This window comes from Ectopseudomonas composti (genome assembly GCF_900115475.1).
GTDB lineage: Bacteria > Pseudomonadota > Gammaproteobacteria > Pseudomonadales > Pseudomonadaceae > Aquipseudomonas > Aquipseudomonas composti.
The window spans coordinates 1-197756 of the sequence record NZ_FOWP01000011.1 but is presented as its reverse complement, the minus strand read 5'-3'; the positions used below and the strand labels follow the sequence as shown (position 1 = coordinate 197756).

Annotated in this window: 177 protein-coding genes, 2 tRNA genes and 1 riboswitch; of the genes, 85 read left to right on the top strand and 94 right to left on the bottom strand. The window is 61.8% G+C overall.

Features of this window, described 5'->3' with window-relative positions:
- Positions 1 to 290, top strand: a 290-nt coding sequence (locus tag BM059_RS25530; RefSeq protein WP_208606113.1) for a hypothetical protein, incomplete at its 5' end; no start/stop codon positions are given.
- Positions 291 to 377: 87 nt separating this feature from the next.
- Here BM059_RS25530 and msrQ read toward each other — a convergent pair.
- The 4 genes from msrQ to ilvC all read right to left on the bottom strand — a co-directional run bounded on the left by msrQ (position 378) and on the right by ilvC (position 4060).
- Positions 378 to 1004, bottom strand: coding sequence for a protein-methionine-sulfoxide reductase heme-binding subunit MsrQ (gene msrQ / locus BM059_RS19200; RefSeq protein WP_074940950.1), 627 nt, complete (start codon positions 1002 to 1004; stop codon positions 378 to 380).
- On the bottom strand, positions 1004 to 2014 hold the full coding sequence (msrP, locus tag BM059_RS19195) for a protein-methionine-sulfoxide reductase catalytic subunit MsrP (protein WP_074940949.1): 1011 nt from the start codon (positions 2012 to 2014) through the stop codon (positions 1004 to 1006). Before msrP ends, msrQ begins: the two co-directional genes overlap by 1 nt.
- Positions 2015 to 2080: 66 nt before the next feature.
- Complete coding sequence (pssA, locus tag BM059_RS19190) at positions 2081 to 2896, bottom strand: CDP-diacylglycerol--serine O-phosphatidyltransferase (RefSeq protein WP_037001581.1); 816 nt, start codon at positions 2894 to 2896, stop codon at positions 2081 to 2083.
- Between the two features lie 147 nt (positions 2897 to 3043).
- Positions 3044 to 4060 (bottom strand): ketol-acid reductoisomerase, encoded by a 1017-nt coding sequence (gene ilvC / locus BM059_RS19185; protein WP_037001483.1) that lies wholly within the window; start codon positions 4058 to 4060, stop codon positions 3044 to 3046.
- Positions 4061 to 4186: 126 nt separating this feature from the next.
- Here ilvC and ilvY point away from each other — a divergent pair, with 126 nt between their 5' ends.
- Positions 4187 to 5068 (top strand): HTH-type transcriptional activator IlvY, encoded by an 882-nt coding sequence (gene ilvY, locus BM059_RS19180; protein WP_037001486.1) that lies wholly within the window; start codon positions 4187 to 4189, stop codon positions 5066 to 5068.
- A 55-nt stretch (positions 5069 to 5123) separates the two neighbouring features.
- Here the strand turns inward: ilvY and ilvN are convergent, their stop codons facing one another.
- Positions 5124 to 5615, bottom strand: a complete 492-nt coding sequence (gene ilvN, locus BM059_RS19175; RefSeq protein ID WP_037001488.1) for an acetolactate synthase small subunit — start codon at positions 5613 to 5615, stop codon at positions 5124 to 5126.
- A gap of 1 nt (position 5616) precedes the next feature.
- Entirely contained in the window at positions 5617 to 7341 is a 1725-nt protein-coding gene (locus tag BM059_RS19170) for an acetolactate synthase 3 large subunit (protein WP_074940957.1), read from the bottom strand.
- 402 nt (positions 7342 to 7743) lie between these two features.
- Between BM059_RS19170 and BM059_RS19165 the strand changes: the two genes are divergently transcribed.
- A complete protein-coding gene (locus BM059_RS19165; RefSeq protein ID WP_074940948.1) occupies positions 7744 to 8178 on the top strand; it encodes a DUF4124 domain-containing protein in 435 nt (144 codons plus the stop codon).
- Between the two features lie 18 nt (positions 8179 to 8196).
- Here BM059_RS19165 and BM059_RS19160 read toward each other — a convergent pair whose 3' ends face one another.
- The 3 genes from BM059_RS19160 to mrcB all read right to left on the bottom strand — a co-directional run bounded on the left by BM059_RS19160 (position 8197) and on the right by mrcB (position 11592).
- Positions 8197 to 8526 carry a YqcC family protein gene (locus tag BM059_RS19160; protein WP_037001492.1) on the bottom strand — a complete coding sequence of 110 codons (330 nt, stop codon included), beginning with the start codon at positions 8524 to 8526 and terminating at the stop codon, positions 8197 to 8199.
- Positions 8526 to 9206, bottom strand: a complete 681-nt coding sequence (locus BM059_RS19155) for a tetratricopeptide repeat protein (protein ID WP_074940956.1) — start codon at positions 9204 to 9206, stop codon at positions 8526 to 8528. The genes BM059_RS19160 and BM059_RS19155 overlap by 1 nt, the downstream gene beginning before the upstream one ends.
- Positions 9207 to 9273: 67 nt before the next feature.
- Positions 9274 to 11592, bottom strand: coding sequence for a penicillin-binding protein 1B (gene mrcB / locus BM059_RS19150; RefSeq protein WP_139220770.1), 2319 nt, complete (start codon positions 11590 to 11592; stop codon positions 9274 to 9276).
- 115 nt (positions 11593 to 11707) lie between these two features.
- Here mrcB and BM059_RS19145 point away from each other — a divergent pair, with 115 nt between their 5' ends.
- The 4 genes from BM059_RS19145 (at position 11708) to BM059_RS19130 (ending at position 14988) form a co-directional block, all read left to right on the top strand.
- Entirely contained in the window at positions 11708 to 13270 is a 1563-nt protein-coding gene (locus BM059_RS19145; RefSeq protein WP_074940946.1) for a bifunctional aminoglycoside phosphotransferase/ATP-binding protein, read from the top strand.
- Between the two features lie 97 nt (positions 13271 to 13367).
- On the top strand, positions 13368 to 13712 hold the full coding sequence (locus BM059_RS19140) for a pentapeptide repeat-containing protein (RefSeq protein WP_037001497.1): 345 nt from the start codon (positions 13368 to 13370) through the stop codon (positions 13710 to 13712).
- A 100-nt stretch (positions 13713 to 13812) separates the two neighbouring features.
- Positions 13813 to 14085 (top strand): TfoX/Sxy family protein, encoded by a 273-nt coding sequence (locus BM059_RS19135; protein WP_037001499.1) that lies wholly within the window; start codon positions 13813 to 13815, stop codon positions 14083 to 14085.
- Between the two features lie 105 nt (positions 14086 to 14190).
- A complete protein-coding gene (locus BM059_RS19130; RefSeq protein WP_074940945.1) occupies positions 14191 to 14988 on the top strand; it encodes a cyclic nucleotide-binding domain-containing protein in 798 nt (265 codons plus the stop codon).
- A gap of 336 nt (positions 14989 to 15324) precedes the next feature.
- On the opposite strand, the gene BM059_RS19125 is transcribed toward BM059_RS19130, so the two are convergent.
- The 6 genes from BM059_RS19125 to BM059_RS19100 all read right to left on the bottom strand — a co-directional run bounded on the left by BM059_RS19125 (position 15325) and on the right by BM059_RS19100 (position 20516).
- The gene (locus BM059_RS19125) at positions 15325 to 15732 is read right to left on the bottom strand and encodes a nuclear transport factor 2 family protein (protein ID WP_074940944.1); all 408 of its coding nucleotides are present in this window, start codon (positions 15730 to 15732) and stop codon (positions 15325 to 15327) included.
- Between the two features lie 61 nt (positions 15733 to 15793).
- Positions 15794 to 16678, bottom strand: coding sequence for a ChaN family lipoprotein (locus tag BM059_RS19120; protein WP_074940943.1), 885 nt, complete (start codon positions 16676 to 16678; stop codon positions 15794 to 15796).
- A 15-nt stretch (positions 16679 to 16693) separates the two neighbouring features.
- Entirely contained in the window at positions 16694 to 17461 is a 768-nt protein-coding gene (locus tag BM059_RS19115) for a heme ABC transporter ATP-binding protein (protein WP_074940942.1), read from the bottom strand.
- The gene (locus tag BM059_RS19110) at positions 17461 to 18501 is read right to left on the bottom strand and encodes a FecCD family ABC transporter permease (RefSeq protein ID WP_037001517.1); all 1041 of its coding nucleotides are present in this window, start codon (positions 18499 to 18501) and stop codon (positions 17461 to 17463) included. Before BM059_RS19110 ends, BM059_RS19115 begins: the two co-directional genes overlap by 1 nt.
- The gene (locus BM059_RS19105; protein ID WP_074940941.1) at positions 18498 to 19397 is read right to left on the bottom strand and encodes a heme/hemin ABC transporter substrate-binding protein; all 900 of its coding nucleotides are present in this window, start codon (positions 19395 to 19397) and stop codon (positions 18498 to 18500) included. The genes BM059_RS19110 and BM059_RS19105 overlap by 4 nt, the downstream gene beginning before the upstream one ends.
- A 54-nt stretch (positions 19398 to 19451) precedes the next feature.
- A complete protein-coding gene (locus BM059_RS19100) occupies positions 19452 to 20516 on the bottom strand; it encodes a hemin-degrading factor (RefSeq protein WP_037001519.1) in 1065 nt (354 codons plus the stop codon).
- Positions 20517 to 20709: 193 nt separating this feature from the next.
- Between BM059_RS19100 and BM059_RS19095 the strand changes: the two genes are divergently transcribed.
- Entirely contained in the window at positions 20710 to 22920 is a 2211-nt protein-coding gene (locus tag BM059_RS19095) for a TonB-dependent hemoglobin/transferrin/lactoferrin family receptor (protein WP_074940940.1), read from the top strand.
- A 143-nt stretch (positions 22921 to 23063) separates the two neighbouring features.
- The gene (locus BM059_RS19090; protein ID WP_074940939.1) at positions 23064 to 23393 is read left to right on the top strand and encodes a Rieske (2Fe-2S) protein; all 330 of its coding nucleotides are present in this window, start codon (positions 23064 to 23066) and stop codon (positions 23391 to 23393) included.
- Positions 23394 to 23505: 112 nt separating this feature from the next.
- On the opposite strand, the gene sfsA is transcribed toward BM059_RS19090, so the two are convergent.
- Positions 23506 to 24213, bottom strand: a complete 708-nt coding sequence (gene sfsA / locus BM059_RS19085; RefSeq protein WP_037001524.1) for a DNA/RNA nuclease SfsA — start codon at positions 24211 to 24213, stop codon at positions 23506 to 23508.
- Positions 24203 to 25384 (bottom strand): pyridoxal phosphate-dependent aminotransferase, encoded by a 1182-nt coding sequence (locus BM059_RS19080; protein WP_074940938.1) that lies wholly within the window; start codon positions 25382 to 25384, stop codon positions 24203 to 24205. Before BM059_RS19080 ends, sfsA begins: the two co-directional genes overlap by 11 nt.
- A gap of 258 nt (positions 25385 to 25642) precedes the next feature.
- Between BM059_RS19080 and dksA the strand changes: the two genes are divergently transcribed.
- The 16 genes from dksA to BM059_RS19005 all read left to right on the top strand — a co-directional run bounded on the left by dksA (position 25643) and on the right by BM059_RS19005 (position 45891).
- Positions 25643 to 26089, top strand: coding sequence for an RNA polymerase-binding protein DksA (dksA, locus tag BM059_RS19075; RefSeq protein ID WP_013716970.1), 447 nt, complete (start codon positions 25643 to 25645; stop codon positions 26087 to 26089).
- 50 nt (positions 26090 to 26139) lie between these two features.
- Positions 26140 to 27024 carry a tRNA glutamyl-Q(34) synthetase GluQRS gene (gene gluQRS, locus BM059_RS19070; protein ID WP_074940937.1) on the top strand — a complete coding sequence of 295 codons (885 nt, stop codon included), beginning with the start codon at positions 26140 to 26142 and terminating at the stop codon, positions 27022 to 27024.
- Positions 27025 to 27182: 158 nt separating this feature from the next.
- Positions 27183 to 27359 carry a hypothetical protein gene (locus tag BM059_RS25280; RefSeq protein ID WP_003244646.1) on the top strand — a complete coding sequence of 59 codons (177 nt, stop codon included), beginning with the start codon at positions 27183 to 27185 and terminating at the stop codon, positions 27357 to 27359.
- A complete protein-coding gene (locus BM059_RS19065) occupies positions 27343 to 30297 on the top strand; it encodes a sensor histidine kinase (RefSeq protein ID WP_074940936.1) in 2955 nt (984 codons plus the stop codon). The genes BM059_RS25280 and BM059_RS19065 overlap by 17 nt, the downstream gene beginning before the upstream one ends.
- A gap of 54 nt (positions 30298 to 30351) precedes the next feature.
- The gene (locus BM059_RS19060; RefSeq protein WP_037001586.1) at positions 30352 to 31785 is read left to right on the top strand and encodes a sigma-54-dependent transcriptional regulator; all 1434 of its coding nucleotides are present in this window, start codon (positions 30352 to 30354) and stop codon (positions 31783 to 31785) included.
- Positions 31786 to 32555: 770 nt separating this feature from the next.
- Positions 32556 to 33950, top strand: a complete 1395-nt coding sequence (locus tag BM059_RS19055; protein WP_074940935.1) for a polynucleotide adenylyltransferase PcnB — start codon at positions 32556 to 32558, stop codon at positions 33948 to 33950.
- Positions 33947 to 34435, top strand: a complete 489-nt coding sequence (gene folK, locus BM059_RS19050; RefSeq protein ID WP_074940934.1) for a 2-amino-4-hydroxy-6-hydroxymethyldihydropteridine diphosphokinase — start codon at positions 33947 to 33949, stop codon at positions 34433 to 34435. Before BM059_RS19055 ends, folK begins: the two co-directional genes overlap by 4 nt.
- 286 nt (positions 34436 to 34721) lie before the next feature.
- Positions 34722 to 35522: a 3-methyl-2-oxobutanoate hydroxymethyltransferase gene (gene panB, locus BM059_RS19045; RefSeq protein ID WP_037001530.1), complete on the top strand. Its 801-nt coding sequence runs from the start codon at positions 34722 to 34724 to the stop codon at positions 35520 to 35522.
- Positions 35519 to 36376, top strand: coding sequence for a pantoate--beta-alanine ligase (gene panC, locus BM059_RS19040; protein WP_074940933.1), 858 nt, complete (start codon positions 35519 to 35521; stop codon positions 36374 to 36376). The genes panB and panC overlap by 4 nt, the downstream gene beginning before the upstream one ends.
- An 80-nt stretch (positions 36377 to 36456) precedes the next feature.
- Positions 36457 to 38121 (top strand): glucose-6-phosphate isomerase, encoded by a 1665-nt coding sequence (gene pgi / locus BM059_RS19035; protein WP_074940932.1) that lies wholly within the window; start codon positions 36457 to 36459, stop codon positions 38119 to 38121.
- Positions 38122 to 38283: 162 nt separating this feature from the next.
- Complete coding sequence (acs, locus tag BM059_RS19030; protein ID WP_074940931.1) at positions 38284 to 40221, top strand: acetate--CoA ligase; 1938 nt, start codon at positions 38284 to 38286, stop codon at positions 40219 to 40221.
- A gap of 77 nt (positions 40222 to 40298) precedes the next feature.
- On the top strand, positions 40299 to 41171 hold the full coding sequence (locus BM059_RS19025) for an oxygenase MpaB family protein (protein ID WP_074940955.1): 873 nt from the start codon (positions 40299 to 40301) through the stop codon (positions 41169 to 41171).
- A gap of 97 nt (positions 41172 to 41268) precedes the next feature.
- Positions 41269 to 42285 (top strand): class I SAM-dependent rRNA methyltransferase, encoded by a 1017-nt coding sequence (locus BM059_RS19020; RefSeq protein WP_074940930.1) that lies wholly within the window; start codon positions 41269 to 41271, stop codon positions 42283 to 42285.
- Between the two features lie 102 nt (positions 42286 to 42387).
- A complete protein-coding gene (locus tag BM059_RS19015) occupies positions 42388 to 45270 on the top strand; it encodes a DUF748 domain-containing protein (RefSeq protein ID WP_074940929.1) in 2883 nt (960 codons plus the stop codon).
- Positions 45267 to 45575, top strand: a complete 309-nt coding sequence (locus tag BM059_RS19010; RefSeq protein WP_037001536.1) for a DUF2845 domain-containing protein — start codon at positions 45267 to 45269, stop codon at positions 45573 to 45575. Before BM059_RS19015 ends, BM059_RS19010 begins: the two co-directional genes overlap by 4 nt.
- Before the next feature lie 13 nt (positions 45576 to 45588).
- Complete coding sequence (locus tag BM059_RS19005) at positions 45589 to 45891, top strand: DUF2845 domain-containing protein (protein WP_074940928.1); 303 nt, start codon at positions 45589 to 45591, stop codon at positions 45889 to 45891.
- A 217-nt stretch (positions 45892 to 46108) separates the two neighbouring features.
- On the opposite strand, the gene BM059_RS19000 is transcribed toward BM059_RS19005, so the two are convergent.
- From BM059_RS19000 to rlmE, 17 genes are all read right to left on the bottom strand, one after another.
- The gene (locus tag BM059_RS19000; RefSeq protein ID WP_013716987.1) at positions 46109 to 46306 is read right to left on the bottom strand and encodes a CsbD family protein; all 198 of its coding nucleotides are present in this window, start codon (positions 46304 to 46306) and stop codon (positions 46109 to 46111) included.
- 57 nt (positions 46307 to 46363) lie between these two features.
- A complete protein-coding gene (locus BM059_RS18995; protein WP_037001538.1) occupies positions 46364 to 46717 on the bottom strand; it encodes a BON domain-containing protein in 354 nt (117 codons plus the stop codon).
- Positions 46718 to 47497: 780 nt separating this feature from the next.
- Positions 47498 to 49603: a polyribonucleotide nucleotidyltransferase gene (gene pnp, locus BM059_RS18990; protein ID WP_037001540.1), complete on the bottom strand. Its 2106-nt coding sequence runs from the start codon at positions 49601 to 49603 to the stop codon at positions 47498 to 47500.
- 171 nt (positions 49604 to 49774) lie between these two features.
- The gene (rpsO, locus tag BM059_RS18985; protein ID WP_004424394.1) at positions 49775 to 50044 is read right to left on the bottom strand and encodes a 30S ribosomal protein S15; all 270 of its coding nucleotides are present in this window, start codon (positions 50042 to 50044) and stop codon (positions 49775 to 49777) included.
- Between the two features lie 171 nt (positions 50045 to 50215).
- Positions 50216 to 51136, bottom strand: coding sequence for a tRNA pseudouridine(55) synthase TruB (gene truB / locus BM059_RS18980; protein WP_074940927.1), 921 nt, complete (start codon positions 51134 to 51136; stop codon positions 50216 to 50218).
- Between the two features lie 3 nt (positions 51137 to 51139).
- Positions 51140 to 51535, bottom strand: a complete 396-nt coding sequence (gene rbfA / locus BM059_RS18975; protein ID WP_037001542.1) for a 30S ribosome-binding factor RbfA — start codon at positions 51533 to 51535, stop codon at positions 51140 to 51142.
- Between the two features lie 109 nt (positions 51536 to 51644).
- Positions 51645 to 54131 (bottom strand): translation initiation factor IF-2, encoded by a 2487-nt coding sequence (gene infB, locus BM059_RS18970; RefSeq protein ID WP_037001543.1) that lies wholly within the window; start codon positions 54129 to 54131, stop codon positions 51645 to 51647.
- Between the two features lie 27 nt (positions 54132 to 54158).
- Positions 54159 to 55640, bottom strand: coding sequence for a transcription termination factor NusA (nusA, locus tag BM059_RS18965; protein WP_037001544.1), 1482 nt, complete (start codon positions 55638 to 55640; stop codon positions 54159 to 54161).
- Positions 55641 to 55800: 160 nt separating this feature from the next.
- Positions 55801 to 56259 carry a ribosome maturation factor RimP gene (rimP, locus tag BM059_RS18960; protein ID WP_037001546.1) on the bottom strand — a complete coding sequence of 153 codons (459 nt, stop codon included), beginning with the start codon at positions 56257 to 56259 and terminating at the stop codon, positions 55801 to 55803.
- Between the two features lie 129 nt (positions 56260 to 56388).
- A tRNA-Met gene (locus BM059_RS18955) sits at positions 56389 to 56465 on the bottom strand.
- Positions 56466 to 56562: 97 nt separating this feature from the next.
- A tRNA-Leu gene (locus BM059_RS18950) sits at positions 56563 to 56648 on the bottom strand.
- Positions 56649 to 56655: 7 nt separating this feature from the next.
- A complete protein-coding gene (gene secG / locus BM059_RS18945; protein WP_074940926.1) occupies positions 56656 to 57033 on the bottom strand; it encodes a preprotein translocase subunit SecG in 378 nt (125 codons plus the stop codon).
- 3 nt (positions 57034 to 57036) lie between these two features.
- Positions 57037 to 57792 carry a triose-phosphate isomerase gene (gene tpiA / locus BM059_RS18940; protein ID WP_074940925.1) on the bottom strand — a complete coding sequence of 252 codons (756 nt, stop codon included), beginning with the start codon at positions 57790 to 57792 and terminating at the stop codon, positions 57037 to 57039.
- A 65-nt stretch (positions 57793 to 57857) separates the two neighbouring features.
- A complete protein-coding gene (glmM, locus tag BM059_RS18935) occupies positions 57858 to 59195 on the bottom strand; it encodes a phosphoglucosamine mutase (protein WP_074940924.1) in 1338 nt (445 codons plus the stop codon).
- 13 nt (positions 59196 to 59208) lie between these two features.
- Complete coding sequence (gene folP, locus BM059_RS18930; protein WP_074940923.1) at positions 59209 to 60060, bottom strand: dihydropteroate synthase; 852 nt, start codon at positions 60058 to 60060, stop codon at positions 59209 to 59211.
- A gap of 8 nt (positions 60061 to 60068) precedes the next feature.
- Entirely contained in the window at positions 60069 to 61982 is a 1914-nt protein-coding gene (ftsH, locus tag BM059_RS18925; RefSeq protein WP_074940922.1) for an ATP-dependent zinc metalloprotease FtsH, read from the bottom strand.
- 173 nt (positions 61983 to 62155) lie between these two features.
- A complete protein-coding gene (rlmE, locus tag BM059_RS18920; RefSeq protein WP_074940921.1) occupies positions 62156 to 62779 on the bottom strand; it encodes a 23S rRNA (uridine(2552)-2'-O)-methyltransferase RlmE in 624 nt (207 codons plus the stop codon).
- A gap of 90 nt (positions 62780 to 62869) precedes the next feature.
- On the opposite strand from rlmE, the gene yhbY reads away from it, so the two are divergent.
- Positions 62870 to 63181, top strand: coding sequence for a ribosome assembly RNA-binding protein YhbY (yhbY, locus tag BM059_RS18915; RefSeq protein WP_037001554.1), 312 nt, complete (start codon positions 62870 to 62872; stop codon positions 63179 to 63181).
- Between the two features lie 30 nt (positions 63182 to 63211).
- On the opposite strand, the gene BM059_RS18910 is transcribed toward yhbY, so the two are convergent.
- From BM059_RS18910 to grpE, 8 genes are all read right to left on the bottom strand, one after another.
- A complete protein-coding gene (locus BM059_RS18910) occupies positions 63212 to 63652 on the bottom strand; it encodes a hypothetical protein (protein WP_037001555.1) in 441 nt (146 codons plus the stop codon).
- Positions 63630 to 64106: a transcription elongation factor GreA gene (gene greA, locus BM059_RS18905; RefSeq protein ID WP_037001556.1), complete on the bottom strand. Its 477-nt coding sequence runs from the start codon at positions 64104 to 64106 to the stop codon at positions 63630 to 63632. The genes BM059_RS18910 and greA overlap by 23 nt, the downstream gene beginning before the upstream one ends.
- Positions 64103 to 67324, bottom strand: a complete 3222-nt coding sequence (gene carB, locus BM059_RS18900; RefSeq protein WP_037001558.1) for a carbamoyl-phosphate synthase large subunit — start codon at positions 67322 to 67324, stop codon at positions 64103 to 64105. The genes greA and carB overlap by 4 nt, the downstream gene beginning before the upstream one ends.
- A 36-nt stretch (positions 67325 to 67360) precedes the next feature.
- Entirely contained in the window at positions 67361 to 68509 is a 1149-nt protein-coding gene (gene carA, locus BM059_RS18895) for a glutamine-hydrolyzing carbamoyl-phosphate synthase small subunit (RefSeq protein WP_074940920.1), read from the bottom strand.
- Between the two features lie 190 nt (positions 68510 to 68699).
- Positions 68700 to 69503 (bottom strand): 4-hydroxy-tetrahydrodipicolinate reductase, encoded by an 804-nt coding sequence (gene dapB / locus BM059_RS18890; RefSeq protein ID WP_074940919.1) that lies wholly within the window; start codon positions 69501 to 69503, stop codon positions 68700 to 68702.
- An 84-nt stretch (positions 69504 to 69587) separates the two neighbouring features.
- The gene (dnaJ, locus tag BM059_RS18885; protein ID WP_074940918.1) at positions 69588 to 70715 is read right to left on the bottom strand and encodes a molecular chaperone DnaJ; all 1128 of its coding nucleotides are present in this window, start codon (positions 70713 to 70715) and stop codon (positions 69588 to 69590) included.
- Positions 70716 to 70850: 135 nt separating this feature from the next.
- Positions 70851 to 72767 carry a molecular chaperone DnaK gene (gene dnaK, locus BM059_RS18880; RefSeq protein ID WP_037001563.1) on the bottom strand — a complete coding sequence of 639 codons (1917 nt, stop codon included), beginning with the start codon at positions 72765 to 72767 and terminating at the stop codon, positions 70851 to 70853.
- Positions 72768 to 72866: 99 nt separating this feature from the next.
- Positions 72867 to 73436: a nucleotide exchange factor GrpE gene (grpE, locus tag BM059_RS18875; protein WP_074940917.1), complete on the bottom strand. Its 570-nt coding sequence runs from the start codon at positions 73434 to 73436 to the stop codon at positions 72867 to 72869.
- 157 nt (positions 73437 to 73593) lie between these two features.
- Between grpE and recN the strand changes: the two genes are divergently transcribed.
- Positions 73594 to 75282 carry a DNA repair protein RecN gene (recN, locus tag BM059_RS18870; RefSeq protein WP_074940916.1) on the top strand — a complete coding sequence of 563 codons (1689 nt, stop codon included), beginning with the start codon at positions 73594 to 73596 and terminating at the stop codon, positions 75280 to 75282.
- A gap of 73 nt (positions 75283 to 75355) precedes the next feature.
- Here the strand turns inward: recN and fur are convergent, their stop codons facing one another.
- Positions 75356 to 75760, bottom strand: a complete 405-nt coding sequence (fur, locus tag BM059_RS18865) for a ferric iron uptake transcriptional regulator (RefSeq protein ID WP_037001567.1) — start codon at positions 75758 to 75760, stop codon at positions 75356 to 75358.
- 95 nt (positions 75761 to 75855) lie between these two features.
- Here fur and BM059_RS18860 point away from each other — a divergent pair, with 95 nt between their 5' ends.
- A complete protein-coding gene (locus BM059_RS18860; protein WP_037001569.1) occupies positions 75856 to 76374 on the top strand; it encodes an outer membrane protein assembly factor BamE in 519 nt (172 codons plus the stop codon).
- 69 nt (positions 76375 to 76443) lie between these two features.
- Here BM059_RS18860 and BM059_RS18855 read toward each other — a convergent pair whose 3' ends face one another.
- The 3 genes from BM059_RS18855 to BM059_RS18845 are packed head-to-tail and all read right to left on the bottom strand — an operon-like array spanning position 76444 to position 78595.
- On the bottom strand, positions 76444 to 76764 hold the full coding sequence (locus BM059_RS18855; protein ID WP_074940915.1) for an RnfH family protein: 321 nt from the start codon (positions 76762 to 76764) through the stop codon (positions 76444 to 76446).
- A complete protein-coding gene (locus BM059_RS18850) occupies positions 76757 to 77191 on the bottom strand; it encodes a type II toxin-antitoxin system RatA family toxin (protein WP_037001572.1) in 435 nt (144 codons plus the stop codon). Before BM059_RS18850 ends, BM059_RS18855 begins: the two co-directional genes overlap by 8 nt.
- Positions 77192 to 78595: a sodium-dependent transporter gene (locus tag BM059_RS18845; protein WP_074940914.1), complete on the bottom strand. Its 1404-nt coding sequence runs from the start codon at positions 78593 to 78595 to the stop codon at positions 77192 to 77194.
- A gap of 127 nt (positions 78596 to 78722) precedes the next feature.
- Between BM059_RS18845 and smpB the strand changes: the two genes are divergently transcribed.
- Positions 78723 to 79205, top strand: coding sequence for an SsrA-binding protein SmpB (gene smpB / locus BM059_RS18840; protein WP_037001574.1), 483 nt, complete (start codon positions 78723 to 78725; stop codon positions 79203 to 79205).
- A 52-nt stretch (positions 79206 to 79257) separates the two neighbouring features.
- Here smpB and BM059_RS18835 read toward each other — a convergent pair whose 3' ends face one another.
- Positions 79258 to 80025 carry an FCD domain-containing protein gene (locus tag BM059_RS18835; RefSeq protein WP_074940913.1) on the bottom strand — a complete coding sequence of 256 codons (768 nt, stop codon included), beginning with the start codon at positions 80023 to 80025 and terminating at the stop codon, positions 79258 to 79260.
- A 295-nt stretch (positions 80026 to 80320) separates the two neighbouring features.
- On the opposite strand from BM059_RS18835, the gene BM059_RS18830 reads away from it, so the two are divergent.
- The 3 genes from BM059_RS18830 (at position 80321) to dld (ending at position 84956) form a co-directional block, all read left to right on the top strand.
- Positions 80321 to 82015 (top strand): L-lactate permease, encoded by a 1695-nt coding sequence (locus tag BM059_RS18830; protein WP_074940912.1) that lies wholly within the window; start codon positions 80321 to 80323, stop codon positions 82013 to 82015.
- 84 nt (positions 82016 to 82099) lie between these two features.
- On the top strand, positions 82100 to 83239 hold the full coding sequence (gene lldD, locus BM059_RS18825) for an FMN-dependent L-lactate dehydrogenase LldD (RefSeq protein ID WP_037001579.1): 1140 nt from the start codon (positions 82100 to 82102) through the stop codon (positions 83237 to 83239).
- Between the two features lie 4 nt (positions 83240 to 83243).
- On the top strand, positions 83244 to 84956 hold the full coding sequence (gene dld / locus BM059_RS18820) for a D-lactate dehydrogenase (RefSeq protein WP_074940911.1): 1713 nt from the start codon (positions 83244 to 83246) through the stop codon (positions 84954 to 84956).
- A 195-nt stretch (positions 84957 to 85151) separates the two neighbouring features.
- Here the strand turns inward: dld and clpB are convergent, their stop codons facing one another.
- From clpB to BM059_RS18800, 4 genes are all read right to left on the bottom strand, one after another.
- On the bottom strand, positions 85152 to 87716 hold the full coding sequence (clpB, locus tag BM059_RS18815; RefSeq protein ID WP_074940910.1) for an ATP-dependent chaperone ClpB: 2565 nt from the start codon (positions 87714 to 87716) through the stop codon (positions 85152 to 85154).
- A 117-nt stretch (positions 87717 to 87833) separates the two neighbouring features.
- Positions 87834 to 88571, bottom strand: a complete 738-nt coding sequence (locus BM059_RS18810; protein ID WP_074940909.1) for a nitroreductase family protein — start codon at positions 88569 to 88571, stop codon at positions 87834 to 87836.
- Between the two features lie 132 nt (positions 88572 to 88703).
- Complete coding sequence (locus tag BM059_RS18805; protein ID WP_036998977.1) at positions 88704 to 89189, bottom strand: glutathione peroxidase; 486 nt, start codon at positions 89187 to 89189, stop codon at positions 88704 to 88706.
- 178 nt (positions 89190 to 89367) lie between these two features.
- A complete protein-coding gene (locus BM059_RS18800) occupies positions 89368 to 89853 on the bottom strand; it encodes an FKBP-type peptidyl-prolyl cis-trans isomerase (protein ID WP_074940908.1) in 486 nt (161 codons plus the stop codon).
- Between the two features lie 128 nt (positions 89854 to 89981).
- Between BM059_RS18800 and BM059_RS25670 the strand changes: the two genes are divergently transcribed.
- The 4 genes from BM059_RS25670 to BM059_RS18780 all read left to right on the top strand — a co-directional run bounded on the left by BM059_RS25670 (position 89982) and on the right by BM059_RS18780 (position 94595).
- On the top strand, positions 89982 to 90149 hold the full coding sequence (locus BM059_RS25670) for a DUF3565 domain-containing protein (protein WP_244154430.1): 168 nt from the start codon (positions 89982 to 89984) through the stop codon (positions 90147 to 90149).
- A complete protein-coding gene (locus BM059_RS18790) occupies positions 90150 to 91334 on the top strand; it encodes an acetate kinase (RefSeq protein ID WP_074940906.1) in 1185 nt (394 codons plus the stop codon).
- Between the two features lie 9 nt (positions 91335 to 91343).
- Positions 91344 to 93437, top strand: coding sequence for a phosphate acetyltransferase (gene pta, locus BM059_RS18785; RefSeq protein WP_074940905.1), 2094 nt, complete (start codon positions 91344 to 91346; stop codon positions 93435 to 93437).
- Positions 93438 to 93698: 261 nt separating this feature from the next.
- Entirely contained in the window at positions 93699 to 94595 is an 897-nt protein-coding gene (locus tag BM059_RS18780; protein ID WP_074940904.1) for an acyltransferase, read from the top strand.
- 39 nt (positions 94596 to 94634) lie between these two features.
- On the opposite strand, the gene BM059_RS18775 is transcribed toward BM059_RS18780, so the two are convergent.
- The 6 genes from BM059_RS18775 to BM059_RS18750 all read right to left on the bottom strand — a co-directional run bounded on the left by BM059_RS18775 (position 94635) and on the right by BM059_RS18750 (position 103989).
- Positions 94635 to 96779: a putative bifunctional diguanylate cyclase/phosphodiesterase gene (locus BM059_RS18775; RefSeq protein WP_074940954.1), complete on the bottom strand. Its 2145-nt coding sequence runs from the start codon at positions 96777 to 96779 to the stop codon at positions 94635 to 94637.
- A gap of 44 nt (positions 96780 to 96823) precedes the next feature.
- Positions 96824 to 100540 (bottom strand): response regulator, encoded by a 3717-nt coding sequence (locus tag BM059_RS18770; RefSeq protein WP_074940903.1) that lies wholly within the window; start codon positions 100538 to 100540, stop codon positions 96824 to 96826.
- A 245-nt stretch (positions 100541 to 100785) separates the two neighbouring features.
- A complete protein-coding gene (locus tag BM059_RS18765) occupies positions 100786 to 101442 on the bottom strand; it encodes a YiaD family glycine zipper/OmpA-like lipoprotein (protein ID WP_036998984.1) in 657 nt (218 codons plus the stop codon).
- A gap of 144 nt (positions 101443 to 101586) precedes the next feature.
- Positions 101587 to 102255 (bottom strand): YiaD family glycine zipper/OmpA-like lipoprotein, encoded by a 669-nt coding sequence (locus BM059_RS18760; RefSeq protein WP_036998986.1) that lies wholly within the window; start codon positions 102253 to 102255, stop codon positions 101587 to 101589.
- 64 nt (positions 102256 to 102319) lie between these two features.
- Positions 102320 to 102967: an MBL fold metallo-hydrolase gene (locus tag BM059_RS18755; RefSeq protein ID WP_036998988.1), complete on the bottom strand. Its 648-nt coding sequence runs from the start codon at positions 102965 to 102967 to the stop codon at positions 102320 to 102322.
- Positions 102967 to 103989, bottom strand: a complete 1023-nt coding sequence (locus BM059_RS18750) for an AraC family transcriptional regulator (protein WP_074940902.1) — start codon at positions 103987 to 103989, stop codon at positions 102967 to 102969. The genes BM059_RS18755 and BM059_RS18750 overlap by 1 nt, the downstream gene beginning before the upstream one ends.
- A gap of 213 nt (positions 103990 to 104202) precedes the next feature.
- On the opposite strand from BM059_RS18750, the gene BM059_RS18745 reads away from it, so the two are divergent.
- Positions 104203 to 105048: a metal-dependent hydrolase gene (locus BM059_RS18745; protein WP_074940901.1), complete on the top strand. Its 846-nt coding sequence runs from the start codon at positions 104203 to 104205 to the stop codon at positions 105046 to 105048.
- A gap of 81 nt (positions 105049 to 105129) precedes the next feature.
- On the opposite strand, the gene BM059_RS18740 is transcribed toward BM059_RS18745, so the two are convergent.
- Together BM059_RS18740 and BM059_RS18735 are read right to left on the bottom strand one after the other, a co-directional pair.
- A complete protein-coding gene (locus tag BM059_RS18740) occupies positions 105130 to 106071 on the bottom strand; it encodes an alpha/beta fold hydrolase (RefSeq protein ID WP_074940900.1) in 942 nt (313 codons plus the stop codon).
- Positions 106072 to 106203: 132 nt separating this feature from the next.
- Positions 106204 to 106872 (bottom strand): TetR/AcrR family transcriptional regulator, encoded by a 669-nt coding sequence (locus BM059_RS18735; RefSeq protein ID WP_036998994.1) that lies wholly within the window; start codon positions 106870 to 106872, stop codon positions 106204 to 106206.
- A gap of 81 nt (positions 106873 to 106953) precedes the next feature.
- On the opposite strand from BM059_RS18735, the gene BM059_RS18730 reads away from it, so the two are divergent.
- Entirely contained in the window at positions 106954 to 107814 is an 861-nt protein-coding gene (locus BM059_RS18730; RefSeq protein ID WP_074940899.1) for a hypothetical protein, read from the top strand.
- Here the strand turns inward: BM059_RS18730 and BM059_RS18725 are convergent.
- The 4 genes from BM059_RS18725 to BM059_RS18710 form a co-directional block, all read right to left on the bottom strand.
- Positions 107803 to 110544: a winged helix-turn-helix domain-containing protein gene (locus BM059_RS18725; RefSeq protein WP_074940898.1), complete on the bottom strand. Its 2742-nt coding sequence runs from the start codon at positions 110542 to 110544 to the stop codon at positions 107803 to 107805. The two genes, BM059_RS18730 and BM059_RS18725, sit on opposite strands and share 12 nt — an antisense overlap.
- Positions 110545 to 110693: 149 nt before the next feature.
- Positions 110694 to 112061, bottom strand: a complete 1368-nt coding sequence (locus BM059_RS18720) for a DUF1329 domain-containing protein (protein WP_074940953.1) — start codon at positions 112059 to 112061, stop codon at positions 110694 to 110696.
- A gap of 32 nt (positions 112062 to 112093) precedes the next feature.
- Positions 112094 to 114094, bottom strand: coding sequence for a DUF1302 domain-containing protein (locus tag BM059_RS18715; RefSeq protein ID WP_036999001.1), 2001 nt, complete (start codon positions 114092 to 114094; stop codon positions 112094 to 112096).
- 217 nt (positions 114095 to 114311) lie between these two features.
- A complete protein-coding gene (locus BM059_RS18710; protein WP_074940897.1) occupies positions 114312 to 115994 on the bottom strand; it encodes a fatty acid--CoA ligase in 1683 nt (560 codons plus the stop codon).
- A gap of 190 nt (positions 115995 to 116184) precedes the next feature.
- Here BM059_RS18710 and BM059_RS18705 point away from each other — a divergent pair, with 190 nt between their 5' ends.
- The gene (locus BM059_RS18705; protein ID WP_074940896.1) at positions 116185 to 117360 is read left to right on the top strand and encodes a thiolase family protein; all 1176 of its coding nucleotides are present in this window, start codon (positions 116185 to 116187) and stop codon (positions 117358 to 117360) included.
- 44 nt (positions 117361 to 117404) lie between these two features.
- Here the strand turns inward: BM059_RS18705 and BM059_RS18700 are convergent, their stop codons facing one another.
- Entirely contained in the window at positions 117405 to 118034 is a 630-nt protein-coding gene (locus tag BM059_RS18700; RefSeq protein ID WP_074940895.1) for a LysE family translocator, read from the bottom strand.
- A gap of 79 nt (positions 118035 to 118113) precedes the next feature.
- On the opposite strand from BM059_RS18700, the gene BM059_RS18695 reads away from it, so the two are divergent.
- From BM059_RS18695 to BM059_RS18680, 4 genes are all read left to right on the top strand, one after another.
- Positions 118114 to 119079 (top strand): 2-hydroxyacid dehydrogenase, encoded by a 966-nt coding sequence (locus BM059_RS18695; protein ID WP_074940894.1) that lies wholly within the window; start codon positions 118114 to 118116, stop codon positions 119077 to 119079.
- 31 nt (positions 119080 to 119110) lie between these two features.
- Positions 119111 to 120106, top strand: coding sequence for a class I SAM-dependent methyltransferase (locus tag BM059_RS18690; protein WP_074940893.1), 996 nt, complete (start codon positions 119111 to 119113; stop codon positions 120104 to 120106).
- A gap of 37 nt (positions 120107 to 120143) precedes the next feature.
- Positions 120144 to 120276: riboswitch (yybP-ykoY riboswitch) on the top strand.
- Between the two features lie 77 nt (positions 120277 to 120353).
- Entirely contained in the window at positions 120354 to 120938 is a 585-nt protein-coding gene (locus BM059_RS18685) for a TMEM165/GDT1 family protein (protein WP_036999012.1), read from the top strand.
- A 111-nt stretch (positions 120939 to 121049) separates the two neighbouring features.
- Positions 121050 to 121493: an ester cyclase gene (locus BM059_RS18680; RefSeq protein ID WP_074940892.1), complete on the top strand. Its 444-nt coding sequence runs from the start codon at positions 121050 to 121052 to the stop codon at positions 121491 to 121493.
- Between the two features lie 53 nt (positions 121494 to 121546).
- Here BM059_RS18680 and BM059_RS18675 read toward each other — a convergent pair whose 3' ends face one another.
- A complete protein-coding gene (locus BM059_RS18675) occupies positions 121547 to 122368 on the bottom strand; it encodes a M48 family metallopeptidase (protein WP_074940891.1) in 822 nt (273 codons plus the stop codon).
- A gap of 195 nt (positions 122369 to 122563) precedes the next feature.
- On the opposite strand from BM059_RS18675, the gene BM059_RS18670 reads away from it, so the two are divergent.
- Entirely contained in the window at positions 122564 to 124714 is a 2151-nt protein-coding gene (locus tag BM059_RS18670) for a methyl-accepting chemotaxis protein (protein ID WP_074940890.1), read from the top strand.
- Positions 124715 to 124861: 147 nt separating this feature from the next.
- Here the strand turns inward: BM059_RS18670 and BM059_RS18665 are convergent, their stop codons facing one another.
- The 3 genes from BM059_RS18665 to BM059_RS18655 are packed head-to-tail and all read right to left on the bottom strand — an operon-like array spanning position 124862 to position 125948.
- Positions 124862 to 125479, bottom strand: a complete 618-nt coding sequence (locus BM059_RS18665) for an SOS response-associated peptidase (protein ID WP_036999017.1) — start codon at positions 125477 to 125479, stop codon at positions 124862 to 124864.
- A 26-nt stretch (positions 125480 to 125505) separates the two neighbouring features.
- Positions 125506 to 125766, bottom strand: coding sequence for a putative signal transducing protein (locus tag BM059_RS18660; protein WP_036999018.1), 261 nt, complete (start codon positions 125764 to 125766; stop codon positions 125506 to 125508).
- Positions 125766 to 125948 carry a CPXCG motif-containing cysteine-rich protein gene (locus BM059_RS18655; RefSeq protein ID WP_036999020.1) on the bottom strand — a complete coding sequence of 61 codons (183 nt, stop codon included), beginning with the start codon at positions 125946 to 125948 and terminating at the stop codon, positions 125766 to 125768. The genes BM059_RS18660 and BM059_RS18655 overlap by 1 nt, the downstream gene beginning before the upstream one ends.
- Before the next feature lie 255 nt (positions 125949 to 126203).
- Between BM059_RS18655 and BM059_RS25270 the strand changes: the two genes are divergently transcribed.
- Both BM059_RS25270 and BM059_RS18650 read left to right on the top strand, forming a co-directional pair.
- Positions 126204 to 127424 carry a hypothetical protein gene (locus tag BM059_RS25270; protein ID WP_139220767.1) on the top strand — a complete coding sequence of 407 codons (1221 nt, stop codon included), beginning with the start codon at positions 126204 to 126206 and terminating at the stop codon, positions 127422 to 127424.
- 20 nt (positions 127425 to 127444) lie between these two features.
- Positions 127445 to 128035, top strand: coding sequence for a hypothetical protein (locus tag BM059_RS18650; protein ID WP_074940889.1), 591 nt, complete (start codon positions 127445 to 127447; stop codon positions 128033 to 128035).
- 6 nt (positions 128036 to 128041) lie between these two features.
- On the opposite strand, the gene BM059_RS18645 is transcribed toward BM059_RS18650, so the two are convergent.
- On the bottom strand, positions 128042 to 128653 hold the full coding sequence (locus BM059_RS18645; protein WP_074940888.1) for a hypothetical protein: 612 nt from the start codon (positions 128651 to 128653) through the stop codon (positions 128042 to 128044).
- Positions 128654 to 129015: 362 nt separating this feature from the next.
- Between BM059_RS18645 and BM059_RS18640 the strand changes: the two genes are divergently transcribed.
- A complete protein-coding gene (locus tag BM059_RS18640; RefSeq protein ID WP_074940887.1) occupies positions 129016 to 130179 on the top strand; it encodes a 1-acyl-sn-glycerol-3-phosphate acyltransferase in 1164 nt (387 codons plus the stop codon).
- A 64-nt stretch (positions 130180 to 130243) separates the two neighbouring features.
- Here BM059_RS18640 and BM059_RS18635 read toward each other — a convergent pair whose 3' ends face one another.
- Positions 130244 to 130516 (bottom strand): hypothetical protein, encoded by a 273-nt coding sequence (locus tag BM059_RS18635; RefSeq protein ID WP_074940886.1) that lies wholly within the window; start codon positions 130514 to 130516, stop codon positions 130244 to 130246.
- Between the two features lie 273 nt (positions 130517 to 130789).
- On the opposite strand from BM059_RS18635, the gene BM059_RS18630 reads away from it, so the two are divergent.
- Positions 130790 to 130996 (top strand): hypothetical protein, encoded by a 207-nt coding sequence (locus tag BM059_RS18630; protein WP_004424534.1) that lies wholly within the window; start codon positions 130790 to 130792, stop codon positions 130994 to 130996.
- 61 nt (positions 130997 to 131057) lie between these two features.
- On the opposite strand, the gene BM059_RS18625 is transcribed toward BM059_RS18630, so the two are convergent.
- Positions 131058 to 131642, bottom strand: coding sequence for a YajG family lipoprotein (locus BM059_RS18625; protein ID WP_036999029.1), 585 nt, complete (start codon positions 131640 to 131642; stop codon positions 131058 to 131060).
- A gap of 860 nt (positions 131643 to 132502) precedes the next feature.
- Between BM059_RS18625 and mqo the strand changes: the two genes are divergently transcribed.
- Positions 132503 to 134002, top strand: a complete 1500-nt coding sequence (mqo, locus tag BM059_RS18615; protein WP_036999034.1) for a malate dehydrogenase (quinone) — start codon at positions 132503 to 132505, stop codon at positions 134000 to 134002.
- A 54-nt stretch (positions 134003 to 134056) separates the two neighbouring features.
- On the opposite strand, the gene BM059_RS18610 is transcribed toward mqo, so the two are convergent.
- From BM059_RS18610 to rplU, 5 genes are all read right to left on the bottom strand, one after another.
- Positions 134057 to 134518, bottom strand: coding sequence for a CreA family protein (locus BM059_RS18610; protein ID WP_074940884.1), 462 nt, complete (start codon positions 134516 to 134518; stop codon positions 134057 to 134059).
- An 18-nt stretch (positions 134519 to 134536) separates the two neighbouring features.
- Positions 134537 to 135655 (bottom strand): glutamate 5-kinase, encoded by a 1119-nt coding sequence (gene proB / locus BM059_RS18605; RefSeq protein WP_036999037.1) that lies wholly within the window; start codon positions 135653 to 135655, stop codon positions 134537 to 134539.
- Between the two features lie 171 nt (positions 135656 to 135826).
- Complete coding sequence (gene cgtA / locus BM059_RS18600) at positions 135827 to 137047, bottom strand: Obg family GTPase CgtA (protein WP_036999039.1); 1221 nt, start codon at positions 137045 to 137047, stop codon at positions 135827 to 135829.
- A gap of 242 nt (positions 137048 to 137289) precedes the next feature.
- Entirely contained in the window at positions 137290 to 137547 is a 258-nt protein-coding gene (rpmA, locus tag BM059_RS18595; protein WP_004424545.1) for a 50S ribosomal protein L27, read from the bottom strand.
- A gap of 37 nt (positions 137548 to 137584) precedes the next feature.
- On the bottom strand, positions 137585 to 137896 hold the full coding sequence (rplU, locus tag BM059_RS18590; RefSeq protein ID WP_004424548.1) for a 50S ribosomal protein L21: 312 nt from the start codon (positions 137894 to 137896) through the stop codon (positions 137585 to 137587).
- A gap of 246 nt (positions 137897 to 138142) precedes the next feature.
- Here rplU and BM059_RS18585 point away from each other — a divergent pair, with 246 nt between their 5' ends.
- Positions 138143 to 139111, top strand: coding sequence for a polyprenyl synthetase family protein (locus BM059_RS18585; RefSeq protein ID WP_074940883.1), 969 nt, complete (start codon positions 138143 to 138145; stop codon positions 139109 to 139111).
- A gap of 131 nt (positions 139112 to 139242) precedes the next feature.
- Here the strand turns inward: BM059_RS18585 and BM059_RS18580 are convergent, their stop codons facing one another.
- Complete coding sequence (locus BM059_RS18580; protein WP_036999044.1) at positions 139243 to 140001, bottom strand: SDR family oxidoreductase; 759 nt, start codon at positions 139999 to 140001, stop codon at positions 139243 to 139245.
- Positions 140002 to 140109: 108 nt separating this feature from the next.
- On the opposite strand from BM059_RS18580, the gene BM059_RS18575 reads away from it, so the two are divergent.
- The 10 genes from BM059_RS18575 (at position 140110) to BM059_RS18535 (ending at position 150393) form a co-directional block, all read left to right on the top strand.
- Complete coding sequence (locus BM059_RS18575) at positions 140110 to 140844, top strand: HugZ family pyridoxamine 5'-phosphate oxidase (RefSeq protein WP_074940882.1); 735 nt, start codon at positions 140110 to 140112, stop codon at positions 140842 to 140844.
- Between the two features lie 65 nt (positions 140845 to 140909).
- Positions 140910 to 141359 (top strand): FxsA family protein, encoded by a 450-nt coding sequence (locus BM059_RS18570; protein WP_036999047.1) that lies wholly within the window; start codon positions 140910 to 140912, stop codon positions 141357 to 141359.
- Positions 141360 to 141678: 319 nt separating this feature from the next.
- Positions 141679 to 141972 carry a co-chaperone GroES gene (locus BM059_RS18565; RefSeq protein WP_036999049.1) on the top strand — a complete coding sequence of 98 codons (294 nt, stop codon included), beginning with the start codon at positions 141679 to 141681 and terminating at the stop codon, positions 141970 to 141972.
- Between the two features lie 48 nt (positions 141973 to 142020).
- Positions 142021 to 143667: a chaperonin GroEL gene (gene groL, locus BM059_RS18560; RefSeq protein WP_036999051.1), complete on the top strand. Its 1647-nt coding sequence runs from the start codon at positions 142021 to 142023 to the stop codon at positions 143665 to 143667.
- 282 nt (positions 143668 to 143949) lie between these two features.
- A complete protein-coding gene (locus BM059_RS18555) occupies positions 143950 to 144654 on the top strand; it encodes a lipopolysaccharide kinase InaA family protein (protein ID WP_074940880.1) in 705 nt (234 codons plus the stop codon).
- A 357-nt stretch (positions 144655 to 145011) separates the two neighbouring features.
- Complete coding sequence (locus BM059_RS18550) at positions 145012 to 145248, top strand: hypothetical protein (RefSeq protein WP_074940952.1); 237 nt, start codon at positions 145012 to 145014, stop codon at positions 145246 to 145248.
- Positions 145249 to 145538: 290 nt separating this feature from the next.
- Positions 145539 to 146270, top strand: coding sequence for a carbonic anhydrase (locus BM059_RS18545; protein WP_036999056.1), 732 nt, complete (start codon positions 145539 to 145541; stop codon positions 146268 to 146270).
- Between the two features lie 84 nt (positions 146271 to 146354).
- Positions 146355 to 147866: a SulP family inorganic anion transporter gene (locus tag BM059_RS18540; RefSeq protein WP_074940878.1), complete on the top strand. Its 1512-nt coding sequence runs from the start codon at positions 146355 to 146357 to the stop codon at positions 147864 to 147866.
- Positions 147867 to 148110: 244 nt separating this feature from the next.
- Complete coding sequence (locus BM059_RS25435) at positions 148111 to 148275, top strand: hypothetical protein (RefSeq protein ID WP_167364586.1); 165 nt, start codon at positions 148111 to 148113, stop codon at positions 148273 to 148275.
- A 117-nt stretch (positions 148276 to 148392) separates the two neighbouring features.
- Positions 148393 to 150393, top strand: a complete 2001-nt coding sequence (locus BM059_RS18535; RefSeq protein WP_074940876.1) for an ATP-binding protein — start codon at positions 148393 to 148395, stop codon at positions 150391 to 150393.
- Positions 150394 to 151302: 909 nt separating this feature from the next.
- Here the strand turns inward: BM059_RS18535 and BM059_RS18525 are convergent.
- Complete coding sequence (locus BM059_RS18525) at positions 151303 to 152130, bottom strand: arylamine N-acetyltransferase family protein (protein WP_074940873.1); 828 nt, start codon at positions 152128 to 152130, stop codon at positions 151303 to 151305.
- A gap of 174 nt (positions 152131 to 152304) precedes the next feature.
- Between BM059_RS18525 and BM059_RS18520 the strand changes: the two genes are divergently transcribed.
- Positions 152305 to 152511: a hypothetical protein gene (locus BM059_RS18520; RefSeq protein ID WP_179526778.1), complete on the top strand. Its 207-nt coding sequence runs from the start codon at positions 152305 to 152307 to the stop codon at positions 152509 to 152511.
- A 214-nt stretch (positions 152512 to 152725) separates the two neighbouring features.
- On the top strand, positions 152726 to 153121 hold the full coding sequence (locus tag BM059_RS18515) for a hypothetical protein (RefSeq protein ID WP_074940869.1): 396 nt from the start codon (positions 152726 to 152728) through the stop codon (positions 153119 to 153121).
- Between the two features lie 241 nt (positions 153122 to 153362).
- On the opposite strand, the gene BM059_RS18510 is transcribed toward BM059_RS18515, so the two are convergent.
- Both BM059_RS18510 and BM059_RS18505 read right to left on the bottom strand, forming a co-directional pair.
- Positions 153363 to 154859, bottom strand: a complete 1497-nt coding sequence (locus tag BM059_RS18510; RefSeq protein ID WP_074940867.1) for a CoA-acylating methylmalonate-semialdehyde dehydrogenase — start codon at positions 154857 to 154859, stop codon at positions 153363 to 153365.
- 78 nt (positions 154860 to 154937) lie between these two features.
- Entirely contained in the window at positions 154938 to 156284 is a 1347-nt protein-coding gene (locus tag BM059_RS18505) for an omega-aminotransferase AptA (protein WP_074940866.1), read from the bottom strand.
- Between the two features lie 178 nt (positions 156285 to 156462).
- Here BM059_RS18505 and BM059_RS18500 point away from each other — a divergent pair, with 178 nt between their 5' ends.
- The 10 genes from BM059_RS18500 (at position 156463) to BM059_RS18455 (ending at position 167068) form a co-directional block, all read left to right on the top strand.
- Complete coding sequence (locus BM059_RS18500) at positions 156463 to 157380, top strand: LysR family transcriptional regulator (protein ID WP_074940864.1); 918 nt, start codon at positions 156463 to 156465, stop codon at positions 157378 to 157380.
- Positions 157381 to 157640: 260 nt separating this feature from the next.
- The gene (locus BM059_RS18495; RefSeq protein ID WP_074940862.1) at positions 157641 to 159638 is read left to right on the top strand and encodes a methyl-accepting chemotaxis protein; all 1998 of its coding nucleotides are present in this window, start codon (positions 157641 to 157643) and stop codon (positions 159636 to 159638) included.
- Between the two features lie 151 nt (positions 159639 to 159789).
- The gene (locus BM059_RS18490; protein WP_036999074.1) at positions 159790 to 160452 is read left to right on the top strand and encodes a TetR/AcrR family transcriptional regulator; all 663 of its coding nucleotides are present in this window, start codon (positions 159790 to 159792) and stop codon (positions 160450 to 160452) included.
- Complete coding sequence (locus BM059_RS18485; protein WP_074940860.1) at positions 160452 to 161036, top strand: IMPACT family protein; 585 nt, start codon at positions 160452 to 160454, stop codon at positions 161034 to 161036. Before BM059_RS18490 ends, BM059_RS18485 begins: the two co-directional genes overlap by 1 nt.
- Positions 161033 to 161602 (top strand): DUF922 domain-containing protein, encoded by a 570-nt coding sequence (locus BM059_RS18480; RefSeq protein WP_074940858.1) that lies wholly within the window; start codon positions 161033 to 161035, stop codon positions 161600 to 161602. Before BM059_RS18485 ends, BM059_RS18480 begins: the two co-directional genes overlap by 4 nt.
- Before the next feature lie 168 nt (positions 161603 to 161770).
- Positions 161771 to 162457 (top strand): SDR family oxidoreductase, encoded by a 687-nt coding sequence (locus BM059_RS18475; RefSeq protein ID WP_036999081.1) that lies wholly within the window; start codon positions 161771 to 161773, stop codon positions 162455 to 162457.
- A 200-nt stretch (positions 162458 to 162657) separates the two neighbouring features.
- On the top strand, positions 162658 to 163218 hold the full coding sequence (locus tag BM059_RS18470; RefSeq protein ID WP_074940856.1) for an MFS transporter permease: 561 nt from the start codon (positions 162658 to 162660) through the stop codon (positions 163216 to 163218).
- Positions 163219 to 163468: 250 nt separating this feature from the next.
- A complete protein-coding gene (locus BM059_RS18465; RefSeq protein WP_074940854.1) occupies positions 163469 to 165016 on the top strand; it encodes an ABC transporter ATP-binding protein in 1548 nt (515 codons plus the stop codon).
- A gap of 11 nt (positions 165017 to 165027) precedes the next feature.
- On the top strand, positions 165028 to 166125 hold the full coding sequence (locus BM059_RS18460) for an ABC transporter permease (protein WP_074940852.1): 1098 nt from the start codon (positions 165028 to 165030) through the stop codon (positions 166123 to 166125).
- Between the two features lie 16 nt (positions 166126 to 166141).
- A complete protein-coding gene (locus BM059_RS18455) occupies positions 166142 to 167068 on the top strand; it encodes an ABC transporter permease (RefSeq protein ID WP_074940850.1) in 927 nt (308 codons plus the stop codon).
- Here BM059_RS18455 and BM059_RS18450 read toward each other — a convergent pair.
- Positions 167010 to 167474, bottom strand: a complete 465-nt coding sequence (locus BM059_RS18450) for a hypothetical protein (RefSeq protein WP_074940848.1) — start codon at positions 167472 to 167474, stop codon at positions 167010 to 167012. The genes BM059_RS18455 and BM059_RS18450 overlap by 59 nt on opposite strands.
- A gap of 82 nt (positions 167475 to 167556) precedes the next feature.
- Here BM059_RS18450 and BM059_RS18445 point away from each other — a divergent pair, with 82 nt between their 5' ends.
- The 5 genes from BM059_RS18445 to BM059_RS18425 all read left to right on the top strand — a co-directional run bounded on the left by BM059_RS18445 (position 167557) and on the right by BM059_RS18425 (position 173038).
- Positions 167557 to 167907, top strand: coding sequence for a MerR family DNA-binding transcriptional regulator (locus tag BM059_RS18445; protein WP_036999090.1), 351 nt, complete (start codon positions 167557 to 167559; stop codon positions 167905 to 167907).
- A gap of 126 nt (positions 167908 to 168033) precedes the next feature.
- Complete coding sequence (locus tag BM059_RS18440) at positions 168034 to 169389, top strand: 8-oxoguanine deaminase (protein WP_074940846.1); 1356 nt, start codon at positions 168034 to 168036, stop codon at positions 169387 to 169389.
- Between the two features lie 276 nt (positions 169390 to 169665).
- The gene (locus BM059_RS18435; protein WP_036999093.1) at positions 169666 to 170748 is read left to right on the top strand and encodes a BMP family ABC transporter substrate-binding protein; all 1083 of its coding nucleotides are present in this window, start codon (positions 169666 to 169668) and stop codon (positions 170746 to 170748) included.
- Between the two features lie 177 nt (positions 170749 to 170925).
- A complete protein-coding gene (locus BM059_RS18430) occupies positions 170926 to 171891 on the top strand; it encodes a 2-oxoglutarate and iron-dependent oxygenase domain-containing protein (protein ID WP_074940844.1) in 966 nt (321 codons plus the stop codon).
- Between the two features lie 199 nt (positions 171892 to 172090).
- Positions 172091 to 173038 (top strand): adenosine deaminase, encoded by a 948-nt coding sequence (locus tag BM059_RS18425; RefSeq protein WP_074940842.1) that lies wholly within the window; start codon positions 172091 to 172093, stop codon positions 173036 to 173038.
- 75 nt (positions 173039 to 173113) lie between these two features.
- On the opposite strand, the gene BM059_RS18420 is transcribed toward BM059_RS18425, so the two are convergent.
- Both BM059_RS18420 and BM059_RS18415 read right to left on the bottom strand, forming a co-directional pair.
- A complete protein-coding gene (locus tag BM059_RS18420) occupies positions 173114 to 173650 on the bottom strand; it encodes a cytochrome b/b6 domain-containing protein (protein ID WP_074940840.1) in 537 nt (178 codons plus the stop codon).
- Positions 173650 to 173916: a PepSY domain-containing protein gene (locus BM059_RS18415; protein ID WP_074940838.1), complete on the bottom strand. Its 267-nt coding sequence runs from the start codon at positions 173914 to 173916 to the stop codon at positions 173650 to 173652. The genes BM059_RS18420 and BM059_RS18415 overlap by 1 nt, the downstream gene beginning before the upstream one ends.
- 195 nt (positions 173917 to 174111) lie before the next feature.
- On the opposite strand from BM059_RS18415, the gene leuC reads away from it, so the two are divergent.
- A complete protein-coding gene (gene leuC / locus BM059_RS18410; protein ID WP_074940836.1) occupies positions 174112 to 175521 on the top strand; it encodes a 3-isopropylmalate dehydratase large subunit in 1410 nt (469 codons plus the stop codon).
- Positions 175522 to 175535: 14 nt separating this feature from the next.
- Positions 175536 to 176144, top strand: coding sequence for a 3-isopropylmalate dehydratase small subunit (gene leuD, locus BM059_RS18405; protein WP_074940834.1), 609 nt, complete (start codon positions 175536 to 175538; stop codon positions 176142 to 176144).
- Positions 176145 to 176998: 854 nt separating this feature from the next.
- Here the strand turns inward: leuD and BM059_RS18400 are convergent.
- The 10 genes from BM059_RS18400 to BM059_RS18355 all read right to left on the bottom strand — a co-directional run bounded on the left by BM059_RS18400 (position 176999) and on the right by BM059_RS18355 (position 188643).
- Positions 176999 to 177877, bottom strand: coding sequence for an alpha/beta fold hydrolase (locus BM059_RS18400; RefSeq protein WP_074940831.1), 879 nt, complete (start codon positions 177875 to 177877; stop codon positions 176999 to 177001).
- An 87-nt stretch (positions 177878 to 177964) separates the two neighbouring features.
- Positions 177965 to 178894, bottom strand: a complete 930-nt coding sequence (locus BM059_RS18395; protein WP_051563871.1) for a LysR substrate-binding domain-containing protein — start codon at positions 178892 to 178894, stop codon at positions 177965 to 177967.
- An 88-nt stretch (positions 178895 to 178982) separates the two neighbouring features.
- On the bottom strand, positions 178983 to 181073 hold the full coding sequence (locus BM059_RS18390; RefSeq protein ID WP_074940829.1) for a TonB-dependent copper receptor: 2091 nt from the start codon (positions 181071 to 181073) through the stop codon (positions 178983 to 178985).
- Positions 181074 to 181135: 62 nt separating this feature from the next.
- Entirely contained in the window at positions 181136 to 181510 is a 375-nt protein-coding gene (locus BM059_RS18385; RefSeq protein WP_074940827.1) for a DUF2946 domain-containing protein, read from the bottom strand.
- Positions 181510 to 182004, bottom strand: a complete 495-nt coding sequence (locus BM059_RS18380; RefSeq protein ID WP_074940825.1) for a copper chaperone PCu(A)C — start codon at positions 182002 to 182004, stop codon at positions 181510 to 181512. Before BM059_RS18380 ends, BM059_RS18385 begins: the two co-directional genes overlap by 1 nt.
- A 73-nt stretch (positions 182005 to 182077) precedes the next feature.
- Positions 182078 to 183451, bottom strand: a complete 1374-nt coding sequence (locus BM059_RS18375; protein WP_074940823.1) for a PepSY-associated TM helix domain-containing protein — start codon at positions 183449 to 183451, stop codon at positions 182078 to 182080.
- 36 nt (positions 183452 to 183487) lie between these two features.
- The gene (locus BM059_RS18370; RefSeq protein WP_074940951.1) at positions 183488 to 184987 is read right to left on the bottom strand and encodes a PepSY domain-containing protein; all 1500 of its coding nucleotides are present in this window, start codon (positions 184985 to 184987) and stop codon (positions 183488 to 183490) included.
- A 5-nt stretch (positions 184988 to 184992) separates the two neighbouring features.
- Positions 184993 to 187149, bottom strand: coding sequence for a TonB-dependent receptor (locus tag BM059_RS18365; protein WP_074940821.1), 2157 nt, complete (start codon positions 187147 to 187149; stop codon positions 184993 to 184995).
- Positions 187150 to 187221: 72 nt separating this feature from the next.
- On the bottom strand, positions 187222 to 187617 hold the full coding sequence (locus BM059_RS18360; protein ID WP_036998167.1) for a DUF2946 domain-containing protein: 396 nt from the start codon (positions 187615 to 187617) through the stop codon (positions 187222 to 187224).
- A gap of 108 nt (positions 187618 to 187725) precedes the next feature.
- Complete coding sequence (locus BM059_RS18355; RefSeq protein WP_036998168.1) at positions 187726 to 188643, bottom strand: LysR family transcriptional regulator; 918 nt, start codon at positions 188641 to 188643, stop codon at positions 187726 to 187728.
- A 106-nt stretch (positions 188644 to 188749) separates the two neighbouring features.
- On the opposite strand from BM059_RS18355, the gene BM059_RS18350 reads away from it, so the two are divergent.
- The 3 genes from BM059_RS18350 (at position 188750) to BM059_RS18340 (ending at position 190497) form a co-directional block, all read left to right on the top strand.
- A complete protein-coding gene (locus BM059_RS18350; protein ID WP_036998169.1) occupies positions 188750 to 189043 on the top strand; it encodes a putative quinol monooxygenase in 294 nt (97 codons plus the stop codon).
- A 22-nt stretch (positions 189044 to 189065) separates the two neighbouring features.
- The gene (locus BM059_RS18345; RefSeq protein WP_074940819.1) at positions 189066 to 190082 is read left to right on the top strand and encodes a zinc-binding alcohol dehydrogenase family protein; all 1017 of its coding nucleotides are present in this window, start codon (positions 189066 to 189068) and stop codon (positions 190080 to 190082) included.
- A 232-nt stretch (positions 190083 to 190314) separates the two neighbouring features.
- Positions 190315 to 190497, top strand: coding sequence for a hypothetical protein (locus BM059_RS18340; protein WP_074940817.1), 183 nt, complete (start codon positions 190315 to 190317; stop codon positions 190495 to 190497).
- Between the two features lie 59 nt (positions 190498 to 190556).
- On the opposite strand, the gene BM059_RS18335 is transcribed toward BM059_RS18340, so the two are convergent.
- On the bottom strand, positions 190557 to 191213 hold the full coding sequence (locus BM059_RS18335; protein WP_074940815.1) for a TetR family transcriptional regulator: 657 nt from the start codon (positions 191211 to 191213) through the stop codon (positions 190557 to 190559).
- Positions 191214 to 191392: 179 nt separating this feature from the next.
- Here BM059_RS18335 and BM059_RS18330 point away from each other — a divergent pair, with 179 nt between their 5' ends.
- Genes BM059_RS18330 through adeC form a run of 3 tightly spaced genes read left to right on the top strand, consistent with a single transcriptional unit; the run spans position 191393 to position 197129 of the window.
- Positions 191393 to 192541: an efflux RND transporter periplasmic adaptor subunit gene (locus BM059_RS18330; protein WP_036998173.1), complete on the top strand. Its 1149-nt coding sequence runs from the start codon at positions 191393 to 191395 to the stop codon at positions 192539 to 192541.
- 14 nt (positions 192542 to 192555) lie between these two features.
- Positions 192556 to 195699, top strand: a complete 3144-nt coding sequence (locus BM059_RS18325; protein ID WP_074940813.1) for an efflux RND transporter permease subunit — start codon at positions 192556 to 192558, stop codon at positions 195697 to 195699.
- Entirely contained in the window at positions 195696 to 197129 is a 1434-nt protein-coding gene (gene adeC / locus BM059_RS18320; protein ID WP_074940811.1) for an AdeC/AdeK/OprM family multidrug efflux complex outer membrane factor, read from the top strand. Before BM059_RS18325 ends, adeC begins: the two co-directional genes overlap by 4 nt.
- Positions 197130 to 197756 lie beyond the last annotated feature (627 nt).

The following is a 197756-nucleotide window of genomic DNA, read 5'->3' as shown; positions in this document are numbered from 1 at the left end:
CTTTCGCCTCAACCAAGGCCGCGCATTCTACAGCAGCCTTTCTATCTGTCAAGCTGTTTTTCGAATTTGTTTCCGGAGAAACTTCTTTCTACTCAACCACTTGCGCCTTCGATCAGAACTTCTTCTCTCCAGCGGGAGGCGCATTCTACAGCGTTCAAAACCGCTGTCAACCACCTCTTTTCTACCGCTTTCGATCCATTCGACCGAACCACCAACAGGATCAAACCACCACCCTATCGACCGACGCGCATTCTACACGCCAGATCCAGTTTTGCAAGCTCTTCATTTAACTTAACTTATTGATTAACAAGCAGTTTTTGAAGCGCTTCATCGCTGAAGTGGCGCGCATTCTACCGCCAGCAGAATGCGCGTCAAGTTTATATTTCAACTTTCTTCGGATTTTCTCGCCAAAGGGCGCCAGCGCGCTGCAGCCCACTCGCCACTACAGAGACGCGCATCAGTAGCAACGCCCCACCGATGAGCGCATAAGCGAGCCACTCGCCCAGATCGGCACGCACTACCCAGAGCATATGCAGCAAGGCCAGCAACAGGATGACGTAGACCAGGCGGTGAAGAGCCTTCCACTTGCGCCCCAGCCTTCTGATGCTGAAACGGTTCGAGGTGACGGCCAACGCCAGCAAGCCAATGAACGCCAACGCCCCCACGATGATGTAAGGACGCTCGGAAAGATCGCGAAGCACCAGGTCCAAGCGCACCCCGGCGATAAACAGCACATAGCCCGATAAATGCAGAGTGACGTAGGTAAAGCACCACAGGCCCAGCTGCCGGCGTACAGCGATCCAGCCACTCCAGCGGCTCAACTGCTGCAACGGTGTCATCGCCAAGGTGATCAACAGAAGGATCAGAGCACCTAACCCCAGGCTATCAACCAGCACCTTGCCAGGGTCAGGCCCGAGAAGACCGAAGACAGCGCAGTACAGCCAGTACAGTGGCGGCACCAATGCCGCCAGGAACACGGCGACGCGCCAGAGCCGGTAGCGCATCAGTAGTACCTCGCCAGATCCATACCTGCATAGAGGTCAGCGACCTCCTCGTAGCCATTGAACATCCGGGTATCGATCACATTCGGGCTGAACAACCCGCTAGGCAGGCGCCGCTCCGTGGCTTGAGACCAGCGCGGATGGTCCACCTGCGGATTGACGTTGGCATAGAAGCCGTACTCGTTCGGCGCAATGCGCTCCCAGGTGGTCTTGGGCGCCTCATCGACCAGACTGATACGCACGATGGACTTGATGCTCTTGAACCCGTACTTCCAAGGCACCACCAGGCGCAGAGGTGCCCCGTTCTGGTTGGGCAGAACACGCCCGTACATGCCGACGACCATGAAGGCCAACGGATGCATGGCCTCGTCCAGTCGCAGACCTTCCACATAAGGCCAATCGATCAGAGAAAAGCCCGAGCGCTGGCCTGGCATGTGCTCACGATCGACCAATGTTTCGAAGCGTACATAGCGGGCCGCCGAAGTTGGCTCGACCTGCTTGAGCAAATCAGCCAGAGGAAAGCCCAGCCAGGGAATGACCATGGACCAGGCCTCGACGCAGCGCAGCCTGTAGATGCGTTCTTCGAAGGCGTGCGGTTTGACCAAATCCTCGATGGAATAGCGTCCCGGTTTGCCGACCTCACCATCGACCATCACCGTCCAGGGCTCGACCTGTAACTTGCCGGCATTGGCTGCCGGGTCGCCCTTGCCTGTGCCGAACTCATAGAAGTTGTTGTAGTGCGTCGCATCCTTGAAAGGCGTGATGCTTTCACCTTCAGCAGTGATCGCTTGCCAGTGCGCGTGCGCCAGCTTCTCGTCGAACCACCCCGGCGCCTTGGCCGGCTCGACATCGGCGTACGCACCTTGGGCTTCAGCACGGGCCCAACCCGGCATCGCTGCCATAGCGGCTAGCGCCAGCGAGCCCTGCATCAGCTTGCGACGAGAGAGATAAACGGACTCGGGGGTGACTTCGGACTCGAGGGCCCGCGAGGAGGGAGGAACTCGGATGAGCATGGCAACTCCGCGTCTACAGTTCGAGAAACGAACTGTAGACCACGAAGCGCAGAAGAAATTACAGCGTCAGGCAGATTTACGACGGCGCAATTGCAGCAGGTATTGAATCGGACCGGAGGCTGCATAAGCAAGGAAGATCAGCAGCAGGATGCGAGGTGGATCGCTGAACACCACCGCGAACACCAGCACCACGGCGAGAATGGCCACGAACGGCACCCGCCCTTTCAGGTCAAGATCCTTGAAGCTGTAGTACTTGATGTTGCTGACCATCAGACAGCCCGCGGCAGCAACCAGCAGCGCCACGGCAAACGACATGTTCGAGCCTTTGATGCCGAAGTCGCTGAATGCCCAGACAGTGCCGGCAACGACGCCCGCAGCAGCCGGACTGGCCAGGCCGATGAAGTAGCGCTTGTCGACGCTGCCAATTTGCGTGTTGAAGCGCGCCAGGCGCAATGCCGCACCCGCGACATAGATGAAGGCCACCATCCAGCCGACCTTGCCCATGCTGCCCAGCGCCCATTCGAACGCGAGCAGAGCCGGCGCAACGCCAAAGGCGACCATATCGGAGAGCGAATCGTACTCAGCGCCGAATGCACTTTGCGTATTGGTCAAACGCGCTACGCGACCGTCCAAACCATCGAGCACCATGGCCACGAACACGGCGGCGGCGGCCACATAGAAGTTGCCGTTCATCGCGTTGATGATGGAGTAGAAACCGGCGAACAGGTTTGCCGTGGTGAACAGATTGGGCAGCAGGTAGATACCACGGTGGCGTACCTTGCGGCCTTCCGCGTCCTGCTCTTCCTCTATGTGCTCGTCGATCGGCAGCAGGCTTTCAATATTGTCGCCAGCCGGCTTTTGATCCTCGGGACCTTCACTCATGAACAGCACCTTGCAACGGGTTTGACGAATTTCGACCGGGGTAGCTGTATTCAGTTCGCTAGCCCGCGAGCTGGCTTTATACCAGAAGCCTCGCCACAGAATGAAAAAACGCGGCATAAAGCCGCGTTCTTTCGCACATCGAAGACCTTAGTTCTTGGCCTTGTCGACGATCTTGTTGGCAGCGATCCACGGCATCATCGAACGCAGTTGCTCGCCGATGACTTCGATACCATGAGCGGCGTTGTTGCGACGCTTGGCAGTCATCGACGGGTAGCCAGTGGCGCCTTCGCTGATGAACATCTTGGCGTATTCGCCGTCCTGGATACGCTTCAGGGCGTTGCGCATGGCCTGACGGGATTCGGCGTTGATCACTTCCGGGCCAGTCACGTACTCGCCGTACTCGGCGTTGTTGGAGATCGAGTAGTTCATGTTGGCGATGCCGCCTTCGTACATGAGGTCAACGATTAGCTTCAGCTCGTGCAGGCACTCGAAGTAGGCCATTTCCGGCGCGTAGCCAGCTTCGACCAGGGTTTCGAAACCGGCCTTGACCAGCTCGACGGTACCGCCGCAGAGAACGGCCTGCTCACCGAACAGGTCGGTTTCAGTCTCGTCCTTGAAGGTGGTTTCGATGATACCGGTACGGCCACCGCCAACACCCGAGGCGTAGGACAGCGCGACGTTCTTGGCGTTGCCGGAAGCGTCTTGGTAAACAGCGATCAGATCAGGGATGCCGCCGCCTTTGACGAACTCGGTACGTACGGTGTGGCCCGGGGCTTTCGGCGCGATCATGATCACGTCGAGGTCAGCACGTGGAACGACCTGGTTGTAGTGGATGGCGAAACCGTGGGAGAAGGCCAGGGTAGCGCCCTTCTTGATGTTCGGCTCGATCTCGTTCTTGTACAGCTGGCCCTGGAACTCGTCCGGAGTCAGGATCATCACCAGATCAGCAGCGGCAACAGCGCTGGCCACGTCAGCGACTTTCAGGCCATGAGCTTCAGCCTTGGCAACGGTAGCGGAGCCTTTACGCAGACCGACGGTAACGTCAACGCCGGAATCCTTCAGGTTGCAGGCTTGGGCGTGGCCCTGGGAGCCGTAACCGATGATGGCGACTTTCTTGCCCTGGATGATGGAGAGGTCGCAATCTTTGTCGTAATAAACTTTCATGTTCTTGGCTCTTTTGAATCGAAAGGGATGGGGTGCGGAGCACCGCGACGGAGACACCTTAAGTGATCCCCGCCATTGCGTAAAATGATATATTCGCAACACAACATGCCGATATATGAAACATAAATGGATAGCCATTCCCTCAGGCTTTTTCTCTCCCTGGCAGACAACCTGCACTTCGGTCGAACCAGCCGCGAACAGCACGTCAGCCCTTCCGCGCTCAGCCGCAGCATCAAACAGCTCGAGGACGAACTCGGTGCCGCGCTGTTCGTGCGCGACAACCGCTCGGTCCGCCTGACTCGCGAGGGCCAACAGTTTCGCGAGTACGCGAGCGAAGTCATCAACGGCTGGCAGACGATTCGCCAGACCTTCATGCAAGACCAACTGAGCCTGCACGGCGAGTTGTCGTTGTACTGCTCGGTCACCGCGAGTTACAGCTTCCTCTATGACATCCTCAGCAGCTTTCGCCAGGACTACCCGCGCATCGAAATGAAACTGCACACCGGTGACCCGGCGAAAGCCGTCGAGCGTGTACAGCAAGGGCTGGAAGACCTGGCCATCGGCGCCCTCCCCGACAGCCTGCCGGCCGGGGTCGAGTTTCAGTCGATCACGCGTTCGGACTTGCGTTTTATCGGCCCTCAGGCACCTCAACTGCTGAGCGAGGAGCAACTGAAAAACCCAACGGCCGAGAACTGGAAGGACGTGCCGATGATTCTTTCGGAGGAAGGCCTGGCCCGGACGCGCACCGATCGCTGGCTAAAAAGCCACAATATCAAGCCACGCATCTATGCCCAGGTTAGCGGTAATGAGGCCATTGTCAGCATGGTCAGCCTGGGCTTCGGTATCGGCGTGGTGCCGCAGATCGTGCTGGATAACAGCCCACTGACCGCACGCATTCGCATCTTCGATATACAGCCACCGCTCACCGCTTATGACATCGGCCTGTTCGCGCTGGAAAAGCGCCTCAAGGACCCGTTGATCGCCGCCTTCTGGAACCGCCAACGGTAAATTTCAGGCAATAAAAAACCCCGCACCAGGCGGGGTTCTCTGTTTACGACAGCGGTCAGATACTCAGCACCTTGTCGCCGCGAGCGATACCCGTGACACCACTGCGTACGGTTTCCAGGATCGACGCGGTGCCGATGGCCTGGATGAAGCTATCCAGCTTGTCGCTGGTACCGGTCAGCTGCACGGTGTAGACGCTGCTGGTCACGTCCACGATCTGGCCGCGGAAGATGTCGGTAGTACGCTTGACCTCGGCACGCTGGGCACCAGTAGCCTTGATCTTCACCAACATCAGCTCGCGTTCGATGTGAGCGCTTTCCGACAGATTGACCAGCTTGACCACCTCGACCAACTTGTTGAGGTTCTTGGTGATCTGCTCGATCACCTCGTCCTGGCCAACCGTGGTGAGGGTCAGACGCGACAGCGTCGGATCCTCGGTTGGCGCAACGGTGAGGCTTTCGATGTTGTAGTTACGCTGGGAGAACAGACCGACTACGCGGGACAGTGCACCCGGCTCGTTTTCCAACAGCAGGGAAATGATGTGTCGCATCTCAGGTCCGCTCCGTCTTGCTCAGCCACATGTCACGCATTGCGCCATCCCGGATTTGCATCGGGTAGACGTGCTCGCTGGTATCGACCGCGATGTCGAGGAAGACCAGGCGATTCTTCATTGCGAAGGCCTCTTCGAGACCTGGCTTGAGGTCTTTCAGCTCGGTGATGCGCATGCCCACATGCCCATAGGCTTCGGCCAGCTTGACGAAGTCAGGCAGCGATTCCATGTAGGAGTGCGAGTAACGGCTGCTGTACTGCATGTCCTGCCACTGGCGAACCATGCCGAGTGCACCGTTGTTCAGGTTGACGATCTTCACCGGCAGGTCGTACTGCAGGCAGGTCGACAGCTCCTGGATGTTCATCTGGATGCTGCCTTCGCCGGTCACACAGGCCACGTCGGCATCCGGGAAGTTCATCTTGACGCCCATCGCGGCCGGGAAACCGAAGCCCATGGTGCCCAGGCCACCGGAGTTGATCCAGCGATTGGGCTTGTTGAACCGGTAATACTGCGCCGCGAACATCTGATGCTGGCCCACGTCGGAGGTGACGAAGGCATCGCCCTTGGTCACGTCGCACAGGGTTTCGATCACGGTCTGCGGCTTGATGATCGAGCCATCACCCTCGTTGTAGGGGAACAGGCGGCCACTACCACGCCACTCGTCGATCTGCTTCCACCAGCTGGCAACGGTGTCCTTGTTCGGGGTTTCGCCGATTTCCTTGAGGATGGCGACCATCTCGGTCAACACGCTATCCACTGGACCGACGATTGGGATGTCGGCCTTGATGGTCTTGGAGATCGAGGCTGGATCGATGTCGATGTGGATGATCTTGGCGTTCGGGCAGAATTTGGCCGCGCCGTTGATCACACGGTCATCGAAGCGCGCGCCGACAGCCAGGATCACGTCGGCGTGATGCATGGCCAGGTTGGCGGTATAGCTGCCGTGCATGCCGAGCATGCCGATGAACTGGCGATCGGTACCCGGATAGCCACCGAGGCCCATCAGGGTGTTGGTAACCGGCAGGTTGAGCATCTGTGCCAGTTCGGTCAGCGGCGCGGAAGCACCGCCCATGATCACGCCACCGCCGGAATACATGACCGGACGCTTGGCGGCCAGCAGCATTTCGGCAGCCTTACGGATCTGCCCGGAGTGCCCACGTACAGCAGGGCTGTAGGAGCGCAGCTTGACCTTCTTCGGATAGACGTACTCGAACTTCTGGGTCGGATCACCCATGTCCTTCGGAATGTCGACCACGACCGGACCAGGACGACCGGACTCGGCGAGATAGAACGCCTTCTTCAGCACCTCGGGGATTTCCGACGGGTGCTTGATGATGAAGCTGTGCTTCACGATCGGACGAGAAATACCGACCATGTCGGTTTCCTGGAAGGCATCGGTACCGACCATGGCGCTCGGCACCTGGCCGGAGATCACCACCATCGGAATGGAATCCATATAGGCGGTGGCGATGCCGGTAATGGCATTGGTCGCGCCAGGGCCAGAGGTCACCAGCACCACACCAGCCTTGCCGGTGGCGCGGGCATAGCCGTCAGCCATATGGGTCGCTGCCTGTTCGTGACGAACCAGGATGTGAGTCACTTCCGGTTCTTTGAACAGCGCATCGTAAATATGCAGGAGAGCACCGCCGGGGTACCCATAGATGTACTTAACGCCTTCGTCACGCAGGAAGCGGACGACCATTTCAGCGCCGGATAAAAGCTCCACGTTGTTCACCTCTTGAACGCCAGTATGCCACCCGCCAACGGGCAGCCCTAAGTAGGTTCTTACTGTCAGCGGACACGCACGACGGTGATCGTGGATTCGGAACATCAGCTTGACGAGTAACGGAGCAGCCCATGGTCTTGCGGGGCTGGCCCTCCCAGCGCGAGGTAACGCGTTGCGGGTGTCACGGTTCGGCGCGGGTAGCGCCTCTTTTCCCCGAGCTGAAGGACGCTTGCGGCGGACTCCACTACGGGGGAAGGCTGAATTGTTCGGGTTCGGCGGGGGCAAGTCAAGAGATGTGTAACCTATTATTCAACCCGCTGCTGTGACGCAGCGCAGGATGAAGATTGTCGGCTTTTGGTTATAGTAACCACCAGCACCGCAGCTCTCGATAAAGGAAACAGCATGCGCCACATGATTCTTACTGGCACCTTGATGCTCGCCTTGAGCACCACCGCCATGGCCAGCCAGGTTTACAAGTGGGTCGATGAAAAAGGCGTGACCCACTTCGGCGCGCAACCCCCGCAGGGCCAACAGGCCACGACCATCAATACTGCAGCGCCGCCTCCACGCCAGGTAGCAAGCGAGCCCGCGCCGAGCATCGAAGAGCAGCTCGACCCCGAGCAAGCGGCCATCGACAAGAAGGTCAAGGAGGACGTGGCGAAGCAGGAGGCCGAGCGCAAGCAGTACTGCGAGAACGCACGTACCAACCTGGCTCAACTCGAGAACAATCCTCGCCTGCGCATCGAGGATGGTGGTGAAGTTCGCCGTATTGACGAAAACGAGCGTCAGGAACGCATCACCGAATTGAAGAAATCCATCGTAGAAAACTGCAAGTGATGCGTTACACGCACGCCCTCAAGACGTGCGTGTAAGCAGACGGTCAAACTCGCCAAGCAGTTCAAGCAGCCGACGCGCAACGCCCGGCTGCTGCTGATAGACCATCTCGGCCATCGCCTGAATGCCCGACACCGAAGGCAAGGTCGCACCGCTTTCCAGCAGCAACTTCATGCGCGGCAGGAAAATCCACTGCAGCCATTGTTCGAACGTCAGCGTATCGACGCAGAACGGCTCCGGACTCGCCAACGCCTCGGCGCTTGGCGCCTCCTCCTGCCACCAGCCACGCACCCGCAACTCACGCTCGATCAGCAGCAGGTGCTCGGCCAACGCATTCACGCGCGCCTCCATCAGAGATTGACTCGAGCGCGCTCACGAGCCTGGGCTGCGCCAGCCGGATCGCCCTGACTCTCACGGGCCTTGGCGATCAGATCCCACAGACTGGCTTGCAACGCCGGACGACCGTTGGCGTAGGTCAGTCCACGACGGGCGAACTGCTCGGCCTGGGCCGCATCACCCTGAGCCAGGCGAACCTCGGCAAGGCGGTAAAGCACCTGCGGTTCACGCGGCGCAATGCGCTGAGCACGCTCCAGGCTGGAAGCGGCGCCATTGAGATCGCCACCGCCCTGTTGCTGTTGAGCGGTGGTCAGCAGGGCGAGAACCGGGCCGTCCAGCTGCTCGTCAGCTGCCAGGCCGCCGCTGCTGGGAATGCCGCTAGGCATGCTCGGTACCGAGGAGCCGAAGCTGCCTTGGCTCGGCGCAGAAGGCTGGCTGCTCACGGGCGGGTCGAAGGTCAGGCCGCCACTGGAGGTGATCGGCTGTGCACCGGTCTGCAGCGGTGTCGAAACCGCGCCCTGTGGCACCATCACGACCACCCCGGAGTCTTCCTCGATACGTTGCGGCGCAGCTGCCGGGCTCGGCCCGGTCGACGGACCGGAACCACCGGACGACAGCGGAGCGCCGGCATCGATCACTGGAATCGAACCCTGCGGTACCGTAGTGCAACCACTCAGAACCGCTGTTGCCAGCATCGTGGCAAGCCACTTCTTGTTCACATCCAATCCTCTTCAGGTAACACCGAGTCACTCGACTCGGCTGTCATTCCAACCAACCCTTGACCCAGTCCATCACAGATTCGACCGGAGCCTGGATACCACAAGCGGAGCCCGGGGCAGGTTCGCTGCCGCGAATATAAGGCATCTGTACCGCATTCGGGCAGCCCGATGCCGAGCCCAGACCGGTTTGACGATCGACCCAGGCCTGGGTGACGTTGTCCGGCATCTGCATATCCAGCGGCAGCGGATCAGCCTTGCGCATAAAGCCGGTCCAGACCTGCAGTGCACCAGTCGCACCGGTCAGCGGGGTCGGGCCGTTGTCGTCACGCCCCAGCCACACAACCGACAGCAGGTCCTGGCTGAAACCAGCGAACCAGCTGTCACGTGAGTCGTTACTAGTACCCGTCTTGCCCGCCAGATTCAGCGAGCTGGGCAACTGGCTGTATACCGAACGCCCCGTACCCTCACGCATGGTGCGCTGCATGGCGTTCTGCACCAGGTAGATGGCGCCCGGATCGAAGCGCTGCTGAATCTGGAACGGATAGCGCCCGAGCGGTTCGCCATCGGCCGTCAGCACGCTGCGAATGCCGCGCAACGGCGTGTTGAAGCCGCCGTTGGCCAGGGTCTGGTACATGCCTGCCACTTCCATCGGCGTCAGTGCGCCAGCGCCGAGCAGCATCGACGGATAAGCTGGCCATTTACGTTCCACCCCAAGTCGCTCAAGGGTCTTGAGCACATTGGGCACGCCGATTTCCAGGCCGAGTTTGGCTGTGGAGAGGTTGTAGGACTGCGCCAGCCCTTGATACAGATAGATGGTGCCATGAGCCTTGCGGTCGTAATTCTGTGGTGTCCAGACCTGGCCATCCTGGCCCTTGATGGAGAAGGGTTCGTCCTCCAGCCAACTGGTCAACGTGTACTGGCTCGGGCGTTCCAACGCCGATAGGTAGATCGCCGGCTTGATCAGCGAACCGATCGGCCGCACTGCGTCCAGCGCCCGATTGAAACCGGCGAAACGCGGCTGACGGCTACCGATCAACGCCTGGATTTCGCCAGTCTCGGGATTGGTCACCACCATGCCAGCCTGTACTTCGTCCACACCCTTGCGCCCGGCCAGACGTTTGAGCGTCTCAGCCAGGGCTTCTTCGGCCTTGAGCTGCAGAATCGGATCGAAGCTGGTGAAAATACGCAGGCCTTCTTCGGTCAGATCCTGCTCACGATAGTCTTCACGCAGCTGACGCTTGACCAGGTCGAGGAAAGCCGGGAACGAGCTATCAGCCATGCTGCCGCGCGAACTCACGCCCAGCGGCTTCTGTTTGGCGGCGGCGGCCTCCTCAGGGGTGATCGAACCTTGCTCGGCGAGCAGATCGATCACCAGATTACGCCGCGCCAGCGCACGCTCGGGGTTACGCCGCGGGTTGAAATAGGTAGGCCCCTTGACCATCCCCACCAACAGAGCGACCTGCTCCAGCTTCAGCTCCGACACCGGCTGGCTGAAGAAGTACTGGCTGGCCAGACCAAAGCCATGCACTGCGCGCTGCCCGTCCTGACCGAGGAACACCTCGTTCATGTAGGCCTCGAGAATTTCGCGCTTGTCGTAATGCAGCTCCAGCAGCACCGCCATCATCGCTTCGGTGGCCTTACGGACCAGGGTACGCTCGTTGGTCAGGTAGAAGTTCTTCACCAACTGCTGGGTCAGGGTGCTGCCACCCTGTACCAGACGCCCGGAGGAAGCGTTGATCCACAGCGCGCGGGCGATGCCCTTGGGCGATACGCCGAAATGGTCGAAATAATCGCGATCCTCGACCGCCACCAGTGCGTCGATCAGATACGCCGGCACCTGATCCAGCTTGATCAGGATGCGGTCTTCCTGATGCGCCGGGTAAAGCCCACCGATCAGCAGCGGCTCCAGCCGTGCCACTGCCAGGTTGCCGCCGTTGGCCTGAGTCAACCCGGCTACGTAGTCGCCAGAGAAGCGTACCCGCACCTTCTGCGAAGGCTCGGCGCCCTCATAGAACTGAAAGCCGCGACTGTGCAGCTCGATGTTGTTACCGGCCACCGATACCGCCCCTGGCCCATTGACTGCGCTCTCGCGGCGGTAACCCAGTGCATCGAGCTCACGCAGGAAATCGTCCTTGGCCAACTTCTGCCCGACGAAGAGTTCGAGCGGCCTGGCGTAGACTTTCGCAGGCACGGTCCAGCGTTTGCCGGAGAATTTCTCCTGCACCACGGCATCGAGATAAACGGCGAAGCCGGCGAGGATGACCAGGCCAACCAGACCGAGCTTGAGGCCCCAGGCAAACCAGGGGCGCATGCCGGAGGAGCGGGATTTTTTGTTTGAGCGGGGGGAGCGTTTTCGAGTCATGGCGGGATTATACGCACTTTACAAAGGGGTCAGCAGCGCCGCCCGGATGGTTTGCAGAGCAGCTCACAGCGGCCATAATGCCCAGCTCGAACAGCGTCTAGAACAAGGATCGAACGTGAGCCAAGCCCTGATTGCCGCATTGCAGAACCCGGCCCTGTATCCGCACCCTGTGGATGGGTTTCAGGTCATTGAGACCCACATTTCCTGGGTTTTGCTCACTGGCCCCTACGCCTACAAGATCAAAAAACCGGTCAACTTCGGTTTTCTCGATTTCACCGAACTCGACGCTCGTCGTCATTTCTGCGAAGAAGAGCTGCGCCTCAACCAGCGTTTGACCGAGGATTTGTATCTGGAAGTGTTGCCGATCAGTGGCAGTGAAGACGCTCCCAGTTTCGACGGCAGCACGCCGGCCATCGAGTATGTGCTGAAAATGCGTCAATTCCCGCAGGAGCAATTGCTCAGTGCCATTCAGGCACGCGGCGAATTGAACGACGCCCATATCGACGCACTGGCCGAGCAGATCGCCACTTTCCACCTGAACGCGCCGAAGGTACAGCAGGAGCATCCACTGGGTAGCGCTGAAGCAGTGATGGCCCCGGTTCAACAGAACTTCGAGCAGATTCGCCCGATGCTCAGCGAGGCGGCAGACCTGCAGCAACTCGATGCCCTCGAAGCCTGGGCCCAGTCCAGCTACGAACGCCTGCAGCCACTGCTGAGCGAACGCAAGACGCGGGGCTTCATCCGCGAATGTCATGGCGACATTCACCTGGGCAACGCCGCTCAGATCGACGGTCAGGTGGTGCTGTTCGACTGCATCGAATTCAACGAACCCTTCCGCTTCACCGACGTCACTGCGGATATCGCCTTCCTGGCCATGGACCTCGAAGACCGTGGTCTCAAGTGCCTGGCTCGGCGCTTTATCAGTGGCTGGCTGGAGCGGACCGGCGACTATGCCGCCCTGCACCTGCTGAACTTCTACAAGGCCTACCGCGCCATGGTTCGCGGCAAGGTCGCACTGTTCCGCCTCGGCCAGGAAGAAAGCTCGGTGCAACGCGCGGTCATCCTGCGCCAATATCGCGGCTATGCCGCGCTGGCGGAGAGCTACAGCGCCATTCCGTCGCCCTTCCTGGCCATCACCCATGGCGTTTCTGCAGTCGGCAAGAGTCATGTCGCCATGCGCCTGGTGGAAGCGTTGGGCACCATTCGCTTGCGCTCCGACATCGAGCGCAAGCGCCTGTTCGGCGAGCAGAGTGCCGAGGCCAAGGATCAGTTGGCCGCCGGCATCTACAGCAGCGACGCCAGCCAAGCCACCTACCAGCGCCTGCACCAACTGGCGCGCCAGACGCTGCAGGCCGGCTTCCCCGTAGTGATCGACGCGACCTACCTCAAGGCAGCGCAGCGCCAGGCCGCCAGTGAAGTCGCCGAAGAGACCGGCGTGCCCTTGCTGATTCTCGACTGCCATGCGCCGGAAGCGGTAATCGCCAGTTGGCTGGAACAGCGTCAGAACGAAGGCAAGGACCCATCCGATGCGACGCTGGACGTGATTCAGGCCCAACAGGCCAACCGTGAACCGCTGGACGACGAGGAGCAGAGCCACAGCAAGCGCGTCGACACACATGACAGCGCCAGCCTGGATAGCCTGGTGGAGCGCATTCGCCAGCGCCTGCCAGGGATCTGAGCAGCGCCGCAGCCCCGATCGCAAGTTGGCCTCAACCTGCCGGGCAAACCCTGGCAGGGCTTCTATACTGCCGGTGAGACCACCACCGGTATCTGCCATGAGCCAGCCACGCCAGCTTGATCATCCGCTCTACCACCTCCTGCACAACGACGACGTCAAGGGTTTCAACGCGCAGAAACCCAAGGGCGTCGAAGTCGATCTGTCCGGCGGCGACTTTCGCGGGCTCGACCTGCGCAGCATGGACACCGACGCAGTCAACTTCACCGATGCCTACTTCCGCGGTGCAGACCTGCGCGGCCTGGACTTCCGCAATGCCAGGATCGAAGGCGCCAGCCTTGCCCATGCGCAGATTTCCGGCGCCTATTTCCCCGTCGAACTGACCGCAGACGAGATTCTCATGTCGGTGAATTTCGGCACTCGCCTGCGCTATCGAACCAAGTAACGAGTCAGGAACAAGCGCAAGGAGCACCCAGGCAATTGGCCACTACACTTCCTGGCAGGCATGCCTACGTGAACCGTTTCCCCGCACGCATGGAGGCCCGATGAACGACGAACTGCAACACCTGAAGAACCTGGGCAAGACCTCGGCCCAGTGGCTGCACGCCGTGGGCATCCACAGCGCCAACGATCTGCGTCGCTACGGCGCCGTGGGCGCCTATCGCGCGGTCAGAGCGCGTGGTTTTCGCGCATCCAAGGTGCTGCTTTACGCCATAGAAGGCGCGCTGCTCGATGTGCACTGGAGTGAGTTGCCACCGGCGCATAAGGCAGAACTCAACGGCAAGCTGGACGAAGCCCAAGGCCACAACAAGAGCTAGCTCACAACACCAGCGCAAGGTGATTTACTCGAAGGGCCGCGCAGCCTATTGTTTCAGGGACCTTCGTGCGGTCAGCCAGCACAGCCAGTTCAAGGAATTACGGTTATGTATTTACTCGGGGAGCAACCGGCCTACGCCGATCAGCTGATCAATCGCCTGCAGAGTATCCCCACTCAGTTGCTGGATGGACTGCAACCCGCGGGAGAGCCGCTGCGCCTGGAACGCGTCGATGATCTGGCCCAGGTACTGCCTGGTAACCAACTGTTCATCATCGAGAACGGCCTGCTGCATGCGATCGTCGATGAACGCCCGTTGTTCTACCTGCAGGAAGGTGATCTGGTCGGCCTGCGTCAGGGTATCGATCTGCCCTCCTGCCGCTACAGCAGCGAAGAGCCTATCAGCCTGATTCCCTTCTCGCGCAGCGAGGTGTTCCAACACATCTACGCCAACGAGCAGCGCCAGGAACAGTTCATTCATTACCTGATCGGCCATACCGCCCTGCTTTCCGATGCGCTGGCACGCCTCAAGCAGCCGGAAATTCGCCCGGCAACCGGCTTCCAGCACTTCGTCGCCGGTGAGGAGCTGATCCACCAGGGCGATGAAGCCGACCACGTATTTATCATCATCGAGGGCCACGCCGAAGCCTACGTCGACGGCCAAAAGGTCGGTGACGTACAGAAGGACGAAATCTTCGGCGCCATGGCGGTGTTCACGCGCGAAAAGCGCAGCGCCACGGTAGTCGCCAGCGAACCCTGCACGGTCATGGTAATTCCCAAGGAGCAGTTCCTCAGCCTGATGCAGAGCAATCCGCGTATCGCTCACAGCCTGATCGAAAGCATGGCACGACGCATCGACTTGCTGAACAAAGAAGTCACCCAGCTGCGCCTACCAGGTGAATCCTGAGCCTCCGCCCTACCCGAACGAACCCCGGCCACTGCCGGGGTTCTGCATTTCTGAGCCCGGGAAAATCTTTCTGAGAAAAATTCTCAAAAGGGCGTTGACTATGTAATGAGAATTGTTATTATTACCCCAACTGGTCGCGAGATCAGCCGATAAGCTAAAGAGACCATTCAGTCGGACTCTTCAGATTATCTCCTCATCAGGCTAATCACGGTTATTGACCCGGCTCTTGCCGGGTCTTTTTTTTGCCCGCGATTTCTCAGTACGGCTCCATCGGACCTCATGCCGCAGCACCATGAATGTCCTCCCGGATAAACGCCTACATCTGTTCGGTGGTTATTAGTCGTCGACCTGCGCCAGCCAGTCCGGCAGGTTGAAGTGCAGGCTGATCCGTGTAATCAGCCCATTGTGGATTTCGAAGAAGGCGCCCACGCGCATCTCGTAACGCTGCCCGCAGGCCTCCGGCAGTCCGTCGTCAGTCGCCAGGTATTCGCCGCTGACGCGGTACTCGCAGGCCGCGTGTCGCCCCTGTGGCTCGACCAGGATCACCAGCGAATCGATAGCCTCACGATAGCAATGCAGCTGCCGCTCGAGAAAAGCGGCAAAGGCATCGCGCCCGTGCTCGGCGAACCCCTGATTGGGCTCCAGAATCAGCTCGTCACCGACCCGCGCCACGCAGGCGCGGATATCCCGATCATTGAGGGCATTGAAATAACCTTGCAGCAGGTCGCGAACGTCAGTGGACATAGAGCAGGCTCCAGAGCGGCAAAGCGCCGAGGATACCTCGCAGCCTGCGTGCGAAAGGCGGCTAGGGTCGCAGTTTGGCGCAGTGATCCTGCTCCGGTTGCGCGGCGGTGAACCAGACGTAGTCCGCCATGGACGCGTCCACCGCACGGCCGACCTCGGCCAGTATCAACACCACACTGCCGTCCTGCGCGCCAAGGTCATCCAAGTGCAGCGGCACACCGAGGTCCTTGCGCACGTGGAAGGCGCCGGCCAGCAGCAGGCTTGGCTGCGGTGCGGCCAGCAACGCCTCGGCCATGCGCCGGTCACGTTGCTGCTGCACGGCGAGCATCGCCGGCATCTGGCTGTCCGGCAGCAGGCCGCAGTGCGACTCGCGAATATCCGCCAGCAGGCGCGCCTGCACCTCGGCTGCGCTGGAGCGCTCGCCCTGCAAGGTCGGGCGCTGCCGGTAGATCTGCATGATCTCGGCGCGGTCCAGATTGGCCACGAGCAAGGGATAAGGCTGACGCAACTGATGCAGCACCAGCGGCCCGTACAGCGACCAGTCCCAGCCTGGCTGCCAGGCCAAAGCGTCGAACGGATCAGCGGGCGACTGCCCTGCTCGCGCAGCTACCTGGGCCTGAGCGACCCTGCTCTGCTGCTCGGGGTTGAGCATCTCCATCAGCACGCTGCCTTGCGGGCGCTGCCGGGACAGCTCACGTGAAAGCCAGAGCTGCACGGCATGGTGATCGGGATTGTCGTGCTGCTCGCCGACCAGCACCCGCTCGGCCGGCGCCAGGCGACTCAGCAATTGCTCAGGGCTGATGCTCTGCCCGCTGGCCAGATCGACGATGCGGCCCAGGTCGGCATGTTCGCGGCCCAACGGAGCGAGCGGTGCCGGAGGCGGCAGCGCATCTCGACTCTGACAGGCGGCCAGCAACATCAGACAGCTCAACAGAACGACTCGCATCGAAGGCTCCAGAATTCAGCGCGCGACGATCAGCGGATGGCCGCGCTCGGGATGAGTCTGCACCAGCACTTCCAGACCGAACACGGCCTGTAGGGGCTCGGCACGCAACACTTCGGCAGGCGTACCCAGCGCATGCGCCCTGCCCTGTTCCAGCAACAGCAAGCGGTCACAGTAGCGCGCGGCCAGATTGAGGTCATGAAGAATCACCAGTACCGCCGCACCGGACTCAGCCAGGCGACGCACCGCCTGCAGGCAGGTGTGCTGATGCATGGGGTCGAGCATCGAGGTCGGCTCATCGAGCAGCAGGATCTGCCCGTCGCCGCCCGGCCACAGCTGCGCCAGCACCCGCGCCAGGTGCACACGCTGGCGCTCGCCGCCGGACAATTCAAGGTAGCTGCGCCCGGCCAGATGAGCGGCGTCAGCCGCGTGCAGTGCCTCCTGGACGACCTGCGCATCGCGCACGCGGCCGCTGTCGTGAGGCAGACGGCCCATGGCAACCACCTCTTCGACGCGGAAGGCGAAATTCAGGCTCGAACTCTGCGGCAGTACGGCCAGGCGTCTGGCACGCTCCGGCCCCGACCAGTCATCGAGCGCACGCTGATCCAGCGTCACCTGCCCGGTGCTGGCCGGCAGCTCGCCGGTCAGCGCCGCCAGCAAGGTGCTCTTGCCTGCACCGTTGGGCCCCAGCACGCCCAGCACCTCACCGGGGCGCAACTGCAGATCGATGTCACTGAGCACCACGCAGGAGCCGCGGCGGACTTCCAGCCGTTCAACCCGCAGCATCAGCTTCGCCCCCGTACCAGCAGATAGATAAAGAAAGGCGCACCGATCAACGCGGTGACGATACCGATCGGCAATTCGGCAGGCGCCAGTGCCAGGCGCGCGACCAGATCAGCCAGTAGCAGCAGACTGGCGCCGGCCAGTGCAGATGCAGGCAACAGCAGGCGATGATCAGGGCCTACCAGCAAGCGCATCAGATGCGGGACCACTAGACCAATGAAACCAATCAGGCCAGCGGCAGCCACCGCAGCGCCAACGCCCAATGCCGTGCAAAACACCAACTCGCGCTTGAGGCGCTCTACATCGAAACCGAGGTGGCGCGCCTCCGACTCACCCAGCAGCAGCGCATTCAGCGCTCGTGCCCGTCGCGGCAGCCACAGCGCCACGGCCAGCGTCGCCAGCAACAACGGCCAGAGCCGCGCATAACTGGCACCGTTGAGGCTGCCCAGGTTCCAGAACGTCAGCGTGCGCAGGGTGGCATCGTCCGCCAGGTAGGTGAACAGGCCGATGGCCGCTCCGGCGAGTGCGGTCAAGGCAATGCCTGCCAGCAACATGGTCGCCACATTGGTCTGCCCGTCACGCCGGCCCAGGCGGTAGACCAGCGCCGTCACCAGCAAGCCACCGACGAAGGCGCAAACCGACAGCAGATAGGGCGCGAAGGCTTCGGGCAAACCGCCAAACGCAGCGCCGCCGACGATGGCCACCGCAGCGCCCAGCGCGGCGCCGCTGGAAACGCCGACCAGGCCAGGGTCAGCCAGTGGGTTGCGAAACAGCCCCTGCATCGCCACACCACAGAGCGCCAGCACCATGCCCACGGCGAGCCCGAGCAGCGTGCGCGGCATGCGGATCTGCGCCAGGATCAGTTCCGCCTGCTGTACCGCGGCGTCTGCCGCCAGCGGCAAACCGAGCAGCCGCAGCGCTGCACGCAGGGTATCGCCCAGAGGCAGGCTGACCGGTCCGAGCGCCAGCGAGAGCCACAGTACGAGCACGAGCAGCAGGCCCAGTGCGATGAACAATGGGCGCGTCGAAAAAGGTGAGGTCATGGCTCGCGCTTGGCTTCGGCTGTCAGGGATTGGCTGGCAGGATAAAAGCCTGCGGCGAGCATCGCCAGCCCATCCGGTACGCGCGGTCCAAGGCCGCCGACCAGCAGCGTCGGGTCGAGCGCCAGTAAACGCCCTTCGCGCGCGGCACGCGTAGCGGCCAGGGCCGGATTCTGCTGCAGCAGGGCTTGCCTGGCCGCCTCGCCATCCAGGGTGCGGTCAGCCACCACCACGACCTGCGGGTCGAGCGCCAGCAGCGCTTCGCTGGACAACGCCTTGTAGCCAGCGTGGCTGGCCAGGTTGCGCCCGCCGGCACGACGGATCAACCAGTCGGCGGCGGTATCGACACCGCCCACCAGCGGGCTACCACCGGCATGCCCGAGCAACAGCAACACACCGGGCGCCTCCTGGCTGCGCTGAGCCTGCTCGACCCACTGCCGCTGGGTCTGCAAGCGCGCCTGATACTCAAGGAAGGCGCGCTGTGCGGCTGCCTCATCTCCGAGCAGTTGGCCCAGGCGCTGCAAGTTGGCCTGCAGGCTGTCCAGCTCCGCCCGTGCAGTCAGACGCTCGATGCGCACACCCGCCGCTGCCAGTTGCTCGAGCACCGGTGGCGGACCCATCTCCTCGCTGCCGAGCAGCAGGTCCGGATGCAGAGCAAGAATGCCCTCGGCCGCCAGTTGACGCTGATAACCGACGCTGGGCAGCTTGATCAACGACGCAGGATGACGGCTGGTGGTATCGACGCCCACCAGCTTGCCCTCACCACCGAGCACCACCACCCACTCGCTCAGCGCACCACCGGCACTCACCCAGCGCTGCGGCAGCGGCTCGGTGGCCAACACCAGATTAGGAAACAGCAGGACGGCCGCCAGGCCGCCCAGGATATTCGCAAGACGCATGGTCTCGACTCCTCAAACGCGACATCGACCGGCCCCGCAGGGGGCCGACACAGATCAGACCAGCACAGGCAGTGACTCGGCCAGCTCACGCCAGTCATCGCGCTCGGCCATACCGGGTTTGCGCGCACCGAACAGCTGGACGACCAATTCGCCGTCGGCATCGAAAGCCTCCAGGCTGGTGATCACACCGTCGATGCTGGGTTTGCGCACGCGCCACAACTCGACCACACCACGTGTCTGCAGGTGCAGGTTGAAGTCGGGATCGAGCACGTTGAACCAGCTGTCCATCCAGCGCAGGTTGTTCACCGGGCCAGTGTGAATCTGGATGCAATGGCGGTTGCCGACGAACACCATGATCGGCACTTCACGAGCAGCGGCCTGCTCCATCAGCACCGTCAGCTCGGAGATCGCCAACGGCTGCGCCCACCGCTCACCCGCCAGACGCAGCGCCTGAGTACGCGCGACCTCATGCTTCTTCAGCAAGGCGAAGAAATGGTGTGTGTCCTGCAGCGTCGACCAGCCCTCACGCAGCGCCTGGCTGTCGATATCGGCGTCGGCCTTGCGCACCGGCGCAGCAGGCGGCGGCAGCAACTGCAGCTCGGCACTCTGCTCGGCCGCGAAGCGCTCGACCAGCGGCTGCCAGGCGCTTAGCTCGCTACGTTCGGTCAGGTAGACCTTGTGCACCGCGACGCCCTGCTGGTCGAACACCTGAATGCTGCGCTGAGTGCCTTTGGCGGTTTCTTCGGCAACCGCGAACACGCTGGCCCAGCCGCCAAGGAACAGGCGTAGGTCGATGTCGGCAGACACCACCAGGCCCATCTGCCCAGAGGCGGAAACGCTCACCTCGCGGTACAGCCCCTTGCGCTCGTGGACGCAATGCTCGTTGCGCGTCAGTACCATCACCTGGCCGAGCTCACCGAACGCCGGCAGCAGCTCGGCCCAGTCCGGACGCAGGCGCTGTGCATCGATGCCCAGGCGGCTGGCGGTCAACTCGGCCTCGCTGACATGCAGCTGCGCCGCTGCTTCGCGGGCACGCAGGCGAGGCTGTGCATGACGCAGCGCTTGCCAGGCCTGGTAAAGATCGGCCGCCGGCGCAGCGGCGAAGTTTGCGGTACTCATCGGGATTTTCCTCTCTCACGGGCGGTTACCACCACCGTCGGCGACACGAGCGCGTACCGACACGGCAGTGCAATTTGAGAGAACGATAATCTACCTGAGAATTATTTGCATTAAATAAGTAATCTGGTTAACGTCTTGCGCCGTCGCCAACCAGGCAGTCGCAGAACTGCCAAGCATGCACTGGAGTATCACCATGCTCGTTCGCCCGCCCTACGCTCGCCGACCCTGGCTCGCGCTGCTGTTGCTGTGCCCTTCGCTGGCCCTGGCCGATACGCCGGCCAAGCTGCCCGACGTCGAAATCACTGCAGCTGCAGCCAAGCAGCCACTGCCCACCACGACCCAGACCGATGCCCAGACACTGGAGCGCCGCCAGATCCGTAGCTTCGATGACCTGTCACGCCGTGCCGAGCCGGGGCTGAACTACAACCGCAGTAACAACAGCATCAACATCCGCGGCCTGGACCGCGACCGCGTGCTCACCACCCTCGACGGCATTCGCATGCCCTGGCTGAACGACGCCGTGCGCGACGTGAATGGTGGCCTCGACAGCATCGACTTCCAGAGTCTGTCTTCGATTGACGTGGTGCGCGGCGCCAACTCCAGCCAGGTCGGCTCAGGCGCCCTTGGCGGAGCACTGCAACTGCGCACCTTGAACCCGGATGATCTGTTGGGCGACAAGGACACGTTCGCCGGCCTGATCAAGAACGACTACGACAGCGCCGACCGCAGTTGGGGGCTCAATGCTGCCCTGGCTGGCCGTTTCAACGACACCTCCTGGCTGCTCCAGGCTGGCGGGCGCAAGGGCCACGAACTCGATAACCAAGGCAACCGCGATGTTCTGGGCAGCCAGCGCACCGAGGCCAACCCCAGTGACACCGACCAGCACAACCTGCTGTTCAAGGTTCAGCAGAAGCTCGCTGGCGGTCACCGCGTCGGTGTGACCGCCGAACTGTTCGAGCGTACCGAGGACATGGACAGCCGCATCAACCAGGGCACCGCCAACTATCCTCGGCACTACGACACCCGCGAGAACAACGAGCGCAAGCGCCTGTCCTTCGACCACCAGTACCGGGCCGAGAGCAGCGACAGCCTGCTGGATTGGGCCGACACCATCGTCTATTGGCAGAAGCTGCGTCGCGAAGACAAGGTGGACGCTACCCGTGCCGGCACCCTGGCCGGCCCGTTTGGCCGCAACAACGAGATCGAGAAAACCCAGTACGGCATCAATGGCAGCCTGGGCAAACAGCTGGGGCAGCACAACCTGACGCTGGGCGCAGAATGGAGCCGCATCGAGGCCGAACAGTACAGCGGCGGCTACGATGCCTGCCCCAGCGTACTGGTGCCGCCCTTCCCGCCGCGCCCGGATAGCACGCCTGCCGGGATCTACTTTTCCTGCATCAACCTGCACACCAACCAGGCCGAAATGCCGAAGACGCCGGGCAACCTGTATGGCATCTACCTGAAGGACGACATCGCCCTCAGCGATACCCTCACTCTGACGCCAGGCGTGCGTTATGACCGTTACGCGTACAAGCCGAAAAGCGGCACCAGCGGCTACGTACTGGCCGGCGACAGCGTGATGCTCACCGAGAACAAGGACTCCAACTGGTCCGGCAGTCTGCTGCTGACCTGGCAGGCACACGAGCTGGCCACCTTCTATGCACAGTGGGCACAGGGCTTCAAGGCACCGGACGTCAACGAGCTGTACAGCACCTTCACCAACGCCGGCATGGGCTACGCACGGGTCGGCAACCCCAACCTCAAGCCCGAGGAAAGCACCGGCTACGAGGTCGGCGCACGCCTGGGTGACAATCGCCTGGGCGGCTCCATCAGCCTGTTCGACAACCGCTACAAGAACTTCATCGACAGCATCACCGCCAATGAAGAGGACTACGGCTTCCAACCTGGCGAATTCCCGACCTTCTTCGAGGTGATGGAGAACCGCGACAAGGTGCGCATCTACGGCGCCGAGGGCACCGCGCACTGGCAGTTCGCGCCCTCCTGGCAAGTCTGGAGCTCGGTCGCCTGGGCCGTCGGCAAGGACCGCGAGAGCAAACAGCACCTGAACTCGGTCGCCCCGCTGACCGGCACCCTCGGCCTCAGCTACACCCAGCAGCACTATGGCGCAGACCTGATGCTGACCGCCGCGCGTAGCCGCGACAAGGTCGAGAACGACGGTGACTTCAAGGCCCCCGGCTACGGCGTGGTCGACCTCACCGGCTACTGGCAACCGGCAGCGCTGGATGGCGTCCGGCTGCAAGCCGGTCTGTTCAATCTGCTCGACAAAAAGTACTGGAATGCCCTCAACGTGCCCAGTACCGGCGGGCGCACCACACCGCAACCGGTCGACTACTACAGCGAGCCGGGTCGCACCTTCCGCGTGTCGGCCTCCTGGCAGTTCTGAGTTCCACTTGGCGCAGGGATGCGCCCTCCTCCTTCCTGCGGGATAATCCGCCCCTCTTGCGGCGCTGCGCGCCACCTTCCCCGAGACGGAGAAGGTCATCAGAGGTCGTCACGACGCGACTTCCATAGCAACGGGAGACCGCGATGATCCGCTTGTGCGCCCCACACGAATTGGCCGACGGCCAGAGTCGGGGCTTTGTGATCGACCAATTGAATCTGCTTGCCGTGCGCCGAGGCGGAGAGGTGTACGCCTACCTCAACCGCTGCCCGCATCGCGGCATCGCCCTGGAGTGGCGGCCAGACGATTTTCTCGATGACAGTGGCAGCCTGATCCGCTGCGCGACCCATGGCGCGCTGTTTCTGATCGAGAGCGGTGAATGCGTGGCAGGCCCGTGCGAGGGTCAGGCGCTGCAGGCACTGGAATGTAGAGAAGACACGCACGGGATCTGGATCGAAGGCGCTGCCGTCAGGTAGCCCGGATGCAATCCGGGGATGGGCGAAAACTGGATTCCCGGATTGCATCCGGGCTACGCCAACATCGCGCCCAGCGCACTACCGAAACAGAAGCCGGTGTGCGCAGCACACCCTACATCACTACCTCAAGGCGGCGAACCAGAGCGATCCCTTCCGGGCTGAGCTCGGCGCCATAAGCCAGCACCTCCACACCTGCAGCCTTGGCATCACGCAGGCCGGCGGCATAGGCCGGGTCGATCTCCTCGGCGGCGCGTACGGCGCGGATGCCGGAGAGGTTCACGCAATACAGTTGCACCGTGCGAACTCCAGCACGCGCCAGCGCCGCCAGCTCGCGCAGGTGCTTGGCGCCACGCAGGGTTACCGCATCGGGAAAGGCCGCCACGTCGCTGTCAGCGAAACCCAACGTCACGCTCTTGACCTCGACAAAGACCGGCCCGGCCGGGTAATCCAGACGAAAATCGGCGCGGCTGTTCTCCACCCCGTAGGCCACCTCACGCTTGAGCGCGGTAAAGCCAGCCAGTTCAGTGATCAGTCCGGCACGCAGCGCTTCTTCTACCAGCGCATTGGCCCGCGCGGTGTTGATACAGGCCAGCCGCCCTTGCGGCGTTTCGCCGATTTCCCAGCTGCCCGGTAGCTTGCGCTTGGGATCGTTGCTGCGGCTGAACCACACCCGGCAACCTTCGCTCATGCAGTTGAGCATCGAGCCGGTGTTGGCGCAGTGGATGGTCATCTGCTCACCGTTGGCGGTCTCGATATCGGCGAGAAAACGCTTGTAGCGGCGCAGCAGGCGCCCTTCTTCCAGCGGTGGATCAAAGCGCATCGGGCTGCCAGCTCTTCAGGCCCCGGGCGATACGCTCGACTGCCTGCTGCAGGCGCTCGACATTCTGCGTGTAGGCGAAGCGCACATGGTGCCCGGCCTGGTAACGACCGAAATCCAGACCCGGCGTGAACGCCACGTGCTCGGTTTCGATGAAGTGGCGGCAGAAGGCGAAGGCATCGCCGCCAAAGGCACTGATGTCTGCATATAGATAGAAGGCACCTTCCGGCTCCACCGCGATGCCAAAGCCCAGCTCGCGCAGTGCAGGCAGCAGGTAGTCGCGGCGGCGCTGGAATTCGTGACGGCGCTCTTCGAGGATCGCCAACGTGGCCGGCTCGAAGCAGGCCAGTGCGGCATGCTGAGCCATGCTTGGCGCGCTGATGTAGAGGTTCTGCGCCAGCTTTTCCAGCTCCGGCACCGCCGCTTCGGGCGCCACCAGCCAGCCCAGGCGCCAGCCGGTCATGCCGAAATATTTGGAGAAACTATTGAGGACGAAAGCGTCGTCATCCACTTCCAGCACGCTCGGCGCATCGCAGCCGTAGGTCAGGCCGTGGTAGATCTCGTCCACCACCAGGTGACCGCCACGCTGTTTGAGGCAGCTCGACAGCGCTCCCAGCTCGTCCTTGTGCAACAGCGTGCCGGTCGGGTTGGCCGGCGAGGCGACCAGAGCACCGACGCTGCCGGCATCCCAATGCCGCTCGACCAATTGCGGGGTGAGCTGGTAACGCACGTCCGGGCCGACCGGCACCAGTTGCGCAGCGCCTTCGACCAGGCGCAGGAAGTGGCGGTTGCACGGGTAACCTGGATCGGCCAGCAGCCAGTGCTTACCCGGATCGACCAACAGGCTGGCTGCCAGCAGCAAGGCACCAGAGCCGCCCGGCGTGACCAGAATGCGCTGCGGGTCGATGTTCAGGCGGTAACGTTCGGCGTAGAAGCCGGCAATCGCCTCGCGCAACTGCGGCAAACCGCGGGCCGCAGTGTAACGAGTGTGCCCGGCAGCCAATGCGGCCTGGCCGGCGCGAATGATCGGTTCGGCGGTAGTGAAGTCCGGCTCGCCGATTTCCAGGTGGATCACGTCGTGGCCGGCGGCCTGCAGCTCGTTGGCACGCGCCAGCAAGGCCATCACGTGGAAGGGTTCGATGGCGCGACTGCGCGCACTGTAGAGCTGAGCCATGGGTCTGTCTTCAGGGTTGCGAGGCGCGGATTCTAGCAGGGCAGCTCAAGGCCACGGCAAGGACGCCGAAGTGCCGCTACGCTTGCTAGCCACTCCCATGCAGATTTCGTTCACACCCCGTATAAGGCAGAGACAACCGGGAGTAGCGCACCCCGATTCGATCTGGTAAGTTCGCCGGCTTGCAGTCGCAGGGCCGGACAAACGCCTGGCAATGGAATAACCTGCGCGATGGATTTGAAAGAGTGAGAGGCGTCATCCATGCCCACAAAAGAAAAAGCCAAAAGCACCAGCCAGCTGATTCGTGGTTTCGAGCCTTATCCAGAGAAGAAGGGCGAGGAATACATGAGCGAGCCGATGCGCGCTCACTTCACCAGCATCCTCAATAAGTGGAAGCTGGAGCTGATGCAGGAAGTCGACCGTACCGTGCACCACATGCAGGACGAAGCGGCCAACTTCCCTGACCCGGCCGACCGCGCCAGCCAGGAAGAAGAATTCAGCCTGGAACTGCGTGCCCGTGACCGCGAGCGCAAACTGATCAAGAAGATCGACGAGACCCTGCAGCTGATCGAAGACAACGATTACGGCTGGTGCGACTCCTGCGGCGTCGAGATCGGCATCCGCCGTCTCGAAGCCCGCCCGACTGCCACGCTGTGCATCGATTGCAAGACGCTGGCGGAAATCAAGGAAAAGCAGATCGGTTCCTGATCTGACGACGGGGCGCTTAGGCGCCCCGCTCTGTTTCTGGCCCTAGCTCCATGAACACTGCCTATATCGGGCGCTTCGCCCCTACGCCCAGCGGCTATCTGCACTTCGGTTCGCTGGTCGCCGCTCTCGCCTCCTACCTCGATGCTCGCGCCGTTGGCGGTCGCTGGCTGCTGCGCATGGAGGATCTCGACCCGCCACGGGAAGTGCCTGGCGCTCAGGATGCGATCCTGCGCACGCTGGAGACCTATGGTTTCGAGTGGGACGGCGAACTGGTGCGCCAGAGCGAGCGTCACGCCGAATACGCTGAGATGATCGCCCGGTTGTTCAGCCAGGGCCTGGCCTACGCCTGCATTTGTTCACGCAAGCAACTCGAAGGCTACGCCGGCATCTATCCGGGGTTCTGCCGTAATGCCTGTCACCCCGACCACGACGCTGCCATCCGCCTGCGCGTGCCGGAGCTGGACTATCACTTCATCGATCGGGTGCAAGGCGAATTTCGCCAACATCTGGGGCGTGAGGTCGGCGATTTCGTGATTCGCCGGCGCGACGGTTTGTTCGCCTATCAGCTCGCTGTGGTGCTGGACGATGCCTGGCAGGGTGTTACCGACGTGGTGCGTGGCGCCGACCTGCTCGACTCCACGCCGCGCCAGCTCTATCTGCAAGAACTGCTCGGGCTGTCGCAACCGCGTTACCTGCACGTGCCACTGATCATCCAGCCCGATGGCCACAAGCTGGGTAAAAGCTACCGCTCGCCGCCCTTGCCTGCCAATCAGGCCAGCCCTTTGCTGCTGCGCGCCCTGCGTGCGCTGGGCCAGCAGCCAAGCGCCGAGCTGCAAGGTGCCAGCCCCAACGAACTGCTGGCCTGGGGCATTGCCCACTGGGACGCTACGCGCATTCCACGCAGCCGCACCCTGGCCGAAGCGCAGTTGCGCTGAAGCGCCGCTCCACCGGGTGCACCGCGCGCACCAGTGCACACCGGGCAAACTCGCACGGCCTCGGTGCACACGGCGCCCCCTACATCGCCGACTTCAAGTTTGTGGCTTGAAGCGCGCAGCTTCCTTTACCATCGCGGCATCTTTCGACGAGATGTCACATGTATATCTACCGACTGGTTCTGATCCTGGTAGTGGGGATCTACCTGTTCTCACCGGCCATCATGGACTGGTGGATCGATCCCAATGGCGCCTGGTATCGGCCTTATCTGCTGTGGCTGATCCTGATCGTCGTCACCTTCATTCTTCAGAGCCAACGCGATGCTGACGAGCTTTAGCCTGAGCGAGCTGATCCTGATCAGCGCCGGCTATCTGCTGGTGCTGTTCGGGGTCGCCTGGGTCAGTGAACACGGTCTTATCCCCCGCTGGATCATCCGCCACCCGCTGACCTACACCCTGTCACTGGGCGTCTACGCCAGCGCCTGGGCCTTCTACGGCACGGTGGGCCTGGCCTATCAGTACGGTTACGGCTTCCTCGCCAGTTACCTCGGTGTTTCCGGGGCGTTCCTGCTGGCGCCGGTGCTGCTCTACCCGATCCTGCGCATCACCCGCACCTACCAGCTGTCATCACTGGCCGACCTGTTCGCCTTTCGCTTTCGCAGCACCTGGGCCGGTGCGCTGACCACGCTGTTCATGCTGATCGGCGTGCTGCCGCTGCTGGCCCTGCAGATCCAAGCGGTGGCTGACTCCATCGGCATCCTCAGCCGTGAGCCGCTGCAGGAAAAGGTCGCGCTGAGCTACTGCGGCCTGATCATCCTCTTCACCATCCTGTTCGGCGCCCGCCATATCGCCACCCGTGAGAAGCACGAGGGCCTGGTGTTCGCCATCGCTTTCGAGTCACTGGTCAAGCTGGTGGCGCTGGGCGTGATCGGCTGGTACGCGCTGTATCAGGTGTTCGGCGGCCCGCGTGAGCTGGAATTGTGGCTAGTGCAGAACCAGGCGGCGCTGGCCACGTTGCACACACCGCTGCAGGAAGGCCCGTGGCGCACCCTGCTGCTGGTGTTCTTCGCCTCGGCCATCGTCATGCCGCACATGTACCACATGACCTTCACCGAGAACCTCAATCCGCGCGCCATGGTCAGCGCCAGCTGGGGCCTGCCGCTATTCCTGTTGCTGATGAGCCTGGCCGTACCGCTGATCCTCTGGGCCGGCCTCAAGCTCGGCGCGACCACCAACCCCGAATATTTCACCCTGGGCCTGGGGATTGCGGTCAACAGTGAAGCCCTGGCACTGCTCGCCTATGTCGGCGGGCTATCGGCCTCCAGCGGCCTGATCATCGTCTCGACCCTGGCGCTGTCAGGGATGGCACTCAACCACCTGGTGCTGCCGCTGTATCAACCGCCAGCCGAGGGCAACATCTACCGCTGGCTGAAGTGGACGCGCCGCGCGCTGATCGCCTTCATCATCATGGCGGGTTACGGCTTCTATCTGCTGCTCGGCGCCCAGCAGGACCTGGCCAACCTGGGCATCGTTGCCTTCGTCGCCACGCTGCAGTTCCTGCCCGGCGTGCTCTCGGTGCTGTATTGGCAGACGGCCAATCGCCGCGGCTTCCTCGCTGGCCTGCTGGCCGGCATCAGCGTCTGGGCGCTGACCATGTTGTTGCCGCTGCTGGGCAATCTGGAAGGCTTCTACCTGCCGCTGTTCAACGTCATCTACGTCCTCGACGATGCCAGTTGGCACCTCGCCGCCATCGCCTCGCTCGCGGCCAACGTACTGGTGTTCACCCTGGTGTCGTTGTTCACCGAGGCCAGCCCCGAAGAGAAGAGCGCCGCCGAAGCCTGCGCAGTCGACAACGTGCGCCGCCCGCAACGCCGCGAGCTGGTTGCCCTGTCGCCGCAGGACTTTGCCGCGCAACTGGCCAAGCCGCTTGGCGCCAAGACCGCGCAGCGCGAGGTGGAGCAGGCCCTGCGTGATTTGCATCTGCCCTTCGACGAAAGCCGGCCCTACGCCCTGCGCCGCCTGCGCGACCGCATCGAGGCCAACCTCTCCGGCCTGATGGGCCCGAGCGTGGCGCAGGACATCGTGGAAACCTTCCTGCCCTACAAGTCCGGCACCGAGGGCTATGTCACCGAGGACATCCACTTCATCGAAAGCCGTCTGGAGGACTATCAATCGCGCCTCACCGGCCTGGCCGCCGAGCTCGATGCGCTGCGTCGCTACCACCGCCAGACCCTGCAGGAGCTGCCGATGGGCGTGTGCTCGCTGGCCAAGGATCAGGAAATCCTGATGTGGAACAGAGCCATGGAAGAGCTCACCGACATTCCCGCACAACGCATCGTCGGCTCGCGCCTGAGCACCTTGAGCGAACCCTGGCAGAGCCTGCTGCAGGACTTCATCGAACGCCCCGACCAGCACATGCACAAGCAACACCTGGCGCTCGACGGCCAGATCCGCTGGCTCAACCTGCACAAGGCGGCCATCAACGAGCCGCTGGCGCCCGGTAACAGTGGCCTGGTACTGCTGGTCGAGGATCAGACCGAAACCCAGATGCTCGAAGACAAACTGGTGCACTCCGAGCGCCTGGCCAGCATCGGCCGTCTCGCCGCAGGCGTCGCCCACGAGATCGGCAACCCCATCACCGGTATCGCCTGCCTGGCGCAGAACCTGCGCGAGGAACGTGAGACTGACGCTGAGCTGACCGAAATCAGCGGGCAGATCCTCGAACAGACCAAGCGCGTGTCGCGCATCGTTCAGTCGCTGATGAGCTTCGCCCACTCCGGCAGCCACCAGCGCAGCGACGAGCCGGTGTGCCTGGCCGACGTGGCGCAGGATGCCATCGGCCTGCTGTCACTGAACAAGCGCAACTTCGACATCCAGTTCTACAACCTGTGCGACCCGCAACACTGGGCCTGCGGCGATCCGCAACGCCTGGCTCAGGTTCTGATCAACCTGCTGTCCAATGCCCGCGACGCCTCGCCCCCCGGCGGCGCCATCCGCGTACGCAGCGAAGCCAGCGAGCACACCGTCGACCTGATCGTTGAGGACGAAGGCAGCGGCATTCCCAAGGCGATCATCGACCGCCTGTTCGAACCCTTCTTCACCACCAAGGACCCCGGAGAAGGGACCGGCCTGGGCCTCGCGCTGGTCTATTCGATCGTGGAAGAGCATTATGGACAGATAACAATCGACAGCCCGGCTGACCCCGAGCGCCAATTGGGCACTCGAATTCGGGTCACCCTGCCAAGGCATGTCGAGGCGACGTCCGTAGCGATGTAAACAGCGACAGTGGGTGCCAACGGCACCCTCCGTGACCGTCGAGAGACCGAATTGATGCCACATATTCTTATCGTCGAAGACGAAACCATTATCCGCTCTGCCTTGCGCCGCCTGCTCGAACGCAATCAGTACCAAGTCAGCGAAGCTGGCTCGGTACAGGAAGCTCAGGAGCGCTACAGCATTCCCACTTTCGACCTGATCGTCAGCGACCTGCGTCTGCCTGGCGCGCCAGGTACCGAGTTGATCAAACTGGGCGAAGGCACTCCGGTGCTGATCATGACCAGCTACGCCAGCCTGCGCTCGGCGGTGGACTCGATGAAGATGGGTGCGGTCGATTACATCGCCAAACCCTTCGACCACGACGAGATGCTGCAGGCCGTTGCCCGCATCCTGCGTGATCGTCAGGAGGCCAAGAGTGCACCAGCGCCAGCCGCAGCGAGCAATTCGCGTGCAGGCAATGCCGAGAAAGTGGTGGACAACGCCAATGGCGAGATCGGCATCATCGGCTCCTGCGCGGCCATGCAGGAGCTCTACAGCAAGATTCGCAAGGTCGCCCCCACCGATTCCAATGTACTGGTGCAGGGCGAGTCCGGCACCGGCAAGGAGCTGGTCGCACGCGCCCTGCACAACCTGTCCAAACGCGCCAAGGCACCGCTGATTTCGGTGAACTGCGCCGCCATTCCGGAAACCCTGATCGAGTCCGAGCTGTTCGGCCATGAGAAAGGCGCCTTCACCGGTGCCAGCGCCGGGCGTGCTGGCCTGGTGGAAGCAGCTGACGGCGGCACGCTGTTCCTCGACGAGATTGGCGAACTGCCGCTGGAAGCCCAGGCGCGTCTGCTACGTGTGCTGCAGGAAGGCGAGATTCGCCGGGTCGGCTCGGTACAATCGCAAAAGGTCGATGTGCGCCTGATCGCCGCCACCCACCGCGACCTCAAGACCCTAGCCAAGACCGGCCAATTCCGTGAAGACCTGTATTACCGCCTGCACGTCATCGCCCTCAAGCTGCCAGCACTGCGCGAGCGAGGCAGTGACGTGATCGAGATCGCCCAGTCCTTCCTGGTGCGCCAGTACACGCGCATGGGCCGCGAACCGCTGCATTTCGCTCATGACGCCGAGCAAGCGATCCGCCATTACCCCTGGCCAGGTAACGTACGCGAGCTGGAGAACGCCATCGAGCGCGCGGTGATTCTCTGCGAGGGTGCAGAAATTTCCGCCGACCTGCTAGGCATCGACATCGAGCTGGACGATCTGGATGACGAGGACTTCGGCCTGCCAACAGTTGCCGGGCAAAGCAGTGGTAACAGCCACGAACCCACCGAAGACCTGTCACTGGAAGACTACTTCCAGCACTTCGTCCTCGAACACCAGGACCACATGACCGAGACCGAGTTGGCGCGCAAGCTCGGTATCAGCCGCAAATGTCTGTGGGAACGCCGCCAGCGCCTGGGCATTCCGCGACGCAAATCCGGTGTGACCAGTGGCCCTTGACGCCACGGGCTCGGTGACAACCTGACCACACACCGGTTCCACAGGTTGTTACCGTTTCAATATCTCGTAACAAAGGCCGGGTCTATCGGTAACGAAAACCCGGCCTTTTCTCCCCCTTCCGAACCACCACGATAGCCTCAAGCCCTTGATTTACAAGGATTCGCAAAAACTGGCACGGCATCTGCTTTATCTCTGGCACAACAACAATAACAAGCAATGCCCTACACAATAAGAACAAGACGTAACGACTCCAGAACAACAAAAACAACAAGGTACGGAGGCGCAGCTAACTGATTCTTTTGGAGAGGAGTTGCCGCAAGGGGTTCGCCCCAGCGATCAGACTGAGAATAATAAAACTGCCCTGAGGCAGCGCCAGAACTGGTTGATTAAGGCAGCATCAGCGTCCAAAGAAATCCGTTTGCTATTGGCTCCCCACTCTAGGGAGCACCCGGTAAGCCAAGGCGAGCCGGGAAGGACCGAACAACAAAAACAACAGGTCCTCAATAACAATAAAAACATAGCACGCACCAACTTGGGGGGGAGCTTCGGCTCCCCCAGTAGCTTCCGGTCCCCGGATCCCCGCCTGCCGCCCTTCTACACACCTTCTCCCGACACGATGCTAGAATCCGCAGCAATCATGCGGTCATCGTTTCGCATGCAGTTGAAAAACCCTGCTGAAGCAAACTGCCTATCAACGCCGTGATGCCTACGCAATTCGATTTTCAAGCGCATGCGCAGCAGGCCGGCCACTACTCCAAACAGTGCATCCCATGCTGAAAAAGCTGTTCAAGTCTTTCCGTTCACCTCTGCGCCGTGCCCCACGCCCACGCAGCACTCCCGAAGTGCTGAGCAGTAGTCAACACCCGCTCAATCGCAACGAAATCAGCCGTCACGCCATCAGCGTGGTCGAACGCCTGCAGAGGGCCGGTTATCAGGCCTATCTGGTCGGCGGCTGCGTACGCGACCTGCTGCTGGATATCGACCCCAAGGATTTCGACGTTGCCACCAGTGCCACGCCCGAACAGGTGCGAGCCGAATTCCGTAATGCACGGGTGATCGGCCGCCGCTTCAAGCTGGTGCATGTACATTTCGGCCGCGAAATCATCGAAGTCGCCACCTTCCGCGCCAATCATCCCCAGGGTGACGAGGAAGAGAACAGCAATCTGGCGTCTCGCAACGAGAGCGGCCGCATTCTGCGCGACAACGTCTACGGCACCCTGGAAGACGATGCCCAGCGCCGTGATTTCACCATCAACGCGCTGTACTACGATCCGACCCAGGAGCACATCCTCGACTATGCGCGCGGCATGCACGATGTGCGCAACCGTCTGGTACGCCTGATCGGCGATCCGGAACAGCGTTATCTGGAAGACCCGGTGCGCATGCTGCGTGCAGTGCGTTTTGCCGCCAAGCTCGACTTCGAGATCGAGAAGCACAGCGCCGAGCCAATGCGCCGCCTGGCACCGATGCTGCGCGACATTCCGTCGGCGCGGCTGTTCGACGAGGTGCTCAAGCTGTTCCTCGCCGGCTACGCCGAGTACACCTTCGACCTGCTGCTCGAGCACGACCTGTTCGCCCAGCTGTTCCCGGCCAGCGGCGCAGCGCTCAAGCAGAACCCGCAGTACACCGAGAAACTGATTCGCCAGGCGCTGATCAACACCGACGACCGCATCCACGATGGAAAATCGGTCACGCCGGCCTTTCTCTTCGCCGCACTGCTGTGGCCTGCCCTGCCGGCCCGCGTGCTGCAGCTGCAAAGCAAAGGCATGCCGCCGATTCCGGCTATGCAGGAAGCCGCCCATACACTGATCACCGAACAATGCCAGCGCATCGCCGTGCCCAAGCGTTTCACCATCCCGATTCGCGAGATCTGGGACATGCAGGAGCGCCTGCCGCGCCGCAGCGGCAAACGTGCCGACCTGCTGCTGGAAAACCCGCGTTTCCGCGCCGGCTACGACTTCCTCCTGCTGCGCGAGCTGGCCGGGGAAGACACCGGTGGCCTGGGCGAATGGTGGACGGACTATCAGGACGCCAACGACAGCGAGCGCCGGCAGATGATTCGCGACCTCGCCAGCAAAGGTGAAAGCACCGGCACCGCGCCGCGCAAACGTCGCCGCAGCAGCAGCAATCGTCGTAAGCGCAGCGACGAAAGTAGCGGCGAATGATGGAGCGGGTTTACATCGGCCTTGGCAGCAACCTGGCCGAACCGCTGCAACAGTTGCATGCGGCCTTGCAGGCCATCGCGCAATTGCCGCACAGCTGCTTGCAGGCGCATTCGTCGTTCTACATCAGCGATCCACTAGGCCCAGCGGATCAGCCGCGCTACGTCAATGCCGTGGCGGCGCTGGATACCGAACTGCAGCCCTGGCAGTTGCTCGACGCCCTGCAACGTATCGAGCAGGAACAGGGCCGCGTGCGCAAGGCCGAACGCTGGGGGCCGCGCACACTGGACCTGGACATCCTGCTGTTCGGTGAACGCCTGATCGACGACGAGCGCCTGACCGTGCCGCACTACCACATGCACGCGCGCCCCTTCGTGCTCTACCCGCTGGCCGAGGTCGCCGTAGAGCTGCAGTTGCCGGACGGCCGCCGCCTCGATGCCCTGCTCGATGCCTGCCCCTTTACCGGCCTGGAACGCCTGCCGGAGTAATGGCCGAGCCAGGCCGCACCTTCACGCCAACGGCCTTGGCTTTTCTCATCGGTTACCGTCGCCTGCTACCCGCCGCAAGGCCGCGCCGGCTCTAGCGCGGCCTTGCGCCAGGGGCATTGGCGGTAACGCCAGTAACAGAGCGGTAACACCTGCAATTGACTTCATGCCCCCCCATCTGGACTATAGGCGTCCCGTCGCCCAGCGCCGGGCGCACCTTTGATGCCAATCCAGGCCGGATTGCAGCCAGATAGAAGCGGTATACCGAGCCTGAGCGAGGACCTTTGAAATGCCTGACGTTACCCTGACCACCCTGCAGAGCCTCAAGCAGAACGGTGAAAAAATCGCCATGCTGACCTGCTATGACGCCACCTACGCCCATACGGCCTGCCAGGCGGGTGTCGACGTGTTGCTGGTCGGCGACTCCCTGGGCATGGTCCTGCAGGGCCACGACAGCACCCTGCCGGTCAGCGTCGAGGAAATGGCCTACCACACTGCCTGCGTCAAACGCGGCAACCAGGGCGCACTGATCGTCACCGATCTGCCGTTCATGGCCTACGCCACCACCGAGCAGGCCCTGCATAACAGCGCCAGGCTGATGCAGGCCGGTGCCCACATGGTCAAGCTGGAAGGTGCCGGCTGGCTGGCCGAACCGATCCGCCTGCTGGCGGAGCGTGGTGTGCCGGTATGCGCGCACCTGGGGCTGACACCGCAAGCGGTGAACATTCTCGGCGGCTACAAGGTTCAGGGCCGCCAGGAAGCGCAGGCACGGCAGATGCGTGCCGACGCCATGGCACTGGAGCAGGCCGGTGCGGCCATGCTGCTGCTCGAATGCGTACCGAGCGAACTGGCCGCGGAAATCACCCAGGCGGTGAAGATTCCGGTGATCGGCATTGGCGCTGGCGGCGCCACCGATGGCCAGGTCCTGGTACAGCACGACATGCTCGGGCTGTCGCTGTCCGGCCGGGCGCCGAAGTTCGTGCGCAACTTCATGGAGGGCCAGAGCAGCATTCAGGGTGCCTTCAGTGCCTACGTACAGGCCATCAAGGACGGCAGTTTTCCAGCCGCCGAACATGGGTTTTCCGCATGACCACGGTGAAAACCCTGCGCGAGCTGCGCGCAGCCATCGCTCAGGCACGCGCCGAGGGCAAGCAGATCGGCCTCGTACCGACCATGGGCAATCTGCATGCGGGCCACGTTTCGCTGGTGGAAATCGCCGCCCAACGCGCCGACTTCGTGGTCGCCAGCATCTTCGTCAACCCGCTGCAGTTCGGCGCGGGTGAAGACCTGGACAAGTACCCCCGCACCCTCGCCGCCGACCAGGAAAAGTTGCTGGCGGCCGGCTGCCACTTGCTGTTTCACCCCGATGTCGCGGAAATCTATCCACACGGCATGGGCGACCAGACTCGTGTGAGCGTTCCCGGCGTTTCCGAAGGCCTTTGCGGCGCCAGCCGACCAGGGCATTTCGAGGGTGTGGCGACGGTGGTGACCAAGCTGTTCAACATGGTTCAGCCGGACCTGGCCGTGTTCGGCGAGAAGGACTACCAGCAACTGGCGGTGATCCGCGCTCTGGTGCAGGACCTGAACATGCCGATCCAGATCATCGGTGCCTCGACGCAACGCGCCGAGGACGGCCTTGCACTGTCCTCGCGTAACGGTTACCTCAACGCCGAGCAACGCGCACTCGCGCCGATGCTGTATCGAGGCCTGCAAGCGATTGCAGAGGAACTGCGCCGCGGCGCCCGCGACTACCAGAGGCTGATCGGCCAGGCACAAGCCCAGCAAAAGGACGCGGGTTTCCAACCCGACTACCTGGAAATTCGCAACGCCGTGAACCTGCGCCCGGCACAGGTCGATGATCGTCATCTGGTGATCCTTACCGCCGCCCACCTGGGTAGCACGCGCCTGATCGACAATCTTGTGGTGGAACTGCCAGGCCAGTAGATGCCTGCAAAGGCAGACGGTTACACTCTTAGAGGCCCGGATTGATCCGGGCCTTTTGCTTTTGCGGATCAGGAGCTCCAATGGCCTATTACCAGCAGCCTCAAGACGTCACCACTCTGCCCGCCTGGCAGGCCCTGCAACAGCATCGTGCCGAGATGGCAGGGTTCAGCATGCGCGAGGCCTTCACCGCAGATGCACGGCGCTTCCAGCGCTTTTCCCTCGATAGCTGCGGCCTGCTGCTGGATTACTCGAAGAACCTGATCGATGAACGCGGCCTCGAGCTGCTGATTCAACTGGCCGAGCAGGCTGGCCTGCACGAGTCCATCGCGGCCCTGTACAACGGCGAGCAGGTCAATGCTTCGGAAAGCCGCGCGGCCTTGCACACGGCGCTGCGTAGCCCCATCGGCCGCCGCCTGCTGGTCGACGGTAGTGACATTATTCCCGAGGTACACCGGGTCCTGAATCAGGTCACCGAGCTGGTCAGCCGCATTCATAGCGGCCTGTGGCGTGGTTACAGCGAGAAACCGATCAAGGAAGTGGTGAACATCGGCATCGGTGGCTCCTTCCTCGGCCCGCAACTGGTTTCAGAAGCGCTGCGCCCGTTCACCCAACGCGGTGTGCGCTGCCATTACCTGGCCAATATCGACGGCAGCGAGTTCCGCGAGCTGACTGCTCGCCTCGACCCGGAAACCACGCTGTTCATCGTTTCCAGCAAGTCCTTCGGCACCCTGGAAACCCTCAAGAACACCCTGGCCGCACGTGACTGGTATCTGGCCATGGGTGGTCCGGAAGAAGAGTTGCACCGTCACTTCATCGCGGTGACCAGTAATCGCAAGGCGGCCATCGAGTTCGGTATCGGCGAAGAGAACATCTTCCCCATGTGGGACTGGGTCGGCGGGCGTTACTCGCTGTGGTCGGCCATCGGCCTGCCCATCGCCCTGGCGATCGGTATCTCCAACTTCAAGGAACTGCTGGCCGGTGCCTACGCCATGGACCAGCACTTCACCCAGGCGCCGCTGGCCGAGAACATGCCGGTGCTGATGGCTCTGCTGGGCATCTGGTACACCAATTTCTGGGGCGCGCAGAGCCACGCGATCCTGCCTTACGACCACTACCTGCGTAACTTCACCAAGCACCTGCAGCAGCTGGACATGGAGTCCAACGGCAAGAGCGTGCGCCAGGACGGCAGCGCGCTGGACATCGCCACCGGGCCGATCATCTGGGGTGGCGTCGGCTGCAACGGCCAGCACGCCTACCATCAGTTGCTGCACCAGGGCCGCCTGCTGGTGCCAGCGGACTTCATCGTCCCGGTCAACAGCTACAACCCGCTGTCCGACCATCACCAGTGGCTGTTCGCCAACTGCCTGTCACAGGCCCAGGCGCTGATGCAGGGCAAGACGCGCGAAGAGGCCGAGGCCGAGCTGCGCGCCAAGGGCATGAGCGAAGCCGAAGTGCAACGCCTGGCGCCGCACAAGGTCATCCCCGGCAACCGTCCGAGCAACATCCTGGTGATGAATCGCATCGCACCGTTCGAGCTGGGTGCGCTGGTGGCGCTGTACGAGCACAAGGTATTCGTGCAAAGCGCGATCTGGGGCATCAATGCCTTCGATCAGTGGGGTGTCGAGCTGGGCAAGGAGATGGGCAAGGAGGTCTATCAGCGCCTGACCGGCCAGGTCGAAAGCAGCGCATCGGACGCCTCGACCCAGGGCCTGATCGATCACTTCCGCGAGCATCATCGCGGCTGATTTGCGCCGCTTCACGCTGCCCAGCTCGGCTTGCCGGGCAGCGTTAATGACTCACATCGCCTCGACAAACACCGACTCACGCGAACATCGCCCCTTGAACCAAGCGCCTGCTTGGGTGCACCCTTGTGTCTGTTGCGGACAAACAATTACAAGGACCCCGCCATGTTCGAGATCACCCGTCACCCCGTGGCCGACGCGGTGCGCCAGCGTGCACACCTGGATAACGACGCCTACCTGCGCCTGTACCAGCAGTCTGTCGAGCAGCCCGAAACCTTCTGGGGCGAGCAGGCCAAGGCCTTTCTGGACTGGTTCAAACCCTGGGATCAGGTGCACACCAGCGACCTGAAACAGGGCCGCGCCGAGTGGTTCAAGGGCGGCAAGCTCAACGTCGCCTATAACTGCATCGACCGCCACCTGGAAAAACGCGGCGAACAGATCGCCATCATCTGGGAAGGCGACAACCCGGCCGAGTCGGCGCACATCACCTACAACAAGCTGCATCACAACGTCAGCCGCCTGGCCAACGTGCTGAAAAGCCGTGGCGTGAAGAAAGGCGACCGCGTGTGCATCTACATGCCGATGATTCCCGAGGCGGCCTACGCCATGCTCGCCTGTGCGCGCATTGGCGCCGTGCATTCGGTGGTATTCGGCGGCTTCTCTCCTGATGCCCTGCGCGACCGCATCCTCGATGCCGATTGCCGCGCGGTGATCACTGCCGACGAAGGCGTGCGCGGTGGCAAGTACATCCCCCTGAAGGCCAACGTCGACAAGGCCCTGCAAAGCTGCCCGGACGTCTCCACCGTGGTGGTGGTCGAGCGCACCCAGGGCGATGTGGCCTGGGTCGAGGGCCGTGACCTCTGGTATCACCAGGCGCTCAAGGAAGTCGATACCGACTGCCCGGCCGAGCCGATGGACGCCGAAGACCCGCTGTTCATCCTCTACACCTCGGGCAGCACCGGCAAACCCAAGGGCGTGCTGCACACCACCGGCGGTTACCTGCTCGGCGCAGCGATGACCCACAAGTACGTGTTCGACTACCACGAAGGCGACATCTACTGGTGCACCGCCGATGTCGGCTGGGTCACCGGGCACAGCTACATCGTCTACGGCCCGCTGGCCAACGCCGCCACCACCCTGATGTTCGAGGGTGTACCGAACTACCCGGACGCCTCGCGTTTCTGGCAGGTGATCGACAAGCACCAAGTCAATACCTTCTATACCGCTCCCACCGCCCTGCGTGCGTTGATGCGCGAGGGCGAAGGCCCGGTCAAGGCCACCTCACGCAGCAGCCTGCGCCTGCTCGGTACAGTGGGCGAGCCGATCAACCCGGAAGCCTGGGAATGGTATTTCCATGTGGTGGGCGACACACGCTGCCCGATCGTCGACACCTGGTGGCAGACCGAGACCGGTTCCATCCTGATCACCCCGCTGCCCGGTGCCACCGACCTCAAACCGGGCTCGGCCACCCGCCCCTTCTTTGGCGTACAGCCGGTGCTGCTCGACGAGCAGGGCAAGGAGATCGACGGCCCCGGCGCCGGCGTGCTGGCGATCAAGGCCAGCTGGCCGAGCCAGATCCGCAGCGTCTATGGCGATCACCAGCGCATGATCGACACCTACTTCAAGCCCTACCCCGGCTACTACTTCACCGGCGACGGCGCGCGCCGCGACGAGGACGGCTACTACTGGATCACCGGCCGCGTGGATGACGTGATCAACGTCTCCGGCCACCGCATCGGCACCGCCGAGGTGGAGAGCGCGCTAGTGCTGCACGATGCCGTGGCCGAGGCGGCCGTGGTCGGCTATCCGCACGATGTGAAGGGTCAGGGCATCTACGCCTATGTCACCCTGATGAACGGCAAGGAACCCTCTGACGAGTTGAAGAAGGATCTGCTGAGCCTGGTTGGCAAGGAGATCGGCAGTTTCGCCAAGCCGGAGCTGATCCAATGGGCACCGGGCCTGCCCAAGACTCGCTCGGGCAAGATCATGCGCCGCATTCTGCGCAAGATCGCCTGCAACGAACTGGAGAACATGGGCGACACCTCCACCCTGGCCGACCCCAGCGTGGTCGACAGCCTGATCGATCAGCGCCTCAATCGCTGAGCCACACGCCCCTTGCCCCGCACGCGGGGCAAGGCGGCATCTTGCCTTGGGCCAGCCAAGCGCCGAAACTGCGCGCCATGGAAAGCCTACGTCGTCAGATCGAAAAACAGGTACACAGCCTCACCGGCGCCTCACTGGGCGTGCTCGACCTCGACCAGCCGCGCGGTGATGCCGGCCTGTTCGGCCCCGAGTCGATGGTCTGGAAAATCCACGCCGACTTTACTGCGATGATGGTCGGCGGTATCTCCGCCCTGCTCCTGCAGATGCTCCACCCGCTGGCACTGGCCGGGGTGTGGGATCACTCCACCTTCCGCCAGGACATGCTCGGTCGCCTACGCCGTACCAGCCTGTTCATCGCCGGCACCACCTACGGTGGCCTGCATGATGCCGAGCAGTTGCTCGACAAGGTGCGCACCATCCATCTGCAGGTGGTCGGCAGCGCGCCAGACGGTCGCCCCTATGCCGCCAGTGATCCCGAGCTGCTGACCTGGGTGCATGTCTCCGAGGTCAGCCAGTTTCTCGCCGGTTACCTGCGCTATGTCGACCCGCAGTTAGCGGTGGCCGAGCAGGATCGCTACTACCGCGAAGTGGCGTTGATCGCCGAACGCCTCGGCGCGCAGGACGTGCCCAAGTCGTGCCGAGCCATCAGCGACTACCTTGAGTGCATGCGCCCGCAGTTGCTGTGTGATGCGCGAACCCGCGAAGTGGTGCGATTGATGTATGCAGCACCGATGCCCAATATTCTCGCCAGGCCCTTCGGCAACCTGATGATGCAGGCCGGTGTGGACCTGCTGCCGGACTGGGCCAGCGAGCTGCTCGGTGAACATCAGGCGCCCTGGCGCCGTCCGCTGATTCGCAGCAGTGTGCAACGCACCGCCGCACTGCTGCGCTGGGCGATTCGTAACAGCGCCGCACAACGCGCCCAACGTCGTCTAGCGCAGCGCCTGTAAGGCGGGTTACAACCGCCCCAGGTCGCACCCGCCTGGCTCCATCCCCCGCTGCGTTTCTTGATAAACTTCCGGCCTTCCTTTCTCCGAGACGCCGCGCATGCCTTCTCTTGACCAGGCGCTGCGCGCCGCCCTCGCCGCTCGCAAAACCCTGCTCACAGAGCTGCACGCCCAAGGCACCGACTGCTACCGCCTGTTCCACGGCAGCCTGGAAGGCGCACCGGGCCTGACCGTAGACCGCTACGGTCCGCAGTTGCTGGTGCAGAGCTTTCATCAGCCACTTGAAGCCAGCGATCTGCACGCCATCGCCGGTAGCGTCGAAACCGCTCTGGGGCAACTACTGTTACTGGTCTACAACGACCGCTCCAAGGGCAACTCGCGCATTGATCGCGATCCGACTCTGTTCCAGCCCAGCGAAGCCGCCCTGGAGGACCTGATCGGCCACGAGTGGGGCCTGAACTATCGCGTACGTGGTCGTCATGCCGGGCAGGACCCGCTGCTGTTTCTCGACCTGCGCAACGCCCGCGGCTGGGTCAAGAGCAACAGCGCCGGCAAATCCGTACTCAACCTGTTCGCCTACACCTGCGGCGTCGGTCTGTGCGCGGCAGCGGGCGGTGCGCGCGAGGTGGTCAACCTCGACTTCGCTCAAGGCAATCTCGCCGTGGGCCAGGAGAACGGCACGCTGAACCCCGAGTTGCTGCCTATGCAATTCATCCAGTCGGACTATTTCCCGGCGATTCGTCAGTTGGCCGATCTTCCCATCAGCAGCCGTCGAGGGCAGAAACTGCCGAGTTACCCGCGCCTGCAACCGCGACAGTTCGACCTGGTTTTCCTCGACCCGCCGGCCTGGGCCAAGAGCGCTTTTGGTACGGTCGACCTGCTGCGTGACTACCAGAGCCTGCTCAAGCCGGCCCTGCTGGCCACTGCCGAAGGCGGCACGCTGGTGTGCTGCAACAACCTGGCGAAAGTGGAGATGAGCGACTGGCGTGCTCAAGTGCTGCGCTGTGCCGAGAAGCTCGGCCGCCCGGTGCGAGACTGCCAGGTGATCGCCCCCGCACCGGACTTCCCTTCGCAAGACGGTAAACCTCCGCTGAAAACCCTGGTCCTGCAGCTGTGAAGCGAGAAAATCGTTCACGCTGAATGCGCCTGTAACGACCGGAACTGAACCGCCGTGCCATACTCCAAGTCGTCTCCTCGTCTGGATAGATGACGCCAAGCCATGCCCAAAGGACTGAAGCGCGCGCTGAGCGCACTGTTGATCACCGTTTTCCTCTACAGCCTGATCGGCTTTCTGATACTGCCGGGTATCGCCCTGCGTATCGCCAACCAGCAGTTGGCGCAGTACGCCACGGTGCCGGCCTCGCTGCAGCGTGTGCAGCTCAACCCCTTCACGCTCGAACTGAGCCTGTGGGGTCTGCGTGTCGGCGAGAGCGGCCAGGAGCAACTGAGCTTCCAGCGCCTCTACGCCAACCTGCAGGGCGACAGTTTGTGGAACGGTGCCTTGCACCTGAGCGACGTCGAACTCGACGGTGCACGCACCGAAATACTGTTCGCCAAAGACGGTACGCTCAATCTCACCCAGTTGTTCCTACTGCCGGAAAGCCAGGCGGAACCCAAGAAAGAGAGCAGCGAGCCCTTCCCGCTGCGCATCGACAGCATTCGTCTGCGTGAGAAGTCACTGCGCTTCCAGGACCTGCGCCCGAGCGAGGCCGTGGAGTTCGCCTATGACGCACTCGACCTGGAACTCAACAACCTCAGCACCCTGGCCGGTGACAACGCCGAAATGACCATGACCGCCAGCGGCCCACACGGCGCGCAAGTCGACTGGCGCGGTCAGGTCAGCCTGACACCGATCAGCTCCAGCGGTAGCCTGAGCGTCAGCGATGGCCGCCTGAGCACCTTCTGGCCTTACGTACGGGATGCCTTGCCACTGGTACTGAAAGAAGGTCAGGTCGACCTCAGCAGCGACTATCGCCTCGACCTGTCCAGCGGTACCGAACTGCAGTTGAGCAAGATCAAGGTACAGCTGGCTCCATTCGCCATCGACGACCCACAAGGCAAGCCGTTGGTACGCCTGCAACGCCTGGAGATCGACAACACCAGCCTTGACCTGGCCAAGCAACTGGTAGTGGTCGGTCAGGTGCGCAGCCAGGGCCTGGAGGCCTGGGCGGCACGCGAAGCCGACGGCCAGCTGGACTGGCAGAAACTGTTCGCCAAGCCCGCGGGTGCCAAAAGCGAGGCTACCGAGCCCGCGCAGCAGGCCAACGAGAGCAAGCCCTGGCAGGTGCTGCTGCAGGATGTGCAACTACGCGACTACAAGGCTCACCTGGCCGACCGCGTACCGCAGCAGGAAGTGGCCGTGGAGGTCGGCCCGCTGAACCTCGACCTGAAGAATTTCGACAGCCTCGGCGACAAGCCCTTCGACCTCAGGCTCGACAGCGGCCTGGGCAAGCAGGGCAAGCTGCAGGCGGCCGGCAACGTGCAACTGAGCCCGACCAGCGCCCAACTCAAGGTCAGCACGCAAGACATCGACCTGCGCCTGGCACAGGCCTATCTGAGCCCCTTCATTCACCTGGAGCTGCGCAGCGGCCTGCTTGGCAGTGACCTCGACGTGCAACTCAAGAGCACCGAACCGCTGGCACTCAGCATCACCGGCAGCGCCAAGGTCGATCAACTGCACACACTGGATACTCTGCGTGAACGCGACTTCGTGCGCTGGAAACAGGTACGGGTGGGCGGCCTCGACTATCGCCATGGTGAAAGCCTGGTCATCGAGCGTGTCGAGCTGGATCAGCCTTACGCGCGCTTCGTGATCAACGAGAACCTCACAACCAACGTCAGCGAGCTGATCGTGCCGCAGCCAGATGCGCCGAGCGAGAGCAAGGCGGATACAGGCAAGCCGCTGGCGATCCGCATTGGCGGCGTAGCGATCAATGACGGTTCGGCCAACTTCGCCGACTTCAGCCTGACCCCCAGCTTCGCCACCGCGGTTCAGCAGATGAACGGCCGCATCGGCGTACTCGACAATCAAAAACCACAGGCAGCCAGCGTCGATATCCAGGGCAAGGTCGACCGCTACGCACCGATGAGCATCAAGGGCAAGCTGACGCCGTTCGATCCGCTCAACAGCCTGGACATCGCCACCAGCTTCAAGAACGTCGAGCTGACCACCATTACCCCCTACTCCGGCAAATTCGCCGGCTACCGCATCCGCAAGGGCCGCCTCAACCTCGACCTGCACTACCGCATCGAGAAGGGCCAGCTCAATGCCGAGAACAAGGTGCTGGTGGAGAATCTGCAACTGGGTGAACGGGTCGACAGTCCGGATGCCGTGGACCTGCCGATTCGCCTGGCTGTGGCCCTGCTCAAGGACACTCAGGGGCGCATCTCCATCGAGCTGCCGGTACAGGGCGACCTGAACAATCCACAGTTCAGCGTCATGCCCATCGTCTGGCAGACCCTGCGCAATCTGGTGTTGCGCGCGGCACAGGCACCGTTCAAGTTCATCGCCGGCCTTGTCGGCGGCAGCAATGTCGATCTCAGTACCGTGCCATTCAGCGCCGGCTCTGCAGAGTTGGAAGGCGACGCACGCCAGGCCCTGGACACTCTGGCAAAAGCGCTCGAGGAACGCCCCAATCTGCGTCTGGAGGTCGAAGGCCAGGCTGCGCAGAGCGCCGACGGCCCGCTGCTGGCCGAACAGCGCCTGCAACGCGAATTCCGCGAAACCTGGTACAAGGTCCTGCAGCGCCGCGGTGACAAGGTGCCGGCCAGCCCCGACGAGCTGACGGTGGCCGAGGACGAACAGGCCGCCTTGCTCGAAGGCATCTACCGCGCCCGCCTCAAACAGCAGCCCCCTGCCGAATGGAGCGAGCTGGACAGCGAGCAACGCCAGCAGAACATGCGCAAGGCCGTGCTGGACTCCTGGGCCAAGAGCAAGCTGTTGCTGCGCCAACTGGCTCAGCAACGCGCTGCAACGATCAAGGATTATCTGGTTGAGCAAGGCGGGTTGTACGATGAACGCGTCTATCTGATCGATGCCAACCTGGGTGACCCCGAAGCCGACGGCCGCGTGCTCACCACCCTGCACCTGGACAGCCAATGATCAAGCGCAGCTTATCCATCATCACCTTCACAACCTTGGCTGCCGGGCTGCTCAGCTCTAATGCGCTGGCCGACACTCTGCGTTGTGGCAGCGCCTTGGTCAGCCTTGGCGATCGTCCGTTCGAGGTCGAACGCAAATGTGGCGCACCGGTGCACCGCGATCCAGTCGGTTACACCCTGGGCTCTTATGACCGCCGCGAATACATGATCGAGGAGTGGGTGTATGGCCCGAGCAACGGCATGCTCAGCATCCTGCGCTTCGAGGGCAACCGCCTGACCGCCATCGAACGTCGTCGCGAACGCTGAGCAGGAAGCTCTCATGCACAAATTCAGATATCTGCTGCCCCTGCTCTGCCTGCCCCTGATAGCCGAGGCGTCCTCTACCTATCGCTGCGGCAGCGCTATGGTCAGCACCACAGCGCCAACCGCGGAAGTACAGAGCAAATGCGGCGAGCCATCCAGCCGCGACTTTCTCGGCTACAAGGAAGTGGTCGATCGCTATGGCTTTCGCAACGAGGTAAGTGTCGAAGAATGGGTCTACGGCCCGAAAAGCGGCATGTACCACTTTCTACGCTTCGAAGGCGGACGCCTGACCGAGATCCGCAGCAAACGCGGCAGCTGACATAGCGCCGTACAGGGGCTGGGCGCGGCAAGCGGCTCATGCAGCCGGCACAAAAATCAAGGCCCCGCCGGTTACACCGGCGGGGCCTTCGCGCATCCATGCCTGTCGCTATCCGTGCTGATAAGGCGTCCTGCCTGGAGCCATCCATGCTGCTATGAAGTCCATTTGCGCAACTGTCCGTACTTGAGTGGCATCCTTACCAGGCAATCCCTGCGTCTTAAAGCTTGTCGCTGAAGTCGCGCAGCTCTTGCTGGGCCTTTTCCTTGGTCCAGCCATAACGTTCTTGCAGCTTGCCGGCCAGGTATTCGCTGTGGCCCTCGGCGACGTCCAGGTCGTCATCGGTCAGGTTGCCCCAACGCTCCTTGATGCGACCGTTAAGCTGCTTCCATTTGCCTTTGATGATGTCGCTATTCATGGTCATTCTCCCAGTGACAGAAGGTTGGGCCGGGTCGTAACCCGGCCGGCTCGGCTATCAGTCGGCGGTTTTCAGGGCATCGGCGGACACGTCACGCACACCCTCGATTTCCTTGGTCTTGGCGATAGCCAGGTCACGCTCGGCGTCGGTAGCGACCACACCGGACAGGGAAACCACGCCTTGGTTGGTCTCGACCTTGATATCCAGCGCGCTGAGGCTCGAATCAGCGACGAAGGTGGATTTCACTTTGCTGGTGATCCAGGTGTCGGATACCGCCTGCTCGGCTTTATCCACAGTGTCATTGGCCGCCAGCATGGTCGGCTGTGCAGCGAAGGCTGCCGAGGCCAGCGACAGGCTCAGAACAGCAGCGGTCAGAGTAGTAGCGGCAAAACGGTTGATTGGCTGTTTCATTGTTTGACTCCTGTACATTCCAGACAATCTGCAAACCAACTCCTGGTTGCAGGTTCACCAGTACTGTTGCAGGCGCTGTGCCAGGTTTTAAAAATAAAATAATTACTTTAAAAACAATGATTTAACAGCAAACACTAACAAGCTTTTGATTGCATTTCGCCGAGTCGAACAAAAAACTCCGGGCAATTTGCATGATCTTCAAGGACTGCGGTACCCGAGCGGCTTCATCCGCTCATCAACAGCACCCCATGTGCGGCGAAAGCGATCTGATGCGGCAGAGGCGGTACTGTCTGCACCTCTGCCGGGCGGCAACGCTCTATAAATGCGGCGACCTATTGCCGAGACGCAGAACCTCTCCACACGCACCACCATGAATAGCAAAACGACTCGCGGCCGCCCGCGCAGCCTCGGCCGTGAAGCTGCCCTGGCCAAAAGCGCCCGCGAAGCGATTGCCACCCTGCTGCCGGACTGCGTAACCGCACCTCAACGAGCCGCCCTTTGGCTGCATAGATGGCCGGCGAGGCACGTACCCTGCGTGCCACCAAAGAATTGGAGCAGTCATGCATCGAGCGATGCCCAGGCCCTCACCCGCGCGTCATGCAGGCGTTGCACAACGGCATGTCACTACTGACCCGCGTGGAATGAGCAATGACGAACTGAAGGCCGTTGCAAGGCTCGCGATACGCGGCATGGATGCCTACACCACATTCACCACCTGACGAGCAGGCACAAAAAAGGGCTCCCGCAGGAGCCCTTTTCGTTCGAGCAGCTAAGTCGTGCTTAGACGCCAGAGGCCTCGGCAGCCGCTACGTCTTTGATCGACAGTTTGATACGACCGCGGTTGTCCACGTCCAGTACCAGTACCTTCACTTCCTGACCTTCCTGCAGCACGTCGGTGACCTTCTCCACGCGCTGATCGCTCAGCATGGAGATATGCACCAGACCGTCCTTGCCCGGCAGGATGTTGACGAAGGCACCGAAGTCGACGATACGCTCGACCTTGCCGACGTAGATCTTGCCGATCTCGGCTTCGGCGGTAATGCCCAGAACGCGCTGACGAGCAGCTTCGGCAGCTTCTTTGGTTTCACCGAAGATCTTGATCGAGCCATCGTCTTCGATGTCGATTGAGGCCTTGGTCTCTTCGCAGATGCCACGGATGGTGGCGCCGCCTTTACCGATGACGTCGCGGATTTTGTCCTGGTCGATCTTCATCGCGATCATGGTCGGTGCGTTGGCCGACAGCTCGCTGCGCGATTGAGCGATGACCTGGTTCATCTGGCCGAGGATGTTCAGGCGAGCTTCCAGCGCCTGCTCCAGCGCCTGCTCCATGATCTCTTCGGTGATGCCCTGGATCTTGATGTCCATCTGCAGTGCAGTAACGCCCTTGGCGGTACCGGCAACCTTGAAGTCCATGTCGCCCAGGTGATCCTCGTCACCGAGGATGTCGGTCAGAACAGCAAACTTGTCGCCTTCTTTGACCAGACCCATGGCGATACCGGCAACTGGTGCCTTCATCGGTACGCCAGCATCCATCAGGGCCAGGGAAGCGCCGCAGACCGAAGCCATCGAGGAAGAACCGTTGGACTCGGTGATTTCCGACACCACACGAATGGTGTACGGGAATTCGTCGGCAGCCGGCAGCATGGCCTGTACCGAACGGCGAGCCAGACGGCCGTGACCGATTTCGCGGCGGCCAGTAGCGCCCATGCGACCACACTCGCCTACCGAGTACGGCGGGAAGTTGTAGTGCAGCATGAAGGGGTCTTTGCGCTCGCCTTCGAGGGTGTCGAGCAGTTGCGCATCACGCGCAGTACCGAGGGTGGCAACCACCAGCGCCTGGGTTTCGCCACGGGTGAACAGCGCCGAACCGTGAGTCTTGTCCAGTACACCGACTTCGATGTTCAGGCCACGTACGGTACGGGTGTCACGGCCATCGATACGCGGTTTGCCGTTGACGATGTTCTCGCGCACAGTGCGGTATTCGATTTCGCCGAAGGCGTCTTTGACTTCACCAGCGGAAGGCTGGCCTTCTTCGCCAGAGAACTTGGCAACCACCTGATCTTTCAGCTCGCCAAGGCGCGCGTAACGATCCTGCTTGATGGTGATGGTGTAAGCCTGGGAAATCGCTTCACCGAACTCGCTGCGGATAGCGCTCAGCAGTGCAGTGTTCTCGGCTTTAGGCTGCCAGTCCCAGGTCGGTTTGGCGGCTTCGGCAGCCAGCTCGGTTACAGCCTGGATAACGGACTGGAATTCGTCGTGGGCGAACAGAACGGCGCCCAGCATCTGGTCTTCGGTCAGCTCTTTGGCTTCCGATTCAACCATCAGTACAGCGTCTTTGGTACCGGCAACGACCATGTCCAGGCTGGAAGCCTTGAGCTGCTCGTAGGTCGGGTTCAGCAGGTAGCCGGCTTCCGGGTGGAAGGCGACGCGCGCGGCGCCGATCGGGCCGTTGAACGGGATGCCGGAGATGGCCAGGGCAGCCGAGGTACCGATCATCGCAGCGATGTCCGGATCGGTCTTCTTGCTGGTGGAAACCACGGTGCAGATGACCTGCACTTCGTTCTGGAAGCCTTCCGGGAACAGCGGACGGATCGGACGGTCGATCAGACGCGAGGTCAGGGTCTCTTTCTCGGAAGGACGCGCTTCACGCTTGAAGAAGCCGCCAGGGATCTTGCCGGCAGCGTAGGTTTTTTCCTGGTAGTGCACGGACAGCGGGAAGAAGCCCTTGCTTGGGTCGGCGGTCTTGGCGCCAGTTACGGCAACCAGCACGCTGACGTCGTCGTCAACGGTGACCAGCACTGCGCCGGAGGCTTGACGGGCGATACGGCCAGTCTCGAGGGTAACGGTCGACTGACCGAACTGGAATTTCTTGATTACCGGGTTCACGGTGTTTTCCTTCTCTTTGTTGCCTTGGGGGAAATTGGAAAGAGGCGCGGGAGTCGGACCCGGTGCTTCCCTCGAAAAGCCAAAAGCTGGAAGCCCAGCGCCACGAGGTGAGGATCACTCCCCACTCGCGACGCCGAACTCCCAGCTTCCAACTTGTGCAGCTCGCGTCTATTAACGACGCAGGCCCAGGCGACCGATCAGGGCGCTGTAACGACTGGTGTCTTTACCCTTCAGGTAGTCCAGCAGCTTACGACGCTGGTTAACCATACGGATCAGACCACGACGGCTGTGGTGATCTTTACCGTTGGCCTTGAAGTGACCTTGCAGCTTGTTGATGTTGGCGGTCAGCAGGGCAACCTGCACTTCCGGGCTACCGGTATCGCCTTCAGCTTGCTTGTAGTCGTTAACGATCTGGGCTTTTTCTTCAACGCTGAGTGCCATGTTGGCTTCCTCTCATCAGGAAACTGCCGAAGCAGTCTCAATAGGCCGGGAATCGCTTCCCGTGTTTTTAAAAAGAGGTATGACCGTGCCTACTAACAGCCACCCTCGCAGTACCTGATGAAGACCTCGTCAGCATCAGGTTTTCAGCCATCTCGGCCGAACCGTACGGTGCTACGCACCGGTATAAATCAATCGACGCGGGGCGATACGCCCATCGTCACTCACCTCACCGATGCCGATGAAGCGACCATTGTGATCCTGCACCCGCACCATGCCGAACTTCGGTGCCTCCGGCGCTCGCACCGGCTGCCCTTGCAACCAGTAGAACGCGCTGTGCTCGGAGAACTGCAGCAACGGCCAGTCCAACAGACCGCTATCGGCCGGTAGCAGGAAGCGATCCAGCGCCTCGTTACCACCTTCGGCGTGTGCGGCCTCGAGTTCTTCCAGCGTCACCGTACGCGTCAGATCGAACGGGCCGGCCTTGGTACGACGCAGCTCGGCGACATGCGCACCGCAGCCGAGCAACTGGCCAAGATCCTCAACCAGCGTACGAATATAAGTGCCTTTACTGCAATCAACCGCCAGGCGAGCCTGCTCGCCTTCACAGGCCAGCAGCTCCAGGCGCGCAATAGTAACAGAACGCGCTTCGCGCTCCACTACCTCACCCGCACGAGCCAGCTTGTACAGCGGCTGACCATCCTTCTTCAACGCCGAGTACATCGGCGGTATCTGCTTGATTTCACCGCGAAAGCGCGGCAACAGCGCTTCGATTTCGGCACGACCGACGGTCACCGGGCGACGTTCGATCACATCGCCTTCGGCATCGCCAGTGGTGGTGGTGACGCCCAACTGAGCGACGGTTTCGTAGCCCTTGTCAGCGTCGAGCAGATACTGGGAGAACTTGGTCGCCTCACCGAAGCACAGCGGCAGCACACCGGTAGCCAGCGGGTCGAGGCTGCCGGTGTGACCGGCCTTCTCGGCATTGAGCAGCCAACGCACCTTCTGCAACGCAGCGTTGGACGTGAAACCGTGCGGCTTGTCGAGCAGGATGATGCCGTCGACCTTGCGGCGAATACGTTTGACCTGCGCCACGCCTTACTCCTTGGAACCTGCGGTGTCGTCGTCGTGCAGACGATCTTCCGCCACGGCACGCTCGATCAGCGCCGACAGATGCGCACCACGCTGAACACTCGCATCGTAGTGGAAGTGCAACTGTGGCACGCTGCGCAGCTTCATTGCCTTGCCCAGCTGCATACGCAGGAAGCCGGCCGCGTCGTTGAGCACCTTGAGGCTCTCTTTGATCGCCTCGGCATCATCCTGCCCCATGACGGTGATGAAGACCTTGGCGTGACCGATATCACGACTGACGTCGACTGCGGTGATGGTCACCAACCCCAGACGCGGATCCTTGACCTCACGCCGAATGAGCTGGGCCAGTTCGCGTTGCATCTGGTCGCCGATACGCTGGGTACGGCTGTAATCTTTGGCCATTTTCTACTTACCTTTACGTCGTCCACCGTCTACTCGCCAGCGGACCCAAAAGCGGCAAACGCCCGGCCGCGCGAATGCGGGGCCGGGCGTTGCGTGTTGCGACTCGCGATTACAGGCTGCGAGCCACCTGGACTTTCTCGAACACTTCGATCTTGTCGCCGACCTTGACGTCGTTGTAGCTCTTCACGCCGATACCGCACTCCATGCCATTACGCACTTCGGCGACGTCGTCCTTGAAGCGACGCAGCGATTCCAGCTCACCTTCGAAGATCACCACGTCTTCACGCAGTACGCGGATCGGACGGTTACGGAAGACAGTGCCTTCGATGACCATGCAACCGGCAACCGCGCCAAACTTCGGCGAACGGAACACGTCACGCACTTCGGCGGTACCCAGGATGTTCTCGCGAACATCGCTGCCGAGCATACCGGTGAGCGCCTTCTTGACGTCTTCGATGATGTCGTAGATGACGTTGTAGTAGCGCATGTCCAGGCCTTCGGCCTCGACGATCTTGCGCGCACCGGCGTCAGCACGAACGTTGAAGCCGAACAGCACGGCATTGGAAGCCAGCGCCAGGTTGGCATCGGACTCGGTGATACCACCGACGCCGCCACCGACCACACGCACTTGCACTTCGTCGTTGCCCAGGGTGCTGAGCGAGCCTTGCAGGGCTTCCAGAGAACCACGCACATCGGACTTGAGCACGATGTTGAGGGTTTTCTTCTCTTCCTGGCCCATGTTCTCGAAGATGTTTTCCAGCTTGCCGGCGTGAGCACGGGCCAGCTTGACCTCGCGGAACTTGCCTTGACGGAACAGGGCAACTTCGCGGGCCTTCTTCTCATCGGCGACCACAGTCATGTCGTCACCGGCATCCGGCGTACCATCGAGACCGAGGATCTCGACCGGAATCGACGGGCCGGCTTCCTTGATCGGCTTGCCGTTCTCGTCAAGCATGGCACGCACACGGCCATAGTTGACGCCGACCAGGACCATGTCGCCCTGACGCAGGGTACCGTCCTGAACCAGCACGGTGGCAACCGGGCCACGGCCCTTGTCCAGACGCGATTCGACCACCACACCACGGCCCGGGGCCGACGGAGTGGCTTTCAACTCGAGAACTTCAGCCTGCAGCAGTACGGCTTCGAGCAGTTCGTCGATACCGGTACCCATCTTGGCCGAAACGTGCACGTAAGGTGCATCGCCGCCCCACTCTTCCGGGATCACGTCGAGCGCGGCCAGGCCGTTCTTGATGTTGTCCGGGTTGGCGTCGGGCTTGTCGATCTTGTTCACCGCAACCACGATCGGCACGCCAGCCGCTTTCGCGTGCTGTACGGCTTCCTGGGTCTGCGGCATCACGCCGTCGTCAGCTGCAACGACCAGGATGACGATGTCGGTCGCCTTGGCACCACGAGCACGCATCTGGGTAAACGCAGCGTGACCGGGGGTGTCGAGGAAGGTGACCATGCCGCGGTCGGTTTCCACATGGTAGGCACCGATGTGCTGGGTGATGCCACCCGCTTCACCGGAGGCCACCTTGGCGCGACGAATGTAGTCGAGCAGCGAGGTCTTACCGTGGTCGACGTGGCCCATTACGGTCACAACCGGAGCACGGGAGAAGGCTTCACCTTCGAACTTCAGCGACTCGGCCAGGGAATCTTCCAGAGCGGTGTCGCTGACCAGCTTGACCTTGTGGCCCAGTTCTTCGGCGATCAGCTGAGCAGTTTCCTGGTCCAGCACCTGGTTGATGGTGGCCGGGGTGCCCATCTTGAACATGAACTTGATGACTTCGGCGGCCTTGACCGACATCTGCTGAGCCAGATCGCCCACCGTGATGGTTTCGCCAATGGCCACATCACGCACCACCGGGCCGGCCGGAGCCTGGAAGCCATGCTGGTTGCGCTTCTTCATCTTCGACTTGCCGCGGCCACCACGACGGAAACCGTCGCTTTCTTCATCGACGCTACGCGGAGCGACGCGCGGAGCCGGCGCCTTCTCTTTGGTAGCAGGGCGATGCTGGGTGTGCTTGCGATCGCGACGCTCGTCTTCATCAGAGCGTGCCTTCTCGGGGCGACGCACTTCTTCTTTCTTGCGCTCGGCCTCGATGACCGGAGCGGCAACCACCGGCTCGCTGACAGGCGTCGGCGCGGCAGCAGGTGCGGCAGTATCGCTAGGGGCAGTGGCAACCTGGCGCTTGGCTTCTTCTTCAGCCTTGCGCTTGGCGTCTTCCTCGGCCTTCAGGCGCTCGGCCTCGGCAGCGGCCTGCTGAGCTTCCAGCTCACGCTGCTTCTCGGCTTCGAGCTCTTCCGGGCTGCGCTTGACGAAGGTCTTCTTCTTGCGCACTTCAACACTGATGGTCTTGCTACCAGCAACGCGCAGCGTGCTGGTGGTCTTGCGTTGCAAGGTGATCTTGCGCGGCTCTTCGACCTTGTCGCCGTGACTGCTCTTGAGATGGGCCAGCAGGGCCTGTTTCTCACTATCGGTCACTACTTGTTCGGCACTGTCGTGGGACAGGCCAGCTTCACGCATCTGCTGCAGCAGGCGTTCAACCGGGGTGTCGACCACTGTGGCCAGTTCTTTCACCGTGACTTGCGTCATGCATCTTTCTCCTCAGGCCGCAACCGCTTATTCGAACCAATGGGCTCGGGCGGCCATGATCAGCTTGCCGGCACGCTCTTCGTCGATGCCGTCGATGTCGAGCAGGTCGTCAATCGACTGCTCGGCCAGGTCTTCACGGGTAATCACGCCGCGCAGCGCAAGCTCTAGAGCCAGCGCCTTGTCCATGCCTTCCAGTTCCAGCAAATCATCTGCCGGATGGGCATCGGCCAACTTCTCCTCGTTGGCGATCGCCTTGGTCAGCAGACGATCCTTGGCCCGTGCACGCAGCTCATTGACGATCTCCTCGTCGAAGCCATCGATACTGAGCATTTCTTCCATGGGTACGTAGGCAATCTCTTCGAGACTGGTGAAACCCTCCTCGACCAGGACTTGAGCCAGTTCTTCGTCGACTTCCAGCTCGTCGATGAAGGACTGCATGATGTCGCCGGTTTCTGCCTGTTGCTTGGCCTGAATGTCCGCTTCAGTCATCACGTTCAGGGTCCAGCCGGTCAACTGACTGGCAAGACGCACGTTCTGACCACCACGACCAATGGCCTGTGCCAGGTTGTCTTCGCCAACGGCGATGTCCATGGCATGAGCATCTTCATCGACGATGATCGCCGCCACTTCAGCCGGCGACATGGCATTGATGACGAACTGCGCGGGGTTGTCGTCCCACAGCACGATATCGACGCGCTCACCGCCCAGTTCGCCGGAAACGGCCTGGACGCGCGAACCACGCATACCGATGCAGGCACCCTGCGGGTCGATACGCTTGTCCTTGGAGCGCACGGCGATCTTGGCGCGCGAACCCGGATCACGGGAGGCGGCCTTGACGTCGATCAGCCCTTCGGCGATTTCCGGTACTTCGATGCGGAACAGCTCGATCAGCATTTCCGGAGCGGTACGCGACAGGATCAGTTGCGGGCCGCGGTTCTCAGTACGAATTTCCTTGAGCAAGGCACGCAGACGCACGCCAACGCGGAAGGTCTCGCGCGGAATGATGTCCTCACGAGCCAGCAGGGCCTCGGCGTTGTTGCCCAGGTCAACGATGACGTTGTCGCGGGTGACCTTCTTCACGGTGCCGGAGATGATTTCACCCAGGCGTTCGCGGTAGGCGTCGACGACCTGAGCACGCTCGGCTTCGCGCACTTTCTGCACGATGACCTGCTTGGCGGTTTGCGCGGCAATACGGCCGAACTCGATGGAGTCGACCTTTTCTTCGAGCACTGCACCGATCTTGGCGTTGGCCTCAACGGCCTGCGGCATATCTTCGGTCACCTGATATGCCGGATCCTCGAACTCGGACTCGTCGACCACGGTCCAGCGCCGGAAAGTTTCGTAGCTACCGTTCTGACGGTTGATCGACACGCGCAGGTCGACTTCGTCCTCGAAACGTTTCTTGGTGGCGGTCGCCAGAGCCAGCTCCAGCGCCTCGAAAATCACGCTGGCCGGTACACCCTTTTCGTTGGATACCGACTCAACAACCAGCAGTACTTCTTTGCTCATCGTACGCCTCGCCTTTCGCAATCCATTGGTTCTGCGCAATCCGCCTCACGTTCACGCCATTGGCGCTATCTTCGTGGGCTGTCGCGCTACCTTCGCGCCATCTGTGTCGCTCGCGCTGCGCCGACATTCGGCAGTCCAGCAACGCCACAGAATCCGCATCTCAATCAAATCGGGGGATGATATTGGCCTTGTCGATCAGGTCGATCGGCAACAGATACTCGTGGTCATCCACCTGAACTACCACGTCCTGCTCCTCCACTCCGCGAAGGAGGCCCTGGAAGTTACGACGCCCGTCGAAAGGTGAGCGCAGCTTGATCTTCACCTGTTCACCGGCATGCGTCGCAAATTGTTCAATGGTGAACAACGGACGATCCATGCCAGGAGAAGAAACTTCCAGCGTGTACTCCGAGGTAATCGGATCCTCGACATCGAGTACACCACTGAGCTGACGGCTGACGATTTCACAATCTTCGATCAGGATGCCGTCGGCTTTATCGATATAGACACGCAGCAGCGAATGACGCCCCTGCGACAGGAACTCGATGCCCCAACATTGGTAACCGAGCGCCTCGATTACTGGGGCCAACAAGGCCTGCAACTGTTCTAGCTTGCTCGACACTTAACGGCCCTCGTGCATGCTGTGCAAATAAAAAATGGGCGAAACGCCCATCCCTTCAATCCGCCGTAACCACCAACGGACGTTGTCTTTCAGCTAACAAAAAGCCCCTGAAAAGGGGCCTGCTGAAACTGGTTGCGGGGGCAGGATTTGAACCTACGACCTTCGGGTTATGAGCCCGACGAGCTACCAGACTGCTCCACCCCGCGTCAAAGCTGGGCCGGAATTATACGGCCACCCCCTGGCGAGGGTCAACCAAACACTCCAGCAACAAGAAAGCCCGCGAACAGCGGGCTTTCTTGAGTATGGTACCGAGGAGGGGACTCGAACCCCTACAGCCTATGGCCACTACCACCTCAAGGTAGCGTGTCTACCAATTCCACCACCTCGGCAAAACTGTTACTGCCCTGGAGCCTCCGGCACGTCCGAAGCATCGGACGCTGGAGTTTGCTCTTCGAGCACCGGCACGTCTTCGACAGCCGGTTTTTGTTGAACTTCCAGAACCGCTGGAGCTGGCAGCCCAACCTGAGTCAGTGCATGAGCTTTTTCTTTAGCAAAGTATGCTAAACCCAAGCTAGTAATGAAAAAAGCCGCGGCGAGTATACCAGTAAACTTACTCAGAAAGGTAGAGGAACCTTGGCTTCCGAATACGGTTGCCGAAGCCCCCGAACCGAACGACGCACCCGCGTCAGCACCCTTACCTTGCTGCAGCAGCACCAGCGCTACAATCCCGATCGCACCCAGCAGGTGCAGAACAACAATGACTGTTTCCAGCATTCTTCAGTTTCCTGCAGCGCGACAGATCGCACCGAATTCATCCGCATTCAGAGAGGCACCACCCACGAGCCCCCCATCGATATCCCGCATACCGAACAACTCGGCTGCACTGGCGGCCTTTACACTGCCGCCATAAAGAATTCTCAACCCATTCGCCACATCTGCATCCAGCTGCGCAACCTGCGCGCGGATAACTGCGTGCACTTCCTGGGCCTGCTCAGGCGTAGCGGTCAACCCGGTGCCAATAGCCCATACAGGCTCATAGGCAACTACGGCGTTTTCCAGCGCTTCGACACCCAAAGCGTCAATCACTGCGGCCAACTGGCCACCCACCACACCCAGCGTTGCATTCGCTTCACGCTGCTCACGGGTCTCACCAACACAGAGCACGGGAGTGAGCCCCGCTGCCTGCACTGCCGCAAACTTGCGCACAATCACTTCGTCACTTTCACCTAGAATCAGGCGACGCTCGGAGTGACCCACCAGCACCAGCTCACAACCACCATCGACCAACTGACTGACTGCCAGCTCACCGGTCAAGGCACCCTGCTCTACTTGCGCCGCACAATCCTGCGCTCCAACTTCCACCGCTTTACCACTCAAACCTTCGACGACCTGAGCGATATGCAGACTGGAGGGAAACACCGCAACATCGACATCAGCCGGCAAAGCCTGCTGACACAACCCTTCGATCAGCTCTGCGACGCTGGCGCGGGTACCGTGCATTTTCCAGTTACCTGCAACCAAGGGGCGACGCATGTTTTACCTCGTCGATCAAAGAGGGCGCAGATGTTACCCAAGAGCACCCTCGGTAGCAAGCTCAATCAAGCACAGACTTCGGTAACAATCTTAGCCAATTCATCGGCATAGCCGCGAACGGTGCTTTCCTCGTCGCCTTCGACCATCACCCGTACCAGCGGCTCGGTACCGGACTTACGCAGCAGCACTCGACCACGCCCAGCCATGCTCTCGGTAACCCGTGCACAGGCCTCTTTCACCGAAGGATGCTCGAGCGGATCGACCTCGCCAGAAAAACGCACATTGACCAATACCTGCGGGCATTTTTTCAGACCGCTGCGCGCCTCTACCAGGTTCTGACCACGGCGCTTGAGCGCCATCAGTACCTGCAAGGCGGCAATGATCGCGTCACCGGTAGTGGTGTGCTGGAAGCACACCAAATGCCCGGAATTCTCCCCCCCCAGCAGCCAGTTTCGTCCCTGCAATTCGGCAATCACGTAGCGATCACCGACATTGGCGCGCACGAACGGAACGTTCAACTCGGCCAAGGCCAGCTCCAGGCCCAGGTTGCTCATCAACGTACCGACCACTCCGCCACGCAACCGATCCCGCTCTTGCAGATCGCGCGCGATGATGAACAGCAGTTCATCGCCATCGACCACCGCACCGTACTGATCGACCATCAGCACACGATCAGCGTCACCATCGAAAGCGATACCCAGATCAGCCCGCTGCGCGACCACCTCAGCTTGCAGCGCCGCGATGTGCGTGGAGCCACAACCGTCATTGATATTGAGGCCATCGGGCTGCGCCGAAATGACTCGCACCTCGGCGCCCAGCTCACGGAATACGCTCGGCGCAACCTTGTAGGCCGCACCATGTGCGCAATCGATGACGATCTTCAGCCCCTTGAAGCTGGTGCCACTGGGCACGCTGCCCTTGCAGAATTCGATATAGCGTCCGGATGCATCGTTGATCCGCGAAGCCTTGCCAATACCAGCCGACTCCACCACGGTCATCGGCTGGTCGAGCAACTCTTCGATCATCAGCTCGACGTCATCGGGAAGCTTGGTGCCCTCACTGGAGAAGAACTTGATGCCGTTATCGTCATGCGGATTGTGCGAGGCGCTGATAACAATGCCGGCATCGGCCTGGAAGGTGCGCGTCAGATAAGCGATAGCCGGCGTCGGCATCGGCCCGAGCAACTGCACGTCAGCGCCCGCAGCAGCCAACCCTGCCTCAAGAGCAGACTCGAACATGTAGCCGGAAATACGCGTGTCCTTACCGATCAGGATGCGACACTTACCTTGCTTGCGAAACGCCATGCCGGCGGCCCAACCGAGCTTGAGCATGAAATCCGGGGTGATGGGGAACTGGCCGACACGCCCACGAATGCCGTCAGTGCCGAAGTATTTTCTAGCCATAACGCTTTCCTTGTTATTGCGCCGCTTCAACCGCAGCGATCATGCGCACCACATCCACCGTTTCGGCGACGTCGTGCACACGCAAAATATGTGCGCCCTTGGTCAATGCCAGGGCCGCCAATGCCAGACTGCCGTACAGGCGCCCGCCAACTTCGTGACCAAGCACCTTGCCAATCATGCTCTTGCGCGACACACCGACCAGCAAGGGCCGCCCAAGGTCGGAGAGCTCGCCCATACGCTTGAACAGGGCAAGATTGTGCTCCAGGGTCTTGGCAAATCCAAAGCCCGGATCGAGCAGGATCCGCTCAGCGGGGATACCGGCTGTCGCGCAAGCGACCATGCGTTCGACAAGAAAATCACGCACTTCAATGACGATGTCCGGATACCGCGGATCATCCTGCATGTCACCAGGTTCGCCGCGCATATGCATCAGACACACCGGCAGACCAGTATCTGCTGCAGCGTCCAGAGCACCATCACGCTGCAACGAACGCACATCATTGATCAGCCCCGCCCCCAGCCTTGCACTTTCGCGCATGACTGCAGGCGTCGAAGTGTCCACGGAAATGATCACGTCGAGTTCACGGGCGATAGCATCGACCACCGGCGCGACGCGCTCCAGCTCCTCGGTCGGCGAAACGCTTCGCGCCCCAGGGCGGGTGGATTCACCGCCGACATCGATCAGCGTCGCACCGGCGGCGACCATCTGCTCGGCGTGACGCAATGCAGCATCGCGCGCCGTGAAGCGCCCGCCGTCGGAGAAAGAATCCGGAGTGACATTGAGGATGCCCATCACCTGCGGACGGGACAAATCAAGAAGCCGGCTACCACAGGGTAGCCGGCTTGGGTGTTGCGCTTGAGACATATGAAACCTTAGAGCTCGGCCGCCGGCCCACCGATGGGCTTTTCAGAACGATCTGGCTCGTCGACCTTGGCCTGCGGAGTACCGGAGTCTCCGCCACCATCCCAGCCGCGTGGTTCACGAGGCTCGCGACCGTTCATGATGTCGTCGATCTGCTCGGCGTCGATGGTTTCGTACTTCATCAACGCTTCAGCCATCGCATCGAGTTTGTCGCGGTTGTCTACCAACAGTTGCTTCGCAGTGGCGTAGCATTCATCAATGATCCGGCGCACTTCCTCGTCGATCAACTTGGCAGTCTCACCCGAAACGTTGCTGGACTGACTGCCCATGCTGCGACCCAGGAAGACCTCGCCTTCTTCCTCAGCATACATCAGCGGACCAAGCTTCTCCGACAGGCCCCACTTGGTGACCATGTTCTTGGCCAGTTGAGTGGCGCGCATGATGTCGTTCGAGGCGCCGGTGGTAACGCCATCGAAGCCAAGGGTCATTTCCTCGGCGATACGGCCCCCGAACAGCGAGCAGATCTGGCTGGTCAGCGCACGCTTGCTCAGGCTGTAACGATCCTCTTCCGGCAGGAACATGGTCACACCCAGCGCACGACCGCGCGGGATGATGGAAACCTTGTAGACCGGGTCGTGCTCTGGCACCAGGCGACCGACGATGGCGTGCCCCGCCTCGTGGAACGCCGTGTTGAGTTTCTCCTTGTCGGACATGACCATGGTCTTGCGCTCGGCGCCCATCATGATCTTGTCCTTGGCCAGTTCGAATTCCTTCATTTCGACCAGGCGCTTGCCAGCACGAGCGGCGAACAGGGAAGCTTCGTTGACCAGGTTGGCCAGGTCGGCACCGGAGAACCCCGGCGTACCGCGCGCAATCACCGCCGGGTTGACGTCGTCCCCCATCGGTACCTTGCGCATGTGCACTTTCAGAATCTGCTCACGACCGCGGATATCCGGCAGGCCAACGACCACCTGACGGTCGAAGCGACCAGGGCGCAGCAGCGCCGGGTCGAGCACGTCAGGACGGTTGGTGGCAGCGATGACGATGATGCCATCGTTCATTTCGAAGCCGTCCATCTCCACCAGCAACTGGTTGAGGGTCTGCTCACGCTCGTCGTGGCCACCGCCCATGCCGGCGCCACGATGGCGACCAACGGCGTCGATCTCATCGATGAAGATGATGCAGGGCGCGTGCTTCTTGGCCTGGTCGAACATGTCACGCACACGGCTGGCGCCGACACCGACGAACATCTCGACGAAGTCGGAACCGGAAATAGTAAAGAACGGCACCTTCGCTTCACCGGCCACAGCCTTGGCCAGCAGCGTTTTACCGGTACCCGGCGAGCCGACCATCAGCACACCGCGCGGAATACGGCCACCCAGGCGCTGGAATTTGCCCGGATCGCGCAAGAATTCGACCAGTTCGCTGACTTCTTCCTTGGCTTCGTCGCAACCGGCGACATCTGCGAAGGTGGTCTTGACCTGATCTTCGGACAGCAGGCGCGCCTTGGACTTGCCGAAACTCATCGGCCCGCCTTTGCCACCTGCACCGCCCTGCATCTGGCGCATGAAGAACATGAATACCGCGATGATCACCAGAATCGGGAAGCTGGCGACCAGCAACTGAGTCCAAATGCTCTGCTGCTCAGGCTGCTTGCCTTCGATGACCACGTTGTTGTCGATCAGGTCGCCAATCAGGCCACCGTCCTGGATCGCCGGACGAATGGTCTTGAAACCTTCGCCATCGGTGCGCTTACCGGTGATCACGTAACCATCGACGGTCACGCGCTCGACACGCCCTTCCTTCACCTGCTCGATGAATTGCGAGTAGCTCAGGGTCTGTGGCTCGCTCGGGCTGGAGAAGTTGTTCATCACGGTAACCAGCACCGCCGCGATGATCAGCCACAGGATCAGATTCTTTGCCATGTCGTTCAATTAGCTACCCTCTGAAGCAGGCCTCGTGGCGAAGCAGGCTTCCCATGACGACCAATGATATACCGACCTAACTTACACCAAACGCCCACATCCCGCAGGCACCGTCTGTAACCCTTTATGAGGCCTCTGCCACTGAGACCGACTCGGCGGTCACCAGTTTCAGCTCACAACCCGCGAAAACCACGTGCCAGCAAATACTGCTCACGAGAACGATCGCGTGAGGACAGAGGCTTGCGCATCTGCACCTTGTCGAAGGTTTCACGCACCTGCTTGTGGTACGCATCGAAACCTTCACCCTGGAAAATCTTGATCAGAAAATCACCGCCAGGACGCAAAACCCGCCCCGCCAGATCCAGCGCGAGCTCGCACAGGTACATCGCGCGCGCCTGATCGGCGGTTCTTACCCCACTCATATTGGGGGCCATATCGGAAATAACAAGGTCCACCGGATTTTCCCCGATGGCCTTGAGAATCCGCGCAAAGACCGCGTCATCGGTGAAATCACCCTGAATGAAGGTAACATCGGGAATGCTGTCCATCTCCAGAATGTCGGAGGCGATCAGGCGCCCTTTGTCGCCGATTACTCGACTGGTGACCTGCGACCAGCCGCCTGGCGCCGCACCGAGGTCGACCACGGTCATGCCGGGACGCAGGATGCGATCCTTCTCCTGGATTTCCAGCAGCTTGTAGCTGGCGCGCGAACGATAGCCGTCCTTCTGCGCCATCTTCACGTAGGGATCGTCGAAATGTTCTTTCAGCCAACGCTGGCTGGTCTTGGAACGTGCCACTGAAACCTCGAACTCAACGGGTCATGAATAACTGCGCGGGCTCGGGTAAGATAGGCGCCGTTTTCCAGACCGAATTAGGTACTAACGATTATGCCGCTCACTCAAGAGCAGAAGAAACAATTCAAATCTATCGGCCACCACCTGAAACCTGTATTGATCGTGGCTGACAATGGTTTGACCGAGGGCGTGCTGGCCGAGCTGGACCGCGCCCTGAACGATCACGAACTGATCAAGGTACAGCTGCGCATCGCCGAACGCGAGGATCGCCAGGCGGTCATCGCGGCCCTGTGCGAAAGCGGACGCGCCGAACTGGTCCAGTCGATCGGCAAGGTCGCCCTGCTCTATCGCAAGAACTCCAAGCCGAATCGCAACCTGTCCAACGTGATTCGCTACCAGGGCTGACGACTGCGTGCAGCGCCTGCCTACTTAACGTCAGGCGCCGCGCGATTGACCTGGAACCGGCTGCAGCACCAGCAGCAGCCCGCAGAATGCCATCACCAGATAGCTGAAACGTAGCCAGTACTCGGCTTCGGGCCAGTGATGCAGCGCCACGAAATAACTCAGGGCCATGGCCGCAACGGTCAACAGTAATTGCCCACGCATATCCCGCAACAGACTCGAAAGTCCGTCACTGCGCAGCAAGGCAATGGCCTGCAGCGCAACGCATACGGCCGTCAGGCCAACCAGCAGCGGCGCCAGCCGCGCGGCTATTTCCTCAACCAGCAGAGGCGCCAGGCCTACCTGACCGATAGCCGGCAGGATGACGAATTGCAACAACCACAAACCACCGACCCACAGGGCCTGGGCCAACTGCCAACTGACAGCAGCGGCCCGCGACGGTTGATGCGATTTAAATGTGGCGGACTTCGACAATCTCGTACTCGATCAGGCCACTAGGGGTCTGCACCGCCACCACATCACCCTCGCTCTTGCCGATCAGGGCACGGGCGATGGGTGAGCCGACGGAAATCTTGCCCTTCTTGATGTCGGCTTCGTCCTCACCGACGATTTGGTAGGTCACGCTTTCATCGGTTTCGACGTTGGCGATTTCCACGGTGGTACCGAAGATCACCTTGCCAGTGTGCTCGATGGTGGTGACATCAATCACCACTGCATTCTGCAGACGGCCTTCGATATCACGCACACGCGCTTCGACCATGCCCTGCTGCTCGCGCGCGGCGTGGTACTCGGCGTTTTCCTTGAGGTCGCCCAGCTCGCGGGCTTCACCGATGTCCTGACTGAGTTTCGGGCGAACCACCTTGGTCAGATGCGCCAGCTCTTCTTCCAGGGCGCGAGCGCCCTGGACGGTCATTGGGTATTTGATCATGCCTTGATTCCTGCATGCAGATCCTGCAGCCGGCGCACCGTTTTCTCCGGGCCGAATTTGAGCGCTTCACAGACCGCCTGACCAGCCGCGATGGTGGTGGTGCAGTAGATCTTGTGCTGCAGGGCGTTACGACGGATCGAGTAGGAGTCAGCGATAGACTGACGCCCCTCGGTGGTATTGATGATCAGGGTCACTTCGTCATTCTTGATCATGTCGACGACATGCGGACGACCCTCGGTCACCTTGTTCACCCGGCGCACCGGCAGGCCGGCAGCCTCGATCACCTTGGCGGTACCGGCAGTGGCGACCACTTCGAAACCGAGGCTGACCAGATCGCGGGCCACCTGAACGGCTTCCGGCTTGTCATCCTCACGCACGCTGATGAACGCGCAACCGGAGTTCGGCAGGATCTCGCTGGCACCCAACTGAGCCTTGGCGAAGGCTTCGCCGAAGGTGTCGCCAACCCCCATGACTTCACCGGTGGACTTCATCTCTGGGCCGAGAATCGGGTCGACACCCGGGAACTTGGCGAAGGGGAACACAGCTTCCTTAACGCTGAAGAACGGCGGGATGATTTCCTTGCTGTAACCAGCTTCGGCCAGGCTCTTGCCGGCCATGACACGCGCCGCGACCTTGGCCAGCGACTCGCCGACGCACTTGGAGACGAACGGGACGGTACGCGAAGCGCGCGGGTTGACCTCGATGACGTAGATGTCCTCGCCCTGCACGGCCATCTGCACGTTCATCAGACCGACCACACCAAGCTCCAGGGCCATTTTCTTGACCTGGTCGCGGATCTCGTCCTGGATATGCATCGGCAGCGAATAAGGCGGCAGCGAGCAAGCGGAGTCACCGGAGTGCACGCCGGCCTGCTCGATGTGCTGCATGATCGCGCCGATCACCACGCTCTCGCCGTCGCACACCGCATCCACGTCCACCTCGATGGCGCAGTTGAGGAAGCGATCGAGCAGCACCGGGCTGTCGTTCGAGACCTTGACGGCTTCGCGCATGTAGCGCTTGAGCTCTTCTTCCTGATAGACGATTTCCATCGCCCGGCCGCCCAGTACGTAGGACGGACGCACCACCATCGGGTAACCGATATTTTTCGACAGCGCCAGGGCCTCGTCTTCGCTGCGCGCAGTGGCGTTGGCCGGCTGGCGCAGGTTCAGGCGCTGCACCATCTGCTGGAAGCGCTCGCGATCTTCGGCGCGGTCGATGGCCTCGGGGCTGGTGCCGATGATCGGTACGCCCGCTTCTTCCAGGGCGCGGCAGATCTTCAGCGGAGTCTGGCCGCCATACTGGACGATCACGCCTTTGGGCTGCTCGACGCGGACGATTTCCAGCACGTCTTCCAGGGTCACCGGCTCGAAGTACAGACGATCGGAGGTGTCGTAGTCGGTGGAGACGGTTTCCGGGTTGCAGTTGACCATGATGGTCTCGTAACCGTCTTCACGCATCGCCAGCGCGGCGTGTACGCAGCAGTAGTCGAACTCGATGCCCTGACCAATACGGTTGGGGCCGCCGCCGAGAATCATGATCTTGTCACGGCTGCTCGGGTTGGCCTCGCACTCTTCCTCGTAGGTCGAATACATGTAGGCGGTGTCAGTGGCGAACTCGGCGGCGCAGGTGTCCACGCGCTTGTACACCGGCAGCACTTTCAACTTGTGGCGATGGGCGCGCAGGCTCTTCTCGGAAACACCGAGCAGCTTGGCCAGGCGCGCATCGGAGAAGCCCTTGCGCTTGAGCTTGAACATCAGGTCACGGTCGATGGCCGACAGACCCAGGGTCTCCACGGTGGCCTCGTCCTTGATCAGATCTTCGATCTGCACCAGGAACCACTCGTCGATACGGGTCAGCTCGAACACTTCGGCAACGGTCTTGCCGGCGCGGAAAGCATCGGCCACGTACCAGATGCGGTCGGCGCTAGGCACGGTCAACTCGCGACGCAGAGTGCTTTCAGCCTCCGGATCGTTCAGGTCGAGCTTCGGATCGAAGCCGGCAACGCCGACTTCCAGGCCACGCAGGGCTTTCTGCATGGACTCCTGGAAGGTACGGCCGATGGCCATGACTTCACCCACGGACTTCATCTGAGTGGTCAGGCGGGCATCGGCTTTCGGGAATTTCTCGAAGGCGAAGCGCGGCACCTTGGTCACCACGTAGTCGATGGCCGGTTCGAACGAAGCCGGGGTGCGACCACCGGTGATGTCATTAGACAGCTCATCGAGGGTGTAGCCGACAGCCAGCTTGGCGGCGATCTTGGCGATCGGGAAGCCGGTGGCCTTGGAAGCCAGCGCCGAGCTGCGCGATACGCGCGGGTTCATCTCGATCACGACCATGCGGCCAGTGTTCGGGCAGATGCCGAACTGCACGTTGGAGCCGCCGGTTTCCACGCCGATCTCGCGCAGTACCGCCAGCGAGGCGTTACGCAGGATCTGGTATTCCTTGTCGGTCAGGGTCTGGGCCGGCGCGACGGTGATCGAGTCACCGGTGTGCACGCCCATCGGGTCGAAGTTCTCGATGGAGCAGACGATGATGCAGTTGTCCTTCTTGTCGCGGACCACCTCCATCTCGTATTCCTTCCAGCCGATCAGCGACTCGTCGATCAGCAGTTCGCTGGTCGGCGACAGGTCGAGACCGCGGGCGCAGATTTCTTCGAACTCTTCACGGTTGTAGGCGATACCACCACCGGTGCCGCCCATGGTGAAGGACGGACGGATGATGCACGGGAAGCCGACCTTCTCCAGTACGCCGTAGGCATCTTCCATGCTGTGGGCGATGCCGGATACCGGGCAGGCCAGGCCGATGTCCTTCATCGCCTTGTCGAAGCGCGAACGGTCTTCAGCCTTATCGATGGTATCGGCGTTGGCACCGATCATCTCGACGCCGAATTTCTCCAGCACGCCATGGCGCTCCAGGTCCAGCGCGCAGTTCAGCGCGGTCTGGCCACCCATGGTCGGCAGCAGGGCGTCGGGGCGCTCCTTCTCGATGATCTTGGCCACGGTGGCCCACTTGATCGGTTCGATGTAGGTGGCGTCAGCCATCGACGGGTCGGTCATGATGGTGGCTGGGTTGGAGTTCACCAGGATGACGCGGAAACCTTCTTCCTTCAGCGCCTTGCAGGCCTGGGCGCCGGAGTAGTCGAACTCGCAGGCCTGGCCGATGACGATGGGGCCGGCGCCGAGGATCAGGATGCTTTTGATATCTGTACGTTTTGGCATAGCGGTTACTCGAATCCTTGGGTCAGTCGGCGGGGCTTAACGGCGCTTGGCCATGGCTTCGATGAAGCGGTCGAACAGCGGCGCCACATCATGCGGGCCTGGGCTCGCTTCGGGGTGACCCTGGAAGCTGAAGGCGTCCTTGTCAGTGCGCTCGATGCCCTGCAGGGTGCCATCGAACAGCGACTTGTGGATCGCGCGCAGGTTGCCCGGCAGGCTGCTCTCGTCCACGGCAAAACCGTGGTTCTGACTGGTGATCATCACCACACCGCTGTCCAGATCCTGCACCGGGTGGTTGGCACCGTGGTGGCCGTGGCCCATTTTCAGGGTCTTGGCGCCGGAGGCCAGGGCCAGCAGCTGGTGGCCGAGGCAGATGCCGAATACCGGGATGTCGGTTTCCAGCACGTCCTTGATCGCCTGGATCGCGTAGTCGCACGGCTCGGGGTCACCAGGGCCGTTGGACAGAAACACGCCATCGGGATTGAGCGCCAGCACGTCGCTGGCCGGGGTTTGCGCAGGCACCACGGTCAGGCGGCAGCCACGCTCGACCAGCATGCGCAGGATGTTCAGCTTAACGCCGTAGTCGTAGGCGACCACGTGATAAGGCAGCTCGCTGGCCGGGATTTCCGGGTGGCTGTCGGTCTGCAGGTTCCAGGTGCTTTCGCGCCACTCGTAGCGCTCGGTGCAGCTGACCACCTTGGCCAGGTCCATGCCCTTCAGGCCAGGGAAGCCGCGTGCCAGCTCCAGTGCCTTTTCTTCGGTGGCGTCGTCACCGACCAGGATGCAACCGTTTTGCGAACCCTTCTCGCGCAGGATGCGGGTCAGACGGCGAGTATCGATACCGGCGATGGCGACGGTACCATTCTCTTTCAGGTACTCGTCCAGCGGCTGCTTGTCGCGCCAGTTGCTGGAAATCAGCGGCAGATCGCGAATGATCAGGCCAGCGGCCCATACGCGATTGGACTCGGCGTCCTCCGGGGTAGTACCGGTATTGCCGATGTGCGGGTAAGTCAGGGTAACGATCTGCTGGGCATAGGATGGATCGGTAAGGATTTCCTGATAGCCGGTCATGGCGGTGTTGAACACCACCTCTCCAATCGTCTGGCCATCGGCCCCGATGGAATCGCCGCGAAAAATGCTGCCGTCAGCAAGGGCCAAAATGGCAGGTTTGGGGGCTGGCTTAGTCAAGAAGACCTCCGTCTCGATCAAGGCTTGAAGCAAACGCAGGTTGTAAAAAAGCGGGATGACGTGTGAAGGTCATCCCGCTTTTTTATTTGAGCCATTCTGCGTAACTTTTAGTGGACACACTAAAACAGGAAGCTTACAGGAAAACCCTTTTTCGGTCCACCCGATAAGACGCCTCAGTCGCACATTTGCGTCAACGCAGGTCCAATACGTCCTGCATGTCGTACAGAGCAGGCGAACGCTGCTGCAACCATAGCGCCGAACGTACCGCGCCCTTGGCGAAGGTCATGCGGCTAGAGGCCTTGTGAGTGATCTCCACACGCTCGCCATCGGCAGCGAACAGCACGGTGTGATCACCCACCACGTCACCGGCACGCACGGTGGCGAAGCCAATGGTTTCACGCTCACGCGCGCCGGTCTGACCTTCGCGACCGTAGACAGCGACCTTCTGCAGGTCACGCCCCAGGGCATCAGCAATTACTTCACCCATGCGCAGCGCCGTACCAGACGGCGCATCGACCTTATGCCGGTGGTGAGCTTCGATGATCTCGATATCCACGTCATCACCCAGCACGCGGGCAGCGGTATCCAGCAATTTCAGGCACAGGTTGACGCCAACGCTGAAGTTGGCGGCAAAGACGATAGGAATCTGCTTGGCCGCTTCGCTCAGTTGCTGTTTCTCTTCCACGCTGAAGCCGGTGGTGCCGATGACCATGGCCTTGCCCGCCTTGCGGCAGACTTCCAGGTTCTTCAGCGTCACCGACGGGTGAGTGAAGTCGATCAGCACATCGAAATCATCGACCACCGCACTCAGGTCGCCCGCCAGGGTCACACCAATCTTGCCCAGGCCGACCAGCTCGCCGGCATCGGCGCCGATCAGGCTGCTATCGGCACGGTCGATGGCGGCACTGAGCTTCGCACCCTCGGCCTGACTCACGACCTCGATCAGGGTCTTGCCCATACGCCCGGCGGCGCCCATCACTGCAATACGTTGCATACATCAGCTCCAAGCTGCAGACCTCAAGCGGCAAGCCAAGCGCAATACCCTCTTGCCGCTTGTGGTTTGCCGCTTGACGCTCAATTAAACGTCACCGAAGAAGCGCTTCACGCCCTCGAACCAGCCACTGGCCTTGGGCGAGTGGGAGTCGTCACCTTGCAGCGACTTGCGGAACTCATCGAGCAGTTCGCGCTGACGCTTGTTCAGGTTGACGGGCGTTTCCACCGCGACACGGCACATCAGGTCGCCAGCCGCACCACCACGAACAGGCGCAACACCCTTACCACGCAGACGGAACAGCTTGCCGGTCTGGGTGCCTTCCGGAATCTTCAGCTTGACCCGACCATCGAGGGTCGGCACCTCCAGCTCGCCACCCAGCGCCGCATCGGCAAAGCTGATCGGCACTTCGCAGTACAGGTGCTTGCCGTCACGCTGGAAGATCGCATGCTCACGGACGTTGACCACCACATACAGGTCACCGGCCGGACCGCCATGCGTACCGGCCTCACCTTCGCCGGACAGGCGAATGCGATCACCGGTGTCGACACCTGGCGGCACCTTGACCGACAGCGTCTTGCTTTCTTCCACACGACCTTGACCATGGCAGCTGCCACAAGGGTCGGTGATCATCTTGCCGCTGCCATGGCAGCGCGGGCAGGTCTGCTGCACCGAGAAGAAGCCCTGCTGCATGCGCACCTGGCCGATGCCGCCGCAGGTGGTACAGGTGACCGGACTGGTGCCCTTCTTCGCACCCGAGCCATCGCAGGTCTTGCAACCGACCAGGGTCGGCACGCGGATGGTCACGGTGGTACCGCGCACCGCTTCCTCCAGATCCAGCTCAAGGGTGTAGCGCAGATCCGAGCCACGCTGGGCGCCGCCACGCGAACCGCCGCGAGCACCGCCAAAGAAGTCGCTGAACACGTCGCCGAAAATATCGGAGAAGTTGGCGCCGCCGAAGCCAGCCCCGCCAGCGCCGCCCATTTGCGGATCGACCCCGGCATGGCCGTATTGGTCGTAGGCCGAACGCTTGGCTGCGTCAGAAAGCACTTCGTAGGCCTCGTTGGCCTCCTTGAATTTCTCTTCGGCGTCTTTGTCGTCCGGGTTGCGGTCCGGGTGATATTTCATCGCCAGGCGCCGGTAGGCCTTCTTCAGCTCGGCTTCACTAGCGCCGCGCTCGACCCCCAGGATCTCGTAATAGTCACGTTTTGCCATAGTTGTGCTGCACTCTCAGATTCGTGAGCTCCAGATACGCCGACGCGGGAGAAGGCTCCCGCGCGGCGAATCCTGCCCGTCGCGAGCGACGGTGGAGCGTAAAGAAGAGGCGGCCCGCTGAGCAGGCCGCATCCCTTACTTGTTCTCCTTGACCTCTTCGAACTCAGCGTCGACCACGTCGTCACCGGCATCCTTGGCGTCACCGGCGTCAGCCTGCGCTGCACCACCTTGCGGCTGTTCGGCGTACATTTTCTGCGCCAGCGGCGTGGTGGCTTCGGAAAGCGCGTTCATCTTGGCTTCGATTGCCGCTTTATCGTCGCCCTTCACGGCCACTTCCAGTTCGCCAATGGCTTTCTCGATGGCCGCCTTCTCGTCGGCAGTGGCCTTGTCGCCCGCCTCGGTGAGCATCTTGCGGGTGGCATGCACCAGCTGATCACCCTGGTTACGCGCGGTGGCCAGCTCTTCGAACTTGCGGTCTTCCTCGGCGTTGGCCTCGGCGTCACGCACCATACGCTCGATTTCGTCATCGGACAGACCGGAGTTGGCCTTGATCACGATGGACTGCTGCTTGCCAGTGGCCTTGTCCTTGGCGGACACGTGCAGGATACCGTTGGCATCGATATCGAAGGTCACTTCGATTTGCGGCACGCCACGCGGAGCCGGCGGAATCTCAGCCAGGTCGAACTTGCCCAGGGACTTGTTCTGGCCGGCCTGCTTACGCTCACCCTGCAGCACGTGAATGGTCACGGCGCTTTGGTTGTCGTCGGCGGTCGAGAACACCTGCGATTTCTTGGTCGGGATGGTGGTGTTCTTCTCGATCAACGCAGTCATCACGCCACCCATGGTTTCGATACCCAGGGTCAGCGGGGATACGTCGAGCAGCAGCACGTCCTTGACGTCACCTGCCAGAACGGCGCCCTGAATGGCAGCACCCATGGCAACGGCTTCGTCCGGATTCACATCCTTGCGCGCTTCCTTGCCGAAGAACTCGGTCACCAGCTTCTGCACCAGCGGCATGCGGGTCTGGCCGCCGACCAGGATCACATCGTTGATAGAACCTACATCGACACCAGCATCTTTCAGCGCAATGCGGCAAGGCTCGATGGTGCGCTGCACCAGATCCTCGACCAGCGACTCCAGCTTGGAACGGGAAATCTTCACGTTCAGGTGTTTCGGACCGCTAGCGTCTGCAGTGATGTACGGCAGGTTGACGTCGGTCTGCTGGCTCGAGGACAGCTCGATCTTGGCCTTCTCGGCAGCTTCCTTGAGGCGCTGCATGGCCAGCGGGTCGCCCTTGAGGTTCATGCCGGTTTCTTTCTTGAATTCGTCGACGAGGTAGTCGATCAGACGAATATCGAAGTCTTCACCGCCGAGGAAGGTGTCACCGTTGGTGGCCAGCACTTCGAACTGATGCTCACCGTCGACTTCGGCGATCTCGATCACCGACACGTCGAAGGTACCGCCGCCCAGGTCATAGACGATCACGGTGTGGTCGCCCTTGGCCTTGTCCATACCATAGGCCAGCGCAGCCGCAGTCGGCTCGTTGATGATGCGCTTCACGTCCAGACCAGCAATGCGGCCGGCATCCTTGGTTGCTTGACGCTGGCTGTCATTGAAGTAGGCCGGAACGGTGATGACCGCTTCGGTGACCGGCTCGCCGAGATAATCTTCGGCGGTCTTCTTCATCTTCTTGAGAATTTCAGCCGAGATTTGCGGCGGCGCCATCTTCTGGCCGTTCACTTCAACCCAGGCGTCACCGTTGTCCGCCTTGGCAATCTTGTACGGCACCATCTGAATGTCTTTCTGCACGACTTCTTCGTCGAAACGACGACCGATCAGACGCTTCACCGCATACAGGGTGTTGTGCGGGTTGGTCACCGCCTGACGCTTGGCCGACTGGCCAACGAGGATCTCGCCATCGTTGGCGTAAGCGATGATGGACGGCGTGGTACGCGCGCCTTCGGCGTTCTCGATTACCTTGACGTTGCCATTTTCCAAAATGGAGACACAGGAGTTGGTGGTCCCCAGGTCGATACCGATAATTTTGCCCATGAATGTTCTCCCGAAACTTTGATTTTTCCGTCGCCTCGTTTCTCAGGCGCCGGCAGCACTAAAACGCTTGACTTAAAAATGGGGTCGTTTCGGCTTATTTCAAGCCTGCTCGTCGATACTCGGCGGCGGCGTCATTGGCGCCTTGCTGACCACGACCATGGCCGGACGCAGCAGACGACCGTTGAGCAGATAGCCCTTCTGGAACACCTTGAGCACCGAATTCGGCTCGGCATGAACGCTTTCTTCCATGGCCATGGCCTGGTGGTGCTCCGGGTTGAACGGCGCACCATGCGGGTCGATGGCTTCCAGGTTGTAGCGAGCCAGGGTGTCGTGGAACAGCTTGAGGGTCAGTTGCATACCCTCACGCACGGCCTTGATCGATACATCGTCAGGGCTGGACAGCTCCAGGCCGCGCTCCAGGCTGTCGATGACCGGCAGCAGGTCACCGGCGAATTTTTCCAGCGCGAACTTGTGTGCCTTCTCTACGTCCTGCTCGGCGCGACGACGCACGTTCTGCAGATCGGCAGCCATGCGCAGCGACTGATCCTGCGCAGTAGACAGTTGCTCTTCCAGCGTTTGCACGCGAGCAGCCAGGTCGTCACCAGGCGCCACAGCTTCTGCCGCCTGCGCCTCGGGATTCTGCGTATCCAGGGTCTGTTCGTCAGCCATGCCTTTCTCCTCTCGAAAAAACCGGCGCGATACCGACTCGCGCTCCTGCCGCCTATATGGTGTCAATTCCACAGGTTTCAAGGGGCGATAGAGAGGATTGCCAGAGAAAGAAAAAACACTGTATAAATAACCAGACATCAATTCGGGAGCGTTCGCCATGCTGGTGCACCTGTCCATTCACAACTACGCCATCGTCGACCACCTGGATCTCGAGCTGGATGCCGGCATGAGCGCCATCAGCGGCGAGACCGGTGCCGGCAAGTCGATCATGCTCGATGCCCTCGGGCTGTGCCTGGGTGATCGCGCCGACAGCGGCGTGGTGCGACCAGGCAGTGACAAGGCGGACATTCTTGCCAGCTTCGACCTGGCGGACATTCCCGAAGCCCGCAGCTGGCTCGCCGAACGCGACCTAGGCCACAACCAAGATCAGGACGCCCCGTGCATCCTGCGCCGCGTGATCACCGCTGAAGGCCGCTCGCGCGGCTATATCAACGGCAGCCCCTGTCCACAGGCTGATCTCAAGGCCCTTGGCGAACTGATCATCGATATCCACAGCCAGCACGAACATCAGTCGCTGCTCAAGACCGACACCCACCGTCGCCTGCTCGACGAATACGCTGGCAGCCAGGACCTGGCGCGCCAAGTACAGCTCGCCGCGCAACGCTGGAAGCAGACACGCAACGAGCTGGAGCGCATCTCCAGCCAGGGCGATGAACAGCGCGCCCGCCACCAACTGCTCAGCTATCAGCTGGAGGAGCTGGAAAATCTGGCGCTGGGCGACAATGAGCTGGAGCAGCTGGAACAGGAACACAAGGCCCTGAGCAATGCTGAAGCACTACTGGCGGCTTGTCGCCAGGTGCTCGAGCTGTGCAGTGAGAGCGATGCCGGCAACGTGCTGTCGGCGCTGACCGCCAGCCTCAACCGCCTGGGCACCTTTGGCGGCCAGGGCGGCGCCTTGAACGAAGCCAGCAATCTGCTGGCCAGTGCGCAGATCCAAGTTGAAGAAGCCGTCGGCGAGCTGAATCGCTTCCTCGATCACTTCGACGCCGACCCGGAGCGTCAGCAGTTTCTCGAAGAGCGTCTGGACACCATCTATACCCTGGCGCGCAAACACCGTATTCAACCGGCCGAACTGGCTGCCCTGCAGCAGCAATTGTTCGAGGAGCTTGAAGGGCTCAATGCCGACGACCAGGCCAGCGAACGCCTGGCCGAGGAACTGGCCGCCTACGCGCGCCACTATCAGGAAAAGGCCACGGAACTCAGCTCGCTACGCAGCAATGCCGCCGAGCGTCTGTCTGCCGCCGTGGAGCAGGAAATGCAGGCACTGGGCATGCCGGGCGGGCGCTTCAGCATTCAGTTGCAGGCGATGAACAGTGAAGAGCCGCATGCCAGCGGCCTGGAAATGGTCGAGTTTCTGGTCAGCGCCAACCCCGGCCAACCGTTACGCGGCCTGGCCAAGGTCGCCTCCGGCGGTGAGCTGTCACGTATCAGCCTGGCGATTCAGGTGATCACTGCACAGACCTCACGCGTACCGACACTGGTTTTCGACGAAGTGGACGTCGGCATCGGCGGCCCGACCGCCGAAGTGGTCGGGCAGTTGCTGCGCCGCCTCGGCGAGCGCGGTCAGGTGCTGTGCGTCACCCACTTGCCGCAGGTCGCCGCGCAAGGCCACCAACATCTGTTCGTACACAAACGTCGCGGTGAGGACGCCACCTCCACGGCAGTGAGCAAACTGGACGAAAGCGGCCGCGTCGAGGAGATCGCCCGCATGCTCGGAGGCGTCGACCTGACCGAGGAATCCCTGGCCCACGCCCGCAAGATGGTCACCAGCGCTCAAGCTGCCTGAAGTAACGTAGCCCGAGCTACGGCAAAACAAAAAAGGCGACCCGAAGGTCGCCTTTTTCACTGCGGCAGAAGAATCAGCTCTTCTTGCGCACGTACAGCACCAGATTGTGATCGACCAGCTCAAAACCGTGCTCACGCACGATCTCCTTCTGACGCTTCTCTATCTCGGCGTCGAAGAACTCGATCACCTCACCGGAATCGACACAGACCATATGATCGTGATGGCCGCTGTCAGCCAGCTCGAACACGGCATGGCCACCATCGAAGTTGTGACGCACCACAAGGCCAGCTGCCTCGAACTGAGTCAGTACGCGATATACGGTAGCCAGACCAACGTCTTCACCGGCTTCCATCAGCGCCTTGTAAACATCCTCCGCGCTCATGTGACGGTGCTCGGCGTTATCGAGCATTTGCAGGATTTTGACCCGTGGCAGGGTCACCTTCAGTCCAGCTTTGCGCAGTTCGTTATTTTCAACCATGGTCTGCTTTCTCGTAGGGGCTGCTTTCGCAGCCTCCCTTAATACGGGTATGATCTGGGGTTCAAGTTGCCCAAGATAGTGGAAGTCACCCTCCGATGCAAAAAACCAAGCTCTTGCTGACCAGCCTGTCGCTGACCGGGCTCTTCGCACTCGCCGGTTGTTCATTCCCCGGGGTTTACAAGATCGACATTCAACAGGGCAATGTCGTGACACAGGACATGATAGACCAGCTGCGCCCGGGAATGACCCGACGCCAAGTGCGGTTTATCATGGGCAACCCGCTGATCACCGACACCTTCCATGCCGATCGCTGGGATTACCTGTACAGCATCCAGCCAGGCGGCGGTCAACGCCTGCAGGAGCGCGTCAGCCTGGTATTCGACGGCAGCGACCAGTTGGTCGGCCTGGCTGGCGACTTCATGCCCGGTGTCAGCCGTGATCAGGCGATCATGGGCCAAGACAGCGACACCAGCAGCGCCCAGCCGCAAGCCAAACCGCAGGATGAAACGCCGCCAGCACCTGGCTCGCTGCTGGAACAGATCCAGCGCGAAGTGGATCAGGTCGAGACCGTCCCGGTTCCTACGCCCGAGCCGCTGGACACCGATCCGCAGTAATATGCGGACATCAAAAAGCCCGGAGCGAATCCGGGCTTTTTCGTATCTGCTGCCTTAAGACCTGACGAGTCAGCTCAACTCTTCGCCCTCTTCCCTAGCCTTGGCTTTAGCAGCGCGCTGCTTGCGCACTTCCTTCGGGTCGGCGATCAGCGGTCGATAGATTTCGACACGCTCGCCCTCCTCCAGCACGCGCTCCTCCGGCTTGCTGACCGCCTTGCCGAAAATGCCCAGCGGCGCCTGGCTCAGATCCAGGTCCGGAAAGAACTGCTGCATCCCGGAACGCAGCGCAGCCTCACGCACTGTGGTACCGGCCGGCACGGACAGGCGAAGGAGTTTCTGCCGCTCAGCGAGGGCGTAGACCACCTCGATGGCGATACTCGGCTTATCCATATAACTGCTTGGCTCGCAGGCAGAAGGCATCGACCATGGTGTTGGCCGCCTGGTTGAACAGCGGGCCCAGCGTGGCGCGTACCAGCGGCCCGGCATAGTCGAAGGTCAGATCCAGACTGATCTTGCACGCTTTGTCACCGAGGGCCTTGAACTCCCATACCCCGTTGAGGCTGGTGAACGGACCTTCCTGCAGATTCATCTCGATGCGCTGGCCAGGCAGCAACACATTGCGCGTGACGAAGCGCTGACCGATGCTGCCCTTGGCCACTTCGAGGCTGGCCAGCATGTGCGTCTCGCTGACTTCAAGCACGTCACTGGAACGACACCAGGGCAGAAACTGCGGGTAGCTGGCAACATCGTTGACAAGATCAAACAGCGCCTGCGCCGGGTAAGGCAGCAACGCCGAGCGCTGGATTCGAGTAGTCATTTACTTGCTCAGCTCCGCGATGAAAACGATCAGCACGCCGATTGGCGCCACAACGCGAATCAGCCAGAGGGACAGATTGAACAGCAGCGGGCTTCTGATGGCCAACTCTTCGCGCACCGCTTCGCGGCTCAATACCCAACCGGCGAACATGGCGAAAGACAGACCGCCCAGCGGCAGCAGGATACGGCTGGTGAGGTAATCGATGCTATCGAAGAAGGTCTTGCCGCCCTCTGCCCCCCACTGCAACAGATGAAAACCATCCTCGGCGAATACGAAGAACTTGGCCTCGGCCCAGAGGTTGAACGACAGCACCGTGCCCATGCCTACCAGCCAGCACAACAGCGCCAGCACGGCAGTCACCTTGGCACGGCTGCGTCCGGTTTTTTCGATGAAGAAGGCGACCGCAGGCTCCAGCATGGAGATCGACGAACTCCAGGCCGCCACGGCCACCAGCACGAAGAAGATCAGCCCCATTACCTGACCGAAGGCGATGTTGCCGAAGGCAATCGGCAGGGTGACGAACATCAACCCAGGCCCACCACCCGGTTCGAGACCGGCGGCAAAAACGATAGGGAACAGCGCCATGCCGGCGGTGAGCGCAACCAGCGTATCGAGCAGTCCGACGGTCAGTACCGTGGCACCAATCGAGGCCTTCTTCGGCATGTAGGCGCCGTAGACCATGATCGAACCAACACCGACGCTCAGAGTGAAAAAGGCATGACCCATGGCGGCCAGAATACCGTCCTGCACCTTGCTCGGGTCGAAGTGGAAAAGGAAATCGAAACCCTCGCGGAAATGCCCAGTGGTGAAGCTGTACCCCAGCAGCACCAGCAACAGCACGAACAGCAGCGGCATCATGATGCGCAGGCTGCGCTCCAGCCCCGCCACCACACCCTTGGCGATGACGAAGGCGGTAATCAACATGAACAGGCTGTGCCACAGGGTCAGGCGCCAAGGGTCAGAGGTCAGCCCGCCAAAGGCCGCGCCGGCGCCATCGGCGCTGATGCCGGTAAAGTCGCCACGGCCCATGCTCAGAATGTAATCCAGTGACCAACCCGCCACCACGCTGTAGAACGACAGGATCAGCAGCGCCGCAACCATGCCCATCAGCGCAGCCAGTGACCAGTGCTTCGAGGCACCGGCGTCGACGGCCAGGCTCTTCATTGCATTGACCGGGCTCTGCCGGCCACGGCGGCCTATCATGGTTTCCGCCAGCATGATCGGCACACCCACCAGGGCGATGCAGAACAGGTACATGACGACGAACGCACCGCCGCCGTAGACCCCAGTCATGTAGGGGAACTTCCAGATATTGCCGAGGCCTACGGCCGAACCGGTAGCCGCCAGAATGAACACCCAGCGACTGGCCCAGGCACCATGAATTGAAACTTTGTCGCTCGCCATTGCGGCCAAGCCCCCATACTGCGGGAAAAAAGATCGCGCATTGTCGGAGATTAGCTGCATCGGCTCAAGTTTGGCTCGGCAACGCCCCATGGCGCAGGCGCGGCCGACTCCTTATAATGCGCGCCCTATGGCTAAGCAAAAGAAACATCCACAAGGCACCATCGCGCTGAACAAGAAGGCGCAGCATGACTACTTCATCGAACATAAGTTCGAGGCCGGCCTGGTGCTGTCCGGCTGGGAAGTGAAGAGTCTGCGTGCCGGCAAGGCACAGCTGGTCGACAGCTACGTGCTGCTCAAGGACGATGAGGCCTGGTTGATGGGTTGCCACATCACGCCACTGAAAACCGCCAGCACCCACGTCATCGCAGACCCGACCCGCACGCGCAAGCTGCTACTGAACAAGCGCGAGCTGGAAAAGCTGTTCGGCTCCGTACAGCAGAAGGGCTACACCGCCGTGGCGCTGTCGCTGTACTGGAAACAGCATCTGATCAAATGCGAAATTGCCCTGGCCAAGGGCAAGAAGGACTTCGACAAGCGCCACACCGAGAAAGAACGTGACGCCGACCGCGAGGTTCAGCGCGCCATGCGCAGCAAGGGCAAGGAAGACTAAACGCCCTCCTCAGCTCGTAGCCCGGGCGATGCTTGATCGCCTGGGCTCGTTCTTACAAGCCTAGCCGGCGCTGCGCACGCGCCACACGCTGGGCTTCCAACTGCACTTCCGAGAGCACTTCCTGCACATAGTCGATGTGCTGGTTGGACAGATCGCGTGCATCCTCCGCACGGCCTTCGATAATCGCTTCGTACAGCGCGCGGTGCTGGCAGATCAGCATGTCGCGGGTCTCTTCTCGCTGGGCGTACATGCCGCCGATGTTGGTTACCACGTTGCGCTTGAGCAAGTCGAACAGGCCGCGAATGGTATGCAGCAAAACGGCATTGTGGCTGGCCTCGGCAATTGCCAGGTGAAAGCGCGCATCCGCCGCCCCCTCCTCGGCACGAGTCACTTTGCCGACTCGCGCGTAGCAATCCTGCAAGGCTTCGAACGCCTCAGAAAGGCGCTGCCGGTCGATCGCAGTGGCGCGCTTGGCCGCATAGTAGGCGCAGGAGCCTTCCAGCGTGTGACGGAACTCCAGCAGATCGCGCTGGGCATCCTCCTTGTTCTCCAGAAGCTGCAGCAGTGGATCACTGAAGGTCGAGCCGAGTGATTCGGCAACATAGTTGCCGCCGCCCTGGCGGCTGATCAGCAACCCCTTGGCCACCAGTTTCTGGATCGCCTCGCGCAGGGACGGACGCGACACACCGAACTGCTCGGCCAGCGCACGCTCAGCAGGTAACCGCTCACCGGCACGCAGGGTGCCTTCGAGAATCATGGTTTCCAGTTGCGCGACGATGTCATCGGAGAGACGTCGCTGCCGCACCAGACCTACTTCCATCACCCACATCTCCATTGGTTTGACCAGGCCCAAGGCCTCACAGCGCAAGCCTATAGCGCCCTTCTTCGCTGAACAAGCAAGCACTCTACGACCAAAGTCTTAGCATCTCGATTTGACAGTCAATTGAGCAACTTTTAACCTGAGCCCGCTACTTTGTAAATTGGTATTACCAATTTAACCAACAAGAACAACAAACCATCGAGGTCACGCCATGTCAGCCCAACACGCTGCAAGCCTGTTCGATCACGCCTCATCCCTGCCGCGCCAACCGCGCGCTCGTGTGGAGTAAGTCCCAATGTCCAACGGAATTCTCGCCCTGCTGGCGTTCTCGCCGATTCTGCTCGCTGCCGTCTTGCTGATCGGCCTGCGCTGGCCGGCCAAACACGCCATGCCGCTGGTCTATCTGGTCACTGCTGCCGTCGGCCTGTTCGCCTGGGACATGACCTTCAATCGTGTTCTCGCCTCCACCTTGCAAGGCCTGCTGATCACGCTTGGCCTGCTGTGGATCATCTTCGGCGCCATCTTGCTGCTGAACACCCTCAAACACTCCGGTGGCATCACCGCGATCCGCGCCGGTTTCGCCACCATCAGCCCCGACCGCCGCATCCAGGCCATCATCATCGCCTGGCTGTTCGGTTGCTTCATCGAGGGCGCCTCGGGCTTCGGTACACCGGCGGCCATCGCAGCCCCGCTGCTGGTCGCCATCGGTTTCCCGGCCATGGCTGCCGTGCTGATGGGCATGCTGGTACAGAGCACGCCGGTATCCTTCGGCGCCGTCGGCACCCCGATCATCGTCGGCCTCAATACCGGCCTGGACACCGCCACCATCGGTGCGCAGCTGGTCGAACAGGGTTCGTCCTGGGCGCAGTTTCTGCAACTGATCACCAGCGAAGTGGCGATCATCCACGCCACCGTGGGCGTGATCATGCCGACCATCATGGCGATGATGTTGACCCGTTTCTTCGGTCAGGAGAAAAGCTGGAAAGCCGGCCTGGAAGTGCTGCCGTTCGCGATCTTCGCCGGCCTCGCCTTCGTCGTACCGTACGTCTTCACCGGCGTATTCCTCGGCCCGGAATTCCCGTCGCTGATGGGCGGCCTGATCGGCCTGGCCATCGTCACCAGCGCCGCACGTTTCGGCTTCCTGGTGCCGAAGAAAACCTGGGACTTCGCCCCGACGGACAAATGGCCGAGCGAATGGCTGGGCACCGTCGAGATGAAACTGGACGAACTGACCGCCAAACCGATGAGCGCCCTGCGCGCCTGGCTGCCGTACGTCCTGGTCGGCGCACTGCTGGTGATCAGCCGTGTGTTCCCCGACGTGGGCAACGCGCTGAAGGCGGTGGTGGTGAACTTCCCCGACCTGATGGGCGAAGCTGGCGTCAGCGCCAACTTCCAACCCTTGTACCTGCCGGGCGGGATTCTGGTCGCCGTGGTTCTGGCCACCTTCTTCCTGCACGGCATGAAGGTGCGTGACTTGAGCAAGGCAGTGAAGGAATCCTCCAGCGTGCTGCTCAGCGCAGGCTTCGTGCTGTTGTTCACCGTGCCGATGGTGCGCATCCTGATCAACTCTGGCGTCAACGGTGCCGAACTGGCCAGCATGCCGATTCTCATGGCGCGCTGGGTAGCCGACAGCGTCGGTGGCATCTACCCGCTGCTGGCTCCGAGCATTGGCGCCTTGGGTGCCTTCATCGCCGGTTCCAATACCGTCAGCAACATGATGTTCAGCCAGTTCCAGTTCGGCGTGGCCAGCAGCCTGGGTATCTCCAGCGCGCTGATCGTAGCGGTCCAGGCCGTGGGTGCCGCGGCCGGCAACATGGTGGCAATCCACAACGTGGTCGCGGCATCGGCTACCGTTGGCCTGCTCGGCCGCGAAGGCAGTACCCTGCGCAAGACCATCTGGCCGACGCTGTACTACGTGCTGTTCACCGGCATCATCGCGATGTTTGCGATCTACGTGCTGGGTGTCAGCGATCCGCTGGTCGTGCGCTGACCACAACCCGTCGAATGCGCCCCGGCCAAGCCGGGGCTACTGCCGTCAGGCTACGCTTCCCCTTTTCAGCAACAGGATGAGCCCATGATCATTTCTGCCTCCACCGACTATCGCGCCGCCGCTCAACGCAAGCTGCCGCCCTTCCTGTTCCACTACGCCGACGGTGGCGCATACGCCGAGCACACTTTGCGCCGCAACGTCGCCGACCTGTCGGACATCGAACTGCGTCAGCGCGTGCTGAAGAACATGTCCGAGCTGGACCTGTCCACCGAGCTGTTCGGCGAGAAGATGTCGATGCCGGTCGGCCTGGCGCCGGTCGGTCTGACCGGTATGTTCGCCCGTCGCGGCGAAGTGCAGGCGGCGAAGGCAGCGGCAGCCAAGGGCCTGCCCTTTACCCTATCCACCGTGTCGGTGTGCCCGATCGAGGAAGTGGCGCCAGCCATCGACCGACCGATGTGGTTCCAGCTCTATGTGCTGAAGGACCGCGGTTTCATGAAGAACGCCCTGGAACGCGCCAAGGCCGCCGGCTGCTCGACCCTGGTGTTCACCGTCGACATGCCCGTGCCCGGTGCCCGCTACCGCGACGCTCACTCCGGCATGAGCGGCCCGAACGCCGCACTGCGTCGCATGCTGCAGGCCATGACTCACCCGCAGTGGGCCTGGGACGTCGGCCTGATGGGCAAGCCGCACGATCTTGGCAACATCTCCGCCTACCGCGGCAACCCGACCGGCCTGGCCGACTACATCGGCTGGCTGGGCGCCAACTTCGACCCGTCGATTTCCTGGAAGGACCTGGAATGGATCCGCGACTTCTGGGACGGCCCGATGGTGATCAAGGGCATTCTCGACCCGGAAGATGCTCGTGACGCGGTGACATTCGGCGCCGACGGCATCATCGTGTCCAACCACGGTGGACGCCAGCTCGACGGCGTGCTGTCCAGCGCCCGCGCCCTGCCGGCCATCGCCGACGCGGTCAAGGGCGACCTGAAAATCCTCGCCGACTCCGGCATCCGCACTGGCCTGGACGTGGTGCGCATGCTCGCTCTGGGTGCCGACACCGTGCTGCTCGGCCGCGCCTTCCTCTATGCCCTGGCCGCGGCCGGTGGCGCCGGTGTGAGCAATCTGCTCGACCTGATCGAGAAGGAAATGCGCGTGGCCATGGTCCTGACCGGCGCCAAGTCCATCGCCGAAATCACTCCGGATCTGCTGGTAAAGGAGCGTTGAGCCAATGACTGCTGCCGCCTCCATCACCCGCGACGCCCTGCTGGCGCAGATGCGCCAGATCGTCGGCAGCAGCCATGTGCTGACCGACGAGCAATCCACGCGGCGCTTCCGCAAGGGCCACCGCACGGGCGAGGGCAACGTCCTGGCGGTGGTACGCCCTGCTTCGCTGCTGGAGCAGTGGCGCATCCTGCAGGCGGCAGTGGCGGCCGACCGCATCGTCATCATGCAGGCAGCCAACACCGGCCTGACCGGCGGCTCTACTCCTGACGGCGCCGACTACGACCGCGAGATTGTGCTGATCAGCACCCTGCGCATCACCGGCGTGCAGTTGATCAACAATGGCGAACAGGTGGTATGTCTGCCCGGCGCCACCCTCGATCGTCTGGAGCAGGCGCTGGCGCCGCTGAATCGCGAGCCACACTCGGTGATCGGTTCATCCTGCATCGGCGCGTCGGTGCTCGGCGGCATCTGCAACAACTCCGGCGGCGCTCTGGTGCGCCGTGGCCCGGCCTATACCGAGCTGGCGCTGTATGCGCAGGTGAAGGATGACGGCGCGCTGGAGCTGGTCAATCACCTGGGGATCGAGCTGGGCAACGATCCAGAGGAAATCCTCACCCGCCTGCAGAACGGCGATTACACGCCGCAGCAGGTGCACAACGAGGCAACCGCCAAGGCCTCCGATGCGCGCTACGGCGAGCACGTGCGCGACGTCGATGCCGATACTCCGGCGCGCTTCAACGCCGACCCATCGCGCCTGTTCGAAGCCTCCGGTTCGGCTGGCAAGCTGTGCCTGTTCGCCGTGCGCCTGGACACCTTCCCGAAAGAGCCGAGCACGGTGTTCTACATCGGCAGCAACGACCCGCACGACCTCACCGAAGTGCGCCGTCACCTGCTGGCCGAGCTGCCGCGCCTGCCGATTGCCGGGGAGTACATCCACCGTACCGCCTTCGACATTGGCGAGAAGTACGGCAAGGACACTTTTCTGGTGATCGACCGGTTCGGCACCGCCAAGGTGCCAGCTGCCTTCGCCATGAAGAGCCGGGTCGACGGGTTCTTCGAGCGCTTCGGCCTGCGCGGGGTGACCGACAAGGTGATTCAAGCCCTGATGAACCTGCTACCCAGCCACCTGCCGGCGCGCATGCGCGAGTACCGTGACCGTTTCGAGCATCACCTGCTGGTACGGGTATCCAACGACACGCTGGAGCAGACCCGCAGCTTCCTGAGCGAATACTTCACCGGCCGCAGCAGCGGCGCCTATTTCGAGTGCGATGCAGATGAGGGGCGCAAGGCCTTCCTGCATCGCTTCGCCATCGCCGGCGCGGCAATCCGCTACCGTGAGTCGCACCGCAGCAGCGTCGAGGACATCCTCGCCCTGGACATCGCCCTGCGCCGCAATGACCGCGACTGGGTCGAGACACTGCCGGACGAAATGGAAGAGCAGATCATCCATAAGCTCTACTACGGGCATTTCTTCTGCCATGTGTTCCACCAGGACTACATCGTCAAGAAGGGTAATGACCCGATCGCCATGGAACACCGCATGTGGAAGCTGCTGGACGAACGCCGCGCCGAATATCCTGCCGAGCACAACGTCGGCCACCTGTACGTGGCCAAGCCGGCTCTGGCCGGTTTCTATCGCGAACTGGATCCGACCAATACGTTCAACCCCGGCATCGGCCATACCTCGAAGAAGAAGCATTGGGGTGGTTGTTGCTAGGACGCTGGCGCTTTACGTAGGAGCGGCTTCAGCCGCGAACCGAACACAAAATTCGCGGCTAAAGCGGAATGCCACCCAGCCGTTCCTACGGATTTGCACTTAGCCCAGACGTAACCCGGGGCCGGCAGAAACCGATGTCCAGCACAAAAGCAAAGGCCCGCCGATATGGCGGGCCTTTGTTTTGACGCTGCCGGATCAGGCGAAGACGATTTCCTCGCCGTCGACCTTGGCATGCACCACGGCCCCCGGCGCGAATTCGCCAGCCAGAATCTGCTGCGCCAGCGGGTTCTCGATCCAGCGCTGGATCGCACGCTTGAGCGGACGTGCGCCATACACCGGGTCGTAACCGACGGCGATCAGCTTGTCGAGCGCCTCCGGCGTCAGCTCCAGGCTCAGTTCGCGCTCGGCCAGACGGCCACGCAGACGCCCCAGCTGGATTTCGGCAATACCGGCAATCTGCTCGCGGCCCAGCGGCTCGAACACCACCACCTCGTCGATACGGTTGATGAACTCGGGACGGAAGTGGCTGCTCACCGCATCCATTACCGCCGCGCGCTGCGCTTCCTTGTCGCCGACCAGCTCCTGGATCTGCGCCGAGCCCAAGTTGGAGGTCATCACGATCACCGTGTTCTTGAAGTCCACGGTGCGACCATGGCTGTCGGTCAGGCGGCCGTCTTCCAGCACCTGCAGCAGCACGTTGAACACATCCGGATGGGCCTTCTCGACCTCGTCCATCAGCACCACCGAGTAGGGCTTGCGACGCACCGCCTCGGTCAGGTAACCGCCCTCTTCATAACCGACATATCCGGGCGGCGCGCCTATCAGACGGGCGACGCTGTGCTTCTCCATGAACTCCGACATGTCGATGCGCACCAGCGCCTCCTCGGTATCGAAGAGGAACTCGGCCAGCGCCTTGCACAGCTCGGTCTTGCCCACCCCGGTCGGGCCGAGGAAGAGGAACGAGCCGCTCGGCCGATTCGGGTCGGACAGCCCCGCACGGGAGCGGCGCACGGCGTTGGCCACGGCCACCACCGCTTCGTTCTGGCCGATCACGCGCTGGTGCAGCAGGCCTTCCATCTTCAGCAGTTTTTCGCGTTCACCTTCGAGCATCTTGCTCACCGGAATACCCGTCCACTTGGACACGACTTCGGCGATCTCCTCGTCGGTGACCTTGCTGCGCAGCAGTTGGTTTTCCGATTTACCGTGCTGGTCGACCATCTGCAGGCTGCGCTCCAGATCCGGAATGATGCCGTACTGCAGCTCGGCCATACGTTGCAGGTCGGACTTACGCCGCGCAGCCTCGAGATCGGCCTTGGCCTGTTCGATACGTTGCTGGATCTGCGCCGAACCCTGCACCTCGGCCTTTTCCGATTTCCAGATCTCTTCGAGGTCGGCGTATTCCTTCTCCAGCCGGGCGATATCTTCCTTGAGCTTTTCCAGACGCTTGAGCGCCGCGTCGTCGTCTTCCTTCTTCAGTGCCTCGCGTTCGATCTTCAGCTGGATCAGGCGGCGATCCAGGCGATCGAGCTCCTCCGGTTTGGAGTCGATCTCCATGCGGATGCGGCTGGCGGCTTCGTCGATCAGGTCGATGGCCTTGTCCGGCAGTTGGCGGTCGGTGATGTAACGATGACTGAGCTTGGCCGCGGCGATGATCGCGCCATCGGTGATGGTCACGCCGTGGTGCACCTCGTAGCGCTCCTTCAGGCCACGCAGGATGGCGATGGTGTCTTCCTCGCTCGGCTCGTCGACCAGCACTTTCTGGAAGCGCCGCTCCAGTGCGGCGTCCTTCTCGATGAACTGGCGGTACTCGTCCAGGGTCGTGGCGCCGACGCAGTGCAGCTCACCACGGGCCAGGGCCGGCTTGAGCATGTTGCCGGCGTCCATGGCGCCTTCGGCCTTGCCGGCGCCGACCATGGTATGCAGCTCGTCGATGAACAGGATGATGCGCCCTTCCTGCTTGCCCAGTTCGTTGAGCACCGCCTTGAGGCGCTCCTCGAACTCGCCGCGGAACTTGGCGCCGGCGATCAGCGAACCCATATCCAGCGACAGCAGGCGCTTGTCCTTCAGGCCATCCGGCACTTCGCCATTGATGATGCGCTGGGCTAACCCTTCGGCGATGGCGGTCTTGCCCACGCCGGGCTCACCGATCAGCACCGGGTTGTTCTTGGTGCGGCGCTGCAGCACCTGGATGGTGCGGCGGATCTCGTCGTCACGGCCGATCACCGGGTCGAGCTTGCCCTCTTCGGCACGCTTGGTCAGGTCGACGGTGTACTTGTCCAGCGCCTGACGCGACTCCTCGACGTTGGGATCGTTGACGGCCTGGCCGCCGCGCAGGTTGGCGATGGCATTTTCCAGGGCCTTCTTCGACACGCCCTGGCCGAGCAGCAGTTTGCCCAGCTTGGTGCCCTCGTCCATGGCGGCGAGCAACACCAGCTCGCTGGAAATGAATTGGTCGCCCTTCTGCTGCGACAGGCGGTCGGCCTGATTGAGCAGGCGCGCCAGATCCTGTGACAGATTGATGTCACCCGTGGGGTTCTGCAGCTTGCCGAGCTGATCCAGCTCGCGGGTCAGGCCCTGCCGCAGGCTGTTGATGTCGAAGCCCACCTGCATCAGCAGCGGCTTGATGGAGCCGCCCTGCTGCTCCAGCAGCGCCTGCATCAGGTGCAGCGGCTCGATGGCAGCATGATCCATGCCCACCGCCAGGGATTGGGCATCGGAGAGTGCAAGTTGCAGCTTGCTGGTCAAACGATCGATACGCATATGTCCTTCCTCCAGAGTGGCGAGCCGGGACAACTTCCCCGAAAAAAGAAACTCGCCGAGATGCAGACTAGATATGGACGATTACGCCGTATTCAAGAGACGACGACTTGACCCAGATCAGCGCCATACCACCTGCTGCTCCAGCGGAAAGCGCAAACGCGGGTTGTAGACGCCCTTCTCGCCCTGGCGCCCGACGGCCAGCAGCATGATGGGGATGGCCTGACGCGGGATATCCAGCACACGGCGCAGACGCGGCTCGTCGAAGCCCTCCATCGGACAAGTGGCATAGCCGTGGCTCTTAAAGGCGAGCATCAGGTTCTGCGCCGCCAGCGCGGTGGATTTCACCGCCCACACGCGCATATCGGCCTTGCTGTTGGGCGTGCGCATCAGGGGCTTGCGCAAGCCCATCAGTCGCACCAGTTGGCGCTTGAACAGACCGAGCAGGCCCAACGGCCCCTGGTTGTACTGAAACGGTGCGGTCTTGCTGTAGAAACTGCGGATGCGCGCTGGCACCTCGGCCTCCGGCCAGTAATCAATCACGTTGCGGCAGGCCTGGCGCCAGGTGTCCGGGCGCGCCAGCACGGCGATGATCAACGGCGCTCGGGCAGCGTTCTGGCTCATGCAGACCGGGTGCAGCTGCGCCAGCAGCGCCGGATCGCGAATCACCTGAAAACTCCAGGGCTGCAGGTTGCAGGAGTTCGGCGCCAGCACCGCCAACTCCAGGCAATCACGAATGACCTCTTCAGGCACGGGCTCAGGAGCGAAACGGCGCACTGCGCGACGGCTTTCGATCAGGGCGCGCAGCTCGGCCGGTGAGGCCATGGCAGGCAATTGCTCGTTGGGGAAGCTGGTCATGGTGCACTCCTCGGCATGTCGCCCGATTAAGCAACCGGACGACCATGCGAACAAGAGTGCGTGGGGAAATGGCCGTGGATTTGGCCGATTAGCCTCACCTGCGCCTAGGCGCGAGGACACAGGTGGCGCTATTCACAGACCGAGTGCTTTCTCGACCGCCTGGATCAGCGCCGGATCGTCGGGCGTGGTGCGCGGCGAGAAACGCGCCAACACGCGGCCGTCCTGGCCGACCAGAAACTTCTCGAAGTTCCAGGTGATATCGCCGGGAAACTCGGCGCCCTCACCGGCTAGAAGACGATAAAGCGGATGACGAGCGGGGCCATTGACCTCCAGCTTGCTGCCCAGCGGGAAGGTCACGCCGTAGTTGAGGCTGCAGAACGAACGGATCTCGTCCTCACTGCCCGGCTCCTGACCGGCGAACTGGTTGCAGGGCACTCCAAGCACGGTAAAGCCATTGCCCTTGTACTGCTGATAGAGCTTTTCCAGCCCAGCGTACTGCGGGGTCAGGCCGCATTTGGAGGCGACGTTGACCACCAGTACCACCTGCCCTTTATAAGGCGCCAACGGCAGTTCCTGGCCATCCAGCGCGCGGAGATTAAGATCGTGAAAGGCACTCATGACGAACTTCCTCAGCGAATTCAGTGCAGCGGGCACTAGGCCCGATAAATCATCAAGGCGTCTGCAAGTGAGCAGGCCGCCGTGCATGAAAAAGGCGCCTTGAGGCGCCTTTATCGCAAGCTTGAGCTTAGCAGCGGTTGCTCCATTCGGAACGACCGCAAGTCGCCTGAGCGGCGAATCAGTGGTGGTGACCACCTTCGCCATGGACGTGACCATGGGCCACTTCTTCTTCGCTGGCGTCACGCACGCCTACGACCTTGACCTTGAAGTTCAGGCGCTGGCCAGCCAGCGGGTGGTTGCCGTCGACAGTCACGTCGTCGCCATCGATATCGCGGATGGTGACGATCTGCATGCTGCCGTCCGGGCCCGAAGCATGGAACTGCATGCCCACTTCCAGGGTGTCGACGCCTTCGAACATGGCGCGGCTCAGGGTGGCGACCAGCTCGGCGCTGTATTCGCCGTAGGCTTCTTCGGGCTCGACGGAAACGTCCAGCTCATCGCCAACCTGCTTGCCAACAAGGGCCTTCTCGAGACCGGCGATGATGTTGCCAGCACCATGCAGATACACCAGCGGCGCGCCGCCAGCGGAGCTGTCGATCACCTCACCGGCATCGTTGGTCAGGGTATAGTCGATGGAGACGGCCTTATTGGCGGCGATCAGCATGGGGAGACCTTTTGCGAAAGATAAATGAACGCGCAAGTTTAACCAACGCCAGCCTGGATTGCGACCCGAGCCCAGACAAACGGGCCGTACGTATCGTTGATTTTCGTCAGGACGAGCACGGCGACTGGGTGGCAGTCTTGTCTTGTGGTCATACTCAGCATGTACGCCACCGACCGCCCTGGCAGAATCGGCTCTGGGTACTCGATCCCGAGCAGCGCCACATCAGGCTGGGCAGCCTCTTCCCCTGTGGCTGGTGCGCCATGGATCGGTCGCACGATGAATTCAAGGAAGCTTAAATGTCTGCACGCAACATTCTGGTGATCAACTGCGGCAGTTCGTCGATCAAGTTCGCCCTGGTCAACGAGTCGCAGGAAACTTTCATTGTCAGCGGCCTGGCCGAACGTCTCGGCAGCCCTGAGGCCGTGCTGCACTGGCAACAGGGCGAGTACAAGGACAGCCAGGCTTTGCCGAATGCCGACCACCGCCAGGCCCTGGCGCAGCTGCTACCCATCGCGCAGCAGGCCGCAGCCGGCGAGCTGCACGGTATCGGCCACCGCGTAGTGCACGGCGGCGAGCATTTCTCCGGCGCCTCTCGCCTGGACGCCACCAGCCTGCAGGCGATCCGCCATGTCGCGCCGCTGGCGCCGCTGCACAACCCGGCCAACCTGCTCGGTATCGAGGCGGCGATGAAGCTGTTTCCGGACCTGGTGCAGGTGGCCGTTTTCGACACGGCCTTCCACCAGAGCCTACCCGAGCACGCCTACCGCTATGCCGTACCACAGGCGCTCTATGCCGAACACGGCGTGCGTCGCTATGGCTTCCACGGTACCAGCCACCACTATGTCAGCCGCAAGGCCGCGCAGATGAGCAACCTGGCGTACGACGCCAGCAGCTGGCTGGTCGCACACCTGGGCAATGGCAGCTCCACCTGCGCCGTGGAAAACGGCCACAGCCGCGACACCAGCATGGGTCTGACCCCGCTGGAGGGCCTGGTGATGGGCACGCGCAGCGGCGATGTCGACCCCAATCTGCACAGCCACCTGGCGCGCACCCTAGGCTGGAGCCTGGAACAGATCGACACCCTGCTCAACAAGGACAGCGGCCTGCTCGGCCTGTCCGGCCTGTCCAACGACATGCGCACACTGGAACAGGCCCGCGAACAGGGTCACGCCGGCGCCACCCTGGCCATCGAGGTGTTCTGCTATCGCCTGTCCAAGTCCCTGGCGGCGATGAGCTGTGCACTGCGTCGCCTTGATGGCCTGATCTTCACCGGTGGCATCGGCGAGAACTCGGCACTGATCCGCAGCAAGACACTCGAACATCTCAGCCTGCTCAACCTGAAACTCGATGTTCAGGCCAACGCCCGCTGCATACGCGGCGTCGCCGGTGCCATTCAGGCCGACGGCCACACCTGCGTGCTGGTGGTGCCGACCAATGAAGAGCGGCAGATCGCCCTCGACACCCTTGCCCTGCTCGACTGAGGCTTTTTCATGCATACCTTCTTCATCGCCCCCACCGGTTTCGGTGTCGGCCTTACCTCCATCAGCCTCGGCCTGGTCGGTGCGCTTGAGCGCAGCGGCCTCAAGGTCGGTTTCTTCAAGCCCATCGCCCAGCCACATGCCGGCGACCTCGGCCCGGAGCGCTCCAGTGAACTGGTCGCCCGTACCCACGGCCTGAACTCGCCCAAGCCGCTACCGCTCAGCCATGTCGAGCGCATGCTCGGTGACGGCCAGCTGGATGAGCTGCTGGAGGAGATCATCAGCCTCTATCAGCAGGCGGCCGTCGACAAAGATGTGGTCATCGTCGAAGGCATGGTGCCAACACGCCACGCCAGCTACGCCGCGCGGGTCAACCTGCACCTGGCCAAGAGCCTGGATGCCGACGTGATCCTGGTCAGCGCCCCGGAGGACGAGAACCTCACCGAGCTGTGCGACCGTATCGAGATCCAGGCCCAGCAGTTCGGCGGGCCAAAAGATGCCAAGGTACTCGGCGTGATACTCAACAAGGTGCGCAGCGACGACGGCATCACCGCCTTCACCGAACGCCTGCAGGAGCTCTCACCACTACTCAAGAGCAACGATTTCCGCCTACTCGGTTGCATCCCATGGCTCGATGAGCTGAACGCCCCGCGCACCAAGGACGTCGCCGAACTGCTCGGGGCGCGCATCCTCAACGCCGGCGACTACGAGCAACGGCGCATGATGAAGATCGTGCTCTGCGCCCGTGCCGTGGCCAACAGCGTGCAGTTGCTCAAGCCCGGCACCCTGGTGGTGACACCGGGTGATCGCGACGACATCATCCTCTCCGCCTGCCTGGCAGCGATGAATGGCGTGCCGCTGGCGGGCCTGCTGCTGTGCAGCGACTTCGCTCCCGACCCGCGCATCATGGAACTGTGCCAGGGCGCCCTGGCCAGCGGCCTGCCGGTGATGACGGTAGCCACTGGCTCCTACGACACCGCCACGCACCTCAACCGCCTGAACAAGGAAATCCCGCTGGATGACCGCGAGCGCGCGGAGAAGGTCTCCGACTTCGTGGCCGGGCATATCGACCACGACTGGTTGAGCGCGCGCTGCGGCACGCCGCGCGAGCTGCGCCTGTCCCCACCCGCCTTCCGTTACCAACTGGTGCAACGCGCCAAGGCCGCCGGCAAGCGCATCGTCCTGCCCGAAGGGGCCGAGCCGCGCACCGTGCAGGCCGCCGCTATCTGCCAGGCACGCGGCATCGCTCGCTGCGTACTGCTGGCCAAGCCGGACGAAGTGCAGTCCGTGGCGCGCGCGCAAGGCATCGAACTGCCGGATGGCCTGGAGATCCTCGACCCGGACCTGATTCGCGGACGCTACATCGAGCCGATGGTCGAACTGCGCAAGGGCAAGGGACTCAATGCGCCGATGGCAGAGGCACAACTGGAAGACACCGTGGTGCTCGGCACCATGATGCTCGCCCTGGACGAGGTGGACGGCCTGGTCTCCGGCGCCATCCACACCACCGCCAACACCATTCGCCCGGCACTGCAGTTGATCAAGACCGCTCCCGGCTACAACCTGGTCTCGTCGGTGTTCTTCATGCTGCTGCCGGATCAGGTGCTGGTCTACGGCGACTGCGCGGTGAACCCGGATCCGAACGCCGAACAACTGGCGGAGATCGCCCTGCAAAGCGCCAAGTCGGCGCAGGCCTTCGGCATCCCGCCGCGCGTGGCGATGATCAGTTACTCCACCGGTGACTCCGGCAGCGGCGAGGAAGTGGAGAAAGTACGCGCAGCCACTCGCCTGGCCCGCGAGAAGCGCCCCGACCTGCTGCTCGACGGCCCGCTGCAGTACGACGCCGCCGCCATCGAGAGCGTGGGTCGGCAGAAGGCACCGAACAGCCCGGTGGCCGGCCGTGCCACGGTGTTCGTATTCCCCGACTTGAACACCGGCAACACTACCTACAAGGCCGTACAGCGCAGCGCCGACTGCATCAGCGTCGGGCCGATGCTGCAGGGCCTGCGCAAGCCGGTGAACGATCTATCGCGCGGCGCGCTGGTCGACGATATCGTCTTCACCATCGCGCTGACGGCGATCCAGGCGGCGGATCTGCCGAGTTGAAGCAGCTGTAGGGTGCGCCGTGCGTGCAGCATGAAAACAATGGTGCGCGCCGGTCAGAACAGCCGGCACACCCTACGAGCAAACAAAACCACATGGTCATCACTGGCACTTGCAGGTCAGTGCACAACCGTTAACCTTGGCGCCGAACCAGCTCGCTGCACGGAATGCCGCAGCTCTTTCGACTGACTATGGGGCGCAGAGAAAGCCCCTTTTTCAGGCTGCCCGCCGGGCGTGCAGCCTGCTTACGGAGGCGTTCGCCCGATGCTGCACTTTCTTCCCGCGCCGCTGCGCGGCCTGATCACGAGCCTGCTGCTGGCTTTCAATACCCTGTTCTGGTGCTGGCCGCTGTTCATCGTCGCCCTGCTCAAACTGCTGCTGCCGTTCGCCCCGATCCAGCGCGCGCTGCGCTTCGTCATGCACGGCATTGCCGAAAGCTGGATCGGCATCAACAAATTCTGGATGCGCCTGGTCGGCCATATCGAATGGAACGTCCAGGGCCTGGAGCGCTTCGATACCCGCCACTCCTATCTGGTGACCAGCAATCACCAGAGCTGGGTAGACATCCTGGTGCTGCAGTACCTGCTCAACCAGCGCATGCCGCTGTTGAAGTTCTTTCTCAAACAGGAGCTGATCTGGGTCCCGGTGATCGGCCTGTGCTGGTGGGCGCTGGAGTTCCCCTTCATGAAGCGCTTCAGCAAGGAATACCTGGCCAAGTATCCAGAAAAGCGCGGCCAGGACCTGGCCACAACGCGCAAGGCCTGCGCGCGCTACAAGACCAACCCGGTGGCGGTGTTCAACTTCCTCGAAGGCACCCGCCTGACGCCGACCAAACATGCACAGCAACAATCGCCATTCAAATATCTGCTCAAGCCCAAGGCTGGCGGTATCGCCTTCGTGCTCGATGCCATGGGTGAACAGTTGCATGCCATCGTCAATGTCACCATCCATTACCCGCATGGCGTGCCAGGCTTCTGGGATCTGCTCTGCGGTCGTCTGGATGCCGTGCAGGTGATCTTCAAACAGGTCGACATTCCGCGCGAGTTCATCGGCCGCAACTACGATCAGGACGAGGATTACCGCCTGGCCTTCCAGCAGTGGGTCAACCATCTATGGGAAGAGAAGGACGCTGAACTCGCCAGCCTGCACGGTTCGGCGTAACCCAGACCCTAGGGTGCGCCGTGCGCGACACACTGCCAATCAAGCACGTGGCAGGGGCAACTTGCTCCAGTCCAACTGCGCCGGCACCTGCATGGCGCTGCTGGCCGGCACGCCAGGTGCTACCAGAAAGCCCTGCATGACGCTGCAGTGATGCTGCGTCAGCCACTCGCGCTGCTCCTGGGTCTCGACGCCCTCGGCGATCACTTCCAGGCCCAGATGATGACCCAGGTCGATGATGGTACTGACCACTGCGGCATCACGCGGTGAGTCGAGCATGTTGGAAATAAACAGGCGGTCGATCTTCAGCGTGTCCAGCTCGAAATGACGCAGATACGCCAGTGACGAATAGCCGGTGCCGAAGTCGTCGATGGCGATCTTCACCCCAAGTTCGCGCAGATGACGTAGCTGCGCCTGGGTCAGCTCCAGGTCCTGCATCAGCGCACTCTCGGTCACCTCCACTTCCAGTTGGCTGGGTTTCAAACCGTGGGCAGCGAGCACGCGCTGCAGATCGGTCACCAATTGCGGCATGCCGAACTGCACCGGGCTGACATTGAGGCTGAGCACCATGTCCTCACCGAACTGCTGCTTGAACGCAGCCAGTTGCCTGGCGCCCTCGCGGAAGATCCACTCACCGAGGCGGTTGATCAGGCGAGTTTCTTCGAGCAGCGGAATGAAGACGTTGGGCGCCACGGTACCGGCGACCCGATGCTGCCAACGCAGCAAGGCCTCGAAACCGCGCAAGCGCCCGGTCTCGAGCTGGAACTGCGGCTGATAGACCAGCATGAAGTCGTCGTTCTCGATGGCGTGACGCAGGCTTTCTTCGAGCATCAGCCGTGACCGCGCGCGACCGTTCATCTCTGGAGAGAAGAAGCGGTACTGCTGGCGCCCCGCGCGCTTGGCCTCGTACATCGCCATATCGGCGGAGCGCAACAGGCCCTCGACGCTCTGCCCGCACTCAGGGAAACAGGCGATACCAACGCTGGCCCCCAGGGTGAAATCCACACCATCGAGGGTGTGGCGCACCGAGACCAGTTCGATCAGTTTCTCCGCGACCTTGGCGGCGTCCTCAGGATGGCCGAGGTTATCCAGCAACGCGGTGAATTCGTCACCGCCGATGCGCGCCAGGCTGTCATAGGGGCGCAGGCAGGCCTTGAGCTGCTCGCCCACGCGGCGTAGCAGTTGGTCGCCAACATCGTGGCCGAGCGAGTCGTTGATACGCTTGAAGCCGTCCAGATCCAGGTACAGCACGGCGACCCGCTGGCCGCTGCGTTCGATACGCGCCAGCGCCGACTCCAGCGCCAGGTGAAAGCCGCGCCGATTGAGCAGACCGGTCAATGAATCGGTCACCGCTTGCGACTCCAGCTGCGCGTGCAGGTTGCGCACCACCGACATGTCCAGGGCGATCACCACCATGGCGCGCTGCTGTCGCGGCAGAGGCGAGCAAGACAGCGCCACCGGCAAACAACCACCGTTGAGCGTATGCATCATTGCTTCGTGTACGCGGTAGGTGGCCTCACGCTTGAAGTGCAGGTAGAACTCGGACTGCTGCCAGCCGCCGTCGCTGGCAGGGTTTTTGAGGAAAGACAACAGGTCGGAACCTTCCAGATCAGCCACTTCGCCGTCGAGCATATGCGCCATGGCGGGGTTGGCGAACTGGATACGACCGTCTTCGCCGACCACCAGAATTCCCTCGGCCGCATTGGCCAGCACCGACGCATTGAATGCCCTAGCGCGCTCGAGCTGCTGGGACAACACCTGCAGCTCGCAGCGATTGTGCTCGTGCTCCAGCAGACTCTGGATCTTGTGGCGCAGCACGCTGGGATCGAACGGCTTGAGCACGAAGTCCACAGCGCCAGAGCTGTAGCCTCTTAGCACGGCATCATGGGTCTGTGAAATGGCGGAAACGAAGATGATCGGCGTTAGCCGCGTACGCGGATTACCACGCATCAGGCGAGCGACTTCGAAGCCATCCATGCCTGGCATCTGCACATCTAGCAAGACCAGCCCGACGTCCTCTTCGAGCAGACAGCGCAGGGCCTCTTCACCGGAACTGGCGCAGCGCAGCTGCCACTCTCCGTCCTCGAGCAGCGCCTGCATGGCCTCGAGGTTCTCCATACGGTCATCCACCACCAGCAGCACCTGCTTGGCGGGTACGGCGGCGGTCTTATTCTGCGCCTGGACCATCATCACTCCCCTGTCCATCTGCCCTGCACCACTCACTCCTGCCATCAGATTAGCCCATCACCGGACGAAGGCATGACCGGCATGCCCAGCCAGCGCTCCAGCAGCGCCAGCAGCTCATCGCGCTTGATCGGCTTGGCCATGTAGTCGTCCGCGCCAGCGGTGATGCATTTCTCGCGGTCACCCTTCATGGCATGGGCGGTGAGCGCGATGATGGGGATCACGCAGCCATGCTCCAGCTTGAGCAGGCGCGTGGCGGTGTAGCCATCCATGTTGGGCATGGCCATGTCCATCAGGATCAGGTCGAACGGGTCGCGCTGGTAGGCGGTGATGGCTTCGATGCCGTCTTTGGCGGAGCTGACGCGCAGCCCCACTTCATCCAGCAGCGCCGTCAGCGCATAGACGTTACGCACGTCGTCATCCACCAGCAGGATGCGCTTGCCCTGCAATGGATTGAGCCGCGCATGGGCCGCCTGCGGCGCACGCACGTCACCGAGGAAGCCCTGTACTGCCTGGCACAGTGCGTCGGTATCGTCGCCATGCTTGCGCACCACGACGGCGCTGTAGCGGCGCAAACGCTGCAGGGTCTGCTGGGTAACATCGACGCCGGTATTGATCACCACGCGCGTGCCCTGCAATGGGCGCAGCTGGTTGAGACTGTCGAGCAGGGCGAAACCGTCCTGATCCGGCAGGTCGAGGTCGATCACCAGCGCGCAGAACTGTCCCTGCGCATAGGCCGTACGCGCCTGCTCGCCATCGGCACAGGCACTGACCTGAAAACCCAGCTCCGTCAGTTGCTCGCGGTAATGCTCACGCTCGACTTCGACATCCTCCACCAACAGCAGAGCCTGCTCCTGCTGGGCACCGTGCTGCAGCTCGATGAATACCTGCTCCAGCTCGTCGCGGCCGATGGGTTTGACCAGGTAGCGTGTGCCGTCATCGTTCCACCCTGCCGGTTGTGGTACGCAGGAGATGATGTGTACCGGTGTGTGTCGATGGGTTGGCTGGGCACGTAAACGCCGAAACAACTGCCAGCCACTGAGATCGGGTAGCAGGATGTCGAGGATCACCGCGTTGAACGACTCCTGTTGCAGCAGCCCCAACGCCTGCAGCCCGGTGCGGCAGTGCACGCTGGAAAAACCATGGGCGTGAGCCTCCTCGGCGATCACCGCTGCAAAATTGGCGTCGTCCTCGATGATCAGCAGCGGCGGACCTTCCCCGGCACGCTGTGGCCCCTCGACGGGCGCCTCGACATTGAGCGAACCGGCCTGAACCGGCAGGCGGACGGTAAAGGTGGAGCCCTGCCCCGGCGCACTTTGCAGGCTGATATCACCATCCAGCGCCAACACCAGTTGGCGGGTGATGGCCAGTCCCAGCCCGGTGCCACCAAAGCGCCGACTGGTAGAGCCGTCGATCTGCTGGAAGGCTTGGAATACCTGCTCGTGTTGCGCGGGGTCGATGCCGATGCCGGTGTCATGCACGCTGAAACTCACCAGTTCGCGCTCATCGTCCTGCCGTCCCTGGCTGCCGACCGTCAAGGTGACCTCGCCCTGATCGGTGAACTTCAGCGCGTTGGACAGCAGGTTGCGCAGGATCTGGTGCAGGCGCACGCGGTCGGTGTGGATGACGCGCGGTACGCCGGCCTCCAACTGGGTGTGCAGACGCAGGCCCTTGAGTTCGGCCATCGGGCGCAGGCTGGCATCCAGTTCCACCAGCACGTCCTGCATGTTGATCGGTTCGAGCTTGAGCTGCATGCGCCCGGACTCGACCTTGGCCAGATCCAGTACGTCATTGATCAGTTGCAGCAGATCACCGCCGGCGCGGTGCACGATGTCCGCGTGCTTGGTCTGTTTCTCGGTGAGATTGCCTGCCAGGTTCTGCCGTAACTGATCGCTGAGAATCAGGATGCTGTTGAGCGGCGTGCGCAGCTCGTGGGACATGTTGGCGAGAAACTCGGATTTGTAGCGGTTGGCCAACAACAACTGCTCGGCCTGCTCACGCAACTTCTGCTCGGCCGCCTTACGCTCGCTGATGTCGATGATCACCGCCTGCACCAGATTCTCGTCACCACTGCGTATCGGCGACAGGCCAACTTCCAGCGGGATCATGCGACCCTCGCGGTGCTGACCGAACAGCTCGCGGTTCCCTCCCATGCGGCGCTGCTCGGGCATCGCTTGATAGCCTCGGCGCATTGCCACATGGCTGCCGCGCTGCGCGGCTGGCAACAGCATTTCCACCGGTTCACCGAGCAGCATCTGGCGCTCGTAGCCGAACAGCAGCTCAGTCTGCCGATTGACCATGGCAATGCGCCCCAACCCATCGACCAGCACGATCGCGTTGGGCGAGGCTTCGACCACCAGCCGGAAACGCTCCTCGGCCACCTTGCGTGCACGCAGGTCGACGAGGTTGATCAGGTAGCTGCTGCCTTCATGCAGTGGGTTGAGGCTGATGCTGACCGGAATCGACTCGCCGCGCAGCGTACGCACCATACGTTCGTCACTTTCGGCCAGTTGCTCCTGCAGATCTTTCGGCGACTCGATATTGGGCAGCACGCGCAGAACAGTTTCACCCGGCAAGGCATTGAGCGGGCAGTCGAACAGCTCGGCAGCGCTGCGATTGGCCATCTCGATGCGACCCTTGTCGTCGCAGAGCAGGGTCGCGACCGGCAGACGCTCGACCAGCAGTCGAAAGCGCTCTTCACGCTCGCGCAGGGCTACAGTGGCCCGTTCACTGATCTGCAGCTTGCGATCACGCTGATAGAGAAAGCCGCCGACCAGAATCGACAACAACAGCGTTGCGCCTAGCCCGGCCCAGAGCCCAAGCGTACCGGTACGATCCGCCAGACTGCGCTCATACTCAGGCGTGCCTATCACCTCCAGGCCCCATATGCGGCCGTACAGCGGCAATTCCATATGACTCTGAAAACGCGGCTTCCAGTCGTTGGTCTGGGTTGTGCCACCGAGAAAATCAGCATCGGGAGCCTGCTGATCCTTGAGGACAATATCGAAGAGTCGAGTCTGGCTACCGAGGATGCCTTCGATCAGGTCATGGCTACGAAACGCGCCGTGCACCGTTCCAAGCAACGCAGCGCGACGTTGCTCCACCGTGTTGAGTGGCACACCAGGACGGAAAACCGGAAGAAACAGCAGCACCCCCTGCTGCACGTTGACATCGATTTCCTGACGTAGCACCACCGGCCCGCTCAAGCTGGCATCACCGCTTTCGAGGCTGCGCTCGATGGCCTGACGGCGGATCGCCTCGCTGAGCATATCGAAACCGAGCACACGCCGGTTGCGCCAGTCCAGAGGGCTGACGTAATCGATAGGCAGGTAGTATTCGCGCTCCCCCTCGGGGAACAACTGATAATCGGAGCGCTCTTCCGCCTTCAACTCCGCGCGAAAATCACCCAACTGCGCCTGACTCAGGTAGCGCGACCAGGCGACAGCCTGGATGCCTGGATAACGATCCTGCAACTGCAGCTGATCCAGTGCTCGCTCCCACTCGACGGGTGAAACCCGGTCACTCCCGGTCATCAGCCCCGAAACACCACGCAGGACCATCTCGTAGGCCTGCATGCGCGCCATCACGCGCTGGCCAATATCCTGTGCTTCGAGTGCAAAGCGATGCTGACTGCCCTCCTGCTCACGCTCCTGCAGGGTATTCCACTGCCAGAAAATCAATCCGCCCAGCCCAACCAACAGACCAAGTGCAACCAGCAGCGGCGTCCAGGGCCTTGGCGGCCGCTCGACAGCTCTGTTGTCCATTCGCGCTCCTTCGGTCATCCAGAACCAACGCGCACGGGGCATCCGGGCGCGGACTTCACAGAACCACAGCAAGCAGTCTAGTCAGGTTTTTAATGGATGGCCTTTTGCCAGAAGAGACGCGACAGGCGGTCAGGAGGATTGGCGTAAACGCCTTCTAGCGTCTCGCTGAAAAGCATCCATAGCGCTGATTATCGATGACATAAAAAAGCCTCCCGGAGGGAGGCTTCGTGCAACGCAATCCGGCCCTAGAGCGGACGCAGGTTAATCTCGACGCGGCGATTCTGCGCGCGCCCCGCATCGGTGGCGTTGCTGGCAATCGGCTGGCTCGGGCCCGCGCCGTATGCAGAGATGCGCTGGCCCGGCACGCCATTGGCGGTCAGGTAATTGGCCACGCTCTGCGCGCGACGCTGCGACAGGCTCTGGTTCAGCTCCTGCGAGCCGGTACTGTCGGTATGACCGACGATGTTCACACCGTTCTTGTTGAACTCCTTGAACACCAGTACCAGCGAATTGAGGGTCGGGTAGAAACTGCTGGAGATATCCGCCGAGTTGCTACCGAAAGTGATATTGCCCGGCATGATCAGTTTCAGATCATCGCCATTGCGTTGTACCTGCACGCCAGTGCCCTGCAAGGTCTGACGCAGCTTGGCTTCCTGAGTGTCGACGTAATAACCGTAACCACCACCGGTAGCACCACCAACGGCTGCACCTATCAGGGCACCCTTGGCGCGGTCTTTCTTGCTCGACGTCGCAGCGCCGATCACGGCGCCGGTGGCTGCGCCGATGCCGCCGTAGACGCCGGCTTTGCCAGCCTGACTTTCGCCGGTATAGGGGTTGGTGGTGCAGCCAGCCAGCATGGCCATGAGCGCAGTTGCTGCGATCAGATTACGTCTGGTCTTCATAAGGATTCCTTAGTATTTCTTCTGGTATCGGGCAGACATGCCACAGTCTTCGAGACGCCAGGGCGCAATGAAGTTCCGCCCAAGCTTATCAGCCTGGGCGGATGAGGACTGCGATCTAGAGCAGGTCTGCCTGGTACAGGCGCGTCACTGCACGCCAGGCAGGGGGCGCAACGTCACCTCGACACGACGGTTCTGCGCACGACCATCTGCCGTGGCGTTGCTCGCCACCGGCTGGTCCGGCCCCATGCCACGGGTGCTCAGGCGGCTGGTGTCGACACCTTGTGCCAGCAGGTAGTCGGCCACGCTTTGCGCACGTCGCTGCGACAGCGCCATGTTGTGGCTTTGCGAGCCAGTGCTATCGGTATGACCGACGATCTCGATACTGTTCTGGTTGTACTGGCGGAAGGAATTGGCCAGGTTATTCAGCGGTTGATAGAAGCTGCTGGCGATTTGCGCGGAGTCGGTGGCGAAGGTGATGTTGCCAGGCATGATCAGCTGGATCACATCGCCCTGTCGCTGCACCTCGACCCCGGTGCCCTGCATGCTGCGGCGCAGCTCCTCTTCCTGCTTGTCGGCGTAGTAGCCGTAACCGGCCGCGGCAGCGCCGGCCACGGCGGCGCCGATCAGCGCGCCCTTGCCACGGTTATCGTGGTTGATCAGCGCACCGGCAGCCGCACCGGCCAGCGCGCCGAGGCCACCGTAGGTCGCAGTGCGATTGGAGCTCGGCGCGCTTTGATCATAGGGGTTCTGTGAGGCACAGCCGCCGAGCAGCAGCGCAGAGGTGCAAAGGGCAATAACGGACAGGCGGAACATGAAGGAATCTCCATGAACGGTGGGTGATGGCTGTTTGAGTTCTCACACCACCATTAGTGCCCTGTCATGCGCGAATAAAGGGGTTCTCGCGCATCTCGTCACCCAGGCGAGTGTCCGGGCCATGGCCAGTGACCACAGTGGCGTCCTCGTCGAGGCGGTAGAGGCGTTGCTTGATCGAACGCTCGATGGTGGCGTAATCGCCGCCCCACAGATCGGTACGGCCGATACCGCGGCGGAACAGGGTGTCACCGGCGATCAGCAGCTTGGCGTCCTCGAACCAGAAGCTCATCGAACCCGGCGTATGCCCCGGCGTATGCAGCGCCACACCGCAGCCGCAGGCCAGCTCCTCGTCATCGGCCAGCCATTTGTCCGGCGCCGGCACCGGCGTGTAAGGCACACCGAACATGCTGCACTGCATCTCCAGGTTGTCCCAAAGGAATTGGTCTTCCTTGTGCAGATGCAAGGTGGCGCCGGTTTTCTCCTTCATCTGCCCCGAGGCGAGGAAGTGATCGAGGTGCGCATGGGTATGGATGATGCTCACCACCTTCAAGCCGTGGGCCTCCAGACGCGCCATGATCAGATCGGGATTACCGCCCGGATCGACCACGATGGCCTTTTTCGTGAGCGGATCGCCGATGATCGTGCAGTTGCACTGCAAAGGCCCGACAGGGAAGGTTTCGCGGATCAGGGCGGGGCGTTCGGCGGCAGTCATCAGGTGGCCTCGTTGCGGTAATCGCCGGGCAGTTTACCGGTCCATTTACGAAATGCACGACGGAAGTTGGACGGGTCGCTGAAGCCCAGCAACTGGGCGATTTCATACAACGGCAAATGCGTGGTGGTCAGGTACTGCAGGGCCAGGCGTTTGCGCACGTCGTCGAGCACCTGCTGGTAACTGGTGCCCATCTGCGCCAGATGCCGGCGCAGGCTGCGGCCACTGGTGTACAAGGCGCTCGCGGCGCTTTCCAGATCAGGAAAGTCACCGGGACGCGCCAACAGCAGACGGCGCACCCGTGTGAGCAGGCCATCCTGCACGTCGAGGCTGGCCAGCAGCGCCTCGCATTGCTGCTCGCACATCTGCACCGTGGCCGGGTTGGCCAGGGCCATCGGCCGTTGCAGGTAATGTCGGGGCAAACGCAGCCAGTGATAGGGCTGCTCGAACTGCGCCGCCACGCCAAATACCTCGGCATAGCGCTCGGCATACTCCGGCGTAGGATAAGCGAAGCCGACAGCCACGCCCTGCAACTCCTCGCCGAGCAGAAAACGGGCGATGGTGTGGATGCTAGTCAGCAGCCCTTCGGCCGCGAACCGTGACTGCGGCCCCATGGGAAAGGACTCGACCGCACGCAGCTGCATGTCCTCGCCCTGCTCGACCAGCTCCAGTTCGAACGCCAGCCCCAGCACCCGGTAGTACTTCAGGGCGAACTGCAGGGCCTTGCCCAGGTTGGCGCTGGACAGCACCGCGTAACCGAGAATGCCGTGGGTAGAGACGTTCAGGCGCTGCCCCAAAACTAGGCCAAGCGCCGGTTCGCCACAGCGTTCCAGCGCGGCCTGGGTCAGTTGGTGAAAGTCGAGAAAGGACAGTCGGCCATTGGGGCTGCCCAGCACCTCGGGGCGGACCCGTGCCGCGACGAACAGCTCGGCACGCGCCAGGCCGAGCTCTTCGGCCAGCGCCAGGAGTGCCTCGGCGTAGGCCACAGGCACCAGTTCGGCAGTAAAGTTGAGGGTGTGCTTCATGGGCTCGTTGTTCTGTTGGCTGGCCGCAAATGACCGTCCTGATCACCAACCTTAACTCAGCAAATCCGTGTTCGCCGCTGCGCTGCCACCCCAACTTTTTACTGGAACCGCGCTTTGGCCAGATATGACTGTCACCTTGGCTGTTACGAACCTGTGCCCAACTGCGCATGACGCCCATAGTGAACGCCAGTCAAACCGCGCATTGGAGCCCTCATGGCCAGCACCACACCGGAAGGATTGCAGATTCGCCCCCGACACATGGATTTCGATCTGCCCAACCCGCTGCCGCGCCACTGGAACGGCGGCGACGCCTTCAAGACCCATCTATTCGACGCCATGTCGGTGTTGTTTCCCGATGGCGAACGCTTCTTCATCGACTCGGTGCGCCAGTTCCGCGACCGCATCGACGACCCGGTACTCAAGGAGCAGATTCGCGGCTTCATCGGCCAGGAGGGCCATCACAGCCGCGAGCATCTCGAGTACAGCCAGCGTCTGCGCGACCTGGGCTACAACGTCGAACGCATCGAGAAACGTGCCCGCGCACGCATCCGCTACACGCAGAAGAAGTTCTCGCCGCAGCGGCAACTGGCCGCAACCGCGGCGCTGGAACACATCACCGCGATCATGGCCGATGGCCTGCTGAGAAATGATGCTTACATGGCCGAGGCTCATCCGACCCTGGCCCGCCTGTGGCGCTGGCACGCGCTGGAGGAAACCGAGCACAAGGCGGTGGCCTTCGATGTCTACAACCAGGTGTGTGGCAGCCGCAAGCTGCTGCGCCGGGCGATGCTCATGGGCACCTTCTTCTTCGTGCTCGACACCACGCGCGGCCTGGCGCACATGCTCAAGGTCGACGGCCTGCTGTGGAACTGGCGCGTGTGGCGCGACGGCATCCGCTGGATGTGGGGCAAGGAAGGCGTGTTCCGCCCGCTGATCCGCACGTACCTGGACTTCTTCAAAGATGGCTTCCATCCCTGGGAGCACAACAACCTGGACCTGCTCCACACCGCCCGCGTGGAGTTCGACGGCCCCCCACAGGTTCAGGCCAGCGCTGCCTGAGATTAACGTTTCAAGTAAAGCCCGGAACCTGTCCGGGCTTTTTCGTGGCCCGGATGTGCTCCGGACCTTTGCAGCTTTGATTCAACCTCGCAGGAATCTCATCGCGTCGGCGGCGCTCTGCTCGGGAATCTCCTCCATGGGGATGTGCCCGACACCCGGGTAGACCTTGACCTGAATCCCCGGCAGATCACGCTGCCACAGCGGCACGTGCTTGGGCGAAATCCAGCGATCACGCTCGCCCCACATCAGCAGCGTTGGCACCTTGATTTGCGCGACCCGCTCAGGCGTCGTGTGCAGTTCCTCCTTGTTGACCTTCAGCAGCACACGGAAGATCTCCATCATGCCGCGGCGGTTACCCGGACGTCGCGACAGGTCGTAGTAGCGCTCGACCACACCGGGTTTGATCCGCCCTGGCTCGCCGTAGACCTCCTTGATGCCCTGGGCGATCAGCGCGCGCGGCATCCACATCGGCATGGCGACGGTGGCGCCGGGCAGCGCGGCGGCGGCGATCATCCACGGCACCTTGTGCATGGGGTAGCCGGCCGGATCGATCAGTACCAGCTTGCCAACGCGCTGCGGCTGCGCCAGGGCAAAATTCCAGGCGATGTAACCACCAAGAGAGTTGCCGGCGATATCCGCCTTGTCCACCTGCAGGTAATCGAGCAACAGGCCAAGCACGCGGATCATGCGCTCGGCCGAATACTGGCCGTCGCGCGCGGGACCGGTCAGGCCAAACCCCGGCACGTCGAAGCGGATGATGCGGTAATCCGAGGCGAACGCCTGCACCCAACTGTCCCAGGTGTGCAGCGAGGCGACGACACCGTGAATCAGTACCAATGCCGATTTGTCGCGGCATCCTTCGTCACGGTAGTGGATGTTGAAACCGTCGAGTTCGATATAGCGCGAGCCTTCGGCAGCATTACCATAGCGCCCCTTGAGGCGCTCCAGCGGTAGCGCGCCGAAGCCCAGACGGGCGAAACCGGCAGCCAGCGGTGGTTGCAGGGACAGGCTGTTGGCGGTCATGCGGGATACCTCGAATCTTGTTGTAGGTACCCGCATCAGAGCATGGCCCGCCGCCCGATAGAGCCCAACCTTGGGTCTGTTGATGGGCCATCTCAGGCAGCAATGACAGCACGTTCAGGTTACGGCAGGCTCTCAGGTGCGCGGGCACAGCGAGGCGATCAGCAGATCCGCCAGCACCATCTTGGCCCGCTCGATTTCCTCACGGCTGGCACGGCGTCCGAGCAGGTCGAGAGAGGCCGCTTCGAGCGCCCAGATCAGCGCCTGATAGACCAGGGGGTCACGTGGCGCCAGCTCCGGTTCGAGGCGCTCGACCAGCAGGCGCAACATTTCCTGGTGTGCTCGCTGACGATGGGCGGCCAGTGGCGATTGCGCGCGCAGTGCCTCTTCCTGCATCAGGCGGATGATTGGCCCAACGGCCAGGTGATAATCGAAAAAGCGCCCGACCATCGCCCTCAGCCATTGTTGCGGGCTGCCAGCGACCTGCTGCATCTCGCGAAAGCGCGCCAGCAGCAGCGCCACCGAGGTCTGGTAGATGCCTTCGAGCACCTCCATCTTGTTGGCGAAGTATTTGTAGAAGGTGCGTCGCGATACCTGCGCGGCGTCCAGCAGGTCATTAACGGTCGCCTGTTCCAGCCCCTTGCGAGCGAATACCGCAATCGCTGCCAGTTGAATGTTGGTGCGCTGCAAGTGGCCAATCAACGGGCCCTCGCCAGCTCCGCCCTGCTGCGAGGCGAGTGCGCCATAACCGCCCAGGTCCTCGAAAACCGCGCGTATCGCACCGTGCTCGGCCAACTCGTCCATGCTGCTTCCCAACCAAGGCGCGGGTGACGTGGCGCCGCGAGCTGATTACTCTGGAGCCGCCTCTAGCCGCGGATATTCATCGTGTCATCCACCCTAGCACGTCGCCTGTTCTGGCCGCTGGCCATCCTTTTGCTGGTCTGGCTGCCGCCGCTTGGAGCCGCCGAGCTGTTCTACCTTGGCCAACGCATCCCGGATATTCACAAGCCGTGGCGCAGTGGCGATTACCGGCAGTTGCGCGAAGCCCTGGAGCAGGTCGACAGCACCCAGGCCAACGCGCTGCCGCGGCGCAGTGGCGAATTCACCGGACCGATCTATGAGCGCATGGTCTCGCCGGAAAATTTTCGCCCGCAACTGAACATCTATGCGCCACTGGAGCTGCGCCAGAACGAGGCCCGTGAGGTGCTGTTCGAACTCAAGGAGCTGATGCGCCTGTACTTCGACTTTCGCGCCAAACAGCAGCCCTACGCCGCCGAAGCCCTGGGCCTGATGAGTTACTCGCTGCGCCAGCAGGCCATACTCTTCACCCTCACCACCGAGTTCTGGATGACGCTGTCGCAGAGCGAACAGGGCAACCCGGTGCGCCTGCAAGGACTGCGGGAGACCAAGGCGGCAGCCGCCATGCTTAGCGGCAGCGCGCTGGACTACCTGGAACTGACCCAGGCCTTCGGCCGCGACGAACTGCTGTTGTACAGCGCCGAACTGAGTCAGCAGTTGCCGGAACTGTTCGTGCATCTACCCGCCGATGTGCAAACTCAGCTGCTGGTGCGGATCGAAAAACTCAGCACAAGCCATCGTTACCCACAGGTCGGCCAGGACATGGCGGCCTTGCTGCCAGTGCTGCAGATGATTCATGAGGATGTACAACGCAAATTGGCGCAACCCGTGAAGCCAGAGGTGAAGGCGCCGACACTGGATCTGTCGGCACCGACCTCAACGCAATAGGCCAAGCCCCTTGGCACGAGCGACGGCCTGAGTGCGCCGCTCGACGCCAAGTTTGCTGTTGATATGGCGGGCGTGAGTTTTGACCGTGTGCAGTGAAATGAACAACTGCTCGCTGATCTCCTGATTCGAGCAACCACGCGCGATCAGTCGCAACACGGCCAGCTCGCGGCCGCTGAGTTTTTCGGTGAGCGGACCTTCCTCAATTTCGGATACTTCTTCGAACCGCTGCGCTGCCGGCAACTGCCCAAGCAAGGCGTCGCGTACCAGGCAGGCAGTACGCCCCTGCAGACGCTCACGCAGCCACTGCGGCTGATGCTGCAACAGCTCGATGAAGGTCAGCAGCGCACCGCCTTGAGCAAGGTCCAGACAACTATCGAGCTGTTGCTGAGCCTCTCGCTCGCGGCCGGTCTGCTTGAGTAATTGCGCGAGCTGCGCCTGCGCCATCAAGCCAACCAGTTGGCCACCCAATCCCTGCGCACGCTGCTGCAACGCGCGCAGACGGCGCTCGGCATTCTCCAGCCCGCCTTGCAGGCGCTCCAGTGCTGCCAGTTGCAGATCGATGTGCAGCGCCAACTGCGGGTGAAACTCCGGCGCCAGCGCTCGCCCCTGCTCACCATAGGTTTCCGCCAATTGCGGCAGCCAGGCGGCCGCCAGCTCGACCTGTCCTTGCCGCAACCACAGCTCGCACTTGATCAGCGTGATCATCGCCAGGTAGTAAATCGCCGGCACATCCCAGACATGCATCAGGCGCTCAGCCTCACCGAGCAAGGCAAATGCCTCGGCAGGCCGCCCATCACGTCCTTCCAGGCTGGCCAGCACGCAATAGCCGATCAACGCGCCAACGTCGCGACAGGCACGAGCTTCGGCAATCCCCTTGCGCAAGCAATCCACGGCTTGAGGCTGCAGGCGCAGACTGAGCAGATAGCCCTCATATATCATCAACCGCGCACGCACGGAGTAACTGCGTTGTGCAGGCAAGCGCTGCGCCAGCAGCAGCCCCTGATGCACCTCCTCCTGCGCGCGCAACACTTCGCCGCGGGCCTGCAGCACGCGGGCGCGCTCATAATGGGCAAGCGCCTCTAACAAGGGATTATCGATACGCTGCGCCAATTCCAGCGCATCGCGATTCAGCCCTCGTGCACGCCACAGGTCGCCGCGCACCATGGCCAGGTTGGACAACGCCGACAAGCACATGAAATGCGGGCCGTAGCGCTCCGCCGGCAAGCCGGTCAGTGCCTCGCTGCACTGCTGCTCGGCGCGAACGCCATCGCCACGGCCACGGGCGATGACCCCGTCGAGCGCCTGCCACTGCGCCAACAGGCTGCGCTGGGCGACCGGGTCGGCAGTTGGCAGGAAACGGCTGAGCTGATCGAGCAGCTCCTGTGCAGCGTCCAATTGGCAGGCCAATGCCAGTGCCCAGCCATAAAGCATGATCAGTCGTGGCGTACTGGCCAGCAGATCGTCCGGCAGGTTGGTTTTCCAGCGCAGCAGCATGGCGATGTTCTGCTCCGCCAGCATCTGCTCCTCGGAAAGGTTCTGTACCAGACTGGCGGCGACATCGGCCTGCCCGGCCAGTAGCGCCTGCTCAATGGCGGCATCCAGCATGCCTTGCGCAGCGAACCAGCGGCAGGCGCGCAGGTGAGCACCGCTACGCGAACGGCTCAAACCCTCGGCGGGGCGCGCATTGAGCAGATCGGAAAACAGATGGTGATAACGAAACCAGTGCCCCTGCTCGTCCAGCGGCACCAGAAATACCTGGTTGGCCTGTAGCTGGCGGATGATCGCGGCGCTGTCATGGCTGTCACGAACCGCGTCGCACAGTTCAGCGCAGAAGCGCTCCATGCAGGCGGTGTCGTAGAGAAACTGTTGCACCTCGGCGGGCTGTCGCTCGATGACCTCCTCGAGCAAATACTCACGAATCAACCCTTCACCACCGTGCAGTTGCAATCCCTCGTCTGCTTCAGCCAGTTCTTCGACGGCCAGTAACCACAGGCGCAAACCAGCGATCCAGCCCTCGCTGCGCTGCAAAATCCCAGTGACCTGTTGCTGCTCAAGGTGTGCGCCCTGACTGGCCAGCAGTGCGTCCAGCTCTGCTGCGGTCAGGCGTAGATCCTGCTCGTTGAGTTCGAGAAGCTGTCGCGACAGGCGCAAGCGCGCCAGATGCCAGTCAGGCCGCTGACGGCTGGTGACCAACAGCAGCACGCCGGGAGGCAGATGGTTGAGAAAAAATTGCAGGCATCGGTCGAGCACCGGTCCCTGCGCTAGATGGTAGTCGTCCAATACCAACAACAGCGGCTGGCCATCGTCAAGTTGCTGGGTCAGCTCATCGAGCAAACCGTCGAGCCACTGTTCGAATGCGAAGGGTTGATGGCGTTGGCGCATCTTCAGCAAACCTAGCGCTTCCTCACCCAGACCAGGATAGAACTGCTGCAGCCCCTGCAACAGACGCTCGAGAAAACGCCCCGGGTCATGATCGCGCTCACTCAGCCCGAGCCACAGACTGCGCCAGTGATCCGGCAGTCGCTCACAGAACTCGATGGCCAGCGAGCTCTTGCCAAAGCCGGCAGCCGCACTGACCAGCAGCAAGCGCCCCTGCAGACCTTCTTCGAGACGCTCGCACAACCTGGGTCGCGGCATATGCCCTGCCGGCAGAGGCGGACGATAGAAACGCGCCTCCGCCGGTGTGGCCGGCGCGTAGGAAAAACCTGGCAAGCGGGAAAGATCTGTCATCGGCCTATTCTTGGAAGTCTATTTAAGCATCAGCGGGCTCGATCTGAACCCAGCCTAGCGACTTGCAATGGCCATTTGAAGCGCCTGCTACAGTCCGTAACGAAAAAGCCGGCACAAGGCCGGCTTCGTCGTGTTGCTCGAGACAGGTTTTAACGGACGCCAGCCTGACGCAGAGCGGCCGGGGTGTAATCGCTGCCAGAAGCCTTGTAGTTGAAGTCGTAGGCTTGTTTCTCCTCGTTCTTCATACCCAGAGCCAGGTAGCGACCGGACAGCAGGTCGTACAGGGTTTCAATGGTGTACCACGGCACTTGCTTGTCGTAGTAGTACTGGGCATGCGCCTCAGCCACGCGCCACAGGGTGCCACGACCGTCGTAGTGGTCGATCAGAGCAGCTTGCCAGGTGTCCTCGTCGATGTAGAAGTCACGCTTAGCATAGATGTGACGCTCGCCCGACTTCAGAGTCGCGGTCACGTGCCATACACGGTGCAGCTCGTAACGCGTCAGGTCCTGGTTGATGTGACCGGCCTTGATGATGTCGGAGTACTTCAGGTTCGGCGAGTCCAGCTTGTAGGAGTTATACGGGATGTATATCTCCTTCTTGCCTTCCAGTTTCCAGTCGTAACGATCCGGCGCACCGTTGTACATGTCGAAGTTGTCAGAGGTGCGCAGACCATCTGCAGCGGTACCCGGACCGTCGTAAGACACCTGCGGTGCACGACGCACGCGACGTTGACCGGCGTTGTACAGCCACGCCAGACGCGGCTCCTTCACCTGGTTGAGGGTTTCGTGCACCAACAGTACGTTACCCGCCAGACGCGACGGAGCCGTCACGCGTTGTTTGAAGTAAAACAGTACGTTGCTTTCCTTGTTCGGATCGAAGTCGGTCAGCGCGTCACGGAAGGTGAACTCGTCCTGGAAGTAGACCAGCGAGTAAGAGCCATTCGGTTGCGGAGTCGCCTGAGTCACCAGACGACGCACGCTACCGCCGCGATAGCGGGTGATGTGGTTCCAGATCGCTTCCAGACCGTTCTGCGGAATCGGGAAGGGGTTGGCGGTCTGGAAGTTCTCCAGGCCGTTACCACCCTCCACCATCTTGGTATTGACCGCATTCTGCTTGGCCGCCTCCAGCACCGCAGCCGGCAGATTGGCCGAGCGATGGGTCGGGAACACCGGCATCTTGTAGCTTTCCGGATAGCGCTTGAACATCGCCAGCTGGCCGGGGGTCAGCTTGTCCTTGTACTGATCGACGTTTTGCGCAGTGATGGTAAACAGCGGCTGCTCGTTGGCGAACGGATCAGCCAAAAAGCCTCGCGGATCGACTGCACCAGCGTTGGCCGGCAGACCACCGGTCCAGGCTGGGATCGAGCCATCGGCATTGCCGGCCATCTCGGCACCAACCGGGGTCAGCGTATTACCCAGCTTCGCGGCCTCATCCGGCGATACTGCCGCCATCACGCTGGTCGTCAGCAGAGACAGAGTCAGGACACCGCTTTGCCACAGTTTTTTTGTTGTTTTCATTTGCATCATGATTCCTCGAAATTCCTGGCCGCTTAGAAGTTCATACCGAAGCTGAGCGCGACGAAGTCGCGGTCAACGGAGGTGTTGTAAGTGCCGCCGAAGAAGTTGGTGTAGGACAGGCCAGCGGTATAGGTGTTCTGGTAGTCGGCATCCAGGCCCAGACTTACGGCTTTGGCGCCTTCGTTGAACAGACCGTTGGGGCCGTAGCCCTCCACGTCATGAGACCAGGACACGCTTGGACGCAAGTTCACACCAACAATGGCATTCGGGTAATCCCAGATCGCACGGGCGCGGTAGCCCCAGGAAGTGGATGTCACGAAACCATCATTGTTGCAGTATTTGCTGGGCGAGCCCTTGGTGCTGTTAGCCAGAACCTGACATTCGCCATTGGGTAGTTCACCGGAACCGAACACGGGGTCGCGGCCATAGCGCGCTTTGCTCGTGCTTTCCAGACCGCCAACATGGGTGACACCAACTTCGCCCACTAGAGTCAGACGGCTAGCGCCCATGACCTGATCGAAGAAGTGAGTGAAGGTAGTTTGGAACTGAGTGATTTCCTTACGGCGGTAACCGTGGGTGGTACCGCCCGGCGCGCCTTGCAGCACGGAGACGTTGGGACGTACCGGTGTCAGGCCGCTGTAAAGTACATCAACGGTATTGAGCTGCACCGGAGCGTTGGGGCGGTAACTAAGCTCACCGCTCCAGGCAGTACCGGTGGGTAGAGTGGTAGAAAAGCTAAGACCGTAGAGACGAATGTCTTCCGGATACTCCATAAAGTATTTACCGGAGCCTGCGATCATGGCGGTGGCTACACCTGATCCAGCCGCCGCCGCAGCCTGCCCCGGTCCGCTAGCAAGAACGCCCGCCGTTACCTGCTGTTGCACTTGAGCCAGGACTCCCGGGTTCGCGCACGCGCCTGCCAGAGCCGCACATTGCTGGGCCACCAATTGAGCAACCGCGGGCCCGATCAATCCCTGAACCACGCCTTGACCGACCCCGGGCGCAGCCGCATATGCCCCCGCAGGTCCAGCCTGCCCACTGAAGACTGGCGTGCGACTGTGGTAGTTCATCGCATACAGGCCAAACTCCGTATCCAGCGGTTCGAACATATAACGGAAAGCCACGCCCCACTGTCCGCTATCGCGCGCATCGCGGTCCCCTCCGCGAGGAATGATCACGCCCTCTGAAGTCGTTCGGTAAGGATAACCAGCCGCCGCCGCTGCCCCCGACAAAGCAGGGTTACCGAGCGCTGGACTCAGAGCAGCCAGGTTGTCGGTGCAACCGTCTGCGACCACGTCAGCCTGAGCAAAGAAGGTACCGCAGTTATCAACTACTGTCTGATCCCATTCCAACTGGTAGAAGGTTTCCATGGAAAGGTTATCAGTAAGACTCTGGGCCACATAGAACATGTTGACCGGGATCAGACCTTCCTTGATCTCCGCACCAGGACGGCGGAAAGCTGCTGCATCGACCGGATTGATGGCGTTGATGCTGTTCTGAATGAAGGTACTCTCGCCCCAGCTGACCACTTGCTTGCCCAGGCGAACTGAACCAGGCTGATTGCCAATGGCATAGTTGTGATAGATGAATGCGTCGAGGATCTCGCCACCCGAGGATTGGGCGCCTTCCTTGCGGTTGCTGTCGCTAATGTCCTTGAACAGTCGGCTCTCGTCTTTCAGCTCAAAGTCGTACCAGTATTTGCCCCGGACGAATACACCGGTATCACCGTACTTCAATTCAAGATCATGGATACCCTTGAAGATCTTCGAGAAGGTTTCACCACGTTTAAAATTAAGCCGTGAGTCGTCCGAAGTCTGAGAAAGACCGTTGCCGCCATTGTTGAAACCGATAAGGTCCTTATCTGCCTTGGAAGTCGACCAACTCGCCCCCACCGACAGCGACGAGTCGAACTGCCCTTCGATCTCACCGATATTGAAAGTGACGCCGAATGCCGGAGCGGCAAGGGTGGAAGCGAGGCTGACGGCCAGCGGCAGTTTTGCCAGGCGCCAGTAGGGTTTTGTTTTTGTTGTCATCGACGCTACTCCATGTGTTTTTTGTTATGGATGCTTTGACTATAGCCAGCGTGTGGTACTGCTTGATCCCTCGAAAGTGTGATTTGCAGCCCCCAAGCACTCTGGCTCGCAGGTTTCAGGCCCTGCCCCTAGCCAAGCATGGACGTGAAACAGCAATTAGCAAGCCAAACGCTTGTTTGACTGAGCGGTCACTTTCACCACCCAGTCAATTGGCACCTCACAGCGTGGACAGGAACGCGCTGCCAGCCTCTTGCCACTGGGCGATTTCGACGCGAATGCGTTTCTTGTCCAGTTTGCCGACACTGGTCTTGGGAATTTCAGTAACAAGGGCGATTTGCGTAGGGATCGCCCACTTGTTGATGTGCCCTTGCTCGACGAAAGGCTTGAGGTATTCCTTGAGCCCTTTGGCATCCAGCCCCTGCTCTTCGCGCAGCACCAAGAGTGCGAACGGGCGTTCGCCCCATTGCGGATCCGGTACACCAACCACAGCGACTTCACGCACTGCTGGGTGCCGACTGATCAGATCTTCCAACTCCAGCGAGGAAATCCACTCACCGCCGGTCTTGATCACATCCTTGATGCGATCACGAATCTCGATAAAGCCCATGCCATCGATGGTTGCCACATCGCCGGTGTGCAACCAGCCATGCGCCCAGAGCTCTTCGCCCTTCTCCGGCTCGCGGAAATAACCTTGAGTCAGCCAGGGCGCGCGCAGTACCAGCTCGCCCTGGGATTCACCATCACTTGGCAAGAGCTTGCCATCAGCATCCATGATCGCGGCTTCTACCATCGGTACCGGAATACCCGCCTTGATCCGGTAGGTGGTGCGCTCGTCCTCGTTGCCGGCGCGCAGCTCCTCATTGAGATAGGCGCAGGAAATCAGCGGGCAGGTCTCGGACATGCCATAGGCTGCGGTCAGCTGGATACCACGCGCCTTGGCCGCCTCGTAGAGTGACCGATTGAGCGCGCTGCCGCCGATGATCATCTTCATCCCGCCGAAATCATGGCCCTGCGCGCCCGGCGCGCTCAGCACCATCTGCAGGATGGTGGGGACGCAGTGGGAGAAGTTGACCTTCTCCTCCTTGATCAAACGGCAGAGCATGTCCGGCTCGTAGCGACCGGGGTACACCTGCTTGACCCCGAGCATAGTGGCCACGTATGGCACGCCCCAGGCATGCACGTGGAACATCGGCGTGATCGGCATGTAGACATCGTCGTTGCCCAGCAGGCGGATGCTGTCCAGGCCGCCCATGGTGGTCGCCATGGACATGGTGTGCAGCACCAGTTGCCGGTGGGTGAAGTACACGCCCTTGGGATTACCGGTGGTGCCGGTGGTATAGAAGGTGGTAGCCACCGAGTTCTCGTCGAAATCGGCGAAATCGTAGTGCGGGCTGGCCGCCGCCAGCAGGCTCTCGTACTCGCCGACGAGGTTCGGCAGGTCGGCGTTCTTGTCCTCGCCATCGGTCAGCAGCAGGGTCTTGTCGACAGTGGTGAGTTGCCCGGCAATGCCGTTGTACAGCGGTACGAACTCGCTGTTGACCAGCACGAAGCGGTCTTCAGCATGATTCATGGTGTAGAGAATCTGGTCCGGCGACAGGCGAATGTTGATGGTGTGCAGCACCGCGCCGAGCATCGGGATGGCGAACATGCACTCGAGGTAGCGGTGGCTGTCCCAATCCATCACCGCCACGGTATCGCCGGCCTTTACCCCCGCCTCGCTGAGTACGTTGGCCAGCCGGGCAACACGCTCGTTGAAGGTGGCGTAGCTGTAGCGCAGCTTGTCGCGATAGACGATTTCACGGGTTTTCTCGTAACGGCTACCGGAGAGCAGCAGGCGCTTGATCAGCAGCGGATAGGCATGAGCGTTTTCGGCGGGAGGGATCAGTCGGGTCTGCAGCATGAAGTCACCTTGAGGCACGCTAGGAATTGGTATGCAGCGACTCTAGAGCGGTGCCTGCACAGCGAAATCAGCCCAAAGAATGATTTGCCACGTGACTCTATGGCCACTTTTGGTCACAGGTTAGAATCAAGCCAACCAGCCGGTCCTTAAACAGGCGGCACCGAGCCACTCTTTCGTTCGAGGTAACAGCATGTCCGATATCGTCATCGTCAGCGGCGCCCGTACCCCCATGGGCGGTTTTCAAGGCAGCCTGGCCAGTGTGCCAGCCGTCGAGCTGGGCGCCGCCGCTATTCGCGAAGCGGTCAGGCGCGCGGGTATCGAGCCAACCGACGTACAGGAAGTGATCATGGGCTGCGTACTGCCAGCCGGCCTCAAACAAGGGCCGGCACGCCAGGCCTCGCTCAATGCAGGCCTGCCCGCCGCTACCGGCTGTACCACCATCAACAAGCTGTGCGGCTCGGGCATGAAAGCCGTGATGATGGCCTTCGATTCGCTGAAGGCCGGCAGCAACCAGGTAATGGTCGCCGGCGGTATGGAAAGCATGTCCAACGCGCCCTATGTACTGGAGAAAGCCCGTACCGGCCTGCGCATGGGCCATGGCGAAATCAAGGATCATATGTTCCTCGACGGCCTGGAGGACGCTCGCACCGGCCGCCTGATGGGCTCCTTCGCCCAGGAGACAGCCGATAAATACGGCATCAGCCGCGAGGAAATGGATGCCTACGCCATCGAATCGCTGCGCCGCGCACAGGTGGCGATCAAGGACGGTTCGCTGGACGCCGAGATCGTCCCGATCACCGTCACCTCGCGCAAAGGCGAAGTGGTCGTTAAAGATGACGAGCAGCCGCTGACGGCCAACCTGGACAAGATCCCCGCACTCAAGCCTGCCTTCAAGAAGAACGGCACCATCACAGCGGCCAACGCCAGCTCGATTTCCGACGGCGCCAGCGCGCTGCTGCTGATGACCGCCGATGAAGCGGCCAAGCGCGGCCTCAAGCCGCTGGCCAAGGTCGTTGCCCACGCGACCCAAAGCCAAGAGCCGAGCGAGTTCACCCTGGCCCCCATCGGCGCGATGAGCAACCTGCTGAAGAAGACCGGCTGGAGCAAGGACGAGATCGACCTATTCGAGATCAATGAAGCCTTTGCCATGGTGACCATGCTGGCCATGCGTGAACACGGCCTGGATCATGCCAAGGTCAACGTGTTCGGCGGCGCCTGCGCCCAGGGCCACCCGGTGGGTTCCACTGGCTCGCGGATCATCCTCACCCTGATCAACGCCCTGCAGAAAAAAGGTGGCAAGCGCGGCGTTGCCTCGCTGTGCATCGGCGGCGGCGAAGCAACAGCGGTGGCCATCGAACTGCTGTAACCCGCCCCATCAGCAAAGAGCCCCGCAATTGCGGGGCTCTTTGGTCAACGCATCTCGGTCAGCGCCAGCTTCACACCGATCCCCACCAGTACCGCTCCCATCAGCCTGTCGAACCAATGCCCCATACGGGCGAAGCCAGCGCGCACGCGTTGCTGGCTGAACAACCAGGCCACCAGGCAGAACCAGAACGCAGTAGCCAGTGCCAGGTAGATACCGTAACCAGCTTGCACCGCCACCGGCGTATGCGGATTGATCACCACGGTGAACAGGGAAAGGAAGAACAGCGTCGCCTTGGGATTGAGCCCGTTGGTGATGAACCCCGTGACGAAAGCACCACGACCGCTACGCTCGCCTGCCGCCAGACTCAGCTCCGCACTGGACGGATCAGCCGGACACGCACGCAGCGCCTTGATACCGAGATACAGCAGATAAGCCGCTGCCAACCATTTCAGCGCGTTGAACAGGACGATGGACTGCGACACGATCAGGCCAATACCCAACAGCGAATAGGTGACGTGCACCAGAATGCCGGTGCCCACCCCGAGGGCAGTGAACAGCCCTGCGCGGCGACCGTAGCCGACGCTCTCACGCACGACGATGGCGAAATCCGGCCCTGGGCTGGCCACCGCCAGCAGGTGAATCAAGGCAACGGTGAGAAATTCACTCCAGTACATGGCGGCTCCGCATCGACAGTGAAGGTCTGGTAGGCTCGCCAATCTACTCTTGAGACCCTCCTGCGAAAAGGTATAGCTGATGAGCAACAGCCCACGCGCCGTCTTCCTCGACCACGCCTCCCTCGACCTTGGCGACCTCGACATGCAACCCCTGCATCAGGCCTTCGCCGAGCTGACCCTGCACGCACATACGCGTCCGGATCAGGTCGCCGAACGCCTGCAAGGTGCCCAGGTCGCCATCAGCAACAAGGTGCCGCTGGACGCGGCTACCTTCGCCGCCTGCCCCGAGTTGAAGCTGGTGCTGGTCGCCGCCACTGGCACCAACAACATCGACCTCAAAGCCGCCAGTACCCACGGCGTGACCGTTTGCAACTGCCAGGGCTACGGCACCCCGTCCGTGGCGCAACACACCCTGATGCTGTTGCTGGCCCTGGCCACGCGTCTGCCAGACTACCAACGCGATATCGCCGCCGGCCGCTGGCAACAAGCCAGCCAGTTCTGCCTGCTCGATCACCCCATCGTCGAGCTCGAAGGCAAGACCCTGGGCATGCTCGGCCATGGTGAGCTGGGGGGGGCCGTCGCCCGTCTGGCCGAAGCCTTCGGCATGCGCGTATTGCTTGGCCAACTGCCCGGCCGCCCGGCGCGGGCCAATCGCCTGCCGCTGCACGAACTGCTGCCGCAGGTCGATGCACTGACCCTGCACTGCCCGCTCAATGAACAGACCCGCAACATGATCGGCGCCGAGGAGCTGGCGCTGATGAAACCACGTGCCTTTTTGATCAACACTGCTCGCGGCGGACTGATCGACGAACAGGCACTGGCCGATACGCTGCGTCGCGGCCATCTGGGCGGCGCCGCCACTGATGTGTTGCTGCAGGAGCCACCCAAAGACGGTAACCCGCTGCTGGCAGCGAACATCCCACGCCTGATCGTCACGCCGCACAGCGCCTGGGGTAGTCAAGAGGCACGCCAGCGCATCGTCGGCCAGATGGTCGACAACGCCGCCGGCTTCTTCGCCGGTGCGCCGCTGCGAGTCGTCGGGTAAGCTGCGCAGCTTTTTCAGGCAGGAACCCACCATGGATGCGCGAAGCGAAGTTCTCCTGCGGCAGGCCGACCTGTTCGGTGGCGAGCTGCTGTTGGCTGGCCTGCCGGCTGACGATCTGCTCAGTGCCCTGCCGCTGGCGCGCGGCTGGAACTGGCACGCGGGCGACCAGGCCTTACTCGCCACGCGCTTTGCCGGTCGTAGCCAGTTCGACACGCGCATGCCAGAGGGCGACTACCGCGCTGCCGTGCTGTTCCTGCCCAAGTCACGCGAACTGACCGATTACCTGCTGCACGCCCTGGCCTCGCGCCTGGCCGGCAAGCCGCTGTACCTGGTCGGGGAAAAACGTGGCGGTATCGAGCGCGCGGCGAAGCAGCTGACGGCCTATGGCAAGCCGCGCAAACTCGACAGCGCGCGGCATTGCCAACTCTGGTGCGTCGAAGTGCAGCAGGCGCCGCCCGTACCCGATCTGCATGCCCTGGCACAGAGCTATTCATTGCCGCTGAGCGATGGTGCGCTGGAGATCGTCACCCTGCCCGGCGTGTTCGCCCATGGCCGTCTGGATCGCGGCAGCGCACTGCTGCTGGAACACCTGGACGATCTGCCAAGCGGCCACCTGCTGGACTTCGGTTGCGGTGCTGGCGTACTCGGTGCCGTACTCAAACGGCGCTATCCGGCCAGCGAACTGAGCCTCCTGGATGTCGACGCCTTCGCCTTGGAGAGCAGCCGCCTGACACTTGCACGCAATGGTCTGACGGCCAACCTGATCGCCGGCACCGGGATCGAGTCGGCGCCAGAAGGGTTGAGCGCCATCGTCAGCAACCCGCCCTTCCATCAGGGCGTGCACACCGATTACCAGGCCAGCGAGAACCTGCTGACCCAGTCGGCGCGCCATCTGGTGAAAGACGGTGAGCTGCGCCTGGTGGCCAACAGCTTCCTCAAATACCCCCCGCTGATCGAACGCCACCTGGGGCCTTGCCGCACCCTGGCCGATGCGGACGGTTTTCGTATCTACAGCGCACATCGCTGAATTGGGGTTGCTCCCCGCGTAGCGCTTGGGCACAATTGCGCCCGTCCTAGGGGAGTAGTCTCCCGCGAGCGCCCTGCTCGCCCGGCATGCGTCAACACACTTGCTCCGCAGAGCATGGCGCATGCGACCCAAGGCCTACGTCGATAGGCTTGCGGTTTGACAAGACCTATGACACGTACAACCTCACCCGGGGCGGGAAGGTCGTTCGTGTCATAAGCCGTGTTGACCCGCCCCTTTAGGAAACCTGATGCTGGAATCCCTGTTCGTCCCCACCTTCATCGTTGCCCTCGCCGAAATCGGCGACAAGACGCAATTGCTCGCCCTGCTGCTGGCCGCCCGCTTCCGCCGGCCCTGGCCGATCATCTGGGGTATCGTCGTCGCCACACTGGCCAACCATTTTGCAGCAGGCGCCATTGGCAACTGGGTTGCAGGCTTCTTCTCGCCTGCCACCTTGAGCTGGATTCTGGCTGCCAGCTTTGTCGCTGTGGCGGCCTGGACCCTGGTTCCGGACAAACTGGACGATGACGAGGAATCCGGCCTGAAGAAATACGGCCCCTTCCTCACCACCCTGATTGCCTTCTTCCTCGCCGAGATGGGTGACAAGACTCAGGTCGCGACCGTGATGCTGGCGGCGCAGTATCCGCACTTCATCCTGGTGGTGATCGGCACCACGCTGGGCATGCTGCTGGCGAACGTACCGGTAGTGCTGGCAGGTAATTTCGCCGCCGAACGCTTGCCACTGACCCTGATCCGCCGTCTGGCGGCCTGCGCCTTCGCCGTCCTGGCGATCTACGCTGGCTATCAGGCAATGAAACTGAGCGGCATGATCTGACACATTACTGACGCCAACGGGCTGGCATTTCGGCCAATCCCAGCCCCCTCCTGCCTGCTGCTAAAGTGCGTGCCACGTCACGTAGCTCAGCGATGCAGTCGGGAGGGCGGCATGTCATTGGATGATCGCAAGAAGGTGGTGTGCCAGCACATCGACCTGACCTGGAACAAAGGTCGCCTGGCTCTGGCCGAACAACTGCACAGTCGCGACTTTCTCTACAAGAGCTCGTTCATCGGGCGCCCACTCGGCAGCGCAGGCTTCAGTCAGATGGTGCAGGACGTCCGCCACGCCATGCCGGACCTGCAGATCGTGATCGAGGAGTGTGTCGCCGAAGGCTACAAGGTGGTGACCTGGAGCACGCTGATCGGCACCATCCAGAAACCCGCACTGGGCTACCCGCCGAGCGACAAGGTACTAAGCATTTCGGCCATGGCGTTCTGGACGCTGAATCCCGGCAACGAGATTCAGGAAATCTGCACCATGTTCGACATGGAGAGTTTCCGCGCCCAACTGGGTCTGCAACCTCGCCCCTTCGCCGAAACGGCACTACCCTGAAACGCAAACGGCGCGCCGTGAACCCTCACGCAGCGCCGTTTTTACGTCCGAACCTAACGCCCGGCCTTGGCCTGTTCGTACAGCGGCATCACTTTGGGAATCGCCGCCTGTAGCGAGGCGATACGGCTGCTGGACGAAGGGTGAGTGCTCATGAACTCGGGCGGCGCGCCGCCACCGGCAGCCTCCATCTTCTGCCACAGGCTGATGGCCGCATTCGGGTCATAACCTGCACGCGCAGCCAGCTCGAGACCGATCAGGTCAGCCTCGTTCTCGTTACCGCGACTGTTGGGCAGAGTCAGACTGTACTGCACCACGGTATCGGCCATCGCCATGCCAGTCTCGCCGAGACCGAGCAACGCACCAGCGCCCTGCTTGGCGACCTGAATGCCATAGGCCTTGGACATCGCCTCACGGCTGTGCTCGCGCAAGGCATGAGCCATCTCGTGCCCCATGATGGCGGCAATCTCGTCATCGGTAAGTTTCAGCTGCTCGATGATGCCGCTATAAAAAATGATCTTGCCGCCGGGGCCGCAGTTGGCATTGAGCTCCGGACTCTTGATCAGGTTGGCCTCCCATTGCCAGTTGGCGGCGTCCGGGCGGAAACGCGGCGCCTGCGGAATCAAGCGACCAGCGACGGTCTGTAGACGCTTGGCGTTGGCACTGCTCTTGTCCAGCACGCCCTTGCTCGACGCCTCGCTCAGAGTTTGCTGATAGGACTGCGCGTACATCTGATTGACTTCTTCGGCTGACAGCATGCTGAACATGTACTGCTTGCGCTCCACGCCAACCGCACCACCGCTGGTGGTATTGACTGCCTGGCAACCGGTCAGCAGCAACGCCGCAGCCAGGCCACTCAGATAAAGAACCTTGCTCATCGAGCCATCTCCTTGAATCGGACGCCCTATGCTAGGCCGCCCCCGCACGGCGGGCAACCATGCCACTTGCGCGATGGCCGCACGCCATCTTTGCTGAATACGACACCAGCCTGTGCGTCAGCACCAACCCATTAAGGTTTTCACCTGTCACTGCCGATAGACCGTGACAGGCGCACTTTGCGTCCGGGAGCTCACATGAAGTTCAAGTCGATCCAGTTTTCCGTCGCTTTCCTGGCCGGCGCCAGCGTGCTCGCGGTGGTCGTGGCGCTGGTGCTCTACGCCCTGTTCGCCAGCGGCCGAACTCAGAATCTGGTGCAGGAGCGTACACAGAAGCTGCTGGAGCAAGTCATCGAGCAGCGCCTGTCTGCATTGGCGCAGGCGCAGGTCAGTGAAATTCAGCGTGAACTGGAAACCCCACTGCAGATCACCGCAGACCTGGCACGGATCAACGCCATGCTCGGCATGACCGACGCCAACGGCAGCCCGATGCTCAGCATCAGTCGCGAAGAGCTGGCCAATCTGGTGCACGAAACCACAGCACAGAATCCCAAGCTGCTCGGCAGCTATCTGGGCTGGGAACCGAACGCCTTCGATGCCAGTGACGACATCTATGCCGGTAGCAAGGAAAACGGCTACGACGGCACCGGTCGCTTCCTGCCCTGGTGGTTCCGCAATGCCGACGGCAGCCTGGGCATCGACGCCATCGGCTCGACCGAAAGCGAGGAGCTACTGCCAACCGGCGTGCGCGCGGGCGAATACTACCTTTGCCCGAAAGAACGTAAACGGCCCTGCGTGATCGATCCGGCCCCCTACGATGTCGGCGGCAAGATGACCATGCTCGCCTCCTTTACCTCACCGATCCTGGTCAACGGCGAGTTTCGCGGCATCGCTGGCGCCGATCTGGCGGTGAATTTCATTCAGGAACTATTGGTAAAGGCTGACGCCCAGCTCTACAACGGCGCGGGTGAGATGGCGCTGATCGCCAGCAACGGACGCCTGGTCGCCTCGACCAAGGCGCCAGACAAACTCGGCGAGTCTGCCACCGCTCTGCTCGATGCCAACGAAGTGACCAACCTCGGCAAACTACAGCCCGGTCAGCCGCTTTACTCCATCGATGCCAAAGAAGACCCCGAGCACAGCCATATCGAACTCTTTCTCAGCTTCAACATCGGCCAGAGCGACACGCGCTGGGTGCTGATGCTGGTGCTACCGCTGCAAGCCGTGATGACCGACCTGCACCAGTTGCAAGGCGACCTGGCCGCACAGCGCGACGCGGATACGCTGGGCATGACCCTGGTCGGGCTGCTGATCGCGGGTCTGGGCCTGCTGATAATCTGGTTCGTCGGCTACGGCATCGCCCGCCCACTGCGGCAGATGGTCGGCATGCTCGACGACATCGCCAAGGGCGATGGCGACCTGACGGTACGCCTGCAGGTCGATCGCAAAGACGAACTCGGACAGATCGCCGCCGGCTTCAACGCCTTCCTGAGCAAACTGCAAACCATGATCGCCGCCGTGGTGACCTCGGTGCAGCAGGTCAGTGACTCCTCCGAGCACACCGCCGACATCGCCATCCGCACCAACCAGGGTGTGCAGAAGCAGCTGGCCGAGATCGAACTGGTGGCCACAGCCGTCCATGAGATGACCGCTACCGCGCAGGACGTCGCACGCAACGCTACCCACGCTGCCGAAGCCGCCAACCATGCTGATCGCGCAGCTAACCAGGGCAAGCAGGTGGTACAGGAAACCTCGGTGGCCATCGCTGCGCTGGCCACCGAAATCAGCCGCGCCGTGGGCGTGGTGCAGAACCTGGCCAAGGACAGCGAGAACATCAACGCCATCCTCGTCGCCATCCGCGGCATTGCCGAGCAGACCAACCTGCTGGCGCTCAACGCGGCCATCGAGGCGGCCCGCGCCGGTGAACAGGGCCGTGGCTTCGCCGTGGTCGCCGACGAGGTGCGCAACCTGGCGCAGAAAACCCAGCAGGCCACCGAAGAAATTCAGACCATGATCCAGCAGCTGCAGCAAGGCACGCGCGAAGTGGTCAAGGTGATGGAGCAGAGCCAGAGCAAGACCGACGACAGCGTGGAGCATGCCAACCAGGCCGCTCAATCGCTGGAATCCATCACCCAGGCGGTATCAGTGATCAACGACATGAACACGCAAATCGCCAGCGCAGCCGAGGAGCAGAGCGCGGTGGCCGAAGACATCAACCGCAACGTCACCAATATCGGCCAGGTCGCCAACGAGGTGGCAGGCGGCGCCGACGAAGCCAGCCAGGCCAGCGCCCAACTGACCAAACTGGCCGAACAACAGCGCCGCCTGATCAATCAGTTCAAGGTTTAGGAACGGTGACAGGCGAACCTCTGTAGCCCGGATGCAATCCGGGGAGCAGGCAATACGGCTCCCGGATTGCATCCGAGCTACGCGCTTCATTATCTGTAGGGCGCCGATCCCGCATCAGCCGCGGTGAGCACGGCGCACCCTACCGGCTCAGGCCGGCGTCAGACACTCCGGCGCATCCAGCTTCGGGTCGTTAACCAGGGTCGCCAGGGCGCGCTCGCGCAGCGCAACCTGCGGCTTGGCCAGCAATGCCGCCAACTGCTCGGGCGGCGTATCGTTGCTCAACCATAGCGCCTGCTCATGCTCGTCGAGAATCAATGGACGACGCAGCGTCGCGGCTTCCTGGGTAATCAACGCCACGCTCAGGTAGTCATGCCCGGTAACCGGATACAGCTCCCACAAGGCCGCGAAATACATCAGCGACTCGCCGTTGGTCATCCAGTACGGCCGCTTGCGCACGCCCCCGCGCCATTCATAGAAGCCATTGGCCGGCAGCAGCGCGCGGCGCTGGCGAAAAGGTTCGCGAAACATCGGCTGCCCGGCTAGCGTTTCAGCCCGCGCATGCGCCGGCGTCTTGGACAAATCCTTGAGCCAGGCGGGTGTCAGCCCCCAACGCGCCGCAGCCGCCTGCGGTCCACTTGCGCCGCTGCGCAGCATCAACACCTGGCCGTTGGGTGCCAGGTTCCAGTGCGGCTTCTGGTCAGTGGGAAAACCGGGTAACGCCGCGAAAGCGGGCGACCAGCGGAACAGGGCATAACGTCCACACATGAAACGACTCGACAGGCAGGGGCGCGTCAACAGAGCAGCACGCCCTGAAAAGACTCTGGCTCATCGCCAGGCACAGGTTGCGCCGTATTGTACTCAGCGATCAGCGTACGTGCCCGTTCGGCGTCCAGATCAGCAACCACCAGACCGAGCAGACCGCACGCCGGCAACTCCCCCACCGCGCCAACCAGATGCTGACCGAGCAGGTGCGCCTCGACGCCCTCGCTGGCCAGCATGTCCACCAGCATCTGCCCTTCCAGCAGGTTTTCCGGCTCGTAGATTCGTTGCATCAGTCGTTCTCCGCACGAACGTCCAACTCCCACTCGGTGCCGTCTGTACGCAGTTCGAACTCGATCGGCCGACAGCACACCGGACAGTCTTCGATGTAAGACTGATCCCCACCCGACAGATCCAGCAGCGCCTCGGCCGGCTCGCCGCAATAGGGGCAATAATACGATTCGCTTTCCAGCATCGCGGCCTCCTTGTGACTTGGCGGTATGACCTCATGGGCCTTACAACGTCTCATAATCCCTTATAGCATGGGGCTATCCAGCTTCTTACTCATGCAATTCCCTAACAAAATCTAATACTATCTAGTCTTTGTGGTCACTCCAGAGTAGCTTAGCGGTAGCTTTTTCGCCGTGCTATTCGATGCACGTATAGAACAACCACATCACACCAAAATCATTGGATTTTTCTGCAGGCAAGATCAAGGAGAGATTAGGAATTGTCACCGCAAGATCTACAGACAGCTAGCTCGATAATAGGGATGATAGGCGGCATACTTGGCTTAATCGTATTCCTAGACACATACGCACTTAAATTTAAGCCCGAAATAATCATCTCAACCAAGTTATATTTCAAATATAGAACCGACACAAAACATGAAATATTAAAAAATGTAGATCTTGAATCCGTAGTAATTAAAATTGAAATAATCAACAAAAGAGCAAAGTCCGGAAGGATCGATGACTTCGCTATAAGAATCTACGATTCAAGCTCAATATCCCCAACGCCACTTATGTTATACGCCGAGAATACCTTATCTGACACCCCCATCAAATCAAGCCCAACCCTTTTAAACATCACACCTTTTTCTCCTATTTCCGTGCTTGCAAAAACAAGCAAAACTGTCGTAGTAGAATTCAAGCCAGAGAAATATCTATCCGCTATTATTGACCCTCAGGGCTCCACACGACTAGAGCTCTTAAGCTACACAACTGAAAGCGGCTGGAAGAGCACCCCGACATACTCCCCACATTTCTTCTTACCCTATAATGAAGAGTTCCCCGACGATGGACTCATTGAGCTTTCCTTATTCGACTCAGACTTAATTCGCAAAAAAGCCTCCACCCCTCTCCCCAAACCTAAAACATCTGTATACGAAGGATTAAGCGACAAAGAAATACAATTCAAAATTCGCAAACCTTATTACATGATACTAAGTCTTAGCAGTAAACAGCGAAAACTTGCAAAACTAACCATCGAAGCAATAAAGCTATTTTCAAGAGAAGCTTTCATCAAGTACATAACATGGCCCATACTGCAAAGAAAATCCTCCAAGACTCCAAGATTCTCCATAAGCAATGCAAATGCTCACCTTTCAAAAGACACCTCTAACGCACTCACAACATGCAAAGAAAATCTAACCCTGCTAGCAAGCCGCATCAATAAAACTGCAGAGCCAAGGGCATCAATAACCATTACGGATAATGATTCGCAAGGCTTCACCATATCAAGAGCAAATCGCTCCTTAAAATTCTACAAAAGCGGCGACGGGATAATTAGAATCGAGGAAACCTCTGGTTACCCGAAGAAAAACTCCTTCGAACTACGTTTGATTGAATATCCTTTTGGCTTTAGACTTTGGCAGCTAAACAAGAAAACGATGACACTAAAAGCGGCCTGTATAACCGTCATAGACCTGTTAGTACTAATAGCCTATTGATTCATGGGGAGAGCACGGCAATGGGTCTTCACATTAGTGCGGTATCTGAGCTTCCTCTTTCAGAGGAAAGGAATTACTACATCTACGTTCTAGACTATTACAACTGGGATGAGCCTATCTCCAACACGCTTCACTCCAACCACTCTAGAATAGCCAATTTTTGTTCCAAAAATAATGCCATCATGATAACAGGCCTTCCCGATAGCCACTTCTACTCGGAAGTACTCTCCTGGGTAAAAATCAATGGCGAAGGTCCATCAAGAGTCCTTCCCGCCTTACTCATAACCACAATCCACCCAAGATACTTTATTGAAGCCAGCAACAGCAGGCCCAGCTCCGAAATATCAGAAGCATTAATATTTTTAAAAATAAGAGACATCTGCAAAACACCAACCGACGTAGTTGATCTTTTAGAGAAAATATTTAACGACATATCGAACAGTAAAAAAATAAAAGACTTCACTATCGCAAGAAAACTTAAGGCGCATGAAGGCAAAGCCTTGGTTGACGCACTAATACTAGAGCCAAGTATTGCGGGATTTGGAGTCGATATCAAAAAACTCGTATCATGGGGCAAGCAAAAGATCAATTCAGCTATAAAGAAAGCCTAGCCTTATTTATGGCGACCTATTCCCTGAGTAACTTTGATTCCGATTATGAAGTTGCATACTTGATTTGCAGTTCCGCCTTTCAAGGCTTCCTTCACCCCCAATGAAGGTGCAAACCCAGTCACCCGGCTTTTGCTCTTGCCCAACGATCACAATCTCTTGCCGTGTTTGTGCAGTTGCTTGCTGTTTTTCGCTAGCAATCACTGGTGCGTTGAAGCTGACCACGTTAGCTGCGCCCTGCGGTCTGTAGTTTTGATCATTGAAGACGGTCTGTCTTTCTGGCTGAGTGGGTTCGGGGTCGTATGCCCCTCCTCTTTCGATAACTAGCGGTTCTTCAGTGCGGAATGTCTGTGGCGGGGTGTAGGTTTCGCGTCTTGCAACTGCGCCTTGTGGCCGGGCGCTTTCTTGCTGCTTCGGTTGGGGTTGTAGCAGGCCGATATCGTCTCTAAGTCCATCGCCACTGGCGATTGTTTTGGCTCTGTCGATAAAGCCACCACCGAACAGGCTTAGCCCGCCTACGACTACGCCCGTTCCTATCGCCATGATTGCCACCATCCGCCAGGGGCCTTCCTGCTTCCTGGTCTTCAGGTACTCCGGCATATCGTCCATGTCGGCTTTCATATGCTGCCCTCCCTATCTCCTTGCAAACCATCGCCGGGCCACTGCTGCTGTTATCTGCTGCCCGCGCTGTGTCCTTCCAAGTTTCTATCCGCTTCGTTGTAGTCGGGGTTGATCTGACCGCGTGCCGGGTCGACCTGCCCGTGAACGATATATAGCTCGTACTTCGGCTATGCCTTGATCAGTTCCGGGAAACCCTCAAGCCCTGTTTGCTTTTCAAGAAAAAATGCCTGCTCTGCCTCTGAAAGCCTCCGTCCTTGCGGGCTTCGATGATTCGCTGTGACTTGACGCTATAATCGCCGGTCTACTGCTCACCCTGTTAAGCAGACACCATTCCAACCTTAGCCGTTCTAGAACAAGAGAGCATGATGGGCGCATTCGATGCCATCCGACCCTATGCCGATGCAGAAGTGCGCCCCGTACTGGCGCGCCTGCTCGCCGATCCGGCGTTTCTCGGCACCCTCACTCGTTTTCGCTTTCCGCGACTGGCCGGGCCATTGGGCTGGCTGCTCAAGCCGCTGATCGCTGCGCGCCTACGTGGCGAGTTCGCCAGCGTCGATTCGGTCAGCAAGCTGCAGGAAAAGATCGAGCCCTACATCGACCGCACCATCGAGCACGCCAGTGACGGCATCAGCTACTCCGGCCTGGAGCACCTGCAGTCGGGCAAACCCTATCTGTACCTGGCCAACCACCGTGACATCGTCATGGATCCGGCCTTCGTCAACTACGCCGTCTACCATGCCGGCCTGCAGACACCACGTATCGCCATCGGCGACAACCTGCTGCAGCGCCCCTTCGTCAGCGACCTGATGCGCCTGAACAAGAGCTTCATCGTACACCGCTCGATCAGTGGGCGACGCGAGAAGCTGGCGGCCTATCAGCTGCTCTCGGCCTATATCAACCATTCGATCCGCGAAGACGGCGAATCGATCTGGATCGCCCAGGCCGAAGGCCGTGCCAAGGACGGTGACGACCGCACCGATTCGGCCATCCTCAAGATGTTCCACATGAGCCGCAAGGACGAGCCGTTCGCCGAGGTCATCGACTCGCTGAATCTGATCCCGGTGTCGATCAGCTACGAGTACGACCCTTGCGACCTGGCCAAGGCCCGCGAGCTGAGCATGCGCGCAGCCACCGGCAGCTACACCAAGGCGCCAGGCGAGGACGACGCCAGCATTGCCCTGGGCATTACCGGCTACAAAGGACGCGTGCACCTGCACTTCAGCCCGCCGATGGCCGGCCTGGAAGACACCAAGCAACTGGCGCAGGCACTGGATCGCCATATTCTCGGCCAGTACCGTCTGTTCCCCGTCCACTACCTGGCCTACGCCATGTGGGAGGGCCGCGAGGCCGAGCTGAACGTGCCGGCGGCAAGCGAGGTATTCCCCGCTGCAGAACTGGCCAAGGCCGAAGCGCAGTGGAACAAACGCCTGGCCGCCTGCAGCGCCGAAGAAAAACCGTTCCTGATCCTGCAGTACGCCAACCCGGTGCGTAACCAGTATCGAATCAAGGCTGGCCTGCCGCTCTAAGCCCCCCCCGCGACAAAAGAAAACGGCAGCCACCAGGGCTGCCGTTTTCGCTAATCGCTCAAACTCAAAGCTGCGTACTGAACCAGGACAGCAACAGCGCCACCCCCAGGCTGAGAGTGCCAAAGCGATAGAAGAAGCGATTGATACGCTGGGTACGCTCATCCACCTCAATTTCGTCCAGCCCGCCCTGAGCCAGCACGCGCGCCATGCCGCGCTGCTCACGCATACGGGTCATCAGGCATAACCAGGCACCCGCCAGGGCAAAGAACAAGGCCAGTGAATTGAGCGCCCCCGCCGGATGGGCGAGGAACAGGGACCACAACACCTGCAGCGACATGCGACACCTCGAGAACAGCATGGTGCAGCAGCCTAGCCATCGCACCAGAATGGGGATTTCAGCCGAAAAGCGCGCCTCTCAGCCATTGAAAAGTCGCCGCGCAGTTTACTGAAACCTCGCTTTTATAAGGTTCGTTTCCGACGAACGCAGCTCGCTATCCCGAAATCGTCTGAAAACTGTCATATGCCTGGCCTAGGGTTTGTATCTCTAAGAGTGACCACACAGTCACGACTGTTGCTGGAGCCAAACCTAAATGTCCCTGGAGGACCTGCCATGCTCAATTCACAACCGCTGGATCGCGATTACCTGATCGACTCGCTGGATGAAGTGGACGCCGTGGTCGACGAACTCTCCTTCAACGTGCAGGACCAGCACTGGCTGGTGTACTGCGCCCTCGGCGGCCATGAGCACTACGACCTGCCGGATATCGACAACCGCACCGGCATGAGCCTGCCGGAGTTCTACGCCGAGGCGGCGTGAAGACCCGAGACAAATGAAAACGCCCCGCAATGCGGGGCGTTTTTCGTAGCGGCGTTATGGATTACTGCAGCAGAACCTGGCCAATGGTCGGGTCCTTGAACGCACGAGTCAGTGCGTCGCTGAGCACGTCGCTCACTAGTTTGCTGTTGGTCTGCTGGTTCGGCGCGGAGCCGAAGCGCTGGTTCAGCGAGGCGCCATAACGACCAGTGTAGCGGCGGCTGCCACCCTGCACGTCGGCACGAATGGAGGCAGAGATATCGGCCTCGGTGACGTACATGCCTTCTTTCGGCGACTGATACTTGAGGTCCGCCAGGGTGATGGTCAGCTGCGGCGCGTTATAGGCATTGGGCGACGGGGTAAAACCGAGCAGACGCACGGCCGCTTCGGCCTCGGCCTGCAGTTTTGGCAGCACGTAATCAGGGCTGACGCTGATGGAGCTGGTTTCCGGATACAGGCCGCCGCGGGTGCCAAGCACCGGCGAAGGGCGACCATCAACCACGCGCACCACCACCGGCTGGCCTTGACCCACAGGGGTCAGCGAGCTGGTGAGCTTGGGTTGCGGGGTGAGTTGCTGAGGGCTGAGGGCACAACCGGCCAGAGTCAGGCTGGTGGCAGCAAGCAAGGCGATCAACGCACGGTGCAGCATGCTCATCTCTCCGAGTGAGGTAAAAGTGGCCGGCAGTATAACCAGCACGGCCTGAGGCCGACAGTAGCGCTGCATAGGACCATCGGCGTGCCGTTGCGGTTCCTGTCATCAGCCTGTCACCGCGCCCTGGCATAAAGGTAAAACCCACCACGCTGGAGCCTCTGCCATGCTTTTGCGCCGCCTATTCAGCCGCTCTCGCCCGATGCGCCATTTCGCTCTTGTCGATGGTCAGGGACTTTGCCGCGCCCTGCGGCAGATGCAGGAGCATCCGCACCAGGCTGGCTGGGTGGAAGTTCGCGAGCCGAGCGTCTCTTGGTTGGGCGCTCCCCTGCCCGCCGGAGCCCGACTCACGCCAGTCGTCACACACGCATCGACTGCTCGCCCGTTGGCGGCCTGACCGGCGGAAGAATAAAAGTCACGCAGGGGCGATCAATTTCCCCTCATTCACCGTTATAATCGCGCCCCGATTATAAGGACGTCTCCTGATCGGGCCGCACGACCTCGCCGATGCAATGTCATCGCCCCGCCTCAGAGAGTCGCCCACTTCGAGCTGCCGCATCCGGCTAGCCGCTTTCCGCCCATATGCAGAGCCAATGGCAGCCATGCATTGCATGACTTGCACGGGCAAAAGCGCGCCGAGGCAGTCGAGCTTTTGAGGTTCACCGCTCCAAAAGAGCGTGAAAAAAACGGTTTTTACAACTTCACAAGAGTGTGGCGAACAGATGAACAGTTTTGCGTCCGCAAATCCCAGCCTTGACCCTCCCAGCCGAACGACGGGGCATCACGCCTGAGTCTGCCGGTATCGCCCTGAAAGGCCGAACGGCCGTCCATCTGGTGCAGTTTTTCTTGGAGAGAGGTTAATGGCGCACAACGATTCCCAAAGCGTAGATGTGGTGCTGGTTGGTGCCGGCATCATGAGCGCGACCCTGGGCGTACTGCTCAAGGAACTCAACCCCGGCATCACGCTGGAAGTGGTAGAGCTGCGCGAGTCCGGCGCGGTGGAAAGCTCCAACCCCTGGAACAACGCCGGTACCGGTCACGCCGCGCTGTGCGAGTTGAACTACACCCCGGAAGGCGCGGACGGCAGCATCGACATCAAGAAGTCGGTGAATATCAACGCCCAGTTCGAGGAGTCCAAACAGTTCTGGGCTTACCTGATCGAAAAAGGCGCGATCAACTCGCCGAAGACCTTCATCAATCCGGTCCCGCACATGAGCTTCGTGCGCGGCAACAGCGGCATCGCCTTCCTCAAGAAGCGTTTCGAGGCGCTGCGTCAGCATCACGCCTTCACCGAGATGGAGTACACCGAGGATCGCGCCACTATCGCCGAGTGGGCACCGCTGCTGATCCCTGGCCGTGACAGCAACGAACCACTGGCGATGACCCGCGTGCAAGCCGGCACCGACGTCAACTTCGGTGCGGTCACCGAGCAGATGCTCGCCTACCTGACCACTCAACCCAACGCCAAGGTCACCTGCAACCAGAAGGTCACCGACCTCAAGCGCGATGGCGAAGGCTGGCTGGTGGACATCAAGGACACCCGCTCCGGCGCCACGCGCAAGCTCAAGAGCAAGTTCGTCTTCCTCGGTGCCGGTGGCGGCGCGCTGCCACTGCTGCAGCTGTCCGGCATCCCCGAAGGCAAAGGCTTCGGCGGCTTCCCGGTGAGCGGCCAGTGGCTGCGCTGTGACAATCCGGAAATCGTTAAACAACACCAAGCCAAGGTCTACAGCCAGGCGGCCGTAGGTTCGCCGCCAATGTCGGTACCGCACCTCGATACCCGCGTGGTCGATGGCAAGAAATCCCTGCTGTTCGGCCCTTACGCCGGCTTCACCACCAAGTTCCTCAAGTACGGTTCATTCCTCGACCTGCCGCTGTCGGTACGCCCCAACAACCTCGGCCCGATGCTGGCGGTGGCGCGCGACAACCTGGACCTGACCCGTTACCTGATCAAGGAAGTGATGCAGTCCGAGGAACAGCGCCTGAACACCCTGCGCGGCTTCTACCCGGAAGCCAAGGCCGAGGACTGGCGCCTGGAAGTGGCCGGCCAACGCGTGCAGATCATCAAGAAGGACGCCAAGAACGGCGGCATCCTGCAGTTCGGCACCGAGCTGGTGGCAGCGGAAGACGGCACCATCGCCGCTCTGCTCGGCGCTTCGCCGGGCGCATCGGTGACCGTGTCGATCATGCTCGACCTGATCCGCCGCTGCTTCCCCGAGCAGACCAAGAGCGAAGGCTGGCGGACCAAGCTGGACGAGATCTTCCCGGCCATGGCCGAGGTTCTGTCCCATGACGCCGAGCGCTATCACCAGGTGCAGACGCAATCGAACCAGCGCCTGCAACTGGATACCCCCAGCGCCTGATCGTCACGCATAAAAAAACGCCCTTCGGGGCGTTTTTTATGGGCGCTGATCGGGTTACTGCTGACCCCAGGGCAGAATCGGAATGGCCGTCACCGCATTCTGCGGGCTGCCCTCGATCACCCGGTCGCTGTAGACCAGATACACCAGCGTGTTGCGCTTGGCGTCGAAGAAACGCACCACCTGCATGGTTTTGAACACCAGCGAGGTACGCTCCTTGAACACCTCCTCGCCGTCCTTGAGCTTGCCCTTGAATGCGATGGGACCGACCTGACGACAGGCGATGGAGGCCTCTGCACGATCCTCGGCCAAGCCCAGTCCACCCTTCACGCCGCCGGTCTTGGCGCGCGACAGATAACAGGTCACGCCCTCTACCTTGGGATCATCGAAAGCCTCGACGACGATCTTGTCGTTCGGCCCCACCCATTTGAACACCGTCGACACCTCGCCAATGGTTTCGGCCAGTGCCACGCCGGGTAACATCAAAAGGCCCAGCGCACATCCCTTGAACAGATTCATCGCACTCTCCCTTCGCTTTTAAACCAGGATCAGGTTATCCCGATGCACCAGCTCCGGCTCATCGACATAGCCGAGCAGCTTTTCGATGGCATCGGATGGTTGGCCGATGATCTTCTGTGCTTCCAGCGCGCTGTAGTTGACCAGGCCACGGGCAATCTCACGACCGTCAGGCGATACGCAGACCACCATCTCACCACGGCGGAAACTGCCCTGCACCGCTTTTACCCCCACTGGCAGCAGGCTCTTGCGATCCTGGCTCAGCGCTTTCACCGCGCCAGCATCCAGCACCAGGGTACCGCGCGTCTGCAGATGACCGGCCAGCCATTGCTTGCGCGCCGCCAGCAAACCACGCTCGGGTGCCAGCAGCGTGCCCAGACGCTCGCCGCCCTTGAGGCGGGCCAGCACCTGCTCTATAGCACCACCGACGATGACGGTGTACGCACCGGAACGTGCGGCCAGGCGCGAGGCACGCAGCTTGGTCTGCATACCGCCACGTCCCAGCGCACCACCGACGCCACCAGCCACAGCATCCAGCGCCGGGTCATCGGCGCGGGCTTCGAAGATCAGCTCGGCATCGGGGTTGTGACGCGGGTCGGCGTTATACATGCCGTCGCGGTCGGTGAGAATCACCAGCAGATCGGCCTCCACCAGGTTGGCCACCAGCGCGGCCAAGGTGTCGTTGTCGCCGAAGCGGATTTCATCGGTGACTACAGTGTCGTTCTCGTTGATCACCGGGATCACATCGAGATTCACCAGCGTACGCAAGGTGCTGCGCGCGTTGAGGTAGCGCTTGCGGTCGGAGAGATCGTCGTGAGTCAGCAGAACCTGCGCGGTGCGGCGATTGTGCTCGGCAAAGCTCGACTCCCAAGCCTGTACCAGAGCCATCTGGCCGATGGCGGCAGCAGCCTGCAGCTCATGCATCGCACTAGGTCGGCTGGTCCAGCCCAGTCGGCTCATCCCGGCCGCCACCGCACCGGAGGACACCAGCACCAGCTCGACGCCCTGCTCACGCAGCGCGACCATCTGCTTGACCCATACCGCCATGGCCGCACGATCCAGGCCACGCCCGTCGGCGGTCAGCAGCGCACTGCCGATCTTCACCACCCAGCGCCGCGCGCCGGTCACCTTGTCACGCATGATCTTCCAACCTTAGCCAGAGGCCCACTTAGGCAACGTCTGAACGTCACTCCCACGAAAGCGGGAGCCCAGGTTCTGCGGTGTTTCTGGATTCCCGCCTACGCGGGAATGACGGCTATCTCAGAACATCCCTTACAAAAACGCCGCAATTAAGCGGCGTTGGAAATTTGCTTAATCCCGGACGTAAATGATTTCCGGGCCATCGTCGTCCTCTTCGTCGAGGAAGTCATCGTCCTCGTCGATATCGTCGACACTGCGCACACCGGATTTACGCAGCGCACGCTGGTCGTCCAGCGCCTGCAGACGGGCACGCGCCTCGTCTTCGATACGCTGATCCAGATCCGCCAGCTCCTCGGCGAATACCGGGTCCTCGGCAATGCGTTCGGCACGTACTTCCAGGTAATGCATGATGTCGCGGCTGATGCGCTCGGTGCCGTCGCGGCTGATCGCCGAGACCACATAAACCGGGCCCTGCCAGTTCAGGCGAGCAACGATATCGGCCTTGCGCGCCTCGCGCTCGTCCTCGGGCACCTGGTCCATCTTGTTCAGCACCAGCCAGCGATCACGCTCGGCCAGCGCCGGGCTGAAGCGGCCCAGTTCATCGATGATCACCTGCGCAGCCTCGGCCGGATCGCTCTCGTCCAACGGCGCCATGTCCACCAGGTGCAGCAGCAGACGGGTACGCGCCAGGTGCTTGAGGAAGCGAATACCCAGGCCAGCACCGTCGGAGGCGCCTTCGATCAGCCCCGGAATGTCGGCGACAACGAAGCTCTTGAAGCGGTCGACGCTGACCACACCCAGGTTCGGCACCAGGGTGGTGAAGGGGTAATCGGCGACTTTCGGCTTGGCGGCGGAAACGGCGCGGATGAAGGTGCTCTTGCCGGCATTGGGCAGACCGAGCAGACCCACGTCAGCCAGCACTTTCAACTCCAGCTTGAGGTCGCGCGAATCGCCCGGCTTGCCCGGCGTGGTCTGGCGTGGCGCACGGTTGGTACTGGACTTGAAGCGGGTATTACCCAACCCGTGCCAGCCGCCCTGGGCGACCATCAGGCGTTGACCGGCCTTGACCAGGTCGCCAATCACTTCCTGAGTCGCCACGTCGATCACCGTGGTGCCAATCGGCACCGGCAGAATCAGATCCTCGCCCTTGGCGCCGGTGCAGTCGGTGCTACCGCCCTTCTCGCCATTCTGCGCGTTGAATTTACGCGTGTAGCGGTAATCGATCAGGGTGTTGAGGTTGGCGGTGGCCTCGAGGAATACCGAGCCGCCGTCGCCACCATCGCCGCCGTTGGGGCCGCCCTTCTCGATGAATTTCTCGCGACGGAAGGCCATCATGCCGTTACCGCCGTCACCGGCTTTTACAAAAATCGAAACTTCGTCGACAAATTTCATGGATACGCCTCCCGCAAGCGCTGCGGGTCAACAGAACAACGTAAAGGCTCTTGCCGGATGACCCCACGCAAATAGCGTGGCGTTATGGGTAATCGGGCAAGAACCCAAGGATACAGAAACAAAAAAAACGCCTGGAGCGTTTTTTAACGCCGCTTGTGACGGCCCAGAGTGTTGCCGCCATGGACGGCGGGCCAATAAAAAAGCCCCGTCCTACGGACAGGGCTTTTCCAGCGCGTCGGCGATTAGGCCTGAACGACGCTCACGTAGCGACGGCCGAAAGCGCCCTTCACTTCGAACTTGACCACGCCTTCGACTTTAGCGAAGAGGGTGTGGTCTTTGCCCATGCCCACGCCGAAACCGGCATGGAACTCGGTGCCGCGCTGACGAACGATGATGTTGCCGGCCTTGATGACCTGACCACCATACATTTTCACGCCAAGGCGTTTACTTTCGGAATCGCGGCCGTTACGGGTAGAACCGCCAGCTTTTTTGTGTGCCATGAGTCAATACTCCTATAAAGGGATCGGGGCCGACGAATCAGGCCTGGATACCGGTGATTTTGATCTCAGTGAACCACTGACGGTGGCCCTGACGCTTCATGTGGTGCTTACGACGGCGGAACTTGATGATGCGCACTTTATCGTGACGGCCTTGCGACACGACTTCGGCAACCACTTTAGCGCCGTCTACGACCGGAGCGCCGATCTGAACGTCGTCGCCATTGCCGATCAGCAGAACGCGATCGAAAGTCACGGCTTCGCCGGTAGCGACTTCGAGTTTCTCGATCTTGAGGAATTCGCCTTCGGTGACTTTGTATTGCTTGCCACCAGTAACAATTACTGCGTACATGGTAAATCTCCGTTAATCCTGCTCACCCAGCGCTTTAGAAAAGTCGTTATTGGCTGGCATGGCTGCTCGGGGCCGGAAGTGACACCCTTGCAATTGCGTAAGGCAGGGAAATACCCAGGGGGAAGTTCAGGGTGCGCGATTGTACGCAAGCACCGAACGCTACGCAAGGGCCGCCAGTGCTTACCTTGACAGCCCCTACCCCGCCACCTAGCATGCCGCGCAACCTCAAAGGAGCACCAGTCGCCGATGCAACCCCAGGCTTTCTACCGCGTGGTAGCGGACGATTTCACCGCCGTCGATGGCATCATTCGCCAACAGGTGGTTTCCCGCGTGCCGCTGGTGGAAAAGATCGGCGACTATATCATCTCCGCTGGTGGCAAGCGCCTGCGCCCGCTACTGGTACTGCTCAGCGGTCGAGCGTTGGGTTATCAGGCCGACGACCTGCGCCTGCTGGCCGCCACCATCGAATTCCTGCATACCGCGACCCTGCTGCATGACGACGTGGTCGACATGTCCGACATGCGCCGCGGCCGCAGCACCGCCAACGCCCAATGGGGCAATGCGCCGAGCGTGCTGGTAGGCGACTTCCTTTATTCACGCTCGTTCGAAATGATGGTCGAGCTCGGCTCCATGCCGGTGATGAAGATTCTCTCCAACGCCACCCGCGTGATTGCAGAAGGCGAAGTGCTGCAACTGTCCAAGGTGCGCGATGCCAGCACCACGGAAGAGACCTACATGGAGGTCATCCGTGGCAAGACCGCGATGCTGTTCGAGGCCTCTACTCACGCTGCTGCCGCCTTGGCCGAAGCCAACGAGACGCAGCGCGAAGCCTTGTGCACCTTTGGTGACCACCTGGGCATCGCCTTCCAACTGGTCGATGACCTGCTCGACTACAAGGGCGATGCGACCGAACTGGGCAAGAACGTCGGTGATGATCTGGCCGAGGGCAAGCCGACCCTGCCACTGATCTACACCATGCGCGAAGGCACCGAGGAGCAGGCCGCTCTGGTGCGCCGCGCGATTCAGAAAGGCGGCATCGAAGACCTGGAAAGCATCCGCGCTGCCGTGGATGCCGCCGGTGCGCTGGATTACACCGCGCAACTCGCGCGCGACTACGCCGAACGCGCCATTGCCTGCCTGGAAGTGCTGCCGGCCGGTGAGTATCGCGATGCGCTGGTCGAGCTGAGCCGTTTCGCCGTCGCTCGTACGCACTAAGAGCAGCGGTGCGCACAGCGCACCCTACAGAAGCAAGCCAGAACGCTGACCGCAAGGCACGCCGCGCGCAACCTGCCAGACACAAAAACGCCCCGAACCAGCCGGGGCGTTTTTCGTTCAGGCCTCGCGGATTACAGGCGCAGACCGCCGTCGAGCTCCAGGACACGACCGGTGTAGTAGTCGTTTTCCAGGATATAGGCCACCGAGTGCGCGATCTCGGCCGGCTTGCCCAGGCGCTTGAGCGGAATACCCGAGGTCATCTTCTCCAGCGCTTCCGGCTTCATGCTGGCGACCATGTCGGTTTCGATGAAACCCGGCGCCACGCCCGCCACACGAATGCCATAGCGCGCCAACTCCTTGGCCCAGACCACGGTGTCGGCAGCGACGCCAGCCTTGGCTGCGGAGTAGTTGGCCTGGCCCATGTTGCCGGCACGCGAAATCGAGGAGATGTTGATGATCGCGCCTTCGTTCTTCAGCTCGATCATCTTCGCCGCCACTTCACGGGTGCAGAGGAACACGCCAGTCAGGTTGACGTCGATCACCGCCTGCCACTGCGCCAGGCTCATCTTGGTCATCTCGCCATCCTTGACCTTGATGGTCAGGCCGTCGCGCAGGATGCCGGCGTTGTTGACCAGGCCGTTGATGGCACCGAAGTCATCGGCCACCTGGGCGACCATATGGGTCACCTGCTCTTCATCGGCGACGTTGCACAGGTAGGCACGAGCGTCGCCACCTGCCGCCTTGCAGGCAGCCACGGCTTCGTCGAGTTTTTCCGCGTTCAGATCGACCAGCGCCAGCTTGGCGCCCTTGGCCGCCAGGTACTCACCCATGGCGCGGCCCAGTCCCTGGCAACCGCCAGTGATGATGATGACTTTGTCTTTCAGTTGCATCGCTTTATCCCCTCAAGGTGCAGCATTTACCGACCCCGCTGATGCCCGCTAACCGCTATGCTAGGGCGTCTGTCCGTTTATGACGGATCTTCTGCGAGGAGTCATAAGGTGAGCGTGAAAGCCGGCAAGCATGCACGAGAATTGCTGCTCAAGGAATACCGTGGAGTGCTCAGCACCCACTCCAAGGCCATACCGGGTTTCCCTTTCGGATCGGTGGTGCCCTACTGCCTGGACGCCGAGGGCCGGCCGCTGATCCTGATCAGCCGCATCGCCCAGCACACCCATAATCTCGGGCAGGACGCCAAATGCTCGCTTCTGGTCGGCGAACGTGGCGCAGAGGATGTGCAGGCGGTCGGCCGCCTCACAATGCTCGCCGAAGCACGACAATTGCGTGACGAAAATGAAATAGAAGCGGCCGCACAGCGTTATTACCGCTTTTTCCCCCAGTCGCGCGACTACCATCGGGCGCATGATTTCGATTTCTGGCGGCTGGAGCCGGTACGCTGGCGCTTCATCGGCGGCTTCGGTGCCATTCACTGGCTCGACCAGGTCGCCCTGGCCAACCCCTTTGCGACGGACGGCAGCGAAGCAAGCATGGTCGAGCACATGAACGAAGACCATGCCAAGGCCATCGCCCACTACGTCGAACTGGCCGACCTACCTCGGCATGAGCCAGCGCAGATGGCCGCTATCGACACTGAAGGTTTCCACCTGCGCATTGGCCAGAGCCTGCACTGGCTGGCCTTTCCAACATCCTGCAACAACCCGGGACAGGTGCGTGAAGCCCTGGTCACGCTGGCTCGCGCCGAGAGTTGGCCGACCAGCGGCGCTCCTTCAGCTTGAATTCAGGCCACGACCCCATACTTAACTCCTACTGGAAGTCCACTTCCGCCAAGGACCCTCTGAAAATGCGCGCGTTTCTGTTTCTCTTCCTGCTGTTCCCGATCATCGAGCTGGCCTTGCTGATCAAGGTCGGCAGCGCCATTGGCGTGCTGCCTACTCTGCTACTGATCATCGGCACCGCGATTCTTGGCAGCGTCCTGCTGCGCGTCGCCGGGGTGGCCACGGCCTGGCGCGCGCGTGAAAAACTGTCGCGAGGTGAGCTACCCGAACAGGAAATGCTCGAAGGCTTACTGATTGCAGTCGGTGGTGGCCTGCTGCTGCTGCCGGGTTTCATCAGCGACATCTTCGGCGTGCTCTGCCTGATTCCCTTTACTCGTCGCCTGCTGGTCGGCAAGATTCGCCGCCGCGCCGAGGAGCAGGCCCTGCGTCAGCGCGCCTTCTTCGACGACCAGGCCGCTCGCTCCGGGCAGACTCGACCCAATGTGCTCGAAGGCGAGTACGAGCGTCGCGACTGATCCATACCGCAACTGTAGGAGCTAGTTTGCCGGCGATCCCTCTCTGACTGATCGCTGGCGAGCCGGCGCCTACGTAGGGCCAGCAGGCTCTGGTACTTGCCGCAAGCGCCCCTCTGCCGCACAAAAAATTTCACCCCCGCCCCTTGAAATGCCCTTGCCCGCCCACATGTAGCAGTCACCGCAAGGTGCCTGCCCACCGAGGCAGTCCAACTTTCGCGGTGCGCTCAGCGTGCCGCGCCCGGCCTCGCCGGATTTTACAAACCCGCCGACCACACAAGAGTCGGCAAGTTGCCCATTAAATTGTTAGGAGAGATCGACAATGAAGCTTCGTCCTCTGCATGACCGCGTCGTGATCCGTCGCAGCGAAGAAGAGACCAAAACCGCTGGCGGCATCGTGCTGCCGGGTTCGGCCGCCGAGAAGCCGAACCAAGGTGAAGTCGTTGCCGTCGGTACCGGTAAGGTTCTGGACAATGGCGAAGTCCGTGCGCTGGCTGTGAAGGTCGGTGACAAAGTGGTATTCGGCCCCTACTCCGGCAGCAACACCGTCAAGGTTGACGGTGAAGACCTGCTGGTCATGGGCGAAAGCGAAATCCTCGCCGTCGTCGAAGCCTGATCACCCACGATTTCCCGTTAATCGTCAAAGAATTGAGGAAACAAGAACATGGCAGCTAAAGAAGTCAAATTCGGCGATTCCGCCCGCAAGAAAATGCTCGTTGGTGTCAACGTCCTGGCTGACGCCGTCAAAGCCACCCTCGGCCCGAAAGGCCGTAACGTGGTGCTGGCCAAATCCTTCGGCGCCCCGACCATCACCAAAGACGGTGTGTCGGTTGCCAAGGAAATCGAACTGAAAGACGCCTTCGAAAACATGGGCGCTCAGCTGGTCAAAGACGTTGCCTCCAAAGCCAACGACGCTGCTGGTGACGGCACCACCACCGCCACCGTTCTGGCTCAAGCCATCGTCAACGAAGGCCTGAAGTCCGTCGCTGCCGGCATGAACCCGATGGATCTGAAGCGCGGCATCGACAAGGCCACCATCGCCATCGTCGCCCAGCTGAAAGAGCTGGCCAAGCCATGCACCGACACCAAGGCTATCGCTCAGGTCGGCACCATCTCCGCCAACTCCGACAGCTCCATCGGTGACATCATCGCCGAAGCCATGGAAAAAGTTGGTAAAGAAGGCGTCATCACCGTTGAAGAAGGCTCGGGCCTGGAAAACGAACTGTCCGTCGTAGAAGGCATGCAGTTCGACCGCGGCTACCTGTCGCCGTACTTCATCAACAAGCCGGACACCATGGTTGCCGAGCTCGACGGCCCGCTGCTGCTGCTGGTCGACAAGAAGATCTCCAACATCCGCGAACTGCTGCCAGTACTGGAAGCTGTTGCCAAAGCTGGTCGTCCGCTGCTGATCGTGGCTGAAGACGTCGAAGGCGAAGCCCTGGCTACCCTGGTCGTCAACAACATGCGCGGCATCGTCAAAGTCGCTGCCGTCAAGGCGCCGGGCTTCGGCGACCGCCGCAAGGCCATGCTGCAGGACATCGCCATTCTGACCGGCGGTACCGTGATCTCCGAAGAAGTTGGCCTGTCCCTGGAAAGCGCCACTCTGGAGCACCTGGGTAACGCCAAGCGCGTCGTGCTGAACAAGGACAACACCACCATCATCGATGGTGCTGGTACCCAGGTCGACATCGAAGCCCGCGTTGCACAGATCCGCAAGCAGGTCGAAGACACCTCTTCCGACTACGACAAAGAGAAGCTGCAAGAGCGTCTGGCCAAACTGGCTGGCGGTGTTGCCGTGATCAAGGTTGGCGCTGCCACCGAAGTCGAGATGAAAGAGAAGAAAGCCCGCGTTGAAGACGCCCTGCACGCTACCCGCGCAGCCGTCGAAGAAGGCGTGGTACCTGGCGGTGGCGTAGCCCTGGTTCGCGCTCTGCTGGCTATCGACGAGCTCAAAGGCGACAACGAAGACCAGAACGTCGGTATCGCTCTGCTGCGCCGCGCTGTCGAAGCGCCGCTGCGTCAGATCGTTGCCAACGCCGGCGGCGAGCCGAGCGTAGTGGTCGACAAGGTCAAGCAAGGTTCGGGCAACTTCGGCTTCAACGCCGCGACCGATACCTACGGCGACATGATCGAGATGGGCATTCTCGATCCGGCCAAGGTCACCCGTTCGGCCCTGCAAGCTGCTGCCTCCATCGGCGGCCTGATGATCACCACCGAGGCCATGGTTGCCGAAGCGGCTGACGACAAGGCTCCGGCCATGCCTGATATGGGTGGCATGGGCGGTATGGGTGGCATGGGCGGCATGATGTAAGCCGACCGGCTCCCACGCAGCACAAAGAACCCCGCGCCAGTCGCGGGGTTTTTTATGGCCTGCCATTCATGACGGGCGCCCAAAAGACCGTCGCTGCGCGTCGTTAAAAATTCTCCCGGGCATTTTCTATGCCCACGAAAAACCACTACCACTCGGAAAATCCAAGCACATTGCCTGTGGACTCAGGAACGTTGTTTGCTTATGTTTCGTTACAACCCTGAACGAAGTAGTACCCGTTCACGAGACGAGTGCTGCGCAATCCACCAATAGAAGAACAACAACATGGCCCTTTGCAGCACGAGCGAAATCCCTCAGCAGGCATTCCAACACTGGTGGCAACAGCAAGGCGACTGGGTCGAAGAGCCCAATGTCCGTCGCGGTGGTGAAAGCGGCGTACAGCGCCTGCTGGATGAAACCGGTGTGCTCTACGCCAAGAAACAGATCGGCCATATCTATCGCAGCCTCCTGCACCCGCACGGAAGGCCTACCGTACTGCGCGAACGCAAAGCCCTGCAGGCTCTGCCGTCCCTCGGCGTCATGGTCCCGCGCCTGATTTACTGCGGTGTGGATTATGACCAGCAGCAGGGCTGGCGCGGCCTGCTGGTGACCGAGGCTCTGGAAGGCTTCGAGAACATCGAACTCTGGTATGCCCAGGGCGGCCGTGAGGCCTGCGGCGAAGCCGTGCACGCCCAGTTGCTGCACCTTGTCGGCGCGACCCTGGCGCGCATGCATCTGGGCCGCTGGCAGCACGGCTGCCTGTACGCCAAACATATCTTCGTGCGCATTGACGGCGAGACGCCGCAGGTGGCCCTGCTGGATCTGGAGAAAAGCCGTCGCCGCCTGACCCGTGTCCAGGCAGCTCAGCACGACCTGCCTCAGCTACGCCGTCACAGCCCCTGGTCAGACGCCGACTGGCAGCAACTGCTGCAGAGCTATCGCCAGATATTCGCCGATGGCGCCAAAGGTCTCGGCACAGCTATTGCCTGAATCAACGGCTGCCAGTTCAGGGCTGGCAGTTTGTACCCGCAACATCTCGCTCCGCCCGCTTTACCCCCACCAGGAAGTGGCTCTACCTCGCACCTTTACGCCAGGTAGCACGAAAAGCTGCAGGCGACTGCAACTGCCAGGGCCGGCTGTTACAAGGCGCCGTAACCGGCACCTAAGGTTACGTTAAGACGTTACCCGCACCATTGTTGAACCAACCGACAAGGCCCGAGTCCCAGCACAGCCCCGGCTGATGCCAGCTACACGCTAAGACCGTTCGTCGCATGAGACGACGACAAGGCAATGGGTGATCTAGGTTTAGCGAACAGCGTTTGGCAGCGCTTTCAAGGGGTTAGCAAAATGAAATTAGAAATAGCACGAGGTTTGTTCCTTGGCCTCGCTCTCAGCGTAACGGCGATTGCAGCTGCAGCCTGGCAAGAGCCTGGCCCACGTGTACTGGAAGCGCATGCGTGCTCAGCCGTAGAGCCCTGCCCCGTCGCGCCTTTGCGCAAGCAGGTGCAGCCAGAGAGCAAACCGGACGCCAACCTGCTGGTGCTGATGTTCGGCCTCAGCGGCGCGATGAAGGGCGAGCACTGAGCCTCACCCGCGTCATACCTCGCCAAGCGGGCTGACCTGCATCAGCAGTTGGCCCGCCAGGCGCTGCCTCTTGGCGCTGATACGCGCGCATGCTCCTCCCCCCCAATTACCCGCGCATGCCTGAGGCCACAAAGGCCAAATCCCTGTCCCGCATAGTGGCGTTTTAGAGCCTCTCGTTCAGTTTTGATTAAGTAAGAATCTTTATCGTTGCCCTGGAAGTGACCAACTGGTCACAGGCGTTTGGCTGGCAGTCGAGAACGTCACCGATGAACATCACAGGAGATGCAACGATGAACTCAACCGCTTCCCGAACCGACAATACCCTGCGCCCCGTAGCCAAGGGCAACGCCCAGGCCGCGCTGCAACAACTGCTGCAGGGGTTTCGGCGTTTCCGCCAGGAGGTCTACCCACAGCAACAGGCGCTGTTCAAGCGTCTGGCCTCGGCGCAAGCGCCCAGCGCGATGTTCATCACCTGCGCCGATTCGCGCATCGTGCCGGAGCTGATCACCCAGAGCGACCCCGGCACCCTGTTCGTCACCCGCAACGTGGGTAACGTGGTACCGCCTTACGGCCAGATGAATGGCGGTGTCTCCACGGCCATCGAATACGCCGTACTGGCACTCGGCGTGCAACACATCATCGTCTGCGGCCATTCCGACTGTGGTGCGATGAAGGCCGTGCTCAACCCGGCCAGCCTCGATGGCATGCCCACCGTGCGCGCCTGGCTGCGCCATGCCGAGGTGGCGCGCAGCGTGGTGGCAGACAACTGCAACTGCGGCAGCGCCCATGAAACCCTCGGCGTGCTGACCGAAGAGAACGTGGTGGCCCAGCTCGACCACCTACGCACTCATCCCTCCGTCGCCGCCCGCCTGGCCAGCGGCCAGTTGCAGATCCACGGCTGGGTCTACGACATCGACAGTGGTGGCATCCGCGCCTACGACGCTGCCTCTGGCAACTTCCTCGCGCTCGACGGCGACGAGCAGCCCTGCGCCACCCCGCAACCGCGCTACGCCAGCGCCTGAGCCAACTCGCACCCCGAGCTTGCGCCGACTGATGGCGCGAGCACGGGCTGCTTTTGCCCACGGGATGGGTAAGGAGATTCCCCCATGAATGTATTTCGCACACTGCCACGGGACGCGCTGGCGTCCGTGGTGGTTTTTCTCGTCGCCCTGCCGCTGTGCATGGGCATCGCCATCGCCTCCGGCATGCCGCCGGCCAAGGGGCTGATCACCGGTATCATCGGTGGCCTGGTGGTTGGCTTCATCGCCGGTGCGCCACTGCAGGTGAGCGGCCCCGCAGCCGGCCTCGCTGTGCTGGTATTCGAACTGGTACGCACCCATGGCATGGCCGCGCTCGGCCCGGTTCTACTGCTAGCCGGCCTGATTCAGCTGGTCGCCGGCAGTCTGCGCCTGGGCGGCTGGTTTCGCGTCACCGCACCGGCGGTGGTCTACGGCATGCTCGCCGGCATCGGCATCCTCATCGTGCTGTCGCAGATACACGTGATGATCGATGCGTCGCCTCAGGCATCAGGCCTGGACAACCTGCTGGCCTTCCCCGGTGCCGTGCGTGATGCGCTGAGCCTGCTCGGCAGCAATGCCATGATCGCCGGCACAGTAGGCCTCGGCACCATTGCCAGCATCTGGTTATGGGAGCGCTTTCGACCGGCGCCGCTGCGCTTTCTGCCCGGAGCCCTGGTCGGCGTAACGCTCGCTACCCTGGCCAGCCTGTGGCTCACGTTGCCGGTCAAGCGCGTCGAACTGCCGGCCAACCTCGGCGATGCCATTGATTGGATCACCCCGCAAGGCCTGGCCAGCCTGGCCGACCCACAACTGCTGATTGCAGCATTGGCGCTGGCCTTTATCGCCAGCGCCGAGACCTTGCTCTCCGCCGCCGCCGTCGACCGCATGCACGATGGCCCGCGCGCGCGGTTCAACCGTGAGCTGTCGGCTCAGGGCATCGGCAACATACTCTGCGGCGCAGTCGGCGCCCTGCCGATGACCGGTGTGATCGTACGCAGCTCGGCCAACGTCCAGGCCGGCGCTCGCGGCCGCGCCTCGACCATCCTCCACGGCGCCTGGCTACTGGCCCTGGTCGCTCTGCTGCCGGTCGTACTGCAGAGCATTCCCGTCGCCAGCCTCGGCGCGGTGCTGGTGTACACCGGCTGCAAACTGGTCGACCCCAAGGCCATGCGCAACCTCGGCCAGTACGGCCGTGCCCCGGTGTTCATCTACGCCGCCACGGCGCTGTGCATCGTCTTCACCGACCTGCTGACCGGCGTGCTGGTGGGCTTCGGCCTGACGCTGCTGAAACTGGTCTGGAGCGCCTCGCGCCTGCGCGTGAAGCTGGTACCCACCGGCCCGAACAGCGCCGAACTGCGTATGAGCGGCGCCGCCACCTTCCTCCGTGTGCCACAACTGGCCAAGCTGCTGGCCAGCGTCGAACCGGGCACACGCCTGCATCTGAGCCTGGCGCGGGTCAGCTATATCGACCACGCCTGCATGGAACTGCTGGAAGACTGGGGCCGCTCCGCCCGCGCCCAGGGCGGCGGGCTGGAGATCGTCGAGGGCGCGGCGTTGAAGCGTCGCGTGGAAGGTAGGCAGCGCACGGCGCTGGCCTGAGCGTAAGAGCTGAGCGAAGAACAGCACGGATACAGCAGGCGAGCGCAACGTCCTGCGCCGGCACACGCCTGAGCGCCTGGCGGCGGCCTCCATAGCCATCAGCTCGACCTAGACGGCAAAGGCGGCTGGCAACTGAGCAGCCACAACGACTGATTCAACGCAAAGCGCCATAGCCTTTCGGGCTATGGCGCAGAGCCATTACTTCGAAGTAAGGTCAGCGCATCGCCCTCGCAAGGATGCCTCCATGGCCAGCAAGCTCTTCCCCTCCCGCCAGCACGAACATCTTGCCGTTCTGACCGATGTGGATAATGCACCGGCCACTATCGCTGAAGGACTTTCGAGGATTACTTTGGGCGGCTACATGGTCGCATATGATGCCCCACTTGTAGATCAAGTAAACTTTTACTAGTCTTTTTAGAACTAGACTCAATTCTTATTCACTAGACCATACGCAAATCATTGCTTACGCTATAAAAACAAAAAACTCACCCAACAGCTAAGCAACACACAAGCCCAAGGAAAAGCAATGAGCAATGTACATATCTTACGGGCTGTAGAAAACATAAAATCCAACACAACCATTTACACACCAATAATTGAAGTCATAGTTAACTCAATTCAAGCAATTGAGGCATCAAAAATAGAAAGAGGGACAATTAAAATCATTGCAATACGCAGCAAGCAGACAGAAAGTGACGGCACACTACCACCAATCGTAAGCCTAAAAATAACAGATAACGGCATTGGCTTTACACAAGCCAACAGAGATTCTTTCGACACCTTTTACAGCGATCACAAGATAGAAATCGGCGGGAAAGGATTTGGCAGATTCACATGCTTAAAATACTTTAACAACCTACAAATAGACAGCCATTACACAGAAAATGGAAAAAGGCTTCATAGAGTTTTTTCTATGGGGAAAAGACATGAAATAATAGTAAACGAGAAACTCTCCCCCTCAAGCGAACCAGAAAATCGCACCTCCGCACTTTTATCCGAAATAAAATCAAGCCATCTCAGTAAAAAGCTCAGCACTTTAGCAAGAAGCCTTACAGAACGACTTTTGCCCTATTTCATAACTAAAAGCTACACCTGCCCAATAATAACCTTATGCGAAGAAGACGATTCCGGACTAATCGTACTCAATGACCTCTTCAAAAGCCAAACAGGACTCATAAGAGAAATCCCACTATCAAACAACACCTTCTCGATAAACTCAAAAGAAAAACAAGAAAAATTTGAAGTAAGATTCTTTAAAATATACTCCCCTAAAAATCAGAAAAGTCGAATCAGCCTCGTAGCACATAAACGAGAAGTAACAGAAACAGCCGTTCATGCTTACATCCCCGAATTCTCCGATGAATTTTACGACAAAAATTATGACAACACAGAAAACAAAGAACGCAACTACATAATAAAGACATATGTATTTAGCGAATACCTAGACAATCACGTATCTCTTGAGCGCGGCAGCTTCGAATTCCAAAAGCAGGATGACATGTTATTTGGAATCTCCCAAAATGAAATCGAAGAGAAAGCTGCCTCACTAACCGCAACAACGGTCACAAACGAACTAAGTGCTCGGCAAGAAAAAAAACGAGAGGACGTAAATGAATACATACGAACTCACGCTCCTTGGCATAAAGACCTAGTGAGAAATGCTGACCTAAGCAGCCTTTCATACCACCCGTCAAAAGAAGAAATTGAATTATTTTTACAGCGAGAAAAATATCGTATCGAGGCAGAAATAAGAATTCAAATAGATCAGATATCAACCAACACCGCACCTCAAACCCCCGAAGAAATTACAAAAATAGTAGATCAAATCTCCGACGCCAGCAAAAACAACTTAATTCATTACGTAGCCTTAAGAAAAAACATATTAAAGGTTTTCGAGAAAGCATTAGAGCTTGACGAAAATGGAAAATACCGCGCAGAAGACGAACTGCATAACATCATTTTCCCGACCAAAAGAGATAGTGAAAACACCTCATACAGCAGCCACAATCTTTGGATTATTGATGAAAGGCTGACATTCACAGATTTCATTTCCTCTGACCAACCACTAAATGGAGGAAATACTGAGAGACCAGATCTTTTACTATATGGTTCTCGCGTGGCATTTCGCGGCGAAAACCAACCAAGCAACCCTGTAACGATATTTGAATTCAAGAAACCAGGCAGAGACGACTTTGCAAATCCATCCTCCAAAGAGGATCCAATTCAGCAAATTATAAGATACACAAACAGCATTAGAAACGGAGCATTTAAAACACCCAAGGGAAAGCAAATACTCATCAGCCCTAACACCCCTTTTTACGGCTATGTGATTTGTGAAATGTCATCAAAAGTTGAAGACTGGCTGAGATTTGAAAAAGACTTCAAACAAATGCCAGATAACAGTGGCTGGTTCAACTGGGCCTCCAATATAAATCTTTATATCGAGGTAATTAGTTGGGACAAAGCTCTGAAGGATGCAAACATGAGGAACAAAATCTTCTTTCATAAGCTTGGCATTGACATATAAGCCTATATACCTTTGGCTCAGAGCTTTTCAATAACATCAGCAAGTAGGGTGGACAAGGCGAAGCTTGTCCACCAAGGCGCCTCACAAGATATACGCCACTGTGACACGACGCTTTTCGCCCTTACGGCGAGTCACTTTCTCTTTGCTCGCGCGAAAGAGAAAGTAACCAAAGAGAAAGCGCGCCCGGCATCCGGGTTTCGCTTCGCGAAACCTCCCTCGCTCCGCCGCTGCTCCGAGGGTCGTCACGGTGGGCCATCCCTGGCCCATCGTTCCTCGTTTGGCATCCATGCCAAACGCCCCTCTCCACAGCACCTCCACTCGGCCTCCTGACGGGATCAGGGATCGCGTCGCCTGCCAGATTTATGGAATCAACTGCGGAAATGCCGCGGCTTACATCCGGCCTACGGCTTGGCTCTTGGTAACCCTGCAGAGAACGACCAGACGCCGCCAAACGCCCCTTCAGGAGGCCGAATGGAATCGTTGCGGAAGGGCGCGAGCCGCATGGATGCGGCGAGAGGCGTAAAGGGCCAGGGACGGCCCTTGTACGCCGGCCCCTGGAGCAATGATGGAATGAGGGGAGTCGAGCGAAGCGAGACCCGGATGGCGGGGCAGAGCGTTTTTGCTTACTTTTTTGGCGTTTGAAAAAAGTGAGTCGCCGTAAGGGCGAAACCGCAGGGTCAGGCGATAAAAAGGCGGCGCCGGAGTACTGGGCTCAAGCAAGAGCAAAAAACCCCTCTCCCCTGGCCCCTCTCTCCCGTGTACGGGAGGGGGAGCTGATCGCTGTTCCGTCAGCAATCTCGGTTGGCTGAAAGTTTTTCGCGGCTGAAGCCGCCCCTACAGATTTGGGTGGCTGCGGGTCGCGGCTAAAGCCCCTCCTACAAGAGCGTAGCGATACTAGCGGCCTTGCCTTCACGCCCCAGCAATCAACCGCTCGACGATCTGCCGTAGCTCAGGATGCTCCGGCACCCGAATCCCAAACTCCTCGCGCAACACCCTCAGTACCTCATCGACACTCTGCAACTGCACCCGCTCACTCGCCTGCCCCAGGCGGTGGATGGCGAAGCTGCCGTTATTCAAGGTCTTGCGCAAGCCTGGCCCGGTAAGCGCAGCGATCATCTGGCCGAGGAAAGGCGAATCCGGGTGGGTGCACACGTACCAGTTGCCCACCACGTAATCGATATCCGCCACCTGCTGCAGATCGAACACGTACATCGCCCGCCAGCTGCCGGCGACCAACGCGCGCAGGGTGTAGGTGCCGTCCGCCAGCGTTAGGCGATAGGGCTCATGCGGCGTCTCCTGCTCGGCCTCGCTGTCGAGCAGCAAGGGGCCGGTCGGGACCATGCCGCCGAAGCCGACGTCGGTGATGTAGCGCACACCATCGATGGTCACCAGCACCAGCATATGAGTGCGCGCCGGCAGAGCATCTTCCGGCCCGCCCATGACCACGCGCCCGGTCAGCCCACGCGCATCGAAGCCCAACGCTTGCAACAGCAGCAAGTACAGACGATTGAGTTCGAAGCAGTAACCGCCACGGCCCTGGCGTAGCAGCTTGTCCTGAATCGCGGCGGGTTCGACCTCAACCGGCACGCGCAGCATGCTGGCCAGGGTTTCGAAGGGGAATTCGGCAGTGTGTCGCGCCTGCAGCTCGCGCAGGGTGTCGAGGCTCGGCGGCGGCGCCGACGAGTAACCCAGGCGCCCGAGGTATGTGTGCAGATCCAGCATGAATGGCTCGGTCATCGTGCATCTCCCTTTCTACTGCCGGCTGTTTTACCAGAGGGCGGGGATAGACGATATGCAACGAGCCGCGTGGCGTGCTCGAGTCAGCGCTTTCGGTTTGCGGCAGTCGGCACACACAAATCGACAGAAATGCGCCAATCTATCGCTCACCGCACGAGCTTGCCCGAGGACTCCATGATGCATCTGCGCCGTTTCTGCATTTTTTCCCTGTTACTCATCTTGAGCGGCTGCGGAGCCGGTGAGACGGCCGCCACGGCGACACTCCAGGCTGAGCAGGCCAAACAGGCTCAGCAGCAAATGGAGCAGCTCAAGCAGCAGATTGACCAGGCCAATGCAGCGAACACCCAGCGTCTGCAGGAGGCCATCGATCAGGCGCAGTGAGCGACGCTTCCTGGAGAGCGCATGTCCATCTACAAAGGTGCTGCTTGCAGCGAACAACGCGCCACCTGATAACTGGAAGGCCGGTCACAAGACCGGCCTTTTTCTTTAATGCCCTGCCGTTATCCACCTGTAGTGGACATTCGACACTTCCCTGATGGCGATAAGCCTTTATAGTACGCGCCCCTATCAGCACCACGACAAGGATGTAATCCGCATGTTTTCCCTCAAGTCTGCCGCCATGCTGGCAGCCGCACTCATCGTCAGTGGTTGCTCCACTGCCACCTGGGTCAAACTCCCCGACGACAGCGCCCTCATCGTCAATGAACGCCCGGTTCTTCACAATCAGGGGCTGGTCAAGACGCGTCCTTTCTCCTGGGGTGCGGCGGGCGGCGTGCCTTATCGTCTGGAAGACAAGCAATCCCATGTCATCCAGAACGGTCGCCTGAAAACGCGCTTCCGCGTTGCTTCGATCTTCTGGCCACCAGTCGGTATCGCCTACTGGCCGATGGGCTTCGGCCAGCGTTGCTACGACCTAACTGGCCCGTCGCCACAAACCTGCACCTATCAGGATCTGGTCGACCTGCGGAAGAACCATCGCCTCTCCCGCTGAAGGTTTCTGATCGATCCCACGCTCCGCGTGGGCATGCAGCCCGTGACGTTCTGCGTCACCCACCGTAACGGCCGCCCCCACGCAGAGCGTGGGAGCGATCACGCAAACGCCCAAATGGCTGCCAGATTTTTCGCGGCTGAAGCCGCTCCTACAAGTGTCCCGGTGTCTACCTCGACATAACGCGCCACCAACGAAAAGGCCGATCGCGAGATCGGCCTTTTCGTACAGCGCTTCAGCTCACTCAGCCATTGCTGGGGAAGGCGAACTGCGCCGCTTCGTGGCTCTTGCGCGCAGGCCAGCGTTGGGTGATGGCCTTTTTGCGGGTGTAGAAGCGCACGCCATCCGGGCCGTAGGCATGCAGGTCGCCGAACAGCGAGCGCTTCCAGCCGCCGAAGCTGTGGTAGCTGACCGGTACCGGCAGCGGTACGTTGACGCCGACCATGCCCACTTCGATCTCGTCGCAGAACAGACGCGCCGCTTCACCGTCGCGGGTGAAGATGCAGGTGCCGTTGCCGTACTCGTGATCGTTGATCAGTTGCATGGCCTCTTCCAGGCTGCCGACGCGGACGATGCACAGCACCGGGCCGAAGATTTCGTCGGTGTAGATGGTCATCTCCGGAGTCACCCGATCAAACAGGGTGCCGCCGACGAAGAAGCCGTTTTCGTTGCCGGCAACCACCAGGTCGCGACCATCGACCACCAGCTTGGCGCCCTGGGCGACACCAGCGTCGATGTAGCCCTTGACCTTGTCACGCGCAGCGGCGGTGACCAGCGGGCCCATGTCCAGGCCGCAGGAAGTGCCGGCACCGATTTTCAGCGCCTGGATCTGCGGAACGATCTTCTCGACCAGCGCGTCGGCGATCTGGTCGCCCACGCACACGGCCACGGAGATGGCCATGCAGCGCTCGCCGCAGGAGCCGTAAGCCGCGCCCATCAGCGCGCTGACCGCGTTGTCCAGGTCGGCATCAGGCATCAGCACAGCGTGGTTCTTGGCACCGCCGAGGGCCTGCACGCGTTTGCCGCGCTTAGTGCCTTCGCTGTAGATGTACTCGGCAATCGGGGTCGAACCGACGAAGCTCAGGGCCTTGACCTCGGGCGCCTCGATCAGCGCGTCGACCGCATCCTTGTCGCCGTTGACCACGTTCAGCACACCCTTGGGCAAGCCAGCTTGGTTCAGCAGCTCGGCGATGAACAGGGTAGAACTCGGGTCACGCTCGGACGGCTTGAGGATGAAGCAGTTGCCGCAGACGATGGCCAGCGGATACATCCACAGCGGCACCATCGCCGGGAAGTTGAACGGGGTGATGCCGGCGACCACGCCGATGGGCTGCAGATCACTCCAGGCGTCGATGTTCGGGCCGACGTTGCGGCTGTATTCGCCCTTGAGGATTTCCGGGGCAGCGCAGGCGAACTCGACGTTCTCGATGCCGCGCTTGAGCTCGCCGATGGCGTCCTCGATGGTCTTGCCGTGCTCGGCGCTGATCAACGCGGCGATTTCGTTCTCGTTCTGCTCCAGCAGTTGCTTGAAGCGGAACATGATCTGCGCGCGCTTGGCCGGCGGGGTGTTGCGCCAGGCCGGGAAGGCGGCCTTGGCGGCGTCGATGGCCAGTTGCATGGTGGCGCGGTCGGCCAAGCCAACGGCAGCGGTGGAGTCGCCGGTGGACGGATTGAATACCGGGGCGCTGCGACCGTTGCCGGCAACGCGCTCGCCGTTGATCAGGTGGGGGATGTGGCTCATGGGAATCTCCAAAGTTAGGTGGGAGGGGCTTCAGCCGGGACTGAGTGAGCGTCACGGCTAAAGCCCCTCCCACAGGAATCAGTCGAGCTTGTTCAGCACGTCACCGACGGCGTTGAACACGCGGTCGAGGTCTTCGATCTTGGCGTTGAAGGTTGGGCCGAACTGCAGGGTATCGCCACCGAAGCGCACGTAGAAACCGGCTTTCCACAGGGCCATGCCGGCCTCGAAGGGACGGATCACCGCGTCGCCGTCACGCGGGGCGATCTGCAGGGCGCCGGCCAGGCCGCAGTTGCGGATGTCGACGATGTGCTTGGTGCCCTTCAGGCCATGCAGCGCAGCCTCGAACTTCGGCGCCAGCTCGGCGGATTGCTGGATCAGGTTCTCGCGTTTGAGCAATTCCAGCGTCGCCAAGCCGGCGGCGCAGGCCACCGGGTGCGCCGAGTAGGTGTAGCCGTGGGTGAACTCGATCATGTGCTCCGGCGACGGTTGCTGCATGAAGGTGTTGTAGATCTCGCTGCTGGCGATCACCGCGCCCAGCGGAATGGCACCGTTGGTGATTTGCTTGGCGACGTTCATCAGGTCCGGAGTAACGCCGAAGAACTCCGCGCCACTCCACTTGCCCATGCGGCCGAAGCCGGTGATCACTTCGTCGAAGATCAGCAGGATGTTGTGCTGCGTGCAGATCTCACGCAGGCGCTGCAGGTAGCCCACCGGCGGCACGATGGCACCGGCCGAACCGGACATCGGCTCGACGATCACCGCGGCGATGTTGGATGCGTCGTGCAGCTCGATCAGCTTGAGCAGTTCGTTAGCCAGCTCCACGCCACCGGTCTCGGCCATGCCCTTGGTGAAGGCCATGCCCGGTTGCAGGGTGTGCGGCAGGTGGTCGGCGTCCATCAGTTGGCCGTACATCTTGCGGTTGCCGCCGATACCACCCAGTGCGGTGCCAGCGATGTTGACGCCGTGGTAGCCACGGGCACGACCGATGAAACGGGTCTTCGACGCCTGGCCTTTCAGGCGCCAGTAGGCCTTGGCCATCTTCACTGCGGTGTCGGCGCACTCGGAGCCGGAGCCGGTGAAGAACACGTGGTTGAGCTCGCCCGGCATCAGGTCGGCGACCTGCTCGGCCAGTTTGAACGACAGCGGATGGCCGTACTGGAAGCCCGGCGAGTAATCGAGGGTGCCAAGCTGTTTGGCCACGGCATCCTGAATTTCCTTGCGTGAGTGACCGGCGCCGCAGGTCCACAGACCGGACAGGCTGTCATAGATCTTGCGGCCCTGATCGTCGGTCAGCCAGTTGCCTTCGGCGCCGACGATCAGACGCGGGTCGCGCTGGAAGTTGCGGTTGGCGGAGAACGGCATCCAGTGCGCATCCAGCTTGAGCTGGCTGGCCAGGGACGGGGTTGCGGTCTGCGGCATGTTCATCGGAGGAGCCTCGCACTCGACGGTGTCGTGGGAGGGGCTTTAGCCGCGAAGATCGACAGCAATCGCGGCTGAAGCCGCTCCTACAAGGGAATTGAATCAGTTGCCAGCAAAGGTGCCACGGGCATAGAGTCAGTAAAACAGTACTCTTCTTATCTTCAGTTCAAGGCCTACTAAACAAATGAGCAGCCGCCGCCCCGATCCGCTGGCCCAGGTCAGCGACTTTGAAATCCGCCTGCTCAAGCTGTTTCGCAGCGTGGTGGAATGCGGCGGCTTTTCCGCGGCGGAAAGTGCGCTGGGCATCGGCCGCTCGGCCATCAGCCAACAGATGAGCGATCTCGAACAGCGCCTTGGCCTGCGCCTGTGCCAACGCGGCCGCGCCGGTTTCGCCCTGACCGAGGAAGGCCGCGAGGTGTACCAGAGCACCCTGCAACTGTTGGCGGCGCTGGAGAGCTTTCGCACCGAGGTCAACGGCCTGCACCAGCACCTGCGTGGCGAGCTGAACATCGGCCTGACCGACAACCTGGTGACCATCCCGCACATGCGCATCACCAACGCCCTGGCACGCCTCAAGGTGCAGGGGCCGGACGTGCGTATCAATATCCGTATGACGCCGCCCTCGGAGGTGGAACAGGGCGTGCTCGATGGCCGCCTGCACATCGGCGTGGTGCCGCAGGTCGGCGCCCTCTCCGGCCTCGAATACCAGGCGCTGTACGACGAGCGCTCGCTGCTCTACTGCGCAGTCGGCCACCCGCTGTTCTACGTCGATGACCAGCAACTCGAGGACGAACGGCTCAACGCACAGGAGGCCATCGCCCCGACCTTCCGCGTGCCGCCCGAGGTGCAGAGCCATTACCAGGCGCTGAACTGCACGGCCAGCGCCTCGGATCGCGAAGGCATGGCCTTTCTCATCCTCACCGGGCGCTACATCGGCTACCTGCCCGACCACTATGCCCAGGCCTGGGTGCAGCAGGGTCGCCTGCGGGCGCTCAAGGCCAGCAGTCGCTACTACGACATCAACCTGGCGGCGGTCACGCGCAAGGGTCGCCGCGCGCACTTGGTGCTGGAGAGTTTTCTCGACGCCCTGGCCGAAGCCTGATTCGCGCACCAGCGCAGTGCATCAAGCACCAGAGCCGGGCACTCCACTCGACACGCCGCCCTATCAGGCTTACAGACGTTGCGCAGCGCGCCCGATCCGGATCCCAGCAACATCTAGCTATTGATGTCAGCTTCACGTCGCCATATAAATGACGGCAAGTTTCTTGCTGGCAAAACGCCAGAGAGGCTCGCACCTCCGTCATTCTCCGCTGCCTTGGCCGTACGCTTGGCTGTCGTTATTCCTGGTTTTCGAGGCTCATGATGTTCTTCTTCAAACCGGTTCTGGCGTTGATGAACCGCGCGCGTTACGCCCACAAATTCCTGCTGATCTTCGCCGTGTTCATGCTCCCCTACTGTTGGCTATCGGTGAGCAAGCTGCTCGACGTCAACGCCACGCTGGAGCAATCGCAGCATGAGTTGCAGGCCCTGCAGAGCATCGAGCAGTACCTGCCGGTGTATCGCCAGGCACTGGAGCAGGCCGGCATGCACGTGATCGGCTATGCGCGCAACAAGGACGACGCCAAGCAGGAAATCGAACGCCGTAGCCAGGCCTTCGTCGCGGCCATTAGCGCACTCAATGCCAGCCTCGATGCCGGTCAATTCGCCGATATGAAACTCGCCGAAAGCGACCCTGGCTTCAGCCTGGACAAGAAGCTGTCGGTGCAGGGCCTCAGCTCGCAGATGATCGAGCACGTCAGCTCGGTGCATGACCTGAGCGCCAACATGCGCGAGATCGCCGCCATGTCCAAGCTCAGTCAGGACAGCAATCCGCGCATTTACCGCAACGTCGATCTGCTACTCAACCAGCTGCTGCCGCTGTATGAAGTGCTGACCCAGACCCGCACCTACGCCGGCTACATGACCGCCTACGGCTTTCTCGAATCCTCGTCGCGCCCTGCCATCACCAACCAGCTCAGCACCCTGCAGCGCTACGCCGGCGGCATTGAGGCCAAGGGTAATGCCGAAGCGCAGCAACTGATGACCGGCGCCGCCCGTGATGCCGCCGCGCTGTACAAACGCGAGATCGTCGATACCTATACGCAGAGCGGTTACTTCGACCAGAACGCAGTAGAACAATGGCTGCAACGTTATGAGTCCTACGCACCACAGGCCGCCGAACTGGACAAAGCCAGCAACCTGCTGCTGCAAGAGACCGCTACCCTGCTGCAGGCACGCGCCGACGCCAACCTGCGCGAACTGATGCTGTGGGCCGGCACCCTGCTGGTGGTGATTACCCTGCTGGTGTACCTGTTCGTCGGCTTCTACCTGTCGGTGCGCGGCGCCATTCGCGACCTGACCAATGCCACCCAACGCATGGCCGAAGGCGACCTGCGCCAGAGCGTGAAGACCGCCGCGCGTGACGAGCTGGGCGACCTGGCCAAGGACTTCAACGAGATGCAGACGCGCATGAGCGAGCTGATCGCCCAGGTCGCGCGCTTCTCCGAAACCACTCTGGGCAAGGCGCAGAGCGTCAGCGACAGCGCCTCCACCAGCCAGCGCAGTGTCGAGCGCCAGGCCAACGAACTGGAGTTGATCGCTACCTCGATGAGCCAGCTGGTCAGCAACGTCCAGGAGGTCAGCCAGAACTCTCATGTGACTGCCGACAAAGCCAACACAGCCGGCGAGAAGTGCCGCGAAGGCCGCGTGCAGGTCGATCACGCCGTGTCGCGCATCAACCAGCTGTTCACCGAGATGGACGACTCCATCGGTGCCATCACCTCGGTGGAGAAGGAAAGCGAGGAAATCGCCAAGGCCGTCGACCTGATCAAGAGCGTCGCCGAGCAGACCAACCTGCTCGCGCTCAACGCCGCCATCGAGGCCGCGCGTGCTGGCGAACAGGGTCGTGGTTTCGCCGTGGTGGCCGATGAAGTGCGCAGCCTAGCGATCCGTTCCCACGAGCTGACTGGTGAGATCGACCAGACCATCGGTCGCCTGCGCCAGCAGGTCGGCAGCGCGGTGAAGACCATTCGTGGCAGCCACCAGAGCGCGGCGCAGAGCGTCGAGCAGATCACCCTGACGGCGAGCATCTTCGAAGAAATCACCGGCAGCATGGATCAGATCATCGACCACAACATCCAGATCGCCTCGGCTGCTGAGCAGCAGGCGGCGGTGGTACAAGGCGTCGAGCAGAACACCCTGGAGATCAAGCACCTCAGCGACAGCAACGCCCATGAAGCGCAGAGCACGGTGAACGTCAGCGACGAGCTGACCGGCATGACCCGCGACCTGCACGGACTGATCGCCAACTTCAAGGTATGACCCGCGTGGCCGTGAGCGAGCCCCGCTCACGGCCGGCCTGGAGTGACGTAGCCGACGCAAACGGGCTTTTTCACGCCGTAATGCTTGTCACCCAGGCGGCACTGGGGTATCTGTGCAATCGCTGTGCTCCCAGATCAGTTCGGAATCGCCCATGACCTTCGAAGTCCCCGCCCACAGCGCCCACGGCAAACCCGCCGGGCGCATCCGCCAGAAGAATGAAGAAGCCATCATCAAGGCTGCCGAGGAAGAGTTCGCCCGGCACGGCTTCAAGGGCACCAGCATGAACACCATCGCGCAGAACGTCGGCCTGCCCAAGGCCAACCTGCACTACTACTTCAACAACAAGCTGGGCCTGTATCTGGCGGTACTGAGCAACATCCTCGAACTCTGGGACAGCACCTTCAACAACCTGACGGTCGAGGACGACCCGGCCGAGGCGCTGGAGCGCTACATCCGCGCCAAGATGGAATTCTCCCGGCGCCAGCCGAAGGCCTCGCGCATCTTCGCCATGGAAGTGATCAGCGGCGGCGACTGCCTGTCGCAGTACTTCAACCAGAACTACCTGGACTGGTTCCGCGGTCGCGCCGCAGTGTTCGAAGGCTGGATCGCCGCCGGCAAGATGGACCCGGTCGAGCCGATCCACCTGATCTTCCTGCTGTGGAGCAGCACCCAGCATTACGCCGACTTCGCCTCGCAGATCTGCCGCGTGAAACAGAGCTCGCGCCTGACCAAGCAGGACTTCGAGGAAGCCGCCGACCAACTGGTGCAGATCATCCTCAAGGGCTGTGGCCTGACACCTGCCGCCAAAGCCTGATGGCGTTCACCCTGCTCGGCCCTTGCGAATACCGCGAGGACATTCGCAAGAGCCGCTTCATCGCCCTCGCCGCGCCGATTGCCAGCGCGGCCGACGCGCAAGCCTTCATCGACAACCACAGCGACCTGGCCGCCTCGCATAACTGCTGGGCGTGGAAGGTCGGCAACCAGTACCGCTTCAACGACGACGGCGAACCGGGCGGCACGGCTGGGCGGCCGATCCTCGCCGCCATCGAAGGGCAAGACTGCGATCAGGTGGTGGTACTGGTGATTCGCTGGTATGGCGGCATTCAGCTCGGCACCGGCGGCCTGGCTCGCGCCTACGGCGGCAGCGCAGCCAAATGCCTGCAGGCAGGCGAGCGGCGCGAACTGGTGCTGCGCCAGGCCTTCAGTTGTCACCTGCAGTTCGCCGAGCTGTCGCTGTTCAAGGCGCGCCTGAGCGAATTCGACAGCCTGATCGAAGGTGAAGCCTACGACGCCACCGGCGCATGCCTGCAACTGGCCGTGGTGCCAGCCGAACAGGCGGCGCTGGAGCGTCTGCTGGGCGATATCAGCCGTGGCCGCGAAAGCCTGAGGGCATCATGAAACGGACGACCCTTGCACTCCTGCCGCTGTTGATGTGGCTGGCGCTACCGGCCCACGCCAATGTGCAGGAGCACTTGCAGGAACAGTATTACGACCTGCAGGTGGCTTCCGGCGAATCCCTCAGCCGCGCCCTCGATAAGGCCTCGCCGATTCGCGAGAACGGCCAGATCTATCACGCCTACACACGCTGGAAAGTGCAGTGGAATTTCTGGTGGCGCGAGCAACGCGACGGGCGCTGCCAGATCGACCTCACCCGTACCCAGGTGAACGCCTCCATCACCCTGCCCCGCCTCGGCGGCGGCGACGCCCAGCAGCGCCAGCGATTCGAGCAGTACCAGGGCGCACTGCGCGAGCATGAACTGGGGCATTACCGTATCGGCCAGGCCGCTGCCGCCGAGATCGACGCGGCCCTGCTGGCGACGCCGGAATACCCCAGTTGCGCCGAGCTGCAACAGCAGGCCAACCAGCGCGCCAATGCCATCCTGCAGCGATATGCCGAACAGGAGCGGCAGTACGACCGGCAAACCGGTCACGGCCGCAGCCAGGGCGCCTGGCTGGCGGAATGACGGCTAACGCACAGGGTGTGCAAAGCCGCCGCCCTGCCGCGAATCAGAGGCGGACGCGCTCGACAAATCCCACCCGAGGCCAGCCCGCGTTAGCCAGTGGCTGTACCGGGCTTATCGGATCGACATTCGCTATGCTGATCTTCTTTCTCATCCGCCATGGAGCCTGACATGACTGCCTCCCGATCCATCCTGATCATTGGAGCCTCACGCGGCCTCGGCCTTGGTTTGGCCGGTGAATTCGCCGCCCAGGGCTGGGCCGTGACCGCCACCGTGCGCAGCGCCGCACAACAAGCGCCATTGCAGGCACTGCCTGGCGTACGCGTTGAGCAGTTGGAGATGACTGACCCGGACAGCCTCGAACAATTGGCCAACCGCCTGAGCGGCCAGCAGTTCGACGTTATCTTCGTCAACGCCGGGGTGGCCGGCCCTTCACACCACAGCACCGCGCAGGCCAGCGCCGAGGAAATGGGCCAACTGTTCTTGACCAACGCCGTCGCCCCGCTACGCGTGGCCGAACGTCTGCTGCCGCACCTGGCCGCCGAGCACGGGCTGATCGTGTTCATGAGTTCTATCCTCGGCAGCATCGAGGCCGGCGCTGGCCTGGGCATGCCGCTGTACGGCGCCAGCAAGGCTGCTCTCAACCACCTCGTGCAGTGCTTCGTACGCACTCAGGACAACCCAAAACTCGGCGTAGTACTGATGCATCCGGGCTGGGTACGCACCGACATGGGCGGCGCCGACGCTCCGCTGGATATCGACAGCAGCTGCAAGGGCATGGTCGAACAAGTCAGCTCCGCCGTCGGCCAACCCGGCCTGCGCTATCTGGACTTCGAGGGCAACCCGCTGCCCTGGTAAGCGTCGCTGGAGTTCGGCCCGCCACCTGCGCAACAAGCACGATTACTCCCACGCGCCGGCGTGGGGGCGATTTGCCTGAGTGAGCGAGCCATTTCGCGCCATAACACACGCCATAAACATCCTGACATTCGTATACTCTGCCGCGCTCTGAACACTCGCAGGATGCGAGCCTCCCACAACAGCTATCCGGGACGAGGTCAATGGACAACCTGTATCAGCCCCCCAAAGCCGAGCTGCTCGACGAACAATCCCACACCCGCAACGCCTTCTTCGTCACCTCACTGAAGAAGTTCTACCTGCTGTACTTCACCACCTTCAGCCTGTACTCCCTCTATTGGTTCTACAAACAGTGGGACAGCCAGCGCAGCGCGATGCTGCCGAAAAAGATCTGGCCGGCAGCGCGCTCGATTTTTCAGATATTTTTCACCCATTCGTTATGCAGGCTGATCAAAGAGCACAAGCTGCGTCTGGGTCAGGCGGCCTGGAGTTACTCGGGCACTGCCTGGGCGTACGTGTTACTGACCATCGTCACCAACCGCCTGTCGCGGATCGATGGCCCAGGCGGCGGTCTTGAATGGCTAATGCTGTTCGCCATCATCATGGCGCCAGCCCTGCCCCTGGCGCTGATCCAGCAACAGGCCAACCAGGCAAGTGACGATGACGATGGGCAGAGCAACGCCTCTATCAGCGGTATCAACCTGCTGTGCATGGCCCCCGGGGCCTTGCTATGGCTGTTCCTGATGGGCGCATTCTTCGTCTGAGAACCCCAGCGCGTCCGGGTATCGAACGAGCGGACACTTCAGGCATGGCGCCTCTTTTCCCGGATTGCATCGTCGCCACCCTCAGTTCGCTCGAATGCGGTGCGCACGGCGCACCCTACGGGTTGGGTCGCACCAATCCTGCGCATGAACCAGGACTAGCGGCAGACGCAAACGCCCGCCGCCAGCTTTTCTGACCTCCTGGCCAAGTTTTTGCTTTAGCCCCGCTCAGTTATCTCCATGAGCGCTTTCCATGTCTGCCTCACCCGACTCCCCACGCTTGCAGCTGACCGCCATCAGCAAGCAATACCCCGGCTGCCTGGCCAACGACCGTATCGACCTGGCCATCGCCCCCGGCGAGATCCGTGCCCTGTTGGGCGAGAATGGTGCCGGCAAGAGCACGCTGATGAAGATCATCTACGGCGTGACTCAACCCAGCAGCGGCGAAATTCGCTGGCAAGGCCAGGCATTGAAGATGCGCGACCCGGCCATGGCGCGCCGTCTGGGCATCGGCATGGTGTTTCAGCATTTCTCGCTGTTCGAGACGCTGAGCGTGGCCGAGAACATCGCCCTGGCCATGGGCGCGGAGGCCGGTACGCCGAAGCAGTTGGAGCCGAAGATCCGCGAGGTGTCGCAGCGCTATGGCATGGCGCTGGAGCCGACGCGCCTGGTACACAGCCTGTCCATCGGCGAACGCCAGCGAGTGGAGATCGTGCGCTGCCTGATGCAGGACATCAAACTGCTAATCCTCGACGAACCTACCTCGGTACTCACCCCGCAGGAAGCCGACGAGCTGTTCGTCACCCTGCGCCGCCTGGCCGCCGAGGGCTGCAGCATCCTCTTCATCAGCCATAAGCTCGGCGAGGTACGGGCGCTGTGCCAGAGCGCCACGGTACTGCGCGGCGGGCGGGTGTCCGGCCATTGCGTACCGGGCGAGTGCTCGGATCTGGAGTTGGCGCGGCTGATGGTCGGCGACGCCGAGGGACTGGAAAGCAGTTATCCGAAAGTCAGCGGCGGCCTGCCACGCCTGCGCGTCGATGACCTCAGTTGGCACAACCCCGACCCGTTCGGTTGTTCGCTGGAACGCATTCGCCTGGAGGTGCGCAGCGGCGAGATCGTCGGCATCGCCGGGGTGGCCGGCAATGGCCAGGACGAACTGCTCGCCCTGCTCAGCGGCGAAACCCGCCTGCCCCGTGGCGAACGCGAGCGAGTCAGCCTGGATGCTGCGCCGGTAGCCAACCTCCACCCGGATGCGCGGCGCGGGCTGGGCCTGGCTTTCGTGCCCGCCGAGCGCCTCGGCCATGGCGCGGTGCCGGAGATGAGCCTGGTGGACAACGCCCTGCTCACTGCCTTCGGCCAGGGCCTGGTCAAGGGCGGGCTGGTGCAGCGCGGCAAGGTGCGTGCGCTGGCCGAGCAGATCATCCAGCGCTTCGCGGTGAAGACGCCGGATGCCGACACGGCGGCGCGCAGCCTGTCCGGCGGCAATCTGCAGAAATTCATCCTGGGGCGGGAAATCCTGCAAAACCCGAAACTGCTGGTTGCCGCACACCCGACCTGGGGCGTGGACGTCGGTGCCGCTGCGGCCATCCACCGCGCACTGATCGCCCTGCGCGATGCCGGCGCGGCGATCCTGGTGATCTCCGAAGACCTCGACGAGCTGTTCCAGATCAGCGACCGCATCGGCGCACTGTGCAGCGGGCGGCTGTCGCCGCTGGCCGAGACGGCTCAGGTGTCCACCGTGGAAGTCGGCCGCTGGATGGCCGGTGAGTTCGATCAACCCGCCGCTGCTGCGGCCTGCTGACGGAGCCCGTCATGCTGTTATCCCTGGAACCGCGTGGCCAAGAGTCGCGCCCCATGCTCTGGCTGTCGCCGCTGCTGGCCGCCGTACTGACCTTGGTGAGCGGCGTACTGCTGTTCACCCTGCTCGGCCATGACCCGCTGGAGACCCTGCACACCCTGCTGATCGCCCCGGTCAGCGACTGGTACGGCGTGTCCGAACTGCTGGTCAAGGCGCTGCCAATCCTGCTGTGCGCCCTCGGCCTGGCGGTCGCCTACCAGGCGCGCATCTGGAACATCGGTGCTGAAGGCCAACTGCTGATCGGCGCCCTGGCCGGCAGCGCCACGGCCCTGCAACTGATCGACTGGGACAGCCGCTGGGCGCTGGCCTGGGTAGTGCTGGCCGGCACCTGCGCCGGCGCGGCCTGGGCCGGGCTTACCGCCTGGCTGCGCACACAGTTCAACGCCAACGAAATCCTCACCAGCATCATGCTCAACTACATCGCGTTGAACCTGCTGCTGTTCTTCGTGCATGGCCCGCTGAAAGACCCGGCAGGCTTCAACTTCCCCGAGTCGGCCATGTTCGGCGATGCCAGCCGCCTGCCGCTGGTCAGCGAGGACGGGCGCCTGCACGGCGGCCTGTACCTGGCGCTGCTGGCCCTGGTGGCGGTGTGGGTGCTGCTGCACAAGAGCTTTCTTGGTTTCCAGATCAAGGTACTGGGTCTGGACAAGCGCGCCGCCGGTTTCGTCGGCTTTCGCGAGAAGCGCCTGGTGTGGTTCGCCCTGCTGGTCAGCGGCGCCCTGGCCGGCATGGCGGGTGTCGGCGAAGTGGCCGGGCCGATTGGTCAACTGGTGCCACAGGTCTCGCCCGGCTACGGCTACGCGGCGATCACCGTGGCCTTTCTCGGGCGGCTCAATCCGCTCGGTATTCTATTTGCCAGCCTGCTGATGGCGCTGCTGTACCTGGGTGGCGAGAACGCGCAGATGAACCTGAATCTGCCGCAGGCGATCACCCAACTGTTCCAAGGGATGATGCTGTTCTACCTGCTGGCCTGTGACGTGTTGATCCTCTACCGGCCACGGCTGAAGTGGAAATGGACACGCCGCGAAACGCTTGCCGAAGCTACCACCTGAACGCCAAGGAAACCCCATGGATCTCGATCTGTTGACCAATATTTTCTACGCCATGGTGCGCACCGGCACGCCGCTGCTATTGGTGGCCCTGGGCGAGCTGGTGTGCGAGAAGAGCGGCGTGCTCAACCTCGGCCAGGAAGGCATGATGCTGTTCGGCGCGGTGATCGGTTTTATCGTCGCCTTCAGCACCGGCAGCCTGTGGCTCGGCGTATTGCTGGCCATCGTCGCCGGCATGCTGCTGTCACTGCTGTTCGCTGCCGTGGCGCTGGGTTTCAACGCCAACCAGGTGGCCACCGGCCTGGCCCTGACCATCTTCGGCGTCAGCCTGTCCACCTTCGTCGGCGCCGCCTGGGTCGGCAAACCGCTGTCAGGTTTCGAGCCGATCGTCATTCCGCTACTGTCCGATATTCCGCTGATCGGGCGCATGCTGTTCGCCCAGGACGTGCTGATCTACCTGTCCTTCGCGCTTTTTGCGCTGGTGGCCTGGGTGCTGCTGAAAAGCCGCATCGGCCTGATCATCCAGGCCGTTGGCGAAAACCCGGACGCCGCCAGCGCCATAGGCCTGCCGGTACTGCGCGTGCGCACCCTTGCGGTGCTGTTCGGCGGCGCCATGGCTGGTTTGGCGGGCGGCTATCTGTCGCTGGCCTACACGCCGATGTGGGCGGAGAACATGACCGCCGGGCGTGGCTGGATCGCCCTGGCGCTGGTGGTGTTCGCCAGTTGGCGCGTATTCCGTGTGCTGCTCGGCGCCTATCTGTTCGGCCTGGCCAGCATCCTCCACCTGGTGGCGCAGGGCATCGGCCTGTCGATCCCGTCGAACCTGCTGGCCATGCTGCCGTATGTGGCCACCATCGTGGTGCTGGTCCTGCTCTCGCGTGATGCGATCAAAACCCGCCTGTATGCGCCGGTATCGCTGGGCCAGCCATGGCAGCCGGGGCATTGAGAGCGAAGGACGACGCCCTCACCGGCCACAACTGCGCCACGCCCCAGGCCAGTTCGAAGACCAGGAAGATCGCGATTAGCGGCGTCGCGCCCTGCATCAATGCGTACACCTGCCAGGTGGAGAACAGCAGGCGACCGGCCGCATCATAGCGGCCGAATACCGCTTGCGGGTCACGGATACGCAGCACCGACCAGACGCAGACGATCGAGCCCATCAGGTTGGCCAGCAGCATATGCATCGGCTCGAAAGGCGGCAGCATGCCGGGTAGGCCAAGGCCGTGATGTAGGTTTTGCAGCAGGCCGTGCAACGCCATGAAACTCCAGGGCGTGACGAAGGCGGCGGTCACCAGCAGGTCGTACCAGCCGCTGGCCCGCACCAGGCGGCGGTAGTGCTCGGGGGTCCACATGGGTGTTGCTCCAATCATCGAAGGAGCACCCAGGCTAAGGCCTGGAGTATGCTCCAAGGTCAACACCCTACCGAGCGAAAAGATGCGAATCGGAGAACTGGCCGAGGCCTGCGACGTGAGCCGCGACACCCTGCGTTTCTACGAGCAACGTGGGCTGATCGCCGCGCGGCGCAATGCCAATGGCTATCGCGACTACCCTGCCGAGATGGTGCAGCTGGTCATCTACATCAAGACTGCGCAGCGCCTGGGTTTCAGCCTCGGCGAAATCGGTCAGCATGTCGGCGGCCTGTGGCAAGCCAGCGACCCGGATCAGGCCGTGACTCAACTGCTACAGGACAAGCTGGCGCTGATCGAGAGTCGCATCGACGAGTTGCAGCAATTGCGCAGCGACCTGCTGCAGCGCCTGGCAACGACCTGCCCGCTGCGTGCCTGACACGGATTGCATGCTGACCAGAAAGTCAGCTATCTTCCGCGCACGTCGATTCCGACGCACCTGGATCAGCAGACAGGGTCAACACTGAGCTGGCTTACCTGACATCAACCTCAGAGGAGCCTGCTCATGGCAGCTACCCGTATCTGGATCAAGAACCCCCTCGCCATATTCACCGCCAACGACCTGGACGCTTCCGGTGGTCTGGTGATCGAGGATGGCCGCATCGCTGAAGTGCTCGGCGCTGGTCAGCAACCTGCCACTCCCTGCCAGCAGGTGTTCGATGCCCGCGAGCACGTGATGCTGCCGGGGCTGATCAACACTCATCATCACTTCTACCAGACCCTCACCCGCGCCTGGGCGCCGGTGGTCAACCAGCCGCTGTTCCCCTGGCTGAAAACGCTCTACCCGGTCTGGGCACGCCTCACCCCGGAGAAACTGGCGCTGGCCAGCAAGGTGGCGCTGGCCGAACTGTTGCTGTCCGGCTGCAGCACGGCCGCCGATCACCATTACCTGTTCCCCGGCGGCCTGGAGAATGCCATCGATGTGCAGGTCGAAGCAGTCCGCGAACTGGGCATGCGCGCCATGCTCACCCGCGGTTCGATGAGCCTGGGCGAAGCCGACGGTGGCCTGCCGCCGCAGCAGACGGTGCAGCAGGGTGAGGTGATCCTGGCGGACAGCCAGCGTCTGATCGGCCAGTACCACCAGCGCGGCGATGGCGCGCAGATCCAGATTGCCCTGGCGCCCTGCTCGCCCTTCTCGGTGACTCAGGACATCATGCGCCAGAGCGCCGAACTGGCCGAGGAACTGGACGTGCGCCTGCACACTCACCTGGCCGAAACCCTCGACGAGGAAGACTTCTGCCTACAGCGCTTCGGCCTGCGCACCGTGGATTACCTGGACAGCGTCGGCTGGCTCGGCCCGCGTACCTGGTTGGCCCATGGCATCCATTTCAACCCTGACGAGATCACCCGCCTGGGCGCTGCCGGCACTGGCATCTGCCATTGCCCCAGCTCCAACATGCGCCTGGCCTCGGGCATCTGCCCCAGTGTCGAGCTGGAAGCCGCCGGTGCGCCGCTGGGCCTGGGCGTCGACGGTTCGGCCTCCAACGATGCCTCGAACATGATCCTCGAGGCGCGCCAGGCGCTCTACATCCAGCGCCTGCGCTACGGCGCCGAGCAGATCACCCCGCAGCGCGTGCTCGGCTGGGCCAGCAAGGGCTCGGCGAAACTGCTGGGGCGCAGCGATATCGGCGAGTTGGCAGTGGGCAAGCAGGCCGACCTGGCGCTGTTCAAGCTCGATGAGCTGCGTTTCTCCGGCAGCCACGATCCACTTTCCGCGCTGCTGCTGTGCGGTGCCGACCGCGCCGACCGGATGATGATCGGCGGCACCTGGCGCGTCATCGATGGGCAGATCGAAGGGTTGGACGTGGCGCAGCTGATCGCCGATCACCGTCAGGCGGCGCGTGAGCTGATCAACGGCTGAGGACGATCCGCAGGGTGAGCCGTGCGCGCTGGTGAACCAAGGTGCGCACGGCGCACCCTACGAGCAGATCAGCGATTAATCGACCGAACAATCATTCTTTACGCACCACAACACGGCACGTCACAACACCACGCACCAATCCAGCTCCAGCATCGAGTAAGGCCAGCAGCCAGAACGGCAGCAATACCGCTATCTGTCTTGTTGGTCAGCTTTTTGCAGTCATGGGATCAGCCAACCAACGGCCATCCCAATACCAAGACTGGAGCTGCACCCACCATGTTCGAGAAGAGCAAGAAACCGCTGCTGCGCACCCTCGTCGCCGCCCTGGGCTTTGGCGCCATGCTCAGCGCCTCCGCCGCCGATCCGCTGAAGGTCGGCTTCGTTTACATCGGCCCCATCGGCGACCACGGCTGGACCTACCAGCACGAACAAGGCCGGCAGATGCTGATCAAGGAAATGGGCGACAAGGTCACCACCAGCTTCGTCGAGAACGTGCCGGAAGGCGCCGACGCCGAGCGGGTGATTCGCAACATGGCCAAGGGTGGTTTCGACCTGATCTTCACCACCTCCTTCGGCTACATGAACCCGACCATCAAGGTGGCCAAACAATTCCCCAAGGTGACCTTCGAGCACGCCACCGGCTACAAGCAGGACAAGAACGTTGGCACCTACCTGTCGCGCTCCTATGAAGGCCGCTACGTCGGCGGCTTCCTCGCGGCGAAGATGACCAAGACCAAGAAGGTCGGTTACATCGCCTCCTTCCCGATCCCCGAGGTGATCCGCGATATCAATGCCATCCAGCTGGCGCTGGACAAGTACAACCCCGGCACCGAGATCAAGGTGGTGTGGGTCAACACCTGGTTCGATCCGGGCAAGGAGTCCGACGCCGCCAACGCACTGATCGACCAGGGCGTGGACGTGATGTTCCAGCACACCGACAGCCCGGCGCCGATCCAGACTGCCGAGCGTCGCGGCATCTACTCCGTCGGCTACGCCTCGGACATGGCCCACTTCGGACCGAAGGCCGTGCTCACCTCCATCGTCAACGACTGGGGCCCGCACTACATCAAGTCCACCCAGGCGGTGATCGACGGCACCTGGCAGCCGCAGGATTTCTGGGGCGGTCTGGCCGAAGACACCATCGAACTGCCGATCAGCGACCTGGTGCCGGCTGACGTGAAAAGCGAGGCCGAGCAGATCATCGCCGACATTCGCAGCGGCGCGTTCCACCCCTTCACCGGCCCGATCAAGGACCAAAGTGGTGCGGTACGCATCGCCGAGGGCGTGAGTGCGACCAACGCCGAGCTGGCCTCGATGAACTACTACGTGGAAAACGTGAAGGCCGAAATGCCGAAGTAAGCGGCTGACGGGTTGCACGCGCCCTACGGTCTGCAGGACGGGTGCAACCCGCCGCCTGGCACCTACCGATGCCGTCCCTGCCACTGGCAGAACCGCATCAAGGGGACGCTTCAGCAGAAGCATCCTTTTTCGCTGCCCTGGGTACGAGAAGACTCGCAGCAACACCCCGGAGCTTTTATGAACAGCCTACCCATCATCGACATCGCCCCCCTCTACGCCGACGACGCATCGGCCTGGCCCGCCGTGGCCGAGGCCATCGACCGCGCCTGCCGCGACTGGGGCTTCTTCTACATCGTCGGCCACCCCATCAGCGCCGAACGCATCGACGACCTGCTCAGTGCGGCAAAGACCTTCTTCGCCCTGCCCGACGACGACAAACTCAAGATCGACATCACCCAGACTGCCCACCACCGTGGCTACGGCGCCATCGCCACCGAACAGCTCGACCCGAGCAAGCCGAGCGACCTCAAGGAAACCTTCGACATGGGTTTCCACATGCCCGCCGATCACCCCGAGGTGCTGGCCGGCAAACCACTGCGCGGGCCTAATCGTCACCCGGAGATGCCTGGTTGGGCCGCGCTGATGGAGCAGCACTACGCCGATATGCAGGCGCTGGCCAAGACCCTGCTACGCGCCATGGCCATGGCGCTGGACATCGAGCACGACTTCTTCGACGCGCGCTTCCATGAGCCGATCAGCGTGCTGCGCATGATCCACTATCCGCCACGCCACACCGCCAGCAGCGCCGACCAGCAAGGTGCCGGCGCACACACCGATTACGGCTGTATCACCCTGCTCTACCAGGACGATGCCGGTGGCCTGCAGGTGCGCGCGCGCGATGGCCAGTGGATCGACGCGCCGCCGATTGCCAGCAGCTTCGTGGTCAACATCGGCGACATGATGGCGCGCTGGAGCAACGACCGTTACACCTCGACGCCGCACCGGGTGATCAGCCCGCTAGGGGTGGATCGCTACTCCATGCCGTTCTTCGCCGAGCCGCATCCCGACACGCTGATCGACTGCCTACCGAACTGCTCCAGCGCGGACGACCCGGCCAAGTATTCGCCAGTGACCAGCGCCCAGTACCTGCTATCGCGCTTCGCCGATACCTATGCCTATCGGCGCGAGGAAGCGCAGGGCTGATGATGGCTCCCACGCTCCGGCGTGGGAGACCCGCCTGGGACGCTCTGCGTTCCTCAGACGCGGAGCGTCTGCAAGTGCATTCCCACGCAGAGCGAGGGAACGATCAGTCCACTCTACGCAGCTGGCTCGCCAGCGCAGCACGATCCTGTCCCAACGGTTAAACTTTGCCGCACCCAAAGCCTGACAACGAGAACCGACCATGCCCGAATGGCTCAACGCCCTGCCCAAGGCCGAACTGCACCTGCACCTTGAGGGCTCGCTGGAGCCCGAGTTGCTGTTCGCCCTGGCCGAACGCAACCAGATCGCCCTGCCCTGGGCTGACGTCGAGACCCTGCGCGCAGCCTACGCCTTCAACAACCTGCAGGAATTCCTCGACCTGTATTACGCCGGCGCCAACGTGCTGCGCACCGAGCAGGATTTCTACGACCTGACCTGGGCCTACCTGCAACGCTGCAAGGCGCAGAACGTCATCCACGTCGAACCGTTCTTCGACCCGCAGACCCACACCGACCGCGGCATTCCCTTCGAGGTAGTACTGCGCGGCATTCAGCAGGCGCTGCTCGACGGTGAGCAGCAACTGGGTATCAGCCACGGCCTGATCCTCAGTTTCCTGCGTCACCTGCCCGAAGAAGAAGCCTTCAAGACCCTGGAGCAGGCCATGCCGTTCCGTGACGCCTTCATCGGCGTCGGCCTCGACAGCTCGGAGAAAGGCTTCCCGCCGCGCCTGTTCGAGCGGGTGTTCGCCAAGGCGCGCAGCGAAGGCCTGCACGCGGTGGCGCATGCCGGCGAGGAAGGTCCGCCCGAATACATCTGGGAGGCGCTGGACCTGCTCAAGATCAAGCGCATCGACCATGGCGTGCGCGCCATCGAAGACGAGCGGCTGATGCAGCGCATCATCGACGAGCAGATCCCGCTGACCGTCTGCCCGCTGTCCAACATCAAGCTGTGCGTGTTCGAGCACATGGGTCAGCACAACATCCTCGAGATGCTCGAACGCGGCGTGAAAGTGACGGTGAACTCGGACGACCCGGCCTACTTCGGTGGCTACGTCGGCGAGAACTTCGCCGCCCTGCACCAGCACCTGGGCATGACCGAAGCACAGGCCAAGCGCCTGGCGCAGAACAGCCTGGACGCGCGCCTGGTCTGAGCAAGAGCGTCGCGGCTCAAGCCCCTCCCACGGAGCCCATGAGTTGTGGGAGGGGCTTCAGCCGCGACTGTAGTATCAGTGTTCCGAGAGCTTGCGCCGCTTGCCGGTCACCATCGACAGCGGCAGGTTCTCGCGCAGCCGATAGCTCTCGAACAAGGCGGCGGCGATATGCAGACCGACCAGCGCCATCAGGCCGTTGGCACAGAATTCGTGGATTTCCAGCGGCAGATCGGCGCCCCAGAAATAATCGACCTCCTCCATCAGAAAGCCGGTCACGCCGAGGCCGAGCATCAACGCCATCATCAGGATCATCACCAGCGCGCCCAGCGGCGAATGCCCCAAGCGGTGATACGGCTGCCCGGAAATCAACGCACGCAGGTGCTCGCGCAAACGCGCCCGGCTCGGCCAGAAATCCGCCCAGCGCGCCGCCGGCGTACCGACGAAACCCCACACCAGACGGACTGCCAGCCAGGCCACCGCGTAGTAGCCGAACCAGCGATGCCAGTCCTCGCCCTCTTCGGTGAAGAAGTAGTTAGCCAGGAAAGCGCCGGCCAGGGACCAGTGGAACAGGCGCACCACTGGGTCCCACAGGCGCACGGTCGGAGTGCTCATCAGCTTTCCACGTTGCTCTTGACGGCGTTACCGCTGACCGGGTCGAAGTAGATCTCGACCTTCTTGCCATCCTTGTTGTGACCGTAGATTTCGTAGCAGTTGCCACCAGTGACCTTGAACTTCTTGATCTCGTAGCCCTGGCCCTTGAGGTCGGCCTGGAACTTGTCCTGATCCTGCCACTGCGACTTGTCGGCGGTGGTGCATTGAGTGGCGGCGAAAGTCAGCGGGCTGACCAGAACCAGAGACAGCAGAAGCAGTTTGCGCATGATGTAGTCCTCTTCGGTGCAGGGGAAAGTGTGCCTGCGGGGCCTACTCTGGCGCCTGAACCTTAAGGCTGTATTAGCGTGCACTGGGCGGTGCACACGATTCGTGGATGAAGGCTTTACGGCGAGGCGGTTGATGACGGACGCCCCTCGGCCAATGCTTGGCTCGCCCCCTCCGCCATTACACGAGCCGTGACCATGAGCCAGCCGAAAACCTTGTACGACAAACACATCGACTCTCACACCGTCTGCACGCTGGATGATGCTGGGCATGTGCTGCTGTACATCGACCGCCAGGTGCTCAACGAGTACACCAGCCCTCAGGCCTTCAGCGGGCTGCGTGAATCGGCTCGGCCTGTATGGCGTCCGAGCGCGCACCTCGCCGTGGTCGATCACGTCAACCCGACCACGGCCAAACGCACTGCCGAAATCGCCGACACCGGTGGCGCACGCCAGGTCGCCTATCTGGCGGAGAACTGCCACGACTTCAGCATCGAACTGTTCGACCTGCTCGACCGCCGGCAAGGCATCGAACATGTGGTGGCTCCCGAGCAGGGCTTCATCCTGCCGGGCATGGTGGTCGCAGCAGGCGATAGTCACACCACCACTTACGGCGCCCTCGGGGCGTTTGGCTTCGGTATCGGCACCTCGGAGATCGAGCATCTGCTGGCTTCGCAGACCCTGGTCTACAAACGGCTGAAAACCATGCGCGTCAGCGTCGACGGTGAGCTGCAAGCGGGTGTGGTCTCCAAGGACATCATCATGGCGCTGATCGCGCAGATCGGCGCCTCTGGCGCCACTGGCTACGCGGTCGAATTCTGTGGTTCAGCCATCTCTGCGCTGAGCGTCGAAGCACGCATGACGGTGTGCAACATGGCCGTCGAAGCCGGTGCGCGCGGCGCCTTCATGGCGCCGGACCAGAAGGTTTTCGACTACCTGGCGAACAGACCGGTGGCCCCCAAGGGCGAGCAATGGCAACAGGCGCTGAACCGCTGGCGCCAGTTGCAGAGCGACCCCGGCGCGCGCTTTGATCGTGAAGTCCGCATCGATGCAGCGCTGTTGCAACCGATGGTCACCTGGGGCACCAGCCCGGACCAGGCACTGAGCATCGACGGCCACATACCGGCACCGAGCGAGCAGGCAGACCCCATCCTGCGTCAGGACATGCAGCGCGCCCTCGACTACATGGGGCTGGAGGCTGGACGAGCGCTACAGGGTATCCGTATCGACCACGCCTTCATTGGCTCCTGCACCAACGCGCGCATCGAGGATCTACGTCAGGTCGCCGAGGTGATCGGCAACCGCAAGGTCGCCAGCCATGTGCGCGCGATGATCGTGCCCGGCTCCACTGCCGTGCGCGAGCAGGCCGAAGCCGAAGGTCTGGCCAGGCAGTTCATCGAAGCCGGTTTCGAGTGGCGTCAGTCAGGCTGCTCCATGTGCCTGGCCATGAACGACGACGTGCTACCACCAGGCGCACGCTGTGCATCCAGCACCAACCGCAACTTCGAGGGACGCCAGGGTGCCGGCGCCCGCACCCACCTGATGAGCCCAGCCATGGTCGCAGCCGCTGCGATTGCCGGGCACCTGACCGATATCCGCTCACTCTGACCTGCGAGGCTCGTATGCACCCCTTCACTCTCGTCAGCGGCAAGGCCGCTGCACTGCCAGCGGCCAATATCGACACCGACGTGATCATGCCCAAGCAGTTCCTCAAGGGCATCGACCGCAACGGGCTGGATCGTGGCCTGTTCTTCGACCTGCGTTTTCTTGCAGATGGCAGTCCCAACCCCGCATTCATCCTCAATCATCCGCAGTGGCAAGGCGCCTGCTTCCTGGTCGTGGGGCCGAACTTCGGCTGCGGTTCCAGCCGGGAACATGCCGTATGGGGGCTCAGGCAACTGGGCATCCGCGCACTGATCGGCAGTAGCTTCGCCGGCATCTTCTACGACAATTGCCAACGCAACGGCGTCTTGACCATCAGCCTGCCAGTGCCGCAGGTGAACGAACTGAGCCTGTGGGTCAGCCAGGCCGAGCACAACCAGCTCGATATCGACCTGGCCAGTCAGAGCATTGGCCTCAGCGATGGCCGAACCATCGGCTTCGACATCGACCCGCTGCGCAAGCAGGCTTTGCTGCAGGGCCTGGATGCCATCGGCAGCACCTTGCAACGTGCCGAGCAGATTCGTCAGTTCGAACGCGGTCATCTGCAGGAAAACCCCTGGCTGGCCTGATCGCGGGGAGGATGCGCCTGACACCGGACTGGCAAGTTTGTGTGCGGATTGTTCCCGGGCTTGGCACGATCCATTACCGCGTCTGCTGAACGTTTGGGTTGCGCCCCTTACGGGCGCCACACCTTGATTCGCTGCGCTCACCCTTCGGGCCAGCCTCCGGCTGTTACTTCGCTTCGCTGCGTTTCTTTGCTTGCCCAAGAAAGGTGTGCCAAAGAAGGGCACCCCGACATCCGGGTTTCGCTACGCGAAACTTCCCTCACTCCGGTGCTGCTCCGGGGGCCGTCTTACATGGGCCATCCTTGGCCCATTAAGCGGGGCCGCCATCGGTATCTCGCCGCATCCATGCGGCTCGCTCCCCTACGCAACACCTCCACTCGGCCTCCTGAAGGGGACCGGGTCGCGAGCTTGCGTAATCTTCGAAAAATTGAAATTAGCGGCGTCTGTGCTTTGCCTTTGCTCTTCAACTGCGATGGTACAGACGACGCCCAAGTCCCCTTCAGGAGGCCGAGTGGAATCACCATGGAAGGGGTTGAGCGACATGGATGTAGCGAGAGCTGCGATGGGCCAGGGATGGCCCTTCGCAGCGTGCCCCTGGATTGGTGATGGAGCGAGGGAACCCCGGCGAAGCCGGGGCCGGATGGTGGGGTGCCCTTCTCTTTGGTTACTTTCTCTTGGGCAAGCAAGAGAAAGTAACTCGCCCGTGAGGGGCGAAACCAAGACGAAAGATCGACACGCCAATGATCTTGGCCCGGAGATAAATAGCGCTGCACACAAACTTGCCAGTCCAGTGCCAACCCGCACTTTCCCCAAACTGTGCGAAAACCCCTACGGCACTTACGCCGCAGGGGCTTCGTTCAGGCGTAGAGAAAACCCAGCACTTCTTCGAGCAGCGCTTGCGGCACTTCTTCGGCAATGTAGTGCCCGCAGGGCAGCGCCTTGCCACGCACGTCCACTGCCACACGGCGCCACTCCTGCAACGGGTCGAAGCAGCGCCCAACGGTACCCTCCGCACCCCACAACACCAGTAACGGAACGCTCAGCTTGCGCTCGGCCTGCACATCGGCGCGATCATGCTCCAGGTCGATGCCGGCGCTGGCGCGGTAGTCCTCACACAAGCCATGGGCAGTTCCCGGCAGGCTCAGGCAACGCAGATACTCGGCCAACGCTTCCTCGGTGAAGGGCTTCATCCCGGCGCTACGCGCGCCCATCACGCTACGCAGATACAACTCCGGGTTGGCCTCGATCAGGGTTTCCGGCAGCGGCGCCGGGCGGATCAGGAAGAACCAGTGCCAGTAGGCACGGGCGAACTCCTCGCTGGTCTGCTCGTACATGGCCAGTGTCGGTGCGATATCCAGCGCGATCAGATGCTTCACCGCTTCGGGATGATCCTGCGCCAGGCGATGGGCGACGCGTGCGCCGCGGTCATGTGCCAGCACATCGAAGCGAGAGAAGCCGAGCGCCGTCATCAGCTCCAGCATGTCCAGCGCCATTTGCCGCTTGCTGTAAGCCTCGTGCCGTTCACCACCTGCCGGCTTTGCGCTGTCGCCATAACCACGCAAATCTGCCGCCACCACCGTGAAGTGCTTGGCCAGAGGTTCGGCGACCTTGTGCCACATCGCATGGGTCTGCGGGTGACCATGCAGCAGCAACAGCGCCTGACCGCTGCCGCCCTTGCGATAGTGAATGCGTGTGCCATTGACCTGGCACTGGCCTGTCTCGAAGGACGCGAACATGAGGAGAGTCTCCTTTCTTGTAATGGGGAGCCTACATGCTAGGCCGCGCGGCACAGCCCACTAAGGCGCAAAGCGTGGCGGCGCCCTTCATGAATCGTGGCCAAATACCGGTTGCGCAGCCATGTATTGCTCGAGAAACTCCACGCAGGCACGCAACCTGGCCGAATGCGCCAGCCGGGTCGGGTATACGGCCCAGACATTGGCGCTCTGGCGATACTCCGGCAGCACCTGTACTAGCGCACCACTGCTCAGCAGCGGCTGCACTTCCCATTGCGAGCGCAGCATGATGCCGCGATCAGCCAGCGCCCAGGCCAGCACCACTTCACCACTGTTGGAGGACAGAGGCCCGTCGACTCGCACCGCATGCGCCTGCCCCTGCCGCTCCAGGTGCCAGATGCCGAACGGGTAATCGCGCTCCTTGATCACCAGACAATCGTGGGAGCGCAGATCCTCCAGCTCCTGCGGGCAACCGTGACGCTGCAGGTAGGCCGGGGAGGCGCACAACACGCGGTTGTTATCCGCCAGCCGCCTGCCGATGCACTGCCCTGGTAAGTCGTCACCGACGAGAATCTCCAGATCGATCCCTTCGGCAACGATATCCACCACCCGGTCGAACAGTTCGAGACGAACGTTAAGCTCCGGGTAAAGCTCGATCATCTGCGCCAGTGCCGGCGCCAGATGAGTACGACCGAAGCCCAGGCTACTGCTGATGCGCAACAGACCTCGCGGCGTCTGCCGGGCTACGGACAGCTCATCGAACAGCTCGTCCACATCGGCGAGAATGCGCAGCGCCCAACGCTGGGTTCGCTCGCCATCCTCGGTCAATGCAACGCGCCGGGTGGTGCGATGCAGCAGGCGCGTAGCCAGGGTCGCTTCGAGAACCTGAATGCGCTTGCTGACGTAAGCGGGAGACAAGCCAAGCTCCTCGGCGGCTGCCGCGAAGCTCTTCTTGCGAATCACGGTGAGGAAGACCCGTAAGTCCTCCGGCAAAGGGAAGGTGTCGCGTGCGCCACTCATGAACCGCATCCAAGGCAGGACAAAGTGGCAGGATACGGCGGCCAGGCGATGAGGGTAACCCCGCCCAGCCGCGCAAACCCTCAGGTTCTCAGAAGTCGAAATCGACCTTGGCCCAGAGGGTACGGCCCGGCTCGTCGATGCGGGTCTCGGCCGGGAAGCCGAAGCCCGCGTCGCCGGCCAGGTTGAGGTGCTCGGCGTAGTTCTTGTCGAGCAGGTTATCCACACCGGCGCTGAGCTTGACCTGCTTGCTCACGCGGTAGGCGCCATTGAGCGAGAGCACGCCGAAGCCGGCGCTGTCAGCGAAGTCCTGCCCCACCACATTGCCGCGCCCTTCGGCGGTGCGGCCCTGACCGTCGACCACACGCCACAGGGCGCCGACGCTCCAGTCGTCGCGCTGGTAGGTCAGCCCCAGGCGCGCTTCCAGCGGCGGCATCTGCGGCAGTGCTTCACCATCCGAGCTGTTCTTGCCCCAGGCGTAGGCCAGGGTCGCGTCGGCCTTCCAGTTGGAATCGAAGGCATAGGCCACGCCCAGCTCGCCGCCCATGATGCGCGCATCGACGTTGTCGGCCTGCGTGCTCATGCCACGGTAGTCGAACAGGATGTAGTCGCGAATCTGACCGACATAGGCCGAGGCCCAGGCCTGCAGCTTGTCGTTCTGGTACTGGATGCCGATATCGAGCTGAGTGGTCTTCTCCGGCTTGATGCCATCGAAGGCGTTATCCGCGCCAGCCGGGCCATTGAGGCCGGCGGAGAACAGCTCCCAGTAGTCTGGGAAGCGCTGCACGTGGCCGAGACCGGCGTAGACAGTGGTCGGCGAGCCGGACAGGTCATGCTCGTAACGCACGAAACCGCTGGGCAGGGTATCGGCACGGGTCTCGCCCGCCGTCGGGTTGGGCGTCGACATACCCATCATGTCGCTGAGGTTGTGCCGGTAATCCTTGGCCAAGGCGCGATCCAGGCGTGCACCGGAGATCAGCCGATCACGCTCGGCCAGGCTCCAGGTGGCTTCGGCGAACACACCGTAGTTGTGCATCAGCGCGTCCTTGTCCCAGGGGAAGCGGTCGGCGTCGACGTAGGGCATGCCCATCATGCCGCCGCTGGAGCTGCGTTGGCGGTGTTCGCTACGCTGCGCATCGACGCCGGTGATCAGCTCGACATCGTCCCACTTCCAGGTCGCGGCCAGGCGCGCACCGAGGGTACGACGGTCGACCTGCGCCGCCATCGGCCCAGCCATCATGCTGGTCGGATCAGGCATGCGCAGACGGAAGTTGTCCATCACGTGGTCGGCGTAGTTGTAGTAGACCTTGGCCTCGACCTTATCCAGCACGCCACCGAGGTTGCTGCGTTCGATACGCAGGCCGAGGCTTTCGCGCTTGAACTGGGTACCGTCCATACTGCGGCCGCCGTAGCGCGCCTCGCCATCGCCACGGCCGGCGCTGAGTTCGATCAGGGTATCGGCATCCGGCGTCCAGCCTAGGGCCACATCGCCGTTCCATTTGTCCCAGCGCGAGGCGATGGTGTCGCCATCACCATTGTCGTAATCGTCCGACTGCGAGCGGTTGCCCATCACCCGCAGGTAGCCCTGCTCACCGCCGACAGCGCCGTCGATCAGGCGGTCGAAGCGACCATTGGAACCCGCCAGCACGCTGGCATGCAGGCGCGCGCCCAGCTCGCCGAAACGCTCCGGCTCGCGGTCGAAACGCACCACCCCAGCCGAAGCACCCGGCCCCCAGATCACGGTTTGCGGCCCCTTGGTGACGGTCAGCAGATCGAAGGTTTCCGGCGCGATGTAGGAGCTGGGCGCGTCCATCCGCCCGGGGCAGGCGCCGATCATCTGCCCGCCATCGGTGAGCAGCAGCAGGCGCGAGCCGAACAACCCGCGCAGCACCGGATCACTGTTGCTGCCGCCACTGCGAATCGCGGAGAAACCGGGAATGGTCTTCAGATAATCCGCCGCATCACTGGCCGGCACCGGCTGGCGTGGGTCCTTGGGGTCGGCCACCACGGTCAGCGGCGAGCTTTGCTGAATTGCCGTGATCACCGTGGGCGGCAGTTCGTGTACATGCTCCTCGGCGGCCTGCAACGCAGGCATGGAGCACAGGCCACAGGCGACGGCCAGGGCGGACAGGGGAAAACGAGAGCGCACAGAAGCAGCGCCCGAAACGAAGGAAGCGGACATGCGGATACCTGCAAAGTCGATTTGCGAAGAGGCTTGGTAACGGCCTCATGGGAGTGCTGACTTCAGTTGCGCATGGGCGGAGCGCGTGGCAACGCATGGGGAAAGTGGGCACCCGGCAGCGGGTGCGCCGGTAACGCCAGGGCGACGTCGCGAGACGACTCCAGGCGGCTCGCAGCCAGCGAGTAAGTGTCGGCCAGCACAGGGCAATGCGAGAACAGCGAACAGTAGCCGCAGGCATCCACCTGCAACACTGGGTTGGAGCTACCCGTTGGGGCCGGCACACTACCGGCCCCATCATGACAGCTGAGTTCGCTCAGCCAGTGCCAGTCAGCCGGCTCGGCACGCAGTTGCGACGCCAGGGGCGCCAGAACGATAAGGACGAACGCCAGCAGCCCAAGCTGGGCAGCGAAGGTTCGTCTGCGTGCCGTGAACATCATCAGTGCTGGTGCTTGCCTGCGTCATGACCGGCAGCATGATCATGCCCCGCCGGCGCATCCTTCTGCACCGCAACTTCGACCTCGACCTTGCCGGCTTTCTCGAAGTCCAGGATCAGCGGGAAGCGCTCACCGTCCTTGGCCTGCTGCTTCAGGTTGAACAGCATGACGTGATAGCCCATGGGCTCGAACTTCACCTCGCCACCAGCCGGGATGGCCACGTCCTGCACCTGCTGCATCTTCATCACACCATCGGCATGTACGTGTTCGTGCAGTTCGGCCTTACCGGCCACCGGTGTGCTGACACTGAGCAGGCGGTCGGCTTCGCTGCCCTTGTTGTGGATAACGAAATAAGCGGCGGCAGTCGGCGCCACCGGCGGCATTTCGCGCGACCAGGGATGGTCGATATGCAACTGGCCTGCCTCGTACTCGTGGGCCTGCACCAACAGCGTAGGCAGCAGCAGGGTAAGGCCGAGCAGGGTTTTCTTCAGGGTCATGGGTGTTGCCTCCTGGTTTGGAATCGAATCATGGGTCGAGCGTACAACGTCTTACGACGATCAATCTGTTCATTCATGCCTGCGGCTGGGCTGATGGCCGTAGTTGGCGGTAGCGCGCGAGCAACCAGTCGAACGCGAAGATCAGCAACAGCGAAGCGCCGACCAGCGGGAAGATCAAGCCGAGCACGATCATCACGCCGATGGCGGTCTTCCAGCGCGGCAGGTCGTGGCGCAGCGGGGGCACGCCGAAGCGTCCGGCCGGGCGGCGCTTCCACCACAGCACCAGGCCGCTGACGGAGCTGAAGATGATCAGCAGGCAGACCGCCGCCATCAGCAACTGGTTGGCCAGGCCGAACAGCTTGCCTTCGTGCAGCATCACCCCGGTTTCCACGGTTTTCGCCACCGGGCCGTAGTCCTTCCAGCGCACGTCGGCGAGCACCGCGCCGCTGTATTGGTCGAAATGCAGCGTGGCATCGTTGCGCGGGTCATCGGCGAACAACGCGACGGTGTAAACGCCCTGCTCGCCTTTCGGCAAGCTGATGCTGTAGCCGGGCTGGACACCGCGCTCGGCAGCGCTCTCGACCACCTGCTGCAGCAGGCTGACGGAGGCAGCCGGCGCCTGATGCCCGGCATGGCCCTGATGTGCGGCATGTGGGTCGGACGCCGGCAGCGGCGTGACTTCCACCGCCCAGGCCACGGTTTGCTGGCTGCTGCTGTTGAGACTGCCGGTCAGTTGGCCGGACTTGGGTACGTCATCCCACATGGCGGCCGGAAAGTGATTCCAGGCACCGGCGAACTGCGCGCCCCAGTAGCCCGTCCAGGTCATGCCGGTGAGCAGCATGAACAGCAGCAATGCGCTGCCCCAGAAACCAGTGACCGCATGCAGATCGCGCCACAACAAGCGCCCCCGTGCGTTCACACGCGGCCACAACACCCCTGCCCCGCTGCGGCCGCGCGGCCACCACAGGTACAGGCCGGACACCACCAAGACGATGCCCCAGCCGGCGGCCAGTTCGATCAGCCGGTCACCGACGGTACCGATCAGCAGATCACCGTGCAGCTTGCGCACCACGGCCTGCAGGTTCCACAGCGCATCCTGGCTGCCGAGCAGGCTGCCGTTGTAGGGATCGACGAACAGGTTCAACTCCTGGCCGTCCTGATTGATCACGAACTGCGCACTGCGATCCTGCGCAATAGGCGGCAGGTATTTGCTGACCGCCGCCTGCGGGTAGGCTTCGCGGACGATGGCCAGTTGCTGATCGGCGCTGAGGCGCTGCTCGGCGACCGGCACCTGCATCAGGTCGGCGTACATCCACGCATCGAGCTGCGGCTTGAACAGGTAGATGATCCCGGTAACCGACAGCAGGATCATGAACGGGATGACGAACAGCCCGGCATAGAAATGCCAGCGCCAGGCCAAGTTGTAGAACGAGGTGGACTCACGCATGGCAGGTGCCTCCATCAGGGGTGTCATGAAAGGGGTTCATAGCGGCCTTCCTGCGTTTCGCAGGAGCGCGCTTCTGTGCTTCGGTACTCGCCCACGACGCAAACGTCGCCAACCCAGCACCGTGCCACTGAGGCAGATCACCAGGCCGCCAAGGCTGAAGGCGATGATCAGGGCTTCGCGCAGCAGCGGACGTTCCAGCAGCGGCTGCCAGTCCCAGCTGTGCAGCAGGTTGAATAGCCAGCGGCCAACGCGCTGGCGCTGATCATGCCGTGCGACCATCTCGCCGCTGGCGGGGTCGAGGTAGACCCAGGTTTGCTCCGGGTCATCGAAGCGCACCCGCAGCACCGGCAGCGGACGGTTCTGAAAGCCGTACATGCTCTGTGCATCACGGGCGAAGTAGTAGGAATCGAAGCGCTCCAGCCACTCGCTTTGCAGCGCCATATCCGGCGCCATGAGGCGAGCCGTATCGAGCAGTTGCTCACGGGGCAATTGACGCAGCAAGGTCGCGCCGTACAACAGGCGGCTTGCACCGCTCGCATCGCGCGCCACCAGATAGGTGCTGCCATCCAGGCGACGCCATTCCAGCTCGACCACATCCAGCTCCGAACGCAGCAGCTGCAATGCACGGCTGACGGAAAGCGAGATATCCGCAGCGCGCAACTCGCCGCCCTGCATCAGCGCCGCGTCGAGGCGCGAACGGCTGTCGGTGGTGCCCCAGGGCCGCATGGACATCAAGCCACTGAAAATCCACGCCACCAGCACGACACCGAACAGCAGGCCGCCAATATGGTGCCAACGCCACCAGCCTGCCGAGTACGGGCTGCGCGAGCCGTTGCGATAGGGCCGGCGAAAACGCCAGCGCATCACGCCAACCACCATGCCCAGCACGGCCATGGCCGTGCCCAGCAGAGACAGGCCGATCACCAGTACGCGCCAACCGTTGTCGAATCCGAAGCCACCGCGCAGCGGATAAAGCCAGTGCAGCCAGGCACCCAGCCAGTTCCAGCGCCGCTCCTGCAGGCTGGCGTCGCGCACCACTTCGCCGGTCCTGCCGGACAGGTAGAGCCAGGTACGCTCGGCATCGCCCAACTCGACCAGGTGCAGGGGACGCTCGGCATCCAGCGCACGCGAATGCGTCCAGACATCCTCCTCGAACTGGCCGCGATAACGCAGGGGCACGTCACCGGCATATTGCCGGGCGCCAGTCAGCGCCCAGGCTTCGTCGGCCAGCTCCAGTGGTTCACCGCTGCGCGCATCGAGGGTCACGCGGCGCCCGTCGGCCAGCTCCAGCAGATAGAACGGCTGGCCGCCCAGGCTGCTCAGGCGCAGCCGCTGCAACGGCAGCTGCGCCCATTGCGCCGGCACCTCGGCGCAGCAGGTCGCGGGCAGCGCCGGCAGATGCCCGAGGCGTTCGCTGCTGGTCAGCTTGGGGTAGCCGACATACAGCATCACCACCCCGGAGACGAACCACAGTGCCATCAGCAGGCACAGGCCGATACCCAGCCAGCGATGCCAGAGGTACAGCTGCCGCTTCAAGGCCATCAGTAACGCCACTGCACAGCCACTTCCAGGCTGCGTGGCTCACCCAGGTAGTACTGAGTGTTGCTCTGGTGGATGAAGCGCGCGTAGGTCTCGTCGGTGAGGTTGCGCAGCCGCGCGCTCAGTTCGGTGTGGGCATCCAGGTCGTGCTTGAGGAACAGCCCGTAGACCGTGTACGACGGCACCCACATGGTGTTGGCGGTATTGGCGTAGACCGAGGAGACATAACGCGCATCGGCCCCCACCTGCCAGTCCGGCGTGACGTCATAGGTCAGCCAGAGGTTGGCCACGCGCTCGGGGATATTCACCGGGTTCTTGCCCTTGCGCGATACCGCCACACCACCGACGTTTTCGTTGAACTCGTCGTACTCGGCACGTACCCAGGCGACGTTACCGGCGGCCAGCAACTGCGGGGTGATCTTGAACGAGGCGGCCAATTCAACACCGGTGGAGGTCTGCTGCCCGGCCTGCTCGGTGGTGTTCGGCACAGAGGAAGATGGCACCGAGATGTTCTTGCGCACGATGCGATAGGCCGCCGCTGTCGCCGAGCCGCGCCCATCGAGGAAGTCGAACTTGCTGCCCACTTCCACCTGGCGCCCGGTGCTCAGGTCGAAATCGGCGACCTGGGCGACCGAGGCGCTGGTCAGCGTGCCACCTGGCGGCTCGGCCGAGGTGCTGTATTGGGTGTAGAGGCTGAGGGCATCGGTCAGGTCATAGACCAGGCCGACCCGCCCGGTGAAGGCATCCCAGCGGCGATCCAGCTCGACGCGAGTCGCGTGCTCGGTCACCTCGAAGTCGATATGGTCGTAACGCAGCGCGGTGATCAGCGCCAGGCGCTCGGTCAGGCGGGTACGGTTCTCGACGAAGGCCGAAGAAGTGTCGGTCCAGGTGCTGCGGCCCTTTGTACGCGGGGCGCCCATGCCGGGGATGTCAAGAAACTCGCCTGGGTCGAAACCGTTGGGGTCGACCGTATCGAAGTTCGCCGAGATCGACAGCGGGTAGTTGGTCTGCTGGTTACGGCTGTACTCCAGGCCGAAGGCCCAGTCGCTCGCCAGGCCAAACAGATCGCCGGCATGGGTCAACTCGAAGCGGTCGCCATTGACCTCCTGATCATGACGCTGCCGGTAGGCGGCAGAGCGGGTCACCAGGGTGTTGTCAGCGTTGTAGCGATAACGCTCGAGGTTGCGGTAATCGCGCTGGCCCTTGTAGTGGTAGAAGGTGTTGCGCAGCTGGGTGGCGTCATCGAAGCGGTAGTCGGTGATCGAGCGCAACCAGCGCGTGCGTTGCTCGTAGCGACCGTCCTCGACGTTGTAGTTGTTGAAGCGGTTGTGCTTGTCGATACGCAGCTTGCCGCTCAGTGGCTGCAACACGGGCGAGCCCCAGTACGGGCTGTCTTCCTGCTCTTCCAGGTACTCGATGGCCAGGGTGTGGGAAAGCTGGTCATTGATGTCGCTGAGCAGGGAAAAGGCCAGGTTGCCGGCCCCGTTCTCCTGGCGGTCGATATAGCCGTTGGTGTGGGTGCGGCTGTAATCCAGGCGCGCGTAATGGCGCGGCCCGTCGCCCTGGTTAAGCGCCTGATTGACGCCGATGGCGGTTTCCCAGGTGTCGTAGCGCGAGTAACTGACGCGCCCTTCCAGGCTGTCCTTGTCGCGGCTGGCCAACTTGGTGATGTAGTTCAGGCTGCCACCGACCGCACCGCTGCCATTGAGAAACGACGACGGCCCGCCGAGCAGTTCGACCCGGTCGTAGATCCAGGCGCCGACAGGACGTGCCGAACCGCCGTACTGCAGATTGATGCCATTGAACAACTGGCCGATCTGCGCGCCATTGAAGCCGCGATAGGCCACATAGCCGCCCCAGCCGGGTGGCGCCGACGCATTCACGCCGGGCAAAGCATTGGCGGCATCCTGGAAGTTGCGCACGCCCAGGCGCTCCATGGTCGCGCGGTCGGCCACGCTGACCGAGGCCGGGTTCTCACGGGCGCTGAGATTGAGGCGCGAGCCGCTCTCGATGGTTTTATCCAGGTTGATGCCGGTGGCCTCGTCGGGCTCGGCGGCAACGCCAGATACGGTGCTGGCAGGCAGCGTCAGGGCGTCATCTTGCGCCCATGCAACAGAGGCGCTGCAAGCGAGCAGCGCCAGGGTGGTCATGCGAAACATGTAAGGCTTCCAGGCTTTTGTTCGATAAGCCCGCACGCGCCCTGGCCTCAAAGCCAGGTTGAACGGGCGACTTCAGAGCGCAGGAAGCAGGAAGGGAGAAGCGCGGGGATTGGCGGGAGGCCAGCGATAGCGGGCGAGACGCGGGATGTGCAGGGCGGCCAGCGGCCGCACACGTTCGGCCACGAGCAAGCCGAGCAGACCGAAGAAGGCCGCCAGGATGATCGCGCTGAACAGGCTGGCCAGCGCACAGTTGGAGCCGGTGGCCGGGTTCGGCGCGACGATACCGGAGCCGTCGAGGTCGGCGCCCGCGCCGAAGTTGCCGTCGAACGAGCAGTACTGGCCGTCCAGGCCGCTGAGCTGCATGCCGGCCATCTGGCCGTGGCTGATCGCGCAGACGAACGCACTGAACAGGATGCTGAAGTACAGCAACCAGGCAGTCAGTGAGCGGTCTTTGCGGGCCAGTTTCATGGGGCGCGACTCTAAACAGAGGATGGCAGCGCGACACTGCGGTACGTTGCCGCAGTCATTTGTGGCAGAAGTCTAGCAGAGCAGAGCGCTGATCGTTACTGCCGGCGCTCAGCCTCGCCAGGGCGCTGGTGCCAGCAAGGTCTCACAACGTACCTGGACGAACTCACGCAGCAGGTGCACCGCCTTGCTCAACTGGGCGCGATGCGCGCAGACCAGATACAGCGGCGTCGACTCGCCCAACCAGTTGGGTAGCAATACCTGCAGCCGTCCCTCACGCACGTCCTCGGCCACATCCAGCCAGGATTTGTACACCACGCCCTGCCCGGCCACGGCCCAGCGCCGGGTGACGTCGGCGTCATCGCAAACCCGGTCACCAGTTACGTTGATCACCGTCTCGCGCTTGCCATCCTGAAAGCGCCAGCGGTCATGCACACGGCCATGCAGCATATAAAGCAGACAATTGTGCTGATGCAGGTCCTCCACGCTCTGCGGCGAACCGTGCCGGGCGAGGTAGGCCGGCGCTGCGCAGAGCACCCGGCGATTGTCCGGCGCCACCGGCAACGCCACCAGACTGGAATCCTCCGGTGCGCCGTAGCGCAGGGCGATATCCACCGGCTCACGAAACAGATCGGTCACCCGGTCGGCCAGCAGCAGACGCAGCTGCAATTGCGGATGCTCACTCTGAAACGCGTCGAGCCAGGGCAGCAGCGTGTTGCGACCCAGATCCGAGGGTGCCGACAGCTGCAGCACACCGCAAATCCCCTCCTGGCTGCCAACCAGTTGCTGGCGCCCTTCCTCCAGGCTCTGCAACGCCAGCCGGGCATGCACCAGGTACAGCTCGCCCTCGGGGGTCAGGCGCAGGCTGCGTGTCGAGCGCGCCAGCAGGCGCACCTGCAGTTGCTGCTCCAGACGCTTGAGTGCGGCACTGGCCACGGCCGGCGACACATCCAGCAGCCGCGCGGCGGCAGAAAGGCTGCCGGTCTCAGCGGTACGCACGAAAAGTTGCAGATCGTCGAAACGCAGCATGACCGCTCACTTTCAAAATATTGATGAAAGAGACTCTATTACCAGCCGCTTTTTCTCGCCATACAAATAAACGAGCATGGCCTCAGTCTCACTACCGGAGCCAACCATGACCACTGCGCTAACACTGATCGCTACGATCAAAGCCCTGCCAGGGCATGCCGAAGCGGTGGCCGCAGGCCTGCAACAGCTGGTCATTGCCAGTTGCGCAGAACCTGGCTGCCTGCAATACGCGCTGCATCGCAACCAGGTCGATGCAGATCAGTTCGTGATGATCGAACAATGGCGCGACGCCGCGGCATTGGACCAGCATCGCGCAGCGCCACACTTCCTACACTTCACCAACGTATTCGGCGAGCGGCTGGCAGGTATCGATCTGCTGCCGCTGCAACGCCTTGCCTGATTGCCTAAAGAGGACCATTTCCATGAAAGCCGTCGCTTACTACCAATCTCTGCCTGCCGACCATCCCGAAGCCCTGCAGGACGTACAGCTGGATGCACCGACTCCCGGCCCACGCGATCTGCTGGTCGAGGTTCGCGCCATCTCGGTCAACCCGGTCGATACCAAGATTCGCCTCGGCGTTGCACCGGAAAATGGTGCCGCCAAGGTCCTTGGCTGGGATGCCACCGGCGTGGTCAAGGCCGTGGGCAGCGAAGTCAGTCTGTTCCAGCCCGGCGACCGGGTGTTCTATGCCGGCGCCATCGACCGCGCTGGTGCCAACAGCGAACTGCATCTGGTCGATGAACGCATCGTTGGCCATATGCCGAACAGCCTGTCGTTCGCCGAAGCGGCAGCCCTGCCACTGACCGCCATTACCGCCTGGGAACTGCTGTTCGAACGCCTGCAGGTAGCCGAAGGTTCGGTAGATCAGGGCCAGAGCCTGCTGATCGTCGGCGCCGCCGGTGGCGTCGGTTCGATCCTCACCCAGTTGGCGCGCCGCCTGACCGGCCTGACCGTGATCGGCACCGCCTCGCGCCCGGAAACCCAAGCCTGGGTCCGTGAACTGGGCGCGCATCATGTGATCGATCACAGCAAGCCGTTGAGCGAGGAACTGGCACGTATCGGCATCGGCCAGGTCACCCATGTCGCCAGCCTGACGCAGACCGACCAGCACTATGCACAACTGATCGAGTCCCTCGAACCGCAGGGGCGCCTGGCGCTGATCGATGACCCACTGCAACCGCTGGACGTGATGCAGCTCAAGCGCAAGAGCCTGTCGCTGCACTGGGAGCTGATGTTCACCCGTTCGCTGTACCAGACCGCAGACATGATCGAGCAGCACCGCCTGCTGGAGCGGGTATCCGACCTGGTCGACAGCGGTGTACTCAAGACCACCCTCGGCGAACATTTCGGTCGCATCGATGCAGCCAACCTGCGTCGTGCCCATGCGCTGCTGGAAAGCGGCAAGGCCAAGGGCAAGATCGTGCTCGAAGGGTTTTGAGGCCGATGTTGGGCTGGGTCGCATGTGGTAGATCGTGTGGTGGGCTAAAGCGGATCGCCGCCCGGCCCACCAGATCCTGCATCCCGCCCCCGTCATCCCGCTGCTTATCGCAAAGCGTTCTTAACGCTGGTCGGCCCTTTGACCCACGTCAGAAAAAGGTCATGTAAGCAGACTATCCTGACTGTCCCCAATCAGCGTCGACGACTCGTCGCAGCTCAAGGAGGTGGTCAGCATGAAGATTGTCGTCCAACCGCAGAATCAGGGTGGCGAACGCCTGTGGCAGGTTCGCCTGGATCAACATTGCGTGAGCTTTCGTGGTGAAGAAGAGGCGCGCCAGTTCGTTGCCAAGCTCGAAGCACGACTGCGCGCGCCGCATAACCTGCCCGACTGGCCTGCGCAACTCAAGGCAGGCTGAGTAACTGCAATGCCGTAGGGTGCGCTGTGCGCACCGAAGAAAATCGGGCTCGCCCTCGCCTACTTCTCGCCTGACGCCTGACTGACTAGCGTCAGGCGCAACGCCGGGCTGCGCAGCATGTCCAGCACGGTATCGACCAGCACAGGCGCCTGCTGCGCCAGGTCGAAGTTGGGTACCAGCAGCCAGTTGGCCTCGATGCCTTCCATATAGGCATGCAGACAGACAGCCGCGCGTGCGCAGTCCAGGTCGCTCGGCAATTGGTCCTTGTTGACCGCATTGCTCAACGCCTTGGCGATACGCTGATCGCACTCCAGGCTAAGCGCCTGCATGCGCTCGCGCAGACCCAGCAGCTCACCGGTGTATTCGCATTTGTAACGCAGGATGTCATGGGTGCGGTGGGTCTGCGGCTCACTGGCCAGCCGCGTCAGCGCCTTGATCAGCAATTCGCGCATGCAGCCCAGCGGGTCGGGCTCGTCTTCACTCTCGCTGGCACGCGCCAACTCTTCGAGCGGCAGGCGCAGGCGTTCGAGCATGGCCTGAAACAGGTCTATCTTGTTCTCGAAGTGCCAATAGATGGCACCACGACTGACACCCGCTTCTTTCGCCACCTCAGCCAGAGACGCACGGGAAACGCCTTGGGCATGGAACACCCGCTCGGCAGCATCGAGTATCTGCACCCGCGTTGCCTGCGCTTCCTCTTTGGTTCTTCTGGCCATCTGTCACCTACTTTCGTGCCACCGTAACCCTTCGGTAAAGAAGGACGGGCGAGAGTATGCAGGCAGCTTTAGGCATTTACAAACATTCACGTACGTAAGTATATTCCTCCATCGATTTTTTCCCCTGCCTTCGTCCCCTTCGCCCCTTGGGCCATGATTCGATAAAACGAGGTTCTCAGATGCACTCGAAGCCAGCCTTCGCTGTCTTGGTTTCCGCCATCGCCGTGGCAATGCTCAGTCTCACCGGCTGCCAGGAATCCAGCGCCCCACAGACCCAGCAAACCCCGCAAGTTGGGGTGGTCACTCTCGAGGCCAAACCCTTCACGCTGACCAGCGAAGTGCCGGGTCGTACCAGCGCCTATCGCATCGCCGAAGTCCGCCCACAGGTCAACGGCATCATCCAGAAGCGCCTGTTCACCGAGGGTAGCGAGGTCAAGGCGGGTCAGCAGCTGTACCAGATCGACCCGGCCACCTACGAAGCTACGCTCAAGAGCGCACAGGCCACCCAGCTTTCGGCCAAGTCCCTGGCTGATCGCTACAAGTTGCTGGTGGCCGACAAAGCCGTCAGCCAGCAGGCCTATGACGAAGCCCGCGCTGCGGCCCTGCAGGCTGACGCTGCACTGGAGCAGGCACGTATCGACCTGCGCTACACCAAGGTGATGGCACCAATCAGCGGTCGCATCGGCCGTTCCGCGGTGACCGAAGGGGCGCTGGTCAGCAATGGCCAAACCAACGCCATGGCCACCATCCAGCAGCTCGACCCGATTTACGTCGACGTCACCCAGTCGAGCAAGGAATTGCTGCGTCTGCGCCGCGATCTGGCCGATGGTCGCCTGCAAAAAGCCAGTGAAAGCGCTGCCAAGGTCGCCCTGAAACTGGAAGACGGCAGCCAATACGCCCATGAGGGCACGCTGGAGTTCTCCGAAGTCGCAGTGGATGAAAGCACCGGTTCGGTAACCCTGCGCGCCGTGTTCCCCAACCCCGATCATCTGCTGCTGCCGGGCATGTTCGTGCATGCTGAGCTGCTCTCCGGGGTCAGGCAGAACGCCATCCTCGCTCCGCAGCAGGGCGTGACCCGCAACCAGCGCGGAGAGCCGACGGCAATGGTGGTAGGTGCCGACAACAAGGTTGAACTGCGCGTGCTCAAGGCCGACCGCACCGCTGGCAGTGCCTGGCTGGTGGAGGACGGCCTGAAAGAAGGCGACCGTCTGATCACCGAAGGCCTGCAGTTCGTGCAGCCCGGCGCCGAAGTGAAAGCCGTGCCGGCCGGCAACATCAAGACCGAACAGCCTGCCCAAGACGCCGAACCAGCCAGCGGCCAGGACTAACGGAGAAGTACTGAATGTCCAGATTCTTTATCGACCGGCCGATCTTCGCCTGGGTGATCGCCCTGGTGATCATGCTGGCGGGTGGCCTGTCCATCCTCAAGCTGCCGATCAACCAGTACCCAAGCATCGCACCGCCTGCCGTTGCCATCCAGGTCAGCTACCCGGGCGCCTCGGCGCAGACGGTGCAGGACACCGTGGTGCAGGTGATCGAGCAGCAGCTCAACGGTATCGACGGCCTGCGCTACGTTAGCTCGTCGAGCAACTCCGACGGCAGCATGGAGATCATCGTTACCTTCGAACAGGGGGTGAACCCGGATATTGCCCAGGTTCAGGTGCAGAACAAGCTGCAACTGGCGACACCGCTGCTGCCACAGGAAGTCCAGCAACAGGGCATCCGCGTGACCAAGTCGGTGCGCAACTTCCTGATGGTCATCGGCGTGGTGTCGAAAGACGGCAGCATGACCCGTGAGGACTTGTCGGACTACATCGTCTCCAACCTGCAGGACCCGATCTCGCGGACCAAGGGTGTCGGCGACTTCCAGGTATTCGGCGCGCAGTACGCGATGCGCATCTGGCTCGACCCGGCCAAGCTCAACAGCTTCCAGCTGACCCCGGTTGACGTGCGCAGTGCCATTCAGGCGCAGAACGTGCAGATTTCCTCCGGCCAGTTCGGCGGCCTGCCAGCGGCGCCGGGCAACCAGCTCAACGCCACCATCATCGGCAAGACCCGCCTGCAGACCCCGGAAGAATTCCGCAAGATCCTGCTCAAGGTTCAGGCCGATGGCTCCCAGGTGCGCCTGGGCGATATCGCCAAGGTCGAGCTGGGTGGTGAGAACTACGCCATCAATGCGCAGTTCAATGGCCTGCCGGCCTCCGGCCTGGCGATTCGCCTGGCCACCGGCGCCAACGCCCTGGATACCGCCAAGGCAGTACGTGAAACCATCGAAGGTCTGGAGCCATTCTTCCCGGCCGGTATGGAAGTGGTCTTCCCCTACGACACCACGCCAGTGATCTCGGCCTCCATCGAAGGGGTGGTACACACCCTGTTCGAGGCCATCGTGCTGGTGTTCCTGGTGATGTTCCTGTTCCTGCAGAACCTGCGCGCCACCATCATTCCGACCATGGCGGTGCCCGTGGTGCTGCTCGGCACCTTCGGTGTCCTGGCGGCGTTCGGCTTCTCCATCAACACCCTGACCATGTTCGCCATGGTGTTGGCCATCGGCCTGCTGGTGGACGACGCCATCGTGGTGGTGGAAAACGTCGAGCGGGTGATGCGTGAAGAAGGGCTATCGCCGAAGGAAGCGACACGCAAGTCCATGGGCCAGATCCAGGGCGCGCTGATCGGTATCGCCCTGGTGTTGTCCGCGGTGTTCTTGCCGATGGCCTTCTTCGGTGGCTCCACCGGGGTGATCTACCGGCAGTTCTCCATCACCATCGTTTCGGCCATGAGCCTGTCGGTGCTGGTCGCGCTGATCTTCACGCCGGCGCTGTGCGCCACCCTGCTCAAGCCCATCGACGGCGATCACCACGAGGCCAAGCGCGGCTTCTTCGGCTGGTTCAACCGTACCTTCGACCGCGGCAGCAGCGCCTATCAGCGCGGCGTAGCCGGCATGCTCAAGCGCAAGACGCCTTACCTGCTGCTGTACCTGGTAATCGTCATCATCATGGCGTGGATGTTCACCCGCATCCCCACCGCCTTCCTCCCCGAGGAAGACCAGGGCGTGCTCTTCGCCCAGGTGCAAACGCCATCGGGTTCCAGCGCCGAGCGCACTCAGGTGGTGGTCGATGAAATGCGCCAGTACCTGCTGGAAGACGAAGCAAGCACGGTCAAATCGGTATTCACCGTCACCGGCTTCAACTTCGCCGGCCGTGGCCAGAGCTCCGGTATGGCGTTCATCATGCTCAAGCCCTGGGGTGAACGCCCGGGCGCGGAGAATGGCGTCGCCTCGCTGGCGCAACGTGCGCAGATGCACTTCTTCAGCTTCCGCGATGCGATGGTGTTCGCCTTCGCCCCACCGGCGGTAATGGAGATGGGTAACGCCACTGGCTTCAACTTCTTCCTGCAGGATCAGGCGGGTGTTGGCCACGAGGTGATGAACGAGGCACGTGACAAGTTCCTCAAACTGGCCAACGAGCACCCGGTGCTCGACAGCGTGCGCGCCAACGGCCTGCGTGACGAAGCGCAGTACCAATTGCTGATCGATGACGAGCGCGCCCGTGCACTGGGCCTGTCGCTGTCGGACATCAACAGCACCCTGTCGATTGCCTGGGGCGCCAGCTACGTCAACGACTTCATCGACCGTGGACGGGTGAAGAAGGTGTACCTGCAAGGTGTAGCCGACGCACGCATGAGCCCGGAAGATCTGAACAAGTGGTACGTGCGCAACGACCAGGGCCGGATGGTGCCGTTCAGCGCCTTCGCCAGCGGCGAGTGGACCTACGGTGCGCCGAAGCTGGCGCGCTACAACGGCGTCTCGGCGGTGGAAATCCTCGGTGCCCCGGCGCCCGGCTACAGCACCGGCGATGCCATGGCCGCCGTCGAGGAAATCGCCTCGCAACTGCCGCAGGGCGTTGGCTACTCCTGGACCGGTCTGTCCTACGAGGAGCGCCTGGCTGGCTCGCAGACCACTGCACTGTTCGTGATCTCGGCCATCGTCGTGTTCCTGTGCCTGGCAGCCTTGTACGAGAGCTGGTCGATCCCGTTCTCGGTAATGCTGGTGGTGCCACTGGGGATCATCGGTGCGCTGCTGTTCACCGAGCTGCGTGGGCTGTCCAACGATGTGTTCTTCAAGGTCGGCCTGCTCACCACCATCGGTTTGTCGGCGCGTAACGCGATCCTCATCGTCGAGTTCGCCAAGGCGCAGTACGAACAAGGCATGACCTTCGCCGAGGCGGCCATCGAAGCCTGCCGCATGCGTCTGCGCCCGATCATCATGACCTCGCTGGCGTTCATCCTCGGCTGTCTGCCGCTGGCCATCGCCAGCGGTGCCGGCGCCGGCAGCAAGCACGCCATCGGCACCGGGGTGATCGGCGGCATGCTCAGCGCGATGATCCTGGCGATCTTCTGGATTCCGTTGTTCTACGTAGTGGTCTGCTCGCTGTTCGAGAGAAAGCGCCCCGAGCCGGCCAGTGAAAAAGAGAAGGAGGTACTGCAATGAGGCAGTCCCTGTTGTCCCTGGCCGTGGCCGCCGCTCTGCTCAGCGGCTGCAGCCTGATTCCCGACTATGAGCGCCCGGACGCGCCGGTGGCCGCCGACTGGCCGCAGGGCGAGGCTTACGGCAGCGCCGCCAGCGAAGGCAGCCGCGCCGCGGCCGACCTGCAATGGCGCGAGTTCTTCCGCGACCCGGCGCTGCAGCAGCTGGTGCAGGTGGCGCTGGAGAACAACCGCGACCTGCGCGTCGCCGCGCTGAACGTCGAAGCCTATCGCGCGCTGTACCGCATTCAGCGTGCCGACCTGCTGCCCTCGGTTTCAGCCGACGGTGCCGGCACCCGCCAGCGCCTGCCAGCCGACCTGAGCCAGACCGGCGAAGCCCGCACCAGCGGCCAGTACAGCGCGACCCTGGGCGTCAATGCCTGGGAGCTGGACTTCTTCGGTCGTATCCGCAGTCTCAGCGAACAGGCCCTGCAGCAGTACCTGGCCACCGAACAGGCCGCGCGCAGCACGCAGATCAGCCTGGTGGCCAGCGTCGCCAACGCCTACCTGCAATGGCAGGCGGATCAGGCGCTGCTGCAACTGACCCAGGACACCCTGAAAACCTTCGAGGAAAGCTACCAGCTGACCCAGCGCAGCTTCGACGTCGGCGTCGCTGATGCCCTGGCCCTGAGCCAGGCACGCAGCGCGGTGGACAGCGCCCGCGTCAGCCTCGCGCAGTACCAGCGCCTGGTCGCTCAGGATCGCAACGCCCTGACTCAGTTGCTCGGCAGCGGCCTGCCAGCCGATCTGCCGCAGGGGCTGGCGCTGAATGCCGAACTATTGGAACAGGTGCCTGCCGGCCTCCCGGCCGACCTGCTGCAGCGTCGCCCCGACCTGCTCCAGGCCGAGTACCAACTCAAGGCGGCCAACGCCAATATCGGCGCGGCACGCGCGGCGTTCTTCCCCAGCATCAGCCTGACCGCCAATGCCGGCACCGCCAGCAGCCAGTTGTCCGGCCTGTTCGACAGCGGCTCGGGCACCTGGCTGTTCCAACCACAGATCAGCCTGCCGATCTTCAACGCCGGGCGTCTGCGCGCCAACCTCGACTATGCCGAGCTGCAGAGCGATATCCAGGTCGCGCAATACGAGAAAGCCATCCAGGTGGCTTTCCAGGAAGTCGCCGACCGCCTGGCAGCGCGCACCACCTACCGCCAGCAACTGGACGCCCAGCGCGCCCTGCTGGAAACCACCGAGACCTATTACGACCTGGCCGAGCGCCGCTACCGCACTGGCGTGGACAGCTACCTGACCCTGCTCGACGCCCAGCGTCAGCTGTTCAGCGTGCGCCAGCAGCTGATCGCCGACCGCCTGGCCCAACTCAGCAGCGAAGTGGAGCTGTACAAGGCCCTGGGTGGTGGCTGGAGCAATACGGGGAACAACGCCCCACAAGGTTGATCGCGCGTAACCCGCTTCAAGGACGACCTTACCCAACGCGCCGCCCCCGCAGTCTTTGCGGGGGCGTTTTTTTGGTTCTTCGCAAAGTCTTGGGAAAGTGCGGGTTGACACCGGACTGGCAATTAAGTGTTAGCTGCCGGTGCTGGCACTATCCGTTAGCGCGTCGTCTGATCTGAAGGGTTTCGCCCCTTACGGGCGAGTCACTTTCTCTTGCTTGCCCAAGAGAAAGTAACCAAAGAGAAGGGCACCCCGACATCCGGCCCCGGCTACGCCGGGGTTCCCTCGCTCCATCACCACTCCAGGGGCACGCTGCGAAGGGCCATCCCTGGCCCATCGCAGCTCTCGCGACATCCATGTCGCTCAACCCCTTCCACGGTGATTCCACTCGGCCTCCAGAAGGGGATTTGGGCGTCGTCTGTAAGATCGCGGTGAAAGAGCAAAAGCCAGACGCTACCGACTTTGATCTGCTGAAGATTTCGCAAGCTCGCGATTAGGTCCCCTTCAGGAGGCCGAGCAGAGGTGTTGCGTAGGGGAGTGAGCCGCATGGATGCGGCGAAAGGCTTAAAGGGCCAGGGATGGCCCTTGTAAGCCGGCCCCCGGAGCAGCGCCGGCGCGAGGGAAGTTTCG

Coding starts and splice junctions, on each gene's coding strand:
- BM059_RS19095 (WP_074940940.1), top strand. CDS start 20,710: ATGCTCGTTCGCCCGCCCTACGCTCGCCGACCCTGGCTCGCGCTGCTG.
- BM059_RS18435 (WP_036999093.1), top strand. CDS start 169,666: ATGTTCGAGAAGAGCAAGAAACCGCTGCTGCGCACCCTCGTCGCCGCC.
- BM059_RS19100 (WP_037001519.1), bottom strand. CDS start 20,516: ATGAGTACCGCAAACTTCGCCGCTGCGCCGGCGGCCGATCTTTACCAG.
- msrQ (WP_074940950.1), bottom strand. CDS start 1,004: ATGCGCTACCGGCTCTGGCGCGTCGCCGTGTTCCTGGCGGCATTGGTG.
- BM059_RS18365 (WP_074940821.1), bottom strand. CDS start 187,149: ATGTTTCGCATGACCACCCTGGCGCTGCTCGCTTGCAGCGCCTCTGTT.
- BM059_RS18450 (WP_074940848.1), bottom strand. CDS start 167,474: ATGTGGACCCCCGAGCACTACCGCCGCCTGGTGCGGGCCAGCGGCTGG.
- pta (WP_074940905.1), top strand. CDS start 91,344: ATGCATACCTTCTTCATCGCCCCCACCGGTTTCGGTGTCGGCCTTACC.
- BM059_RS18790 (WP_074940906.1), top strand. CDS start 90,150: ATGTCTGCACGCAACATTCTGGTGATCAACTGCGGCAGTTCGTCGATC.
- BM059_RS18535 (WP_074940876.1), top strand. CDS start 148,393: ATGAGCAATGTACATATCTTACGGGCTGTAGAAAACATAAAATCCAAC.
- BM059_RS18810 (WP_074940909.1), bottom strand. CDS start 88,571: ATGACCAGCTTCCCCAACGAGCAATTGCCTGCCATGGCCTCACCGGCC.
- BM059_RS18485 (WP_074940860.1), top strand. CDS start 160,452: ATGGCGTTCACCCTGCTCGGCCCTTGCGAATACCGCGAGGACATTCGC.
- dld (WP_074940911.1), top strand. CDS start 83,244: ATGACTGCTGCCGCCTCCATCACCCGCGACGCCCTGCTGGCGCAGATG.
- BM059_RS18720 (WP_074940953.1), bottom strand. CDS start 112,061: ATGAAAACAACAAAAAAACTGTGGCAAAGCGGTGTCCTGACTCTGTCT.
- BM059_RS18685 (WP_036999012.1), top strand. CDS start 120,354: ATGCTGGAATCCCTGTTCGTCCCCACCTTCATCGTTGCCCTCGCCGAA.
- BM059_RS18580 (WP_036999044.1), bottom strand. CDS start 140,001: ATGCAACTGAAAGACAAAGTCATCATCATCACTGGCGGTTGCCAGGGA.
- glmM (WP_074940924.1), bottom strand. CDS start 59,195: ATGGCTAGAAAATACTTCGGCACTGACGGCATTCGTGGGCGTGTCGGC.
- leuC (WP_074940836.1), top strand. CDS start 174,112: ATGAGCCAGCCGAAAACCTTGTACGACAAACACATCGACTCTCACACC.
- BM059_RS18765 (WP_036998984.1), bottom strand. CDS start 101,442: ATGAAGACCAGACGTAATCTGATCGCAGCAACTGCGCTCATGGCCATG.
- BM059_RS19155 (WP_074940956.1), bottom strand. CDS start 9,206: ATGCTGGCAACAGCGGTTCTGAGTGGTTGCACTACGGTACCGCAGGGT.
- BM059_RS18340 (WP_074940817.1), top strand. CDS start 190,315: ATGAAGATTGTCGTCCAACCGCAGAATCAGGGTGGCGAACGCCTGTGG.
- BM059_RS19065 (WP_074940936.1), top strand. CDS start 27,343: ATGCTGACGAGCTTTAGCCTGAGCGAGCTGATCCTGATCAGCGCCGGC.
- BM059_RS18505 (WP_074940866.1), bottom strand. CDS start 156,284: ATGAACATGCCGCAGACCGCAACCCCGTCCCTGGCCAGCCAGCTCAAG.
- BM059_RS18690 (WP_074940893.1), top strand. CDS start 119,111: ATGGATGCGCGAAGCGAAGTTCTCCTGCGGCAGGCCGACCTGTTCGGT.
- clpB (WP_074940910.1), bottom strand. CDS start 87,716: ATGCGTATCGATCGTTTGACCAGCAAGCTGCAACTTGCACTCTCCGAT.
- BM059_RS18705 (WP_074940896.1), top strand. CDS start 116,185: ATGTCCGATATCGTCATCGTCAGCGGCGCCCGTACCCCCATGGGCGGT.
- ilvN (WP_037001488.1), bottom strand. CDS start 5,615: ATGCGACACATCATTTCCCTGCTGTTGGAAAACGAGCCGGGTGCACTG.
- BM059_RS18750 (WP_074940902.1), bottom strand. CDS start 103,989: ATGAAGCACACCCTCAACTTTACTGCCGAACTGGTGCCTGTGGCCTAC.
- pgi (WP_074940932.1), top strand. CDS start 36,457: ATGGCCTATTACCAGCAGCCTCAAGACGTCACCACTCTGCCCGCCTGG.
- BM059_RS18995 (WP_037001538.1), bottom strand. CDS start 46,717: ATGAAACAGCCAATCAACCGTTTTGCCGCTACTACTCTGACCGCTGCT.
- BM059_RS19020 (WP_074940930.1), top strand. CDS start 41,269: ATGCCTTCTCTTGACCAGGCGCTGCGCGCCGCCCTCGCCGCTCGCAAA.
- BM059_RS19140 (WP_037001497.1), top strand. CDS start 13,368: ATGAGCCAGCCACGCCAGCTTGATCATCCGCTCTACCACCTCCTGCAC.
- smpB (WP_037001574.1), top strand. CDS start 78,723: ATGGCTAAGCAAAAGAAACATCCACAAGGCACCATCGCGCTGAACAAG.
- grpE (WP_074940917.1), bottom strand. CDS start 73,436: ATGGCTGACGAACAGACCCTGGATACGCAGAATCCCGAGGCGCAGGCG.
- panB (WP_037001530.1), top strand. CDS start 34,722: ATGCCTGACGTTACCCTGACCACCCTGCAGAGCCTCAAGCAGAACGGT.
- dksA (WP_013716970.1), top strand. CDS start 25,643: ATGCCCACAAAAGAAAAAGCCAAAAGCACCAGCCAGCTGATTCGTGGT.
- nusA (WP_037001544.1), bottom strand. CDS start 55,640: ATGAGCAAAGAAGTACTGCTGGTTGTTGAGTCGGTATCCAACGAAAAG.
- BM059_RS18445 (WP_036999090.1), top strand. CDS start 167,557: ATGCGAATCGGAGAACTGGCCGAGGCCTGCGACGTGAGCCGCGACACC.
- folP (WP_074940923.1), bottom strand. CDS start 60,060: ATGTCTCAAGCGCAACACCCAAGCCGGCTACCCTGTGGTAGCCGGCTT.
- BM059_RS18540 (WP_074940878.1), top strand. CDS start 146,355: ATGAATGTATTTCGCACACTGCCACGGGACGCGCTGGCGTCCGTGGTG.
- BM059_RS25435 (WP_167364586.1), top strand. CDS start 148,111: ATGGCCAGCAAGCTCTTCCCCTCCCGCCAGCACGAACATCTTGCCGTT.
- panC (WP_074940933.1), top strand. CDS start 35,519: ATGACCACGGTGAAAACCCTGCGCGAGCTGCGCGCAGCCATCGCTCAG.
- BM059_RS19110 (WP_037001517.1), bottom strand. CDS start 18,501: ATGACCTCACCTTTTTCGACGCGCCCATTGTTCATCGCACTGGGCCTG.
- BM059_RS18735 (WP_036998994.1), bottom strand. CDS start 106,872: ATGGACGAGTTGGCCGAGCACGGTGCGATACGCGCGGTTTTCGAGGAC.
- BM059_RS18715 (WP_036999001.1), bottom strand. CDS start 114,094: ATGACAACAAAAACAAAACCCTACTGGCGCCTGGCAAAACTGCCGCTG.
- BM059_RS18625 (WP_036999029.1), bottom strand. CDS start 131,642: ATGCTGCACCGTGCGTTGATCGCCTTGCTTGCTGCCACCAGCCTGACT.
- BM059_RS19010 (WP_037001536.1), top strand. CDS start 45,267: ATGATCAAGCGCAGCTTATCCATCATCACCTTCACAACCTTGGCTGCC.
- BM059_RS19090 (WP_074940939.1), top strand. CDS start 23,064: ATGATCCGCTTGTGCGCCCCACACGAATTGGCCGACGGCCAGAGTCGG.
- pssA (WP_037001581.1), bottom strand. CDS start 2,896: ATGAGTGAAGGTCCCGAGGATCAAAAGCCGGCTGGCGACAATATTGAA.
- BM059_RS18855 (WP_074940915.1), bottom strand. CDS start 76,764: ATGGATAAGCCGAGTATCGCCATCGAGGTGGTCTACGCCCTCGCTGAG.
- BM059_RS18355 (WP_036998168.1), bottom strand. CDS start 188,643: ATGCTGCGTTTCGACGATCTGCAACTTTTCGTGCGTACCGCTGAGACC.
- fur (WP_037001567.1), bottom strand. CDS start 75,760: ATGGTTGAAAATAACGAACTGCGCAAAGCTGGACTGAAGGTGACCCTG.
- BM059_RS18550 (WP_074940952.1), top strand. CDS start 145,012: ATGAAATTAGAAATAGCACGAGGTTTGTTCCTTGGCCTCGCTCTCAGC.
- BM059_RS18610 (WP_074940884.1), bottom strand. CDS start 134,518: ATGAATCTGTTCAAGGGATGTGCGCTGGGCCTTTTGATGTTACCCGGC.
- msrP (WP_074940949.1), bottom strand. CDS start 2,014: ATGCTCATCCGAGTTCCTCCCTCCTCGCGGGCCCTCGAGTCCGAAGTC.
- BM059_RS18335 (WP_074940815.1), bottom strand. CDS start 191,213: ATGGCCAGAAGAACCAAAGAGGAAGCGCAGGCAACGCGGGTGCAGATA.
- BM059_RS19000 (WP_013716987.1), bottom strand. CDS start 46,306: ATGAATAGCGACATCATCAAAGGCAAATGGAAGCAGCTTAACGGTCGC.
- dnaJ (WP_074940918.1), bottom strand. CDS start 70,715: ATGGCAAAACGTGACTATTACGAGATCCTGGGGGTCGAGCGCGGCGCT.
- rpmA (WP_004424545.1), bottom strand. CDS start 137,547: ATGGCACACAAAAAAGCTGGCGGTTCTACCCGTAACGGCCGCGATTCC.
- folK (WP_074940934.1), top strand. CDS start 33,947: ATGATGGAGCGGGTTTACATCGGCCTTGGCAGCAACCTGGCCGAACCG.
- BM059_RS18845 (WP_074940914.1), bottom strand. CDS start 78,595: ATGGCGAGCGACAAAGTTTCAATTCATGGTGCCTGGGCCAGTCGCTGG.
- rbfA (WP_037001542.1), bottom strand. CDS start 51,535: ATGGCCAAAGATTACAGCCGTACCCAGCGTATCGGCGACCAGATGCAA.
- BM059_RS18460 (WP_074940852.1), top strand. CDS start 165,028: ATGCTGTTATCCCTGGAACCGCGTGGCCAAGAGTCGCGCCCCATGCTC.
- BM059_RS18345 (WP_074940819.1), top strand. CDS start 189,066: ATGAAAGCCGTCGCTTACTACCAATCTCTGCCTGCCGACCATCCCGAA.
- BM059_RS18585 (WP_074940883.1), top strand. CDS start 138,143: ATGCAACCCCAGGCTTTCTACCGCGTGGTAGCGGACGATTTCACCGCC.
- acs (WP_074940931.1), top strand. CDS start 38,284: ATGTTCGAGATCACCCGTCACCCCGTGGCCGACGCGGTGCGCCAGCGT.
- BM059_RS18380 (WP_074940825.1), bottom strand. CDS start 182,004: ATGACCCTGAAGAAAACCCTGCTCGGCCTTACCCTGCTGCTGCCTACG.
- BM059_RS18415 (WP_074940838.1), bottom strand. CDS start 173,916: ATGCGCAAACTGCTTCTGCTGTCTCTGGTTCTGGTCAGCCCGCTGACT.
- ilvY (WP_037001486.1), top strand. CDS start 4,187: ATGGATAGCCATTCCCTCAGGCTTTTTCTCTCCCTGGCAGACAACCTG.
- adeC (WP_074940811.1), top strand. CDS start 195,696: ATGAGGCAGTCCCTGTTGTCCCTGGCCGTGGCCGCCGCTCTGCTCAGC.
- BM059_RS18775 (WP_074940954.1), bottom strand. CDS start 96,779: ATGGTCCAGGCGCAGAATAAGACCGCCGCCGTACCCGCCAAGCAGGTG.
- BM059_RS18640 (WP_074940887.1), top strand. CDS start 129,016: ATGATGGGCGCATTCGATGCCATCCGACCCTATGCCGATGCAGAAGTG.
- BM059_RS18510 (WP_074940867.1), bottom strand. CDS start 154,859: ATGAGCCACATCCCCCACCTGATCAACGGCGAGCGCGTTGCCGGCAAC.
- BM059_RS18675 (WP_074940891.1), bottom strand. CDS start 122,368: ATGAGCAAGGTTCTTTATCTGAGTGGCCTGGCTGCGGCGTTGCTGCTG.
- BM059_RS25280 (WP_003244646.1), top strand. CDS start 27,183: ATGTATATCTACCGACTGGTTCTGATCCTGGTAGTGGGGATCTACCTG.
- dapB (WP_074940919.1), bottom strand. CDS start 69,503: ATGCAACGTATTGCAGTGATGGGCGCCGCCGGGCGTATGGGCAAGACC.
- BM059_RS18695 (WP_074940894.1), top strand. CDS start 118,114: ATGAGCAACAGCCCACGCGCCGTCTTCCTCGACCACGCCTCCCTCGAC.
- BM059_RS18660 (WP_036999018.1), bottom strand. CDS start 125,766: ATGCAACGAATCTACGAGCCGGAAAACCTGCTGGAAGGGCAGATGCTG.
- BM059_RS18480 (WP_074940858.1), top strand. CDS start 161,033: ATGAAACGGACGACCCTTGCACTCCTGCCGCTGTTGATGTGGCTGGCG.
- cgtA (WP_036999039.1), bottom strand. CDS start 137,047: ATGAAATTTGTCGACGAAGTTTCGATTTTTGTAAAAGCCGGTGACGGC.
- BM059_RS18570 (WP_036999047.1), top strand. CDS start 140,910: ATGCGCGCGTTTCTGTTTCTCTTCCTGCTGTTCCCGATCATCGAGCTG.
- BM059_RS19105 (WP_074940941.1), bottom strand. CDS start 19,397: ATGCGTCTTGCGAATATCCTGGGCGGCCTGGCGGCCGTCCTGCTGTTT.
- BM059_RS18650 (WP_074940889.1), top strand. CDS start 127,445: ATGGGTCTTCACATTAGTGCGGTATCTGAGCTTCCTCTTTCAGAGGAA.
- BM059_RS18455 (WP_074940850.1), top strand. CDS start 166,142: ATGGATCTCGATCTGTTGACCAATATTTTCTACGCCATGGTGCGCACC.
- BM059_RS18760 (WP_036998986.1), bottom strand. CDS start 102,255: ATGTTCCGCCTGTCCGTTATTGCCCTTTGCACCTCTGCGCTGCTGCTC.
- BM059_RS18680 (WP_074940892.1), top strand. CDS start 121,050: ATGTCATTGGATGATCGCAAGAAGGTGGTGTGCCAGCACATCGACCTG.
- recN (WP_074940916.1), top strand. CDS start 73,594: ATGCTGGTGCACCTGTCCATTCACAACTACGCCATCGTCGACCACCTG.
- BM059_RS19080 (WP_074940938.1), bottom strand. CDS start 25,384: ATGGCTCAGCTCTACAGTGCGCGCAGTCGCGCCATCGAACCCTTCCAC.
- BM059_RS18500 (WP_074940864.1), top strand. CDS start 156,463: ATGAGCAGCCGCCGCCCCGATCCGCTGGCCCAGGTCAGCGACTTTGAA.
- BM059_RS19055 (WP_074940935.1), top strand. CDS start 32,556: ATGCTGAAAAAGCTGTTCAAGTCTTTCCGTTCACCTCTGCGCCGTGCC.
- yhbY (WP_037001554.1), top strand. CDS start 62,870: ATGCCGCTCACTCAAGAGCAGAAGAAACAATTCAAATCTATCGGCCAC.
- BM059_RS19160 (WP_037001492.1), bottom strand. CDS start 8,526: ATGGAGGCGCGCGTGAATGCGTTGGCCGAGCACCTGCTGCTGATCGAG.
- BM059_RS18490 (WP_036999074.1), top strand. CDS start 159,790: ATGACCTTCGAAGTCCCCGCCCACAGCGCCCACGGCAAACCCGCCGGG.
- BM059_RS18850 (WP_037001572.1), bottom strand. CDS start 77,191: ATGACTACTCGAATCCAGCGCTCGGCGTTGCTGCCTTACCCGGCGCAG.
- secG (WP_074940926.1), bottom strand. CDS start 57,033: ATGCTGGAAACAGTCATTGTTGTTCTGCACCTGCTGGGTGCGATCGGG.
- groL (WP_036999051.1), top strand. CDS start 142,021: ATGGCAGCTAAAGAAGTCAAATTCGGCGATTCCGCCCGCAAGAAAATG.
- BM059_RS19005 (WP_074940928.1), top strand. CDS start 45,589: ATGCACAAATTCAGATATCTGCTGCCCCTGCTCTGCCTGCCCCTGATA.
- BM059_RS18440 (WP_074940846.1), top strand. CDS start 168,034: ATGGCAGCTACCCGTATCTGGATCAAGAACCCCCTCGCCATATTCACC.
- BM059_RS18400 (WP_074940831.1), bottom strand. CDS start 177,877: ATGTTCGCGTCCTTCGAGACAGGCCAGTGCCAGGTCAATGGCACACGC.
- BM059_RS18390 (WP_074940829.1), bottom strand. CDS start 181,073: ATGTCCGCTTCCTTCGTTTCGGGCGCTGCTTCTGTGCGCTCTCGTTTT.
- rplU (WP_004424548.1), bottom strand. CDS start 137,896: ATGTACGCAGTAATTGTTACTGGTGGCAAGCAATACAAAGTCACCGAA.
- BM059_RS18630 (WP_004424534.1), top strand. CDS start 130,790: ATGCTCAATTCACAACCGCTGGATCGCGATTACCTGATCGACTCGCTG.
- BM059_RS19025 (WP_074940955.1), top strand. CDS start 40,299: ATGGAAAGCCTACGTCGTCAGATCGAAAAACAGGTACACAGCCTCACC.
- BM059_RS18525 (WP_074940873.1), bottom strand. CDS start 152,130: ATGACCGAGCCATTCATGCTGGATCTGCACACATACCTCGGGCGCCTG.
- BM059_RS18835 (WP_074940913.1), bottom strand. CDS start 80,025: ATGGAAGTAGGTCTGGTGCGGCAGCGACGTCTCTCCGATGACATCGTC.
- BM059_RS18425 (WP_074940842.1), top strand. CDS start 172,091: ATGCCCGAATGGCTCAACGCCCTGCCCAAGGCCGAACTGCACCTGCAC.
- proB (WP_036999037.1), bottom strand. CDS start 135,655: ATGCGTGACAAGGTGACCGGCGCGCGGCGCTGGGTGGTGAAGATCGGC.
- infB (WP_037001543.1), bottom strand. CDS start 54,131: ATGACGCAAGTCACGGTGAAAGAACTGGCCACAGTGGTCGACACCCCG.
- BM059_RS18670 (WP_074940890.1), top strand. CDS start 122,564: ATGAAGTTCAAGTCGATCCAGTTTTCCGTCGCTTTCCTGGCCGGCGCC.
- mqo (WP_036999034.1), top strand. CDS start 132,503: ATGGCGCACAACGATTCCCAAAGCGTAGATGTGGTGCTGGTTGGTGCC.
- BM059_RS19130 (WP_074940945.1), top strand. CDS start 14,191: ATGTATTTACTCGGGGAGCAACCGGCCTACGCCGATCAGCTGATCAAT.
- BM059_RS19015 (WP_074940929.1), top strand. CDS start 42,388: ATGCCCAAAGGACTGAAGCGCGCGCTGAGCGCACTGTTGATCACCGTT.
- BM059_RS18770 (WP_074940903.1), bottom strand. CDS start 100,540: ATGGACAACAGAGCTGTCGAGCGGCCGCCAAGGCCCTGGACGCCGCTG.
- BM059_RS18800 (WP_074940908.1), bottom strand. CDS start 89,853: ATGCTGATCGCCGCCAATAAGGCCGTCTCCATCGACTATACCCTGACC.
- BM059_RS18430 (WP_074940844.1), top strand. CDS start 170,926: ATGAACAGCCTACCCATCATCGACATCGCCCCCCTCTACGCCGACGAC.
- BM059_RS19120 (WP_074940943.1), bottom strand. CDS start 16,678: ATGCGAGTCGTTCTGTTGAGCTGTCTGATGTTGCTGGCCGCCTGTCAG.
- BM059_RS18725 (WP_074940898.1), bottom strand. CDS start 110,544: ATGACAGATCTTTCCCGCTTGCCAGGTTTTTCCTACGCGCCGGCCACA.
- BM059_RS18860 (WP_037001569.1), top strand. CDS start 75,856: ATGCAAAAAACCAAGCTCTTGCTGACCAGCCTGTCGCTGACCGGGCTC.
- tpiA (WP_074940925.1), bottom strand. CDS start 57,792: ATGCGTCGCCCCTTGGTTGCAGGTAACTGGAAAATGCACGGTACCCGC.
- BM059_RS18745 (WP_074940901.1), top strand. CDS start 104,203: ATGGCCAGCACCACACCGGAAGGATTGCAGATTCGCCCCCGACACATG.
- BM059_RS19125 (WP_074940944.1), bottom strand. CDS start 15,732: ATGTCCACTGACGTTCGCGACCTGCTGCAAGGTTATTTCAATGCCCTC.
- BM059_RS18565 (WP_036999049.1), top strand. CDS start 141,679: ATGAAGCTTCGTCCTCTGCATGACCGCGTCGTGATCCGTCGCAGCGAA.
- BM059_RS18665 (WP_036999017.1), bottom strand. CDS start 125,479: ATGTGTGGACGTTATGCCCTGTTCCGCTGGTCGCCCGCTTTCGCGGCG.
- BM059_RS18710 (WP_074940897.1), bottom strand. CDS start 115,994: ATGCTGCAGACCCGACTGATCCCTCCCGCCGAAAACGCTCATGCCTAT.
- BM059_RS18755 (WP_036998988.1), bottom strand. CDS start 102,967: ATGACTGCCGCCGAACGCCCCGCCCTGATCCGCGAAACCTTCCCTGTC.
- BM059_RS18515 (WP_074940869.1), top strand. CDS start 152,726: ATGTTTTCCCTCAAGTCTGCCGCCATGCTGGCAGCCGCACTCATCGTC.
- BM059_RS18475 (WP_036999081.1), top strand. CDS start 161,771: ATGACTGCCTCCCGATCCATCCTGATCATTGGAGCCTCACGCGGCCTC.
- BM059_RS18740 (WP_074940900.1), bottom strand. CDS start 106,071: ATGACCGCCAACAGCCTGTCCCTGCAACCACCGCTGGCTGCCGGTTTC.
- BM059_RS18805 (WP_036998977.1), bottom strand. CDS start 89,189: ATGAGTGCCTTTCACGATCTTAATCTCCGCGCGCTGGATGGCCAGGAA.
- BM059_RS18495 (WP_074940862.1), top strand. CDS start 157,641: ATGTTCTTCTTCAAACCGGTTCTGGCGTTGATGAACCGCGCGCGTTAC.
- BM059_RS19135 (WP_037001499.1), top strand. CDS start 13,813: ATGAACGACGAACTGCAACACCTGAAGAACCTGGGCAAGACCTCGGCC.
- BM059_RS18545 (WP_036999056.1), top strand. CDS start 145,539: ATGAACTCAACCGCTTCCCGAACCGACAATACCCTGCGCCCCGTAGCC.
- sfsA (WP_037001524.1), bottom strand. CDS start 24,213: ATGCGCTTTGATCCACCGCTGGAAGAAGGGCGCCTGCTGCGCCGCTAC.
- BM059_RS18655 (WP_036999020.1), bottom strand. CDS start 125,948: ATGCTGGAAAGCGAATCGTATTATTGCCCCTATTGCGGCGAGCCGGCC.
- carB (WP_037001558.1), bottom strand. CDS start 67,324: ATGCCAAAACGTACAGATATCAAAAGCATCCTGATCCTCGGCGCCGGC.
- BM059_RS19115 (WP_074940942.1), bottom strand. CDS start 17,461: ATGCTGCGGGTTGAACGGCTGGAAGTCCGCCGCGGCTCCTGCGTGGTG.
- BM059_RS19165 (WP_074940948.1), top strand. CDS start 7,744: ATGCGCCACATGATTCTTACTGGCACCTTGATGCTCGCCTTGAGCACC.
- mrcB (WP_139220770.1), bottom strand. CDS start 11,592: ATGACTCGAAAACGCTCCCCCCGCTCAAACAAAAAATCCCGCTCCTCC.
- ftsH (WP_074940922.1), bottom strand. CDS start 61,982: ATGGCAAAGAATCTGATCCTGTGGCTGATCATCGCGGCGGTGCTGGTT.
- BM059_RS18325 (WP_074940813.1), top strand. CDS start 192,556: ATGTCCAGATTCTTTATCGACCGGCCGATCTTCGCCTGGGTGATCGCC.
- leuD (WP_074940834.1), top strand. CDS start 175,536: ATGCACCCCTTCACTCTCGTCAGCGGCAAGGCCGCTGCACTGCCAGCG.
- greA (WP_037001556.1), bottom strand. CDS start 64,106: ATGATCAAATACCCAATGACCGTCCAGGGCGCTCGCGCCCTGGAAGAA.
- BM059_RS18520 (WP_179526778.1), top strand. CDS start 152,305: ATGATGCATCTGCGCCGTTTCTGCATTTTTTCCCTGTTACTCATCTTG.
- gluQRS (WP_074940937.1), top strand. CDS start 26,140: ATGAACACTGCCTATATCGGGCGCTTCGCCCCTACGCCCAGCGGCTAT.
- BM059_RS18555 (WP_074940880.1), top strand. CDS start 143,950: ATGGCCCTTTGCAGCACGAGCGAAATCCCTCAGCAGGCATTCCAACAC.
- rpsO (WP_004424394.1), bottom strand. CDS start 50,044: ATGGCACTCAGCGTTGAAGAAAAAGCCCAGATCGTTAACGACTACAAG.
- BM059_RS19060 (WP_037001586.1), top strand. CDS start 30,352: ATGCCACATATTCTTATCGTCGAAGACGAAACCATTATCCGCTCTGCC.
- BM059_RS18420 (WP_074940840.1), bottom strand. CDS start 173,650: ATGAGCACTCCGACCGTGCGCCTGTGGGACCCAGTGGTGCGCCTGTTC.
- BM059_RS18700 (WP_074940895.1), bottom strand. CDS start 118,034: ATGTACTGGAGTGAATTTCTCACCGTTGCCTTGATTCACCTGCTGGCG.
- lldD (WP_037001579.1), top strand. CDS start 82,100: ATGATCATTTCTGCCTCCACCGACTATCGCGCCGCCGCTCAACGCAAG.
- BM059_RS18385 (WP_074940827.1), bottom strand. CDS start 181,510: ATGATGTTCACGGCACGCAGACGAACCTTCGCTGCCCAGCTTGGGCTG.
- BM059_RS18395 (WP_051563871.1), bottom strand. CDS start 178,894: ATGAGTGGCGCACGCGACACCTTCCCTTTGCCGGAGGACTTACGGGTC.
- BM059_RS18830 (WP_074940912.1), top strand. CDS start 80,321: ATGTCCAACGGAATTCTCGCCCTGCTGGCGTTCTCGCCGATTCTGCTC.
- ilvC (WP_037001483.1), bottom strand. CDS start 4,060: ATGAAAGTTTATTACGACAAAGATTGCGACCTCTCCATCATCCAGGGC.
- BM059_RS18645 (WP_074940888.1), bottom strand. CDS start 128,653: ATGAAAGCCGACATGGACGATATGCCGGAGTACCTGAAGACCAGGAAG.
- BM059_RS18470 (WP_074940856.1), top strand. CDS start 162,658: ATGGACAACCTGTATCAGCCCCCCAAAGCCGAGCTGCTCGACGAACAA.
- BM059_RS18375 (WP_074940823.1), bottom strand. CDS start 183,451: ATGCGTGAGTCCACCTCGTTCTACAACTTGGCCTGGCGCTGGCATTTC.
- BM059_RS18360 (WP_036998167.1), bottom strand. CDS start 187,617: ATGAAACTGGCCCGCAAAGACCGCTCACTGACTGCCTGGTTGCTGTAC.
- BM059_RS18465 (WP_074940854.1), top strand. CDS start 163,469: ATGTCTGCCTCACCCGACTCCCCACGCTTGCAGCTGACCGCCATCAGC.
- BM059_RS18350 (WP_036998169.1), top strand. CDS start 188,750: ATGACCACTGCGCTAACACTGATCGCTACGATCAAAGCCCTGCCAGGG.
- BM059_RS18330 (WP_036998173.1), top strand. CDS start 191,393: ATGCACTCGAAGCCAGCCTTCGCTGTCTTGGTTTCCGCCATCGCCGTG.
- BM059_RS18635 (WP_074940886.1), bottom strand. CDS start 130,516: ATGTCGCTGCAGGTGTTGTGGTCCCTGTTCCTCGCCCATCCGGCGGGG.
- dnaK (WP_037001563.1), bottom strand. CDS start 72,767: ATGGGCAAAATTATCGGTATCGACCTGGGGACCACCAACTCCTGTGTC.
- BM059_RS18780 (WP_074940904.1), top strand. CDS start 93,699: ATGCTGCACTTTCTTCCCGCGCCGCTGCGCGGCCTGATCACGAGCCTG.